A 208378-nucleotide genomic window follows, 5' to 3' on the forward strand; every position below is an offset into this window, starting at 1 on the left:
TGCTTTGGAGCCACATCATGAGCAGCCAACTGAGCACCGCGTCCCACGCACCCAACCCGGGCATGCAGGTCACCACCTTCGAAAACCCGATGGGCATCGACGGTTTCGAGTTCGTCGAATTCGCCGCACCGGCCGGCCGTGGCGCCGAACTGCACGCCTATTTCCGCAAGATGGGCTTCTCCGCGGTGCTGCGCCACAAGCAGCGCGCGATCACCGTCTACCGCCAGGGCGACGTCAACTTCCTGGTCAACGAGGAGCCGGATTCGTTCGCTGCCGACTTCGCCGAGAAGCATGGCCCGTGCGCCTGCGGCTTCGCCATCCGCTTCCAGAAGCCGGGCGAGGAGGTGTTCCAGATGGCGCTTGGCAATGGTGCCGAGGCGATCGACTTCAAGCCGGAGACCAAGGCGGTGCCGGCACCGGTGATCAAGGGCATCGGCGACTGCATGCTGTATCTGGTGGATCGCTACGGCGCCAACGGCAGCATCTTCGATACCGACTACGCGCCGATCGACGGTGCCGAGCAGCGTCCGGTCGGGTTCGGCCTGACCTTCATCGACCACCTGACCCACAACCTGTATTTCGGCAACATGCAGCAGTGGTCGGACTACTACGAGCGCCTGTTCAACTTCCGCGAGATCCGCTACTTCGACATCAAGGGCCTCAAGACCGGCCTGGTGTCCAAGGCGATGACCGCGCCGGACGGCATTGTGCGCATTCCGCTCAACGAATCCTCCGATCCGAAGAGCCAGATCAACGAGTACCTCGATGCCTACAAGGGCGAGGGCATCCAGCACATCGCCTGCTTCACCGAGAACATCTACGAGACCGTCGAAGCGATGCGCGCGCAGGGCGTGGAGTTCCTCGATACGCCGGAGACCTACTTCGACGTGATCGACATGCGCGTGCCCGGTCATGGCGAAGACGTGGCGCGCCTGGCCAAAAACAAGATCCTGATCGACGCCGATCCGGAAACCAAGCAGCGCAAACTGCTGCAGATCTTCACCACCAACTGCATCGGTCCGATCTTCTTCGAGATCATCCAGCGCAAGGGCAACGAAGGCTTCGGCGAAGGCAACTTCACCGCGCTGTTCGAGAGCATCGAGCGCGACCAGATGAAGCGCGGCGTACTGTAACGTGGCACGGGGCGACCCGGTCGCCCCACCGCCGCCGCACCGGGCAGCCGAGCGCGTCGCAACGCGCCGGGCTGCCGACGTGCACGAATGAACATACCGCCGGGAGCCGCCCGGCACCATGAGAGCCCGACCATGTTCACCTCCATCGCATCACGCGGCTACCAGACCGGCTTCGGCAACGAGTTCGCCAGCGAAGCGGTACCCGGCGCCTTGCCGGTCGGGCGCAACTCGCCGCAGCGGGTTGCGCACGGCCTGTATGCCGAGCAGTTGTCCGGTACGGCCTTTACCGCGCCCCGTGGCAGCAACCGTCGCAGCTGGGTCTACCGGATCCGCCCGGCGGTGACCCACGGCGAGTTCACCGCCTACGCACAGCCGCATCTGCACAGCGACTTCGCCCACGGTGCGGTCTCGCCCAACCAGCTGCGCTGGAACCCGCTGCCGCTGCCGACCACGCCCACCGACTTCATCGACGGCCTGTACACGATGGGGGGCAACGGCGCGCCGGATGCGCATCACGGCGTGGGCATCCACCTGTACGCGGCCAATGCGGACATGCAGGGCCGCTACTTCTACAACGCCGACGGCGAGCTGCTGATCGTGCCGGAGCTCGGCAGCCTGCGCCTGCTCACCGAACTGGGCGTGATCGAGATCGAGCCGCAGCAGATCGCGGTGATGCCGCGCGGCGTCCGCTTCCGGGTCGAGCTGCCCGACGGGCAGGCACGCGGCTATATCTGCGAGAACTTCGGCGCGCTGCTGAAGCTGCCCGACCTGGGGCCGATCGGTTCCAACGGCCTGGCCAACCCGCGCGATTTTGAAACTCCGCATGCCGCCTTTGAAGACATCGACGGGGCGTTCGAGCTGATCGCCAAGTTCGGCGGACAGCTGTGGCGCGCGGACATCGATCATTCGCCGCTGGATGTGGTCGCCTGGCACGGCAACTACGCCCCGTACCGCTACGACCTGCGCCGCTTCAACACGATCGGTTCGATCAGCCATGACCATCCGGACCCGTCGATCTTCCTGGTGCTGCATTCGCCCAGCGACACGCCCGGGACCAGCAACATGGACTTCGCGATCTTTCCGCCGCGCTGGCTGGTGGCCCAGGACACCTTCCGCCCGCCGTGGTTCCACCGCAACATCGCCAGTGAATTCATGGGCCTGATCCACGGTGCCTACGATGCCAAGGCCGAAGGCTTCGTGCCGGGTGGTGCATCGCTGCACAACTGCATGAGCGGCCACGGCCCGGATGCGGCCACCTTCGACAAGGCCTCGGCAGCGGACCTGAGCAGGCCGGACGTGATCAAGGACACGATGGCCTTCATGTTCGAGACCCGTGGGGTGATCCGCCCCACCGCGCAGGCAATGGACGCTGCGCACCGGCAGCGCGACTATCAGCACTGCTGGCAGGGGTTGAAGGCCAACTTCCCCCGGCAGTAACCGCACGCGCCTCCACGCCGGTGTACGGCGTGGAGGCCCAATGAAGCCCGCGCCGCGCAGGCGACGGTCATGCGTTCCTAGCGTTTCTCGCCTTCCGCGACGGCATCGCGGGGTTACGCCAGACTGTGCTCGAAGCCGCCCGCGTGCGCCGCCGGCAGTACTTCCAGCAGGCGCTGCCGCACCCGTTCGGCGTAGCCGGGCGAGGTCAGTGCCGGTAGCGCCTGAAGAGCGCCGTGCAGCCCCTCGATCACGCCTTCATCGCTGCGTGCCTGCTGCAGGGCGTGGAACAGCGCTGCCGCGCGTGGATGACGCTGCAGTTCCAGAATGCCTAGCAGATAGATGCGCGCGGCCACCAGCGAGCGACGGCGCTCGACCGGGGCTGCCGCCCCGGTGCCGCGCGGCGCGGCGTTGGTGGAAGCCGGCACCGGTGCAGCCACCGCAGGTGTGGAGACCAGGTACCCGGCCTGGATCAGCTGGATCACCATCGCCGCTGCCTCTGCGCCGACCAGGGCGGTCAGCTGCGGCAGGTCGCGCTGGCCGTCGCACAGGATCAGCAGGCGGCGCTGGCGCATGTCCAGGGGCGCACGGTGGGCCTGCAGGGCGGTGCGGGCGAGGTCGGTCTTGCGCGGTTGCATGGGCGAGGGGGTCGATGCGGTGCAGGCCGAGCCTGAACGCGGCAGGTGAAACGGCGATGACAGCCCTGCGCCCGCATGCAGCCACTGCACGGCGATCGCGCTAGGCTGCCCGACATCGACCGGAGGACACCGCATGAAGCAGCTGGGAAGCGTTCTGGCCCTGGGCCTGGTACTGGCCGTGGGGGCCTGCGGGCGAACCGCGGATTCCACCCCCACCAGCCCCATCGCTGCACCGGCGGCCGTGCCTGCCCCCGCGGCCGGGCCGGCGCGCCTTGACGGCTACGGCCCGGTGAGCCTGGACAGCACGCTGGACCAGGTGCGTACGGCCTGGAAGGAACCCCTGGACGGCGCGGTCCCCGATGACTACTGCCACTCGCTGCGGCCACAGGGCGCGCAGGCCGACGACGTGGTGTTCATGATCGAGGGCCGGCGCCTGGTCCGCTACGACGTGCACAACGACCGTATCGTCGCTCCGGGGGGTGGCAAAGTCGGGATGTCGCTGGGCGAGTTGCAGACGCTCTATCCGGACCGCGGCGACGTCACCCCGCACAAGTACGACGAGCAGGGCCACAACCTGCGCGTGCGCCCGGCCACCGAGGGCGGCGCGCTGATCAACTTCGAAATCGACCGCAACGGCACCGTCACCGACTGGCGGGTGGGGCTGCCGCCGCAGGTCGATTACGTGGAAGGCTGCCTGTAGGCCCGCCGTGGCTCTAGAATCGGCCCACGCCTGCCACCGGGGGATTTACCGATGATCGCTGCTGCCACATGGTTCGTACTGGGTCTGGTGCTGCTCGCGCTGGGCGGCGATTCGATCGTCAAGGCGGCCTCCGGGCTGGCGCAGCGCTTCGGCGCCTCGCCGTTCGTGGCCGGGTTGCTGCTGGTCGCCTTCGGCACCTCGCTGCCCGAACTGGTGGTCAACGCACGCGCGTTCGTGGTCGGTGCCGAGGCGCTGGCGCTGGGCAACGCCGTGGGCAGCAACATCGTCAACGTCGGCCTGACCCTGGGCATGGCCGCCCTCGCGGCGCCGCTGCTGGTGCGTGCACGGCTGCTCTCGCCGCTGCTGGTGCTGCTGGCGGTCTCCAGCCTGGCCCTGATCGTGTTCGGGCTGGATGGCGTGATCGCACGCTGGGAAGGCGCGGTGCTGCTGCTGGGCTTCGTGGCGGTGCTGGTATTTGTGCTGCGCCGCGCGCCGCACGAGTCCGAGCCTGTCCGCGAGGCGATTGCCGGCTACGCGATGACCCGTACCGGCCTGTTTCTCAACGTGCTGCGCGTGGTGTTCGCGGTGGTCTGCCTGTACTACGGCGCGCGCTGGATCGTGCAGGCGGCGCCGGTGTTCGGCGCGGGCCTGGGCTGGTCGCCGTTGCTGGTTGGCCTGCTGCCGGTCGCCATCGGCACCGCGCTGCCGGAAGTTGCCGCCGCCATTGCGGCCGCGCGCCGCGGGCAGGGCGACATGGTGCTGGGCCACGTCATCGGCTCGAGCCTGTTCAACCTGCTGGTGGTGGTGGGCGGCATGGCCGCGCTGCGACCACTGGCACTGCCCGAGTCGTTCGTGAAGCTGGAGCTGCCGGCGGCGATCGCCTTCGTGCTGGTGCTGTACCCGATGCTGCGCGGCGACCTGACCATCAGCCGCCGCGAAGGCGGCGTGCTGCTGGTGGCGTTCCTGGGCTGGGTCGCGTTGGAGCTGGCCCTGGCCACCGCGGGCTGACAGCGCGCGGCCACGGCCCTTTCACTGCGGTGTCAGGGGGTCTCGTCGCGGCGTGGTTCCGGCGGCGGCAGCGCTTCTTCCTTGGCCGTTTCATCGCCCGGGAGGGTGGGGCGCTTTTCCATCATCAGCGACAACGCGGCCTTGGCCATCATGTGCGCGCTGATCGGCGCGGTGATGAACAGGAACACGGTGATCAGCAGCTCGCGCGGCTGCGGGTCTTCGCCAAGGAAGATGTGGTAACACACCGAACCGACCAGCACGCAGCCCACGCCCAGCGTGCTGGCCTTGGTGGGGGCATGCAGACGCTTGAAGAAACTCGACAGTTTCACCAGGCCCAGCGCGCCGACCAGGATGAAGAAGCAGCCGAACAGCAGCAGGAGCGACAGCACGATCTGGATGAAGGTGATCATTCGACGATGTCCCGGCGCAGCACGAACTTGCTCAGCACCACCGTGCTGCCGAACCCGAGCATGGCAATGATCAGCGCCGCTTCGAAGTACACCGCCGAATTGAGGTACATGCCGAACAGCATCAGCTCGGCGATCGCCGTCACCGACAGGGTGTCCAGCGCGAGGATGCGATCAGGCACGGTCGGGCCGCGCAGCAGGCGCCAGGTGGCCAGCAGCATGGCCACGCCGACCACGTGCATGCACACCACCATCGTGGTCTGGATGAACATGTATCCGGTCATGGGAAAATCTCCATCAGCGGGGCTTCGTAGCGGGTCTTGATCTGCCGGATCAGCGCGTCCGGGTCGTCCAGGTGCAGTACATGCACCAGCAGGTAGCGGCGGTCGTCCGACAGCGCGGCCGAGACGGTGCCGGGAGTCAGCGTGATCATGCTGGTCAGCGCGGCGATGCCGTGGATGTTGGCGATGTCCAGCGGCAGCCAGATGAAGCCGGGGTGGATGCGTCGCTCCGGCCCCAGCACCTGGATCGCCACGCGGATGTTGGAGACCAGGATGTCCCACAGGGTCACCATCACCAGCTTTGGCAGCGGCCGCAGCGACCCGATGCGGGCGAACTCGCGGTCCAGCCGCGCCGCGAACAGCGGCACCACCAGACCCAGGAACATGCCGAGCACGAACTGGCCCACGGTGAAGCTGTCGGACATCAGCAGCCAGAACGCCACCACCATCATGCTCAGCGAGGGCGAGGGCAGCACGCGCTTGTACAGCGAAGGACGGGCGCTCATGGCTGGCGGATCTCCGGCGGGGTCGCGCGCAGGCCGTTCACATACTCCTGCGGCTGAAGCAGTTGGGTCGCCATCGCGTCGGTGTGCTGCATCAGCGGGCCGGCGAACAGGCTCATCGCGATGCCGTAGCTCAACAGCAGGGCCGCGGCGATGAGTTCGACGGTACGGGTGGGCGCCTTGCGCGCGGGCGGCGCGCCGTCCTCGGCTGCCGGCACGCGCCAGAACAGGCGGATACCGGCGCGGGTCAGACCGACGATCACCATCAGGCTGCTGCCCAGCACTGCCGTCCACACCACGCCGGTGTAGGCGGGGGGCATGCCGGCCAGCAGCGCGGCCTTGGCCAGGAAGCCGGACAGTGGCGGCAGGCCGGCCACGGCCACCGCGCCGATCAGGAACAGCACCGCCGGGGTCTGCTTGCCCGGCATTGGCGCGATGATCTCCTTGCGGTCGCTGGCGCCGCCTCGACGGCGTCGGATCAGGTCCGCCACCAGGAACAGTGCTGCGGCGACGAAGGTGCTGTGCGGCAGGTAGTACAACCCGGCCGACAGCACCTGCGGGGTGCGCACGGCGAAGGCGATGAACAGCGTGGCCGCCGACACCACCACCAGGTAGGAGACCAGCACCCGCAACCGTGCCGCTGCCATCACGCCCAGTCCGCCGAGGACCAGGGTGGCCACGCCGGCCCACAGCAGCCAGTCGCTGCCGTAGCCGGCCATCGCGCCGGCATCGTCGCCGAACCACAGCGTGCTCACCCGCAGCACCGCATACAGCCCAACCTTGGTCATGATCGCAAACAGCGCCGCCACTGCGGCCGGCGCGCGCGCATAGGCCTCGGGCAGCCACAGGTACAGCGGCATCAGTGCGGCCTTGCTGCAGAACACCAGCAGCAGCAGGCCCATCGTGGCCTTGACCAGCAGCAGGTGCGAAGGGGGCACCTCGGCGATGCGCTGGGACAGCTCGGCCATGTTGAGCGAGCCGAGCGAGGCGTACAGCAGGCCCAGCGCGATCAGGAACAGGGTCGAGGCGGTGACGTTGAACACCACATAGTGCAGGCCGATGCGCATGCGCAGGCCGCGCCCGCCACTGAGCAGCAGGCCGTACGAGGCGATCAGCATCACCTCGAAAAACACGAACAGATTGAAGATGTCGCCGGTCAGGAAGGCGCCGTTGAGGCCGACCAGCTGGAACTGGAACAGCGCGTGGAAGTGCGGCGCGCGACGGTCCCAGCCCGAGCAGGCGTGCATCAGGCAGGGAATGGCCAGCAGCAGTGTGGTGACCAGCATCCACGCCGACAGGCGGTCGGCGACCAGCGCGATACCCAGCCGTGAGGGCCAGTCGCCGAGCAGGTACACCGCGATGCTGCCATCGGCGGTCTGTGCGAACAGCAGTGCGACCGCCGCTGCCAGTGCCGTCAGCGTGATCCATGCCACGCTGCGCTGGACCTTGGGCCCGAAGCGGCGGTGCTCCACGAACAGCGAGCAGGCCGCGCCGAACAGGGGAATCAGGATCGGCAGGATCACCGCATGGTTCATGCGTCACCCTCCCGGCCAGACGCGGTATCGGTCGGCCCGCTGTCGGCGTCGTCTTCGTGCGCATCGACGTGGTCGCTATGGTTGTCGCTGCGGCTGCGCATGGCCAGCACGATGCTGACGGCGGTCATCGCGAAGGCGATCACGATCGCGGTCAACACCAGCGCCTGCGGCAGCGGATCGGTGTAGTTGCCCAGATCGCTGTCGATGCCCTCGCGCAGCACCGGCGCCTTGCCCGTGACCAGGCGTCCACCGGCGAAGATCAGCAGGTTGGTGGCGTAGGAGAGGAAGGTCATGCCGAGGATGACGTCGAAGCTGCGCGCACGCAGCAGCAGGTAAATGCCGATCGCGGCCAACACACCGATCGCGCTTGCCAGGGCCAGTTCCATCAGTGCATCTCCCCGGTTTTTGCCGAACGACGGTTGGGATCGATCTCGCCCTTGCGGGCGCTGCGGGTGCGTGACGGCTTGATGGTGCCCATCATCGACAGCATCAGCATCGCCCCGCCGAACACCACCAGGTACACGCCGGTATCGAACCCGATCGCGCTGGCCAGCGGCACCTCGCCGATCAGCGGGAGGTGCAGGTCCAGGTGGCCGCTGGTCAGGAACGGCACGCCGAACAGCATCGATGCGCTGCCGCTGATGATGGCGATCAGCAGGCCGGCACCGATGCAGCGGATGTAGTCGAAGCCGAAGCGCGATTCCACCGACGCGGTGCCCTGGATCACGTACTGGATCAGCAGCGGCACGGCCAGCACCAGGCCGGCGATGAAGCCGCCCCCCGGCGCGTTGTGGCCGCGCAGGAACAGGAAGATTGAGACGGTCATGGTCAGCGGGAACATGATCTGGGCCAGATCGGCCGGCACCGGCAGTTTCATCGGCGGCCCGGGCATGATCTGCTCCGGGGCCATCCGCGAACGCCGCAGCATCGCGTGCACCACCAGCGCAGCGATGCCGAACACGGTGATCTCGCCGAAGGTATCGAAACCGCGGAAGTCCACCAGGATCACGTTGACCACATTCTGGCCGTACGCTTCCGGCAGAGCGCGGGCGAGCAGCTCGCCGGCCATCGTATTGGGCGGCAGGGTCATCGCCGTATAGGCCAGCGCCGCCAGGCCGCCGCCACCGAGCACCGCGATCAGCACGTCTCGACCCTTGCGCCAGCGCGAGCGCTCCCGTGGCGACTGCGCCGGCAGGTAGTTCATGCCCAGCAGCATCAGCACCAGCGTGACCATCTCCACCAGCAGCTGGGTCAGGGCCAGGTCGGGGGCGGACAGGAACACGAAGGTGAGCGACACGATCAGGCCCACGCCACCCAGCAGCAGCACCGCCAGCAGGCGCTGGCGGTACTTGGACAACGCGCCGAACGCGCAGGCCATCATCACCAGCCACAGCCCCCAGCCGAGCAGCGGCAGCGGCTGCGGCGAGGGCCAGTTGGGCGAGACCGGCGTGGCCACGAACGGGGCCGCCGCGACGATGATCGCCACCACCACCAGCCCCAGCAGCATGCGCTGCAGGCTGCCGTTGGCCAGTGCCTGGGTCAGCCGATGGGCGAAGCCGAACACCAGGTCCAGCTGTTTGTGGAACAGATTGCGGCCGGTGGCGCGGGTGACCACCGCATGCAGATTGATCAGGCGGCGCAGGCCGAAATACAGGGCAATGCCGCCCAGCACGCCAACCGCGCTCATCGCCAGCGGCAGATTGAAGCCGTGCCATACCGACAGGCTGTAAGCCGGCATCGCCGGGCCGAGGATGGACGAGGCGGCGGCATGCAGCACCGGTGCGATGGTGATGGCGGGGGCGACGCCGACCGCCACACACACCACCACCAGAATCTCCACAGGCACCTTCATCCAGCGCGGCGGCTCGTGCGGCACGCGGTCCAGATCGTGCGGGCCCTTGCCGAAGAAGGTGTCGTGCACGAAGCGCAGGCTGTAGGCCACGCCGAACACGCCGGCCAGCAGGGCGGCGACCGACATGGCGATGCGCATCGCTTCCGGCCCCTCCGTGGTCAGCGCTTCGGCGAACAGCATTTCCTTGGACAGGAAGCCGTTGAGCAGCGGAATGCCGGCCATTGCCAGCGAGGCGATGATCGCCAGCGCGCTGGTGAAGGGCATCAGCCGACGCAGCCCACCGAGCTTGCGCATGTCGCGCGTGCCGGTTTCGTGGTCGATGATGCCGGCAGCCATGAACAGCGAGGCCTTGAAGGTGGCGTGGTTGAGGATGTGGAACACGCCGGCGACCACCGCCATCGGGGCGGAGAGCCCGAACAGCATCGTGATCAGGCCCAGGTGGGAGATCGTCGAGTAGGCCAGCAGGCCCTTCAGGTCGTGCTGGAAGATCGCATTCCACGCGCCGATCAGCAGGGTGATCGCGCCGATGCCGCTGACCGTATAGAAGAACAGGTCGGTGCCGGACAGGGCCGGGTGCAGCCGTGCCAGCAGGAACACGCCGGCTTTGACCATCGTGGCCGAGTGCAGGTAGGCCGACACCGGCGTCGGTGCGGCCATCGCGTGCGGCAGCCAGAAGTGGAACGGGAACTGCGCGCTCTTGGTGAAGATGCCCGCCAGCACCAGGAACAGGGCGTAGGGATACAGCGCACTGGCGCGGATCGCATCGCCGGCGGCCAGCACCGCGTCCAGCTCGAAGCTGCCCACGATGCGGCCGATCAGCAGCACGCCGCCGAGCAGGGCCAGGCCGCCGCCGCCGGTCACCACCAGCGCCATCCGCGCGCCCTCGCGGGCATCCTGGCGGTGCGACCAGAAGCCGATCAGCAGGAACGAGCTGATGCTGGTCATTTCCCAGAACACCATCAGCAGCAGCAGGTTGCCCGACAGCACCATGCCCAGCATGGCGCCCATGAACAGCAGCAGGTAGCAGTAGAAGCGGTGGGCGCTGTCGCGGGCGCTGAGGTAGTAGTGGGCGTACATCACCACCAGTGCGCCGATGGCCAGGACCAGGCCGGCGAACATCCACGCCAGGCCGTCCAGCCGCAGCGAGAATGCCAGCCCGATCTGCGGCAGCCACTGCCCGAAACTGCGGACGACCCCGCCGCCCAGGATGTCGGGGGTCAGGGTGGCCAGCAGCGCCAACCCACCCAATGGAGCGGCCGCGGCCAACCAGGCGGCCGTGGAGCGGGAGGTGCGTCGGAATGAAGCGACCGCCACGGCCATCAGGAAGGGCAGGGCGAGCAGCAGGAGCAGACTGGGATTCATGCAGGGAATGCGGGATTCACGAGCAGGTCGTTCAGTCTAACAGGCAGGCAATTGTCGCCGATACTCCCGAATACGCATCGAACTGCATGTAACGTGCGCTGATTCATTTTTTCAGCCTCGTCAGTGGGTCCATCCGGGAGCGTCGCGGGCCGTATGGAACCGATGGAGCGGCTTTGCCGAACGTGGCCGGTCGCAGGGGGTGCCGAGCGGGTTCCGGCCAGCAATGGCAGGGCCTGCGGAAGAAGGCGGACGGTCACGGAGCTGAACGCCAGCGTACCCGGATGGGGGCCTGATGGGGATGCTGGACGCCGGCGCGTGGACCGCCGGTGAGCCTGTCGCGTCGTTCAGGAAAGTGCGTTCAGAAGCGCCAGTCCAGGCGACGGTAGACCTTGGCCATCACCCAGGCCGGGCCGATCAACAGGTAGACCAGATCGGTGAGGAAGCTGGGCTTGCGGCCCTCGAATTTGTGGCCGATGAACTGCGCCACCCAGGCCACGGCGAATACGCCCAGGCCCAGCCAGAACAGGCCACGCAGGCCGATTTCGGCTTCCAGCAGCCGGCACAGGCAGCCGCTGACGAAGAACAGGGCGAGCATCCCGTAGCCGAGCCGGCGTGACAGACGGTTGTAGTAGGCCCACGCGGCGAACATCGCCAGACCGGCCCAGATCCCGTACTGGAACCAGGTGATCAACGGCGGCAGGCACCACAGCAGCGCGATCACCGACCACATGATCGCCGGCACCGCGATCACATGGATGCGCTGGTTGATCGCATTGCGGTGGTCGTCGGAATAGCTGGCGAAGTAGCGGTCGATGGGCCGCTCAAGCTGGGTCGTCGTGGACATTGAGCCTCCGGAGTGGGCACAGGATACTCCCGGAGCCCGCCCATCGCGGCGTCGCGTGTCCCCGCCCACCCACGGTCGACGTCCCCCGTCGCCGTTGCGGCGACGGGGGACATGCATCAATCGACCGAGATGCCGGCCAGGCGCTGCAGCGCCTCGGCGTACTTGGCGCGGGTGCGCTCGATGATCTCCGCCGGGATGCTCGGGCCCGGAGCGGTCTTGCCCCAGTCCAGCGTTTCCAGGTAATCGCGTACGAACTGCTTGTCGTAGCTCGGTGGGCTGGTGCCCACCTCGTACTCGTCGGCCGGCCAGTAACGCGAGGAATCCGGCGTCAGCATCTCGTCCATGATGTAGAGGCGGCCATCGGCATCGGTCCCGAACTCGAACTTGGTATCGGCCAGGATGATGCCGCGCTCGCGCGCGTAGTCGGCGGCGAACTTGTAGATGCGCAGGGTGGCGTCGCGCACGCGCTCGGCCAGGTCCGCACCGACCGCCTTCACCATCGCATCGAAATCGATGTTCTCGTCATGGTCGCCCACGGCGGCCTTGGTCGAGGGGGTGAAGATCGGCTCGGGCAGCTGTTCGGCCTGGCGCAGGCCGTCGGGCAGATCGATGCCGCTGATCTTGCCGGTGCGCTGGTAGTCCTTCCAGCCGCTGCCGATCAGGTAGCCGCGGGCAATCGCTTCCACCGGCACCGGCTTCAGCTTGCGGGTCACCACTGCGCGCTTGGCGTACAGCGCCGGGTCAACGCCCTCGGGCAGCACGCTGGCCACGTCGATGCCGGTCAGGTGGTTGGGCATCAGGTGCGCGGTCTTGGCGAACCAGAAGTTCGACACCTGGCAGAGCATTTCGCCCTTGCCGGGAATCGGATCGGGCAGCACCACGTCGAAGGCCGACAGACGGTCGGTAGCGACCATCAGCAGGTAGTCCCCCGGCGGAGTGCCGGCGGGCAGCCGGTCGCGCGGAATGTCGAAAACATCACGCACCTTGCCGCGATGGCGCAAGGGCAGGCCGGGGAGATCGGATTGCAACAACGTGGTCGGCACGGGCACTCCTGAGGCTTCGTCAAGACAGCTGTCCAGGGGACCCGGAGGGCCCGCACAGACAGCGGGCGGCCTAGTGTAAAGCGGGTTGGGCCCGCTGTGACGTAAAATGAGGCTCCTTTGTCGACCCGGCCGCCCTTACGACCATGCGCTGGTACGGAAAACTGCTCGGATTCATCGCTGGCGCCCTGCTTTTCAGGCCCAATCCGCTGTTCGGGGCCGTGGTCGGCCTGTTGATCGGGCATGCCTTCGACGCCGACTGGTTCCGCCTGAACAGGGAGAACCCCTACCGGGAGCTGGGGCTGACCTCCGAGGCGACCGACGCCGAGGTCGATCTGGCCTACCGCCGGCTGATCTCCCAGTACCACCCCGACAAGGTCGTCGGCGCCGCCCCGGAGCTGCGCCAGCAGGCCGAGCGCAAGTCGCGCCTGCTCAACGCCGCCTACGACCGCATCAAGACCCTGCGCAAGCGCTGACCCCGCGCGGCGCCTCCCCGTCCACGTCCTGAAGGCCCCGGCCATGTCCAACTGCATCATCGCCCCCTCCATCCTGTCCGCGAACTTCGCCCGCCTGGGCGAGGAAGTGGACAACGTGCTCGCCGCCGGTGCGGACTGGGTGCATTTCGATGTGATGGACAACCATTACGTGCCCAACCTGACCATCGGCCCGATGGTCTGCCAGGCGCTGCGCAAGCACGGCGTCACCGCGCCGATCGACGTGCACCTGATGGTGGAGCCGGTGGACCGCATCATTCCGGACTTCGCCGAGGCCGGTGCCACCTACATCAGCTTCCACCCGGAGGCCTCCCGCCACGTCCACCGCACCATCCAGCTGATCCGTTCGCTGGGCTGCAAGCCGGGCATCGTGCTCAACCCGGCCACCCCGGTGGACATCCTGGACTGGGTGCTGGACGAGCTGGACCTGGTGCTGCTGATGTCGGTCAACCCGGGCTTCGGCGGCCAGGCGTTCATTCCCTCGGCGCTGGACAAGCTGCGCGTCGTGCGCCAGAAGATCGATGCCAGCGGCCGCGACGTGCGCCTGGAGATCGACGGCGGCGTCAAAGCTGACAACATCGGCGCGATCGCCGCCGCCGGTGCCGATGCCTTCGTGGCCGGCTCGGCGATCTTCAACGCCACCTCCAGCTACCAGGACGTGATCGCGCAGATGCGCCACAACGTCGCCCAGGCCAGGGGCTGAGCCATGCCGGTGGCCACTGTGACCATCCGCGTGGCCACCGCCGACGATGCAGCGCTGATCCTGCGCTTCATCCGCGAGCTGGCGATCTATGAGAAGGCCGAGTCGTCGGTGCAGACCGACGAAGCCGGCATCCGCGCCAGCCTGTTCGGCGCCGATGCCACGGCGCACGCGCTGATCTGCGAGGCCGGTGGCGAGGCCATCGGCTACGCCGTGTACTTCTACAACTACTCCACCTGGCTGGGCCGCAACGGCATCTACCTGGAAGACCTGTACGTCAGCCCGCAGCAGCGCGGCAGCGGTGCCGGCAAGGCGCTGCTGCAGCACATCGCGCGTATCGCGGTTGCCGATGGCTGTGGCCGTTTCGAATGGTCGGTGCTGGACTGGAATGAACCGGCGATCAGGTTCTATGAAGCCGCCGGTGCGAAACCGCAGAGCGAGTGGACGGTGTACCGCATGGAAGGCGACGCGTTGCGGAAATTTGCCGCCGGCTGATGCAAAAAAAAGACCGCACCCTCTCGGATGCGGCCCTGGGAATATTCGGAGGCTGATCCTGCCTCCATCCGTCGTCCCTGCTATGGCCTTCCATTCTCCGGGCGCGCGATGACGCTTTGATGACGCATTCCCCGCTGCGTGCAGACGACGCAGAATCCTGTACCGCGGCGTCTATGTCGAAAGCGACAGCGCCACTCGCCCGCGCCGTGCTGGGCCACGCAGGCCATGCATGCACCGGCAACTGCGTGCATCCACGCGGCGTGCAGCGCATCGAGGCACGTCCACACGTCCCCGCTGCGGTTCGCGGGTACTCGTGTGAAAGGGGCGCGCCCTGTGCCATTTCAGCAGCGACGTCGCACTATCGAGAAAAGCAATCAACGGGCTTCAGAAGACGGCCTGACGGGCTGCTACAAGGGAGAGGCGACCGGCGAACGTCCGCCGTTTGCTTCACTGCCACACAAGGAGATCAACGTGACGCTTCGGACTGCGATGGTATCTGTGGTACTAGGAGGGGTGCTTGCCACGGCACCGGTTGCCGTATTGGCGCAACGCGCTGACCACCCTGTCAGCATCACCACGAAAACGACCTATCCGGCGGGGTCGGTTGACGCGGCATCCTGGCTCGAATGGATCGCGGCACGCTCGCCGGCCTACGCGCCGGTGTCCCGGCGCGGCACGGTCCAGGTGCTCACGACACGAGCAGGCTTGACCGGATCGAGCGTCGCGCGCGCGCCCAGCGCAGGCCCGCCCACGCCCCTGCCGACCGGCGGCAACCAGGGCGACGAGATGACGGTGACCTCCCGGGACGCAGCAGGAAATACCGAAACCTGGGGCTACACCTTCCACAACGGCGCGTGGATACTGGTCGAGTACCACTACAAATCCGTCACCGTCGGCAAAGAGCATGCGCCGGAAAACCCAGGCGGCTGAATCGACGGTGTCCGGTTTCGTCGACACAGGGTGGCCCCGTGGGGCCGCTTTCCCACGCGTGATCGCGGCGTTCACCGCCCCCGACACAGCGCACTGCTAGCCTGCGCCTCCCTGATCCGTGGAAGTGCTGCATGCGTGGCAAGCGATGGCGTCTGATCCTGAACGGCAAGTCCACCGGCAATGCCGAGCTGCGCGAGGCGGTGCACGCGCTGCGTGAGCGCGGGGCCACGCTGGAAGTGCGGGTGACCTGGGAAGAGGGCGATGCCGAGCGCTATGTGGCCGAGGCGATCGCGCACGGCGTGGACACCATCATTGCCGCCGGCGGCGATGGCACGCTCAGTGAAGTGGCCGAAACGCTGGCGCACCGGGACGAGGATGCCGATGCGCTGCCGTCGCTGGGTCTGGTGCCGCTGGGCACCGCCAATGACTTCGCCACCGCGGCGGAGATTCCCGACGACCCCGAACAGGCGCTGGCCCTGATCGAGCATGAGCCGCCGCGCCCGGTGGACCTGTTGCGCATCGACGCCGACGGCGAGCGCTGGTGGTGCGCCAACGTGGCCAGTGGCGGCTTCGGTACCGAGGTCACCGTGGATACCGACGAGGGCCTGAAGAAGATGCTGGGCGGCCTGGCGTACCTGGTCACCGGCATTTCGCGGCTGGGCCGCATCGAGCCGATCCAGGCGCGGGTCCGCGCGCCCGGCTTCGACTGGGAAGGGGGCTTCATTGCGCTGGGGGTCGGCAACGGTCGCCAGGCCGGGGGCGGGCAGGTGCTGTGTCCGGACGCGCACATCGACGATGGCCTGCTGGACCTCACCCTGATTCCCGAGCTCAGCGGCGAAGTCGCGTCCACCTTCACCGCGCTGGTCACGGGCGGCAAGCGTGGCGCGCTGGAGCAGGTGGCCGAACGCGTCCAGGCCCCCTGGGTGGAGATCGAGGCGGCCCAGCCGCTGACCCTGAACCTGGATGGCGAGCCGGTCCGTGCCCGCCGCTTCCGCATCGACTGCGTGCCGTGCCGGGTCCGGCTGCACCTGCCGCTGGACAGCCCGCTGCTGTCGCGGCGCTGACCCCCGTGGCGGCGCCGGGTTCCATCCGGTGCCGCCAATGCGGTACAGTCGCCGCGTGTCCATTCTGACGACCCCGCATTCCCTTTCTTCCGCTCGCCGCTGGTGGCGATGGTGGCCTGTTGCCGTCGTCCGTCCCGCCACCGCCGTTTCCCGGAAGGAAAGTCGTCTTGATCACGCTCGAGCAGTTCCAGCAGCAGGCCGCTGAAGGCCACACCCGCATCCCCGTCGTCCGCGAAGTGCTGTCCGACCTGGACACGCCGCTCTCGGTCTATCTGAAGCTCGCCGACGGCCCGCATACCTACCTGTTCGAATCGGTCGAAGGCGGCGAACGCTTCGGGCGCTACTCCATCATCGGCCTGCCGGCGCGCCGGGTGTATGCCTTCCACGGCCACACCCTGACCGTCAGTGAGGCCGGCCAGGTCGTGGAAACCCGCGAAGTCGCCGACCCGTTCACCGAGGTCGAGGCGCTGCGCAGCGCCCACTCGGTGCCCAAGCTGGCGGGCCTGCCGGGCTTCACCGGTGGCCTGGTCGGCTGGTTCGGCTTCGAGTGCATCGGCTACATCGAACCGCGCCTGGCACCGCCGCGCGGCCGCGATGAGCTGGGCACCCCGGACATCCTGCTGCTGCATTCCGAAGACCTGGCGGTGTTCGACAACCTCAAGGGCCGCCTGTACCTGATCGTGCACGCCGACCCGGGCCAGTCCGGCGCATGGGACGACGCACAGGCCCGGCTGGATGCGCTGGTGGCCAAGCTGCGCGCGCCCGGCGCGGGCTATCCCGCGCCGATCACCCGCGACGTGCTCGACGAGAACGATTTCGTGTCCGGCTTCACCCGCGACGGCTTCATTGCCGCGGTCGACAAATCCAAGGAATACATCCGCGCCGGCGACATCTTCCAGGTGGTGCTGAGCCAGCGCCTGAGCGTGCCGTTCAAGGCGCGCCCGGTGGATGTGTACCGCGCGCTGCGGGCGCTCAATCCCTCGCCGTACATGTACTTCCTGGATACCGGCGATGTGCAGGTGGTGGGCTCCTCGCCTGAAATCCTGGTCCGTCTCCAGGACGGCGAAGTCACCGTGCGCCCCATTGCCGGTACGCGCCCGCGTGGCGCCACCGTGGAAGAAGACAACGCGCTGGAAGCCGAACTGCTGGCCGATCCGAAGGAACGTGCCGAGCACCTGATGCTGATCGACCTTGGCCGCAACGATGCCGGTCGCGTTTCCCGGGCAGGCACCGTGGAAGTGGGCGAGCAGTTCGTGATCGAACGCTACAGCCATGTCATGCACATCGTCAGCGAAGTCACCGGCCAGCTGCAGCCCGGCCTGAGCTACGCCGACGTACTGCGAGCGACCTTCCCGGCCGGCACCGTCAGCGGGGCGCCGAAGATCCGCGCGCTGGAAGTGATCCGCGAGCTGGAGCCGATCAAGCGCAACGTGTATGCCGGCAGCATCGGTTACATCGGCTGGCACGGCGACGCCGATACCGCGATCGCGATCCGTACCGCCGTGATCAAGGACGGCCGCCTGCATGTGCAGGCCGGCGCCGGCATCGTCTACGACTCCGATCCGGGCAAGGAGTGGGACGAGACCATGAACAAGGGCCGCGCGCTGTTCCGCGCCGTTGCGCAGGCTGCCAAGGGCCTGTGAGTTCCTCTGCCGTGGCGCATGCCACGGCGTCCGCTGCATCATCCAGACAAGGAATACCGCATGAAGCTGCTGAGCGCATTGCTGTTGTCGACGACGCTGGCCGCGGTCGCCCCTGCGTGGGGCCAGGCCAATACCATCCCCTCGCAGCCGCACCTGCTGGTGAAGGGCAGCGCCACCCGCACGGTGATGCCGGACCGCTTCACGGTGAAGGTCGAACTGGAGTCGGTCGACATGCAGACCGATGTCGCCCGTGCCCGCGTGCAGGCCAATGCCGAACGCGTGCTGCAGCTGTTCGCCCGGCACGGTGCCATCGAGGGCACCGTGAGCGCCGCCAATCTGCGCATTGCCCCCTCCACGCGCTATCGCAACGATGAGGAGGTGTACAACGGCACCGCCGCCAGTCGCGACCTGAAGGCGGAATTCGCCGATGCGCAGGCGCTGAAAGCCTTCCTCGGCGATCTGAAAGCCAGCCGCGAGGTGCAGGTCAGCACCGCTGAACCGACCTACTCGGGCGAACGCCGCCTGCGGGGTGAACTGAAGGCCGAAGCCGCCGCGCAGACGCGCGAATCGGCCAAGGGCCTGGCCGGCGCGTACGGCACGAAGATCACCGGCCTGTACAGCATTTCCGACGTCGCACCGAACTTCGCCTATGGCGTGCAGGCCGGCACCTGGGGCACGGCCGTCCGCGATGGGTTCGGCGGCGGCGAAAGCACAACGCTGGACAAAATAGCCGTGACCGGATCGCGCTACCGCGCGGCGTCGGGCGGCGAGCTGCTCACCGCCGCGCCCATCACGTACACCGAGAACGTGTACGCCATTTTCCTCATCCAAGACGGACCCTGACCATGTTGTTGATGCTCGACAACTACGACAGCTTCACCTACAACCTCGTGCAGTACCTGCAGACGCTGGGCGCCGAGGTCAAGGTGGTGCGCAATGACGCGCTGAGCGTCGATGAGATCGCTGCGCTTGCCCCCGAGCGCATTGTGATCTCGCCCGGCCCGTGCACGCCCAACGAGGCGGGCGTGTCGCTGGAACTGATCCGCCGGCTGGGCCCGACCACGCCGATCCTCGGCGTCTGCCTGGGCCACCAGAGCATCGGCCAGGTGTACGGCGGTGATGTGATCCGCGCCGGCACCATCATGCACGGCAAGACCTCGCCGATCCGGCATGAAGGCAAGGGCGTGTTCGCCGGCCTGCCGGACCGCTACCAGGCCACACGCTACCACTCGCTGGTGGTGGACAAGACAACGTTGCCGGCATGCTTGGAAGTGACCGCGTGGACCGAGAACGAGGATGGCACGGTCGAGGAAATCATGGGCCTGCGGCATCGCGAGCACCCGGTTGAAGGTGTGCAGTTCCACCCCGAGTCCATCCTTACCGAGCACGGCCACGCCCTGCTGAAGAATTTCCTGCAGCGCTGAGCGCGCCGCCCCCGCACCGCAAAGGACCCCCCATGACCTTCTCCCCCCAGGAAGCCCTGCAGCGCACCATCGAGCACCGCGAAATCTTCTTCGACGAAATGGTCGATCTGATGCGCCAGGTGATGCGTGGCGAGGTGTCGCCGGTGATGACCGCGGCGATCCTCACCGGCCTGCGGGTCAAGAAGGAAACCGTCGGTGAGATCGCCGGTGCGGCCACGGTGATGCGCGAGCTGGCACTGGCGGTGCCGGTCGAGGACCGCACCCACCTGATCGACATCGTCGGGACCGGCGGCGACGGCTCGCACACGTTCAACATCTCCACCTGCGCGATGTTCGTGGTGGCCGCCGCCGGGGCCAAGGTGGCCAAGCACGGCAACCGCAGCGTGTCGTCCAAGTCCGGCAGCGCAGACGCGGTCGAGGCGCTGGGCGCGATCATCGAACTGCGCCCGGAAGAAGTGGCCCGTGCGATCAGCGATACCGGCATCGGCTTCATGTTCGCGCCGATGCACCACCCGGCCATGAAGGTGGTCGCGCCGGTGCGCCGCGAAATGGGCGTGCGCACCATCTTCAACATCCTCGGCCCGCTGACCAATCCGGTCGGTGCCACCAATGTGCTGATGGGCGTGTTCCATCCCGATCTGGTCGGTATCCAGGCGCGCGTCCTGCGCGAGCTCGGCGCCGAACGCGCGCTGGTGGTGTGGGGCCGCGACAACATGGACGAGATCTCGCTCGGTGCCGGCACGCTGGTGGGCGAGCTGCGCGACGGCAAGGTGCGCGAGTACGAGATCCATCCCGAAGACTTCGGCATCGCCATGTCGGCCAGCCGCAACCTCAAGGTGGCCGACCCGGCCGAATCGATCGCGATGCTGCGCGGGGTACTGGACAACCAGCCGGGCCCGGCGCTGGACATCGTGGCGCTCAATGCCGGTGCGGCGCTGTACGTGGCCGGCGTGGCCAACAGCATCGCCGACGGCCTGGCCCGCGCGCGGGCGGTCATTGCCGATGGCAGTGCGCGGCTGCGCATGCAGCAGTACGTCGAGGCCACCCACCGCATCCGCGCCGGCGGCTGAGCCGTTTTCGCTCCCTGTTTCACGCATTGCCCGCGCCTGGCCGATAATGGCCGGCCTGAAGGACCCCGACCGACATGAGCGACAAGAGCGACATCCTCGACACCATCCTGGCCCGCAAGGCCGACGAAGTCGCCGCGCGCCGTGCCCAGGTGCCGCTGGAGGCGCTGATCGCCCGGCTTGAGCAGGCCCCGCCGGTGCGCGGCTTCGCCGATGCCCTGCGTGCCTCGATCGCCGCGGGCAACCCGGCGGTGATCGCCGAGGTCAAGAAGGCCAGCCCGTCCAAGGGCGTGATCCGCCCGGACTTCCATCCGGCCGACATCGCGGTGAGCTACGAGTTCGGCGGTGCCAGCTGCCTGTCGGTCTTGACCGATGTGGACTTCTTCCAGGGTGCCGACGCCTACCTGCAGCAGGCCCGTGAGGCCTGCACGCTGCCGGTGCTGCGCAAGGACTTCGTGATCGACCCCTACCAGGTGTACGAGGCGCGCGTGCTCGGCGCCGACTGCATCCTGCTGATCGTGGCCGCGCTGGACGACCGCCAGCTGGCCGAGCTGTCCGACCTGGCCATGCAGCTGGGCATGGATGTGCTGGTTGAAGTGCACGACATCGATGAACTCGAGCGCGCCCTCCAGGTGCCGGTGCCGCTGGTGGGCATCAACAACCGCAATCTGCGCACCTTCGAGGTGTCGCTGCAGACCACCCTGGACATGCGCCAGGCCGTGCCGCGCGACCGCCTGCTGGTCACCGAGAGCGGCATTCTCGGCACGGATGACGTGCGGGTGATGCGCGAGGCGGGTATCCACGCCTTCCTGGTCGGCGAAGCCTTCATGCGCGTCGAAGAGCCCGGCGAGGGCCTGCGTCAGCTATTCTTCAGCGCATGACTGCGATCTACCCAACGCCGCGCGACGACGCCCCGCTGGTGGTCTTCGATTTCGATCACACCCTGTACGACGGCGATTCGGGCAGCCACCTGTTCGCCTCGCTGATCAAGCGCAACCCGCTGCGGCTGCTGGCCGCGCTGCTGGTCACGCCGATCGCCGGGCCGCTGGTGGCGATGCTGCCGACCCGGCGCGCCGGCATCTCGGTGTATGTGTGGATCGCCACGTTCGGCCTGCACCGCGCGCGCGAATTCAACCGCGTGATCGACGCCTACGTGCTCAAGCATGAGCCCGAACTGCGCGCCAAGCTGCTGCCGAAGGCGCTGGACGTGTTCGCCCGGCACCGTGCCAATGGCGATCGCGTGGTGGTGGCCACCGGCGCCCCACCGGAACTGGCGCGCGCGATCCTGGCCTTCGTCGCCCACCAGGGCGTGCCGGTGATCGGCAGCGAAGTCGGGCCGCGCCTGGGCGCGGTAGGTGCCACCCGCCACTGCCACAACGAAGAGAAGATGCGCATGCTGCGCGAGCGCGGCTATGGCGACATCGACATCGCCTACTCGGACAGCACCGCCGACCTGCCGCTGCTGCTGGCGGCCAAGGCGCCGGTGGTGGTCAATCCGAAGGTGTCGCGCGTGGCGTATTTCCGCCAGGTGCTCAAGCCCGGCACGCCGATCCTCAACTGGGGCTGCGAGGACCGCGGCGGCGACCGGTAGGGCGCATCGACCAACGGTCGACACCTGCCCGTGCTGCGTCGGTCGCTTACGCTCCCAGCCACCCGTGCACGGCGTGGCCGATCTGGAACAGGCTGATCGCCAGCACCAGCACGCCCACCGCCACCAGCACCCAGCGCTCCTTGACCTTCTTCACCAGCAGCGCCGCGACTGGCGCGGCCATCATGCCGCCGACCAGCAGGCCGGCGACGATGTTCAGGTACTGCAGGCCCATCGAGAGCAGGAAGGTGATCGACACCGCCAGGGTGACCACGAACTCGGCCGCGTTGACCGTTCCGATCGTGGTGCGGGCCTGGCCCCCGCGGGCCAGCAGGGTGGAGGTGGCCACCGGCCCCCAGCCGCCGCCGCCGCTGGCATCCAGCAGGCCGGCCACAAAGCCCAGCACCGGCACGCGCTTGACCTCCCGTGTCGGCATCAGCCGCCCGGCTGCGCGCAGCAGGATGAAGATCGCCAACACCAGCAGGTAGGCATAGATGAACGGGCGGATCACGTCTCCGGGGAGCTGGGTCAGCACATAGGCACCGAGCACGCCGCCGACCGCACCGGGCAGCGCCAGGCGCAGGAACAGCCGGCGATCCACGTTGCCTGCCACCAGGTGGGAGACCCCGGAGGCCCCGGTGGTGAAGACTTCGGCGGTATGGATGCTGGCGCTGACCGCAGCCGGTGGCAGGCCCATGCTGAGCAGGACCGACGAGGACACCAGCCCGAAGGCCATGCCCAGGGCGCCGTCGACCAGCTGCGCGCCGAGGCCGATCAGGATGAACCAATAGAATTCGCTGCCAGGCTCCATCCGCCCAGCCTAGCCTGAACGGGTGAAAGGTGCGGTAGTGCCGGCTGCGGGCCGGCACCCAGCGTCTGCCGGGCTCATCGGGTGCCGTAGAGGACGACCGTCTTGCCGCGGGCGTGAAGGAGCCCGTCGCTCTGCAGCTTCTTGAGCACGCGGCCGGCCATTTCACGCGAGCAGCCGACCAGGCGTGCCAGTTCCTGGCGCGAGACGCGCAGCTGGGTGCCTTGCGGGTGGCTCATGGCCTCCGGCTCGCGGGACAGGTCGTGAAGGGTGCGCACGATGCGGTCGGTCACGTCCAGGAACGCCAGGCGGCTGGCCTTGCGGCTGGTGTCGAGCAGGCGCTTGGAGATCTGCTGGCCGATGGCATACAGCAGCCGCGGCGCATCGGTGGACAGCGGGCCCAGGAACAGCTGGTGGAGGCGCTCGTAGCTGATTTCGGCCAGTTCGCACGGGGTCCGGGTGCGCAGGATGACCTCGCGCCGGTCCGATTCCACGAACAGGCCCATTTCCCCCACGAACTCCCCGGAGCCGAAATAGCCCAGGACCAGCTCACGGTCGTCATCTTCCTCGGCAATTATAGAAACAGAGCCGCTGATCACGTAATAAAGGGTGCCTGCGGGGTCCCCCGGCCGGAAGACGTCCGTGCGGGCAGGGTAGCGACGGCGATGGCTGTGGGCCAGAAAGCGGTCGATGGTGGCGATATCCAGGGCCAATGGACTTGTGGCAAGGCGCACAGATGACACGTTACGGCGCTCCCTTTGCTCATGAACAATTCACGGCTATGTCCCGGCAGCTTAACGATCACAATTGTTAAGGGCAAACAAAGCACAGGCAAACCTTTCAATGCAAGTTTCGCCCCCGATCACTTTGCCCCATAATTGTTCCTTTCCCACCACACACAGGATCGACCGCCGTGGTCAAGCCGTTGCCTCGCCTGAGGTTGCAGGGTTTCAACAACCTCACCAAGGCGCTGAGCTTCAACATCTATGACGTGTGTTACGCGCGCACCGAAGAAGAGCGTCAGCGTTACATCGAATACATTGATGAAGAGTACAACGCCGATAGGCTTACTCAGATCTTGACCGATGTCGCCGAGATCATCGGCGCCAACATCCTCAACGTCGCGCGCCAGGACTACGATCCGCAGGGCGCGTCGGTGACGATCCTGATCTCCGAAGAACCGGTGATCGACAAGAAGCTGGCCGGCAAGGAGCTGATCTCCGACGCCGTGGTCGCGCATATGGACAAGAGCCACATCACCGTCCATACGTACCCGGAAACGCATCCGCAGGAGGGCATCGCCACGTTCCGCGCGGACATCGATGTGGCTACCTGTGGCGTCATTTCGCCGCTGAAGGCGCTGAACTACCTGATCGAGAGTCTGGAATCGGACATCGTGATCATGGACTACCGCGTGCGTGGCTTCACCCGTGACGTGAAGGGCAAGAAGCACTACATCGATCACAAGATCAACTCGATCCAGAACTTCCTGGCCAAGAACATCAAGTCGCGTTACGAGATGTTCGACGTCAACGTCTACCAGGAAAACATCTTCCACACGAAGATGCACCTGAAGGACTTCGACCTGGACCAGTACCTGTTCGAGGAAAAGGCCAAGAACATCTCGTTCAAGGAACGCATGAAGATCGAAGCGCTGCTCAAGCGCGAGATCGAAGAGCTGTTCCACGGCCGCAATCTGTCCGAGTAAGACCCAGCGACCGCGTCCGGGGAGTCCCCGGACGCGCCGCAGAAGGCGGGACGGCCCGCCCTGTGGAACATCCGGATCTGCGCAGATTCGTGTTCCACGGATGCAACCCGACGACGGTCCGGTGTGAAAACACCGGGCCGTTGTGCGTTTTTACGGCCGCCTCGCGGGGCGACCGGTATCTGTTCTGTTCATGATGAGGAGTACCCCCATGCCCTGGATCTATCTGCTGCTGGCCGGCCTGTTTGAAATCGGGTTCGCCCTGGGCCTGAAGTACAGCGATGGCTTCACCAAGCCCTGGCCGACCGTGGCCACCATCATTTCGGCGGCGATCAGCCTGTATCTGCTGACCCAGGCGCTGCGGACCATCCCGGTCGGCACCGGCTATGCGATCTGGACCGGCATCGGCGCGCTGGGCGTGGCCACGCTGGGTATTTTCCTCTTCGGCGACAGCGCGTCGCTGCCGCGCCTGGCCTGCATCGGCCTGATCGTGGCCGGCGTGATCGGCCTGAAGCTCGTTTCCGGCTGAGGTCGCCCCGCCGGCGCCAGGCCGCTGCCGAGGGGCCTTACAGCCGGTAGGCGATGGTCTTCATGACCTTGGATGCCAGCGCCATCACGCCCGGAATCGGCGGGGGCAGCGTGCGGGCGCCGGCATGCTCGGCGTGGTCGGCATGGCGGGCCTCGTCGATTTTCATCACCTTGAGGATCTCGCGGCTGCGCAGGTCTGCCGGCGGCAGGGTGTCCAGGTGTTCGTCCAGGTGCGCTTCCACCTGGCGCTCGGTCTCCACCACGAAGCCCAGGTTCCAGCCGTCCCCACGCAGGCCGGCCAGGGTGCCGATGGTGTAGCTGCCGGCGTACCAGATCGGGTTGAACAGGCTGGGACGACTGTCCAGCTCGCGCAGGCGCTGCGCGCACCAGGCCAGGTGGTCGGTCTCTTCCTGGGCGGCGTCCAGCAGGTGGGCGCGGGTCTGCGCCTCGCGGGCGACGGCCGCCTGGCCGAAATACAGGCCCTGGGCGCAGACCTCGCCGACATGGTTGATCCGCATCAGGCCGGCGGCATGCCGGCGCTCGCGGTCGTCCATCTGCACGTCCGGGGTCGCCGCGGCCGGATACGGGCGGCTGGCCGGCGGATTGCCGAACACCGTGTCCAGCGCGCGTTGGGCTTCGGTGAGCAGGTGGTCGAGCGGGGTGGTCTGGCGGATCGCGGTCATGCGGGGGAGAGGCGTCGCGGCGGGGGTGGTTGATTCTCGCCCCCTGGGGCCGATGTGCCAAGCCGCGTGGCGGGGCGGCTTGCATGTGGCAGGAAGGGTCAGTACAATCCCGCCTCTTCACAACGCGTGGCAGAGTTCCGGCCGTTCAGCGCCGCAATGAGCCCGACCTACTTGAGTTCTTTCATGAGCACTTTCACTGCAAAGTCCGAGACCGTCCAGCGCGACTGGTATCTCGTCGACGCTTCCGGCAAGACGCTTGGCCGTCTGTCCACCGAACTGGCCCGCCGTCTGCGCGGCAAGCACAAGCCGGTTTACACCCCTCACGTTGATACCGGTGATTACCTGGTTGTCATCAATGCAGAAAAGATTGCCGTCACCGGCAACAAGCTGCAGGACAAGCTGTACCACCGCTTCACTGGCTACATCGGCAACCTGAAGACCGAAACTCTGGCCCAGGCGCTGGAGCGCCACCCGGAGCGTGTCATCGAGACCGCCGTCAAGGGCATGCTGCCGAAGGGCCCGCTGGGCCGCGCCATGTACCGCAAGCTCAAGGTGTACTCGGGTTCCGAGCACCCGCACGCCGCTCAGCAGCCTCAGGTTCTGGATATCTAATCATGGCTATCACGCAAAACTACGGCACCGGCCGCCGCAAGTCCTCCACCGCCCGCGTGTTCCTGCGCAAGGGCGCCGGCAACATCACCGTCAATGGCCGTCCGCTGGACGAGTTCTTTGGCCGTGAGACTGCACGCATGATCGTGCGTCAGCCGCTGGAACTGACCAAGAACACCGAATCGTTCGACATCATGGTCACCGCCGCTGGCGGCGGCACCACCGGCCAGGCCGGTGCGATCCGCCTGGGCATCGCCCGCGCGCTGGTCGAGTACGACGAAACCCTGAAGTCCGAGCTGCGCAAGGCTGGCTTCATGACCCGTGACGCCCGTGAAGTCGAGCGTAAGAAGGTCGGCCTGCACAAGGCACGTCGCGCCACCCAGTTCTCCAAGCGCTGATCCATCGCGCCTGGTGTGGGATCCCTCGGGATCCCCCTGGGAAAGGCAAAAGCCCGGCTTCGGCCGGGCTTTTGTCGTTCTGGATGACGGGGGGTGCGGGTCGCTGGCCGGCCACCAGGGGTTGCCTTCGATGTCCATGATGCGCCGGTCGCGGGCGGCAACCGGAACGTGCTGCCGATATTGCCCATTCAATGCGCACAAAACAAAAGGCCTGATCTTTCGATCAGGCCTTTTGTCATATTTGGCTGCCCCGGATGGATTCGAACCACCGAATGCCTGAGTCAGAGTCAGGTGCCTTACCGCTTGGCGACGGGGCAATATGTGCGTGCAAGTATTGCACTTTTTCCCTACAAAACCAAGCAGAACTTGGTGGCTATGGGTGGACTCGAACCACCGACCCCAGCATTATGAGTGCTGTGCTCTAACCGGCTGAGCTACATAGCCTAGGGAGCCGGTAATTCTGGAGATGTATTCGGAATCTGTCAACACTTTTTCACCGTGCTTGTGAGTGGGCAGCCGCCGTGGCACAGTCCCGGCCAGTAGATTTTTCTAGGAGTCCGCATCGTGATCGATCCGGACGGCTATCGACCGAACGTCGGCATCGTGCTGATGCGGCAGGACGGGCAGGTGTTCTGGGCACGACGTGTGCGCCGGGATGGCTGGCAGTTCCCGCAGGGCGGCATGAATACCGATGAGACGCCGGTGGAAGCCATGTATCGCGAGTTGCAGGAAGAAACCGGGTTGTTGCCCGAGCACGTCGAAGTGCTTGGTGCCACGCCAGGGTGGCTTCGCTATCGGTTGCCGGCACGGGCCATCCGCCGCAATGAACGTCAGGTCTGCATCGGCCAGAAGCAGGTCTGGTTCCTGCTGCGCCTGGCCGGCGACGAATCCCATGTGAAGCTGGACCACACCGACAGCCCCGAGTTCGATCAGTGGCGGTGGGTGGATTTCTGGTACCCGGTCGAGCACGTGGTGATGTTCAAGCGGGGCGTCTATGCGCGCGCGCTGCGGCACCTGGCGCCCCTCGCGCGGGGAGTGGCAGGGACCGGGGTGGAATCGATGCCCAAGACCGCACAGGAGGCCTGGATGCCGGGCAATGCGGCGGGCCATGACCGGCCCCGCAAGCGGTTGCCGAAGCGGGGCTACTGGCCGCGCAAGGCCAAGGGCGAGCCCGGGGCCTGACCCGGTACACTGAACCGTATCGAGAATGATTCAGCTTCGAAATTGACAACCATTCTCGTTTCGATTGGAATGGCGGCAGGCCATCCCGGCCTGCCTGCCGAGTCCGCACGTGTACGTCTGCATCTGCAATGGGGTAACCGACCACCAGATCCGCGAAGCCGCCCATAGCGGTGTCGCCAGCGTGTCCGAACTGACCATGCGCACTGGCTGCGGCGCCACCTGCGGTTCCTGCCTGGACATGGCGGCGGACCTGCTGGCCAAGGCCCGGGCCACCCACGACCTGCCGCTGCCGGTACTGGGTCTGGCGCAGGTCGCCTGACCGCGTCCGCCAGGCCGAGGCCTGGCTCCTCACGCACCTTCTCCACGCAGCACACACGCCCGCGCAAGTGGGGTTGATTCGCGTTCCTTCATGAGTCGCCGCGAAGCGCTACAGTGCGCGCGTTTCCACGTAGCAGGAGCACGCTCATGAAGGGCGACGCCAAGGTCATCGAATTCCTCAACAAGGTCCTCTACAACGAGCTGACCGCGATCAACCAGTACTTTCTGCACGCCAAGATGCTGAAGAACTGGGGCCTGAAGGAGCTGGCCGACCACGAGTACAAGGAATCGATCGAAGAGATGAAGCACGCGGACATCCTGTCCGACCGCATCCTCTTCCTCGAAGGGCTGCCGAACTTCCAGGCGCTGGGCAAGCTGCGCATTGGCGAGAACCCGCGCGAGATCCTGCAGTGCGACCTGGCGCTGGAGCGCGATGGCGTGGTCACGCTGCGCGAGGCGGTGGCGTATGCCGACTCGATCGCCGACTACGTGAGCCGCCAACTGTTCGTGAAGATCCTCGAATCCGAGGAAGAGCACATCGACTGGCTGGAAACCCAGCTGGATCTGATCGACCGTATTGGTGAGCCGAACTACCTGCTGACCAAGATCGAGGACTGAGCTGCCGGCGGCACGCGCCTCAGTGACCCTGGGGAGCGTGCAGGCGGGCCAGATACCCGCCCAGCGCGATGCGGGCGCGGGCGAATTCCGCGATGAGCAGCGCCACGGCCACGGCCGGGCGCTCCAGCGTGCCGGCGCGTGCGTCGTGTTCGATCCGGCGCGCGGCCGCCGACAGCGCCAGTGCACCCACATTGGCGCTGGCCGACTTGAGGCTGTGCGCGAGCGCGCGCAGTTCGGGCAGGTCGGCTGCCACCGAGGCTTCCTGCAACTGGCGGATCAGTGGCGGCGTATCGTCGAGGAAGACGCCGATGATCTGCGCGGTGCCGGCGCCGATCACCTCCAGCAACTCATCCAGCACCTGGGCATCAAGGACGGGCAGGGCGGCGGACTCTTCGGCCGGATCGGCCGCGATGGCCGACAACAGCGCCGCGTCATCTTCCCAGGCCTGGGGTACGTCGGCCGGCGGCGCGATAGCGACGACGGCGTCCCCGAGCGATGCACGCGGCGCGTGCCAGCGCAGCAGGCAGGCCTGCAATGACTCGCGCTGGATGGGCTTGGAGAGATAGTCATCCATCCCGGCCTGCAGGCAGCGCTCGCGGTCGCCGGCCATCGCGTTGGCGGTCATCGCCACGATCGGCAGGCGCGCGGCATGGCTGCCGGCTTCATGTTCGCGCCAGCGCCGGGTTGCGGTGTACCCGTCCAACACCGGCATCTGGCAATCCATCAGCACGATATCCACGGCATGCGCGTGCAGGTGGCGCAGCGCCTGTTCGCCGTCCTGGGCGGTGCTGACCTCGCAGCCCAGCACCTGCAACAATCGCTGCGCGACCAGCAGGTTGACCGTGTTGTCCTCCACCAGCAGCACGCGCAGGCCGAGCGGCGACTCGCTGGGCGTGGCCGGGGCCGGCGCGGCATCGGCCAGCAGCGGCGCCGGGCGTGCCGAGGCGGCCTGGGGGCGCAGCAGCGCATGCAGGGCGGTGTCGGCGGCCTCACGTGGCAGGGCGTGCGCCTGAGCCATCAACGCGGCGCCGGGTGGCTCCTGACCGTGCAACCACAGCAGCTTTACGGGGGGCGTACGCACACCGTGGACCACTTCGCGATGCAGCGCCGCCGCACTGTGGCGCACCGCGTCGAGATCGGCGATTACCCATGTGAGGGTCGGGTCGATGCCTGGGCGCTGCGGCGCGCGCAATGCGTCCACTGCATCGGCGGCTGATTCCATCGCGTGCAGGCGGATGTCGTGGTGCTCGAGCACGCGCTCCAGCCGCTGGCGCTGCAGCGGGTCGCGACCGACCAGCAGGGCACGGGTGACGGTGATGCCTGCGGCGGGCAGGTCGCCCAGCACCTTGAGCAGGGGAATCTCGCACCAGAACGTGGCGCCGCGCCCGGGCGTCGAGCTGACCCCGATGCGGCCGTGCATCAGGTCGATGATGCGCTTGCAGATCGCCAGCCCCAATCCGGTGCCGCCGTACAGACGGGTGGTGGAGGCATCGGCCTGGCTGAAGGACTGGAACAGGCGCGCCTGCAGGGCTTCGTCGATGCCGATGCCGCTGTCCACGACCTCGAAGCGCAACTGGTGCTGGGCGTTGGTTTCGCCCTGCCGCAGGACGCGCAGCCGGATCTGGCCGCGCTCGGTGAACTTGATGGCGTTGACCAGCAGATTGCTCAGCACCTGCCGCAGCCGCACCGGATCGCCGCGTACCGACAGGCGCACTGCCGGGTCCAGCTCCAGCGAGACGCGCAGGCCTTTGGGCTCGGCCGCGCGCTGCATCAGCTGCACCAGCCCGTCCAGCAGCTCGCGCAGGTTGAAGGTGGTGATCTCCAGGTCCAGGCCGTTGGCCTCCAGCCGGGAGTAATCGAGGATGTCGTCGACGATGCGCAGCAGCTGCTGTGAGCTGGCCGTGGCGGTCTGCAGCATCTGCCGCTGGTCGCTGCCGAGCTGGCCACGCGCGATCAGGTCCAGCATCGGCAGAATGCCGTTGAGCGGGGTGCGGATCTCATGGCTCATCGTGGCCAGGAACTCGCCCTTGGCCAGGGCGGCGGCTTCGGCGGCCTGTTTGGCGGCGAGCAGCTCCTGCTCCAGCAGCTCCTGCTGCTGCATCCGCTGCTGGATACGGTCGCGCTCCTCGCCCAGTGCGTCGCTCTGGCGCTGCAACCGGGCAAGGCGGTCCTGCGCATCGCGCCAGCGATGGACGCCGACGATGGCCGCACCCAGCGTCAGCGCGGCGGTGGCGGCTGCGATGGCGGCCCACGGGCCGTTGGCACCGGCCACGGTCATCGCACTGGCGGTGGCCGACAGGGCCGCGGACATCGCGGCGATCCACAGGGCCACCGGCACCTGCAATGGCGTTGCCCGTCCGTGGGGCGCCATGATCACAACGCCGCGTTGTGGAAGTCGAAGTTCAGGTCGCTGCCCGCCGACTGCACCATGTTGCCCTGGATGAAGTCCACGCCGCCCATCCACATCGCAGCGGCGGCCTGCGGGTCTTCGATCTGCTGGCCGATGATCTGCAGGCCGGCACGGTGCGCCATCTCGATCGCCGCCCGCAGTTCGTCACGGGTCGTCTGGTTGGCGTGGCTGCTGGAGAAGCGCGCGGCCATGCGCACGAACGCGATCGGCAGCTGGGTAAGCAGCGCATTGGCCTCGCTGCCAGGCTCGAACTGGCTCAGGCAGAAGCGCACGCCGGCCGCGCTCAGGCGCAGGCAGAACTGCTGCAGGGTGACGGTGTGGATCAGGGCATCGGGCAGGCGCACATCGATCACCACCGCATGGCCCGGGAGCTGGCGCTGCGCCAGCGATTCGAGCAGCCAGTCGGCGAAGGCGTCGCGCGCCAGCGTACGCAGCGACTGCGACACGAACAGGTGCAGCGGCTGGGTGGCATGGCGGTACAGATCGAGCAGGCCCAGCGCATGGTCGAGCACCTGCTGGTCGAGGTCGGCGATGCGCCCGGCCGCTTCGGCCGCCGGGATCACCTGGCCGGCGGCCAGAACGGTGCCGTCGGCCTGGCGCAGGCGCAGCAGCACCTGGTACTGCGCGGTGTTGCCCCCGGCCACGGCCACGATCGGCTGGTAGGCCAGTTCCAGCTGGCCCTCGAGCAGGGCAAGGTGCTCCTGTGCGGCAACGTCCTCGCGACGCACGTAGGCGGCGATGCCGGCGCTGAGCAGGCGGGCCTGCAGCGTGGTGCGCTCGACCGCTTCCAGTGCGCTGCCCGCATCGGCGAAACCGGGCGAGAGCTGGGCGTGGCCGACCACGCCGCGCAGGTGCACCGACTCGTCGTCGCGGATCACGAACGCGCGGGCCGACAACTGCTCGCGCAACGCGTGGGCCAGGCTGTCCAGATCGTCTTCATCGATGCCGCGTGCGAGGACCAGGAAGCTGTTGTCGTTCAGGCGTGCCAGCAGGTGCGGTTGGGCGGCATCGGCCAGGCGTTGTCCGGCCTGCACCATCAGGCGCTCGAACGCGGCATAGCCATAGCGCTCGCGCAGGCCCAGCGCGCTGGCGATTTCAATGAAGTACAGGCCGCCACGGTCGCGGTGCGACAGCGACGCCGCCAACTGCTGCATCACGTGGTGGCGCGTGGGCAGGCCGGTCTCGGGGTTGTTCATGGCCGGCGCGCCGTGCGCACCCGGCAGCGTGGCGGCCTGTGCCCTCGCGCGGCGGATGCGGTTGGATACCGCCGCGATCAGATGACGTGGCCGGATCGGCTTGCTGAGGAAATCGTCGGCGCCGCTGTCCAGCACCTCGAACTGGCGCTCCGGGTCGGGATCGCCACTGAGGAAGACGATCGGCAGCAGCTGCTGGCCAGGCTGCTGGCGGATCAGCGCGGTCAGGCGCATGCCGTCCAGGCCGGGCAGGTGGAGGTCCATCAGGATCAGGTCGGGGCGGTGTTCGGCGATGGCCTGCTGCACGCCTTCCGCATCGGCGTGGACCAGTGCTTCCATGCCCGCGCCATGCAGCACGCTCTGCGCGAACAGCGCCTGCGAACGGTCGTCCTCGACAATCAGCACGCGGTAGGGAGCCTCGGCGGCCAGCGGCAGTGCGTCGGGTTCGACCGGGTGCAGCGGCGGCGTCGCTGCGCCCGGCCCGCCGGCAGGCATCAACGGCACCACGTTGCTGGGCAACGGTGGGGGTGCCGAAGCGCCCGGCGCATCGACCCAGCGCTGCCAGTGATCGGCGGGCGGGGTTTCGGCGCGCGTGGCGCGGGCGGATGCAGCGTTGTCGTTGACGGCCATCGGTACTCCCAGTGTGCGTCGCAATTATGCGACGAACCATCGCGTTGGTTGCGCGTCGCCCTGGCCGTCAGCCACCTGGCCCCGGGGGCAAAACGCCGGGATGTGCGCTGCTGCCCGTTTTGTCGGCGGGCTGACCGAGCAGCCAGCGCATGCCACGCCACAGGGCGCGCCACACCCACCACACGATCAGCGCCCCGATCAGACTGCAGGCGATCACCACGATCAGCGCCAGCCACGGATGCGCCAGGGCCAGTGCAAGGCCGCCCACCACCACGGTGTCTTCTGCCGCCGAGGCGATCCAGTTGCTGGCCGGCTCGGGCGAGGTGTTCAGCAGGGCGCGGGTGCCGGCCTTCAGGCCGTGGCTGGCCAGCGCGACCCCGGCACCGGCGGCCAGGGCGGTGCCGCTCAGCTCACCGTTGGGCGAGAGCGTCGCGGCGGCCAGGAAGGCGCCCGCCGGCACCCTGGCCAGGGTCTGGACCAGGTCCCAGGCCGAATCCACCCCGGGAATCTTGTCGGCGAAGAACTCGGCGATGGCCAGGGTCGCCGAGGTCCCCAGCACCCAGTACGACTCGGTGGCCTGCAGCGCGGGGGGCAGTTCCACCCACCCGAGCAGCCCGGCCAGGCCGACGCCGAACACGGTCAGGTACACCCGGATGCCGGCCAGCCAGGCCAGCAGGATGCCGATCACAAACAGATGGGCGTCGGTCACGGCACGTGCTCCCGCTGCGAAATGTGCACAGGGCCACACTATCGGGGATGACGACGATGAACGCCACCGCCCCCTGTCCCGCCGGGTGGGGGAATTGGCAGCGTCCTGACTTACACTAGCCCGTCGATCGTTCCAACAGGGGCCGTGGCGGTGTCGCCGGACAGGCGGCGCAGCGGAAACAGCCATGAACAACCGCACACCTTCCCGTATCCAGATCCGACTGCCGGGCCGTCCGCCCGTGCAGGACCGCAAGCGCCTGCTGGTGCTGGGCGGCATCTGGCTGCTCAGCCTGGTCCTGGCCGTGCTGGCCGGCCGCTGGCTGGGCGCGCCGCATGGCGATCCCGGTCGCCAGCTCGATGCCGCCGAGGCGCGAGCCGAGACGCTGCAGAAGCAGGTGGTGGAGCTGCAGCAGCGGCAGGCCACGCTGCAGGCGTCCGACCGCATCAGCCGCGCGGCCAACACCGAAGTACAGGCCTCGCTGGCCGAGCGCGACGAAGAGATTGCCGGCCTGCGCGCCGATGTGGCGTTCTACGAGCGCCTGGTGGGCGCCACCAGCCAGCGCAAGGGCCTGAACACCCACTCCATTGAATTCTCCCCGGAAGCCGGCGGCACCTGGCAGTACGCCGTGGTGCTGACCCAGAACCTCAACCGGGGCGCCATCAGCCAGGGCCAGATGCGGTTCTCGGTGGAAGGCGTGAAGGGCGGAAAGCTGACCACGGTCAGCTGGGACGAGCTGCACCAGCGCACCAAGGTGCCGGGCCAGGACTATTCCTTCCGGTACTTCCAGCAGCTCACCGGCAGTGTGATCCTGCCGAAGGACTTCACCCCGCAACGTGTGCGGGTCACGCTGGGCAGCGCGGGGGGCGTTACCCAGGTATTCGATTGGAAGCAGGCGGGGACGCCGGCGAAAGGGGAGTAAGCATTCATGTTCGGAAGCAACAAATCCAACCGCGATGGTCATCTGGTGGTGGACGCCCTGATCGGCGCCCAGGTGGTGATCCGCGGTGACGTCGAGTTCAGCGGTGGCCTGTATGTGGAAGGCACCATCCTGGGCAAGGTGATCGCCCAGGACGGCGCGGCCAACGCCACCCTGACCGTGGCCGAGCACGGCACGATCGAGGGCGAGATCCGCGCCCAGGTGGTGGTCATCAGCGGCCGCCTGGACGGCGATGTGCATGCCACCGAGCGGGTCGAGCTGACCCCGACCGCCCGGGTCACCGGCAACATCCACTATCAGGTGGTGGAAATGAACGCCGGCGCGCAGCTGACCGGCCGCCTGATCCACGCCAGCGCGCCGCAGATGGCCCTGCCGCCCCCGGCCGACGAGGCCCCGGCCGGCAACGGCAAGGACGGCAGCGCCCGCAGGAAGCTGGCCGAGGCGATGGCCTGAAGGGCCTGCGCTTGAAACCGTGCTCATGCACCCCCATGCTGGTGGCATGAGCACGCTTGTTTCCCTGCCCGGCGCCCCCGCCGCCGCGCCGAACTACCAGTCGCTGGACCGTCCGATGAACTTCACCGAAGCCGCCGCGGCCAAGGTCAAGGAACTCATCCAGGACGAGGACAACGCATCGTTGGCCCTGCGGGTGTACATCCAGGGCGGCGGCTGTTCCGGGTTCCAGTACGGGTTCGAGTTCGACGAGAACCGCGCCGACGACGATCTGGCCGTGCAGACCAACGGCGTTACGCTGCTGGTGGATCCGTTGAGCCTGCAGTATCTGATGGGCGCCGAGGTGGACTACACCGAAAGCCTCACCGGTGCGCAGTTCGTTATCCGCAATCCGAACGCGAAAACCACCTGCGGGTGCGGCAGCAGCTTCAGCATGTAATCCGCGCCCGGGTGCCGATGCCGCTTGCCAGTATCGGCGAATGTGGGCAGGCTCTTCGGATGTCCAGACTTCCTTCGCAGCTTTCCGGTTTCGCCTTTGTGAGCGAACCGTTGGAGCGCGCCGATCCGCTGCGCGATGACGCCGATGCGTTGTCGCGGCTGTGGCCGGACGCGCGCATTCTCGTGCTCGACCAGGACGGCACCGCGCTGGCCGGCGATGACGGCCAACCCCTCGCGCTGACCGGTGCGCAGGTCGGTGGTGGCCCCGGCACGGCGATCTTCCTCGGCCTGCGCGGGCAACAGGCCTGGTTCTCGATGGAAGCGGCGGCGGTGGATGTCACCGCGCCGCAGCGCGTGGACCTGCGCCAGTCGGCCGTGACCTGGTCGGCCGCCGATGCCAGCGCGTTCTGCTATGCCCGCGGCATGTCCTATTGGCAGTCGCGCACGCGCTTCTGCGGCGTGTGCGGCGGCGGCATCACCTTCTCGCGCAGCGGCTTCATCGGCCGTTGCGGCCAATGCAGCACTGAGCATTACCCGCGGGTGGACCCGGCGGTGATCGTGGCGGTGGAAAACCAGGGCCGCCTGCTGTTGGGCCGGCAGGCCAACTGGGCGCCGCGCCGCTATTCGGTGCTGGCCGGCTTCGTCGAGCCGGGCGAGTCGCTGGAGCAGACGGTGGTGCGCGAAGTGTTCGAGGAAAGCCGCGTGCGCGTGCGCGACTGCCGTTACCTGGGCACCCAGCCGTGGCCGTTCCCCGGCGCCTTGATGCTGGGCTTCAGCGCAACCGCCGAGGACGACGTACCGACCGTGGACGGCGAGCTGGAGGACGCGCGCTGGTTCACGGCCGAGGAAGTGGGGGCGGCCCTGGCGCGCGACGTGCACGACGATGGCGAGGGCATCCGCCTGTCGCCGCCGATTTCCATTTCGCGCAGTCTGATCGAGCACTGGTACCGGCAGCAGGTGGCCTGATCCCGCCGGGCGTTGCCGCTGGCTGAACACGTGCCGGCGTACATTACCAACGGCCCGGGGAATTCCCCGGGCGCAGGGCATAGTAGCGGCGCGTTCCAGAACCCGAGCCGGAGGCTTACATGTTCACCACCCTGGTAGCCGTGCTGGTTGCGTTGGCGCTGGGCCACGTCGCGCCTTCGGCGGCGGTTGCGCTGCGCCGGTTCGGCCTGTTCCGGCGCTGGCTGCAATGGCTGGATGCGCATGCCGCCGACGGCGGCGTCTGGCGTGGCCGCTACGGCGCCATCGTCGCGCTGCTGCCGTTCGTGCTGGCGTTGGGGCTGCTGCAGTGGCTGCTGCACGACCGCCTGTTCGGCCTGCCCTCGCTGCTGTTGGGGGTGCTGGTCCTGGTGGTGTGCTGGGGCCCGCGTGACCTGGACCGGGACGTGGAAGCGGTGATCGACGCAGACGATGCGCACACCCGCCATGCGGCGATCGCGCAGTTGCAGGCCGCCGGAGGCAGCCTGCAGGAGGATGTGTCTTCGCTGGTCGAAGCGACCGTGGTGAACGCGCTGCGGCGCTGGTTCGCGGTGCTGTTCTGGTTCCTGCTGCTGGGGCCGGTCGGGCCACTGCTGTATCGCCTGCTGGCCCTGATCGCGGTGGGGCCGATGCGGTCGCTGGCCAGTGCCGAGAGCGTGGCCGGCGCGCGCGTGGCGCTGTCGTGGCTGGAATGGCCGGTGGCGCAGCTGATGTCGCTGTCGATGGCGCTGGTCGGCAACTTCGATACCGCCTTCAAGGCCTGGCGCAGCGCGCACGGCCATCAATGGACGCTGTCCACCGTGTTCCTCGGAGCGGTGGCGCGCGCCAGCGTCAGTGCCGAGCTGCGCGAGGATGCGCATGACTACAGCGATGCGGGCATGGTGCCGGTGTGGCGCCGCCTGCCGGAGCTGCGCGATGCGATGAGCCTGGTGTGGCGGATGCTGCTGCTGTGGATGGTGGTGCTGGCGCTGCTGGTGATGGCCGGCTGGGTGACATGAGCCGTACCCACCGTAGCGCCGGGCTCTGCCCGGCTAGCTGATCGGCGCAAGCGCGGTGAACGGTGCCCACGGCAGGTTGCGCAGCACGGCATAGCCGATCAGCAGCACCAGCCAGAACATCGGGCTGGCGAGGACGCGCATCAGCGGGTCCAGCGCACGCATGCGCACACCGGCACCGTTGAGCAGCATCAGCAGCAGGAACGGCAGCGAAATCACCAGCAGGGGATTCATTGCCATCGCGCCCTGCCAATCCAGGTGCACCAGCGAATAGAGGCAGCGGGTACTGCCGCAGCCCGGGCAGTACAGGCCGGTCAACGCGTACAGCGGGCAACCGGGCAGCGGGCTGTTGCTCGCGTACGGGCTGACGTGGCGCAGCACGACGGCCGCACCGGTGGCCAGGCTGGCGGAGATCGCCAGCGGCGCCCAGCGGGTCAGGCGGGACCGGGAAAGGGATGGGGACATCGGAAACGGCATCCTGCAAAGACGAACGGCCCGGTCCGGGCACCCTGCGGTGCACGGAACCGGGCCGTTGCGACCACGATCAGTAGCTCGAGCCGCTCAGCGCGCCCAGGCCGCCCATCGCCATGATGAAGCCGAAGTACAGCACCATGCCGACGACGGCGATGATGGCCGACCACATGGCCCACTTCTTGGCCTTGTCCGACGATTCACGGGCACCGGCGATGTCGCCAGCGGCCAGTTTGCCGTTGACCTGGGCGGCATACACGATCGACACAATGCCGGCCGGCAGGCAGCAGAACAGCGTGGTCAGGATGGCCCAGACGAGGTTGTTGGGTACTTGGGGTGAGGTGGCATTCATGGGTGAAACTCCATTTTTCTTGGGTGGGTTGAGCGAGGGTGGATCACAGGTCGGAAAGAGCGCCCAGCGCGGCCATGCCGCCGAACAGCCCGAACCACAACAACAGCAGTACCGGCGCGACAAGTGCGGACGCCAATGCCCACCACCCCGCCTTGCGGGATGCGTCGTAGGCGCCTTCCAGATCGCCGACCGCACGACGGCCGTCCACCTGTGAGGCGTACACGATCGACACCACACCCAACGGCAGGCAGCAGAACAGCGTCGTCAGGATCGCCCAGACCAGATAGTTGGGGACCACGACGGCCGGTGGGGTCAGTGGTGGCGGGTGGTTCAAGTGCTACTCCATTCCTTTGGTAGTCCGGCAACATCACCAAATGCCGTCCGGACACCCCCTATAGGGGGGTAATCTACCCGATGTTGCGACGCGATGTATGCGTTTACAGCGACGCCGATGCGCGGCACGTCGACCGGGGCCGTGCCGCAGACGGCACGCTCGCGGATTTTGCCGGCATTTGCGTCGCGATCCGGGCGCGTTGCGCACGTCCCGGCGGCCGGTCGTCAGCCCTGGTTGGCGCGCAGGACACGCACCTGCGCTTCCAGCTGTTCGGCGCTGGCGCTGGCGCCGTCTACCGGGGGGCCGGCAACGACCTCGACATGGGCGCGGAACCGGCGCGGCACCCGCATCCGGCCCAGCCGCGTGTCGCGACGGCTCCACATGCTGGCCCACATGCCCCGCAACGCCATCGGCACCACCGGCACCGGGCGCCGTTCGAGGATCTTCTCGACGCCGGATTTGAACGCGGCCATCTCCCCGTCCCGGGTCAGCGCCCCTTCGGGGAAGATGCAGACCAGCTCGCCCCCGGCCAGCGCGTTGTCCACCTCGTCGAAGGCCGCCTGCATCAGCGCGGGATCTTCGCGGGCGCCGGCAATCGGAATCGCTTTGGCGGTCCGGAAGATCCAGCGCATGACCGGAATGTTGAAGATCCTGTAGTACATGACGAAACGCACCGGACGCGGAATCGTCGCCGAGAGGATCAGCGCGTCCATGTAGCTGACGTGGTTGCACACGATCAGTGCCGCGCCGTCGTCGGGGACGTTGGCCTCGATGCCGTGCAGGCGCAGCCGGTACAGGGTGCGCACCATGACCCAGCTGAGGAAGCGCATCAGGAATTCGGGGACGATGGTGAAGATGTAGATCGCCACCACGGCATTGGCGATTGCCAGGGCCAGGAACAGTTGCGGAATGGTCCAGTGCAGGAACTTCTGCGTGACCAGCGCGATCATCGCCGCCGCCACGATGAACCCGGAGTTCTGGATGTTCAGCGCCGCGAACACGCGCGACATCTCCGACTTCGGCGTGCGGCTCTGGATCAGGGCGAATAGCGGCACCACAAAGAAACCGGTGAACAGGCCGATGCCGATCAGGTCGATGATGATGCGCACACTGCCCGGTTGCGCGGCGAACTCGGCCACCCCGAGGCCCGCCGCCGTGGCGGTGCCGGCACGGGCGAAGTACAGGTCGAGCATGAAAGCGGTCATGCCGAACGCGCCGAGCGGCACCAGGCCGATCTCCACTGTGCGGCCGGACAGCTTCTCGCACAGCAGCGAGCCTGCGCCGGTGCCCACCGAGAACAGTGCCAGCGCGAAGATGTACAGGGTCGGCTCGCCGCCCAGGTTGACCACCGCGTAGGTGGGCAGTTGCGAAGTGAGCATGGTGCCCACGAACCAGAACCACGACACCCCGAGAATGGCGTTGCGCACGGCCTTCTGCTTCCTGGCCAGACGCAGCACGGCCAGTGATTCGGGCAGTGGGTTCCAGTTGATCCTGAGGTCGGGAGCGCCGGCATCGACCTTGGGGATCATCCGTGCGGTGACGTTTCCTGCCACCGCCAGCGCGATCACCGCGGTGGCCGCCACTACCGGCCCGTAGCTGCCGGCCAGGGTGAAGATGATGCCGCCGCTGATCATGCCGGTCAGGATCGACATCGAGGTGCCCATCTCGACCAGCCCGTTGCCACCGGTGAGCTCCTCGGGCCTGAGCACGGACGGCAGCACCGAGTACTTCACCGGCCCGAACAGCGTGGACTGCAGGCCGGTGCAGAACAGCGCCACCAGCAGCACCGGCATGCTCTGGGTCAGGAACCCGACCGCCGCCAGCGACATGATCGCGATCTCCATCGTGGTGGTGATCACGATCAGGCGCGACTTCTCCAGCTTTTCCGCGATCTGGCCGGCCAGCGCCGAGAACAGGAAGTAGGGCAGGATGAAGATGGCCGGCGCCAGCGTGGTGTACAGCGACTGTTCGGCCTGGCTGACGCCGAGGTAGAACAACAGGCCGATGATGGCCTGCCGGTACACGTTGTCGTTGAATGCGCCCAGCGACTGGACGATGAAGAACGGCAGGAAACGACGCTGCCGGAGCAGGGCGAACTGGCTATGGCCGGACATGGGGACTCCTTGCGAACCGGCAGACTACCATTCCACGGCGCAGCCATGACATCGGCACGGCGCCGGTCCATGTGCCGCCGCCGCGCTCAGCGCAGCGTGCGTTCGGCCTCGTTGGCGGCGCCACGCAGCTTGGGGAGCAGGCGCAGCATCAATCCCATCTGGGTGCGGATGAGCTGCAGCTTGGGCGGCATCTCCTCGCCGATCTGCTCCAGCTGTTCGGCCAGGGCGCGGTCGCCGTCGTTGTCGTTCTCGGCCACCGGCTGGCGCTGCTCGAGCGCGGCAGCGATCTGCTGCATGGCCTGCTCCACGCGCTCGCCGCCGGCCAGGGCCAGCGGGTCCTGCCCGTAGCTGTCCAACTGCGCGCGGTGCGCGCCCAGCGCCGAGAGATGGCCGAGCAGGGTGTTGGACAGCGCCAGGAAGCGGAAACCCGCATCCAGGTTGCGGCGGACGTGGCCGGGCTCGCGCAGCATGTTCGACAGCGCGGTGGACAGGGCGGCATCGGCGTTGTGCATGTCACGCCGTGCGATCCGGTACGCCAGGTCGTCCTGCATGCCACTGCCGTACTGGCCGAGCACGGCATGCAGGTAGCGTGCGCAGTTGGACAGCACCCGCGCCATCACTTCGTTGAGGCGCCGGCCCTGCCAGTCGGGCAGGATCAGGAACGCGGCCGCCGCGGCAATGCCGCAGCCGATCAGGGTATCCACCAGGCGCGGCCAGATCAGCAGGAAGCCGTCGCCAATCAGGTTGAAGCAGGTCAGGGCCATGACGGTGATCGCCGCCGAGGCCACCAGGTAGCGATCGCTGCGGGTAAAGAAGAACAGCAGCGCCGACAGCAGGGCGATCAGCAGTTCGATGCGCAGGTCCTGGAAAAGCTGCATCAGCGCCCAGGTCAGCACCAGCCCGATCAGTGTGCCGGCGATACGCTGGGCCAGCCGCTGGCGGGTCGCGCCGAAATGCGGGCGGCACACGAACACGATGGTGAGCAGCACCCACGAGCCGTTCTGCGCGTTGAACAGGCGGATGGCGGCAAAGCCCACCACCAGCGCCAGGGCCATGCGCAGGCCGTGACGGAACAGCACCGACCCCGGCGTGAGCTGCTGGCGGATGCGCACGAGCATTTCGCGCAACGTATGCGGGTTGGTGTCGCGCAGGCGGGTGTCGACGTTGTCCAGCGTGGATTCGGACTGCGCTGCTTCCGACAGCCGGCGCTCGATGCTCTGCAGGTTGTGGCCAAGCAGGTCCAGCGAGGACAGCAGGCGCTGCCACTGAGGGTTGTGCTGCGCCCGCAGCCAGGCAAGCGAATCGGTGAGGTCGGCATTGGCCTGGCGGGTCCGCTCGCCATACTCGAACGGGCGGCGCATGCGGATGGCCTGGCCAAGCTGGGCGCAGGCTTCGCCCTGCAGCGCCAGCAGGCGCTGGCAGCGGTACAGGACATCGCTGTGGAAGAAGGCGTCGGTGAGCGCGCCATAGGGGTAGTGGGAGGAGCTGGCGCGCTCGTGGAAATCCTGCGCCATGTAGTACAGGCGCAGGTACAGTCCCGACTGCACGCCGGGCCGGCCGGAGCGGCCAAACCGCGCAAGGATGGCGACCTTGGCGATGTTCAGCGCTTCGACCACGCGCCGGTTCTGTTCGGCCAAGGCAAGCTGGCGCTGCTGCAGGTCGGCATCGCGCACGGGTTCGAACAGGTCGGCCTTGAGCTGCAGGTAGCGGCCGAGTTCGACGAACAGGCGGGCCAGGCGTTCGCGCACCGGACGGTTGGCGAACAGGGCGGTCCACAGGATGGACAGCAGGCCATACCAGAGGGCACCGGCGAGCAGGTGGCTGACGGCGGCGATGGCCTGGGCACGGTCGCTGGCGCCATGCTGTTCCAGGCCGATCATGGTGTAGATGGCCAGGGTGACGGTGGCCTGCGCGATGGAGGCGTAGCGCTCCCCCAGTGCGCCGAGCAGGGTCAGCCCGAAGGTGGAGATGGCCAGGGCAGTGATGAACAGCCACGGCCACGGGAACAGTTCCACCACCGCAGCGGCGGCGATGACGAAGCAGAGCAGCGAGAGCGCGACCGATTTGGTGCGGCCCCACCAGTTGTCGTCGGTTTCGGCAATGGCGCTGGCGATGATGCCCAGGAACACGCCGGGCAGCGCGGGCAGCTGGTCCAGAGACCAGCACAGCCCCATCGCCGCCGACAGCGCGATGAATACCCGCAGCCCATAGCTGGCTTTCTCATGGGCCCAGAGGCGGCTGAGGCGGGATTCTCGGACGGACATGCGGACTCGTGGCGCGGGGGCGCCTCATTATTGCGTCATTGCAGTGAATGCTGCATCCCGGCGCCGTCACGCCCTTCGATTACAGATCGAACCGCACGCTGACGGCGACGCTGCGCGGCAACCCGACACCGGCGTTGGACCAGTACGTCCTGTTGGTCAGGTTTTCCACGCCCGCGCGCCAGGTGACCGGATGTCCGTTGGCCTGCATGCGGTAGCCGATACCGGCATTGAACAGGGTGTAGTCGGGCAGCTTCAAGGTGTTCTCGACGTTGTAGTAGACATCGCCGTAGTAGCGGGCCAGTGCGTACAGGCTCAGGCCATCGATCCGCGGCACGCTGTAGTCGGCGTGCACGACGCCGTTCCAGCGTGCCGCACCACTGGCACGGTTGCCTTGGTTGGCGGCATTGTCGGGCGAGAGCCTGTCGTAGATCGGGTCGAGCCACGTGACGCCGCCGCCGACGGTGAGGGCATCGCTCAGGCGCACGGTGCCGCTCACTTCCACCCCTTCGTACAGGGTGACACCGTCCTGCACCAGCTGCTTGCCGGCGCCGGTGAGCCGGTCGATGGTGGCGCCGCGCTCAAGGCGGAAGGCCGCTGCGTTTGCGTTCCAGCGCGGGGTCTCGATCTTGGCGCCGAACTCGAACTGCCTGCTGAGGGTGGGGTCGAGCACCTCGCCGGCGTTGATGTAGTCCGAACCGACCCGGCTGCCTGCTTCCAGCGATTCCACGTAACTGGCGTACAGGGTGACGGCGTCGGCCGGCTTGTACATCACCGCGTAGGTCGGGGTGACCGGGTAGGTGTGGTAGGCGCCCTTGTTGTGGAAGTCGTTGTAGCGCGCACCGGCCAGCACCGACCAGCCGCGGCCGAGTGCCACGGTGTCGCTGACGAACACGGCCTGCTGCACGGTTTCGCTGCCGCGGGTCAGCACGCGCGAGCCGACCGGGTCATGGCGCAGGGTGGGGCGCTGGTAGAGGTTGCCGCGGCCAATGGTGTTCCATTCGTACGGGCGATCCCAGCCCAGGCTGGTCTGGTGCGACATACCGGCCACCAGCTGGTGCGACAGCGGTCCCGTGCGGAAGCGGCCCTGCACGATCGCCTGGGCCTGTTTCCACTCGCTCCTGCCGCCAAGCTCGTAGGTGTTGACGTTGTAGTCACCGTTCACGTCGTCGATGTAGGCGAAGACCTTGTTGACGTCGTTCCAGGAGGTGGTCACGCCGTAATTCAGGCTGGCCTTCCAGTCGCTGTTGATCTGCCAGTCCAGGCCGGTCGACAGCAGGCTGGAGCGGGTGTCGTAGTAGGTCCCGTCGATGCTGTTGTCGACGTCGCCGGCGATCGGGCGCGGCAGGGTGGTCAAGCCGATGAAGTAGTACTGCGGCGATTCGTTGCCGAGGTCGCGCTGCTGGAACACGCCGTCGAAGGTCCAGGTGAGCCGGTCGCTCAGGCGGGCATCCAGCGACACTGCACTGACCTTGCGGTCCACCTCGCCACCGTTGAAGGTTTCGCCCTTCTCCTGGTAGGCATTGAAGCGATAGCCGAACATGTCGTCGTTGCCACCGCGGCCGCCGATATCGATCTGCCCGCTGACGATGCCCTGCTCACGCCACCCCAACTGGGCGGCGAAGGTCGGGGTATCGGTGGGCTTTTTGGTCACATAGTTGACGATGCCGCCTGGCTGGCCGAAGCCGTACATGAAACCGCCCGGACCCTTGAGCAGTTCGACCTGGTCCATCACTTCCAGCGGCCACTCCGTGCCCCACGACGAGACCTGCAGGCCGTTGACCCGGTAGCTGTCGTAGCTGAGGTCGATGCCACGGTTGCGGACCGGCGAGCTCCAGCCGCTGGCATAGGCGCTGACCTGGGTGACCACGGACGGATCGGTCAGGAAAGCTTCGCCGAGCGCGACCACCTGACGCTTTTCGAGGTCGTCGCGGCCCACAACCGAGATCGCAAAGGGGGTATCGCGCACGGGGCGGTCGCCCAGTGCGCCGGTGGCGGTGTGGGTGCGCTCGGCGGTGACCCTGATCGCGTCCAGGTCGGTGGCCGAGCGTACGCGCGGAGCGCTGTCGGGAGTGGATTGCGCGTGGGCGGCGCAGGCAGCGGACAGGGCCACGGCCAGGGCGGCCAGACGGGGCAGGGGAGCGGACAGCATCGTTTTTTCCTTGGCGGACAGCACAGGACCGTCCGCGATCATGGGATGGCGGGAGAGGGGTCGATGGCTGGATCGCGCAGGCTGGCCGCAGAGGGGCAGCGGGTGCATCGCCGAGGGATGCAGGACCGTGGCTGGAGGCGAATTGTTGTTGTTTGGCTACCCCGGCGTCAAACCACCAGGGTTCATGCAGCGCTGCCGGCCCGAGGCCGGCAGCGGGTCAGGCGGGTCTGGCCCGCTTGAGCAGCTTCTTCTCGCGGCGGCGTTCGCGGCGCGCGACCCAGCGCTCGCGCAGGCACGAGAAGATCACGTACAGCGCCGGCGTGCTGAGCAGGGTCAGGCTCTGCGAGAACAACAGGCCGCCGATCATGGCGATGCCCAGCGGGCGTCGCAGTTCGGAACCTTCGCCCAGCCCGATCGCCAGCGGTACGGCGGCCAGGATGGCCACCATCGTGGTCATCATGATCGGCCGGAAGCGCACGATGCTGGCCTCGCGCACCGCATCGCGCGGGCTCATCCCGCGTTCGCGCTGGGCCACCACGGCGAAGTCGATCATCATGATCGCGTTTTTCTTGACGATGCCGATCAACAGCACCAGCGCGATCATCGAGATCACCGACAGCTCGGTGTTGGTCACAAACAGCGCCAGCAGCGCACCCACGCCCGCCGCCGGCAGGGTGGACAGGATCGTCACCGGGTGCACCAGGCTTTCGTACAGCATGCCCAGCACCAGATACACGGTGATGATCGCGGCCAGCACGAGGATCAGCATCGAGTTGGGGTTGAGCTGCACGTTGAAGCCGCCCCCGTCGCTGATGCGGATGTCGCCGGGCAGGCGCAGCCCGTCCACGGTGGCCTTGACGATCGCCTCGCCCTCGCCGGTGCTGACGCCCGGTGCGAGGTTGTAGCTCAGGTCCATCGTGGTGTACTGGTTCTGGTGGGTGATCTGCGGCGGTGCCAGCCCCGGGACCTGGTGCGCCACTGCGGTCAGCGGAATCATCTCGCCATTGCCGGCGCGCACGTGGATTTCGTCCAGAGCCCGCGGGGTGGCCGTCTGCTCGGGCAGCGCGTTGACCACCACGCTGTACTGGTTGATGTCCGAGTAGATGGTCGAGATCTGGCGCTGGCCGAACGCGCCGTACAACGCGCCATCGATCGCGCCCACCGACACGCCCAGGCGCGCGGCCTTGGCGCGGTCGATCTGGATGTTCTGGCGCAGGCCAGCCGTATCCACATCGGTTCCAACGTCGCGCAGCTTGGGGTTCTTCTTCAGCGCGGCCTGCACCTTGGGCAGCCATTCCTGCAGCTGGGCCAGGTCGTTGCCCTGCAGGGACACGCGGTACTGCGCGCCCTGGCTGTTGCCGCCGCCGCCGTCGCTGGGCAGGTCCTGGATGGCGCGCAGGCGCAGCTGCAGGTCCGGATAGCGGTCGGCCTTGGCGCTCAACCGCGCCAGTGCCACGGCCGTGGTTTCCTTGCGGCCTTCCTTGCGCGTTTTCAGTTCGATGTTGAACTGCGCGCTGGAGCCCTGGCGGCCGCTGCCCAGGCGCACGCCGACGGTCTTCACTGCCGGATCGGCCATCAGCATGTCGGTGATGCGGCGCTGGCGGTTGACCATGTCCTCGAAGGAAACCGTGGCGCTGGAGTTGGCGCGGCCCCAGATCAGGCCGGTGTCCTGCGCCGGGAACGAGCCCTTCTTGACCGCGCCGCCAAGCATGACGGTGGCCACGATCAGCAGGATCGGGGTCAGCGCCAGCAGCAGCGCGTGCCGCAGCGAGAAGTCCAGGCAGACGGTGTAGAGGCGCAGCATGCGGTCGTGCATGCCATCCAGGAAGCGGCCGACCCGCGACGGCGTCTCCGGCGCGGCGTGCGCGCTCAGGAAGCGGCTGCACAGCGCGGGGGTGAGGGTCAGCGAGACGATCATCGAGACCACGATCGCCGCCACCAGGGTGATGGTGAATTCGCGGAAGAACGCCCCGACCATGCCGCTGGCGAACAGCAGCGGGATGAACACCGCGACCAGCGAGGCGGTGATGGAGACGATGGTGAAGCCGATCTCGTGCGCGCCGGTCAACGCCGCCTGCATGCGGGGCATGCCCTCGTCGAGATGGCGCATGACGTTCTCGATCACCACGATCGCATCGTCGACCACAAAGCCGATCGCGATCACCAGCGCCAGCAGGCTGAGGTTGTTCAGGGTGAAGCCGAACACGTACATCACCAGCGCCGCACCGGCCAGCGACAGCGGCACGGTCACCGCGGCGATCAGGGTCGGTGCCAGCCGGCGCAGGAACAGCGCCATCGTCAGGATCACCATCGCCAGGCTGATCAGCAGGGTGATCTGCACTTCATGCAGCGACGACCGGATGGTCGGCGTCCGGTCGAAGTACGGGGTCATCGTGGTGCCCGGCTGCAGGTAGTCGCGCAGCATCGGGATCTGCGCCTTGACCCGGTCCACCGTCTCCACGATGTTGGCGCCGGCACGGGTGAACACGTACATCACCACCGCCGGTTTGTGGTCGAACCAGGCGGCCTGGTAGGCATCCTGCTGGCCATCGTAGACGTTGGCCACGTCCTTGAGCCGGATCACGCGGCCATCGTCCTGGGTCTTGATGACCAGGTTGGCAAAGTCGGCGGCACGCGCCACCGAGTCGTTGGCGATGATCGCGGTGGTGGTGTTGCCGTCGGTGAGGAAGCCGGTCGGGGAGGTCACATTGGCCGCGCGCACGGCGTTGCGCAGGTCGTCCGGGGTCAGGTTGAGTGCGTTGAGCAGGCGCAGGTTGACGTCCACGCGCACCGCCGGGGTGGAGGCACCGGCGATGTCGACCGAGGACACCCCGCCGATCTGACGCAGCCGCTGGGCCAGCAGCGTATCGGCCACGTTATACAGCTCGTCGGCCGACTGGGTCTGCGAGGTCAGCGCGATGGCGATCACCGGATCGTCGTTCGGGTTGGCCTTCTGGAACATCGGCGAACCCAACCCGGAGGGCAGGTCGGACTGGGCCGAGTTGATGGCGGTCTGCACGTCCAGTGCCGCCGAGTCGATGTCCACGCCACTCTGGAAGATCATGAAGACCAGCGAGCTGCCTTCCGAACTCGATGAGCGCATCTGGTCCACGCCCGGCAGCTGGCCGAGGTGCCGCTCCAGCGGCGCGGTGACCGTCGAGGCCATCGTGGTCGCGTCCGCGCCGGACTGGCTGGCGTGGACGAAGATCACCGGAATCTGGATGTTCGGCAGCGCCGACACGCCCAGCTTCAGGTAGCAGAACAACCCGACCACGAACAGGCCGATGGCCAGCAGCGCGGTGCCGATCGGGCGACGGATGAACGGCCCGGAGATGTTCATGCGCGCCCCTCCAGAGCGTCGGACGGCAGGCGGCTCATGCGCGGTCCCGGGCGCTGGCGTGGCGCAGCGCGCGCTGTTCGCGGCGCTCGCGCAGCCATTCGGAGAAGCGTTCCATGTACAGGTAGATCACCGGCGTGGTGTACAGCGTGACCAGCTGGGACAGCAGCAGGCCACCGACGATGGCGATGCCCAGCGGGCGGCGCAGCTCCGAGCCGATGCCGGTGCCCAGCGCCAGCGGCAGCGCGCCGAGCATGGCGGCGGCGGTGGTCATCATGATCGGGCGGAAGCGCAGCAGGCAGGCGCGGCGGATCGCGTCGTGGGCGTTGGCCCCGGCACGGCGGGCCTCGATGGCGAAGTCCACCATCATGATGCCGTTCTTCTTGACGATGCCGATCAGCAGCACGATGCCGACGATGCCATCCACCGACAGGCTCAGGCCACACACCATCAGCGCCAGCAGCGCGCCGACGCCGGCCGGCGGCAGGGTCGAGATGATGGTGATGGGGTGGATGTAGCTTTCGTACAGCACGCCCAGCACGATGTAGATCAGCACCAGCGAGGCCAGCAGCAGCCAGATCACGTCGGTCTGGCTGCCGGTGAACTCGGCGGCCTTGCCGATGAACTGGGCATGCACCTGCGAGGGCATGTCCAGGCTGTCCCTGGTCTCTTCGATCGCCTTGACCGCATCGGACAGCGAATAGCCCGGCGCGATGTTGAACGAGACGGTCACCGCCGGCAGCTGCTGCTGGTGGCTGACCACCAGCGGGGTGCTGGTGATGCGGCCTTCGGCCAGCGCGGCGAGCGGGATGATGTTGCCGGCGCCGACCGTAATGCCGGTGTTCTGCGCGCCGATGCCGGTGGCGGTGGAGGAGTTGGACGAGGAGACCTGGCCGAAGTTGGTGGCGTTGCTGCCGGTCAGCGCACCGGCGCCATTGGAGGCCACCCCCAGCTGGTTCATCAGCGCGGTGCTGGTGCGGAACTCCGGCGCCACTTCCAGCACGACCCGGTACTGGTTGAGCTCGGTGAAGATGGTGGAGATCTGGCGCTGGCCGAAGGCGTCGTACAGGGTGTCGTCGATGGTCTGCATCGGTACGCCGAGCACGCTGGCCTTGTCGCGGTCGATGGTCAGCTCCAGTGCGCGGCCCTGGTTGGACAGGTTGTTGTCCACGTCGGCCAGTTCCGGGCGCTGGCGCAGCGCTTCGGTCAGGCGCGTGGCCTGCAGCGCGACCTGGGCGCCGTCCACGTCCGACAGCGAGTACTGGTACTCGGTAGCCGCCACGCGCGTATCCAGGGTCACATCCTGCACCGGCTTGAGGTACAGCGCCACGCCGGGAATGCCGGCCACGGCGTCCTGCAGGCGCGGCAGGATCTCATCGAGCCCGTCGCGGTCGCCGCGGGCCTTGAGCACGATCGACAGCTGGCCCTGGTTGAGGGTGGGATTCATGCTGCCGGCGCCGATGAAGGCCGACACACCGGTCACCGCCGGGTCCTTGCGCAGCGCTTCGGCCACGGCCTTGGTGCGCTCTTCCATCTGCGGGAAGGCGATGTTCTGGTCGGCCTGGACCACGCCGGTGATCAGGCCGGTGTCCTGTTCGGGCAGCAGGCCCTTGGGGATGACGATGTACAGCACCACGGTCAGCACCAGCGCGCCGGCGGCCACGGCAAGCGTCATGCGCTGGTGGTCCAGCACCCAGTCCAGGCTGCGTTCGTACGCCCCCACGGTGCGCGTCCACAGGTTCTCCTTGCCAGCCGCCGCGGCGCGCTCGTGCGCGTCCTCGCCTTCGGGCAGGGCGTCAGGCTTGAGCAGGTAGGCGCACATCATCGGGGTGAGCGTCAGCGAGATCAGCATCGACAGCACCACTGCGATGCTCAGCACCCAGGCGAACTCATGGAACAGGCGGCCGGTGACGCCGGGCATCAGCAGCAGCGGCAGGAATACCGCCACCAGCGAGATGGTCAGCGACAGCACCGTGAAGCCGATCTGGCGCGCGCCGATCTCGGCCGCTTCCGGGCCGCTCTTGCCCTGTTCGATGTAGCGCACGATGTTCTCGATCATCACGATCGCATCGTCGACCACGAAGCCGGTGGCCACCACCAGCGCCATCAGCGACAGGTTGTCCAGCGACATCCCGGCAAAGGCCATGACCCCGAAGGTGCCGGCCAGCGACAGCGGTACGGCCACCGAGGGAATGATGGTCGCCCACAGGCGGCGCAGGAACACGAAGATCACCGCCACCACCAGACCGATGGTCAGGATCAGGGTGAACTGCACTTCGTGCACCGAGGCGCGGATGGTTTCGGTACGGTCGGAGAAGATCTCCAGGTGCACGTCGGCCGGCAGCACGTTCTGCAGCTGCGGCAGCAGGCTGCGGATGCGCTCCACGGTCTGCACGATGTTGGCGCCCGGCTGGCGGCGCACTTCCAGCAGCACCGCCGGCTTGCCATCGGCCCAGGCGGCGAGCTGGTCGTTTTCCACCCCGTCGACCACGTTGGCGACGTCCGAGAGGCGGACCGGGCGGCCGTTCCTGTAGCTGATGATGGTGTCGCGGTACTCGGCGGCGCTGGTCAGCTGGTCATTGGTGCCGATCGAGTAGGACTGGGTCTTGCCGTTGAGCGAGCCCTTGGGCGCATTGACGTTGGCCTGGGTCAGCGCGCTGCGCAGTTCTTCCAGGGTCAGGCCCATGTTGGACAGCTGCGCCGGGTTGACCTGGATGCGCACGGCCGGGCGCACGTTGCCGGCGATGGAGACCAGGCCCACACCCTGCACCTGTGACAGGCGCTGGGCCAGGATCGAGTCGGCGTAGTTGTTGACCTCGCGCAGCGGGCGCGTGTCGGAGGTGAGCTTGAGGGTGACGATGGCCGCGTCGGCCGGGTTCACCCGGTTGTAGACCGGCTGGTAGGGCAGCGAGGAGGGCAGGGTGGCCTGGCGGATCGCGGCCTGCACGTCCTGTGCGGCGATGTCGATGTCGCGGTCCATCGAGAACTGCAGGATGATCGTGGACAGGCCGGCCGAGGAGTCGGAGGTCATGATCTCCAGCCCGGAAATCTGCCCGAACTGGCGCTCCAGCGGGGTGGTGACCAGGGAGGCCATCGTGGTCGCGTTGGCACCCGGGTACTGGGTGGTGACCACCAGGCTGGGCGCGTCGATCTCCGGCAGCGCCGACACCGGCAACTGGCGGTAGCCGAGGATGCCGAGCAGCAGCAGGCCCGCCATCAGCAGCGAGGTGGCGATCGGGCGGCGGATGAAGATCGTCGAAAAGCCCACGGGCAGATCCTTGCTGTTACGTCATGCGGCGTTGAAGCGGGCGAACGCCGGCCAAGCGGCCGGCGTCAGGAACGGGAGACGGCCGCGATCAGCGCGGGCCGCCACCGCGGCGGCCACCGCCGCCCTGCTGCTGGGCGGCAGCCTTGAGTTCGGCGTCGGTCGGCGGGGCCGGGGTTTCACCCGGCTTGAGTGCGGTGACCTTGCTGCCAGGCTTGAGCCGGAACTGGCCTTCGCTGACCACGCGCTCGCCGCCCTTGAGGCCTTCGGTGATCTGCACGTTGCTGTCGCCCACTTCCACGCCGCTCTTGACCGTCTGCATGGCCACGGTGTTGTCCGGCTTGACGATATAGACGTACTCGCCGTCCGGGCCGCGCATCACCGCCTGGGTGGGGATCACCACGCCACCGGCAATGGTGCGCAGCTGCATCCGCACGTTGACGAACTGGCCTGGCCACAGCAGGTTGTCGGCGTTGTCGAACACGGCGCGGGCGCGGAAGGTGCCGCTGTCGCTGCTGATCTGGTTGTCGACCACGTCCAGCCTGCCGCCATCGGTGAGTACATGCGAATCGTTGCGGTCCAGTGCGGCGATCGTCACCGGGCCGGCCTGCTGGGCCTGGCGCACGTCGGGCAGCTGGCGCTCGGGCAGGTTGAACACCACGTGGATCGGGTGGATCTGGGTCAGGGTGACCAGCGCGGTGCCGGCGCTGACCACGTTGCCGGCATCCACCGCGCGGATACCGGCGATACCGGAAATCGGGGCGGTGACGCGGGTGTACTGCAGCTGCACCTGGGCCGCGCGCATGCTGGCTTCGTTGGCGGCCACCGCACTTTCATACTGCGCCACCTGGTTGCGCTGGGTGTCCAGGTCGGTTTTGGCCACGTACTGGCGGTACTCGGGCGAGTTGGAGCGCTGGAAGTTCGAGCGTGCGGTGGCCAGCTGCGCCTGGTTCTGGCGCTTGGCCGCGGCGGCCTCGTCGTAACTGGCCTGCAGGGTGCGCGGATCGATCTGCGCCAGCAGGTCGCCCTTCTTCACTTCCTGGCCTTCCTTGAAGTTCAGGCTGATCAGCTGGCCGCCGACCTGCGGGCTGACGGTTACGGTGTTCATCGCGGCCACCGTGCCCAGCGCGCTGGCATAGACCGGCACGTCCTGGCGGGCCGCTTCGACCACCGTCACCGGCACCGGCCCGGCATTGCGCTCTTCCCCGCCGCCCCGTCCGGCGGCGGCGGCGGGCTTGCCCGCCTCGCCCTTGGGTTTGCCGCCGCCGAGCATGCGCATGCCGATGAAGGCCACCACCAGCACTGCGACCACCAGCAGCACGATCTTCCAGAAACGCGACATTCAAAACTCCTGAGGCTGGCGGAGGGCGGGGGGCCCGGTTGGCTAGGCGCAAAGCATACCCGTCGCCTGCGCGCTTTCATCCATGACGGATGGGACGGGCGATCAGACCGGACGTGACCGACCGGGTTCCGTGAATCAACGCCTGCGGGGGCAGAAAGTTACAGCGCCGGGCCCGCTGATGGCCTACATTCAGGTTCGTCCGTCCCTTGCCCCTCGTGGAGATCCGCAATGCCCCGTCTGTCGCTGCTGTTGTCCGCCCTGCTGCTGGCCTGCCCCGCGCTGGCCGCCGCCACGCCCGCCGAACGCCCGGAAGTGACCGCCGCGGCGACCCGCCTGAACGCCAGGGTGATCGACTGGCGGCGCGACTTCCACCAGCACCCGGAGCTGTCCAACCGCGAGGAGCGCACCGCCGCCAAGGTGGCCGAGCAGCTGCGCGCGATGGGCCTGAAGCCGAAAACCGGGATCGCCCACCACGGGGTGGTGGCGATCATCAAGGGCGCCAAGCCCGGCCCGCGGATCGCACTGCGCGCGGACATGGATGCGCTGCCGGTGACCGAGCAGACCGGCTTGCCGTTCGCCTCCAAGGCCACCAGCACCTACCGCGGCGAGACGGTGGGGGTGATGCATGCCTGCGGCCACGACGCCCACACCGCCACGCTGCTCGGTGTGGCCGACGCGCTGGTGAAGATGCGCGAGAACCTGCCCGGTGAAGTGATGCTGATCTTCCAGCCTGCCGAAGAAGGCGCGCCGCCGCCGGAGGAGGGCGGTGCCGCGCTGATGCTCAAGGAAGGCCTGTTCGCGGACTTCAAGCCGGAGGCGGTGTTCGGGCTGCATGTGTTTTCCAGCGTGCCTGCCGGCCAGATCGCGGTACGTGGGGGACCGTTGATGGCGGCGTCGGACCGTTTCGGGATCAAGGTGATCGGCCGCCAGACGCACGGTTCGGCGCCGTGGAACGGGGTCGATCCGATCGTGGCCACCGCCGACCTGGTCGGCACCGCGCAGACCATCGTCAGCCGACGCGCCAACCTGTCCAAGCAGCCGGCGGTGCTGACCTTCGGCGCGATCAAGGGCGGCATCCGCTACAACATCATTCCCGACGAGGTGGAGATGGTGGGCACCATCCGCACCTTTGACGAGGGCATGCGCCAGCAGATCTTCGCGGACCTGCGCAACGTGGCCGAACACACCGCCGCCGCGCACGGGGCCAAGGCGCAGACCGAGATCTACGAGTCGGAAGGCAACCCGGCCACGGTCAACGATCCGGCGCTGACCGCGCGCATGCTGCCCAGCCTGCAGGCGGTGGTGGGCGAAGCGAATGTCTACGAGCCGCCGCTGCAGATGGGCGCGGAGGACTTCTCGCTGTATGCCAAGGAGGTACCGGGCCTGTTCTTCTTCGTTGGCGCCACCGGCGAGGGGATCGATCCGGCCACCGCGCCGGCCAACCACTCGCCGAAATTCCTGCTCGACGAGAAGGCGCTGGACGTGGGCCTGCGCGCGCTGCTGCAGGTCAGCCTGGACTACCTCAACGGGGCGAAGGCCCCGGCGGGCTGAGGCCGGGCTCTGCCGGATGCCGGACGCCCTCCGTGGCGTCCGGCCGTTCTGCCCACCCCGCCCGGTTCCCCAGGCCTGCGGAACGGGGACGAGCGACGCCCGCCGGCGTAAAATGGCCGGATGAATACCCCCCAGGACTCCAGCCTCGGTCGTGAGGTTGCTTACCCGTCGCAGTACGATCCCGCGCTGCTGTTTCCCATTCCGCGCCGTGGCGCGCGCGAGCAGATCGGCCTGGACGAGGCGGCGCTGCCGTTCGTCGGCCATGACCGCTGGCAGGCCTATGAGCTGAGCTGGCTGGACCGGCGCGGCAAGCCGCGGATCGCGGTGGCCACCATCGGCGTTCCGTGCACCTCGCCGAACCTGATCGAATCCAAGTCGTTCAAGCTGTACCTCAATTCGCTCAACAGCACCCGCTTCGACGACGACGAGGCCGCGCGGCAGCGCATGGTCATCGATCTGTCGGCCTGCGCCGGCGCGGGGGTGACCGTGCAGTTCGGCGTGCCGCCGCTGGTGGAGGAGGGCGAGGGCGAGTCGCTGGACGAACGTGATGTCGCGATCGACCGCTATGGTCCGCCGGCCCCGGAGTACCTGTCCGCCGATGCGGACGCGGTGGTCACCGAAACCCTGGGCTCGGCCCTGCTCAAATCCAACTGCCCGGTCACCGGCCAGCCGGACTGGGCCAGCGTGAGCATCCGTTACCACGGTCCGAAGATCGACCGCGACGGTCTGCTCAGATACCTGGTCAGCTACCGGGAGCATGCCGAGTTCCACGAGCAGTGCGTGGAGCGCATCTTCAGCGAGATCAGCCAGCGCTGCCGGCCCGAGTGGCTCGAGGTGGAGGCCCGCTACACCCGTCGCGGCGGGCTGGACATCAACCCGTGGCGCGCCAGCCCGGGCATCGCGCAGCCCGCGCGCACCGTGCGCGACCTGCGCCAGTAACCAGGCTGGCGGCTGCGGCCGCCCTGCCCGGTGCGTGCCGACCGTGGGTCGGCACGCCGGGGTCCGGCCCCGTCTTCACATCCACGCCATGCGCCATTAACAAGGGCTGTGACACCGTGCGTTCCATGTCGTCAATGAAGACGGGAGTGTGTGGATGAGTACCGATAAGAAAGCCGATTTCTCCGGTGTCAAAACCAGCATCGACACCACTGCCGAGAAGGTCGAGAAGGCCGATTTCTCCGGCGTGTCCACGTCGATCGATACCACCGCCGAGGTGGTGGGTGGCAGCTACACCGTGCAGAAGGGCGACTCGCTGTCGAAGATCGCCAAGCAGGAACTGGGCGATGCCAACGCCTGGAAGAAGATTTTCGACGCCAATCGCGACGTGCTGGACGACCCGGACAAGATTTTCCCGGGACAGGTCCTGAAGTTGCCGCCCAAAGGCTGAGTCGCTCCGTCACTACCCATTCCAAGGGAGGAATTCCATGAAGAAGTCGTCCATCAGCACCGCTGTACTCGCCGGTCTCCTGGCCACTGTGGCCCTGGCTGGCTGCAAGAAGAAAGAAGACACCGCCGACAACAACGCCCAGCCGGCGGCGATGACCCCCGCGCCGACCCCGGCACCGGCACCCGAGCCGATGGCGGCCGCAGCGGCGGTGAATGTCTCCAGCGTCACCGTGGGCAAGACGGCCGCCGCCGACAAGACGGTTGCCCCGGCGGCACTGTTCGCGCCGAAGGATGAAATCCTGGTGTCGGTGCGTACCGACGGCACGGCCAACAACGTCACCCTGGCGGCCAAGCTGACCTACCAGGACGGCCAGGTGGCCGGTGAGCAGACCCACACGCTCAACACCACCGGCGCTGAAACCTCCAACCTGAAATTCACGAATGCCAATGGCTGGCCGGCGGGCAAGTACCGCGCGGAAGTCATGGTGGATGGCAAGGCGGCTGGAACGCCGCAGGAGTTCGAGGTCAAGTAAGCCCACGCCGACTCTCTCCCGGCAACAGGCTCACGATGGACGCAGCCGCGAGGCTGCGTCTTTTTTATGTCCGCCAGCTAGCGTTGACTCTATGGTAGAAAATCCCTTTCCGCCAAAGAAACTGGAGATCAACTTGAGAAAGCTGGGGGCGTGGCCGTTGTTGACGACGATCACAGTATTATCGGCGAACGCCGAAACGGTGAGGTACATTCACACGGATGCGCTGGGCAGCCCGGTAGTTACTACCGATGAGCTTGGCAACGTAGTAGAGCGATTCGTATACGAGCCTTTTGGTCAGCAGGTGGGTGAAAGTGAGGGGGATGGACCCTCTTACGCGGGCCACTTGCGAGACGCCTATACCGCGTTGCTATACATGCAACAGCGCTACTATGCTGCTGACATTGGGGCGTTCCTTAGTGTGGATCCGGTTACACCCAGTAGTAGTTCATTGCAGTTCAATCGATATCGATACGCGAATGGAAATCCTTTTTCCTTTACGGATCCCGACGGGCGTGTCGCGATCGTAACGCGAATGAAAGACGGTTCGATAAATATCGACTTTCCCAGTAAATTCACTGGCGATGCTTCTACGCCAGAGAACATTGCTGCCTTCAAGGAGCAGGTCTCCGCGATGTCCGGAACATACAGAGTAGATGGTAAGGAGACTCGCGTCACAGTTGGTGTTTCTGAGATAACCAAGAAGACGCCACGCGCCGCTCGAAATGAGATCAAGCTTGTCGAGGGAGAGACATCTCATCCGTCTGGCAGGAGTTTCGCTGAACTTGGAGGGAAACGAAGTGAGATCAACGTCTTTGATCGATTCACTCGGGGTGTAGTTCCTCATGAAGTAGGACATCTCGGCGGCGTGAATGATCTCTACGACAAAAGGACAGGACGACCAGATCCGACCAAGGGAAACGGCATGATGAATAGAGTGCCAGGCATTGTTGACGACTTCTTGATCAACGGAATGATTGACGCCAGTTCAAACATTCAGCGACGGGAGAGATAGACATGAAGGATTTGCGCCGCTACTTCTGCTTTGCCGCTGCCCTCATTCCATTGCCGTCGTTGGCCCAGGAGTCAAATCTCTGGTCTTACAGTTGCGACCACTTTCTTCATGGTTCCTGTCTGCGGATTCCCCACGGGATGTCGGTGACCTATGAGGCCCCGGCGGATTTTGGGCTCCACAGGGTGCACAGCGACGGGAGAGAGGTGGTGATGGTGTACGAGGGCGATGCGCCCAGTCGGCCGCCGGCAGGCGTTCCCGATGTGACGCTGGGCATGTCCGGTCATCTTCTTCACGCTTTCAAAGTGCGCGAGGCAGGTGGCGTCCGCTACGATCTGCATGTGTCATCGTCGGTGTCCGACGCGATGTCCTTGCATCTGACTGGGCAAACGACCAATGCAGCGGAGCAGGCCGCGCTTGCGGCGGTGCTTGGCGGATTCCGCATATGCAGTTTCAAACGTAACCGCACCGCCCAGCGGCTTGTTTGCCCCAGGCGCAGCGCGTGGGGTCAAGCACTCTCCACCTGGGTCGCAGATGAGGTCGTAGAGAAGCCACTGGCAGAGTGACTGACTCTCCGTGGACCGTCCGTGGCATGCCCCTGTCGTGTCCATTCAGGTTTGGCGGTCCCGCGATGCGTAGCGGTCTCTTCCAAGGGGGCCGGAGGGCAGTCGAAGCTTGTCCTGACCTGCCAAGGGGGAGCGGCAGGACGGGGACGTCGCCACGTCGTCGCACGAAAGCCCCCGTCCTTCCGCGCTGTCCTGACGGGCGCAGGGGCCGGCGGGCCTGGCTGAGTTTCAGACGTTACCGATCAACCCACAGGCGGGTGGCCACGATCCAGTACGTTTGCGTATGGCGCCGCTTTGCTCCGGGGGGCTGAAAACGCGACAATGCGGAGGTTTCCCGCAGCGCGCGCCATGCGGCGCGATCCACGGGAAAAGTGCGGACCCCGCCCGGCGCGGCCTGCACGCGACACGGTTGCACGCGGCCCGGCATTGCCGACGGCCATCACTCCTCAGATCCGCAAGAGAGCATCAGTCCCCCATGTCGAATACGCCCAAGATTCTCTACACGCTCACCGATGAAGCCCCGTTCCTGGCCACCCAGTCGCTGCTGCCGATCGTCGAGGCGTACACCGCCACCGCCGGCATCGCCGTCGAAACGCGCGACATTTCGCTCTCCGGCCGCATCCTGGCGCTGTTCCCGGATTACCTGAAGGACGCGCAGAAGGAAGCCGACCACCTGGCCGAACTGGGCCAGCTGGCGACCACGCCGGATGCCAACATCATCAAACTGCCCAACATCAGCGCCTCGGTGCCGCAGCTGAAAGCCGCGATCAAGGAACTGCAGGACCAGGGCTATGCGCTGCCGAACTACCCCGACGTGCCGACCGACGACGTTTCGCGCGACATCAAGGCGCGCTATGACAAGGTCAAGGGCAGCGCGGTGAACCCGGTGCTGCGCGAAGGCAACTCGGACCGTCGCGCGCCGCTGTCGGTCAAGAACTATGCACGCAAGCACCCGCACCGCATGGGCAAGTGGTCCACCGAGTCCAAGTCGCATGTGGCGCACATGGACGGCGGCGATTTCTACGGCAGCGAAAAGTCGGCCACGTTGGCCACGGCTGGCAGCCTGAAGATCGAACTGCATCAGGCCGACGGCACCACCGTGGTGCTGAAGGACAAGACCGCGGTCAAGGCCGGTGAGATCGTCGATGCCGCCGTGATGAGCCGCAGCGCGCTGGCGGCCTTCGTGCAGGCCCAGATCGCCGATGCCAAGGCCAAGGGCGTGCTGTTCTCGCTGCATCTGAAGGCCACCATGATGAAGGTCTCCGATCCGATCATGTTCGGCGTGGTCGTTGAAGAGTTCTACAAGGACGTGCTGGCCAAGCACGCCGATGTGCTCAAGCAGGCCGGCTTCGATCCCAACAACGGCATCGGCGACCTGTACGCACGCCTGCCGCAGCTGCCGGAAGCCACCCAGGAGGCGATCAAGGCCGACCTGGCTGCCGAGTACGGCAAGCGCCCGGGCCTGGCGATGGTCAACTCTGACAAGGGCATCACCAACCTGCACGTGCCCAGCGACGTGATCGTGGACGCCTCGATGCCGGCCATGATCCGCGACTCGGGCGGCATGTGGAACGCCGAGGGCAAGCTGCAGGACACCAAGGCCGTCATCCCCGACCGCTGCTACGCCGGTGTGTACCAGGCCGTCATCGATGACTGCCGTACCCACGGTGCGTTCGATCCGGCCACGATGGGCTCGGTGCCCAACGTCGGTCTGATGGCGCAGAAGGCCGAGGAGTACGGCTCGCACGACAAGACCTTCCAGATCCCGGCCGACGGCACGGTGCGCGTCACCGACGATGCCGGCGCGGTGATCTTCGAGCATGCCGTGCAGACCGGCGACATCTGGCGCATGTGCCAGACCAAGGATGCCCCGATCCAGGACTGGGTGAAGCTGGCCGTCAACCGCGCCCGCCTCAGCAGCACCCCCGCCGTGTTCTGGCTGGACGCTGCGCGTGCGCACGACGCGCAGGTGATCGCCAAGGTCCAGACCTACCTCAGGGACCACGACACCACCGGCCTGGACATCCGCATCCTGGCCCCGGTGGAAGCCACCGCGTTCTCGCTGGACCGCATCCGCAAGGGTGAGGACACCATCTCGGTGACCGGCAACGTGCTGCGCGACTACCTGACCGACCTGTTCCCGATCATGGAGCTGGGCACCAGCGCCAAGATGCTCTCCATCGTGCCGCTGATGGCCGGTGGCGGCCTGTTCGAGACCGGTGCCGGCGGTTCGGCGCCCAAGCACGTGCAGCAGTTCGTGGAAGAGGACTACCTGCGCTGGGATTCGCTCGGCGAGTTCCTGGCCCTGGCCGCGTCGCTGGAGCACCTGGGCAACCGTTACGACAACGCGGGTGCTGCCGTGCTGGCCAGGACTCTGGACCAGGCCAACGGCCAGTTCCTGGACAACGACAAGTCGCCGTCGCGCAAGCTGGGTGGCATCGACAACCGTGGCAGCCACTTCTACATCGCGCTGTACTGGGCCCAGGCCCTGGCCGCGCAGAACGACGATGCCGCACTGAAGGCCCGCTTCGCCCCGCTGGCCAAGGCACTGGCCGACAACGAGCAGACCATCGTCGATGAGCTGATCGCCGTGCAGGGCAAGCCGGTCGATATCGGCGGCTACTACCGTCCGGACGTGGCCAAGGCGAGCAAGGCGATGCGCCCGAGCGCCACCTTCAACGGCGCGTTGGCCGCGCTGTAAACCACGCTCGGCGTCAACACCGCTTCAACGGAAAACCCGCACCTCGGTGCGGGTTTTTTTCTGTGGAGGCCACTCCCTGCAAGGCGCTGTCACAGGTGACCCCCGTGTCGATGGAAATGTGACCTCTGTCGGCGGCCGTTTTCATCCCGCGCCCGCGTCCAATCCCGTCAAGAGGGCATGAAACTTGCCTGCGTCCCGTGCAACGGGCAGGGCGTCTCTCGCCCCTCAATCTGTGCGATCCATCACGATCGGCCCGATATCGATGGCATAGCCTAGCCACGGTCGTATCCGCAGCAGTGGTGGTCCTTCAGAACGCAGGGGAAGGCGATGGCCCGGGTGCTGGTAGTGGGATCGGATATCCAGGGGGAGCACGCCCTGCTGCAGCGGCTGCGCTCGGCGGCCGCGTTGCCGGGTGAGAGCGTGCGCAGTTGCCGCGATCTTGACGAGTGCGATCTGCTGGTGATCAAGGACACCCCCGCACTGCGCAATGCGGCGCTGCGGATGGTGCGCGAACGGCCGCAGATCCAGTTCTGGATCGAGGACCAGCAGGGGCGCCTGCGCCCCGGTCAGGGCCACGATCATGCGGTGCTGGACGACGAGGCGATCGAGCGCGCGCTGCGGCACATGCCGGCCGCGCCGGCACCAATCGATGAACCCTGTGCGGCGCGCGGGGCCAAGGCGATCACCCGCGCCCTGCGCGAACGCCTGCAGTCCCGTCAGGGGCACGCCGTGCTGGTGGCCGATGGCCTGCCCTGGCTGCTGCTGGATTTCGAACAGGATCAGATGGTCCTTCCCGACGGCGGCGCCAGCGTGGCGCAGCGGCTGTCGGACAACTTCGAGCGCCTTGCCCTGCACGGCATCGCATCCCGGCGCTACCAGCAGTTGGCCGGCGACCTGCCGCGGCAGCCGTTGCGGCCGCTGTTGTGGCAGTGGGGGCAGCAGCCTGCACACTGGCAGGACCTGGACGCACGGCTGCAGCGGCACGCGCGGGTCACGCTGCTGCGCTGGCCCGATTTCCGCGTGCTCGGCCACCAGCACGACAGCTTCCGGCTGTGCTCGCTGCTGCTCAAGCGCGCCTGCAGCGTGGACGAGTGCAGCCACCTGCTGGACATGCCGGCCGAGGCAGTACGTGCCTTCGTGCACCCGGCCTATCTGTGCGGCTATGCCGCGCTGGAGCCAGCCCCCGCCGAGCCCGTCGCGACGCGGGCGCCCGGCACGCCCGGCGGCTCGCTGCTGGCCCGGATGTGGCGCAGCGTGCGCCAGCGCGCTGGAGGCTGACGGTGCGCGAACACAAGATCGTGGTGCTCGGGGCGATGGGCAGCGGCAAGTCCACTCTGGTGCGTGCCATCGCCGCCGGCGCGGTGGTGGACACCGACGTGCACAACAGCGACCGCGCCGGTGCCGACAAAGCGTCCACCACGGTCGCGATGGACTATGCGGACATCGACCTGCCCAACGGCGATCGCCTGCGTCTGTACGGTACGCCGGGGCAGCAGCGGTTCGACTTCCTGTGGCCGATCCTGCTGCAGGGTGCCAGCGGCGTGGTGCTGCTGCTCGACGCCACCGACCCGGCGGCCGCCACCGCACTGGGCGCCTATCTTGACGTGCTGCAGCAGCATGCCGCGCAGGTCCCGGCAGTGGTCGGGCTGACCCGCCTGGATCTGGCCCCGGCGTGGGAGCTGGACACCTGCGCGCTGCAGGCCGGCCGCGGCGGACGCCTCCTGCCGGTGGTGCCGGTGGACGCGCGCGACCGCGAGGACGGCCTGCGCCTGATGGATGTGCTGATGAGCGAAATGGAAGCCTGCGAACTGGTGGCCGCGCATGCCTGACGGTCGCGACGTCCACCCCGTGGATGCACGCCAGCGCGAGGCGCTCGGCTGCCACCTGCAGGCCTTCTGCAACGATATCGACGGCGTACGCAGTGTGGTGCTGGCCAGCGTGGATGGCTTCGCCGTGGTTCCGGGCGCCGGCACCCACGGCAACGGCGAACGGCTGGCCGCCATGACCAGCGCGATGCTGGCGCTGGCCGGTGCGGTGGGCCGCGAGCTGGCGCTGGGGGAACTGGAAGTGCTGATGCTTGAAGCGGGTGGCGGCAAGGTGTTGATGCTGGCGCTGCCCAGCCAACCGGCGCCCCTGTTGCTGATGACCGCCTGCGACCAGCGCTGCGTGGTCGGCAAGGTGCTTTGGCGCGCCAAGGAATGTGGCCGCAACATCGTGGCCGAACTCAGCGGATCACGAGCCGATCCGCAGGGGCACATGGGGCTCGACAACCAACGGGGTGCAACATGGCAGGACTCGATCAGACCTTGAGCGCGCTGATGACCATTGATGGCGCGCAGGCGGTGGCACTGGTGGACTACGAAAGCGGCATGCTGCTGGGCGAGGCCGGCACCGGTGTGGACATGGAGGTGGCAGCGGCCGGCAATACCGAGGTGATCCGCGCCAAGATGAAGACCGCCGCCTCGCTCAACCTCAACGACACGATCGAGGACATCCTGATCTCGCTGGGCCGCGCGTATCACATCCTGCGCCCGGTCGCGAAGCAGCAGGGGTTGTTCATCTACCTGGTGCTCGACCGCGGCAAATCCAACCTGGCTCTGGCCCGGCGCAAGGTACAGGACGTGGAAAGCCAGCTCGCGCTCTGAGTTCCCTCCGCCGCCGGCCGGGGCAGTACAGCGGCCGGCGGCGCTTCGCGTCGCACCCGCCGCGTGTCGTGCTTCTTCGCCGCCCACCATGCATTCCGCGCAGGCCTGCCGTAAGGTAGACGGCAGACCACCGGGGTGTGCCTGCATGCGCAACGCTGTCCGTCCTTGCCCTGCCGCGTCGCGATGAACGTGCCGGCATCGGCCTTGGCTGTCCTCATCCGCGACGGCTTCGAGGCCTATCACGCGCGCTTTGCGACGATCACCCGGCGCGCGCGCAGCCGCTTCGAGCAGCGCGACTGGACCGGCGCACGCCAGGACGCTGTTGAACGCATCGGCCTGTACGACATCTGCATCGCCGAGACGATGGCTGCACTGCGACGTGCCGCCGGAGAGGCTGTCGGGACCCGGGCCGTGTGGCTGGAGGTGCGGCAGGCCTATGCGCTGCTGGTGGATGGGCTGATCGACGCCGAGCTGTACAAGACCTTCTACAACACCCTGGCCCGGCGCCTATTCGCGACCGAAGGCGTGGACGCGGCGATCGAGTTCATGGCGATGGATGTGGAGCCGTCCGACGCGATTACCCATCCGGTCGCGCGCCACAGCTACACGCTGTCGCCCACGCGTCCGGCCGAGGCGATCCTGCGGGTGCTCGGCGACTACCCCTTCCAGGTGTCCTATGCGCACCAGCTGCGCTGTGCAGCGGCCATCGCGGTGCGCCTGCAGGATGACCTGGCCCACTGGGGTGACTATCCGGTGCGCAGCATCGAGCTGCTCGACACCGTGTTCTACCGCGAGCGCCGCGCGTATCTGGTCGGCCGTGTGTTCGGCGAGCACCGCTTTTCGCCCTGCGTGATCGCACTGGTCAACGACGGCCAGGGGCTGCGTGCCGAAGCGGTGCTTACCCGTCGGCGCGATGTGGCCCACCTGTTCGGGGTCTCGCGCAGCTACTTCCAGGCCGATCTCGCCACGGTCGGCGATGCGGTGGTGTTCCTGCGCAGCCTGCTGCCGGCCAAACCCATCGACGAGATCTACACCGTGCTTGGCCGCGCCAAGCAGGGCAAGACCGAGCGTTACCGGACCTTCCAGCGGCACTTCCAGGAGCACCCGGAGGAGTACCTGGTACATGCCGATGGCACCCCCGGCATGGTCATGTCGGTGTTCACCCTGCCCAGCTATCCGCTGGTGTTCAAGCTGATCCGCGACCGCTTTGCCTGGCCCAAAACACTCACCCGGCACCAGGTTGAAGAGAAGTACGCGCTGGTATTCAACCTGGACCGGGTGGGGCGCCTGCTCGACGCACAACCCTACCGCCATCTGCGCTTCCCGCGCGCGCGGTTCTCGCCGGCATTGCGCGAGGAACTGCTCACCCAGTGCGCAGGCAGCGTGCACGAGGACGGCGACGCGCTGGTGATTGCGCTGTGCTACGTACAGCGGCGCTTCCGCCCGCTCAATCTGTACCTGCGCGAGCAGCCGGCCGACGCGCGTCGCGCCGCCGCACTGGACTACGCGCAGGCCATCACCGACATGGCCCGCAACAACATCTTCCCCGGCGACATGCTGCCGAAGAACTTCGGCGTTTCCCGGCATGGCCGCGCGGTGTTCTACGACTACGACGAGGTCTGCCTGGTCAGCGACTGCCACTTCCGCCACTGGCCGGCGCCGCGCAACGCCGAGGAGGCGATGGCGGACGAACCGTGGTTCCATATCGCACCCAACGATGTGTTCCCCGAGCGCTTCTGGATGTTCATGGGCCTGGCCGCCCCGGAGCTCGCGGCGGTGCGCGAACACCATGCGCACCTGTTCGATCCGGCGTGGTGGCAGGGCCTGCAGCAGCGCTTCGCGCACAACGACTATCCGGATACACCGCCCTACGCGGCCGCATTGCGGCTGGCGTGAGCGGCGGTGTCACCAGACGCCGGCACGGGTTGCAGGGCTCTTATCCCGCCTCCGCGTGGTGCGCTGTCCCGGCCAAGTGAAGCGCGCCGGTGGAACTGGGCATGCGCATCAACGGTGAGGTCGATGTCGCTGCCGATGGGCGTATCGCCGGATTGCGGATCGACGATGAGAAGAAGGTCTCACCGACCGTGCTGGGCAGGGTGCGCTGCCTCCGCCCCGCTGCTTGAGCCGGATGGCACGGTGCGCGAGGCGATGGTCGAGCAGGTCAATCTGCGGCTGGTCGGGGGCGAACGGGAGATGCGCGAGGTGCGCGAGACGTTCGCCAAGGCGGCGCTGCCGGCCACGCGGCCTGGATGGCGGTGTGCAGGGACAGATTGCTGCCGCGCGCATCGGCTGGGCCGCAGTGCGCATCCGTGTGCGGTGCGGTAGGCTTCGGCCCATGTCTGGGACAGGGAGTCGCGCACATGTGGAATCCGCATCGCGGAGGGCGCTGCCCGCGCCTGCTGTGGCTGGTACTGCTGGTGGGAGGGCTGTGCACGGGTACCGCACCCGCCGCGCCGTCGACGCCACCTGCGGGCGAACAGCTGGAAGTCAGCATGCTGCTGCGCGGCGCGTTGGATGTCAGCGCCAGCGGCGCGGTGGAAGCCCTGCACCTGGGCGATGAGCGCCAGGTGCCGCCGGTAGTGGCCGGGTTCGTCCGCCGTGCGGTCGCCGGCTGGCGGTTTGATCCCTATCTGCAGGAGGGCCAGCCCCGTGCGATCCGGATACCGCTGATCCTGCGGGTGGTCGGCACGCCGCTGGATGACGGCAACCTGCAGATCGCCCTGCGCAGCGCCAGTTTCCAGAACTACGACCCCAACGACCCGACCCGGCTGACGTGGCAGAACGCCGCTCCGCCGCTGTATCCCGGCGGCGCCGGCATGTTTGGCGTCAATGGCGATGCGTATGTGCTGATGCGGGTGGGGCGCGACGGCCGCGTCCAGGACGCGATCGTGGAGCAGGTGAACATGCGCGTGCGAGCCTCGCCGCGTCGCCTCGCCGCCTACCGCAAGCAGTTCTCGCGCAATGCGCTGGTGGCCGCGCGCACCTGGTCGTTCCGGGTGCCTACCGAGGGCGAATCCCGGGATGCGCCGTACTGGCTGGTGCGGGTGGGCGTGCGTTACGACGTCAAGGGCGAAGGCGAGCAGTTCGCACGCTGGTATCCCTACCTGCCGGGTCCGCGCCACCGCCCCACGTGGACCGATCCGGCCACGCTGCTGCTGGCCGCCGACGCCCCGGATGCGTTGCCTGCCGATGGCAGCCTGTACCAGGCCGGCCAGCGCGGACCGGTGCTGCGTACGCCGCTGGGCGGCGGCTGAGGCCGCCGCGGAGCCTCAGGCACCCCGGCCGTCGGGGTGCACCACGGTACGGTCGCGGCCCTGTTCCTTGGCCATGTACAGCGCCTTGTCGGCCAGACGCAGGGCCTGCAGCGGGTCTTCGTGGAAGGTCGGGTAATGGGCCACCCCGAGCGAGACGGTCACCGAGCCGACGTGCTCGAACACCTCGGCGGCAATCCGCCGACGCAGGCGCTCGGCGAACTGCGCGGCGGCAGCGGTGTCGATGCCCGGCAGCAGGATCAGGAACTCCTCGCCGCCGTTGCGGCACAGCAGGTCGGTCTCGCGCGAATCGGTGCGCATGAGCTGGGCGATGCGCAGGATCACCGCATCGCCTGCCGCGTGCCCGAACCGGTCGTTGATCGTCTTGAAGCGGTCGATGTCCATCGCGATGATCGCGAACGACTGCCCGCGCAGCTGCCAGTCCTCCAGCCCCTGCTGCAGCCCACGGCGGTTCTGCAGGCCGGTGAGCGGGTCGGTCATGCTGGCGCGGCTGAGCTTGCCGATGCGGTCCTGCAGCAGGTTGAAACTGGAGAGCAGCGCGGCCTTGAGCTGCGCGACCTCGTAATACCAGGCGCGGATGCCGGTAACGTGGCGGATGGCGATGCCGGTGTCGCGGTTCTGCACGTTGCGCGCGAGCTGCCACAGCGGCAGCGAAATGCGCCGCGCGAACCACCAGGTGATCAGCAGTGAGAGCACGCCCAGCGGGATCGCATTCCAGATCACCGAGGTCATCAGGCGCGACAGCGGTGCCAGGGTGGCCTCGGCAGGCCGCTGCGCCACCACCCCCCAGCCCACGACCGGGACCGGCGCGTAACCGGCCAGCATCGCCACACCGTGGCTGTTGCGCACCTGCTGCGCGCCCGAGTGGCCCTTGCTCACCGCGTGCACCACCGGGTTCTCCAGCGCGAACTGGCCGACCCGGCCGGGTTCGACGTGGTACAGGATGCGGCCATTGCGATCGACCACATACAGGTAGGAGCCGTCGCGGTAGTAGTGCTTGCCCAGCAGAGTCTGCAGGATGCTGCGCTGGCGCAGGTAGATGGTGCCGCTGACGTAGCCCTGGTAGTGTCCCTGCGCGTTGAAGATGGGGTGGGAAATGGCGACCAGCAGGCGTCCGGTGGCGGACTGGTAGGGATCACTGATGAAGGGCTCGCGCCGCGCCAGTGCTTCCTTGTTGCCCGGACTGCGCAGCAGCACGCCCTGCAGCGCCAGGCTCTGCGGCGAGGTGGCCAGCACGGTGCCGGCAGCGTCGACGATCAGCACCGAGTTGAAGGAATTGGTCTGCAGCTGCAACCGTGCGGCTTCGGCTTCCAGTGCGCTGCGGTCGTGCGGTTGCTGGCCCAGCGTGGTGGCGCTGTAGGCCAACTGCTGCTGCGCGGACTGGATGAAGTTCTGGGTGGTTTCCGCCAGCTTGCTGGCATATACCCGGTTGGCTTCCAGGGTATTGCCGATCAGCTGGTCGCGCTGCACGCGGTAGCTGGCATGCAGGGTATTGGCCAGCGCGATCAGCGCACTGAGCAGGGCCAGGGCGAGGATCAGCTTGCCGAGGTTCAGGCGGGTGGACAGCGGGCGCATTCGTTACATGGAAACCGGCAGGTGCTGCACCTACCCGGATTACGGAAGGAACGGCAACGATGAAGCGGTCAGGAGCGCAGCTCTGCCCCCGGGCGGCAAACAGATCACGGCGCGGATTATCACGGATTCCCCGCCGATGTGGGTGAAGCGGTGCTGGACCTGACGCAGGTGGCGGGCAACGCCTGAGGCGCGGCTAGCGCTCCAGACGTCGACGCAGCACGTTGCGCACCGCCTCGGCGGTGGCCGGATCGAGCTCGCCGAGCACACCGCGTACCGCCGCCGGGATGTGGGCGGTCGTCGCTTCGTCGGCATCGAACACGTAGTGGTCGAACAGAGCGCGCCAGTGCGCGCGCTGCGCCGGTGGCAGTGGGCGCACCGCCAGCAGCGCCAGCATCAGCGCGTTCATCGGCGCATCCGTCCACGCCGGTACGGGCCGCCACCAGCTGTTGACCAGCACGTTGAACGCGTCCAGCCCTTCCATGTGGTGCCACCACAGCGAGGGGATGTACACCGCATCGCCCGGCGCCAGTTCGGCGACCTGGGCATGCGCCATTGCATCGGCGAAGCGCGGAAAGCGGCCCAGGTCCGGTGCGGCGAAATCCACCAGGCTGACCGCCTGGCCCGCGGGAGTGAAATCGAGCGGGCCGATGTAGAGATTGTCTACCTGGTCAGGCGGGAACAGAGTAACGCGACGGCGGCCGGCGGCCACGCAGGCCAGGTTGTCGGGCACGTCCTGGTGGGCGGCGATGCGCGAGCGGTTGCCGATCCAGATGCTGGCCAGTGGATCGTCCACGCCCAGTGCCAGCGGGTTGTCGGCGGCAAAGCCGGGCAGGAAGGTGTCCAGCGTAGTCGATGCGACGTAGATCGACGGCGGCGCGGGATCAGGCAGGTACTTGAGCAGGGTGTCCAGCACCACGCGCAGGGGAATCTGTTCGCGGCGGAAATTGAAGCCGCTCATGTCGGGGTTGTAGAAGATCCGGCCGCCTTCCGACGGTGCCGCGGTGGTGGCCGTCACTGCCAGCCGGCCGTGGTCGAACCGCTTGAGGTAGTCCACCGCCGCCGTTGCCGATTGACGTGCGGCGGCCACCATCGGCCAGTGCGCGACCAGTCCGCGCAGCACCTTCGGCGTGGTCCAGCCGGCCAGCCGCGCCGGCAGCTGGTCCGGCGCGACATCGTGCAGTTCCTCGATCAGGCCGTGGGCAACGGGCATGCGCGGCGGGGGTCCGGGGTCAGAACTTGTAGCGTACCCCGAACATGTAGCGCGGGCCGGTCTGGGTGGCGTAACGCAGCATGTTGGTGTGGCGCGAGTACGTGCGCATGGTTTCGTCGGTCAGGTTGATCGCTTCCAGGCTCAGGGTGAGCTGGTCACTGAGCGCGTAGCTGATATTGAGGTCGAGCTGCCCGTACGCGTCGGTGTAGTTCGGGTTCGGGCCCTGCCCACCGATGCCGTTGAGGAACGTGTCGCGCCAGTTGTAGGCCGCACGCACCTGCCAGTTGTACTTCTCGTAGAACAGCACCAGGTTGGCCGAGTCGCTCAGGCCGATCATCGGGTACTGGTCACCCAGACTCAGGTTGTTGAAGGTCAGGCCGGATCTGACCTTGGTGTAGTTGGCGGCCAGGCCGAAGCCGGTCTGCCCGAACACCTGCTGCACGCTCAGTTCCCAGCCATCGAGATGGTCCGAGCGCTGGTTGGCCGGCAGGGTGATGTCGAACCCGGCGACCGGGTCGCCGGGCTGGCCGACGATGGTGCCGGTGAGCTGGCCGGCCGAGTTGGTGCCGGTGGCGGTCACGCCGGGATCGCCGTTGTGGTGGGTGAAGATGTAGTCGCGGATGCAGGGCATGTCGGTGACCCCGCAGCCCGCGGCCAGCGCCTCGTTCCAGTAGGTGCCGCCGACCGGCGTGTGCAGCCCCGCGCTGTCGTCGCGCACGATGGTGTTGCTGATGAAGTTCTTGATGTTCTTGCGGAAGAAACCGAGCGAGGCGTAGCTGGACTCGCCGTAGTACCACTCCAGCGACAGGTCGAAGTTGTCCGACAGCAGCGGTTCCAGGCCCGGATTGCCGCGCGACCCGGTGCCACCCTGGGTGCGCACGATGTTGTCGAAGCGGCGGCCGCTGTCGATCTGGGTCCAGCCCGGGCGACCGATGCTGCGGCTGTAGCTGCCGCGCAGCGCCAACGTGTCGCTCATGTCCAGCTTGAGGTCCACATTGGGCAGCACGTAGTCGTACTTGCCCTTGCCGCCGATGAAGGTGCCTTCGGCGGCATAGCCCAGATTGAACTCGTTGGCCGAGCCCCAGTTGATGCTGGTCGGCACGCGCACCAGCGCGGTCGACTCCACCTCGGTCTGCTCGTAACGTACGCCGGCCGCCACATGCAGCGGCATCGACCCGTCGAAGGTGGTGCGGTACTGCAGGTAGGCGCTCCTGGAGGTTTCGGTGGTGCGGATGTCTTCGGTGTACTCGGTGGGCGCCAGGTAGCAGGTGGGGCAGGGCGGCTCGCCGTTGGCCGCGATCTGGCCGGCGCGCTCGCGGAGGCGATCGAAGTCGAACACCAGGAACTGTCCGGTCAGGCGCGGATCGCGGTGGCCGGAGAACGCATTGAAGTACCGGGCCATGTCATCGGCGTACCAGATGCTGTCGTCGTAGTCGGCCGGGCTGCCCAGGCCACCCCAGCTGTCGCGCTGCATGATCGCCGAGGCCGAGCGGTTCTCCACCCGGGTGTGGCCCACGCCGAAGTCCAGTGCGGAATAGTCGGCGAACCTGAACGTACCGCGCCCCTGGTACTGCTGGACCTTGGACTTGTTGTAACTGTTCTGGAACACCGAGCCGGTCACCAGCGCGTCGGACGCTTGGACGCCGCCAGGCGGCAGCGCGATGTTGATGATCGGCAGATCACCGCTGTAGTCCACCGTGGTCTTGCCGCGCACGAAAGCGGCCACGCCGAGCACGCCGGCCGAGCCGTAGGGGCTGTTGGGCTTGGACTCGGCGGTGGAGTTGTGGACATCGAAGGACAGGTCCAGCGCGTCGTTGACTGCCCAGTCAACGTTGAAGCCGAGCGAATCCATCGCGTTCTTCGTGGCCAGCTTCATGCCGCCCATCGATACGTCCGAGTTGACCATGTCCTCGCTGTAGATGATCGGTGCCGACACCGGGCCATTGGTCCACGTACTGTCGCCGGGCCCGTAGTTGAACCACACCGACAGCTCGCTGCGCTGCTGCTGCACCTTGTTCTCGACATGGGTGTAGTCCAGCGTGGTGGTGATGTTGTCGGCCGGTTTCCACTGCAAGGTGGCCTGCCCGTTGGTGCGCTGGCGCTGCACCCCGTTGACGTTGTAGGCGGTGTTCTGCGGGCGTGCATATACGTCGGTTGGGCCCGGCCGGTTCTGGATGCGGTCCGAATAGCCCTGGCCTGGCTGCGGCAATGCGCGCCAGTCGGTGCTCTCGTTGCCGTAGAACGTGGCCCAGCCCTCGGCCACGGTGGCCTGGTTGAAGCCTGAATCACGCTCCTGGTGGCTGGCGCTCAGCGCCACGCCGAAACGCCCGTCGGCGTATGTCTGGCTGAAGATGCCTGACAGCTCGCCAGTCACGTTGGCGCCCTGCAGGGTGCGCGGCAGGTTGTCGTTGGAGCTGTCGTTGACGGCCTTCAGGCCCAGGCTGATCACCGGCTCGGATTCGAGCGGGCGCATCGTTTTGATGTTGATGGTGGCACCGATGCCGCCGGTCGGGTTGTCGGCGCGGGTGGTCTTGTAGACCTCCACCGCCGAAATCGACTCGGAGGCGATGTTGGCGAAATCGAACGACCGCGAACCGGACAGGCCACCGCCGCCGTTGCCGAGGTTGGAGGACGGCATCTGGCGGCCGTTGAGCAGCACCAGATTGAAGTCCGGCCCGATGCCGCGCACGGTCACTTTGGAGCCCTCGCCGCTGGAAGTGCGGTCGATCGACACACCGCTGATGCGCTGCAGCGATTCGGCCAGGTTGGTGTCGGGGAATTTGCCGATGTCCTCTGCGACGATGCCATCGACCACGCCCTGGCTGTCACGTTTGAGATTCATTGACGAGGTGAGGCTGCCGCGGATGCCGGTGACCTGCACGGTGTCCAGCGTGGTCGGATCCACATCATCGGCGGCGGCGCGCTGGCGGTCGGGCGGGTCCTGCGCCCAGGCCGGGCCGGCCAGGGCCGCGAGCAGCGCGGACGTGAGCATCGCTTTGCGGGGTACGGCCTTGTACGTCTTCATTGGAAGCTCCCTCCCCAGGGAATCGGTAATGGCGGTCTGACGGCGTCTTGCACGGTTCAACGGCACACCCGGCCGGATTGGAGCCACGGTTGACAGCGTTGTCAACAAACGGACGCATCCGCCGCACCGCCGGCCGCATCCGTGCCGCTCCCGGGCTTGCTGCATTCAGCGCGACGCAAGGGCGTAAAACATGGCAGTGCAGGCCGATAGCTGCATATTTCGCAGGACGTGTCGCGCTGGATTCAACGGGAGCGGATTGTGGTGCAGTGCAGAATGAAACTGCGCGGGGCACGCGCAGACCGCTGATCGCACGTCCGGCCGGATGACTGACCGGTTGTCTGACAGCGCTGGACATCCTTGACCGGACCATGTTCCATGTGTGGCCGCCGCGTGGCCGGCGTTCCCAACCTGGAAGGACATGCAATGGACACTTCTGCTGCCGTTCGTGGGCAACATGTGCAACGCAATGGCGTAGCACTGGCGGTCGTGACCGCCATCTTCTTCATGTGGGGTTTCCTCACCTGCCTCAATGACATCCTGATCCCGCACCTCAAGGCCGCCTTCGCGCTGACCTGGGTGCAGGCGATGCTGGTGCAGTTCACCTTCTTCGGTGCGTACTTCCTGATGTCGCTGCCAGCCGGCCGCCTGGTGGCCGCCGTCGGCTACAAGCGCGGCATTGTGGCTGGCCTGGCCATTGCCGGGCTGGGCGCCCTGCTGTTCTGGCCGGCTGCGCATGCCCACGTCTACGGTCTGTTCCTGGGGGCGCTGTTCGTCCTGGCCACGGGCATCACGGTGCTGCAGGTGGCGGCCAATCCGTACGTGGCGCTGCTGGGCCCGGAACGCACCAGTTCCAGCCGGCTGACCCTGGCGCAATCGATGAACGCGCTGGGCACCACGCTGGCGCCGCTGTTTGGCGGGCTGCTGATCCTGTCGGCCGAGCCGCGCACCGACGCGCAGCTGGCGCTGCTGCCGCAGGCCGAAGCACTGGCCTACCGCGTTGCCGAGGCGCAGTCGGTGCAGGTGCCGTACTTCGGGCTGGCGGTGGCGCTGTTCGTCCTGGCCGCCGCCATCTGGATGTTCCGACTGCCCACCATTCCCGGTGTGGAGGAGGGGGCGGGCCAGGGCCGGCTGCGCGATGCGCTGCGCCATCCGCACCTGCGCTACGGCGTGCTGGCGATCTTCTTCTACGTCGGCGCCGAAGTCTCCATCGGCAGCGTGCTGGTCAACTTCCTGTCCATGCCCGGCATCGGCGAAGGGCTGACCGAGCAGGAAGCCACCCGTTACGTGTCGCTGTACTGGGGCGGTGCGCTGGTCGGGCGGCTGGTGGGCACCGTGCTGCTGGCGCAGATCGATCCGCGCCGCCTGCTGGGGCTGTTCGCGCTCGTGGTGATGGGACTGCTGGGAGTCACCATGCTGGCCGGCGGCGGGCTGGCCAAGTGGGCGGTGGTGAGCATCGGTCTGTTCAACTCGATCATGTTCCCGACCATCTTCGCGCTGGCCATCGCGCGCCTGGGTGCATTGACCGGTCAGGGGTCGAGCCTGCTGGTGATGGCCATCGTGGGCGGCGCGGTGGTGCCGCTCGCGGTGGGCTGGGTGGCCGACCACCACGGCCTGCAGCTGTCGTTCCTGCTGCCGCTGCTGTGCTACCTGTACATCCTGTTCTACGCCTGGCGTGGGTCGCGGCTCACCGCGTGATCCCGCTCAGCGCCGTCGCGGCGCACGGGTCGATTCGCGGATCAGCACCGCATGGTCCACCGTGACCATGCGGCCGCCTTCGGGCGAGCGGATGCGTTCGATGAGCTGTTCGGTGGCGAGCTGGCCCATCGCCGAGGTCGGCTGCCGCACGGTGGTCAATGCCGGGTAGATGTGACCAGCGATGGGCGTGTCGTCGAAGCCGCAGACCGACAGGTCGCGCGGAATGCGCAGGCCGCGCTGGCCGGCCACACGGAATACCGCAGCGGCCATGTCGTCGTTGGCGGCGAAGATCGCGGTGGGCGGCGGGTCCAGATCAAGCAGCGCATTGGCCGCCACCACGCCAGACTCGAACGAGAACTCGCCATTCACCACCAGCGTGGGGTCGTAGGCGATGCCGGCATCCTTGAGCGCCTTGCGATAGCCGGCATGCCGCCACTGGCAGGCGCCATGCGCGCGCGGCCCTTTGATGTGCGCGATGCGCCGATGGCCCTGTGCGACCAGATGGCCGATCAGCTCGACCACGGCGGTGGTTTCGTCCATGCGCACGCCGATGCGGCCGTCCGGGTGGCGCGGTGCGATGCTGGTGAAGGGAATCTCGTGCTCTTCCAGATAGGACAGCACTACCGCGTCGTCGGTCAGTGGCGGAATCAGCACCACGCCATCCGGGCGCGAGTTCTCGAACAGCGCAGCGAGGTCGGGCAGGGTCGTCCGGCCGGTGCCGACCGGCCCCAGGATCAAGTTGTAGTGATGGGCGTGGCACGCCTCCAGCATGCCGTTCTGGATCTCCATCAGGTAGTTGCGCGACGGATTGTTGTAGACCAGCGCCAGCGCATACGAGCGCTGCCCCGCCAGGCTGCGCGCCGACAGGTTGGGCTTGTAGCCCAGCCGCGCGACGGCCGCCAGCACGCGGTCACGTGTTTCCACGCGCACGTTCGGCTCGTTGTTGAGCACGCGGGACACGGTCTTGATCGAAACGCCCGCAACCGCGGCGACATCCTCGATACGACTACGCATGGTGCGGGAGATCCTGTTGGGGGGCGGGTCGACGGATGCCGATGGTAGTGCGCCGGGGCGACCACCGTGTTGCTGATGCAGGCGGATGTTGCCACGACGCGATGGTGTTTGGCGCCCCCGTCAATCCGTGCGGCAATGCAGCACCCCGGGCGGGCGAGGAACATGCACGGTGGACCGCGATCCCCGTCACTGCAGGCGCGGCCCTGCGCAACGCGTCGCGGGCGGTTGACAGCGTTGCCGCGGCTTTGTATGACAGCGCTGTCAGACAGGGGCGCTGACCCGCACGATTCCACTGCAACGACGACAACGCGCACCGCGCGTGGTCGTCGGTGACGGCGGTGCCCATACCGATCTCGAGCCATTCCCACTGGAGGTAGATGTCGTGAACAGCCCCACCAAGACCCTGCTCGGCACCTGCCTGCTGCTGGCCCTGGCCAGCCCGGCGCTGGCCGCTCCTGCCAGGGGTGAAACGCTGAAGGATTGGCCGCGTGTGACCAGCGCGATCGCGCCGGACCCGGCCCTCGAAGCACGGGTCCAGCAGATCCTCGCGCAGATGACGCTGGCGCAGAAGATCGGGCAGATGACCCAGCCCGAGATCAAGACGATCAGCCCCGAGCAGGTGCGGCAGTACTACATCGGCTCGGTGCTCAACGGCGGCGGCTCGTGGCCGGGCATGGACAAGCATGCCTCGGTGGCGGACTGGCTGCGTCTTGCCGATGCCTACCGCGCAGCGTCGCTGGCCACGGATGCGAAGACCCCCATCCCGGTGATCTGGGGCACCGATGCGGTGCACGGGCACAACAACGTCTACGGCGCCACGCTGTTCCCGCACAACATCGGCCTCGGTGCGGCCGGTGATGCCGAACTGATCGAGCGCATCGGCGAGGCGACCGCGCGCGCCACCCGCGCGACGGGCATCGACTGGGTGTTTGCACCGACCCTGGCCGTGGCCCACGACCCGCGCTGGGGCCGCACCTACGAGAGCTTCTCGTCCGATCCGGCGCGCGTGCGCGAGTATGCGCGGGCCTACGTCAGGGGCGCGCAGGGCCGCTTTGCCGACGACGGCAACGTGGTGGCCACCGCCAAGCACTACATCGGCGATGGCGCCACCGAGCACGGCCGCGACCAGGGCGAGGCGCTGGTCGGCAAGGCCGCGATGATCAACGTGCACGGCCAGGGCTACTACGGTGCGCTGGGCGAGGGCGTGCAGACGGTGATGGCCTCGTTCAACAGCTGGAACGACCGCACCGCCGGCATGGATTACGGCAAGATGCACGGCAGCAAGGCACTGCTGACCGATGCGCTGAAGCACAAAATGGGCTTCGACGGCTTCGTGGTGTCCGACTGGAACGGCATCGCCCAGGTGCCCGGCTGCCGCAACGACAGCTGTGCGCAGGCGATCAATGCCGGCATCGATATGGTGATGGTGCCCGATGACTGGAAGGCTTTCATCGCCAACACCATCGCCCAGGTGGAAAGCGGCGAGATTCCGATGGCGCGCATCGATGATGCGGTTGCCCGCATCCTGCGGGTCAAGCTGCGTGCCGGCCTGTTCAACCACGCACCTTCCGACAGCCGTTACGCTGGCGACAGCAAGGCGGTGCTGCATCGCGACCTGGCCCGGCGCGCCGTGCGCGAGTCGCTGGTGCTGCTGAAGAACGAGAGCAGCGTGCTGCCGCTGCGCCGCGATGCGCGGGTGCTGGTGGTCGGCAAGAGTGCCGACAGCCTGTCCGACCAGGCCGGCGGCTGGTCGCTGACGTGGCAGGGCACCGACAACACCAATGCCGATTACCCGCAGGCCGACTCGGTGCTGGGGGCGCTGCGCGCGGAACTGGGGGCGCGGCAGGTGACCTACAGCGCCGATGGCGCCGGCGTCGATGCGGGACAGTTCGACGTGGTGGTGGCCGTGGTCGGCGAGACGCCCTACGCCGAAACCAACGGCGACATCCTGCATTCGGACAGCGTCAGCCACAGTCGTACCTACCCGCAGGACCTGGCGGTGCTGCGTGCCGCGCAGGCGACCGGCAAGCCGGTGGTCACGGTGTACTTCTCCGGGCGGCCGATGTACACCAACGACCTGCTCAACCTGTCGCAGGCGTTCGTGGCAGCGTGGCTGCCGGGCACCGAGGGCAAGGGCATCACCGACGTGCTGGTGGCGGGCAGGAACGGCAAACCCGCGCACGATTTCCGCGGCCGCCTGAGCTTCCCGTGGCCGGGTATCCCGTGTCCGGCGCCGATCGACCAGCCCGACCCGAAGCGTCCGCCGCTGTTCGCGCTCGGCTATGGCCTGCGCTATGCGGCACCGGGCAGCGTGGGCCGCCTGCCCGAAGCCAACCCGGACAACTGCGGCGCGGTCACCACGCTGCCGATCTTCAACCGTGCCGATACTCCGCCGTTCGCACTGCACGTGGCCGCTGCCGGCGCCACCCAGCCGCTCGGCAACGACCTCAATGCCACCCTGCGTTGGCCCACGACCGCGCCGGTGGTCCAGGTGCGCACCGTGCAGGTGAACACCCAGCAGGACGCCAAGGAGGTGACCTGGCTGGCTCCCGCACAACTGGCCGCACGCAGCAGCTCGCGCCGCAATCTCGGCGCGCTGGCGCGTACCGACGGCGCGCTGCAGTTCGACGTGCAGCTGGTGCAGCGCCCGACGTCAGCGGTGAAGGTGACCATGCAGTGCGGCACCGGCTGCGAAGGCGGCGTGGATATCGCGCCGGTGCTGGCCCGGATGTCGCCGGGGCAGAAGCAGACCGTCACCGTGCCACTGGCCTGCTTCGCCAGGCAGGGCGTGGACCTGGGCGCGGTGGAAGCGCCGTGGGTGGTGAGTGCGGACAGGCCGTTCGCCGCGGCCTTCACCCAGGTGCGGGTATCGGTGGATGCGGCCAAGGCGGCTGGGGCAGTGCGCTGCCCGTAAGGTCCCGTGCATTGCGGGGAGCCGGCCAGCGGCCGGCACTACCGGGTAGTGGTCGCGGTGCCGTTGAAGACGCCAATAAAAAAGGCCCCGCGATGCGGGGCCTTTTCTGTTCGTCCGAAACGCGGATCAGCGCTTCATCGAACCGAAGAACTCGTCGTTGGACTTGGTGTTCTTCATCTTGTCGAGCAGGAACTCCATCGCGGCGATTTCGTCCATCGGGTGCAGCAGCTTGCGCAGGATCCAGATCTTCTGCAGCAGCTCCGGTTCGATGAGCAGGTCTTCGCGGCGGGTGCCCGAGCGGTTGATGTCGATTGCCGGGTACACGCGCTTTTCGGCGATACGACGGTTCAGGTGCACTTCGCTGTTGCCGGTGCCCTTGAACTCTTCGTAGATCACTTCGTCCATCTTGCTGCCGGTGTCCACCAGCGCCGTGGCGATGATGGTCAGGCTGCCGCCTTCCTCGACGTTGCGCGCGGCACCGAAGAAGCGCTTCGGGCGGTGCAGGGCGTTGGCGTCCACACCACCGGTGAGCACTTTGCCGGAGCTGGGCACCACGTTGTTGTAGGCGCGTGCCAGGCGGGTGATGGAGTCGAGCAGGATCACCACGTCCTTCTTGTGCTCGACCAGGCGCTTGGCCCGTTCGATCACCATTTCGGCAACCTGGACGTGGCGCGCGGCCGGTTCGTCGAAGGTGGAGCTGATGACTTCGCCGCGCACGGTGCGCTGCATTTCAGTTACTTCTTCCGGACGCTCGTCGATGAGCAGCACGATCATGTGCACGTCCGGATGGTTGGTGGTGATCGCCGTGGCCACCTGCTGCATCAGCATCGTCTTGCCGGCCTTGGGCGGGGAGACGATCAGCGCGCGCTGGCCTTTGCCCTGCGGCGCCATCAGATCCATGATGCGGCCGGTGATGTCTTCGGACGACCCGTTGCCGCGTTCCAGGGTAAAGCGCTTGCGCGGGAACAGGGGAGTCAGGTTCTCGAACAGCACCTTGTTCTTGGACGCTTCCAGCGGCTCACCGTTGATGGTGTCCACGATCGACAGCGCGAAGTAGCGTTCGCCGTCCTTCGGGAAGCGGATGCGGCCGGACAGGTGGTCGCCGGTGCGCAGGTTGAAGCGGCGGATCTGGCTGGGCGAGATGTAGGTGTCATCCGGGCCGGCCAGATAGCTGGCTTCGGCGGCACGCAGGAAACCAAAGCCGTCCGGCAGGATTTCCAGCACGCCGTCGGCGGCAACGCCGTCGCCGTGGCGGGTCAGCACCTTCAGCAGGGCGAAGATCACGTCCTGCTTGCGGGCACGTGCCACGCCTTCGGAGATCTGCAGCTGCTCGGCAATCTCCAGCAGCTTCTGCGCCGGCATGCGCTTGAGGTCGCTCAGCGAGTAGACCGGGAAGCCTTCGGGCACGTTGGCCTGCTGGCTGCGCACGAACGGCTGCTGCGGTTCGTTGTTGTCCTGCGGCATGCCGTCATCGTTGTAGCGATCGCCACCGCGGTTGCGGTCGCGGCGATTGCGGAAACGGTCGCGGCGGTTGCCTTGGCCTTGGCCCTGACCGTGGCCCTGGTTCTGGCCCTGACCCTGCTGGTACGGGTTCTGCCCGCCCTGCTGGGTCTGGTGGCGGCCATTCTGATTGCGCTGGCCACCGTCGCCGGTGTCCTGCTGACCACCGCCCTGCGCGGGCGATGCGTCGCCACCGGCAGACGCTGCCGGGGCCGATGCCTGCGGGGCTGCCGGAGCGGCAGCGGCCGGCGCCGGCGCGTCAGGCGCGGCAGCCAGGGGCAGGACGGGTTGTGCGGGGGGGGAACCGGCGTCGGTCGCGGTGGCGGCCTTGGCAACACGCGGCTTGCGCACGCGCTTCTCGGCGGGCGCGTCAGCGCTCCCGGGTTCGGAAGTAGTGATATCGGACAAGTGCTGGATTCCTCGCTAGAAGGTGCGAGCGCCCGGCAGGGCGGCGAACGTTGGGAAAGGATCTGGAAGAAACCGCGTCCAGAAGATGCGGCGCGCGAATGCGGCCGGATATGCCGACACTAACACCGGCTCGCGGCGGCGCGCAAGCCGGGTGGGGCAGGGTCATTCATGCGGGCGACGGGCCCGCGGGGCAGCCGGCTCGACCGGCTGCCTGCTGCGATCAGGCCAGGGCCTTGTCGAGCATGCCGGCCAGCTGGGCCTTGCCGACCGCGCCGATCTGCTGGGCCTGGACTTCGCCGTCCTTGAACACCAGCAGCATCGGAATCGAGCGCACGTGGTACTTGGCGGCCAGCGCACGGTTCTGGTCCACATTGACCTTGGCGATCTTGGCGCGGCCGTTGTAGGCGTCGGCCAGTTCGTCCAGGGCGGGGGCGATCATCTTGCAGGGACCACACCACTCGGCCCAGAAATCGACCAGGACCGGCTCCTTGGAATTCAGCACGGTGCTATCGAAGTCGGCGTCGCCGACATGTACAACCTTGTCGCTCATCTTGGTTTCTCGTCTGGAAATGCACCCGGCCAGGCCGGAGGAGGTTGAACCTGGACGACGCCTGGTGGGCGCCTTCCCCGTCTGCTGCCTCGTGGCCGCGTGGGCGGCCAGCGGTGCGTCAGGCCGGTTGCCTGGACGCGCACGGCGGGCAGTGTACCCCTATCGTCGCGAGCCGACAGGCGCGGGTTGGAAAGAAGCATCCCGTGACTGTCATCTCACTCTGCCGGGGCTGGCCTCTCAGATATGCGGGCCGTGAGGGCGCCTTCCAGCCCCCACCGGGGGGCTTGTTCAACTGGCGTCAGGGGCGATGAAGGCGGTGTCCTTTCTGGCGTCTCGCAGGCGCCTGCGACGGGTGAGCCCGGTTTGGCGCCGACATTGCGCTAAACTGCGCCATTGTGCGGCGCCCCAGGACCCCCGGTCCGGCCCCGCCACCTCCCGGCGCAGGGGCCGCAATGGCGACGGTGCCCTCCAAGAATGCTGCAAGCCAGCCGCACCTCTGCCGGCTGGCCTTACCAAGACGGACTCATGAGCGACAAACCGCTGACCGATTTGACCTTCTCCTCCTTCGAGCTGCACCCGGCCCTGCAGGCTGGCCTTGAAGGCGCTGGTTTCACCCGCTGCACCCCGATCCAGGCACTGACCCTGCCGGTGGCTCTGCCCGGTGGCGATGTCGCCGGCCAGGCCCAGACCGGTACCGGCAAGACCCTGGCGTTCCTGGTCGCGGTGGTCAACCGCCTGCTGACCCGCCCGGCGCTGGCCGACCGCAAGCCGGAAGACCCCCGCGCGCTGATCCTGGCGCCGACCCGTGAGCTGGCCATCCAGATCCACAAGGATGCGGTCAAGTTCGGTTCGGACCTGGGCCTGCGCTTCGCGCTGGTCTACGGCGGCGTGGATTACGACAAGCAGCGCGAGATCCTGCAGCAGGGCGTGGACGTGATCATCGCCACCCCGGGCCGCCTGATCGACTACGTCAAGCAGCACAAGGTGGTCTCGCTGCACGCCTGCGAAATCTGCGTGCTCGACGAAGCAGACCGCATGTTCGACCTGGGCTTCATCAAGGACATCCGCTTCCTGTTGCGCCGGATGCCCGAGCGCACCACGCGCCAGACCCTGCTGTTCAGCGCCACGCTCAGCCACCGCGTGCTGGAACTGGCCTATGAGCACATGAACGAGCCGCAGAAGCTGGTGGTGGAGAGCGAGTCGATCACCGCCGCGCGCGTGCGCCAGCGCATCTACTTCCCGGCCGACGAAGAGAAGATTCCGCTGCTGCTGGGCCTGCTCTCGCGCAGCGAAGGCGCGCGCACGATGGTCTTCGTCAACACCAAGGTGTTCGTCGAGCGCGTGGCGCGTTCGCTGGAGCGCGCCGGCTACCGCGTCGGCGTGCTGTCCGGCGACGTGCCGCAGAAGAAGCGCGAGAGCCTGCTCAACCGCTTCCAGAAGGGTCAGCTGGAAATTCTGGTGGCCACCGATGTGGCCGCGCGCGGCCTGCACATCGACGGCATCAAGTACGTCTACAACTACGATCTGCCCTTCGACGCGGAAGACTACGTGCACCGCATCGGCCGTACCGCCCGCCTGGGCGAGGAAGGCGATGCGATCAGCTTCGCCTGCGAGCGCTACGCGATGGGCCTGCCGGATATCGAAGCCTATATCGAGCAGAAGATTCCGGTTGAAGCGGTCACCAGCGAGATCCTGACCGCCCTGCCGCGTCCGGAACGCGCACCGCTGCCCGAGGGCGAAGCGGACGGCGACGAGAATGAAAGCGTCGGCCAGATCTTCCGCGAGGCGCGCGAAGCGCGTGCCGCCGAAGAGCAGCGCCGTGGCGGTGGCAGCAGCCGCGGCGGCAAGCCGTCCGGTGGCCGTGGCGAACGCCGCGGTCCGGGCGAGCGCAGTGCCGATGGCAAGCCGCGCCGCGAACGCAAGCCGCGTGTGGAAGGCGAGCAGCCGGCCGCCGAGGGTGTGTCCGCCGCGCCGCGTCCGGCGCAGGCCCCGGTCCAGGCCGATGGCCCGTCGGCGGCGACCAGCCCGGCGGTCGAAGGCGAGCGCGCACCGCGCAAGCGCCGTCGCCGCCGTCATGGCCGCCCGGTGGAAGGGACTGCCGAAGGCAGCGCCGCCCAGCCGGTGACCCCGGTGCAGGTGACTGCCAAGCCGATGCGCGCATCCGCACCGGCCGCGGATGCGGGCGCGTCGTTCCTGACCCGCATTGGTCGCAAGATCCGCCGGATGCTGTCGGGGTCGTAAGCCCCGGCGACGGTGACAGGGCCGGCCACTGGCCGGCGCTCCCGACCTCTACCCCCACCTGCACGCTGCCATCCTCGTCCTGCATAATCAGGGGATGAGCGTCCTGCGTTTTGACAATGTCAGCAAACAATATGCCGGCGGCCACCAGGCACTGGTGGACGTCAGCTTCGATGTCGCCCCCGGCGAGATGCTGTTCGTTACCGGTCACTCCGGTGCGGGCAAGAGCACGCTGCTGAAGTTGATCCACCTCGACGAGCGGCCCAGCCGCGGCGCGGTGCTGTTCGACGAACGCAACCTGCTCAAGGTGCGCGGCGGCAACATCCCGCGGCACCGCCGCGAGGTGGGCGCGGTCTACCAGGACCACCGCCTGCTGATGGACCGCAGCATCGCCGAGAACGTCGCGCTGCCGCTGATCCTGCGCGGTACACGCCGTGCCGAGATCGGCAAGCGGGTGCGCTCGGTGCTCGAACGCATGGGCCTGGGCCATCGCGAGAAGGCGCTGCCGTCGCAGCTGTCGGCCGGTGAGCAGCAGCGCGTCGGCATTGCCCGTGCCATCGTTGGCGAGCCCAAGCTGCTGGTCGCCGACGAACCGACCGGCAACCTCGATCCCACCCTCGCTGCGGAAATCATGGCGTTGTTCGCCGAGTTGCCCGAACGCGGCACCAGCGTGCTGGTGGTCAGCCACGATCTGGCCCTGCTGCGGCACATGCGCAAGCGCGTGCTGATCCTGGACCACGGTCGGCTGATCGACGACATCTCACCGCAGGACCTGGCCGAATGAGCGCACCGACCAACAAAGAAGCCGCGGCACCGTCGCGCCTCGGCGTGTGGCTGCATCACCACGGCCACAGCGTGGTGTTCAGCCTGGGCCGCGCCTGGCGCAAGCCGTGGGCGACGCTGCTCACGGTGATGGTCATGGCGCTCGCCCTGGCACTGCCGCTGGGCCTGTCGATCGCGCTGGACAACCTCAAGCACTTCGCCGGCAGCGTGCAGCAGTCGCGCGACATCAATCTTTTCCTGAAGACGTCCGTGGATGCCGCCGGCGCCGGCCAGGTGGCCGAGTCGCTGCGCGGGCGCGCCGATGTGTCGGCCGTGGCGCTGCGCACCCCGGCCGATGGCCTCGCCGAGCTGCGCGACAGCGCCGGGCTGGGCGAGGCCATCGACGCGCTCAACGACAATCCGCTGCCGACGCTGCTGATCGTGACGCCGGTGGCAGGCGCCGATGACGCGCGACTGGCGCAGTCGCTGGAAGGGCTGCCGCAGGCCGATCTGGTGCAGCACGACGCGCTGTGGCGCAAACGCCTGGATGCGTGGCTGGGCTTCGGCACCCGCCTGGTGCAGGTCCTGTCGGTGCTGCTGGGGCTGGGCGCGGCGCTGGTGGTCGGCAACACGGTGCGGCTGGACATCCAGGCGCGCCGCGACGAGATCGGCGTGCTGCAGCTGCTGGGCGCAAGCGATGGTTTCATCCGCCGCCCGTTCCTGTACCTGGGCGCGTGGTACGGCCTGGGCGCCGGTGCGATCGCGCTCGGCCTGATCGGCGTGGCCGGGCTGGCGTTGCGCCCGCCGCTGAGCGCGCTGTCGCAGAGCTACGGCAGCCCGTTTGTGCTGCATGGGCTGGACCTGTTGCATTCTTCGCTCGTGCTGGCCGGCACCGTGGTGCTGGGCTGGCTGGGCGCGTGGCTGGTGACGGGGCATTTCCTGCGCCAGACCCGTCCGACCGAAACCTGAGGCCCGCATGCGCCCGCAAGCCCTGAAGCACCTGGTCGACGACGCACCGCGCGTGATGGTCGTCGACGGCTCCAAGCTGGTCCGCAAACTGATCGCCGATGTGCTGCAGCGCGAGCTGCCGGCGGTGGACGTGGTGGGCTGCGCCAGCATCGAAGAGGCGCGCGCAGCATTGGCAGCCGGCCCGGTCAGTCTGGTCACCACCTCGCTGACGCTCAGCGACGGCGATGGGCTGGCACTGGCGCGGCTGGTACGCGAAACCGCGGGCCAGGCCTACGTGCCGGTGATCGTGGTGTCCGGTGACGCGCAGCAGCACCTGGAACAGCGCCGCTTCACCGAGTACGTCACCGACTATTTCGACAAGGCGTTGGGCCATGAGGCCTTGGCCACTTTCATCCGTGGCTACGTGCAGCCGGAGACGATTCCCGGCGCGACGATCCTGTACGTGGAAGACAGCCGGGTGGTCGCCGAGGCGACCAAGCGCATGCTGGAACGGCAGGGCCTGAACGTACTGCACGTGCTGACCGCCGAGGAAGCCTTTGCGCTGCTCACCGCCGAATCGCTGGGCCGCAGCAGCCACCGCATCGACCTGGTGCTGACCGACGTGACCCTCAAGGGCGAACTGAGCGGGCGCGATGTGGTGCAGCGCGTGCGGGTGGACTTTGGCTACGGCAAGCGCCGCCTGCCGGTGCTGGTGATGACCGGCGATGGCAATCCGCTCAACCAGTCCGGCCTGCTCCAGGCCGGTGCCAACGACCTGGTGCAGAAGCCGATCGAAGAACGGCTGCTGATCACCAAGGTGCTGTTCCAGCTGCGGCTGGCCCGACTCAACGAAAAACCCCTGGTGCGATGAACGACGACGTACAACCGAGCATCCAGCTCGAGCCGAGCTGGAAGGCGCGGGTCGGGGAGTGGCTGCTGCGACCGGAGATGCGCGAGCTGTCCGGCTTCCTGCGCCAGCGCAAGGCCGCCGGGGCACGGGTGTTCCCGCCCGGCCCGCAGATCTTCGCCGCGTTTGACGCCACGCCGTTCGAGCAGGTCAAGGTGGTCATCCTCGGCCAGGACCCGTACCACGGCGCCGGGCAGGCGCACGGCCTGAGCTTCTCGGTGATGCCGGGGGTGCCGGTGCCGCCGTCGCTGCTGAACATCTACAAGGAAATCGAGGCCGATCTCGGCCTGCCGCGTCCGGACCACGGCTGCCTGCTGCCGTGGGCGCAGCGTGGCGTGCTGCTGCTCAACGCCGTGCTGACGGTGGAGGAGGGCCATGCCGGCGCCCACCAGCGACGTGGCTGGGAAGGTTTCACCGACCATGTGGTGGACACGCTCAACCGCGAGCGCGAGGGTCTGGTGTTCGTGCTGTGGGGCGCCTACGCGCAACAGAAGGGCAAGGTGATCGACACGGGCCGGCACCGCGTGCTCAAGGCACCGCACCCCTCGCCGCTGTCGGCCCACCGTGGCTTCCTCGGCTGCCGGCATTTCTCGGCTGCCAACGAGTACCTGCGCCGGCGCGGGCACGGTGCCATCGACTGGTCGCTGCCGCCGCGCGCGCAGCTCGGGCTGGACTGAGCCAGTCGTTCAGCATTTCGATGATCGCGCGCGCCACCTGGCGTTTGCGCATGGGCATGCGACGCCACAACGACAGACTCCCGGGTTCCTGCGCAGCGCGCCGGATCAGCGGCAGGCGATGCGGCCAATGGCAGGTCGGTGCCGTCCTCGGGTCGCCCCGGTCACTGCCCGGCGGTTGATGAACGATGGGCAACCTTTTTTCAGATGAATGGGCGTGGTCCCGCGGGTCGTTCAGGCAAAAACGACGCCGTTCGCCGGTGTTTTCATGGCAACTTGTTGAAATAAAAGCAATATTCTGTTGATTCGATGCCACTCGCCACTGTCATCATTTCGCGGTACGTTATCCGGGTTATCGGTGCCATCGTTGCATGAACGGAACGCTGGAACTTCTTTCCCCTTTAGCAGTCCAAGTTTCCGACTGCTAAGATGCCCCTTATGAGCCAGAACATGTCTACTGCCCTTGTGGCAAACAATCTCCCGATTCCCAGTGCGCTCGGTTCGCTGGACGCCTACATCGGTGCCGTGCACCAGATTCCGGTGCTGTCGGTCGATGACGAGCAGGACCTGGCCCGCCGCTTCCGCGACGAGCAGGACCTGGACGCCGCGCGCGAGCTGGTCCATTCCCATCTGCGCTTCGTGGTGCACGTGGCCCGTGGCTACAACGGCTACGGCCTGGCGCTGGGCGACCTGATCCAGGAAGGCAACATCGGCCTGATGAAGGCGGTGAAGCGCTTCGACCCGGACATGGGCGTGCGCCTGGTGTCCTTCGCGGTGCACTGGATCCGTGCGGAAATGCACGAGTTCATCCTGAAGAACTGGCGCATCGTCAAGGTCGCCACGACCAAGGCGCAGCGCAAGCTGTTCTTCAACCTGCGCAAGTCCAAGACGCGCCTGGGCTGGATGAACGCGGCCGAAGTCAGCGCGGTCGCCAAGGACCTGAACGTGTCCGAGCGCGAAGTGCTGGAAATGGAATCGCGCCTGTCCGGTCGCGACATCGGTTTCGACGCGTCCAGCGATGACGACGACGACCATGCGCCGCCGTCGCCGGCCGCGTATCTGATGGCCAATGACGAAGATCCGTCGATGGCCTACGAACGCGCCGACAGCGAAGACAACCAGCTGCAGCTGCTGCGCGAAGGCCTGGCCGAGCTGGATGCACGTTCGCGCGACATCATCCGCCGTCGCTGGCTGGACGCGGACAGCAAGGTGACGCTGCAGGAACTGGCTGACGAATACGGCGTTTCCGCCGAACGTATCCGTCAGGTCGAAGCAAACGCGCTGAAGAAGATGAAGGCGCTGTTTACCGCGTAACGCGGGCTGCACGGTGTTGCATTGAAAAGCCCGGCCAATGCCGGGCTTTTTTGTGTACTGGCCTTTCCAGCATCAAAGCGCAGAGCGCCTCAACCGCGTTCGCGCACCACGGCGCGCCAGCCGATGTCGTTGCGATGGAACTCGTTGGCCCACGTCACCGCCGCCACACCTGCGTAGGCATTGGCCTGCGCGTCGCCCACGCTGTCGCCCAGCGCCGCCACGCACAGCACCCGGCCGCCCGCGCTGAGCACCTGGCCCTGCGCGTCAAGCGTCGTGCCGGCATGGAACACCTTGGCCGTCGAAGGCACCTGATCCAGCCCGTGGATCACATCGCCGGTGATCGGTGCCTCGGGGTAGGGCGCAGCCGCCATCACCACGCCCAGCGACGGGCGCGGGTCCCACTGGGCCTGCACGGCGTCCAGGCGCGCATCGATGGCCGCTTCGACCAGATCCACCAGGTCCGACTGCAGGCGCAGCATCACCGGCTGCGTTTCCGGATCGCCGAAGCGGACGTTGAATTCGATCACCTTCGGCGCGCCGCCGGCATCGATCATCAGCCCGGCATAGAGGAAGCCGGTGAACGGAATGCCGTCGGTGATCATGCCCTGTACGGTCGGGTTGACCACCTCGCGCATCACCCGCGCATGCACCTCGTCGGTGACCACCGGTGCCGGCGAATAGGCACCCATGCCGCCGGTGTTCGGGCCGGTATCGCCGTCGCCCACGCGCTTGTGATCCTGCGAGGTGGCCATCGGCAATGCGGTGCGGCCGTCCACCATCGAGATGAAGCTGGCTTCCTCGCCATCGAGGAACTCCTCGATCACCACGCGGGCACCGGCATCGCCGAAGGCGTTGCCCGAGAGCATGTCGCGCACCGCGTCTTCGGCCTCGGCCAGGGTCATCGCCACGATCACGCCCTTGCCGGCGGCCAAGCCGTCGGCCTTGACCACGATCGGCGCGCCCTTTTCGCGGAGATAGGCCAGGGCCGGCTCCACCTCGGTGTGCACCGCATAGAAGGCGGTCGGAATGCCGTGGCGGGCCAGGAAGTCCTTGGCGTACGCCTTGCTGCCTTCCAGCTGCGCGGCGGCGGCGGTGGGCCCGAAGATGCGGTGACCCGCCGCGCGGAAGCGGTCGACCACGCCGGCCACGAGCGGTACTTCGGGGCCGACCACGGTCAGCGCCACGCCCTCGGCGGCGGCCAGCGCGAGCAGGCCGTCCAGGTCGGTGACCTTGACCGGCACGTTGCGGCACTTGGTTTCGGTGGCGGTACCGGCATTGCCGGGGGCGACCAGCACTTCGGTCACCTTCGTCGACTGGGCCAGCTTCCAGGCCAGGGCGTGTTCACGGCCGCCAGCGCCGATGACCAGGATCTTCAATGCACTTCTCGCGTAAGGGGGGCAGACCGGCGATTTTACGCGGTGCCGGTGCCGGGTGCATGGCACGGTCGCCCGGCCGCGCGCCGGTCAGCTGCCGCCGCAGTCGTCCCGCTGCAGCGCCTCGGGCACCTGGTAGGCCCGCGTTGCCGGGTCGAACATCAACTGGTGGAACTCATGCGCCGCCCCGGCGCAGTCCTGGCCGCGGCCACGCACGGTGATCGGCCAGTAGCCGTCCACGGGCGCCTGCTGCTCCACCGTCGTGTTGAAGTCGATGTTGAAGACCGTGCCGTCGCAGTCGTCCGGATCGCTGTCGCAGTCGTAGCGGGTCAGGTTGTCGAGATGGTCGCGGTAGCGGGCCACCTCGCGCAGGCGGTTGCTGTGCAGGGCGACGTAGCTGCGGTCGACCAGCGAACCGCCGCGGCCATTCCAGCGCTGGGTGAGGTGGAAGGCGGGGCGCTGCGGCCCCAGCGTTGCGACCTGCACCGTACCGGGAACGCCATCGCTGCCGGCGTTGACCTGCAGGCGCTGGTCCACCACCAGCAGCGGCCACGGCTGACTGTCGCCGGCGACACCGCGCTCGCCGTCGCGCAGTACGAACAGGTCGACCCGTCCCGGTTCGACGGTCGCCGCATCCTCGATGGTCTGGCAGACCGCCAGCAGGGTGTGGGCCTGGTCATCGACCGTCACGTTGTGGCGGGCGCAGACCGCGCGCTCCACCGGCCGCATCGCCACCACCTCGGTGTCTTCCCAGCGGTCCTTCCAGGCGCCGTCCAGGCGCGCCCTGGCGCCATAGCGCTGGTGCAGGAAGGTCAGCAGGCGCGCGTCGGCATCGCCGCTGGCCATCACCGTCTCCACGATCGGGGCGGTGGTATCCAGCCGGGGTTTCGCCGTTTCCTGCACGGCCGGCACCTCCTTGCCGCACCCGGCCAGCAGGGCCACCGCCAGCGCGATGCAGGCGGGTGGAGCAGTGCGGTGGATGCCGGTTGTTGTCATGGTCATGGTGACGTCATCAGGAGAGGGCGCTGCCCTGCAGCGTAGTACCTACTCGCGGCAGTGTTCGCGCAGCAACGCGTCCGGGATCGGGTAGGCGCCTTTGGCCGGGTCGTACACCAGGCGGTAGTGCTCGTCGGTGGGGCCGGTGCATTCGGGTCCCTGGCCACGCACATCCAGCGCCGCGTAGCCGTCCTGCAGTGCCTGCATGTCCGCCGTCACGCTGAAATCGATGTTGAACAGCCGGTTGCCGCAGGCGGTCGGGTCTTCGTCGCAGTCGTACGCGCTGTCGTTGTCGATGTGGTCGCGGAAGCTGGCGACCGGGGTGAGGCGGGTGTCGTGCAGGGCGACGTAGGTGCGCGATACCAGCGAATAGCCCTGCCCGTACCAGCCATCGGTGATGCGGAACGCCGGCCGCTCGGGCCCCAGCGTATCGATCGCCACGGTGCCGGGCATGCCGCGCATGCCCGAGTACGTCAACAGGTGCTCGGCCACCCGCACCAGCGGGCGGGAAGCGGTACCAGGCGCCGCCTCGCCATCGCGCAGGACGTACAGGTCGATCCGTCCCGGTTCGACGCTGGCCGCGTCTTCGAGGGTCTGGCAGACCGCCACGAGATGATGCGGCTGCCCGGTCACTGCCACCGTCTGCCGGGCGCACAGGCGACGCTCCACCGGGCGCGTGGCGTCCTGGTCGGGGTCGTCCCACTGGTCCTTCCACGCCGTGTCCAGCGTGGCCTTGGGGCCGTAGCGGTCGTGCAGGAAGGCGAGCAGGCGTTGATCGTCGTCGACCGGATCGGCAGGCGCCGGTGTGGCCGCTGCGTGGCTGTCGAGCCGACGCGCCGGTTTGCCCGGATCGGCCGGCGTGGCATCACCGCAGCCGGCCAGCAGTACCGTCAGCGCCGCACCCAGCCAGGGGCGGGGGGCGCGGCGGTCGACATTCCCTGTCGTGGTCATCGTGACGTCAGTGGCGGAAGTGGCGCACGCCGGTGAACACCATCGCCAGGCCGTGCTCGTCGGCTGCGGCGATCACCTCGTTGTCGCGCATCGAGCCGCCCGGCTGGATCACCGCCTTGATGCCGGCGGCCGCAGCGGCATCGATGCCGTCGCGGAACGGGAAGAAGGCATCGGAGGCCATCACCGACCCGTCCACCACCAGGTTCGCATCGGCCGCCTTGATGCCGGCGATGCGGGCCGAGTAGACCCGGCTCATCTGGCCGGCGCCGACACCGATGGTGCGGTTGTCCTTGGCGTAGACGATGGCGTTGGACTTGACGAACTTGGCCACCTTCCAGGCAAACAGCAGATCGGCAAACTGCTTGTCGGTGGGCGCGAGCTTGCTGACCACGGTCAGCTCATCGCGCGCCATGCCGCGGTTGTCGGCGCTCTGCACCAGCAGGCCCGAGCCGATGCGCTTGGTGTCGTAGTTGTTGCGGCCATCGCCATGCGGAATGCGCAGCACGCGCACGTTGGCCTTCTTCTGCGCGTACTCGAGCGCGGCCGGTTCGTAGTCCGGGGCGATCAGCACTTCGACGAACTGGCGGTCCAGGATCACCTTGGCAGTGGCAGCGTCGAGCGGTCGGTTGAAGGCGATGATGCCGCCGAACGCGCTGGTCGGATCGGTCGCGTAGGCCAGCTCGTAGGCATCGCCGTTGCCGGCGCCCACAGCCACGCCGCACGGGTTGGCGTGCTTGACGATCACGCAGGCCGGCGCGTCGAACTGACGCACGCATTCCCACGCGGCATCGGCATCGGCCAGGTTGTTGTAGCTCAGTTCCTTGCCCTGCAGCTGCTGGAAGGTGGCCAGCGTGCCCGGCACCGGGTGCAGGTCGCGGTAGAACGCGCCGCTCTGGTGCGGATTCTCGCCGTAGCGCAGGTCCATCACCTTCACGAAACTGCTGTTCATCTGCGCCGGGAACTCGGTGCGCACCGGCACGGCCGCCTCGGTGCTGGCCACGGCGGACAGATAGTTGCTGATGGCCGCATCGTACTGGGCCACGCGGTTGAACGCGGCTACGGACAAGGCAAAACGCTTGCCGGCCGACAACCGGCCCCCGTGGGCGTCCAGCTCGGCGAGCAGCTCGGCGTACTGCGACGGGTCGGTCGCCACCGCGACGCGCGCGAAGTTCTTGGCTGCCGAACGCAGCATCGCCGGGCCACCGATGTCGATGTTCTCCACCGCCTCGTCGAGCGTGCAGCCGGCTTTGGCGGTCACCGCCTCGAACGGATACAGATTCAACACCAGCAGGTCGATCGCGTCGATGCCGTGTTCGGCCATCACGGCCTCGTCCAGCCCGGCGCGGCCGAGCAGGCCGCCGTGGACCCGCGGATGCAGGGTCTTGACCCGGCCATCCATCATTTCCGGGAAGCCGGTGACATCGGCCACGTCCTTGACGGCCAGGCCGGCGTCGCGGATCGCCTTGGCGGTGCCGCCGGTCGACAGCAGCTCGACGTTGCGGGCGGCGAGGGCGCGGGCCAGGTCGATCAGGCCGGTTTTGTCGGAAACGGACAGCAGGGCCCGGCGCACGGGCAGCAGATCGGAACTCATGGGGGCAGGAGATCGAAGCGGAGCGGGTGCATATTGTAGGCTCCCCGGCATCCGCCATGAACCACAGGACAGGGAATCGTGTCGATCTATGCGTTGAAGGGACGCTTCCAGGCCCTGCTGCGGCCCGCCGTAGCCGGCCTGTACCGGGCCGGGGTCACCGCCAACGTGGTCACGCTGGCGGCGGCGGTGGTCTCGCTGGCCGTGGCCGCCGCCGTGTACGTGTGGGGCCCGTCGCAGCCAATGGGGTATCTGGCGCTGCCGGTGTGGATGCTGCTGCGCATGGCGCTCAATGCCGTGGATGGCATGCTTGCCCGCGAATTCGGGCAGCAGTCGCGGCTGGGTGCCTATCTCAATGAACTCTGCGACGTCATCGCCGACGCGGCGCTGTATCTGTCGCTGCTGAGTCTGCCCGGGGTAGCCTCCGCTGCCCTGTGGACATTGGCGTGGCTGGCGGCGGTTTGCGAGTACGCTGGCGTCCTGGGCCTGATGGTGGGGGCAAGCCGTCGCTATGACGGTCCAATGGGCAAAAGCGATCGCGCGTTCGTGATCGGCGTGACAGGATTGTTGTTGGCCCTGGGCTGGATCGCAGCGCCAGGGGTGACCTGGATCGCGTGGGCAGCGGCCGCCTTGTGCGCGTGGACCACACTGCGCCGGGTAAGGACAGGATTGGCGGAGGCCGGCTGACCCAGCCGGCAGCCGATCAACGGCGGATTCCGCCGGATGCACAACGGAGTGATGCATGCGCGCACAGCAACACCTGCAGTTCCACAGTTTCGATGCACAGCCGCTGTTCTACCGGCATTGGCCCGCCACCGACCCGACTCCGGCCTCACCCCGGCGCGCGCTGGTGCTGCTGCATCGCGGGCACGAGCATTCCGGGCGCGTGGCGCACCTGGTGGACGAGCTGGACCTGCCCGGGATGGACGTGTTCGCCTGGGATGCCCGCGGCAACGGCCAGTCGCTTGGTGCACGCGGCGATGCGCCCGGCTTCGACGCGCTGGTGCGTGACCTGGACAGCTTCATCGCGCACCTGCACGACCATCACGGCATCGCCGTGGAAGACATCGCCATCATCGCCCAGAGCGTGGGCGCGGTCGTCGCCGCGACCTGGGTTCACGACTATGCGCCGCCGCTGCGTGCGCTGGTGCTCGCCTCGCCGGCATTCAAGGTGAAGCTGTACGTGCCGTTCGCGCGCCCCGGGCTGGCGCTGATGCAGAAACTGCGCGGCAACTTCTTCGTCAACAGTTACGTCAAGCCGCAGTGGCTCACCCACGACCCGGAACGGGTGGCCAGCTACGGCACCGACCCGCTGATCACCCGGCCGATTTCGGTGCGCGTGCTGCTGGGGCTCTACGAAGCGGCCGACCGCGTGGTCGGCGACGCACAGGCAATCACCGTGCCGACCCAGCTGCTGGTTTCGGGCGCGGATTTCGTGGTCCATCGCGCGCCGCAGGACCGCTTCTACGAGCGCCTGCGTTCACCGATCAAAGAGCGCCACCTGCTGCCCGGCTTCTTCCATGACACCCTCGGCGAGCGCGACCGCGCCCCGGCCGTGGCCGCCATCCGCCGCTTCATCGGCGAGCGCTTCGCCGCGCCGCTGGTACGGCCCAGCCTGCGCAACGCGCATCGCCACGGCCCCACCTTCGATGAGGCCGAGGTGCTGGCGTGGCCCCCGCAGCGCAACAGCCTGAAGGATCTGTACTGGCGCTTCACCCGCGCCGGCCTGCGCGTTGGCGGGCGCCTGTCCGAGGGCATCGCGCTGGGCCTGGAGACCGGCTTCGATTCGGGCAGCACGCTGGACTACATCTACCGCGACCAGGCACGCGGGCGCGGTCCGCTGGGCCGGTTCGTGGATCGCAACTACCTCGACGCCATCGGCTGGCGCGGCATCCGCGTGCGCCGCACCCACGTGCGCGAGCTGCTGCAGCTGGCGGCGCTGCGCCTGCGTGGCGAAGGCCGGCCGGTTCGCGTGCTCGACGTGGCCGCCGGCCACGGGCGCTATGATCTGGATGCACTGGCCCAGGGCGAACAGCGCGCCGATGCGATCCTGCTGCGCGATTTCAGCGAGCGAAACGTGGTTGAAGGCCGCGCGCTGATCGAGGCGTTCGGCGCGGCCGACATCGCCCGCTTCGAGCAGGGCGATGCCTTCGATGCCGATGCGCTGGCCGCGCTGCCGGACACGCCGACGCTGTCGATCGTGTCGGGCCTGTATGAACTGTTCGCCGACAACGACGCGGTGGCGCGCTCGCTGCAGGGCATCGCTGCCGCCATGCGCGAGGGCGGCTACCTCGTGTACACCGGTCAGCCGTGGCACCCGCAACTGGAGTTCATCGCCCGCGCGCTGACCAGCCACCGTGCAGGCGCGGCCTGGGTGATGCGCCGCCGCACCCAGCAGGAGATGGACGAACTGGTGCGCCTGGCCGGATTCGAGAAGGTCACCCAGCGCATCGACCGCTTCGGCATCTTCACCGTGTCGCTGGCGCGCCGGGTGGGCCATGACTGAGGGCGGGCGTCCCTGGCGGCGCGCGCTGCTGTGGCTGGCCCTGCTGGGGCCGTTCTTCTTCCTCAGCTATGGCTTCGCCAATGCGATGGCCGCGCGCCTGCCGTTCGTGCCGTCGATCGTGTTCGACTGGGAAGCGCGCATTCCGTTCCAGGCCTGGACCATCGTGCCCTACTGGTCCATCGACCTGTTCTACGTGGCGTCCTTCTTCGTCTGCACCCAGCGCGCCGAGCTGGACGCGCACGCGCGCCGGCTGCTGACCGCGCAGCTGCTGTCGGTGGCGTGCTTCCTGCTGTGGCCCCTGCGCTTCAGCCTGGAGCGGCCCGACACCGGTGGCGTGTTCGGCTGGTTGTTCGATGTGCTGCTGGGCTTTGACAAGCCGTTCAACCAGGCGCCGTCGCTGCACATCGTGCTGCTGGTGGTGCTGTGGGTTCGCTTCCAGCAGCACCTGCACGGTCTGTGGCGGACCGCGCTGCATGTCTGGTTCGCATTGATCGGGCTGTCGGTGCTGACCACCTGGCAGCATCACTTCATCGACGTGCCCACCGGCGTGGCGGTGGGCTGGCTGTGCGTGTGGCTGTGGCCGCTGCAGGGGTCGTCACCGCTGCGGCACTGGCAGTGGGCACGCGAGCCCACGCGCTGGCGGCTGGCCGTGCTGTACCTGGCCGGCAGCGCCGGCTGTGCGGCCCTGGCGTGGGCCGTGGGCGGGTGGGCGATGTGGCTGGCGTGGCCGGCCCTGTCGCTGCTGCTGGTGGCGCTGGCGTACGCCGGCCTGGGGATCGCCGTGTTCCAGAAGCAGGAGGACGGGCGGCTGAGCATGGCCGCGACCTGGCTGCTGGCGCCGTACCTGGGTGCCGCCTGGCTCAATGCGCGCTGGTGGACACGACGCGCGCCGCAGCCACAGCTGGTGATCGACGGGGTGTGGCTGGGCCGGCTGCCGGACGCCGATGCCACGCTGACGGTGGCAACCGTGGTGGATGTGTGCGCCGAGCTGCCGTTCCGCACGCGGGTGCGGCATTACCGCAGCGTGCCGATGCTCGATCTGGCCACGCCATCGCCGGCCGCGCTGCGTCAGGCCGCCGATGCGATTGCGCATGGCCGCCGGCGCGGCGAGGTACTGGTGTGCTGCGCACTGGGCTATTCGCGCAGCGCCGCTGCCGTGGCCACCTGGCTGTGCCGCAGCGGCCATACCGCCAGCGCCGATGCCGCCATCACCCTGCTGGCACAGGACTGCCCGCGGATCGTGCTGCACGCACGCCACCGCCGGGCGATTGAACAGGCCGTGCGCGAGGGCGCCGCCAATGGGCAGACACAGGTGAATGCATGAGCATGCTGTTCCAACTGCGGGTGATGACCGCCGTACTGCGCCAGGCACGCCTGGCGGCGGTGATATCCACCCTGCTGGCTGCCGCCGCGCTGCTGCTGGCAAGCGTGTCGTCGGCCCCTGGCCTGGTGGCCATGACACTGGCGCTGGCCTCGCTGCTGGCTGCGGGGGTGCAGGCGTATTACGCCGCCCGCGTCGGTTTCGATGCGGCGCTGCTGGAGGCCATGCAGGCCTGCCATCCGGATGCCGCCCCCGGTGTGATCGACGATGTCCTGCAGAAGCTGGGCCTGCGTGACGCGTCGGCGACCAGCCGCGGCTGGCAGGCACGCTGGCAGGGCATGCGCCGGCTGATGCGCTGGCAGCTGCTCGCGCTCGGCGCGCAGGCGGTGCTGCTGCTGGCGGCACACCTGTGCCGGTGGGTGCCGTGGTGATCGCCGACCTGATCGCCCGCGGCTGCAGTGGCGCGATCCGCACGCTGACCGGCGCGCGGGCGTTGTGGCAGGGCTGTGCGCCGTCGAGCGACCACCGCGTGTACTACGGCAACCACGCCAGTCACGGTGACTTCGTGCTGATCTGGTCGGCGCTGCCGATCACGCTTCGCCGCCAGGTGCGGCCGGTGGCCGCGGCCGACTACTGGCAGCGCGATGCCCTGCGCCGCTACCTGATCCATGCCGTGTTCAACGGCGTGCTGATCGAGCGCGATGCGGCCAAGCGCGAGCACGACCCCATCGCCTGTCTGTGCCAGGCGGTGGACGAGGGCAACTCGCTGATCCTGTTCCCCGAGGGTACCCGCAACACCGACGAGGGCGTGCTGCCGTTCAAGAGCGGCATCTACCATCTGGCGCGGCAACGCCCGGAGCTGGAGTTCGTGCCGGTGTGGATCGACAACCTCAAGCGGGTGATGCCCAAGGGCCGCTGGCTGCCGTTGCCGCTGCTGTGCACCACTACGTTCGGCGAACCGCTGCGGCTGAAGGCCGACGAAGACAAGGACCGCTTCCTGGAGCGGGCCCGGCTGTCGCTGCTCGCGTTGGACCCGCAGCCACGCAGGCACCGCGCATGACCGTGTTCCAGGTGTTGTCCACCGACGTGGCCCAGCTGTCCACGCACGCGCAGACCCGGCTGCTGTTTGCCGGCATCGCCGCCGTGCTGGTGGTGGCCACGGTGATCGCCGAGACCCTGCGCTGGCGTGCGCGGCATGCGCCCAGCCCGGTGCTGGCCAACCTGGTCTCGCGCATCCGCGCCTGGTGGGTGATGGCCGCCGTGGTGGCGCTGGCGTTCTTCTTCGGGCGTACCGGCGTGGTGGTGCTGTTCGCGGTGGTGTCGCTGTTCGCCCTGCGCGAGTTCATCACCCTTACGCCGACCCGGGCCGGCGACTACTACGCGCTGCTGGCGGCGTTCTACATCGTGCTGCCCTGGCAGTACTGGCTGGTGTGGACCGACTGGTACGGCCTGTACACGCTGCTGATCCCGGTCTATGCGTTCCTGTTCCTGCCGATCCTGGCCACCATCGGTGGCGACACCACCGACTACCTGGAGCGCACGTCCAAGGTGCAGTGGGGCCTGATGATCTGCGTGTTCTGCATTTCCCACGTGCCGGCGCTGCTGAACCTGCGCCTGGCCGGTGTGGAACCGGCGCGCAACCTGCTGCTGTTCGCCTTCCTGGTGATCGTGGTGCAGTCCTCGGATGTGCTGCAGTACGTGTGGGGCAAGCTGATCGGGCGGCGGTTGATCGCGCCGAAGCTGTCGCCGTCCAAGACCGTGGAGGGGTTCATCGGCGGGGTACTGTCGGCCAGCGCGCTGGGCGCGGCACTGTGCTGGCTGACCCCGTTCACGCCGTGGCAGGCGTTCGGCATGTCGCTGGTGGTCAACCTGATGGGCTTCTGGGGCGGCCTGGTGATGTCGGCGATCAAACGCGACCGCGGCATCAAGGACTGGGGCCACATGATCGAGGGCCACGGCGGCATGCTCGACCGGCTGGATTCGGTGTGCTTCGCCGCGCCGGTGTTCTTCCACCTGGTGCGGTACTTCTGGAGCGGTTGATCCGCGTACCGGCCACGGGTCGGTATCCGCCGCGAGAGACGGATCGACACCGGCTCAGGTGGTGATGCCGTATTCCTTGAGCTTCTTGCGCAGTGTGGCGCGGTGGATGCCCAGCATCGCAGCGGCGCGGCTCTGGTTGCCTTCGCAGTGGTTGAGCACCTCCACGAACAGCGGAATCTCCATTTCACGCAGGACGATCTCGTAGACATCGTCGGCATCACAGCCATCCAGGTCCCGCAGGTACCGCCTCACCGACTGGGCTACATGTTCGCGCAGCGGTGGCTTGGGAGCGCCACGACTGGTGTCAGGACGAGGAAGGACAGCGTTCAAGGAGGATCCCGATGCAGGAGCCGGGGCGGACAACAGCCCTCGGCGGAATGATGATGGGGCCAGTCTACCGTGTGCGCCCGCAGGCTGCCACGCCGAACCGGACGAACGGCAGGGTCACAGGAACTCGAATGTGAATGCGACGGTCGATGCCGCAGGCTCGCGGACACGGAAGGCGATGCGCGCGCTCTGTCCCGGCTCCAGCACATGGCCGCTGGCGTTGGCGGCGCCCAGGTAGTCGGCCGGCGCGAATTCGCCGGTGCCGATCAGGCGGCCATCGGCATCGGACAGCGACAGACGCAGCGCAGGCCATGCCTGTGCCCAACGTGCATCGTTACGGAAGCTGGCCTGCACCTGCAGCGCACCCGGTTGTCCGGGTACAGGGCGGACATCGCGGCTGATCATGCTGAACGCTGCCGGTTCGCGCCACGCCGGCAACGTACAGCGCAGCACGCTGCACAGGCCGGCGATCCACGGGCGCGTACCGGCATCGGCGGCCAACCGGGCGCGGTCGGCCACTGCGATCTGCAACAGCAGCAGCACACCAAGGCCGGCGACCAGGCCCCATTGCCAGCGCGGCGTACGCAGGCGCGCACGGGGCGCCTGCAGGAAGCTTGGTGCGGTGGCGAGCGGCGCATCGTCGGCGCTCGCACCGGCCGTCAGCGCGTCGTCAGCCGGTGTCGCATCGGCCTCAACAACGGGCTCCGCGTCGGTCTCCGCATCGACCTCGGCGGGCGGTATCGCGATCTGCGGCAATGCGTCGCCCCACGGCGTGTCGCCGGTGCTGGCGGTGGTGTCGTCATCGGCACGACCGTCAGCCGGCGCCGGCGGAAGGCGGTCGTCCACGGGCGCGGCGTCCTGCGCAGGACGCAGGAAGGTGGCAAGCGGACGTCGCGGAGGCTGCGTGGGCTCGGACATGGGCGCGGGACCGGGCGAAGGACGCCTTATTCAAGCACGGCGGGTGCCGGTGATGCGCATCCAGTCCTCGTCCTGGGCCACTTCCAGCGCCTCGAACCACGGCGCGTAACGCTCCAGCAGTTCGCCTTCCTGGCCGTGCAGGATGCCCGACAGCGCAATGCGGCCACCGGGCGCGACGCGCGCAGCCAGCACCTCGGCCAGGGCGTCCAGTGCCGAGGCCAGAATGTTGGCCACCACCACCGGGTAGGTGGCCGGCGGTTCGTCGGCCGGCAGGTACACCGCGATGCGGTCCTGGAGGCCGTTGCGCTCGGCGTTGTCGCCGGTGGCGATCACGGCCTGCGGATCGTTGTCCACGCCCACGGCGCGGGCGGCGCCGAGTTTCAGTGCGGCCAGCGCCAGGATCCCCGAGCCGCAGCCGAAGTCGAGCACGGTCTGGCCATCCAGCGCGCCCTCGGCGGCCAGACCGTCGAGCCAACGCAGGCACAGCGCGGTGGTCGGGTGGGTGCCCGAGCCGAAGGCCAGGCCCGGGTCCAGCCGCACCACGGCCGCGTCGTCGGCCTGCGCGGCCTCGGGCAGGTCATGGTTCCAGGGCACGATCCAGGTGCGCTCGCCGAACGCCATCGGCTGGAACTGGTCCAGCCAGGCGCGTTCCCAGTCTTCGTCCTGGACCGCACGGAAGCTGGCGTTGCCCCAGTCCAGACCCGGGTCGAACGCATCCAGCGCGGCCAGCAGGGCCAGCGCGTTGGTATCGGCCGGGAACAGCGCGGTCAGCACCAGGTCGTTCCACAGCGGGGTCTCGCCCACGCCGGGTTCCAGGATGGCCTGCTCGTTGCTGGTGTCGGCGTCGGCATCGAGCAGGGTCACCGCCAGCGCACCGACGTCGTCCAGCGCATTCTCATAGCGGGGCTGCGTGGTTTCGGTGCAGCGGAGGGTGAGTTCCAGGAAGGGCATGGGGGCGAGGCCTGCGGAAAACCGTGCATGCTAGACCATTGCGCGCGGGCGGTCCCGGCGTGCCGATCGCGACATCGTCTCCCGAGTGGCTGAGATGCTGGCCGGGTGCCGGTTCAGACAGCCGCCAATGCGCTTGCTAAACTGGGCATTCCGTTGTCGGCCACTGGCAGTCCCGGCGTTCGTTCATGGCGCTTGTTCCTACCCTGAAAACCTGGCTGCTGGTCGTGCCTGCCCTGGCGCTGCTCGGGGTGGTGGGCTATCGCGCGGGCGATCGGGTGCGGCATGCCGACCGTCCCGGCGCGGACATGATCGATGCGTCCGCATCGGCGTCGCCGTCGATCCCTGTCGAAGCGCGGCAGCTGGCGCGCCGCTTGCTGGTGAACGAACGCGGCAACGCGATCGCCTCCGGGCTGCCGCTGGACATCCGCGCCGACATCGAAGGCGATACCGATCTGTACGCCTACGCCCAGCGCCTGCAGCTGCAGGCCGCCAACGGCAACGCCGAGGCGGCATGGATGGTCAGCCGGGTGTACGACTACTGCGCGCTGTATGCGATGGACCCCGGCGGTTACCAGCTGGACAACACCGTGCTGTCCGGGCTGGGCATGAAGGCCTCTGTCGGCATGGTGCAGGCGCGCGAACGCGTGGCACGCCGCTGCACGGGCTTTGTCAGCAGCGACAATCTCGGGCGCCAGCTGATTCTTGCCCAGCGCATGCGGGCGGCCAAGGCCGGCAATTTGGCTGCCGAAGCCTCGCTGTTCTCCGAAGGCAAGGCGCTGGATGATTCGCCGGGCTATCGGCGCGGGCTGGTCGAGCGGGTGCTCGATTCGCGCGACCCGGAAGCCTACATGGCCCTGGCCTCGGGCATGGGCCAACGTGCCAGCGGCGACGCGGCGCTGCAGGGCCTGGTGGCCGGGGACCAGTTCAGCGAACTGGCCTGGCGCCTGGCAGCCTGCGAGCTGGGCATGGCGTGCGGGCCGGACAGTGTGTTGATGAACAATTTCTGCGCGAACGGAGGGATTTGTTCGCAGGACGGTGGGCAGGACTTTGCCACTTTCGTGTATGACGCCGCGGTATCGCGGCAAGGTGCGGGGAAAATGAAAGCGTTGGTGGAACAGCTGATCAAGCAGAGGAAAGGGCGATGAACTACCGTCGATTCCTGCATGGCGCCAAGTTCTGGTTCTGGGTGGTGTTGTTTGTCGCCTACTCGGCTGGCGCAGTGGGCCTGGTGATGATCGATACCTACGATGATCGATACCGGAGCCTGTCCAAGGTGCAGTTGACCTCGGTGAAGGCCGACGCCGACGTGCGTCGCGCCGGTGCCAGCCAGGTGGCCGCGGTGTACCGCGCGCAGAGCGGCATGCCGTTCGCGTCGCTGCCGGCCGGCAGCACCTTCCAGGTGGTGTGGCCGGACGGCTCCACCGAAACGATGGTGATCATGGACCCGACCTCCTCGTTGGGCGTGGAACCGGTCAGGAACACCCAGATCACGGCCGCAGACCGCAGCCGTTGATGCCTGAGGGCGAGGGCGCGCCACGCCAGGGCGCCCAGCGTGTACACGCGCGCCTGGTGGTGCTGCCGGGCCTGGATGCCACCGGTACCCAGCACGGCGCGTTCACCGCTGCGATGCAGCGGCACGGCATCGACACCACGGTGATCGCCTATCCGGTGGATCGCGCGGTGGGCTACGACGTACTGGCCGATATCGTGCAGGCGGCTCTGCCCCGGGACGAGGACTATGTGCTGCTCGGCGAGTCGTTCTCCGGCCCGTTGGCCCTGAGGCTCGCCGCTGCCCATCCGGCGCGTCTGCGCGGCCTGGTTCTTTCCACGACGTTCGCGCGCTCGCCCTGGTATGCGTGGCGTCGTCTGCAATCGCTTCTGTACTGGGCACCGGTACGCACGCTGCCGATGGGCGCGCTGTCCTGGCTGCTGCTGGGGCGCTGGAGCAGTGCCGCGCTGCGCGAAGCGCTGCGGGCTGCCCTGTCCCGCGTCCAGGCCGATGTGCTGCGCACGCGCGCGGTGGCCGCCCTGGGGGTCGATGTCGGCGCCTGCGCCGCTGCACTGCGCATACCAGCGCTGTGCCTGCATGCCGTTGATGACCGCCTGCTGCCGTCACGCTGCCAGCGCCACCTGTCCGCGCTGCTGCCGGCGCAGGACACCGTCTGGCTGGAGGGCCCACACCTGCTGCTGCAGGCGCGCCCGGATGCCGCTGCCGAGGCGATCGCCACGTTCGTCGCCACCGTGTCCTGACGCGACGTTCTCCCGCGGCGCTCGGGTATCTGACGCATCAACGCGCCGCCTGCGGGGGGGGCTGCGGTGTTCTGGGCGGCGATCTTTGCCGGACGTTCAACCGCATGGACCCGGCCGATATGCAGACCCGTCTGCGCGCTGCACTGGAGAAGGCCGAGGCAGAGGCCAGGGCAGGCCGCCGACGATGCCTGTAGGCAACGGCGCACGCCGCGCTGTGGCGGCGGCCCGGAGACCAGGCAAACAAAAAGGCGGGGAGATCCCCGCCTTTCTGTGGTGTTGCATGACGCCGTCGATCAGGTCAACGCGATCGACTTGTTCTTGCGTTCGGCCAGGCGCTTTTCCAGATAGTGGATGTTCTGGCCACCGGCCTGGAAGCCCTTGTCGCGCATGATGCGCTGCTGCAGCGCGACGTTGGTCTTGATGCCGTCCACGACCAGTTCGCTCAGCGCCACGCGCATGCGCGCGATCGCGGTCTCGCGATCCGGGCCGTGCACGATCAGCTTGCCGATCATCGAGTCGTAGTTCGGCGGCACGCGGTAGCCACTGTAGATGTGGGTATCCACGCGCACGCCGGGGCCACCCGGCGGATGGAAGGCAGTGATCTGGCCCGGGCTCGGCACGAAGGTTTCGGCGTCTTCGGCGTTGATGCGGCACTCGATCGCGTGGCCGGTCAGCACCACGTCGCTCTGCTTGATGCTCAGCTTCTGGCCGGCGGCGATGCGCAGCTGCTCGCAGACCAGGTCGATGCCGGTCACCATCTCCGTCACCGGATGTTCCACCTGCACGCGGGTGTTCATTTCGATGAAGTAGAAACGGCCGTCTTCGTACAGGAACTCGAAGGTGCCCGCGCCGCGGTAGCCGATACGGATGCAGGCTTCCACGCAGACCTTGCCGATCTGCTCGCGCAGTTCAGCGGTGATGCCCGGTGCCGGTGCTTCTTCCACCACCTTCTGGTGGCGGCGCTGCATCGAGCAGTCGCGCTCGCCGAGGTGGATGGCGTTGCCCTGGCCATCGGCCAGCACCTGGATCTCCACGTGGCGCGGATTCTCCAGGAACTTCTCCATGTACACCTGGTCGTTGCTGAAAGCGGCCTTGGCTTCGGACTTGGTGGTCTCGATGGCGGCCTTCAACGAGGCCTCGGCATGCACCACGCGCATGCCGCGACCGCCACCGCCACCGGCTGCCTTGATGATGACCGGGTAGCCGATCTCACGGGCAATCTTGGTGTTGGCCACGATGTCATCGCCCAGCGGGCCGCCCGAACCGGGCACGCACGGCACGCCGGCGGCCTTCATCGCGCGGATCGCTTCGACCTTGTCGCCCATCAGGCGGATGGTGTCGGCCTTGGGGCCGATGAAAATGAAGCCGGACTCTTCCACGCGCTCGGCAAAGTCGGCGTTCTCCGACAGGAAGCCGTAGCCCGGGTGGATGGCCTGGGCATCGGTGACTTCCGCCGCGGCGATCAGGGCCGGAATGTTGAGGTAGCTCTCCGAGGACGGCGCCGGACCGATGCAGACCGACTCGTCGGCCATCGCCACGTGCTTGAGATTGCGGTCGACCGTGGAATGCACGGCCACCGTGCGGATGCCCAGGGTGTGGCACGCGCGCAGGATGCGCAGCGCGATTTCCCCTCGGTTGGCAATAACGACTTTGTCGAGCATGGACGGATCCTTAGCCGATCACGAACAGCGGCTGGTCGAATTCGACCGGCTGGCCGTTTTCGCCCAGGATGGCGACGATGGTGCCGGAGACATCGGCCTCGATCGGGTTGAACATCTTCATCGCTTCGATGATGGCCAGCGTTTCGCCGGCCTTGACCTGCTGGCCGACGGTGACGAAGGCCGGCTTGTCCGGGGACGAGGAGGCGTAGAAGGTGCCGACCATCGGCGCGCGCAGCACGTGGCCGTCCGGCAGGGCGTTGCCCGGCTTGGCGGTGCCGCCGGTGGAGGCTTCGGTGGGCGACTGCATCGGCATGGCCGGCGCGGCCTGCTGGGCCGGGGCCTGGGCAGGCGCCATCATCATCTGCGGCTGGGCCTGGACCATGCCGTAGCCGGAGACCGGGGCGCGCGACAGACGCACGGACTCTTCGCCTTCCTTGATTTCGATTTCGGCGAGGTTCGACTCTTCCAGCAGGTCGATCAGTTTTTTGATTTTGCGGAGATCCATAGGGGCCTCTTGGTTCTTGATGTCAGGGAGTGGGAAGCGCGGCGCGCTCGGGTCAAAGCAGTTCGTAGAAGTCGCGCAGCTGCCGGGTGCGGTCGCGCGCGTGAGTGGTCAGGCAGCGCAACTGCGCACCGTTGCGGGCGCTGCCGTCGGAATTGAGCGCGTACACCGCCTGGCAGTCGTGGTCGCGCAGCTGCACCCACGCCCGCTGTGCCACCACCAGTTGCTGCTCGGCGGTGCCACAGTAGCTGCAGGTGCCGCCGTTTTCGGGGGTGCGCAGCTGGCGGCGCGCCTGCGCGTATACCGAGTTGAGCGTGACGTCGGCGGCGGCCGCCACGTCCGAGGCGCACAGGTCGTGCTCCATCGTGGTGACCGGGTGCGCGCAGTCGATGCCTTCGTCCTCGCGGTCGGCGGCGGCGGCACCGGCGCACAGGCCGGCTGACAGCGCCACACAGGCAAGAGCGCGCAGCGGCAGCATCAGGCGCCGGCGTCCTGCAGCCGCACCAGCGCCGCATCCATCGCATAGCGATAGCTGTCCGCGCCGAACCCGCAGATCACCCCGACCGCCTTGTCGCTGAAATAGCTGTGCTGGCGGAACGGCTCGCGGGCATGCGGGTTGGACAGGTGGATCTCGATGAACGGCACGTCCACCGCCGCCAGCGCATCGCGCAGGGCGACCGAGGTATGCGTGAACGCGGCCGGGTTGATCAGGATGAAGGCGGTGCCATCGGTACGGGCGGCCTGCACCCGGTCCACCAGCACGTGCTCGGCATTGGACTGCAGGGCATCCAGCGCGTGCCCGGCGGCCTGCGCCTGGGCCACCAGGGCCTGGTCGATCTGCGCCAGCGTGGTGTGCCCATACACCCCCGGCTCGCGGGTACCGAGCAGGTTGAGGTTGGGGCCATGCAGGACCAGCAGTTTCGCCATGAGTGCCGAACGACGGGAAAGGGCGGCAGTCTGGCGGAACCGGCTGATCGTGTCCAGTTCGGCGAAGTTGCGCGTGTTTCAATCGAGCGTTTGAATTACGCGGAGAGGATTGGCCGGCGGGAGATCGGGCACCTGAACCTTTTGAAACGCGTGACAGGCCGCAGGCGGTAAACGGCAACGGCCGGCTCAACGGGCCAGCGCCAGCGAGCCGACCAGGAACGCCGCCCACACCGGGGCGATGCCGACTGCCCAGGCCAGCACCCGGCGTGGCGTGGCATGCCGGCTTGCCGCCACCGCCAGTGCGAATGGCGGCAGCAGCACGCCCAGTTCAATGATCAGGTTGCGCCACAGGTAGTAGTTGCCCGCGGACAGTGCGCCGGCGCTGGGGAGCACGCCAACCGGTACGGCCACCGGCGCGCCAATGGGCCAGAGCAGGGGCACCGGGTGCGCCCCGACCAGCAGGTCCATGAGCGGATGGGACAGACTGGCGGCCAGCAGCCAGGCGATGGGCAGGCGGGCGGATGGCGGCCGGCGCGTGAGCCGGTGCACCAGCAGGCTGGTCACCAGCGCGAAGAGCAGGCTGTGCGTGATCCGTGGCGAGGCGGCGTAGCCGAGGAGCCACACCGCCAGGTAGTCCAGATCGGGGCAGACGGCCAGAAAAGCGAACGGGACCACTGCCCAGCGCGACGGCGCGCACGCCCAGCGGTTGCAGCACAGATAGGCGGTGATGCCGGCGGCCGCGTGGCCCGCGATGGAAGACACAGAAACCCCTCCGAGGTGCAGGCGCCCAGACTGCACCCGGCGCATGAGGCCACGATGGGGAGCATGTGTGGCGGGGATGAAGCCGCGCGACGGAAACAGCGTTCCGCTGACAGCACTGGTCCCGTGCAGGTCCGATGTTACGTTTGGTAGGTAACGTCATCCAAGGATTACTCCCAATGCACAGCCTTATCGTCGTCGCCCACCCCAACCCTCATTCACTCACCCATGCCGTGGCCAGCCGCATCGGCGATGCCGTTCTTGCAGCCGGCACCGGCCATACCGTGGAAATCGCCGATCTTGCCGCGGAGGGTTTCGACCCCCGCTTCAATCCGGCCGACAACGCGCTCTTCCATCAGACGGCGGCCGCGCCGGCCGATGTGGCCGCCGAACATGCGCGCCTTGATCGCGCCGACGTGCTGGTGCTGGTCTATCCGCTGTACTGGTGGTCGTTCCCGGCGCTGCTGAAGGGCTGGGTCGACCGTGTGTTCACCCAGGGCTGGGCTTACGCCGACACCCCCGATGGCAAGGTGACCAAGAAGCTGCAGCGTCTGCAGGTGCATCTGGTGGGGCTGGGCGGTGCCGGTGCGGAGATGATCGAGCGACGCGGTTACGGGGCGGCCATGAAGACGCAGATCGACATGGGCATCTTCGACTACTGCGGCGCGCAGGTGCTGTCGTCCACGCTGCTGCTCGAGTCCGACAGCGGCGCCGCCGAGGCGCACCTGCGTACTGCGGCCGACATCGGACGTACCATTGGGGTGTCCGCCGCCGCCTGAACCCCCACCGCGATGCCTGCACGCCCTGAGCCCCGCCGCCGCCTGCCGCGTGAACAACGCGCCCGCCAGCTGCTCGACGTGGCGTGGGCACTGGTTGGCGCCGAAGGCACCGATGCGCTCTCGCTGGGGCGGTTGGCCGAGGCGGCGGGCGTCACCAAGCCGGTGGCGTACGACCACTTCGTGACGCGCAACGGTCTGCTGGCCGCGCTCTACCAAGACTACGACGTGCGCCAGACCGCCGTTTTCGACGAGCGCATCGGCGCGGCGAAGGTGCAGTTGAAGGACCGCGCGCATGCCATTGCGGGTGGCTACATCGATTGCGTGCTGTCACAGGGCAGCGAAATCCAGGGCATTCTCGCCGCGCTGGCCGGCTCGCCGGAACTGCTGCAGGTGAAGCGGCGCTATCAGCAGGACTTCATTGCCAAGTGCGCGGGGTGGCTCGGCGGCTTCGCGCCCGAGGGGAGCGTGCCGGAAGCCGGTTTCTGGGCCATCCTGGGCGCCGCCGAGTCGCTGTCCGACGCGGTTGTGGCCGGGCGGGTGGCGCAGCCGGCCGCCGAAGCAGAGCTGGAGCATCTGATCGTCGCCACGGTGCGACGCGGGCGCTAGCGCCGCGTTGTGCCGGTGTGGCACCCCCGGGCGCGCTGAACTACCCTGAGCCGCAGCACCATCCATCACGTTTTCAGGGAGATGCGCGCGGATCATGGCAAGGATGTCGAGCGTAGGCCGGTCAGGAAAGCGCGCGCGTCATCGGTATGCGGGCATGGTATGCGCTGCCGCCGTCCTTGCCGGGCTGGGCGTGCCTGCGTTCCCGGCCCGCGCACAGGTTCCACCCAGCGGGATCGAGGTGGCCGTGCAACGTATCGCGGCGATCGCGGATGCACCGGCAGCGGCGCGCGCCGCCCGGCGGCTGTGGGGCGTGCCGCTGGATGCGCCGGTGATCGTGCATGACCGGACCTCGGCCACGAGCTGGCGTCGCGACCCGGCGACAGGCGCGCTCGTGCCCATCGCGCTGCGCCGGGATCAACCCCCGGCCAATACCTGCATCGAGATCGAGGGCACACCGACCGTGCTGCTGCTTCTGCCGCTGCCGGCGGACGGTGACGGCCTGGCGACGCTCTACTGGCACGAGCAGTGGCATTGCGTGCAGGCCGCGCTGGGGCTGCCATCGTCCGAAGGTGATACGGCGCATCTGGACAGTGAGGCTGGCCGCACCTGGCTGCGTCTGGAACTGCGCGCGCTGGCACAGGCGCTCGCTACGACCGACGACGCGGATGCGCGGCGCCATGCGGCCGCTGCCGTGGCATTCCGGGACCAGCGTTCGGGCGCGGCCGCGCCCGGCGGCGATGCGCGGGCTGAAGAGGCGCGCGTGGAACGCAACGAGGGCCTGGCCGAGTACACCGGTCGCGTGCTGGCTGCGGCGGCAGGCAAGGGCGATGCCGCTCCTGACGTGGTGCCGGCATTGCGCAAGGCCGATACAACCGCGAGCTTCGTCCGCTCCGCCGCGTATGCAACGGGGCCGGCGTACGGGCTGCTGCTGGACCGCTGGTCGCCACAGTGGCGCGGCGGGCTGTCGGCCGATGCGGATATGCCCACGTTGCTCGCCGGGCGGATCGGCACGCCGCCGTCGGGTGTCGAGCAGGCCGGGCGCACGTATGGATTGGTTGACGTGCGCGCAGAAGAGCGGGTACGTGCGCTGCAGCGTGAGCAGCGCAGCGCCGACTACCGCGCACGCTTCCTGGCCGACGATGCGGTCCGTCTGCCGCTGCGTGCACCGTCGGTGTCGTTCGATCCGCGCACGCTGTTCCCGCTGGACGACATCGGCACGGTCTACCTGCCGATCACCGTGCGCGATGCGTGGGGTGAACTGACTGCGCCTGCCGGCGCACTGCTGTTGAAAGAGTGGTCGCTGGCCAGGGTGCAGGGCGGCGCGGTGGAAGGCTGTGGCACCGCATGGAAGGGGCCGGGCTGGACGCTCACCCTCAACGAAGGCTGGCGACTGGAGCGGCAGGCGGTGGGGTGGCAGCTGACGCCCGGGGCCGCACTGCCCTGCGGTACGCAAGGACGCGACGGAGAATGACATGCGACTGATGATTGCGATCTGCATCGTGCTGTTGCCCACGCTGCTGGCAGCGCAGTTTCTTGGGATCTCCGTGCAGGCCAGAACCGGAGGGCCGCTGCAGATGGCCGATCTGTGGGCGGGGCTGCTGGGGTTCGCGTTGTGCCTGTGCGGCGGTGCAGTCGCACGCCGATACGCGTTCGTGGGCGTGGCGGTGGCGCTCCACGCCGTCTACTGGGGGGGAGCGTTCGGTTTCCTGCATCGCGTGTCGCCCGAAGTGACCCTGGGCGAGCTGGTGCGCTGGAATGCTGCCCCGGTGGCCTGTTCGATCTTCAGCGCGCTGGCCGGCGCCTGGCTGGGGGTGCGCATCGGCCTGGGCCGGACAACGCCCGCGTGGCGTTGACCGGGCGGGCACGAGCGATGGCGCTCACGCCAGCGCGAGTTCTCCGCGCAGGGTGGCCACGTGCGCGCGCCCTACCGGGAGTTCCGCACCATCGTTGAGCACCAGCCAGTAGCGGCTGCCCGAGCCGGCATGCAGCGTGCGCACGTGACGCAGATTGACCAGATAGGAGCGGTGGCAGCGCACGAAATCCGGCGGCAGCACGGCGGTCAGGCTGGCCAGGGATTTGTCGTGCAGTTCGCTGCGGCCGTTGGCCAGACGCAGTTCGCTGTAATCGCCATCGGCACGGATCCACTGCACCTCGGCCAGCTCGACCAGTGCGGTGCCCTGTGCGCGCCAGATGCCGAGATAGCGGGCGCCGCCGGCGCGGTAGCGGCCAACGTCCAGCAGGCGTTCCAGCGCCTGGCCCAGGCGCTCGCGTGAAAACGGCTTGGGCACGAAATCCAGTACACCGTGCTCGAACGCCTGCAGCGCACGGTCGCGGTGGGCCGACACCACCACGCAGTGGTATCGCCCGGCGACCGCGCGGCGCAGCAGGTCGAAGCCGTCCTCGCCGCCGAGGTTGAGGTCCAGGAGCAGGCCGTCGTAGACGCTGCGCGCGAGGCGGTCGCCGGCCGCGTCCAGATCGGCCACCGCGTCGAACCGCGCCCGTGCGCCGGCCAGCTCGGTGCACAGGCGCAGCAGGCGCTGGCGCACCAGCAGTTCGTCCTCGACGATCAGGATGCGCATGTCAGCTCCATCCGGCCGTACCACTCGTCACCCTCGGCACCCTGCACGAAGCGCCATCCGCCCGGGCAGGCGGCCGCGAGGCTGGCTTCGATGTAGCGCGTGCCGGTGCCGTGGCCGCGATGCGGGGCCGAACCGCGCGCGCTTCGCAGATCCAGCGTCCAGCGCTGGCCATCGCGCTGCACGCGCAGGCGGAACGGATGCTGCGCGCATGCAACCGCACCGGCATGGGTCAGCGCGTTCTCGACCTGCGCATGCAGCACGCCCGGCGGGAGCCACGGCGTGCCCGGACCGGCATCCACCTCGAAGCGGATGTGGCGGTCCATCGCCTGCCCCACGATGTCCAGGTGGTTGCGGCACAGCGCCAGTTCCTCCTCCAGCGTCACGGTCTGTCGGGTGCTGCTCTCGCGCAGGCGATCGAACTGTTCGGCCAGCGACTCGACCAGCCGGCTGGCGCGCATCGGCGCCTGCTCGATCAACTCCTGCAGGCAGGTCAGGGTGTTCATCAGCCAGTGCGGCTGGATGCCCCGCTGCAGCAGCTGCAGCGACAGACGCGCGCGCTCTTCGCGCAGCTGTGCGTTGTGCTGGTCCAGCGTCCGCAGCTGGGCGGCATGGCGCAGCAGCAGGAAGCCCATCAGCACCGCCAGGAACAGGAAGTAGGGCCCGTCGAGGAAGGCGCCGCCCAGCAGCGGAATGGCCAGCGCGCCGGCCAGCACCAGGGTCAGGATCGGCCCGCGTTCGTCGGGCTCGCCACGGGCGCGCAGCAGCAGGGCGGTCGCGCTGAGCAGGCTCAGCAGCAACAGCGCCGCTCCACGGCCATCGAAGCCGGGCACGAATGCGATCACGGCCACCAGTGTGGCCAGGTAGGCGAGGCGTACGCCGACCGGTACCGCCACAGCGAAGCGCCGTGCGAGGTAGGCGGGCAGCAGGACCGCGCCGGCCAGGTGCAGCGCCTGCAGCGCCAGCAGGCGCGGCGCGTGCCACGGGTAGGGGTAACCGAACAGGGGGCGCCAGGCTTCGATCACCGGCAAGGCCAGTCCCACCAAGCCAAGCGCGAGCAGCAGGCGGGCGCCGGGAACGCGCGGCCGTCCGCGCTGCGCCGCCAGAAAATACAGGCACGACGCAGCGAGCGCGCCGGTGGCCAGTGCTGCGATCAGCCACGGGGCAACAGGATGGCCGTACAGCGACGCGACCGGTCCCACGGCAATGAAGGCATCGGCGCTGTGCAGCCGCCACCCGGGACGCTGGCTGGAGGCGAGCACCACCAGCGTGTCGCCTCCGGTGCCCGAGGCGGGCGGCAGCACGCGCAGAACGTCGACGCGGCCGGGCCGCTCTTCTGCGGCGGTGCGCCCGACCACGCCATTGGCGGCCAGGGGCCTTCCGTTCCAGTACGGCTGGCTGGCGGCGCGCAGGGACAGGCGCAGCGCCCGGTCGGGGGCGTCCGCCGCAGTGGCCGGCACGTCCCAGCGCAGCCAGTACGGACCGCGCCAGCCGGCCAGTACGCGTTGATCGAGCGGGCGCCAGTCCAGACCATCCGGCGGTGATGCCGGCATGTGTCCCGACGCGACCACCGTCGCCGGTGCCATCGCGGCGGGCGGCAGGAACACGGTCTGCGGCGGCGGGCCCGCGGCCGACAACCATGCGGCGACGGCAGCGAGCAGGACGACGAAGGCGGTCAGGGTGCGGGCGATGTGCATGCGTCCATCGTATCGGGTGCGTGGAGACACTGGGCCCCCGTTTGGAGACGTTGGACCGACGGTGCCGCCCGGACCGGCACCCGGGACGCGATGCTGGCGTCGAACCCATCCACCCATCCCGGAGTCCGCCATGCGTACTGTTCCGATGTTCCTGTCCTGCCTGCGTCGCCGTGCCCCGTTCGCGGCCACCGCGGCACCGGCCGCCCGCCTGGCGGCGCTGTGCCTGGCCCTCGCTGCCGCACTGCCCGCAATGGCCGCAGATGCGCCGACGTCGCTGGTGTTCGAGCCCTACGAACTGGTCACCCAGGGGCATGGCACCATCGCCGCCGAAGCCACCTACCTGGAGGTGCCGCGTCATCACGATCAGCCGCAGGGACCGCGCATGCGGCTGCGCGTGGTGCGGCTGCGCGCGACCGGCGGCGACGGCAGCGCCGCACCGGTGGTGTACCTGGCCGGCGGTCCCGGCGGCTCGGGGATCGGCACCGCGCGTGGGCCGCGCTGGCCGGTGTTCGACCAGATGCGGCGCGAAGCCGACGTACTGCTGCTCGACCAGCGCGGCGCGGGGGCGTCAGAGCCGCCGCCGGAGTGCCCGTACCAGGACCGCTTCGACGATGCCAGGCCGTTGCAGCGCGAGGCCATGCTGGCCACGCTGCATGCCACCACCGCCCGTTGTGTTGCGTACTGGCGCGAGGCCGGCGTGGATCTGGCCGCGTACACCACCGTGGAGAGCGCGGGCGACCTGGACGCGCTTCGCCAGGCACTCGGCGTACCCCGGATCAGCCTGTGGGGGATGAGCTATGGCACCCATCTGGCGTTGGCCACGATGCGCCTGCACGGCGACGGACTGGAGCGCGTGGTGCTGATGGGCGTCGAAGGGCCGGACGATACGTTGAAGCTGCCGCTGGCGGCCGACGCACTGCTCGGTGAGCTGGCAACGGTGGCCAGGCCGGCCGGCGTCGAGGATCTGCAGGGATCGGCGGTGCGCGTGCTGGCGGCGCTGCGCGAACAGCCGCGCCAGGGTACCAGCCGCATGCAGGGTGGACGCACCGTCATGATCGGCGCGTTCGATGGCCAGCTGGCCATCGCTCTGTCGCTGGGCCAGCGCATGACCCAGCAATGGTTGCCGATGGTGCTGCGCGAGGCCGAGCAGGGCAACTACGATCCGCTGGCCGACCTGGTGCTGCTGCTGCGCAGCCAGTACGGCGCGTCCAACGCGATGTCGCTGGCGATGGACGTGGCGTCCGGGCAGAGTCCGCAGCGCCGCGCACTGGCCGAGGCACAGGCGCGCCAGAGTCTGTTCGGCGATGCCATGAACGTTCCGTTCCCGTCGCTGGGCGATGGGCTGGGCCTGGTCGATCTGGGCGAGGGGTTCCGCGCACCGCTGCGCAGTGACGTGCCGGTCCTGCTGATCAGCGGCACGCTCGACGGGCGCACCCCGCCGGCCAATGCCGAGGCCCTGCGCCCCGGGCTGTCCAACCACCGCTCGCTGCTGGTGCGCAACGCCGCGCACGACAATGAGATGTGGGTGGGCAACCCGGCCATCGCCCGCAGCATCGTCGACTTCCTGGCGGGCCGCCCCGTGGGCGATGCGGTGGTGGACGCCACGCCGCTGACGTTCGCCCGGAGCGCGGCCGACATGGTCGATCCGCGCCGCCGGTAAGCCGGGCGCAACACCGTGAGGCTTGCCACGGCACCGGACCCGATGGGTTCGGTGCCGTGGTGCCGTTCGGCCGTGACGGCGGCCGGACAGTGGCGCTGGCACCGTGCGATGCGCATGATGGACGCCAACCGAATGGACAGGGACAGCCGATGTGCGGACGATAGGGCGCGGTATGCACTGGCTTGAGACCCGTATCCCGCCGCCCATCGTGATGCTGCTGCTCGGGCTGGCCGCGTTGGGTGTGGCGCGCTGCGCGCCGGCATTCGCCGTCGATGTTCCGCTGCAGACCGCGCTTGCCATCGGGGTTGCCATGCTCGGCCTTGTCCTGAACCTGCTGCCCAAGCGCGCGTTCCGGCGCGCTGGCACCACGGTCAACCCGCTGCGTCCTGCCGCATCCACGCAGCTGGTGACCTCGGGCATCTACCGCTACACACGCAACCCGATGTATCTGGGGCATGCATTGATCCTGGCCGGGTGGACGCTCCATCTCGGCAATGCGCTCGCCATGATCGCCCTGCCGGCCTTTGTGCTGTTCGTGACCCGTTTCCAGATCCAGCCGGAGGAGCGTGCGCTGGCGCAGCGCTTCCCGGACTATGCGTCCTACTGCCGGCGGGTGCGGCGGTGGCTATGATCCCGCGTCCGAAGCCCTCGGCCGATAGCGCGCGGTTGGCAGGCGTGGCGCCAGCACGGGTACTCGTGGCTGTCTGCGCGCTGGCACTGGCGTGTGCGGTGGCAATGGCATGGCCGCTGCTTGCCGGGCGCATCCCCAATCACGATGCGGGGCAGTCGGTGCGGGGGGTTGACGATGCGATGCAGGCCGACCTGGTCCGCACTTATCTGGCGCACGTCCTGCGTCGCACGCCGCAGGCGATTGCCGGCCGCCCGGTCGATGAGGTGATCTACTTCGACACTCTGTCAGCCGCATTCTGCGCCATCGACGCTGGCGGGCCGTGCGATGCGCAGGAGTATCTGGCCGTGGAGCGGGAGGGCGCACTGGTCGATGCTGCCGACCCTCGCCTGCCACTGGCGCTGCAGCAGGCACTCGATCGCCAGACGCGACAGCGCACGTACAACCGCGATCCGCATGTCCCGGGCGTCACCCGCCTGGACGCGACGGCCGGCAGTGCATTCGCCGACGCGTGCGCGCTGCCCTCTGCGCGCATGGGGCACCTGATCCGCATCAGCCGCGGCGTCGTCCAGGCGCCAGACGGCCCGGTGCTGGCGATGGTGCTGGATCGCTACTGCGACCGCAGCGGTGGCATGCGCGTGATCCGCTTTGATCGCCAGGGCACACGGTGGGTGGTGGCGTCGGGCGGCTGAGCGACGCGCTCACCCCCGCGCGGCGAACGTGCCGTGGAAGCCCAGCGGCACTGCGTACGGCAGCCACGCCTGCGCCACCGGGCCTTCGTCGATGCGTTGGGCGTCCAGCACGGCGATGCCGCTGCGCTGGTTGGCCGCGTCGAGCAGCGTGCCGACCAGCCAGCCGTCGTCGGCGTTGCGGCTGCCCGGGCGCGGCACGAACACGTGTTCTTCGGCGAGGATGTCGCGGCCATAGCGGTGTATCTCGCGGCGCCCCCGCGCCACGTCGTAGCCGGCCACCGCATTGAAGTACGGCGCAGTCGTCTCGCCCTGCATGGCCGGGGCGTACAGCCGTGCGCCGCGGTTGCCGGCACTGCGGGTGTCGAACAGCGGGAACTCGATGCCCTGGATGCCGGTGTCTTCCCAATGCGCTTTGCCGGTGCGCAGGTCCAGGTGCAGCTCGCGCAGCGACGCGTTGGAGTTGACGGCGTGCGCGGCATCGCCGGCCATTGCTTCACGCATGGGCGAACGCGCTTCGTCGATGTTGTCGTGGCGCACGGTACGCATCACGATGCGGCCGTTGCGCTGGAAGGCATCGCCGAAGTGATAGGCGGCCGTGAACGCTGCCTCGAACCACTGCGCGGTGTCCGGAGCGGCCTTGGGCACTACCGCGATGCGGCACGCGCGGTCCGGGGCGAAGCGGAGGCGCTCGAAGAATGCGCCGCCGTCTTCCTTGTAGTCGAACGGCATCAGCATGAACACCAGATGCGTGTCGGTCATGGCGAAGGCGTGCAGGTAGCCCATGAACGGCGTGTCGACCACACTGGCCGAGCGCAGCTGGCCGTCCGCGCCGATCATCCAGATCAGCAGGCCGGTGCCGCCCAGCAGCGACAGCGAGCCGAAATTCCACACGGTGCCGTCGCGGTCCACCAGCGGGTGTGCCGAGAACGGCACGGTGGCCAGATCGGCGCGCCAGGTGGTCGGGCCGAGTGTGGTGAGATCATCCGGGTCCAGCTCGAACGCCGAGCCGGCTTCGCACAGCGCGAACAGACGGCCGTTGATGCGGATCACCGAGGTGTTGGCGGCGTTGGCATCGTCGTTGTTGCGTACCGGCTGCACGTCCGGCACCACGGTGCCGGCGGCCGGATACAGGAAGCGCCCGGCCTTCTGCTCGCGGGTGAACTTGGGTGTGGCCACCATGCGCGCACGGTGGGTCAGTGTGCCGTCGCCGTTGAACCGCCAGCCGTGAACCATGCCATCGCCGTCGAACCAGTGGTCGTAGCGGAAGCCGTCGCGCTCGGTCCAGGCCGGGCCGTTGCGGTACAGCGTGCCGGCCAGCCCCTGCGGCAGGCGGCCCTGCAACGGCACCGTGGCCGGACCCAGCGTTTCGGTAGTGACACTGCGCCAGCCGGTCAGCCACGGGTGCTGGTCGCGGGCGGCGGCGAACTGCGCGGCATCGCCGGCGAAGGCGGGCAGGCTGCGCAGTGCACTGGCGCCGATCACGGCAGTGGTGGTGGCCGAGAGCAGCGAGCGGAGGAAGCGGCGGCGGTCCATGCGGGGGCCTCAGGTTCAGTAGGCGGGCGAGGGCGGGGTCAAGGATCAGCGCAGCGCGATGGTGATGGATGCACCGTTGGCTGGCACATGCACGCGGGCCTCATCGAAGGTGGGCTTGCGCTGCACCTGGGGATTGTTGCTGAAGCCATAGCCTTCCACCGGAATGCCGACCACGTTGGTGTCGAGCTTGCCGTTGTCGTTCTCGTCGTGGGTGACCAGTACCGCGTAGTCGCCTGCGGGCAGGTTCCTGAACACCACGTGCGCAGCATCGGCGACGGGCACCAGAGTCTGCCCCTGTACCGGGGCGGCCTTGCCGTCCCACCCGGCGGCGCTGTCCACCAGCGCCAGGCGGACGGTGCCGGTGTGGGTACGGATACCCTGCAGGTCGATCTGCAGGTCGCCGGCCGAGGCGGAGGTAGCCAGCAGCAGGGCGGCGAACGGAAGGCAGAACAGGGCGGTGCGGATCATGGCGGCAGCTCCGGTGGGTGTGGAGCCAGTCTGCCGGGCGGACGGCGGCCGCCCCATGCCCAGTGGTCATCGATCCGCAGTGCCGGAAGTCACTTTCTGCGCGCGGCCCATTGCCGTTCGGGGCGCTGGGCGGCAGCATGCGGCATGCCTGCTTTCCTGCGCACCCTCGTCAGCCCGCTGTCTCTGGCCGGCCTGCTCACCCTCCTGGGGGTGGGGCTGTCGCTGGGCCTCCCGTCCGACGCCAACGGCGCGCTGCGCTGGGGTGTGCTGGGTGCGTTCATCGCGCTGTTCCTGGCCTACGACCACCTGCCGGCGCGCTCGCCGCTGGGCCTGGCCAGCGATGTGCTGCAGGCGCTGCTGGCACTCTGGCTGGCCTGGTTGGAGCCGCGCGTGGGGACCGTGCCGGTGCTGCTGGTGGTCCTGGTGGCGCACCTGGCCGAGCATTGGCCGCCGCGCCCGGTGCTCGCCGCCACGCTGCTGCTCAACATCAGCCTGTATGCGGTGCTGCGCCACAGTGGTTTCAGCCACCCGCTGCTGATTGTGACGATCTACGCCGGTTTCCAGGCGTTCGCCGCACTGACCGCGCACTACGCGCGCAGCGCCGGGCAGGCGCGTGATGCGCTGGCCCGGGTCAACGCAGACCTGCTCGCCACGCGTGCGCTGCTGGCCGATGGCGCCCGCGATGCCGAGCGGCTGCGGCTGGCACGCGAGCTGCACGATGTCGCCGGACACAAGCTCACGGCGATGCGGCTGAACCTGCGCGCGCTGGCCACCGAGCCGCTGCTGGCCCATCGCGAACCGCTGCTGCTGGCCGAACGCCTGTCCGGCGAGCTGCTCGGCGACATCCGTCAGGTGGTGCAGTCCATGCGCGATGATCGTGGCCTGGATCTGGCCACGGCGTTGCAGGCGCTGGCGGCACCGTTCCCGCGCCCAGGCCTGCGCCTGCGCATCGCCGAGCAGGTGCGCATCACCAACCCGCTGGTGGCCGACGCCGTGGTGCGGTTGGCCCAGGAAGCGCTCACCAATGCGGCCCGTCACGGCGATGCGTCGACCGTCTGGCTGGACATCAACAAGGAAGACCACTGCGTGCGTATCGACATCCGCGACGACGGCCAGCGCCCCGAGCGCATCCGCGAGGGCAATGGCATCACCGGCATGCGTGAGCGTCTGGCGGACCTGCAGGGGCAGCTGGAGCTGGCCCGGACAGATGCCGGCGGCATGCACCTCACCGCGCGGTTGCCGGCATGAGCGCCGCGATCGCGGTGCGTGTGGCCCTGGCTGACGACCAGGCGCTGGTCCGCGCCGGGCTGCGTGCGCTGCTGCAGGGCCTGGGGGTGCAGGTGGTGCTCGAAGCCGCGGACGGCCAGGCGTTGCTGGACGGACTGCAGACCCAGCCGGTGGACGTGGTGCTCAGCGATATCCGCATGCCCGGCATGGACGGCATCCAGGCGCTGCAGCACCTGCGCGCACGTGGCGACCGTACGCCGTGGCTGCTGCTGACCACCTTCGATGAGAGCGATCTGCTGCTGCGCGCCAGCGAGGCCGGCGCGCAGGGATTCATGCTCAAGGATGCCGCGCCCGACGATCTGTACGAGGCGATCACGCGGGTAGCGCGGGGCGACACCCTGCTGCTGCCGGTCAGCACCGATCCTGTGCGCGCACGCTACCGCTTCCACGATGAGGCGCCGCCCAGCGACACCTTCGGCGAGAAGGAAGTGGCGATTCTGCGCCTGCTGGCCGGTGGCTACTCGAACAAGGAAATCGCGCGCAGCCTGTTCCTGGCCGAGGGCACGGTGAAAAATTACGTCTCCACCATTCTGGACAAGCTGGGCACGCGCGACCGCACCCGCGCCGTGCTCAAGGCGATCACGCTGCGGGTGATCTGACGGCGCGCGCGGTGCATCGCAGGGTCAGGTGAGGCGCGGCAAAGCTCCGGTCACAGTGTGTCGCGGAAGAAGCGCGTGGCCGCGTCGATGGTGGTCGCATGGGTCTGCGTCCTGGGCACGGCCACTTCGCACAGCGGCCCGAGGCGCTGCCGGCCCAGCGGGGTGCAGTCGGACAGGAAGTCGTAATGGCCCACGCCGGGCAGTGTCAGCCGCGTCGCGTGCGGGATCGACGCGGCGGCGACATCGGCATTGGTGGGCGGCGCGGCAACGGTATCGCGCTCGCCGGCCACGATGCCCACCGGCTGCACCACCTGCTCCAGCTCGGCCGGTGCAAATGCCTGCACGATGGCGGGGGCCATCAGGAACACCGCGCGCACGCCGGGGATGGCGTGATCGTCGCCGGCCTGGCGCACGTATGGCTGCAGGGCCGGGGTGGCGGCGGCGTCCAGGCGCGCCTGCAGAGTGAGCGTGGGGAACTCGGCCTGCGGCTGGCAGACGCCGTCTTGCGGCTGGGCACGGCAGAAGTCGAGCAGGCGTTGCAGATCCATGCGCGCGCCGGCGGCGAGCAGCGCGGTGAACCCGCCCGCGGAGTAGCCGGCCACGCCCAGGCGCGCCATGTCCAGGTGTGCCGACAGCGCCGGATCGGCGTGCACGGCGGCCAGCGCGGCCTTGAGGTCGCCCGCGCGCTCCCAGGTCAGCGTGCTGCCGGCCACGGTCATGGCGTCCACGCCATTGTTGCCGGGATGGTCCACGGCGATCACCAGGAAGCCGGCACGTGCCATCGCGGTGCCGAACCAGCCCATCATCCGCGCGCTGCCACCGTTGCCGTGCGACAGCAGCAGCACCGGCCACGTCCCCGCCGCCGGCACGGCATCGTCGGCGGCGCGGCCCACCTCGAACAGCGGTGCCTGCGGAGGGCCGATCTGAAGGGCGCGTTCGTGGCTGCCGGCCTGTGCCGGGTACCACACGGTGTAGCGCACGTGCTCGCGCTGCTCGGCGTCGCGCACGCCGGCGCCGGGGCGCAAGGCCTGGCCGTGGCGCTCGCCGACTGCCGTGACGGGACCCTCGGCAAGCGCGGGCGTCGACCACAGGGCCAGTGACAGGAGCAGGGGCATCATGCGCATGGGGGGCGTTCCTTCAGCGTGTCCAGGGGCAGCCAGATTTCCACGCCGCCGTAGCCGGTGTGGTCGTTGAAGCGGGCATCGTAGCGTTCCAGGTCGGGCGCGTCGGCCAGCTGCAGGCCGGAGGCCGGCAGGTGCACGTCCAGCAGCCAGCGCCACGTGGCGCGGATGGTCGAGATGTGCCCGGCGTGCCAGGCGACCAGATAATCGCGCGGGGCGATGTCCAGCGTGTGCCAGCCCTGCGGCGTCGGGTGGCCGGGCTGGCACGGGATGCCCGCCAGATAGTCGAAGTGGCCGTCTGCGTCGCCGTTGTGGCAGATGCCGAAGCTCACCGCCGACGGCACAGGGTGCACCAGCGCCAGGCGCTGCCACTGCGCCGGAATGCCGGCCACGGTCGCTGTGCTGTAGCGCGCGTTGATGCCTGCGACCCGCAGGGGACCGGCCCGCATCACCCGGGGCGGCACCGCGCAGGGCAGAGCGGTGTCGTCGAGCTTGATGGCGTCCACCAGCGCGATGCCGTCCAGCCCACACGCACGGACCCGCTCCGGGGTCTGCCCGAACTGCTCGGCAAAGGCGCGGGTGAAGCTGCCATGCGAGGCGTAGCCGGCTGCCAGCGCGACGGCGAGGATGTCGCCGGCGCCTTGGGCGAGCTGTCGCGCCGCCTCGCTCAGCCGACGTCCGCGCAGGTAGCGCACGATGGATGTGCCGGTGCCGGCCTGGAACAGCCGCGACAGGTGGAACGGCGAGAGTCCCACCGCGTGCGCGATGTCGGCCAGCGCCAGCGGGGTGGCGTAATGGCTTTCGATGTACCACAGCGCCCTGGCGGTCGCCCCCATGCCTGCACGGCTCCTTGTGATGGTCCGGTGCGGAGGGTAGCGCACGGGCATCCCCGGCGTTTCGCCGTTCTTGCTGCGCCGACACTTGAGGTTGCGCCCCCCAGCGCACAGCATGCGGGTTCACCCCTCTGATGGATGTTGTCGATGACCCGGATGACGTCGTTGCATCGTGCCGTTCTGTCGCTCGCGCTGGTACCGGTCGCCCCGCTGGCCGCCGCCGAGGCCGGTTCCCCGCCGAAACGGCCGTCGCTGGAGACCCTGCAGCGCATCATCGCCGACCGCGCGCCACAGACGCGGGTGGAGGCGGTCGATCACGAGCGGATCACGGCCAGGCGCATCGACATCGTGGGTGAGGACGGCACCATCCGCATGACGCTGTCGGCGAACACCCCGCCGCCGATCATCGATGGCATCCAGTACAAGCGGGCCTTCGATGTGGCAGGGATGATCCTGTACGACGACACGGGCAGCGAGCGCGGGGGATTCGGCGTGGCCGACACGCCCGCCGGCACCGCGGCGGTGCTCGCGCTGGATCATCCGGCGATGGATGCGGCGGGCTGGCGGGTGTCGCCGGACGGCTCGGTGATGTTCGTGATCAACCAGGCGCCACCGTTGATCCGCGAGGCCGGGCTCGGCAATCGCCTGGTCCCCGGTGTGGAAGCGCCCACGCGGGTGAAGCTCAGTGTTGCCGCCGACGGCACGCCGATGGTGGCGCTGGCCGATGCCGGCAATCAGCCGCGGGTGCGGATGACCGTGACCCCGGAAGGCTACGGTGCGATCGAGTTTCTGGATGCGGCGGGCAAGGTGGTTCACGTGATGGCACCGGAGCGCGACCTCAAACGCTAGCGCGTAGCAATCAGGAACTGGCGCCCAGGAAGGTGCGCCGGTAGGCGCCAGGCGACACGCCGTAGGCGGCACTGAAGTGGCTGCGCAGGGACGCCGTCGAGCCGAAGCCGGCCTGGCCGGCGATGCGCTCCAGCGCGGTGTCACTGGTTTCCAGCAGGCGCTGTGCGCGCGCCAGGCGCTGGTCGAGCAGCCACTGGTTGAAGGTGGTGCCGGTCAGACTGCGGAAGTGCCGGGTGAAGGTGCGCCGGCTCATGCTGGCGCGCGCGGCCAGGGCATCGATCCCGATCGGCTCGGCGAGGTGGAACAGCGCCCATTCCAGCACCCCGGCCAGACGGTCGTCGCCGAACGTGGCCGGCAGCGGCTGTTCGATGTACTGCGCCTGGCCGCCCTGGCGGTGCGGGGCGACCACCATGCGTCTTGCGACGCGGCTGGCGATCTCTGCGCCGTGGTCCTGGCGCAGCAGATGCAGGCAGCAGTCGATGGCCGCCGCGGTACCGGCCGAGGTCAGCAGGGTGCCGTCCTGCACGTAGAGCACATCGCGCTGCAGCTGCACCTGCGGGTGCAGTGCGGCCACATCGTCCATGAACACCCAGTGGGTCGAGGCGCGGCGCCCGTCGAGCAGTCCGGCCTGGGCGAGCACCACCGCGCCCAGGCACAGCCCGACCAGGCGCGCGCCGCGCGCGTGGGCCGCGCGCAGGGCGTCCAGCAGCGCGGGCGGTGCCGGCTCGGCCGGGTCGCGCCAGGCCGGCACCACGATGGTATCGGCGTCGGCCAGCGCCTCCAGCCCCTGCGCAACGTCGATGCTGAAGCCGGCCGGGGTCCGCAGTGGCCCGGGCTCGGCGGCGCACACGCTCAACCGGTAGCGGGGCGCGCCGAGGCGGAGCAGATCCTCACCGAACACCATGCACGGCACGGCGAGATGAAAAGGGCTGATCTGCTGGTAGGCCACCACGGCGACGTGGTGCGGAGCGGGGTCGGTCAACATGGCCCGATCCTAGCAGTGAATGGCATCCGGGCCACTGTTGGCGCGAACAGGGGGGCGGAACAATGGTGGCCGTCGGCGCACCGCCGCCCACCCCCCGTCACTGCCCCGGAGTTCCCCACATGAAAGCTCTCATTCTTCCCCTCGTCGCCGGTATGACCCTGGCCGCTGCCAGCGGCGCTGCGACGGCCGCCGATGCACCCACGCTGCGCACCCTCGGGGGCGCCACTGCACCGCAGCAGCTGCACGCCGACAGCACCGCGCTGCTGGTGATCGATTTCCAGAATGAGTATTACACCGGCCGGCTGCCGATCCCCGACGGCGACGCCGCGCTGGCCAACAGCCAGCGGCTGGTACGCATGGCCGACGCCAACGGCATCGCCGTGTTCCACGTACAGCACGTCAACCCGGCTGCTGCACCCGTATTTGCCGAGGGCAGCGTGGGCGTGCAGCTGGTTCCCGGCATGCAGCCGGCGGCCCACCATGCGCTCGTCAGGAAGACCACGGTGAGTTCGTTCGCCAGCACCGACCTGGACGCGCAGTTGAAGGCCCGTGGCATCCGCACGCTGATCATCGCAGGGCTGATGACGCATGTCTGCGTGGCCACCACTGCCCGCGATGCGGTGCCGCTGGGCTATGAGGTGATCGTGCCGTCCGATGCAGTCGCCACCCGCAGCGTGCAGGCGTACGACGGCAACGGGGTGGTGGGCGCCGACGCGCTGCACCGCGCCGCGCTGACCGGAATCGCCGACGCGTTCGGCAGCGTCCTGTCCACCGCCGCCGTGCTGGCCCTGCCGGTACAACGTTGACGTCGACGGTGCCGCATCGTCAGGCCGCGCCGCGCAGCCACGCGGCGATTGCGTCGCGCAGGCGTGGGTGCGTGGGTGGGGTGATGCCGAAGTCCTCGCGCAGCACCTGCAGCACATCGTCCACATCGACCAGCGCGCGCCGCTCACTCGGCTGCCCGTGGCGATGCACTGCATAACGGCCGGCGCCGAGGGTGCGCCGCCAGCCGGGGCCGCTCAGTGCCGCGCGCAGCTGGCCGGGGAAGGACGACGCCGGATGCGTGCAGACATACCAGTTGCCGACGATGTGGTCCACGGCTTCCTGCACCTGCAGGTCGAAGCGGTACAGCGGCCGCCACTCGCCCCCCACGTCTACCCGCAGTAGATACGCATCCTCGTACCGGTCCATCCGGTAGCGCTCGTGGGGCGTTGCCTGCGGGAAGCGCTGGTCCAGCCGCAGCGGCCCGGTCGGCGTATTGCCACCGAAACCGACATCCACGCTGTAGGCCACCCCGTCAATGACCACCAGCACCAGCATGTGGGTACGCGCGGTGGGTGAATCGTCGCTGGCGTCCATCACCACCCGCGCGGCCAGCGCGCGGGCCTGGAAGCCGAGGTGCTGCAGCAGCGCCAGGAACAGGCCATTGAGCTCATAGCAGTACCCGCCGCGCCCTTCGTGCAGCAGCTTGTGCGCCACGCTGGGGAGGTCGATGGCGACGGCATCGCGCAGCAGGCAGGTGAGCGTCTCGAACGGGAACGTGGCGTTGTGCCGCTGCTGCAGCCGGGCCAGTGTCGCCAGCGTGGGAGGTGGTGGCGTGGGTTCGCCGAGTCGTTGCAGGTACGCGTGAAGGTCGTGCGGGGTCATGGGCAGCCCACCACCGGGGAAGGTGACGCCACTGTCGCGGCTCAACCGTGGTTGAGGTCAAGCCGGCGGTACGGACGCGCCTGGAACGCTGCGTCGCGCGGTGGTGGGCGGCGCGCGGCCGTCATCTTGGCGTCGCCTGCGCCGGGTACAACGGGCGCAGCGGCGAGCGCTGGCCGATCGGGATGAAAAAAAGCCTACAGTCTCCCGGCATGCGGCCGATACCGATGTGTCATTCCGCCTGGAGTACGTGATGTCGGCCATCCCCCGCCGCCTGTTTCCCTCGTTCGCCCGTTCCGGCGGACGCGCATCGCCCCTCTTTCCCATCGGCCACGCCCGCGGGCTGCTGCAGCGGCTCAGTGTCGCACGCAAACTGAAGGCCAGCCTGGTGGTCTGCGGCATCGGCCTGCTGGTGGTGGCCCTGGTCTACGCCGGCACCCGCTACAGCAGCGAACGGGCGGCGGCGACGTTCGCCGCGCACCAGCAGGATGCCGCGCTGGCCGCCGCGCTGGCTGCGCAGGTGGCCGACGCACGGCGGCTGCAGACCCGTTACGCGTTCACGTTCGACGACACCGACCGCAGCGCGCTGCAGCAGGCACAGCACCGTCTGCAGGCAACGCTGGCGCAACTGCAGCGCGACCCGCACGACCCGGGCACGGCCGAGGCGCTGCATGCGTTGGCCGCACGCGCCGGCGAGTTTGCCGAGGGCATTGCCGCACTCAATGCCCGTGCCGATGAAATGGGCCGCGGCGACGCGGGCCTGCGCGCGCAGCTGGAAGCGGCGGCCGCGGCCGTGGCCACCGTGCTGGACACCACCGCGGCGCCGCTGCTGCAGGCGCAGTGGCAGGGCATGCGCCGCGAAGAAGCGCTGCTGCTGCTCAGCGGCGATGCCACCCATACCGACCGCGCCAGCGAAGCGCGCCTGCCGTTCGAGCTGGCGCTGCCGGGCGCGGGCCTGCCCGGCGCCACGCAGGATGCGCTGCGCGCACGCATGGACGCCTATCAGGGCGCGCTGCTGGCCTACACCGCCGCACGGGTCGGGCTGGACGTGGAAGCGCAGTCGCTGGCCGACACCGCTGAGCAGATCGCGCCGGCGCTGCAGCAGCTGGAGCAGGCACAGGGGGCGGCGCTGGATGCCGCCCGCCAGCGTCAGCAGGCGCAGGACCGCGCGATGACGGTGGGGTTTGCGCTGACGCTGGCGCTCGTGGCACTGGTGCTGATCGCCACGCTGCTGCTGGTGCTGCGCGCCGTGCGCCGGCCCATTGCCGATACGCTGCGCTTTGCCGAGGACATCGCCGAGGATCGCCTGGACACGGTGCTGGCCGTGCACAACCCGTACGACGAGATCGGCCAGCTCGCGCAGCGCCTGGTGCACATGCAGCAGCGGTTGCGTGAACGGATCGAGGCCGAACGCGCAGCCGCGCGCGACAATGCGCGTGCGCGGCAGGCGCTGGACAGCGCACAGACCGGCCTGATGGTGCTGGACCCGCATGGCGGGGTGAGCCTGCTCAACCGCGCGCTGCAGGCCGAACTCGGCACCGACGAGCTGGCCTGGCGCGGACGTTCCGCGCAGGAGCTGCACCCGGTGTTCGCCACCGTCGTGCAGACGTTTCACGGCCCCGACAGCGCCTGCCACGAGATCGTGCACGCCGGTACCCGATACCAGCTGGTGGTCAACCCGATCACCGATCACGGCCAACTGCTGGGCGCGGCGGTGGAGTGGCGCAGCCGCGCGCTGGAGACCACGGTGGAAACCGAAGTCGCCGCGCTGGTCGATGCCGCCGCGCAGGGCGACCTGAATGGTCGCATCGACGTGGCCGGCAAAGAGGGCTTCGTCCTGACCCTGGCGGTGAGCATCAACCGCCTGCTGGATACCTTCCAGGGCAATCTCTCCGGTCTGCAGGCGCTGCTGTCGGCGCTGGCCCAGGGCGACCTGCGGGTGCGCATGCGCGGTGACTTCCAGGGCGTATTCGCGCAGATGCGCGACGACGCCAATGCCACCGTGCAGCAGCTCACCGACATCGTCGCGCGGATCCAGCAGGCGTCGGTGGCGATCAACGGCGCCGCCGGCGAGATCGTCAGCGGCAATCATGACCTGGCCGATCGTACCGAGCGCCAGGCCGCGCACCTGGAGGAGACCGCATCGTCGATGGAGGAACTCACCGCCACGGTGCACCAGAACGCCGAGTCCGCCCAGGAGGCCAACCGCCTGGCGATCGAGGCAGCCGACATCGCCGTCCGCGGTGGCGATTCGGTGGGGCAGGTGGTGGCGAGCATGCGCGACATCGCCCAGGCGTCGCATCGCATCGCCGACATCACCAGCGTGATCGACGGCATCGCCTTCCAGACCAGCATCCTGGCGCTGAATGCCGCCGTGGAGGCCGCGCGTGCCGGCGAGCAGGGACGCAGCTTCGCCGTGGTCGCCAGCGAGGTGCGGCTGCTGGCCCAGCGCAGTGCCGATGCCGCGCGCCAGATCAAGGGTCTGATCGAGGCCTCGGTGGATACCGTCGCCGCGGGCACGCGCCAGGTGGATCAGGCCGGCGCGACCATGCAGCAGATCGTCGGCAGCGTGCAGCAGGTGACCGCGATCATGGCCGGCATCTCGGCCGCGTCGCAGCAGCAGAGCGTGGGCATCGCGCTGGTGGGCAGGACGCTGCTGCAGATGGACGGCAGCACCCAGCAGAACGCCACACTGGTGGAAGAAGCCTCGGCGTCGGCGCAGGCGCTGCAGCGCCAGGCCAGGCATCTCTCCCAGGCGGTGGCCGCCTTCGAGGTGGAGCCGCCGCAGGCCCCGCGCAGCGCCCGTCTGGCGCACGCCTGACACGGGCCGATCGTTCCCGCACGCGCCTTCACTGGCCGCGTGCGGGGGGGGTCTCTATCCTGCTGGCATGAGCACACGAAAGAAGCCGGCAGCACCGGCGCAGCCCGGCGCATTCGTCCGTGTACGCGGCGCGCGCGAGCACAATCTCAGGAATGTCGACGTGGACATGCCGCGCGACGCGCTGGTGGTGTTCTCGGGCATCTCCGGCTCGGGCAAGTCCTCGCTGGCCTTCGGCACGCTGTACGCCGAGGCGCAGCGGCGCTACCTGGAATCGTTGTCACCTTACGCACGGCGACTGATCGACCAGGTCGGCGTACCGGACGTGGATGCGATCGACGGCCTGCCGCCGGCGGTGGCGCTGCAGCAGCAGCGCGGCACTGCCAGCGTGCGGTCCAGCGTGGGCAGCGTCACCACGCTGTCCAGCCTGCTGCGCATGCTGTACTCGCGCGCCGGCACCTATCCGGCCGCGCAGCCGATGCTGTATGCCGAGGACTTTTCGCCCAATACACCGCAGGGCGCCTGCCCGAACTGCCACGGGCTGGGGTATGTGTACGAAGTGACCGAGCAGTCGATGGTGCCCGATCCGTCGCTGAGCATCCGTGAGCGCGCGATAGCTGCGTGGCCGCCGGCGTGGCACGGACAGAACCAGCGCGACATCCTGGTCACGCTCGGCTACGACGTGGACATCCCCTGGCGTGAGCTGCCGAAGAAGCAGCGCGACTGGATTCTGTTCACTGAGGAGCAACCGGTGGCGCCGGTCTACGCGGGCTTCACGCCGGCCGAAACCCGCGCTGCGCTGCGCCGGAAGGAAGAGCCCAGTTACATGGGTACTTTCACCGGTGCCCGCCGCTACGTGCTGCATACCTTCGCCACCACGCAGAGCGCGATGATGAAGAAGCGCGTGGCACGTTACATGATCGGCGCGACCTGTCCGGTGTGCGAAGGCAAGCGCCTCAAACGCGAGGCGCTGTCGGTCACTTTCGCCGGTCTGGACATCGGCGCGCTGTCGCAGCTGTCGCTCGCGGCGATGGCGCAGGTGCTGCGTCCGGCCGCCGAGGGGCGTTTCGACGTGCCGGTGGCGAGCGCCACGCGCAGCCGCGCGGCAGGCCGCAAGGCCACGGCCCGGCGGGTGGCTGCCGGTGGCAACGCACATGCCGGCGGCAGCGATGTGCGGCGCACCCCTGACCTGTCGGAAGAAAAGCGCATCGCCGCCCAGCGCATCGCGCGTGATCTGGTCGATCGCATCGGCACCCTGGAGGATCTCGGCCTGGGCTATCTGTCGATGGATCGCGCCACGCCCACGCTGTCGCCGGGCGAGCTGCAGCGGCTGCGCCTGGCCACGCAGATCCGCTCCAGCCTGTTCGGCGTGGTCTACGTGCTCGACGAGCCCACCGCCGGCCTGCACCCTGCGGACGGGGAAGCGCTGCATCGTGCGCTGGACCAGCTCAAGGCCGCCGGCAACACGTTGTTCGTGGTGGAACACGACCTGGAGATGCTGCGCCGTGCCGACTGGCTGGTCGATGTCGGCCCCGGCGCGGGCGAGCAGGGCGGGCAGGTGCTGTACAGCGGGCCGCCGGACGGGCTGCGCACGGTCGCCGCGTCGGTGACGGCGGCGTACCTGTTCGAGGATCGCGCGGCGCCACGCCGCACGCCGCGACCACCATCGGGCTGGCTGGCGCTGCGCGGGCTGCATCGCAACAATCTGCATGGGCTGGACGCGCGTTTCCCGCTGGGTGCGTTCACCGCAGTGACCGGCGTGTCCGGTTCCGGCAAGTCCAGCCTGGTCAGCCAGGCGCTGGTGGAGCTGGTTGGCGAGCACCTCGGCCATGAGCCGGCGGTGGAGGAGAGCGACGGCGATCTGCCCCAGCCGAGCGCGCTCGTGCGCACGCGCGGGCGGCTGCAGGGTGACACCGATGCGGTCACCCGGCTGGTCAACGTGGACCAGAAGCCGATCGGGCGCACGCCCCGCTCCAACCTGGCCACCTACACCGGCCTGTTCGACCACGTGCGCCGCCTGTTCGCGGGGACGCGCATGGCCAAGGCGCGCCGCTACGGTGCCGGGCGCTTCTCGTTCAACGTCGCCCAGGGCCGCTGCGACACCTGCGAGGGCGAGGGGTTCGTGCATGTGGAACTGCTGTTCATGCCCAGCGTGTATGCGCCGTGCCCGACCTGCCACGGGCAGCGTTACAACGCCCGCACGCTGGAGGTGCAGTGGAACGGCCGCAACATCGCGCAGGTACTGGCGATGACCGTGGCGGAAGCGCTCGCGTTCTTTGCCGATGAGCCAGCCGTGCAGCGCCCGCTGCAGCTGCTGCGCGATATCGGGTTGGGCTACCTGCGCCTGGGCCAGCCGGCCACCGAGCTGTCCGGGGGCGAGGCGCAGCGCATCAAGCTGGCCACCGAGCTGCAGCGCAGCCAGCGCGGCAGCACGCTGTACGTGCTCGATGAGCCGACCACCGGCCTGCATCCGGCCGATGTGGACAAGCTGATGGCGCAACTGCACGGGCTGGTGGATGCAGGCAACACCGTGGTGGTGGTTGAACACGACCTGCGCGTGGTCGCTGGTGCCGACTGGGTGATCGACATCGGCCCGGGGGCGGGCGAGGCGGGCGGCACGATCGTGGCCGAGGGCACGCCCGCGCAGGTCAGTCGCGCCCGCCACGGTGCGACCGCGCGCTACCTGCGCCGCTGGTTCGAGTGATCCGGGCACACCGCCCGCCGCCGCGGCCATGCAACCGGACTGGAGGGCCATGAACAGCCAGCCCGGTCAAGGCTGGGCCCATCCCTCGATCTCGCCGGGGGCGAAGGGTCCGAGCTTCTGTTTGACGATGCGTCCGCGTGCATCCACCAGCACCGTGTAGGGCAGCAGCCCCTTGGCATTGCCGAGCTGCACGCTGGCGTCGGCCGGGCCAGGGGTGTCGAGCACGATCGGGTAGTCCACCGGCACCTGCGCCAGGAACCCGCGCACACCCTCGACGGTATCCAGCGCCAGCCCCAGCACCTGCACGCCGTCGGCGGGTTGGCTGGCGGCAAAGGCCGCCAGCGCCGGCATTTCCTCCACACAGGGGCCGCACCAGCTGGCCCATACGTTGATCAGCAGCGGTCGCCCGGCAAACTGCGACAGGTCCACCGGGCGTCCGTCCAGATCCGGCAGGGTGATCGCCGGCAGGCGATCGCCGGGGCCGGCCACCGGCGCCGGCGGCGATGGGGCCGGAACAACGTCCGGCGGCGTGCCATGCAGCCAGGTACCGGCGGCAATGCCGGCCGCGGCGGCTACGGCCGCCACCACCAGGTACCGGCGTGGCAGCCGCATGCTCATCGCGCGGTGCGCAGCAGGGCTTCTTCGACGATGGCCTGGGTCAGCACGGTCGGCAGCACGGTCGGCGGAGCGCCGGGGCCGTAGACCACATACAACGGCACGCCCACGGCCTTGTGTTCGTTGAGGAAGGCGGTGAGCTGCTCGTCCACGTTGGTGTAGTCGCCGCGCATGTACACCGCGTTGGTGCGGCGCAGGGTGTCCTCGAACGCATGGGTGGCCAGCACCGTGCGCTCGTTGGCCTTGCAGGTGACGCACCAGTCGGCGGTGATGTTGACGAACACCACGCGGTTGTCCTGGCGCAGGCGGTCGAGCATCTGCGGGGAGTAGGCCACCACGTTGTCGCTGGCCACCTGCGCGGCCTTGGCCGGCGGCGCCAGGCGGGTGACGCCCCACACCGGATAGAGCGCGGCGACGATCAGCAGCGTGGCCAGCAGGCCGGCCACGCGCTGGCTGCGCCAGCGGCTGCGCTCGAACCACCACAGCGCCAACGCCAGTACCACCAGGCCGCCCAGCACCAGGGTCATCGCATCCACGCCGCGCTGCTGGCCCAGTACCCACAGCAGCCAGATCGCGGTGCCGTACATCGGGAAGGCCAGCACGTGCTTGAGCGTTTCCATCCACGCCCCCGGGCGCGGCAGGCGACGTGCCAGCGACGGCACGAAGCCGATCAGCAGGAACGGCAGCGCCAGACCCAGGCCCAGTGCCAGGAACACCAGCATCGCCTGCGGTGCCGGCGCGGTGAAGGCAAATCCCAGAGCCGGGCCCATGAACGGGGCCACGCACGGGCTGGCGACCACGCAGGCCAGCACGCCGGTGAAGAAATCGCCCACCGGCCCGCTGCGCGAGGCCAGCGACTGGCCGATCCCGCCCAGGCTGCCGCCCAGGGTGAACACCCCGGACAGACTCAGGCCAACGGCGAACATCAGGTAGACCAGTGCGGCGATGAACCACGGATGCTGCAGCTGGAAGCCCCAGCCTGCGGCCTGGCCTGCCGCGCGCAGGGCCAGCACCAGTCCGCCGATCGCGGCGAAGGCGACCAGTACGCCGGCGGTGTACCACAGCGCATGGCTACGCGCGCGCTGGCGGCTTTCCCCGCTCTGCGCCACGCCCAGCACCTTCAAGGACAGGATCGGCAGGACACACGGCATCAGGTTGAGGATCAGTCCGCCCAGCAGGGACAGCAGCAGCGCCACCACCAGGCTGGTCGGTGTGGTGTCGTTGCTGCCCGGCGGCGGCGTGCGCAGCGCGTTGTCGGCACTGGCGTCGGGGGCGGCCTGCTCGGCCACCGGCAGCACCGGTTCGTTGGGGCGGATCAGCATCGGCTGGGTGGCGATGCCGCTGTCGGCACGGTCGCGCGCCTGCGCACGCTTGTCACGGCTGGGCAGCGGTGCGATCACTTCCTGCTTGACGCTGGCATCGCTGCTGGTGCCGTTGACCTTGCCTGCCGGCAGCGACAGCTTCACCCGCCGCGTCATCGGCGGGTAGCAGATACCGTCGGTCTGGCAGCCCTGGAAGGTGATCACCAGGGTGGCATCGGCCGCGTCGGGACGGCTGCGGTGCAGCGGCAGCGGCACGTCGATCTGGTCGAAATACACCGCCACGTCGCCGAAATGCTCGTCACGGTGCGAGCGGGCGGCCGGCCACCGGGGCTTGTCGGCACGGATGCCGGCGGCGCCTTCAAGCTTCAGCGAGGTGCGGTCGCGATACAGGTAGTAGCCCGGCGCGGGGCTGAAGCGCAGCAGCACGGTGTTGCCGTCGCCAACGATCGCATCGAAGCCGAAGGCCTTTTCCGAGGGCAGCGGCAGCGCCTGGCTGGCGGCCATGCCGGGCAGGCGCAGGCCGCCGGACAGTGGGGTGTTGAAGGACGCCGCTGGCGCGGCGGCAGGCAGCGCGGCCGGAGCATCGGTGCGGGTCGCTGTGGCGCCCGGCAGCTTCACCTGCAGCGTGCGCTTCTGGGGCGGATAGCAGACGCCGGCGTCGGCGCAGCCCTGATAACGCACTTCCAGGGTGACGGTATCGGCGCCATCGGCGGCCTTGCCGGGCAGCACCGCGATCAGACGTTCGCGGTAGGTTTCCACTTCACCGAAGAAGTCATCGTGGTGCTTCTTGCCGGCCGGCATCTGCAATGCATCGGCGACGAAGCCGGCCTCCGGCTTGACCGTGGTGCGGTGGCGGTACAGGTAGTAGCCCGGGGCGATGGACCAGCGCACTTCGATGCGGTCGCGGTCACGCGCCTGCGCGGTCAGCCCGAACGCCTCATCCACCGGAAGCAGGTCTTTCTCACTGACGGCCCAGGCGGGCAGGGACAGCACCAGCAGCGCACACAGCGCGGCAACACGACAAAGCAGCGTCATCAATCACTTTCCTCACGGGTCTGCGCCCGAATCCAATCCAGGTACGCCGGTAGACCGGCGCGGGTTTCGACCGCAATGCACTCGGGGAGTTCATACGGGTGCAGGGCCTGCACGCGGGCGATGGTCGCGTCCAGGCGGGCGCCGGTGGTTTTGATCAGCAGCTGGACCTCGGGGTCCTCGCTGATCCGGCCCTGCCAGCGGTACGTCGAGTGCGCGCCTTCCAGGCGGGTCACGCAGGCGGCCAGCCGTTCCTCCACCAACGCGTGTGCCAGCCGCGTGGCGCAGGCCACGTCGGGGCAGGTGGTGAACAACAGAAAGATGGGATCGGCGGTCGACATGACCCGCAAGTATAGGGCCGCGACCGGCCGGTCCCGGCGGGACCGGCCGGCAGCGCTCAAACCCGGTCGTGCCGGCCGCTGGCCGGCAATGCCGGATACGTCAATTCGCCAGCTGGCAGGTCGCCGGCCTGGCCGAGGTGAACAGGGCCGGGGTGGCCCACTCGGGGTGGTCGATGAAGGGGTTGCGGTTGCCCTGGAAGCTGTAGATCACCTCGTTGCGGGCGCGTTCGGCCGCATCCGGCGGGTCGGACAGGTGCCAGTCGATCAGGGTCGAGAGCAGGCCCATGTACGCCGGCGAAGCGGAGGTCTTGACGATCCTGCTGCGGTCGTCGGTCAGCTCCAGGTCCGGCTCGGACTGGCCGGTCTTGGCGTCCTTGCCACCCTCATAGCGGATCGCCATGTACATCACCGCCCGCGCCATGTCGCCCTTGCGGTGGCCCCACACCTCGAAGGTGCCGCCATTGCCGTCGGGTGTGCGCACCCAGTTGGAGTTGCCCGGGTAGCCGCCGCTGCCGCCGCCAAAGCCGTTGTTGGACTCGGTCGCGCGCTCGCCGCAGCTGCTGTCGCACTTGCCGAACGGCTTGTTGCCGCGGTCGGCGTTCCACTGCGCATCGGTCAGGTACAGCATGTGGGTGTCGGTGTAGGGCGCATACGGCAGCCCCTTGTCACCGGTGGTGCTGGCAAAGCCGAGCGAGTTGGGCCAGGTGTGCTCGCGGTTGTAGGTCAGCCCGCTGCCCGTGCCCGCGCGGCCGCTGACCTTGGTGTAGCTGCGGTTGCGGTAGGCGTCCAGGATCCTGCCGCTGTTGTTGGGATCTTCGTCGGCGATTTCCAGGATGGTCCAGGTGCTGGTGCCTGAACCGCTGTACGGATAGGCGGTATGGCCCTTGATGGTTTCATGCAGCGAGCAGCGCAGCTGGCTCGGGGTGGAGGTGTTCACCCGCGAGTAGTACGTGCCCGGCGTGCCAGGGTCCGGATTGCCCGGGTCGGGGTTGCCGGTCGTGGTGGCAACGGTGAACGCGATGCGGGTGTCCGCTGCCGGGCGGGCGCCCTGGGCATCGGTGATGCGGGTGGCGCGGATGTCGAAGCGGCACGCCTCGCCGGCCACCAGTGCCGTGTTGGTGGACAGCGTGAAGCGCGAGCCGCTGCTGGCGTGGCTCAACGGCACGGTGCCGGACTGGCCGCAGCTGAGCACGAACGCGCCGCTGGCCAGGGTGACCGGCTCGCTGAACGTCACGCTGAGGTCGGCGGCCGCCGGGAAGGTGCTGGCGCCCTGTTCCGGCGTGGTGGCGCGTACCGACGGCGGGGTGTTCGGCCCGGTGCTGCCGCCGCCGCTGAAGGTCTGGCCGTTGTTGCAGGCGCCAAAGGTCTGCGTCGCCGAGGCGGCCCAGGTGAAGTGGGCGTACTGGCTGCCGCTGCCGGTGAGCTGCAGGGAGGTGCCGGGGGCGGTGCTGTTGGTCTCGCTGACCGGAATGTTCTGACTGGTCAGGCCGGCCGCCGGGCCGCCGGAGGCGGTGATGGTGCCCTCGTAGCTGATGAACTGCACCACCTTGCCACTGGCGTCCACCAGCGCGATCCCGTCGTTGGCACCGTTCTGCAGGCCGTTGCTGGGGTAGGTGACCGTGGCCAGGGTGGCGCTGCCGCAGCCGGCGGCGGTGCCTGCCGGTACCGGATTGTTGGCGTAGACCGTGGCTGCCGACGGGGTGCTGCCGTTGTACAGGTACAGCCGGTAGTCGGCCAGGTTCTCCCCGGCGGTGGCAACGACTTCGATGGCCTCGCCGACATCGCCGGCGGGGGTACTGTCGTCGTAATGCAGTTCATTGATGAACACATCGGCCCGGGCGGTGCCGGCGGCGAGCGCCAGCAGACAGCCCAGGGACAGCGGGGTGAGCAACCTCATCTACGGCTCCTTGTGATTGGGAATTGCTGGCCGAATCTAACCAATCCAAATGACACATTTATCTAATGTGTCGCATTCGGCCCCCACTTATGGGACGTGCGTCAAGAATCGAAATTTACGCGCGACCCCCCTTGAAAGGGCGGTGGGCAGCACCATCTCTGCCCTGTCCCGCACTGTCGGGTTTTTTCGTGAGCGGTGCTGGCAGTCGCCCTGTGCGAGTGCTAACATCGCCAGACTTTTCCAGACCAATCAATAACTTAAGAGGTCTCATATGAGCATCAAGCCGCTTCACGACCGCGTTGTGGTCAAGCCGATCGAAGCCGACGAAATCTCCGCCGGCGGCATTGTGATTCCCGATTCCGCCAAGGAAAAGTCCACCAAGGGTGAAGTCGTGGCCGTGGGCCCGGGCAAGCCGCTGGACAACGGCAGCGTCCGCGCGCCGTCGCTGAAGGTCGGCGACAAGGTCATCTACGGCCAGTACGCCGGCAGCAGCTACAAGTCCGAAGGCGTCGAATTCAAGGTCCTGCGCGAAGACGACATCCTCGCCATCGTTGGCTGAGTGCGTCGCGCCCGTTCCTTCTGATCCAACCCAATCATTCGAGGTAAGAGCTAATGGCTGCCAAAGATATCCGTTTCGGTGAAGACGCCCGTTCGCGCATGGTGCGCGGCGTCAACGTGCTCGCCAATGCCGTCAAGGCCACCCTGGGCCCGAAGGGCCGCAACGTCGTGCTCGAGAAGAGCTTCGGCGCCCCGACCATCACCAAGGACGGCGTCTCCGTCGCCAAGGAAATCGAACTGGCTGACAAGTTCGAGAACATGGGCGCGCAGATGGTGAAGGAAGTCGCGTCGCGTACCAACGACGACGCCGGCGACGGCACCACCACCGCCACCGTGCTGGCCCAGGCCCTGATCCGCGAAGGCGCCAAGGCTGTTGCTGCCGGCATGAACCCGATGGACCTCAAGCGCGGTATCGACAAGGCCGTGATCGCCGCCGTCGCCGAGCTGAAGAACATCTCCAAGCCGACCGCCGACGACAAGGCCATTGCCCAGGTCGGTACGATCTCGGCCAACTCGGACGAGTCGATCGGCAACATCATCGCCGAAGCGATGCGCCGCGTGACCAAGGAAGGCGTCATCACCGTTGAAGAAGGCTCGGGCCTGGACAACGAGCTGGACGTCGTCGAAGGCATGCAGTTCGACCGCGGCTACCTGTCGCCGTACTTCATCAACAACCAGCAGTCGCAGACCGCTGACCTGGACGATCCGTACGTGCTGCTGCACGACAAGAAGATCTCCAACGTGCGCGACCTGCTGCCCGTGCTGGAAGGCGTCGCCAAGGCCGGCAAGCCGCTGCTGATCATCGCCGAAGACATCGAAGGCGAAGCGCTGGCCACCCTGGTGGTCAACACCATCCGTGGCATCGTCAAGGTCGTGGCCGTCAAGGCACCGGGCTTCGGCGACCGTCGCAAGGCGATGCTGGAAGACATGGCCGTGCTGACCGGCGGTACCGTGATCTCCGAGGAAATTGGTCTGTCGCTGGAAAAGGCGACGATCAAGGACCTGGGCCGCGCCAAGAAGGTGCAGGTCTCCAAGGAAAACACCACGATCATCGATGGCGCCGGCGAGAAGGCCAACATCGAAGCGCGCGTGACCCAGATCAAGACCCAGATCGAAGACACCTCGTCGGATTACGACCGCGAAAAGCTGCAGGAACGCGTGGCCAAGCTGGCCGGCGGCGTGGCCGTGATCAAGGTCGGCGCCTCGACTGAAATCGAAATGAAGGAAAAGAAGGATCGCGTCGACGACGCCCTGCACGCCACCCGTGCAGCCGTTGAAGAAGGCGTGGTCCCGGGCGGCGGCGTCGCCCTGGTCCGTGCGGTCACCGCGCTGGCTGGCCTGAAGGGTGCCAACGAAGACCAGAACCACGGCATCCAGATCGCCCTGCGCGCGATGGAAGCCCCGCTGCGTGAAATCGTCGCCAACGCCGGCGAAGAGCCGTCCGTGATCGTCAACAAGGTCAAGGAAGGCACCGGCAGCTACGGCTACAACGCCGCCACCGGCGAATTCGGCGACATGCTGGAATTCGGCATCCTGGACCCGACCAAGGTGACCCGTTCGGCGCTGCAGAACGCCGCCTCGATCGCCGGCCTGATGATCACCACCGAAGCGATGGTTGCCGAAGCCCCGAAGAAGGATGACGGCGCTGGCGCAGCTGGCGGCGGCATGGGCGGCATGGGTGGCATGGGCGGCATGGACTTCTGATGCAACGGCCGGCCGCTGGCTGGCCCGCATCGGTCCGATAGGTGCCGACCCCCGGTCGGCACGTATCCGCCACGAAACAGGAAAAACCCCGCCGCAAGGCGGGGTTTTTTTTTTGCGCGCGGGGCGGCGTTCAGCGCGCGCTCGCCGGCGCCTCGACTTCCTCCTGCAGCCAACCCAGGAACGCGGCGATGGCCGGGTTCTCCTCGGCCCCGGGCAGGGTGACCGCGTAGTACGCAAACCGCGTGGGCCACGGCTGGTCCAGCGCGATCGCCAGCCGCCCGCTGGCTACGTCGGCCTGCACGTACAGGTCGCGCACCAGCGCGATGCCCTGGCCCGCTTCAGCGGCACGGATCAGCAGCACATCATCATCGAAGGCCGGCCCGCGCGTGATGCGTGGGTCCGGCGGGAGCCCCAGCGCGCTGAACCAGAGCGACCAGTCGCTGCGGTCCGAGTCCTGCAGCAGCGGGTACTGCAGGCAGTCCACTGCCGCGCGGATCGGTGGCCCGGCGGCGAGCAGGGTCGGGCACGCCACCGGCAGCAGCACCGGGGCCGCAAGGTGTCGCGAGACCAACCCGGGATACTCGCCAAGGCCGTGACGGATCGCAATGTCGATGCGGTCGCGACGCAGGTCCACCAGGGTCGAGGAGGCTTCCACCCGCACTTCGATGTCCGGATGCCGTTCGGTGAAGCGCCCCAGTCGCGGCACCAGCCACGACGCAGCGAAACCGGGCACCGTGCTGATGGTCAGTGTCTGCCGCGCATGGATGGCCTCCAGCGCGGCCATGCTGTCCTGGATCTGATCGAACGCCCGCAGCAGCGCCGGATGTACCTGCGCGCCGGCCGGGGTCAACGCGACTCCCTGGCGCGTGCGCGTGAACAGCGCCACGCCGGTGCGCGCCTGCAGCAGCTTGAGCTGCTGGCTGATGGCACCGGGGGTGACGCCCATGACGGCGGCGGCCGCCTTGAGGCTGCCATGACGGCCGGTTTCGACGAAGGCGCGCAGCGCCAGCAACGGAAGTACAGCGCCCATGACGTTAGATTTTCTCTCTTTTGTGGGCAGGATAAATCGTTCTACAGCAGGCATTGGGCTGCGTAGCATCGCGATCATGTTGAAACGCGGGAAGTTAGTCCAGCTGCGTTTCCCGGCACGCCGCCGCCCCCGTCCATTGCCCCACAGGAGACCGCCGTGTCCCCCGCTTCGCTGCACCTGTACACCGACAGTTCGCCCAACGGCTTCAAGATCACCATCGCGCTGGAAGAACTCGGCATTCCCTACACGCTGCACCACGTGCGCATTGCCGAGGGCGAGCATCGCCATCCCGACTACCTGGCACTGCATCCACACGGCCGCATCCCCGTGCTGGTGGACGAGGCGGCCGGCATCACCGTGTTCGAGTCCGCCGCCATCCTGTTGTACCTGGCCGAGCAGAGCGGACGCCTGCTGCCGCCCACGCCCGCCGCGCGCTGGGCGGCCATCACCTGGCTGATGTTCCAGTCCGCCAGCGTCGGGCCGATCCTTGGCCAGCGCGTGCACTTCGAGATGTTCGACGCGCAGCCCAACGCCGCTGCCATCGCGCGCTACCGCAACCTGAGCGCGGCCTTCTTCGCGACGCTGGATCAACGCCTTGCGGGCAATGTCTGGCTGGCCGGCGAGACGTACTCCATCGCCGATATCGCCGGCTACGGCTGGACCCACATCGCGCGGATCATCGACATGGATTTCAGTGCCTACCCGCACCTGAGCGCGTGGCATGACCGCATGTCGCAGCGGCCGGCGGTGCAGCGTGGCGTACAGCGTCCCGAACCGGCAACCGGCCCTTGATCCAGGAGTTCCAACGATGACGCTGTTGACCGATATCGCCGCGATGCCGGCGCCCCTGACCGGCGCCTCCGCCCCTGAGTTCGTCCACCACGCCGGCTACCAGCGCATGTTCCGCGAGGGCGCCCTCACCCTCGGCATCTTCCTGCCGCTGCGCGTCTACCAGGGCGACATGCAGGTGCTGGCCGGGCAGGCGGATCTGGTGCGCCAACTGGACCGCGATGGTTTCGCCGCGACCTGGGTGCGCGACGTGCCGCTGTTCGATCCGCTGTTCGGCGACGCCGGGCAGGTGTTCGATCTCTTCACCTATCTCGCCTTCCTTGCCGCGCGTACCGAGCGGCTGGCGTTGGCCACGGGCAGCGCGATTTTCACGCTGCGGCACCCGATCGACCTGGCCAAGGCGGCGGCCACCCTCGACCAGCTGTCCGGCGGGCGCCTGGTGCTGGGTATCGCCTCCGGGGATCGACCGGTCGAGTTCCCCGCGTATGGGCTGGATCACGCCACGCGCGGCGAGCGCTTCGCCGCGTCGGTCGCCTACGTACGCCAGTTGATGCAGTCCGGCCCGCTGCAGATCGACTCGCCGCTGGGCGTGCTGCAGGGCGTGGAACTGCTGCCCAAACCGGTGGCCGGCGCGATTCCGCTGCTGGTGACCGGTACCTCCCGGCAGACGCTCGACTGGGTGGGGCAGCACGCCGATGGCTGGCTCACCTATCCCGATGCGACCCACCATGCCGGTGGGCCGCAGCGTCTGGCGGAGAAGATCCGGGCGTGGCGCCGTCTCATTCCCGACAGTGGTTTCCGGCCGCATGTCACCAATGAATGGCTGGATCTGGTGGAGGACCCGAACCATCCACGCACCCCGCTCAATGGCGGCTACACGCTGCGGACCGGCCGCAACGGGCTGATCGAGCTGCTCGGCGAGTGGCAACGGGCCGGCGTCAACCACGCCGCGCTCGGCATCCAGTTCTCGCAGCGGCCCGCCGCAGAGGTGCTGCAGGAGCTGGCCGAGTACGTGCTGCCGCTGTTCCCCTCGCATGACGGGCCACCCGCAGCGCCCGTGCGCTGGTAACACGCAGGCCCCATCGCCAGCCCTCAGCCGGCGGTGGGGCGCTGCAGGCAGATGCGCGCCGCACCGGCGGTGATGTCCACCTGGCTGTCGAGCATCGCGTCGGCACCCAGGATCAACGCCGGCCGATCCTCCAGTCCAATCGCCTTGAACACCGGCAGCGCGCTGATCCGTACCTCGAAGGCCGGATGCTGCCACGCGCCACTGCGCAGCGCGGGCAGGGTGTACAGCCAGCTTGGCTGAGGTTGCCCGCCCAGCCCCTCGGTGCCTTTCTCGCGAGGGACCACCCGCGGATCACTGCCATCAGTGCGCAGCCCCAGGGCCTGCGCGGCGGCGGCGTTGAGCACGGTCTGCGCGGCCCCGGTATCCACCACTGCAATCGCCTCGATGCCGGCGTCGCCCAGGCGGGTGGTGATGAAGCCGAAGCCCTCCAGACCCCGACGTCGTTCCGGCATCGCATTGGTCTGGCAATGGGGCCCCCCGGCGAGCTGGCCGGCCGTCCACAACTGCAGTTCCTTCGCGGCAAAATCCCAGCGGGTATCCCAGCGCCGCGTGAGGTCGTTGCCGAGAATGCCGTCAACGGTGACCGCCTTTTCCGGCGCGGACAGGCGTGACAGGTCCGAGTGCATGCCCACGATCTTCAGCGTCATGCTGCCGATCGCCCAGTCGGCCTGCCGCATGCGGTTCGCCGTGGCGCTGCTGGCGGACGCGCCGCGGATCTGCCCGGTGGTCGGGTTGCCGACGTCTTCCAGGCCATAGCGGCGGGCGATCCGGCTGTCGAGCAGGGTGGCTCCTGCGGCGCTGTCCACCACGAACCGCAGCGGCTCTGCGCGTCCATCCAAGCGCACGGCGATGGCAGGGTGCATCGCCTGCATCCACATCGGCAGCACATGTTCCGGTGCTGTCGCGGCGGGGGCGATCGGGGCGGTGGGGACGGCCGCGGCCGTGGCGGCAAACAGCGGGAGCAGGGCAGGGTGCATGGGAAATCGCCGTGGAAAGGAGGCGTCATTGACCCGCATTGCCGTATCGCGGGAATGTCCGCGTTGATACCGTGCCGATACAGAGCTGCCCGATACTGCCCGCATGAACGCAACCGCCGACATCATCGTGGTCGACGATGACACCAGCATCCGCGACGCCCTTGCCGAGTGCCTGGAAGGGCACGGATTCCGCGTGCGCGTGGCCGCCGATGCGCAGGCGCTGGACCGGTTGCTGGCGGTCCAGCGCCCCGACGCGATCATCCTGGACTGGATGATGCCGGGTGAGGATGGCCTGTCGGTCTGCCGACGGCTGCAGGCCCGTGCCATCCCGATCCTGATGCTGTCGGCGATGGGGGCCACGCCGGACCGCGTCATCGGTCTGGAAATGGGGGCCGACGATTATCTGGCCAAACCCTTCGATCCGCGCGAGCTGATCGCGCGCGTGCGCGCGCTGCTGCGCCGGCAGGACAAACTGCGGGGGCAGGCCGTGGTCGAGCTGCGCTTTGCCGGCTGGCGCCTGCTGCCGGAGCAGCGTCGTCTGTGGGCGCCCGATGGCGCCGAAGTGCTGCTGAGCCGTGGCGAGTTCGCGTTGCTGCAGGCGCTGGCCGAGCGTCCCGGCCGCGTGCTCGATCGCGAGCGGCTGATGCAGCTCACCCGCGGCGACGCGCATGACAGCGTGGACCGCGCCGTGGATCTGGCCATCAGCCGGCTGCGTCGCAAGCTGGCGCAGGCGGCTGTCGGCGGCGAGGCGCTCGTCCACACGCTGCGGGGCGAAGGCTACCGGTTCGACGCCACCGTGGAGACGCTGTGACCCGGCGCTGGTCTACGGCTGCCTGGATCGCGATGCTGGCGGTGAGCAGCCTGCTGCTCGCCACTCTGGTGAGCCTGGTCGTGATCGGCTGGATGCCACGGCCCGCGCCACCGCAGATGCGGCTGGATCGTGCCGTGGAGGTGCTGCGCGGCGCACGCGCGCCAGGGCCGGAAGGGATGCGCGTGACCCTGCGCGAGGTGCCGCCTGGCGGGTATGCCAGTCCCTGGCTGACGCAGTTGGCCGCCCAGCAGCTGGGCCAGCCGGTCGAGCACGTCAGGCTGGTCTGGAAAGGGGCCGACAAAGCCCCGGACATCAAGGTGTTCGCCCGCGGTGCATCGGTCAGCGCAAGCGCCGACCCCGACGTGGTACGGACGCAGGGCGCGCTGCTGGCAGCGCTGCAGTGGCCGGCGTTCGAACTGGGCGTGCGCGGCGCCGACGGCCGTTGGCAGGTGCTGGGCAGCGACGTCAGCGACGTTGCCGCGTGGCGTCGGCAGGTGCTGCTGGCGTTGCTCGGCGGCACCTTGCTGCTGGCCCCGTTGGCGACCTGGGCCGCACGTCGGATCGGGCGTCCGCTGCGGCGGCTGGCCGATGCCAGCGCTGAGGTGACCCTGCACGCGATGACGCGGCTGCCCGATGATGGCCCGCGCGAGGTCCAGGTGCTGGCCAGTGCGATCAACGCCGGCCGCGAGCGCCTGCGCGACCAGGCGCAGGACATGACGCGCATGCTCGCCGCCGTGGCGCACGACCTGCGTACTCCCTTGACCGGCCTGCGCCTGCGCGCGGAATCCGCACCGCCTGCGCAGGCCGCGCGGATGGTGGCCGACATCGAGCGCATGAACGCCATGATCGAACAGGTGCTCGACTACGCCCGCGGCGAACTGGAGCCGGCCTCGATGCGGCCCGTGGAGATGGGCGCGCTGCTGGACGACTGCGTACAGTGCGCGCGCCTGCGGGGCGTGCAGATCCATGCCGATCTGCCCGCGCACCTGCCCTGGCACGGCGACGCGCTGCTCCTGCGGCGCGCGCTGGACAACCTGATCGACAACGCCGCGCGCTATGCCGGCGCGGTGGAGGTGGCCGTCCAGCGCACGGCGGAGGCGCTGTGGGTGGACGTTGCCGATCGTGGCCCGGGCATTCCCGAGGCGGAGAAGGCGCGGTTGCTGCAACCCTTCCAGCGCCATGAAACCTCGCGCAACCGCAGCACCGGCGGCACCGGCCTGGGCCTGGCGGTGGTGCAGGGCGCGGTGCGTCAGCACGGTGGCCAACTGCAGCTGGTGGACCGGCCGGGAGGCGGGTTGATCGTTCGTCTGTGCTTTCCGATATAGTTAGCCGCCGTATTACTTGATCCGTGCCCGCATGCTGGAACCCAAACACCAGGCCTTTCTCAGCGAACTGCAGCGCCGTGGCCACGCCGAGCACGAGGGTCTGACCCAGTGCTTCCAACTGCTGTCGCTGTCCCGCGCGATCGACCAGGACTGTGCGCACCGCCTGGCCCCGCTGGGGCTGAGCGAAGGCCGCTTCGTGCTGCTGTTCCTGCTCCAGGGGGCCGAGCAGCCCCTGTCGCCACACCAGCTCGCCGAGCGCGCCGGCGTGACCCGCGCCACCATCACCGGGCTGCTCGACGGCCTGGCGCGGGATGCGCTGCTGGAGCGCCACCCCGATCCGGACGACAGGCGCCGGGTCAACGTGCGTCTCACCGCTGCGGGCGAGGCGCTCGCGGTGCAGCTGTTCGACCAGCACACGCAGTGGATCGGCGGCCTGTTCGCCGATCTCAGCGATCAGGAACGCAGCCTGCTCAGTGGCATGCTGTGCCGCATCTGGGCACGCACCGATGCGGGGAAGATCGCATGACGAAGAAGCCGTCGTTGTCACGCGAGCGCCGTGCCCAGCTGGATGCGGGCCGGGTCGAAGCGGCGCATCTGGCCGAGATCCTCTCGCTGGATTTCGCCCGCCTGCTTGCCGCTGTCGCCCCATCCCTGCCGGCCTCGGCCGTGGACAGCATGCGCAAGGCCGCCAACAGCGGCATCACCCTGCGCATGCAGGGCGCGGCGACGCTGCTGCGCGCGCATGCGCTCGGCGATCCGCAGCACTGGCAGCGCCATACCAGCGACACCGTGCGTGGCTGGGCCTGCTATCTGATCGGCAGCGACCCGCGCCTGACACTGGAGCACAAGCTCGATGCGATGCGCGCGCTGGCCGACGATCCGCATTTCGGCGTGCGCGAATGGGCGTGGCTCGCACTGCGCCCGCACATCGCCGCCGAGCCGCTGCGGGTGCTGGCGCATGTGCACGGCTGGACCGCCGATGCGTCCCCCAACGTGCGCCGTTTCGCCTGCGAAGCGCTGCGTCCGCGCGGGGTGTGGGCCGCGCACATCGCGTTGTTCAAGCAGGAACCGCAGCACGCGCAGCCGCTGCTGGAAGCGCTGTGCTGCGATGAATCGCGTTACGTGCAGGACTCGGTGGGCAACTGGTTGAACGACGCCGGCAAGAGCCAGCCGGCGTGGGTGCGATCGCTGTGCGCGGCCTGGGCCGAACGCCATGACGGCGCGGCCAATGCATACGTGCGCAAGCGCGCGCTGCGCCTGCTGGACAAGGCCGGGTAAGCCGCCGCGATGCGACCGCGTCCACGCCTGAACGCGGCGCGCCAGTTGCGTTTGAAACAGTTGGCAGCCCTGAAACCCTGTGTTATCACTAGTCCCCAATGAACGCACGCCCCGCCAATGCCTACTTTTGGTATTACTTTCCGAAGCCACCGGCGGAGGAAGGCATGCGCTCACCCTGAAGAAAGCTTCAGACGCATTCCCGAAAGCCGCCAGCGCACCTGGCGGCTTTTTTGTTGCCGCCGCGCTGGGGACCCCCACCTTCCAAGGAGTTCCCCCATGCCCCCGCACACCGACGACCTGCGCATCCGCAAGATCGAACCGTTGACCCCGCCGGCCCAGCTGCTGGCGATGCTGCCCTGTGACGATGAAGCCTCCGACACGGTAAGCGCCTCGCGCGCCGCGCTGCACGAGATCCTGCATGGCCGCGACGACCGTCTGGCGGTGGTGATCGGCCCGTGCTCGATCCACGATCCGGTGGCCGCCATCGAGTACGCCCAGCGCCTCAAGCCGCTGCGCGATGCGTATGCCGATGCGCTGGAGATCGTCATGCGCGTGTACTTCGAGAAGCCGCGCACCACGGTGGGCTGGAAAGGCCTGATCAACGATCCCGACCTGGACGGCAGCTTCAACATCAACAAGGGCCTGCGCGTGGCGCGTGGCCTGCTGCGCGACATCAACAAGCTGGGCCTGCCGGCCGGCGTGGAGTTTCTGGACGTGATCTCGCCGCAGTACATCGCCGACCTGGTGGCCTGGGGCGCGATCGGTGCGCGGACCACCGAAAGCCAGGTGCACCGCGAGCTGGCGTCTGGGCTGTCGTGCCCGGTCGGGTTCAAGAACGGCACCGACGGCAACATCAAGATCGCCGCCGATGCGATCGGCGCGGCCTCCAACCCGCACCACTTCCTCTCGGTGACCAAGGAAGGCGGCACCGCCATTGTTGCCACCGCCGGCAACCCCGATTGCCATGTGATCCTGCGCGGCGGCAAGACCCCCAACTACGATGCCACCCATGTCGAGGCAACCAGCCAGACGCTGGCGAAGTCGCACCTGGCCGCGCGCATCATGATCGACGCCAGCCACGCCAACAGCAGCAAGAATCCGGAAAACCAGCCCAAGGTCATCGCCGACATCAACGCGCAGCTGGCCAATGGCGAAGAGCGCATCGTCGGTGTGATGGTCGAGAGCCACCTTGTGGCGGGCCGGCAGGATCTGGTCGAGGGCCAGCCGCTGGTCTACGGGCAGAGCATCACCGATGGCTGCATCGGCTGGGACAGCTCCCTGGCCGTGCTCGAGTCGCTGGCGCAGGCGGTCCGTGCCCGGCGTGCGGCACGGGTCAGCGAAGCGGCGTGAGTAGGGGCGTGCCCTGCCGTGCGCGGGGCACGCCGACCGTTTGTCATGCGGCGCGTCTTAGCTTCGCCAATGCCAGGTAGATGGCCGGGGTGGTGTACAGGGTCAGCCACTGGCTGACCAGCAGCCCGCCGACGATGGCGATGCCCAGCGGCTGGCGCATCTCCCAGCCTTCGCCGGTGGCCAGCATCAACGGCAGGGTACCGAGCAGGGCGGCCACGCTGGTCATCAGGATCGGGCGGAAGCGCAGCCGTGCGGCCTCGCAGATCGCATCGTAGGGCGACAGGCCGCGCTCGCGCTCGGCCGACAGCGCGAAGTCGATGATCAGGATGGTGTTCTTCATCACCACCCCGACCAGCAGGAACAGCCCCAGCAGCGAGATCAGGTTCAACTCGTTGCCGAACGCCATCAACGCCAGCAGCGCGCCGACGCCGGCCGAGGGCAGGGTGGAGAGGATCGCCAGCGGCTGCACGACGCTCTCGTACAGCACACCGAGCACCAGGTATACCGCCAGCATCGCGCCAAGGATCAGCCATAGCTGGCGTGCGCGCAGTTTCTCGAAGCCGCCGGCCTCGCCACTGAGCCGCGCCTGCACCTGGGTAGGCAGCATGATCCCGGCCATCGCGCGGTCCACCGCCTTCACCGCCTGCTCCAGGCTCACGCCGGGGGCCAGCGCGAACTCGATCCAGACCGAGGCGAACTGCTGGCTGTGGTAGATCCGGTCCGGTGCCATGCCGTAGTCCCAGCGGGCGATGGACGACAGCGGCAGGCGCTGGCCATCCTTGCCGATCACGTGGATCTGCTCCAGCGTCGAGGGGTCCTGCGTGTAGCGCGGGTCCAGTTCCATCACCACCCGATACTGATTGAGCGTGTCGTACAGGGTGGCCACCTGGCGCTGGCTGAAGGCGTTGTTGAGCACCGAGGCGATCATGCGCATGTCCACGCCCAGCCGGGCGGCCGCATCGCGGTCGATGTCCAGCACCACCTGGCGCATGCCCTCGTCACCTTTGGACGCCACGTCCACCAGTTCGGGCAGGGCGCGCAGCGCATCGCCGACCCGCGGCGTCCACTGGCGCAGCGCGGCCAGGTCGCCGGACAGGAGCTGGAGCTCGTACTGGCCGCTGTCACCGCTGCCCTCGAGCTTGAGGTCCTGGTCCACCCAGAGGAACATCCCGCCGCCGGGAATCTTCGGCATGTTGGCGCGCAGGCGGTCGATCACCTGCTGGCTGGACACCCTGCGCTCGGCCAGCGGCTTCATCTTGATCATGACGAAGGCGTTGTTGACCCCGCTGCGCCCGCCGATGTACCCGATGATGTCGCTGATCGCCGGATCGGCCAGCAGCAGCTGGCGATAGGCCTCGATCTTGGGCTGCATCACCTGGAAGGACAGCCCGTCGTCGCCACGCGCGAAGCCGCGCAGCTGCGCGGTGTCCTGCTTGGGCACGATGCCCTTGGGCACCTGCTGGAACAGCCACACGTTCAGCGCGATCACACCGGCAAACAGCAGCAGCGGCAGCGCGAGCCAGCGGAGCATCGCCTGCAGACTTCCTACGTAGGCGTTGCGCAGGCGCTCGAACAGCGCGGTGCCCGCACGCTGCAGTCCGATGCCGGGGCCAGGCCGCGCCTGCCCGGGCAGGCGTGCGCACAGCATCGGGGTCAGGCTCAGCGACACCAGCAGCGATACGCCCATCGCGGCGACCAGGGTCAACGAGAACTCGCGGAACAGTTTCTCGACGAAGTCGTCCAGGAACAGAATCGAGACGAACACCACGGCCAGCGCGATGTTCATCGACAGCAGCGTGGCGCCCACCTCGCCGGCACCGCGCAAAGCGGCCTGCAGCGGTGACGCGCCGAGCTCAAGATGGCGGGCGATGTTCTCGAGCACGACGATGGCGTCATCGACCACCAGCACTGCGGCGACGATCAACGCCATCAGCGACAGTGTGTTGAGCGAGAACCCCAGCAGCGCGATGATTGCCAGCGCGCCCAGCAGCGACACCGGGATCGCCAGCGCCGGCACCAGCGCCGCGCGCCAGTGGCCGAGGAAGGCCAGTACCACCAGCACCACCAGCGCGACCGCCAGCAGCAGGGTCAGCTCGGCCTCGCGCAGGGTGGCGCGGATCACCGGCGAGCGGTCCATCACCAGTTGCATGTCGATGCTGGCCGGCAGCAGCGCCTGCAGGGTATCCATCTGCGCGGTGATCGCATCGACGGTCTCGATGATGTTGGCATCCGGCTGGCGGCTCACAATCAGCAGCACCGCCGGACGTGCGTTGTGGAAGCCGCTGGCGTAACGGTCCTCGACCCCTTCGCTGACCGCCGCCACGTCCCCCAGATGGACCGGCCTGCCGTCACGCATGGCGACCACCAGCGACCGGTACTCGGCAGCCGTGCGCAGCTGCAGGGTTGCCTCCAGCTGCCATTGCCGCGACCGGCTGGCGATCGTGCCGAGCGGTTTGAGCGCATTGGCATTGCGGATCGCCGCGGCTACATCATCCAGCGCGATGCGGTACTGGTTCAGCGCGTTGGGGTCCAGAGACACGCGTACCGCCGGCAGCGAACTGCCGCCCACCTGTACCTCGCCCACGCCGGGGATCTGCGCCAGCTTCTGCGCGATCACGGTCGAGGCCACATCGTAGATCTGGCCTGGCGAGAGACTGTCCGAGCTCAGCGCCAACGCCAGGATCGGCGCCTGCGAGGGATTCACCTTGCGGTACTGCGGCATGCCCGGCATGCCGCTCGGCAACTGCGCGCGTGCGGCGTTGATCGCGGCCTGCACATCGCGCGCGGCATCGTCCACGTTGCGGCCCAGCGCGAACGTCAGCTCCACCTGGGTGGAGCCCTGCGTGCTGGCCGAATCGATCCCGGTCAACCCGGGAATCGTGCCGAGCGCGCGCTCCAGCGGCGTGGCCACGTTGGCGGCCATCGACTCGGGGCTGGCCCCGGGCAGGCTGGCGCTGACATTGATGGCCGGGTAGTCCACCTGTGGCAGCGGCGCGACCGGCAGCAGGCGCAGCCCGAGCAGACCGGCCAGCACCACCGCCACCGACAGCAGCACCGTGGCGACGGGGTGCTGCACGAACCAGCCGATCACGCGCGACAGCGGTGTCACGCCTGCGCCTCGGCGGTATCGGCAGCGCTGGCGGGGCGACGGCGGAAGCGGTCGAAGAACAGGTAGATCACCGGCGTGGTGAACAGCGTGAGCACCTGGCTGACGATCAACCCGCCCACCATCACCACGCCCAGCGGCTGGCGCAGTTCCGCGCCGGAGCCGCTGGCGAACATCAGCGGGATCGCGCCGAACAGCGCAGCCAGGGTGGTCATCAGGATCGGGCGGAAGCGCAGCAGCGCCGCCTGGTGGATGGCCTCACGCGGGCGCAGGTCAGCTTCGCGCTCGGCCTCCAGCGCGAAGTCGATCATCATGATCGCGTTCTTCTTCACCAGCCCGATCAGCAGCACGATGCCGATCACCGCGATCAGGTCCAGGCTGCGGCCGCTCAGCAGCAGCGCCAGCAGCGCGCCCACCGTGGCCGAGGGCAAGGTGGAGAGAATGGTGATGGGGTGGATGAAGCTCTCATAGAGCACGCCCAGCACCAGATACATCACCACCACGGCCGCCAGGACCAGCCACAGCGTGCTCGACAGCGACGCGCGGAACGCATCGGCGGCGCCCTGCAGGCGCAGCTCCACGCTGTTGGGCAGGCCGATCGCCGCGCGTGCGCCGTCGATCGCCGCGACCGCTTCGCCAAGCGAGGCATCCTCGGCCAGGTTGAACGAGAACGTCACCGCCGGAAACTGGCCGACGTGGTTGATCAGCAGGTGCGCCGGGCGCTGCTCGATGCGGGCGATGCCGGCCAGCGGCACCTGCCGTCCGTCCGGGCCGGTCACATGCAGGCGCGCGATCGCGTCGGGTCCGAACGCGGCGTCCTGCCGCGCTTCCAGCACCACGCGATACTGGTTGGCCTGGGTGAAGATGGTGGAGATCTGGCGCTGGCCGAACGCGTCGTACAGCGCATCGGCCACCGCATCCACACCGATGCCCAGGCGCGCGGCGGCCACGCGGTCGATCAGCACGTACGCCTGCAGGCCCTGGTCCTGCAGGTCGCTGGCCACGTCGGCCAGTGCAGGCGCCTGCTGCAGATGGGCGAGCAGGCGGGGCGTCCACACGGCCAGCGCATCGCTGTCCGGGCTGGTCAGGGTGAACTGGTACTGGGTACGGCTGATCCGGTCTTCGATGCCCAGCTCCTGCACCGGCTGCAGGTACAGGCGGATGCCCGGAACATGCGCCACGCGCTGCTGCAGCCGCGCGATGATCGCCTGCGCATCGGCATCGCGCTGCGCATGCGGTTTGAGTTCGATCAGCAGCCGCCCGCTGTTGAGCGTGGCGTTGTTGCCGTCCACGCCGATGAACGAGGACAGGCTGGCCACGTCTTCGTCGGCCAGCAGCGCCGAGGACAGCGCCTGCTGCCGCTGCGCCATCGCCTGGAACGAGATCGACTGCGGGGCTTCGCTGATGCCCTGGATCAGCCCGGCGTCCTGCACCGGGAAGAAGCCCTTGGGCACCCACAGGTACAGCACCGCCGTCAGCAGCAGGGTCGCCACCGTGGCGGCCAGCATCAGCGGCTGGCGCTGCAGCACCCAGCGCAGCTGGCGGTCGTAGAGGGCGACCACGCGGTCGAACGGATCGCCCTGCTGCGCCGATTCGCGGCCGTCGCTGTCGCGGCACGTGGCGTGGCCGGCCTTGAGCAGACGTGCGCACATCATCGGGGTCAGCGTCAGCGAGACCAGCAGCGAGATGCCGATGGCCACCGCCAGGGTGATGGCGAACTCATGGAACAGTCTGCCCACCACGTCGGCCATGAACAGCAGCGGGATCAGCACCGCGATCAACGACAGGGTGAGCGAGATCAGCGTGAAGCCGATCTGTCGCGCGCCTTTGAGCGCGGCCTGCAGGGGCGTCTCGCCGCGCTCCAGATGCCGGGCGATGTTCTCCAGCATCACGATCGCATCGTCGACCACGAAGCCGGTGGCGATGGTCAGCGCCATCAGGGTGAGATTGTTGAGCGAGAACCCGGCCAGCAGCATCACCCCGAACGTGCCCACCAGCGACAGCGGCACCGCAATGGACGGGATGATCGTGGCCGGGATGTTGCGCAGGAACACGAAGGTGACCATCACCACCAGCGCGATCGCGATCAGCAGCTCGTGCTGCACCCCGCGGATCGAGGCGCGGATCGACTCGGTGCGGTCGCTCATCACCGTCACATCCACGCCCTTGGGCAGCGAGGCCTGCAACTGCGGCAGCAGCGCGCGCACCTGGTCGACCACGGCGATCACGTTGGCGCCGGGCTGCCGCTGGATCGTGACCAGTACCGCCGGGGTGGTGCCCGACCACGCGGCGAGCTGGCGGTTCTCGGCGCCGTCCTCGATGGTCGCCACATCGCCCAGCCGCAGCGGCGCGCCGTCCTTGTAGGCCAGGATCAGCGCACGGTACTCGGCCACCGAGCGCATCTGGTCGTTGGCATCGAGCATGATCGCGCGGGTCGGGCCGTCGAAGCTGCCCTTGGGCACATTCACGTTGGCTGCGCCGATCGCCTGGCGGATGTGCGCCATGCTCAGGCCGTTGGCGGCCAGTGCGGACGGATTGGCCTGGATCCGCACCGCCGGACGCTGGCCGCCGGCCAGGCTGACCAGGCCCACCCCGGGCAGCTGCGACAGCCGCTGCGCCATGCGCGTATCCACCAGGTCGTGCACCTGCGGCAGCGACAGGCCCTGCGATGTCACCGCGAGGGTCAGGATCGGCGTGTCGGCCGGATTGACCTTGCGGTACACCGGCGGCAACGGCAGGTCATCGGGCAGGACGCTGTCGGCGGCGTTGATGGCGGCCTGCACTTCCTGCTCGGCCACGCCCAGCACCACCTCCAACGAGAACTGCAGGGTGATCACCGAGGCCCCACCGGAGCTGGTGGACGACATCTGTTTCAGGCCGGGAATCTGCCCGAGCTGGCGTTCCAGCGGGGCGGTGACCGCGCGGGTGGTCACCCCCGGACTTGCGCCCGGGTACAGCGTGGTCACCTGGATGATCGGGTAGTCCACCTGTGGCAGTGCGGCCACCGGCAGCAGCCGGTAGGCCATGATCCCGGACAGCAGCAGCGCCACCATCAGCAGCGTGGTGGCTACCGGGCGCTCGATGAAGGGACGCGACAGGTTCATGCGCCGGTCCGTGCCGGGTCCTGCGCGACCACCTCCACCTTGGCGCCTTCGCGCAGACCGTCGATGCCTTCGACCACCACCCGCTCGCCGGCCCTGAGCCCCTCGCGGACCGAGACGCGCTCGCCGTCGGCGGGGCCGAGCACCACGTTGCGCAGGTGCGAGGTGTCATCGGCGGCAATCACGTAGACATAGGTGCCCTTGCTGCCGAACTGCACGGCCGCATTGGGGATCACCACCGCGTCGCTGCTGCTGACCTGCAGGCGGATGTTGACGAACTGGTTGGGGAACAGGGTTTCGTCGGCATTGGCGAACTGCGCGCGCAGCTTCAGCGTGCCGGTGGCGGTGTCGATGCGGTTGTCCAGGCTGGACAGCACCCCGTCACCGAGCGCCTGGCGTTCTTCGCGGTCCCACGCTTCCACCGTGAGCTGGGGGGTGGTGCGCACCGCGGCGACCACTGCCGGCAGGTCCGGCTCGGGCACGGTGAACAGCACGCTGATCGGCATGGTCTGGGTGATGGTGGCCAGCGGCTCGGTGTCGCCGCTGCGCACCAGGTTGCCCACATCCACGTTGCGCAGCCCCATGCGCCCGGCCACCGGCGCGGTGATGCGGGTGTACTGCAGTTGCAGACGTGCTTCGTCCACGGCCGCCTGGTCGGTCTGACGACGGCCCTGCAGCTGGCGCACTCGGCTCTGCTGGTCGCTCAGTTCCTGCGCCGAGACGAAGTGTTTGCTCTGCAGTTCGACAAAGCGTCTGAGCTGGGTCTGGGCGTTGTCCAGCTCGGCCAGGTTCTGCTGCTGGGTGCCCAATGCACGCGCCAACTGCACCTGGTAGGGGCGCGGGTCGATCTCGGCGATCAGATCGCCCGCGTTGACGTGCTGGCCCTCGCGGAACGTCAGCCGCAGCAGTTCACCCTCGACGCGACTGCGCAGGCTCACGGTGTGCAGCGGGGTCACCGTGCCGAGCGCTTTCAACCGCACCACCAGGTCCTCGCGCACTACCGTGGCCACGCGGACCGGGGTGGCAGCGGCGGCAGGGGCGGCCTTGTCCGCCGGTGCCGGCGCGAACACACGCCAGGCGATCGCGGCGACGGCCAGCACGGCCAGCAGCAACAGCGGTTTGAACAGACGGCGGGTACGCGACGACGGGGGCAGCGGGGCAGACATGGGGCATCCTGCGCGCCGACCAGCGGTTGGCGCGTCCATGAGATACCGGCCCGTGGGGGCAGGCGGGACGAAGTGGGGATGTCTGGCGGGGCCGCAGTCGAATGCCGCAGCGTGGCTGGATGCCGTCGGCGAGGACGGGACCGCTATGGTAACGCGCGCGGCCCCCTGCGCTCACATGACCTTGGTCATGTGTGCGTCAGCGGCTCAATGCACCTCGTCGCGGTACACGAACTTGGGCATTTCCCATTTGAAGTGGATCGCCAGCAGGCGGAACAGGAAACCGCCGCCGAGGCACCACAGCGTGGCTGCATTGAGCGACATCCCCAGTTCCAGCAGCACCAGCCAGGCCGCGCCGGTCAGCAGGGTGATCACCGCATACAGTTCCTTCTGGAAGATCAGCGGCACTTCGTTGCACAGCACGTCACGCAGCACGCCACCGAATGCACCGGTCAACATGCCGGCGATCAGCACGATCGGCGCGGTATGCCCACCTTCGCGCGCCACCGCGCAGCCGATCAGGGTGAACGCAATCAGGCCCAGCCCGTCCAGCACCAGGAAGGTACGGCGGAAGTGGTGCATCCAGCGCGCCACCCAGGTGGCGATCAGCGCCGCGCAGATGGTGAAGCCGAGGTACTCCGGGTGCTTCACCCAGCCCAGCGGGTAGTGGCCCAGCACGATGTCGCGCAGCGAGCCGCCACCGAGCGCAGTGACGCAGGCAATGATGACCACGCCGAACAGGTCCATGCGCCGCCGCCCGGCAGACAGTGCGCCGGTCATGGCTTCGGCGGAGATGGCGATGAGGTAGATCAGGGAGAGCAGCATGGGGGGCTCCGGACGCGACAAACGGGGACGGAACCACGCACGACGCACGCCAGCGCGGTGCACTGTCGTGAGAGGGGGATACCGTTGCCGCTCCCGCTGTCCTTTTGCCTGAGAGTTCGGTGGCCAGGCCACGTGCCCCTTCGGCGGGTCATTGAAGACCTCTCTCCAGATCGGCGTGTCGGATGCATGGTTGGTGGCGTATCGGGCCACCGGCCTGAGCGATTATGGGAGCCTGCGCCTTCGGCGGGCGCCAGCGCGGCGCCTCTCTCCTGCATCCGGGGCGGATTCTAGCAGCCAGCGGCACCGGTCCGGGGGATAATCCCGGTATGTCCGCTGAACCGCCCACCGCGTCCGCCTGCTGGTATCTGTACCTGCTCGAATGCCGCAACGGCAGCTTCTACGCGGGCATCAGCACCGACGTGGCGGCTCGCTTCCAGGCCCACCTGGCCGGCAAGGGGGCCCGCTACACGCGCGCCAATCCGCCGGTGAAAGTGCTGGCCATGCGCGCCTACCCCGACCGCGCGGCAGCCTCGAAGGCCGAATGGGCGCTCAAGCGCCAGCCGCGCGCACGCAAGCTGGCGTGGCTGCAGGCGCCCTGAGCAGACCCACTGGTCGCCCACGCGATCCTGGCCGACAATCCCTGCAGACCACCCACCCTGGATTGCCATGACCCGCGATGTTGCGTTGTACCCGGAAGACGAAAACGGCGATGTGCTGTGGAACATGCTGCAGGACGGCGACGACCTGACCATTCCCCGCGAAGTGGACTTCGCGCTGATCTTCCCGACCGAAGACGTCGCCATCGCGTTTGCGGTGCACCTGCTGCGCAACGAGCAGAAGGTGTCGTTCTCCGCCTATGAAGAGAACGAGGACTTCCCGTGGCAGGTGGTGGTGCATCCGCTGATGATCCCGACCTACCAGAACATCGCCGGCTTTGAAGGCCTGCTGGTCAGCGAGGCGGTGTCCTACAGTGGCAAGGTCGACGGCTGGGGCTGCATGTCGCAGGCCAGTTGACCGCACGCCCGCATGAACAAGGAACGCACATGACCGACATTGCAACGCAGCGGCAGGCCGATGCCTTGGCCGCGATAAAACAGGCCATCGGTACCGAGGCCGCAGAGGACGGGGTCGACCTGTTCGCCAGCCATCATCGCGAGGAACTGCCGGCCAGCTACTGGCGCCAATACCTTGGCCAGACCGAACCGGATACCGCCAGCATCATCGGCCTGCTCCAGTTCGCCTCGGCATGGGGGGAAGATGAAATGGAGTACATCGATTTCACCCTGCCGGGCGACGTCACCCAGTACGTGCTGTCGGTCCATTTCGACGACGCAGGCGTGATCGACGGCATTTCGATGGAAAGCTGACCGGGTCCGTCCCGCACGACCCGACACAAGGAGCAGCGTGTCATGACGACGATGGAAGAAGGGGCGGGCGGGGACCGCTGGCGAGGCAGAGCCGGCGCGGCTGCAATGGGCGGCGCGTCGGGTGCCGCCCCGCGCGTGGCGGCGTCAATGTGGCTGTGCGCGGTGGGCGTGCCGCTGGACGCCGATTCCGCCAATGCGTGAGACCGGAGCCGCGAATCGGACCAGGGCCGATCCTCACCGTGTGCGTCCGCCACGGCACCGGCGTGATCGACGCCATCGACGACTGACGTGGGGCGCGGATGCAGCGCCCGGCAGGCACCGGGCGCTGCAGGGAGCGCTCAGGGGAGGTAGTTGCCGAGGCTGAAGGAGCTGTGCTCGTGCAGGCTGGCGCTTGCCGCAACCGACAGCACGAAGTCCCGGTATCGCGGCTCGTCGTCGAAGCGCTTGGAGATCCGCTCCTGGTCGTCCATCAATACCTGGGCGTGCTTCGCCCAGTCGGCCTGGATGGCGTCGCACTGTGCCGTCGTCAGTGAGGGGGACACCCACAGCGTGCCCGCTGTTTCCGGGGAGGCGTCGGCGAGGGCCCTGGCCACGGGGAGATGGCGGCACAGCTCGGAGTACTTTCCGCCCATCTGCGTTCCTGCCCGATACGTCATCGGCTGGGCAATGGTGGTCCCGATCACCAGCGACTTCGTGTCCACCACCGTAGGCGCATCAGCGGCGAAGGCCAGGACGTGGCTTTCCATCGGCCAGTCGGTTGTGGAGCCGATGTTCACATCCACACCGTTGCCGTATTTCCTGCTGGTGATTGCGTGGTGGGTGTGCCCCGAGACGTAGGTCCACCCTGCGGGGCGCACCTTGTTGAACAGCGCGATGAGTTTCCTGCGATCTCCCTTGAGATCGTTGAGCGGGAAATGACCGCCGACAATCAGGCTCCTCTCATCCGCCATGCCATCCAGCATCCTTGTCAGCGTTGCGTACTGCTCCCAGCCGAGACAGGCATTCTGTCCGGCATTGCTGAGCACATACGAGGGACCGCCGCGGGCGTTCTGGCACACGGACGTATCGATCAGCACCAGCGTGTGTCGCGCATCCAGGTCGACGGCCTGCACCATGTACGAGTTCCAGCTGCGGGCGTAGTCCGAGTGTCCAGGCGTCGTGGACTGCTTCGGGCGGTACCAGATGCCTTCGGAGCGATAGTTCAGTGCAGCCAGCGGTGTCCCAGGCACGGCGCTGCCCGTGAATCGCAGTCCCCCGTGCTTTGCCGTGCCGCCCGGTGTCTGGACCAACCCCTGCGCCTCAAGGCTCGCTGCATAGCGTGCCATCCAGCGCACCTTGTTCATCGGGGTGCCGGGTTGCCCCCCGTTCCCGACAGGCTGATAGCAGCCGTCGGCCCAGTTGCGGTTGGCCATACTGGTGCCGGTGACCACAGGAGACGGCGTCGCGGTGTACCAGGTTTCGTCCACCGGCAGCGGCGCCCTGCTCATGTGATCAAGCGGGCGGGTATCCTCTGGGCGGGGCCCATACGAGTTCACGGTGCCCATCAGGTAACTGTCGTGATTGCCGTGTGCCATCAGGCGGATCGTGGTATCGGAACGTCGAAACTCCGCATCGAATACCTCGGCCTCGCCGCTACAGCCAATGTTGGTTCCATCTCCCAATACGACGACCAGGCGATTGTCCGCTGGCAGCTGTTCCATCCCACGGGTCAGTGAGTGCCTCAGCACAAGCGGCGCCAACAGGTTGACCTCCGGCGGCCGGATCGCCACGCCCGACACCCAGTTGGACACCGGAAACATCTGCTTCAGCGCGGCGCCGTACACGTTGTGGATCTGCGGATCCGCCAGGAAGAACACCTGCGTGGGCGATGTCGTTTCCTCCGCGCCCAACGCCGACGCCGAACACGCCGCCAACGCGGCGGCAACCAGCACCTTGTGCATGCACTACTCCTCCTTGGTGGTGACACGTGACGCGGCCACTGGGGCAGTGAACTCCAGCATTGCCCGGACCAATGGGCCGCGGGGGAAGTGGTTGTTGCGCCGGAACGGGCGCATCAGCGGGGCGGGGCTGTCCTCGAACGGCAGCGCGATCGACCAGTGGTCGGCACGGAACACACCCAGCACCGTGCTGCCGGGAATCACGGCGTCTTCCAGCAGCACCTGTCCGTCGTTGCGCGCGTCGATCAGCGACAGCCACGCGTGCGTGCCGGCGAGCAGGGAATTGACGTTGCCACGTTCGGCAACGGCGACGACGCTGTAGGTGGGAAACGGCGGACGCGATGCCGCAAAGGCGTCGGCGACGCGCATGGCCTCCGCATGCGTCAGGCTGCGGACGCCCCCGGCATCGCTGCGGTCGCAGGTGGGCAGATCGAACCGCGCCAGGTCGCGATACAGCGTGTGCCCGTCATCGGCGAGCGGCGAGCCCTGCACCGCGCCGGCCACGGCGATCAGGGCCGATACCTTGTGCCGCCACGCAGCAGCCTGTGGCTGGCTGACCGCCAGCATCACGTCGGTGGCGCCCTTGGAATAGGCGATGATCACGGCGTTGGCATCCTCCGGCAGCCGGGCCAGGTGGGTATGCAGGTGGTCGGCGTTGCGCGCCGCGGACGCGCGCCCCTCCACGTCCGCCACGCTGACCCGGTAGCCCAGCGCTGCCAGCGCCGCATGGTCGTGCGAGAAGGGCGTTACCCACGGTGCCACGCACTCGCCGAAGATGCCGGGGATGATCACCAGATCGCGTGTGGCGGGCAGCGGGTCGGACAGGGGCCGGTCAGCGACGTCGGTGGCCCCGGCCTCGATCGGCCACCACCACCGCGCGCAGTCCTGCATCGCCGTGGCGGGCGTGGCCTGCAGGTGCCGGCAGAACACGGCGGAGAACGGCTGGCGTGCATCGGTGATGCCGGCCTGCGCCCAACTGCTGCGCACCGTCGGGTACGGGACGTCCTTCACGCCGATGCCGGTGGTCGCGCTGCAACCGGCCAGCAGGGCCGACAGGGCCAGCGGCCAGCCTCGTACCTGACGGTGATGCGTCATGCGGCTTCTCCCCCTGAAGAAACTGCCGCGACTCTACCGCCGATCCCGGCGGTCGTCGAATCCGGGTCCGCGTGGTCGCAACGTGGTGATCCGCGATGGCGACGCGCACGACCATGCGCAACGCCTGCACGCTGCCTGCGGGACAGTCCGCGACGTGTGGCCGGCGAAGCGGGACGACACCGCACCGGAGGCCGTCACCGCCAGCGTAAGGCACCTGCGCACGCCACGCATCGACGTCGCCCGTCGCCCGCCCGGCTGAGTGCCGCCGGGCTCAGGGTGACGGGGGACGGAGCCGTCGGTCGTCGCGGTCGTCGCCGAAGATGATCCGCGCGCTGCGCTGGTAGCTCCAGTACGCCACGGCCCAGTTGAGCAGCACCACGATGCGGTTGCGGAAGCCGATCAGGAAGAACACGTGCGCGGCCAGCCAGAACCACCAGGCGAGCACGCCGGACAGCTGCAGCCTGCCCAGGTGCACGATCGCCGCCATGCGCCCGATCGTGGCCAGGTTGCCGACGTCCTGGTACGCGAAGGGGCCCGGCGTGGGCTTGCCCTCCAGCCGCGCGCGAATGGTCGCGGCGACGTGCTTGCCCATCTGTTTGGCGGCGGGCGCAACGCCCGGTACCGGTTTGCCGTCGGCCTGGCTGATGGCAGCCAGATCGCCGGCCACGAAGATCTCCGGGTGACCGTCCAGCGTGAGGTCGGGTTGCACCGGCACGCGGCCGGCGCGGTCCAGCGGGACGTCGAGCGTGCGGGCCAGCGGCGAGGCCGCCACGCCAGCGGCCCAGACCACGGTGCGGGCGGCAAAGAACCGGTCGCCCAGCTGGAAGCCCTCGCCATCGATGTGGGTCACCGGCGTGCCGGTCAGGACATCCACGCCGAGCTTCTCCAACTGGCGACGCGCCTTCAGCGACAGCACCTCGGGGAAGCTGGACAGCACGCGCGGACCGGCCTCCACCAAGCGGACCTTGGCGCTGGCCGGGTCGATATGACGGAACTCGTTGCGCAATGTGTGGCGCGCGATCTCGGCCAGCGTGCCGGCCAGTTCCACACCGGTCGGGCCGCCGCCGACCACGGCGAAACTGAGCCAGGCGGCCTTGCGCGCCGGGTCCGGTTCGGCCTCGGCGCGCTCGAAGGCAAGCAGCAGCTTGCGGCGCAGTGCGATCGCATCGTCCAGGGTTTTCAGGCCTGGCGCGTCGGCGGCCCATTCGTCGTGGCCGAAGTAGGCATGCGTGGCCCCGGTGCAGAGCATCAGCATGTCGTAGCCGAGCTGGCTGCCGTCGGCGAGGGTGATGCTGCGGGCGTGCTTGTCGATCGCGGTGACTTCGCCCAGTCGCACCTCGACGTTGCGCTGGTTGCCGAGGATATGCCGCAGGGGTGCGGCGATATCGGGTGCCGACAGGCCGGCGGTGGCCACCTGGTAGAGCAGCGGCTGGAACAGGTGGTGGTTGCGGCGGTCCACCAGGGTGATGCGGACGTGCGCCCTGGCCAATGCGCGGGTGGCCCAGAGGCCGGCGAAACCGCCACCGATGACGACCAGGTGGGGCAGGGGGGCGCGGGTCATGCAGTCACTCCTGGGCTGGGGCCGGCCATCCGGCACCGTGGGAACGTTGTCGACGCGTCGTATCGTCGCACGTGACGCGCGATGTTCACGTGGATGGTCGATACTGGGTTCAGCAGCGGTCGCGCTTGCCGGCGGCCTGTGTCCATCCGCACTGGAGGTCGAGATGTCCGAACCGGAAAAGCGCATCGCCCTGTTGATCGATGCCGACAATGCGCCGTCGTCGAAGATCGACGTGGTACTGGCCGAGGTGGCGCGCTATGGCGTGGCCAACGTGCGCCGCGCCTACGGGAACTGGAAGAGCCCGCGGTTGAAAGGCTGGGAATCGGTGCTGCACGCCTACGCGATCCGCCCCATCCAGCAGTTCGCGTACAGCCGGGGCAAGAATGCGTCGGACATGGCGATGGTGATCGATGCGATGGACATGCTGTATGCGCGCAACCTGGACGGCTTCGCCATCGTCTCCAGCGATGCGGATTTCACCCCGCTGGTGATGCGCCTGCTGACCGACGGGGTGAAGGTGTATGGCTTCGGCGAGAAGAAAACGCCGGAGCCGTTCGTCAACGCCTGCTCGAAGTTCACCTACCTCGAAGCGCTGGGACAGGGCCACGCTGCCGACCCGGAAGTGGAGCAGGACAACGAGGAAGCGCGGCCGCGCAAGACCGGCCCGGAGCTGCGCAGCGACACCCGCCTGGTACAGATGCTGCGCCGCGCGGTGGCGTCGGCCGAAGCCGAGGATGGCTGGTCGCACCTGGGCCCGGTCGGCAGCCAGATCGGCAATCAGGCCTCGTTCGACTCGCGCAACTACGGCTACGCCAAGCTGAGCGAGCTGCTGACCGCGACGGGCCTGTTCGAAATGAAGAAGGACGGCAAGTCGACCTACGTCCGCGCGCTCCCCAGGAAAAGCGCCCGGTAGCGCCGACCGCTGGTCGGCTCAGGCGCGCAGCGCAGCCGACCAACGGTCGGCGCTACCGGCGAGGTCCCCGGCTCAGGTCAACGCCGTCATGACACCGCGCTGGTACGCGGGCCGCTGCTTCAGGCGCTCGTACCAGTCGGCCAGGTGCGGCAGCGCGGGGCGCTGGATGGGCATTTCGAACCACGCGTAGGCAAAGGCGCCCAGCGGAATGTCGCCCATCGCGAAGCGCTCGCCGGACAACCAGGGTTGGCGCGACAATGCATCGTCGGCCATCGCCAGCAGCTCACCCGAGCGCACCAGCGCGGCCGCAATGCGCGCGTCGTCGCGGTCGGCCGGGGCGGTACGCAGCGTGCCCCAGAACAGATCGCGGAAGGCGCCGGAAAAGGTGGAGGTGGTCCAGTCCATCCACTTCTCCGACTGCGCACGCTCGACCACATCTTCCGGATACAGCGTGCCGAGCGAATAACGCGCGGCCAGATAGCGCACGATGGTGTTGGATTCCCACAGCGGCAGGCCGTGGTCTTCGATCACCGGCACCAGGCCGTTGGGATTCATCGCACGGTACTCCGGCGACTGTGTGCCGCCAAACGCGCCGCCAACCTCGATCGACTCGTACGGCGCTCCGATTTCTTCGGCGCACCACAGCACCTTGCGCACGTTGCTGGAATTGCGACGGCCCCAGATCTTCAGCATGGTCAGGCTTCCCGTTCGAATGGAATGCGCGCCACATGGCCGCGCGGTGCGGCTACGATACGCCCATCGACCGCGTCACGGTCACCTTCAAGGAGCGAAACGGATGGGGATGTACGTCTTGGAACTGGGGCTGTTGGTGGTCGGCGCGGTGTTGCTGGTGGTGGGCTATCGCCGCAACCGCCGCACCATGCTGGTGGCGGCCGCGCTGGTGTTGCTGGTCAGCGGTGTCGTGCCGGATGTGGTCGAGGGTTTCGCAGAGGGACGCGCCAACGCCGACGCGCGACCGTTGGCCTTGCTGCAGCACTGACATCGCGTATCGGAGAGGGCGCGGGCCGACGCGCGCAGCGTTCAGTACAGGTCAGTCGGGTCCACATCCAGCGACCAGCGCACGCGCCGCGCCTGCGGTAGTGCGGAGATCTGCGGGGTGACCTGGTCCAGCGCCCGATGCAACGGTCCGCGCGCGGGGGCCGACAGCAGCAGCTGCACGCGTTGATAGCCGGCGCGGCGCGGCATCGGGGCCGGCATCGGGCCGTAGCGTTCGATCACCGCGTCATCCGGTACCAGTGCGCGCACCGCCATCAGCATGGCGTTGGCATGCTCCACCTGCTGCGCTTCGGCACGCAGCAGAGCCAGATGCGCGAACGGCGGGAACCCGGCCGCTTCGCGCTGCTGCAGCTCTGCCGCGGCAAACGCGTGGTAGCCGCCATTGACCAGGGTGTCCAGCAGGGGATGTCCCGGATGATGGGTCTGCAACCAGACCTCGCCGGGATGCTCGGCGCGTCCTGCCCGACCGGCCACCTGGATCAGCTGCTGGGCCAGCTTCTCGCTGGCGCGGAAGTCGGCGGAGAACAGCCCTTCGTCGATGCCCACCACCACCACCAGCGTGAGCTTGGGCAGGTCGTGACCCTTGGCCAGGATCTGCGTGCCGACCAGGATGCCGGCCTGGTCGCCGAGCGTGGCCAGCTGGGTCTCCAGTGCATCGCGTTTGCCGGTGGTGCCACGGTCGATGCGGATCACCGGCACCTCGGGGAATGCCTCGACCAGATGCTCCTCCAGTCGCTCGGTGCCGATCCCCTGCGGCTGCAGAGCGAGGCTGCCGCAGTCCGGGCAGGCCAACGGCGCCGCCTGGCGCGCACCGCAGTGATGGCATTGCAGTCGGCGCCCGCCGGCATGCACGGTCATCGGTGCATCGCAGCGCTGGCAGGGCGCGGTCCAGCCGCAGTCATGGCACAGCAGTACCGGCGCGTAGCCGCGGCGGTTCTTGAACACCAGCACCTGGTGCCCGGCCTGCACGTGTTGGGCGATGCCGTCCAGTACGTCCGGTGACAGCCCATCGCGCAGCGGCCGCTTGCGCACGTCCAGCACCCGCACGCGCGGCGGCCGTGCCTCGCCGGCCCGCTGTTTCAGGCGCAGGTGCATGTAACGCCCCGCCTGCGCGTTGTGCAGCGATTCCAGCGACGGCGTCGCACTGCCCAGCACCACCGGCACATCCAGCGCCTTGGCGCGCACCAGCGCGAAATCACGGGCGTGATAGCGGATGCCGTCCTGCTGCTTGTAGCTGCCGTCGTGCTCTTCATCGACCACGATCAACCCGGCGTTGGGCAGCGGGGTAAATACCGCCGAGCGCGTGCCGACGATGATCTGCGCCTCGCCACGGGCGGCGGCGGCCCATACGCGGGCGCGCTCGTTGTCGTTCAGGCCCGAATGCAGCGCATGCACCGGAATGCCGAAGCGGGTGCGGAAGCGCGACAGTGTCTGCGGTGTGAGGCCGATCTCCGGCACCAGCACCAGTGCCTGCCGGCCCTGCGCCAGGCAGGTGGCGATGGCCTGCAGATACACCTCTGTCTTGCCACTGCCGGTCACGCCGTCGAGCAGGAACGGGGCGAAACCGCTGGCGGCGCTGATCGCGGCGATCGCGTCGGCCTGTTCGGGATTGGGCGCAGGCGCGGCGCGCACGCTGACCGCCGGCGCCGAATGGGCCAGCGCCACCCGCTCCACCAGTCCGCGCTTGGCCAGCGACCGTGCGGCGCTGCGCCAGTCGTCCATGAGGCCATCCAGCCGGTCCTCGTCCACCGGCCCGTCGGCCAGCCAGGTTGCCAGGCGCTGCGGGCGGGTACCCGCCCGCAGCCGCTCACGCTGCTGCGTGCCCTCGGCGGTGAGCTGCCAGCCCCACGGATGGGTGTCCGGCACCGGATCGCCCCGCCGCAATGGCGCCGGCAGCGCCGTACTCACCACCTCACCGAGCGGGGCGTGGGTGTAACGCGCCAGCCACTGCAACGAGGCCCACAGTTCGCCGCCCAGCAGCGGCTGCGGATCGATCCACGCCTGCGCCTCCCGCAGGCTGTCCGGGCTGTCCACCGCGCCGACCGCGGCCACCATGCCGATCAGCTCGCGCGCCCCGAACGGCACCCGTACCCGGCAACCGACCTGGCCCGGTACGGCGGCGGTCCCGGGCGGCGGCGCGTAGTCGAACAGCTGCGGCAGCGGCACCGGCAGGGCCACGCGCAGGGTCGGGAAGGACGGGGTCGGATCGGGTCGGGCAGACGCCGACCGGGGCAGAACGGGGCTGGACATCGGTGCAGTGTAGCGGCCCGACCGGACCCGTCGGCCGTGCATCGAGACAGTCTCGCCATGCGGCGAGAAGAATAAATCGCACCTAAATATCGGTGTGGATTGGAGATTCAGGCTTATCCACATCTTCTGTGGATAAGTCTGTGTGCGACTGCCGATCTTGGGACGATGGGTAAGGAACTTCCGACCTTCGTGTCGGATTGGTCAAAAAATAGCCACATAACAATAGTCAATAAAAACAACAAGATATCTGTGAAACAAAGTTGAAACATCCCCCGGTCCCGTGAGGGGCTGCCACTTCCTGCCGATTTCGTTGGTGCTGTGCACAACCTGCGGCTGATTGCGACATCGAGGTCGGCATGGGCCTTCACATGTCAACTACATCGGCATGCCCGACGGGCCGGCGCAATCGCTATCATTTCCCCACTTGATGGAGTTGCTATGACGGCTGCGACCGCCCCCGTTTCTTCTACTGCAGCCGGTGCGCTGTCGGCGTTTCTCCGCGGCGTTGAACGCCGTGCCCTGGTGGTGGCCGAGCTGCAGTGTGGCGACCCCACCGTGGCCGAGCAGGCACTGGTGGCGGTGATGCGCGCCTTTGCCGGCATCGCCAGCGATGTGCCGATGGCCCAATGGCCGGACCGGTTCTGGATCCTGCTGGCCCACCGCCACCCGATCCGCGTGCCCGCTGCGGGGGGACAGTGGCCGCCCGGGCTGGCCCATCTGCCGACGCTGGCACCGCCGGCCCGGCTGGCGCTGCTGCTGCGTGTCGGCGGGGGCCTGGACGAGGCCGCTGCGGCACAGATCCTGGATCTGCCGGTCGCCGATTACCAGCAGGCGCTGGCCGAGGCGTGCCCGCGCGATGCCCAGGGCCATCCCGACGCAGCCGGCTGGCGCGCGCTGGCCGAGCAGGTCCAGCAGCGCCTGCGCGAGGTGCCGGCCACGCGCCTGCAGCGCCTGCAGCAGCCGGTGGCGGCGCCCGCCGCGCCCAGCGATGCGGCGTCGTGGCGCACCCCGGTCAAGACCGACGCCGCACCGGCACCCCGCGTCCGGGCCCGCCGCCAGGGGCGCCGTGTGCCGTGGCGCGGCCTGGTGATCGTGGCGGGGACGGTGGCCGCGCTGCTGGGCGGGGCCACGTGGTGGAAGCACAGCCGTTCCGCGGTCGATCCGGCCGCCAGCGTGCCCGACGGCGCGGTGGCCGTGGACAATCCGGTCAGCACCGAAGCCCTGCCCGAGGCCGATCCGCCGACCATCGCGCCCGCCGCCGCCGCCCATGCGGCCAGCGATGCGGCAATGCTCGCCGATCCGGACCTGGCGGTGGCCCGCGATGCCGATCTGTACGCCTGGTTCGCCGCGGGCGGCCCGGTGCCGGTGGACGAGTCACAGCCGCAACCCAGCCGCCCTGAACCCGCTACCGCCGGCCTGGAGACGGCAGGCGCCGATGAATAAGCCGATCCTGCTGATGGCCTGCCTGGCCGCGACCCTGTCGGTCCCTGCGGCGGCGACGTCGGTGCCATTGCCGCTGCCGTCGGAGGCCACGCCGGTGCCGGCCACCCGCACCGCCATTCCGACCACCGCCAGCGCGCTGGACCCGGCCCAGCTGGCCGAGCTGCGCGCCCGCTATGCCATCTGGCAGTCGCTGCCCGAGTCCGAGCGCGCCCGTGTCCGCGACGGGGCACGCCGCATTGCCGCGCTCACGCCGGCCCAGCAGCAGACCCTGCGCGAGCGTTTCGCCCAGCAGGACCAGCGCTTCCGTGATGGCTGGCTGCTCGGGCCGCACCTCGGCCAATCGTTCCCGAAGCTGCAGGGCCTGTTCGGCTACCTGCCGGCCGAGCAGCGCGAACCGGCGCTGGCGGTCCTGCGCCAGCTCAGCGTGGACCAGCTCGCCCAGCTCAGCCTGATCGCCCAGCGCACGCCGCCGCAGGAACGGGAGCAGGTGCGCAGCCAGTTCCTGGCGCTGGCGCCGGGCGCCCGCGATGCGTGGCTGAAGCAGCACGTCGGCCACTGACACCGCGCGCCCATTCACTTGGCATCGTGGGTTTTGTCATGCCGCGCGCGTAAGATGGCGGGCCGCAACCCGGTGCCTGTGCCCTCCGCGCGCGACCGTAGTTGCCGTCTGTGATCCCCATGTCCATCGCTACCCCCACGCCGCGCCTTTCCCGGGAAGTGCGCGCCACCGGTCTGCTTGCGTTGCCGCTGGTGCTCGGCCACGTTTCCACCGGCCTGATCTCGTTCGTCGACAACGTCATCGCCGGCCACCACGGCACGCAGACGCTCGCCGCGGTCACCATCGGTACCGCGCTGCTGTGGCTGCCGATGCTGATTCCGATCGGCACCCTGATCTCGCTGACCGCGTCGGTGTCGCAGCTGCACGGTGCCGGACGCGAGCGTGAGATCGGTCCGTTGTTCCGGCAGGCGCTGTGGTTGGCGCTTGGCCTGGGCCTGATCATGTTCGCCTTCCTCACGGTGGTACCGCCGCTGTTGCCGGCATTCGGCATCGCGCCGGACATCGTGCCCGGTGCGACCGCGTTCCTGCATGCGGTGCGCTGGGGCGGCCCGGCACTGACGCTGTACTTCTGCATGCGCTATCTCAGCGAGGGCATGCACTGGACGCTGCCAACCATGATCCTGGGCTTCGGCGGCCTGCTGGTGCTGGCGCCGCTGGGCTATGTGCTCTGCTACGGCAAGCTCGGTTTCCCGGAAATGGGCGCCGAAGGGCTGGGCATCGCCTCGGCGACGATGATGTGGCTCCAGGCGCTGTGCTTTGCCGGCTACCTGTGGAAAACCAGGCGCTTCGCCCACCTGCAGTTGTTCTCGCACGTTGAGCTGCCGCGCTGGGCGGCAATCTGGGACCTGCTGCGTACCGGCCTGCCGATCGGCATCACCGTTCTGATGGAAGGCGGTCTGTTCATCGTCACCGCTCTGCTGATCGGCCGCCTCGGCGCCACTGAAGCAGCCTCGCACCAGATCGCAATCAACGTGGCCCAGCTGTGCTTCATGATCCCGATGGGCGTAGCCGAGGCCACCACCGTGCGCGTGGGCCATGCGGTCGGCAGCGGCAACGGGCTGGGCGTGCGGCGCGCGGCCAATGCCGGTCTGGTGATCATTCTGGGCACGCAGACGCTGTCGGCGCTGGTGCTGCTGTTCGGCCACGACGCCATCGTCGGCGTCTACACCGCCGACCTGGGCGTGGCCGCCCTGGCCTCCACGCTGCTGCTGTACGCGGCCGCGTTCCAGTTCCCGGACGGCATCCAGGTGCTCTCGGCCGGCGCGCTGCGCGGTCTCAAGGACACCCGGGTGCCGATGTTCATCGCCATGTTCTCGTACTGGGGGCTGGGCATGCCGCTCGGCGCCGGGCTGGGCCTGGGGCTGGGCATGGGGCCGCAGGGCATGTGGCTGGGCCTGATCCTGGGCCTGACCGCGGCGGCGATCCTGATGGCCTGGCGTCTTCGCGTCAGCAGCCGCCGCATCGGGCTCGCCCAGGCGTCACCCTGACTTGTGTCCGATGCCGGATCCGCCGGCACCGGCTATTCTGGCAATACGGCAAGAAGCCAACCTGGAGTTTTCCATGAACCAACCCGCGCGTCGCAATCCCGTCGCCAGCTTCTTCATCGGGCTGTGGGATGTGATGAACTTTACCCGCAGGCTGATCCTCAACCTGCTGTTCTTCGGTCTGTTGTTCCTGCTGCTGATTGTGTTCATCGTCGCGATGGGCAAGGGCGCCGGGGCCAGCAAGCCGCTGCAGGACCGGACCACGCTGGTGATCGCGCCGGAAGGCCGCCTGGTGGAGCAGTTCAGCGCCGATCCGGTCAGCCGCGCGCTGGCCCGCGCCGTGGGCGACAACAGCGCCGAGGAAGTGCAACTGCGCGACCTGATCCGTGCCATCGAAGCGGCCCGCGACGACAAGAAGATCGAGCGCGTGGTGCTGCAGCTGGACAAACTGCAGCCGAGCGGTTTCGCCTCGATGCGCGAAGTGGTCGCGGCGCTGCAGGACCTGCGCGCGGCCAAGAAGCAGGTCGTGGCCTTCAGCGAGAACATGAGCCAGTCGCAGTACCTGCTGGCCTCGCAGGCCGATGAGGTCTATCTCGATCCGATGGGCTCGGTGGTGCTGGAAGGCCTCGGCCGTTACCGGCAGTACTTCCGCACCGGCCTGCAGGACAAGCTGGGCGTGGACGTGCACCTGTTCAAGGTGGGCGAGTTCAAGTCCGCCGCGGAGCCGTACGTGCTCGACGCCGCGTCGCCGCAGGCCAAGGAAGCGGACCTGTTCTGGATGAACGACGTGTGGCAGCGCTACCTCGGCGACATCGCCAAGGCCCGCAAGCTGGATGCCGCGCAGCTGGCAGCCGGTATCGACACCATGCCCGAAGGCGTGGCCGCCGCCGGTGGCGACCTGGCCAAGTTCGCCCTGCAGCAGAAGCTGGTCGATGGCCTGAAGACCCGCGAGGAAGTGGAGGACCTGCTGGCCGACCGTGGTGTGGCCGATGGCGACGCCGACGGTGGCTACCGCAACGTCAACATGGACGCCTACCTGGCGCTGCTCGACACCCGCCGTTCGCCGGTGGATGCGCGTCCGCAGGTGGCAGTGGTGGTGGCTGCCGGCGAGATCTCCGGCGGCGACCTGCCGGCCGGCCGCATCGGTGGCGAGTCCACCGCCGCGCTGCTGCGCGAAGCGCGCGACGACAAGGATGTGAAGGCCGTGGTGCTGCGCGTGGATTCGCCCGGCGGTGAAGTGTTCGCCTCCGAGCAGATCCGTCGCGAAGTGGTCGCGCTGAAGGCCGCCGGCAAGCCGGTGGTGGTGTCGATGGGTGACCTGGCCGCCTCGGGTGGGTACTGGATCAGCATGAACGCCGATCGCATCTATGCCGACGCCTCGACCATCACCGGTTCGATCGGCATCTTCGGGATGATCCCCAATGTCAGCCGTTCGCTGGACAAGATCGGCGTGCACACCGACGGTGTGGGCACCACGCGCTTCGCCGGTGCCTACGACATCACCCGCCCGATGGACCCGGCCGTGGGCCAGGTCATCCAGTCGGTGATCAACAAGGGCTACGCCGACTTCACCGGCAAGGTCGCCGAGGCCCGCGGCAAGCCGGTCGAGGCCGTCGATGAGGTGGCCCGTGGTCGCGTGTGGAGCGGCGCCCAGGCCAAGGAGCGCGGGCTGGTCGACGCGTTCGGCGGGCTGAAGGAGGCGGTCGTCGACGCGGCAGGGCGTGCCAAGCTCGGCAAGAGCGATGCGTACCGCGTGCGCTACATCGAGAAGGGTGCCACGCCGTTTGCGCAGTTCGTCAGCGGGTTTGCCGGCAGCCGCATGGGCGGTTACATGCTCAGCGAATCGGGCATGGCACGCATGATGCTGGCCCGGTCGATGCCGGAACTGGATACCCAGCTGCGCTTCGTCGAAGACGCGGCGCGCGATCCGCGCGGCAGCGCACCGGTCAAGGCGCTGGCGTACTGCTTCTGCGGCTTCTGACCGCTTCAGCGTGAAATCAAAAAGCCCGGCAAACGCCGGGCTTTTTTTTCAGGGGTCCGCTCGGCGCCGGCCATCCGGACAGGGCGCGACGCTCGACCCCGCAGTCAGCGCGATACCGGCGGAGCCGGCGTTGCCGGGGTGTCGGTGGCGGCGCGCTCGGCGGCATCCAGGTCCGGTGCTTTTTCCAGCATGTCGCGTGCGGCCTTGGCGCGATCCAGCGGCCGCTGGATCGCATCGCGCATCTGCGTGGCCTGCGGTTCGGGCGGGGTGTCCGGGGGCGCTGGCGCTGGACGGTTGCACGCGCCCAGCAGGAGCAGCGTCGGCAGTAACAGGAGGGTTCGCAGGGACATGGCAACCTCGCAACACACACGGGCGGAGACGGCAGTGTCGCACCGCCCGGCGCGGCCTGTGTGAGGATGCGCATGCGCGTTATCCTGTCGCCCGGGGCGCCGTGTGGTGCCCGCACAGACGATTCCACGGCCGCCGCGCGGCCCATCGGCAGGAGAACACCGTGAGCACGCAACGTTGGCGATTGGATGGACAGACCGCATTGATCACCGGCGCCAGTGCCGGCATCGGCCTGGCGATCGCGCGGGAGCTGCTCGGGTTCGGTGCCGACCTGCTGATCGTGGGTCGCGACGCCGATGCGCTGGAGATGGCGCGCGATGAACTGGCCGATGCCTTCCCCGATCGCGAGATCCACGGCCTGGCCGCCGATGTCTCCGACGACGAGGACCGCCGCGAGATCCTCGACTGGGTGGAAGACCACACCGATGGCCTGCACCTGCTGGTCAACAACGCCGGCGGCAACATCACCAAGCCGGCCATCGAGTACACCGAGGACGAATGGCGGGGCATCTTCGAGACCAACCTGTTCTCGGCGTTTGAATTGTCGCGCTACGCCCATCCGCTGCTGACCCGGCATGCGTCCTCGGCGATCGTCAATGTCGGCAGCGTTTCCGGCCTGACCCACGTCCGCAGCGGCGCGGTGTACGGCATGACCAAGGCGGCGATGCACCAGTTGACCCGCAACCTCGCGGTGGAATGGGCCGAGGACGGCATCCGCGTCAACGCGGTGGCGCCGTGGTACATCCGCACCCGCCGCACCTCCGGTCCGCTGTCCGATCCGGACTATTACGACCAGGTGATCGAGCGCACGCCGATGCGCCGGATCGGCGAGCCCGATGAAGTGGCCGCCGCAGTGGGGTTCCTGTGCCTGCCCGCCGCCAGCTACATCACAGGCGAGTGCATCGCCGTGGATGGCGGCTTCCTCCGCTACGGGTTCTAGCGCGCCCGCGTCAGTCCGGCACGGCGCAATCGCTGGCGGCCAGGACCGCATGCAGGCGCTCGCGCTCGGCCGTGGCGGCGGCATGATTGTCCGCCGTGGCGAAGCGTTCGCGCCCGCGGGCGTCGCGGAAGCGCTGCTGCCAGCTGGCACAGCGTTGCGGTTCCGGCACTGCCTCGCAGGTGTCGCGTACCACTTCGCAACCGGCCGCGTTGACCGGTGTGTTGCCGCCGCCCAGGCCGGTCACCGACATCAGCAGGCAGATCGGCGGGGCCGGCTCCAGCTCATGCAGGTAGGTGCCCCGCTCGGTGGACTCGCAGCGGAAGATCGGCGGCAGTGGCGCCTTGGGCGCCGCCGCGTCGGCGGCCGATGCCGTGGCGGCGTCGCGGCGCAGTGTGTCGCTGTCGAGGATGCCGTTGCCGCTGTCGTCGGCGGGCCCGGCCTGCAGCACCGGCAGCGCGCCCGGTGCAAGCACCCCTGGACGCGGTACCGGCACGGCGGCATCGTGGGGCGCCGGTGACGCCGCTGGTGCGGGTGCCGGCGTGGCGGCGGGGGCCGTACGGGCGGGCATCGCAATGCGCTGGATGCGTTGCTGGCTGCCGGGCGGGCAGGCGGCGTTCTGGATGGTCAGGCCGCCGTCGGCGGCCGTGCAGCGGTAGAACACCGCGTCCTCGGCCGTGGCCGGCAGCATCAGTGCCAGCCCGGCCAGCGCGCAGGCGCGCGGAAAGAAAGACATCATGCGGTGGGATTCATACGTGCTGGTCGAGCAGGATCGGATTGCCGTCGGGATCTTCCAGCATGATGCTGGCCGGGCCGGTCGTGGTTTCATCGGCTTCTTGCATGTGTGCCTCCTTGCGCCGAAACGCGTCAATTGCAGTCGCGGTCCAGCCGCGCATCGATGCTGCGCTGTTCGCGGTTGATCGCATCGCGTTCGCTCTGCAGGGCGCTGTTGTAACGCCGCTGCAGTTCCCAGCGCCGGTCGTTGAGGCGAGAGCATACGTCCTGCTGGGGCAACGGGTGGCAGGCATCGCGGACCAGCACGTTGCCGGCCGGCATCTCCAGCCCGCCGTAGCCGGGCCGCGGATAGCCGTTGCCCTCCCACTGCGAACTGCCGCCGCCGAACGCCAGACGGCCGCCGACATGCGAACCCTGCCCCGAGATCGACACCGATCCGCCGCTTGAGGTCACCGAGCCGCTGTCCATCGGCACCACCGGTGGCAGCGGGCGCGGTGGTGGCCGGCCGCCACCCGGCGGACGCGGACCCGGCCGACCGGGCGGATAGGGCAGATACACACCGGTCCACACCGGCACCCAGCGCGGGTTGCCCTCATTGCTGTCGCTGACGTAGCGGTCGCCGTCGCTGGTGACGCATTCGTACATCGGCTGTGGTGGCTGCACGTACACGTGGCGAACCTCACGCTCGGGCGCGCGGGTGGCCGCGGGCGTGGCCGGATCGGCATCGCTGCGGACCACGCGCGGGGCCGGGTCGCGCGGGCGCTGCATGTCGCGCACTTCCTGCTTGCCGGTGCTGCACGGGGCATCCTGCAGCGACACCGCGCCCGTGCTGCCCACGCAGCGGTAGATGCGCACGCTGGCATCCTGCTGGGCACCGGCCGGGCCGGGACCGAGCAGCAGGAACAACGGCAACCACAGGGCAGGGCGGGGGCGCATGTCCACAGTGTGCGGCTTTGCCGCGGCCCGCGCAAAACCCGGCGCAGGCGGCCGGCTCAGCTGCGCAGCACCTGGCCGCTGAGTGCGTCGCGGATCGGGGTCGGCTGGGCCAGGCCGCCGGTGGCGCCGTCGACGATGCCCGCCAGCAGGGGCAGCAGGGCCGGGTCCAGTTCGCCGCGCTGGCGTGCCGGCGGCTGGCCGGCGAGGTTGGCGCTGGTGGATACCAGCGGCCCGCCCCAGGCGCGACACAGCGCGGCCACCAGCGGGTGGGCGCTGATCCGCACGGCGATGCCGGTGTGCTCGCCCGTGATCCAGCGCGGGGCGCGTGGGCCGGCCGGTACGATCCAGGTGTTGGCGCCGGGCCAACTGGCCCGTACCTCGGCCAGGCGCGCGGCGGGCAGCGCCTCCAGGTCCACCCAGCCGTCGAGCTGGGCGGTATCGGCGGCGACCAGGATCATGCCTTTCTCGATCGGGCGCTGCTTGATCGTCAGCAGCGTCATCACCGCCGCTTCGTGGCCGGGATCGCAGCCCAGGCCCCACACCGCTTCGGTGGGGTAGGCGATCACCCCGCCAGCGCGCAGCGCAGGCAGGGCGGTGTCCGGGGTGAGTACGTTCATCGGGTGCTACCGGGGGTCAGGCCTTCTTGGCGACGGCCTTCTTGGCCACCGTCTTCTTCACGGCCTTCTTGGCGGCCGTTTTGCGGGGGGCGGCCTTCTTCGTGGCGGCCTTCTTGGTCGCCGTCTTCTTCACCGCCGCCTTCTTCGGCGCAGCCTCCTTCTTGACCGCGGCCTTCTTGGCCACGACCTTCTTGGCGGCCTTCTTGCCGAAGCCCTTGCGCACCGGCTTGCCGGTTTCTTCCATCAACTGCTGGACGTCGGCCAGGGTCAGCGAGGCGGGCTCGCGATCCTTGGGGATCTTGCCGTTCATTTTGCCGTCGCTGAGGTACGGGCCGAAGCGACCGTTCAGCACCTGGATCTCGCTGCCTTCGAACTCCTTGATGATCCGGTTGCGTGCGATCTCTTCCTTCTCTTCGATCAGGAACACCGCTCGGGCGAGATCGATCGTATAGGGGTCATCTTCCTTCTTCAGCGAGGCGTAAGTGCTGCCACGCTTGGCGAACGGCCCGAAGCGACCGATGCCGACGCTGACGTCTTCGCCGTTGTCCTGGCCCAGCGCACGCGGCATCAGGAACAGTTCCAGCGCGTCTTCCAGCGAAATGGTGTGCATCGACTGGCCGGGACGCAGCGAGGCGAACTTCGGCTTGTCTTCGGCATCTTCGGCGGTGCTGCCGATTGCCGCGTATGGTCCGAAACGGCCCAGGCGCACGCTGACCGGCTTGCCGGTCTTGGGATCGGTTCCCAGCTCGCGGGCACCGCTGGCCTCGGCCCGGTCCACCGATTCCTTCTTCTCTTCGACCAGCTTGTTGAACGGTTCCCAGAAGCGGGCCATCAACGGAATCCAGTCCTCTTCGCCACGCGACACCGCATCGAGCTCGTCCTCGAGCTTGGCGGTGAAGTCGTAGTCCACATACTGGGTGAAGTGGCTGGACAGGAACTTTGACACGGCGCGGCCCACGTCCGACGGACGGAAGCTGCGGCCTTCCATTTCCACGTACTTGCGGAACAGCAGCGTCTGGATGATCGAGGCGTAGGTCGACGGACGGCCGATGCCGTACTCTTCCAGCGCCTTCACCAGCGCCGCTTCGGTGAAGCGCGGCGGCGGCTGGGTGAAGTGCTGTTCGGCCAGGATGCGTTCGAGCGGCACGCGGTCGCCGGGCTTCATCGCCGGCAGCTTGCGGCCTTCATCGTCGTCCTCGGCGCTCTTGTTGTCCTTGCCTTCCTCGTACACGGCCAGGAAGCCGGGCACGACCACGGTGGTGCCGCTGGCGCGGAACACGTGTTCGCTGCCGGCCGACAGATCCACGCTGACCGTGTTGAGCGTCGCCGGGATCATCTGGCAGGCCACTGCACGCTTCCAGATCAGCTCGTAGAGCTTGCGCTCGTCGTCGGTGAGGTAGCGCGAGACCTGGGCCGGGGTCCGCAGTGCCGAGGTCGGGCGCACCGCTTCGTGCGCTTCCTGGGCGTTTTTGGACTTGGTCTGGTAGGTGTTGGGCTTGTCCGGCAGCGCGGCAATGCCGTAATCGCGCGCGATCACGTCGCGGATTTCGGCCAGCGCATCCTGCGACAGATTCACCGAGTCGGTACGCATGTACGAGATCAGGCCAACCGTGCCCTCATCGCCGATCGCCACGCCTTCGTACAGCTTCTGCGCCACCTGCATGGTCTTGCGCGTGGTGAAACCAAGCTTGCGCGAGGCTTCCTGCTGCAGCGTGGAGGTGGTGAACGGCGGCGCCGGACGGCGCTTGCGCTCCTTGCTGGCCACATCGGTGACGTGCAGCGCGCCCTGCGCGGCCTGCTGGATGCGCATCCGCGCGTCCTCGGCGGTGTCGCCGTCGGTCACCGTGAACTGTTCGAACTTCTTGCCGTCGAGCTTGATCAGGCGTGCATTGAAGTGCTGCGACGGGTGCGCGCACTCGGCATCGATGCTCCAGTACTCGCGGGCGATGAAGGCTTCGATCTCTTCCTCGCGCTCGACGATCATGCGCAGCGCCGGGCTCTGCACGCGGCCGGCGGACAGGCCGCGCTGCACCTTGCGCCACAGCACCGGAGAGAGATTGAAGCCCACCAGGTAGTCCAGCGCGCGGCGCGCCTGCTGGGCATCGACCAGGTCGCCGGCGATCGCGCGCGGCTGGCTCATGGCTTCCTTGATGGCGCGCGGCGTGATCTCGGTGAAGACCACGCGCTGCATCGGCTTGTCCTTGACCAGCCCGCGTTCTTTCAGGATCTCGGCGATGTGCCAGCTGATCGCTTCACCCTCGCGATCCGGATCGGTCGCCAGGAAAATGTCGTCGGCCCCTTTGGCGGCCTTGGCAATCGCATCGACATGCTTCTCGTTCTTCTCGATCAGGTCATAGCGCATCGCGAAGTTGTTGTCGGGATCGACCGCGCCTTCCTTCGGGACCAGATCGCGCACATGCCCATACGAGGCCAGGACGGTGAAGTCCTTGCCGAGGTATTTGTTGATCGTCTTGGCCTTGGCAGGCGATTCGACGATGAGCAGGTGCTTGGGCATGGCGTCTATTTCTATGGGCAGCAGCCCGGGGAGGGCGCTAGGGTGGAGCAAATGGCCGCATTAGTGAAGGGCAGCGGGCGATATCCATAAACTGAACGCCCGGGTATGCGCCGGGCGTTCAGCTTTCCTGCCTATTAGAGGAATCACGCCGGAGCTGCCCGTGTCAAGCGGCCCGGTGTGAGGGTGCGCCCGTCAGGCCATCGCGGCCAGCACGCCCACCATCGCCACGGCGGCGATGATCAGGGCCAGCGTGGACAGGCCAGCCAGCACCAGAATCACGATCGTGACGGTACCCAGTTCACGGTTTTGCAGGTGCGCGTTCTCGGTGAACGCCCACTTGTCGACCACCACCGTGTCGCACATCAGGTCGTGCAGCGCCTGCTTGCGCTCGGTGAAGGCGGCCATCAGATAGCCGATCATCAGGGTCAGGGTGCTGACGAAGGTCGCAAAGTAGCGGCCCACCGCACGGCCGCGGGTCAAGCGCTGGCCATCGCTGCGCACCACCTTGATGCCCACCGCCATCTTGCCCAGCGTGGCGCCGCCGGCCGAGGCGTGGAACTCGGCGTAGTACACCAGTGAGATCACGATGCCGAGCAGACCGCCGACGATGTCCGAGGTGCTCGACCCGGCGTCCGACCCCGCCATCGCACCGACGGCCAGGCCGAAGATGGCGCCGACGATGCCGCCGATCACCGCGCCGCAGAGGGTCAGCACCACATAGTCGATGAAGTAGGCCGCATACCGCTTCCAGAAGCCGGCATAGACCACCTCGCCGCCCTGCACCACGCCTGCACCGGCATAGCTGCCGGTACTGGCCGGGGCGCTGTAGGGCGAGTAGGTGCCGCCGCCGGTGCCCGGCAGCGGGGCGGTACCGTTCTCGATGGCGATGTAATCGCCCCGCAGGTCGAACCCGCTGCCGAGGTTCCCGGTGGCGTTGGTCAGATTCTGCAGCTGCAGTTCTTCAACCACATCGCCCAGCGCCTTCCACTGGTCGAAGCCCTCACGCCAGACCAGCGTGGTGAGGGTGATCTCGCCGCGCTGGAAGCGCAGGCGCAGATCGTCGGCGGGCAGTGGCCCCTGGCGTTGTGCGCCGTCGGCGAAGTACCACTCGGTCATTGCATGTGTCCCCTGTTGCTCTCGTCCGTGGAAGAAGTAAGGCGTTGCTCAGCCGCGGCAGACCGTCGGCAGGTACTTGTCGTCCGCGCCGCCGGTGCATTCCCAGTGCCGGGCGTCGCCATCGTAGTCCAGCCACAGCAGCGTGCCGTCCAGGCCGGTGCTGCCGGGAATCGACAGCTCGGCCTCGATGCCGCAATGGTTGTTGTCGAAACGGCCGATGCGCAGCGCGGAGATGCCGTCCAGCGCGTAGCCATCGGCCGGCAGGAAGCCTTCATCGTCATTGACCGGGCAATGCCCGTTGGTGGCGACGAACTCCTCGACCTGGGTCTTGATCGGCGCCAGCGCGACGTAGGCCGCGCTGGCCTTTGCGCGGTGGGTGTAGTCCTGGTAAGCGGGCAGGGCGATCGCGGCCAGAATGCCGATGAGCGCCAGGCCACCCACGCCGAGGACGGCCGCGACGATGCCGGCGATGGCACAGCCGGACAGACTCTTCTGCGGCACGGCCACCGGCTGTGCCGGCGGCGGCTGGCTGGCATAGGGGCCGGCCGGAATCTGCGGGGGAAGCTGGGCGGCAGGGCTGTCGGCGTCGACTCCGGCCGGCGGGTCGCTCGGGGCCTGCACCAGGCCGATCTCGTCGGCCACGGTGCGCAGGGCCTGCCACTGCGGCATGCCGTCGCGCCATACCAGCGTATCCAGCGCGATGCGGCTGGACTGGAACAGCGCGATCAACTCATCAGACGTCAGCGGCCCACGCTGCTGACGATTTCCTTCTGCATAGAACCACTCGCTCACGGCCCGCTCCTGAATGCGCAAGGCGCTCAGTGTACGGTCAGTGGAGCGGTTCGGGTTCGTCAATGAACATCTGGGTTTCCATCCAGGCGTAGGCGGCTTCGGCACCAGGCTGGTTGAACAGCACCATCAGCACCACCCACTTGAGGTCGTCCAGGTCCAGTTCGTCCTGGTCCAGGGCCATCGCACGGTCGAGCACCAGCTCGCGCTGGCCGGCGTCAAGGATGCCGTGCTGCTCCAGAAACAGCACGAAACCGCGGCATTCCACGTCCAGCTTGTCCAGTTCCGGGCCGTGGTAGATCCGGACCGGACCGTCCACGCGCGGCTGGGCCACGGCCGGGCGCTGTTCGGCCAGGGCATCGAGCCAATCGAAGGCTTTGTTGATCTCTGCGGGGCTGAAGCCGGCCTGTATCAGGCTGTTCTGGAGGGTGTCGCGATCACGCACAAGATCCGCGTCTTCGCTGAAGTAGTGTTCGAACAGGTACAGCAGGACATCCAGAATGCTCTCTTTCATTGCCCCTCGGCCTGCGTCCATGACGCTGTGGAGGTGAAGAAACTAGGGTTTTCGACAGTAGCGGCCATGCATGGCCATTACCTTTCCGTCCAGTTCCATGACCAGCAGCATGGCCGACAGCCGGGCCGCCGTCAATCCGCTGCGTTGGATCAGGGAATCCATACCTGTTGGGTCGTGGTCCAGTGCCTGCCACAAGCACTGGTAGTCCGGGTCGGAGGAGGGGGCGGCGCTCACACGGCCTGCCCGTGCCTGTTCAGTGGGGGTGCCCAGGCGCGTTCGCAAGGCCTGGGCGAGGGTCTGGGCCAAGGGATTCAGGCCCGCGATCACCTCAGCCACGTCTTCCACCAGCGCTGCCCCCTGGCGGATCAGGCGGTGGCAGCCCCGCGCGCGCGGGTTGCGCACCGAGCCGGGCAGGGCAAACACCTCGCGCCCGGCCTCGGCCGCCAGCCGCGCGGTGATCAGCGCCCCGGAGCGCTCGGCCGCCTCGATCACCAGGGTGCCCAGGGCCAGCCCGGCGATGATGCGGTTGCGGGCGGGGAACTGGCCCGCGTGGGCGGTGGTGCCCGGCGGGTACTCGCTGACCACCGCGCCCTCCCTCGCGATCCGCGCCTGCAGGGCGGCATGTCGTGGCGGGTAGGTCCGGTCCAGGCCGGTGGCGACCACCGCCACGGTGCAACCGCCGGGCTGGTCCAGCGCCGCCGCGTGCGCCCGGGCATCGACGCCGGCGGCCAGCCCGCTGATCACCGACAGTCCCTGCCGCGCCAGACCCCCGGCAAACTCGGCGGCCAGCTCTCCGCCGGCAGGGCTGGGCGTGCGGCTGCCCACCACCGCCACGCCGGGGTGCCATAGCCGCGCCGGCTGACCCTGGACGAACAGCGCCAGCGGCACCTGGGGCATCTGCCGCAGCAGGGGCGGATAGTCGGCGTGGGTGCAGGCCAGCAGATGGTGGTTGTCGTGCTCCAGCCAGCGCAGGGACCGCGCCAGCGCGGCGGAATCAGGCGTCTGCAGTCGCCCGCATTGCGCGGCGTCGCACCCGGCCGCGCGCCAGGCCGAGGGGCCGGCGGCCAAGGCGCGCTCGGCATCACCATGCTCATGAAGCAGGCGGCGGCGGGGGCGGGTCGGGCCGCCCGCCAGCAACAACGTGAGCAGCGGGGAGGGGGCAAGGGTGGTCATCCCCCCACCGTAGGCCGGATGCGCCGACGGCGCCCTGGGGCGCCGTCGGAGTCTTGCGTAGGGATGTTCCGCGTACCGACCAGCGGTCTGTCCCTACTGGGCGTCCGGATGCTTGGCTGCGTAGCCCACATGGACCGGTTTGACGCCCTGCATCACCAGCGCGTAGCTGACCTTGTCGAAGGTGCGGAACACCATCGCATGGGCGGCATACTCGTCGGGCAGGGTGACGCGCCCGGCGCCCGTGCTCAGCGCGTCGTCCATCCGCGAGGAGTTGGGGTACTGCATGCGGTGCGCGACATGGCGACCCTGCCGCCACAGTGAGACCACCGTGCCGTTGTCCACACCATCGGCGCGGCCGGCGGACAGGGCGATCACATCGCGCGGGCCACCGGCCGAGAACATGTCGGTCACGGCCAGGATGCGGATGTCCAGGCCCTCGGTCTGGGCAGCGGGCACGTGCGGGTAGAACTGCAGGTCGTACGGATTGGCTTCCACCGGCACCAGGCGGTCACCGGCACGCACTTCGCGGCCGTCAACCCGGCCCTGAAGCGTCAGCGTGGTCACTTCCACGTTGCCGCTGGCCACGCGCGTCACGGTGCCCACATTGAGCTGGGCCAGCTCATAGCCCAGCGTTGCCTGGCGCTTGGTCGGGACGGTGAAGTCCTTCCAGAGGTTGCCGCTGCCGGGCATGACGTCGCCGTTGGCGTTCAGGTCTTCGGTCGGCTTGGGCAGGGCGTAGCGCACGGTCGGGCGGACCACGGCCCAGCGCTGGCCCACCTGGGCCTGGTCCAGACCGCGCACGTAGGCGATCTGGCCGGTGGTGGCACGCAGACGGTTGTCTTCCAGGCTGACCACGTAGGGCAGCGAATCGATCTCGTCGACCACGCTCAGCTGCTTCAGGAACGGCTCCACCTGCTCCAGCGGAATCGCGTTGATCGGGGCTTCCTGGCGCGGGCCGGGCTGCTGGCCGACGACGCGATCCAGATAGGCCAGGCTCAGCACGTCGCCCGGGTAGATCAGGTGCGGGTTGCTGACCTGCGGGTTGGCCTGCCAGATTTCCGGCCAGAGCCACGGTTTTTTCAGAAAACGCGCGGAAATGTCCCACAACGTGTCGCCTTTGCGCACGACATAGGTATCCGGGTGCCCGCCATTCATTTCAACGGCGGTAGCATAGGTAGCGACGGTCAGCAGCGCCACGGCGACGACCGTACGAGTACGTTCAAACATGAGTGTGGTGCCTGATTCCCCAACAGGTGCCCGCACTATAGTCCAGAAACCGGGGCGCAGGGCAAGCGTTGGCGATAGAATCGCCCCATACGCCGTTCCCAGCGGCGCCCCCTACCGGTAATTGTCATGGCCATCCTGCCCATTCTTGAGTTTCCCGATCCGCGCCTGCGCACCAAGGCCGCGTTGATCGACGCTGCCGAAGTGACCACGCCTGCCTTCCAGGAGCTGATCGACAACATGTTCCACACCATGTACGAGGCGCCGGGCATCGGCCTGGCCGCCAGCCAGGTGGACGTGCACAAGCGCTTCATGGTGATCGACGTCAGCGAAGAGAAGGACACCCCGCGGGTGTTCATCAATCCCGAGATCGTCGCCAATGAAGGCGGCCAGGTGTACCAGGAGGGCTGCCTGTCGGTCCCGGGCATCTTTGCCGACGTCACCCGCGCCAACCAGATCACGGTGCGCTTCCTGGACCGCCAGGGCGTGGCCCAGGAACTGACCACCGACGGCGTGCTGGCGGTGTGCATCCAACACGAGATGGACCACCTGGACGGCAAGCTGTTCATCGATTACCTCTCGCCGCTCAAGCGCGAGATGGTCCGCAAGAAGCTGGCCAAGCAGCGCAAGCACGTTGCCTGAGATGGTCGCGGAAACGGCCACGCGGCAGGACCGCGTGCCGCTTCCGGTGTCGCGGCGCCGGCCACCGGCGCCGTTTTTCTTTCTGCAAGTGGGGTCGCCATGAGGATTGTCTTTGCCGGTACGCCGGAGTTCGCCGTCTCGTCGCTGCGGGCCGCCGCCCGCCACCATGAGGTGGTTGCGGTGTACACCCAGCCCGACCGCCCGGCCGGTCGCGGGCGCGGGCTGATGCCCTCGCCGGTCAAGCTGGAGGCGATCGCGCGCGGCATCCCGGTGTTCCAGCCGGAAAGCCTGAAGACCCCCGAAGCGCAGCAGCAGCTTCACGACCTGCAGCCGGACCTGATGGTGGTGGTGGCCTACGGCCTGATCCTGCCCAAGGCCGTGCTCGCCATTCCCACCCACGGGTGCTGGAACGTGCACGCCTCGCTGCTGCCGCGCTGGCGCGGCGCCGCGCCGATCCAGCGCGCGATCCAGGCCGGCGACGCCGAAACCGGCGTGTGCCTGATGCAGATGGAGGCCGGCCTGGATACCGGCCCGGTGCTGCTGCGCCAGCACACCCCGATTGCGGCGGGCGAGCTGGGCGGCCAGCTGCACGACCGCCTGGCCGAGCTTGGTGCGCAGGTGCTGTCCGATGGCCTGGGTCTGCTGCGTGCCGGCATCAAGCCGATCGCCCAGCCGCAGCCCGAGGCCGGCGTGACCTACGCGCACAAGCTGGACAAGGCCGAGGCTAGGCTGGACTGGGCGCAGGACGCCCAGCAGCTCGAACGGACCGTGCGGGCCTTCAATCCCTGGCCGATTGCCGAAGCGCAGCTGGCCGGTGAGCGCGTGCGCATTCACGGTGCAGTGGCGCTGCCCGACAACAAGGGCAAGGCGCCCGGCACCCTGCTGGCGGCGGCCCGCGAAGGCATCGACATCGCCTGCGGCCAGGGCGCGCTGCGCCTGCGCGTGCTGCAGCGCGAAGGCGGCAAGGCGATCACCGCAGCGGACTACCTCAATGCCCGCCGCGACCTGGCCGTGGGCGCCTGAGATGGCCCATCCCCGGCAGGAAAAACAGGCCGCGCCGCGCGCTGCGATGGCACCCGGCGTGCCCACCCGCGTGCTGGCCGCCAAGGTGCTGGCCCAGGTGATCGGCCGCGGCCGGTCGCTCAAGGCCGAGCTCTCCACCGCTTTGCCCACGCTCGATGACAGCCGCGACCGCGCGCTGCTCGAAGCGCTGTGCTTTGCGGTGCTGCGCCGGCGCAATGCGTACGACGCGGCACTGGCGCAGTGGATGCAGCGCCCGCTGAGCGTGCGCGAAGACGAACTGCGCGCATTGCTGCTGGTCGGCTTCGCCCAGCTGGATGCGCTGGAACTGCCGGCGCACGCCGCGCTGTCGGCCACGGTCGATGCCGCGCGCGCGCTGGGCCGCGAACGCCAGGCCGGCATGGTCAACGCGCTGCTGCGCCGCGCCCAGCGCGAGGGCATCCCCCCGCAGCCGGCGCGCGCGGCGTTCCCGCTGTGGATGGCCGACAGGATCGAACAGGACTGGCCGGACCAGGCCGACGCGGTATTCGAGGCCAGCCTGCAGCCGGCACCGCTGTGGCTGCGGGTCAACCGCCAGCACGGCGATCGCGACACGATGCTGCAGCGGCTGGAGGCGGCCGGCATCGCCGCCGAGGCGTCGCCGATCGCGCCGGACGCGATCCGCCTGCCGACGCCGGTGGCCGTATCGGCCCTGCCGGGCTTTGCCGACGGCGCGCTGTCGGTCCAGGACCTGTCGGCCCAGCAGGTCGCCGACGCCATGTCGCTGCGCCCGGGAATCCGGGTGCTGGACGCCTGCGCCGCGCCGGGCGGCAAGTCCGCCCACCTGCTCGAACGCGACCCCAGCCTGCACCTGCTCGCGCTGGACATCGATCCACGCCGGCTCAAGCGCATCGGCGAGACCTTCGCGCGCACCGGCGTCGGCGAACACGCGCAGGTGCGTGCCGGCGATGCGGGCGATCCGGCCGCGTGGTGGGATGGCCAGCCGTTCGACGCGATTCTGCTGGACGCGCCGTGTTCGGCCACCGGCATCATCCGCCGCCAGCCCGATGTGCTGCTGCATCGGCGCGAGACCGATATCGAGGCGCTGGTCGCGCTGCAGGCCCGCCTGCTGGATGCCTGCTGGACGATGCTCGCGCCTGGCGGCACGTTGCTGTATGCCACCTGCTCGATCCTGCGCGAGGAAAACCAGTTCCAGGTGGAGGCCTTCCTGCAGCGCACGCGCAACGCCGGTTTCCTGCCGCTGGGTGACGCATTCGGCCACGATTCCTGGGCCGGGCGACAGCGCCTGCCGGGTGAAAACGGCGCTGACGGCTTCTTCTATGCGCGTCTGCTAAAGAAGGGTTAGGCCAACACCGCTAGAATCGCGCCCCATGCTCAACACCCGCGCGTCCCGAGAGTTCTGGTTGCTCGCCCTGATGGCCCTGCTTGTGCTGGGGGCCGGTCTTGGCCTGCGCGACCCGTGGCCCTCCGATGAACCCCGCTTCGCATTGGTCGCCAAACAGATGGTGACCAGTGGCGATTGGCTGTTCCCGCATCGCGGCACCGAGCTTTACTCGGACAAGCCGCCGATGCTGATGTGGTCGCAGGCGATCCTGTATCGCCTGATCGGCGACTGGCGCGTGGCGTTCCTGCTGCCGTCGCTGCTGGCGGCGCTGGGTACGCTGGCCTGCGTCTACGACCTGGGACGACGCCTGTGGACGCGGCGGGTGGGGCTGTATGCCGCCTGGGCGCTGCTGTTTGCGGTGCATTTCACCTTCCAGTCGAAAAAGGCGCAGATCGATCCGCTGGTGGTGTTCTTCATCACCCTGGCCAATTACGGCCTGCTGCGCCACCTGCTGTGTGGGCCGGCGTGGCGATGGTGGTGGCTGGGCTGGTTCGCGGCCGGGCTGGGCGTGATCACCAAGGGCGTGGGTGTGCTCGCGCTGCTGATGATTGTGCCCGCGGCCACGGCGTCGCTGCTCGGATGGCCGCGGGTCAGGCTGCACATCCGCGATGCCCGCTTCTGGCTGGCGCCGCTGGCATTCGTGCTGGCCATCGCGATGTGGTTCGTGCCGATGGTGCTGACCGCGCTGGGCAGCGGTTCGGCCGAGTACCGGGCCTACCTGGACGACATCCTGTTCCGCCAGACCGCCAAGCGCTACGCCCAGTCCTGGGATCACCACCAGCCGTGGTGGTACTTCCTGGCCACCATGCCGTCGATGTGGCTTCCCGCCTTCCTGGTCCTGCCGTGGGCGGTTCCGGCCTGGTGGCGGCGGCTGCGGCGGCGCGATCCACGCTACCTGATGCTGCTGGGCTGGTGGCTGCTGATCGTGCTGTTTTTCTCGATCCCGCACGGCAAGCGCGATGTCTATATCCTGCCGGCGCTGCCGATGTTCTGCCTGGCGTTGGCCCCGCTGCTGCCCGGGCTGCTGCGGCGGCGCGACGTGCAATGGCTGATGGGCGCCTTCACTGCCGTGCTGGCACTGGCGCTGCTGGGCGTGGGCATCGCCATGCTCGGGGGCGAGCCCGGCTTCGAACGCAGCCTGATCATCAAGCGCGGCATCGACACCGCGGTGACCAGCGGCCTGGCCTGGATCGGCATCGCACTGGGCTGCGGCGCGGTGATGAGCCTGGTGTTCAGCGGGCGCCGGCGCTTCCACGTGGCGGCGATCGCCACGCTGGCGATGGCCTGGGTGGCCTACGGGCTGATCGGCTACCCGCTGTTCAACGATTCCAGTTCCGCGCGCGGGCTGATGCAGCAGGTCGGCCAGCGGATCGGCCCGGATGCGCAGCTGGGCCTGGTGGCCTGGAAGGAGCAGAACCTGCTGATGGCCGACCGCGCGGCCACCACCTTCGGATTCAACCGACGCTGGGACAACCAGCTGCGCGACGGCGTGGAGTGGCAGATGCAGGCCCCCGCGCAGCGCTGGCTGCTGGTGCAGGAAGACGCGCTGCTGGGCTGCGTGGATCGCGACAGCGCCACGCTGGCCGGGGTCGCCAACCGGCGTCGTTGGTGGTTGGTGCGGGCCAGTGATATCCGCGGTCCCTGTACGGCCACGGCGGCTGAACAGAAGCGCGAACGCGAGTTGCACAGAATCGATGGCGATGAGTAAAGATAGCCGGGGTCATCGGGCCATCCAGGTCCGCAGGCCGCTCCGTGGGCGCCGGTCGCGCCGGTCGTGTCAATGGGCCTTGCGGCCTGGGCGTGGTAATCGAGGTTGGCAATGAAGCAGCAAGGCGCGTCCAGCACGACCGACGTGGCGTCATTCCCGCCCTTGCAGGGCCGTCTCGGCGTGGCGCATTGGGTCGCCAACATCGGCCTGTTCTGCCTGCCGGCGCTGATCCTCAGCGTGCCGCAGAACCTGCTGCCGTACGGCCTGCTGCTGTTGCTGGGCAGCCTGCTGGCACCGCTGGAGCTGTGGCGCGCGCGGGTCATCGCCGGTCGTCCGCTGGTGGTGCTGGGCTGGCTGATGCTGGCGGTGATCGCACTGTCGCTGGTGTCGATGCTGCTGTTCGAGCAGGGCCTGCGCGATATCGACAACCGCTCCCGCTTCGTCGTGATCCCGTGGATCATTCTGTGGGTCTGCGCGCTGCGCCCGGCGCTGCACTGGCTGTGGGCCGGTTCGCTGGTCGGCCTGCTGGCGGTGATGGTGTTGTCGGTGGTGCAGGTGATGGGGGGGGCGCCCCGCGCCGAACTGAGCACCAATGCGATCGTGCTGGCCGACATCGTGCTGATGCTGATGGTGCTGCTCGTGTTCTGTCGCCCGCACCACCGCTGGCCGTGGGTGATCGTGGGCATGATCGCCGGCTGCGTCACGATCGTGCTCAGTGGCAGCCGCGGCGTATGGCCGGCGCTGGTGGCCCTGCTGGTGGTGATGGCGATGAGCCTGCGTTGGCGGACCGGGCGGGCGCGGCTGTCGGTGCTGCTGGCGCTGCTGGCGATCGCCGGCACGCTGGCGTTGACCGTCCCCGGCCTGCGTGAGCAGGTGCGCCTGACCGAACTGCAGCACGATGTGGTGCGGATGGAGCGCGGCGACAGCGATTCCTCTGCCGGCGCCCGTGTCGAACGCCTGCAGGTGGCCTATGAGACGTTCTTCGACCACCCGCTGATCGGGGTGGGGATCGGCCACTTCGACAGCGCGATGCTTCGCCTGCCGGTGTGCCGCGAAGACCCGGACGAGCCGCGCTGCCACCTGGGCCACGCGCACAATGACCTGGCCGAGTGGTCGGCCACCCAGGGGGTGCCCGGGCTGTTGCTGCTGCTGGCCGTGTACGGCGTGCCGCTGCTGGTGTTTGCCAGGCTGCACCGGCGCAGTGGCCAGATCGGCTTCCGCGGCCCGGCCGCAGCCGGGATCATGGTGGTGGTGGCCTACGTCCTGTGCGGCCTGACCCAGTCGATGTTCGCCCACCAGATCACCGCGAGCTTCTACGTCACCATCGTTGCCCTGCTGACCGGCCTGTCGGTCCTGCAGGGACACGCCCACCGCCAGCGCCCGGCTCAGGCCGGCGGCTGATCCCGGGGCGGGTCCGCCACCGGCTGGCCGATCTGCAGCATCCACAACATGATGGTCTTCTGGCGCACGTAGTTGGCGCGCACGTAGGCGTACACCAGTCCGTGCCAGCCATCGCGGAACCCGCCGCGGAACAGCCAGCCGCGCCAGAAGCGCCACGCCGGGGCCAGCACCAGCTTGCCCAGCGTGGCGCGCTTGCCGCGGGCGAACTCGTGTTCGGCCATCATCCGCGCATAGCGCTGGGTCTTGGCCAGCTGCTGCTCCAGCGAACGGTAGGGGTAATGGATCAGGTCGCCGCGCAGGGTGCCGACGGTACCGTCGACGCTGGCCGCTTCATGGATCTCCCGCTTGCCGCGCCAGCCGCCGTGGCGGCGGTCGAACAGCCGCATCACCCGGTCCGGATAGGCGTTGCCGTGACGCAGGAACTTGCCGAAGTAGGCCGACAGCCGCGCGAACCGGTAGCCGTGATGGCCGGCGAAGCCGCCAGCCTGGGCGCTCTGGATCGAGGCGCGCAGGGTGTCGTCGACGCGCTCGTCCGCGTCCAGGCACAGCACCCAGTCGTGGCTGGCCTGCGCGACGCAGAAGGCCTTCTGGCTGCGGAAGCCGTCGAACGCGCGCTGCAGCACGCGGGCACCGGCGGCGCTGGCGATGGCCACGGTGGCATCGGTGGAATGGGAGTCCACGACGATGATCTCGTCGCAGAAGGCCAGTGAGGCCAGGCAGTCGCCGATGCGGTCGGCTTCATTGAACGCGATAATGCAGGCCGAGATGCGAGGCCGTTCAACGGGAGCGGTCGTGGAGGACATGATGGCCGAGTACCTGCTGTTTGCGACGGAACGCTATGCGTTGCCTATTCTCGCCCCACTGGCCGAGGCGTTGCACGCATCCGGGCAATCGGTGTCGACCTGGTTCGTCGACGGCGCGGCCGGCGCAACGCTGCCGGGGGTGCCCGGGATAGACCTCAAGCAGGCGCTGGCGCTGCGTCCGCGCGCGGTGTTCAGCGCCGCCAACTGGGTGCCGCCGTTCATTGCCGGGGCCAAAGTACAGGTCTTCCACGGCTTCAACGTGCAGAAGCGCGACAGCGCGCGCGGCCACTTCCGGGTGCGCGGTCTGTTCGACCTGTACTGCACGCAGGGTCCGGCGACCACCACGCCGTTCCGTGACCTCGCCATGCGCGATGGCCATTTCGCCGTCGCCGAAACCGGTTGGCCCAAGCTGGACCCGCTGTTCCGCGATGACGGTGGCCTGTCGGCCGCCCTGCGCGCCCCTGCCCAGGCGCGCCCGGTGATCCTGTTCGGCTCCACCTTCACCGAGCGGCTGAGTGCGGCGCCGCACCTGTATGACCCGATCGCCGCCGACATCGCCCGCGGCGACCGCTACTGGCTGTTGACCCTGCATCCCAAATGTCCCCCCGCGCTGTTTGACCGCTACCGCGCGCTGGCCGGCGCCAACGCCGCCTTTATCGAGCCCGAGCAGGTGATGGCCGCGCAGCGGGCGGCGGATGTGCTGGTGTCGGACACCTCGTCGATCGTGTCCGAGTTCGTGGTGCAGCACAAACCGGTGGTGACCTTCCGCAACCGGGTGCCGCAGCCGCACATGATCGACTTCGACGATGCGGCGCAGCTGCCGGCGATGCTGGCGCGCGCACTGGCGCCGGAGCCGGCCTTGATGGCCGAGATCCGCCGCTATGCCGATGCGATCCATCCCTATCGCGACGGCTGTTCCAGCGAACGGGTGATCGCGGCCACCGAGGACTTCCTGGCCGGGGAACTGGGCCGCCTCAAACGCAAACCGTTCGGCGCCTGGACGCGGGGCCTGCAGATCCGCCGCGACCTGGGATACTGGGGGCCGTCCAGGCGCTGAGGGTGGGCCCCCGGCCGCGCGTCTACCAGTGCAGCCGGCGCCTGGCCAGCGCATCGCCCAGCTGCGCCTGCAACGCGCGGGCCTCGGCGTCGGGCAGGTAGCGCAGGCACAGCGGGAGGCTGCCGCTGGCACCGGCCGTATCCAGCCAGAGGCTGGCAGTGCCCAGCCAACGGTCCAGCGGCGAGCGTGACAGGCGCAGCGCCTGCACCTTGTCCACCTCGGCGAACCGCCACCAACGGTGCCACCAGCCGCCGCGGACGGCCACGAGTGCGTCGTCCACGTAGTAGCCCATGCGCGCCATACGCCGCCGCGCGCTGAACGCCGACCACGGCAGCCACAGCAGCACCAGCAGGCCCCAGCGCTGGTCTTCCCACACGGCACCGGCAGCCAGCAGCAGAGCGATCACCAGCGCCGGCAGGCACAGCCGCCACCAGCCGCGCCGATCCACCGGCTGCCACGTGGCCGGCGGCCACTGCGCATGCGGCAGCAGGTGCTGCACCAGCGCATCGCACGCGGCCGGCGTGGCCAAGGGGGCCAGCTCGCGCAGGTCGCGCCGTTCGCCATCGCCCGGGGTGCTGGCGGCGATGTCGATGCCCAGATGGCGACGCCCGAACAGGCGCTGCAGGGGACTCTCGCGCAGGGTCCAGGCCTGGATCCGACGCCGCGCCACGCTGGTGCGCAACCGGGTCAGCAGGCCACTGGACACGGTGAGGCGTCGCTCGTGCTCGCTGAGCTGGAAACCGTGGTAGCGCAGGAAGGCCAGCGTCACCGACAGCGCCCGCAGCAGCAGCCAGAACACCAGCAGCGCGGAGGCACCGGCCACGACCCACATCCATGTGCTGGGATGCAGGTGGCTGGCGTAGCCGAACGCCTGCCGGCTGCCGTTGTCGAGTACGTCGGAGACCGTCCCGCTCGGCACAAACTGCATCACCGCGCCCACGGCCGCCAGCACCACCACCCAGCCACGGTCGGACAGCAGCCCGATGCGCAGCACGTCGCGTGCGCCCAGCCGCAGCAGCACCGGGTCGGTGGGAAGTGGTGGCGGTTCGGTCGCGCCGGTCGCGGCGACGGCCACCGTCGGTTGCCCACGCTGGCGGACCAGTGCTTCCAGTGCGAGTGCCTGGTCCAGCTTGAGCACGCGCATCTCCGCTTCCGGCCGGTTGCCGCCGGCCGATTCCAGCTTCAGCTCGGCCACGCCGAACAGCCGGTGCAGCGGATTCTGGTGCACCACCACGTTGTGGATGCGCGCGAACGGAATCTCGCGGCGGTTGCGCGACACCACCCCGCTGCGCACGGTGATCGCATCGCGCCCGATCTGGTAGCGGTAGGTCAGGTACTGCAGCAGGGCGTACGCTACCAGCCCCACCACGGCGATCAGCGGGCCCAGTGTGAGCCACAGCTGGTCGCGGTCGCCGCGGTTGCCGAACACCACCAGCGCCACCAGCGGCAGCAGGGATTGGCGCAGCTGCATCAGCAGCACGAACAGCCACGACCACGGATGCAGGCGTTGCTCGGGTGCCGGAGTTTCGGGGGCCGGGGTGCTCACAGGGCGTCGTCGTCCTGGTCGAGCTGGTGGGCCAGGGTGTCGCGCAGGCGCTCGGCATCGGCCTGGTCCAGGCCACTGATCGAGACCGCACTCATGCGGCTGCCGGCGGTGTGCACCACCAGCGTGGCCAGCCCTGCACTACGCTCGATCGGCCCGCGACGCAGGTCCAGGTGCTGTACGCGCGAGATCGGGACATGGGTTTCCTGCTGCCACAGCAGCTCGCGGCGCAGGCCCAGCCCGCGCGCATCCAGGCGCCACGACGTGCGGCGCTGACGGCGGAAGCCAATCACCGCGCCGATCAGTGCGCCGAGCACCACCATCGCGGCCACGCCCCACCAGCGCCCGGGCAGCGCCAGCAGGAACCAGCCGGCACCGAGCGCGCCGCCGGGCAGCAGCGCGCCGGTCAGCGCGCCGCTGGCTGCGGCAATGGAGGCCGCACGCAGCGGCAACGGCTGCCAGGCTGCCGGAAGCGGCAGCGCGGGCGGCACGACGGGATCGATGGACTCGGTCAAGGCAGGGCGCTCGGCGTGGACAGGGCCGGACGCCCGCGTCAGCAACCGGCGCCCGTGGCGCAGACGGTAGCAGGTTGCCCGGTTACTGCGCGGCCTGGATCAGCGCGTCGACATCGAGCAGGTGCCCCGCGCGCTCGGCCTTGGTGCGCAGGTAGTGCTCGTTCTCGACGGTGATGTCGCCGGTGACCGGCACGCACTCCACCACCTCGATACCGGCATGGCGCAGGCGCTGGGCCTTGGTGGGGTTGTTGCTGAGCAGCTGCACCCGCGACACGCCCAGGCCCTGCAGCATCGCCGCCGCGCTGCCGTAGCGGCGTTCGTCGGCGCCGAAGCCGAGCTGTGCATCGGCGTCGATGGTGTCCAGGCCGTCATGTTGATAACCGTACGCGCGCATCTTGGCGGCGATACCGGTACCGCGCCCTTCCTGGTCCAGATACAGCAGCACGCCACCGCCAAGATCCTTGAGCTTGCGCAGGCCGCGGCGCAGCTGATCGCCGCAGTCGCACTTGAGCGAGCCGAACAGATCCCCGGTCAGGCAGGACGAGTGCACGCGTACCGGCACCACGCCGGACAGGTCCGGGGTGCCCACGATGATCGCCACCTGGTCGCGCTGGGCGACGCCGCCGCGGAACACCGCGAACTCGGTCATGCCGACGTCGCGCAATGGCACCGGCGAGCGCGCCACCAGCTCGTAGGCATGGGCGGCCTGCTCGGCGCCCTGGTGCAGGTCGCACAGCGAGACCTGCGCGCAGCTGTCGAAGCGGGTATCGGCCGGGTCCAGCAGCACCCCGACCGTGGCCGGCAGCAACAGGCCCAGCCGCGCCACTTCGATCGCGCCGTCGTCCAGCGCCTGGCCGGCGCTCCAGCCTGGCGGCATCGCCTCCGGTTCGCGCAGGTAGCCCAACGATGGCAGTGCATCGAAATCGATCCCGGCCAGCGGCACGCGCGCGCCATGTTCGGCCGCCACGCCCAGCACCCGCGCGCGGGTGGCGGTGAGGAACAGGTAGTGCTGGCCGGCCGCGGCCTCGGCGAAGGCACCGAAGCTGCTGCGGGTGCTGCTGTCCAGGGCGATGAACGCCAGGTGCTGGCCGTGGCTGTCATCGATCACCACCGGGCGGCCGGCACGCAGCTCGGCGACCGCGCGCTCGCAGCGGATCGCGGCCGGATCGCCGAACAGGGAAGAAGCAGCATCAGACATGGCAGGGGCCGTGGGGGACATCGTGGGTTCACAGTGGGGACGAGGGGCGACGATTCCAATCGCGCCCGGGCGCGACACAGCGTCGCATTCAGTGCGGGTGTTCCTCGGTGGCGTAAGGGTCCACTTCGCCGCTTTCCGGCGGGCGCAGCGTGTAGCGCTTGTAGGTCCACTGGTACTGGCTCGGATCGCGGCGCGCGATCCGTTCAATCCCGGCATTGAGCGCGCTGGCGGCCGTGCGCGGGTCCGGGTCGGCCACCGTCGGCGGCGCCGGCTCGATGTGCAGGGCGAACTGCATGTCCGGGCCGATCCGCTCGCACCAGCCGTACAGCACGGTCGCCCCGGTACGCTCGGCGAGCCGGTTGACCAGGGTCATGGTCAGCGCCTCGATGCCGAAGAAGGGCGCGAACACGCCGTCGCCGGCCTTCGGCTGCTGGTCGGGCAGGATGCCGGTGGCCCCGCCGTCCTTGAGTACCTTGAACAGCTGGCGCACGGCCGGGCCCTCGGCGCGCACCTGCTGCACGTTGTCGCCGCCACGCACCAGCTGCAGGAAGGCGTCGCCCACCGCTTCATCGGGCGCCTTGTAGACGATGGCGATGGGCCCGCGTGAGGCCAGCCACTGGTTCAGCAGCTCCCAGTTGCCGTAATGCGGGGCGGCCACGATCACGCCCCTGCCCGAGGCCAGCGCGGCGTCGTACAGGGCCTCGCCGTGACGCTCGGTCAGGCAGGCCAGGTTGCGCTCGCGGGGCTGGGTCCACAGCCGCAGCGTTTCGATGGCCTGCATCGCGGTCGAGCGCAGCACCGCCTTGTGCAGCGCCGCGCGGTCGGCCGGGGCCAGCTCGGGGTAGGCCAGCTCCAGATTGCGTCGGGTCACCCGGCTCTCGCGGGCATTGAGGCGGATCCACAACCAGGCCAGGGCGGCGGCGAACCCACGCAGCCAGGCCCAGGGCAGGCGGGTGAACAGGGCAGCGGCGCGATAGGCCAGGCGGGCGGTGGTATGCGGTTTCATCACGTGGAAGTCTAGCCGCTGGGCGGTGCGGGGGCATCCGCAGCCCGCCCACGGTCCGGATCGCCAACCGCACCCCCAGGCTCTAAGGTAGTCCGCCCCCTGCCACGGAAGCCCTGCCATGCTTGTTCTCATCCAGCGCGTCAGCCAAGCCAGTGTCCGCGTCGACGATGCCGTGGTCGGGCAGATCGGGCCAGGGCTGCTGGCCCTGGTCGGCATGGAGCCGGGCGACACCGACGCGCAGATCCGGCGGATGGCCGATCGCCTGCTTGGTTACCGTGTCTTTGGCGACGAGGGCGGAAAAATGAACCGATCGCTGCTCGATACCGGGGGTGGCCTGCTGCTGGTCAGCCAGTTCACCCTGGCGGCGGACACCGCCAGCGGCATGCGGCCGGGCTTCAGTACCGCCGCCGCGCCTGCGGAGGCTGAACGTGGATTCAACCAACTGGTCGAAACATGCCGTCAAAAGCACGCCCCAGGGGTGGAAACCGGGCGGTTTGGTGCCCATATGGTTGTCAGCCTGGTCAATGATGGTCCCGTGACCTTCCTGCTCAGACCCTAGCCCCGGGACCACCGCCCGGGAAGGCGGGGCGCCGGGCTGGTATAATGCTAGGTTCTATTCCCTCTCCCAGCCGGTGGCGCGAGCACTACATGGCCAACGAACGTCCTGCCCAGCAAAACGACATCAAGCTTCTGATCAGCAAGGGCCTGGAACAGGGCTACCTGACCTACGCCGAAGTCAATGACCACCTGCCCGACGACATCGTCGACCCGGAGCAGATCGAAGATATCATCGGCATGATCAACGGCATGGGCATCGATGTCCATGAAGTTGCACCCGATGCCGAAACCCTGTTGCTCAACGATGGCAACACCGGCAACCGCGAAGTCGATGACACCGCGGCCGAAGAAGCCGCCGCCGCGCTGAGCGCGCTCGACACCGAAGGTGGCCGCACCACCGACCCGGTGCGCATGTACATGCGCGAAATGGGTACCGTCGAACTGCTGACCCGCGAAGGCGAAATCGCCATCGCCAAGCGTATCGAAGAAGGCCTGGGCCAGGTCCAGGCTGCGCTCGGCACCTTCCCGGTGTCGGTCGAAACCCTGCTCGCCGATTACGACGCGCACAAGGAAGGCAAGAAGCGCCTGGCCGAAGTGATCGTCGGCTTCAACGACCTGGTCGAGGAAGTCCCGGCCCCGGCCGTGGCCGAAGACACCAGCGACGACGCCGACGCTGATGCCGACGAGGACGAAGACGACGACGTCGACGCCGAGGAAGACGCCGGTCCGACCGGCCCGGACCCGGAAGAAGTCGCGCGCCGCATGCAGGCGCTGACCGACGCCTATGCCGCGTTCAAGAAGGCGGCGGCCAAGGGCGACCGCAAGCCGCTGGCCAAGCTGCGCGACGACATGGCCGCCGTGTTCGTGACCCTGAAGCTGCCGCTGCCGCTGACCGACGTGCTGGTCAAGCAGCTGCGCGACGTCATGGCCGACATCAAGTCCCACGAGCGCCGCGTGCTGAACCTGGCGACCGTGACCGCGCGCATGCCGCGCAAGGACTTCATCCGTTCCTGGGAAGGCAACCAGACCAACCTGGAATGGGTGGAAGACGCCCTCAAGCGCAAGCAGAAGTGGTCCTCGGCCCTGCGTGATGTGAAGGACCAGATCATCGCCGAGCAGCAGGCCACGATCGACATCGAGAAGACCACCTGGCTGGAACTGGAAGAGCTGAAGGAAATCAGCCGGGCGATGGCCTACGGTGAAGCCAAGGCGCGCAAGGCCAAGAAGGAAATGGTCGAGGCCAACCTGCGTCTGGTGATCTCCATCGCCAAGAAGTACACCAACCGCGGCCTGCAGTTCCTCGACCTGATCCAGGAAGGCAACATCGGCCTGATGAAGGCCGTGGACAAGTTCGAGTACCGCCGCGGCTACAAGTTCTCCACGTATGCGACCTGGTGGATCCGCCAGGCCATCACCCGTTCGATCGCCGATCAGGCCCGCACCATCCGTATTCCGGTGCACATGATCGAAACGATCAACAAGTTGAACCGCATTTCCCGCCAGATGCTCCAGCAGTACGGCCGCGAGGCCACGCCGGAGGAGCTGGCCAAGGAAATGGACATGCCGGAAGACAAGATCCGCAAGGTGATGAAGATCGCCAAGGAGCCGATCTCCATGGAAACGCCGATCGGTGACGACGAAGACTCGCACCTGGGCGATTTCATCGAGGACTCGGCCATGCAGTCGCCGATCGACGTAGCCACCGTGGAAAGCCTCAAGGAAGCCACCCGCGAAGTGCTCTCCGGCCTCACCGCCCGTGAAGCCAAGGTGCTGCGCATGCGCTTCGGCATCGACATGAACACCGACCACACCCTTGAGGAAGTCGGCAAGCAGTTCGACGTCACCCGCGAGCGCATCCGCCAGATCGAAGCCAAGGCGCTGCGCAAGCTGCGTCACCCGAGCCGCTCCGAGCAGCTGCGCAGCTTCCTGGATATCGATTGATCTCCGCGTTGGTGCGTTGATGAAAAAACCCCGCTTCGGCGGGGTTTTTTTATGGGGTGGCGGGAGCGGGTGCCCCGACGGTGGAGCCGACCGTCGGTCGGCTGCCCGCGTGCAGCGCGGCAGTCGGGGGGGGCGACCGGACGCTCCTCGCACGGTACCGTTGCAGCCTGCATTTTATGTAACATTATTCGTAACATCAAAACGGATCGATGGCCGGACAACCCGATGAAAGTAGCTCTGTTATCAGTAAGATAGACGTACACGTCCTTGCGGAGCTCCGTGTTTACGTCTATATATTCGTAACATAATCAGCCCGGATGTCCGCCAGCATGGCCCGTCCCACCCGCCACACCGTGCAGGATCTGCTCGACCGCCTTCCGGCCGGTGAGGTGGTAGCGGCCGCCGCGCTCGCCGAGCGTCTGGGCGCCACACGGATGACGTTGAGCCGCCTGGTGGCCGACGCCGGCGACCGCGTGGCCCGCCTGGGCCGGGGCCGCGCTACTGCCTACGCCGCCCGCCGAGCCACTGCCGCAGGCAGCGAATGGCCGCTGTTCCGCCTCCGCCCCGATGCCAGCCTGGAAGAGCTGGGCACGCTCATCGCCCTCAGCGGTGATGCCTTCCACCTGGACGTCGGCACCGCCCGGCCCAACCTCAACCGCGCCCCGGACGGTGCCATCGACGGCTGGTTCCCCGATATCCCGTGGTTCCTGGATGACCTGCGCCCGCAGGGGTTTCTCGGCCGCACCTTCGCCCATCGCCGCGCACGCGATCTCGGCGTGCCGGACGATCTCAACCGCTGGCAGCAGGGCGACATTCTGCAGGCGCTGGTGCGCGCCGGAGGTACCGGCATCGGCGACCTGCTGCTGGGGGGCGACGCCGTCGCCGCAGCCCTGGCCGAACTGGATGCGCCGCCGGACGGTGTCCAGGCCGACCAGCGTGTCCGCGACTATCCTGCGCGCGCTGCGGCCGTCCTGGAGGGCGAGGATGTCGGTTCATCACCCGGCGGGGAGCAACCCAAGTTCACCGCCACCGTGACGCACAACGGGCATCGCCAGGCAGTGCTGGTGAAGTTCGCGCAGCCCACCGCCGGTGAGGCTGCCGAGCGCTGGGCCGACCTGCTCGTGTGCGAGCACCTCGCGCTGCAGTGCCTGCGCGATGCAGGCGTGGATGCGGCCGTTTCCGAGCTGCTCCAGACCAGCACGCATGCCTTCCTCGAGGTGCAGCGCTTCGACCGCACGCCGGACGTGCTTGGCCGCCGCGGCTTCGTGTCACTGATGTCGCTGACTGCGGCGTTCGTGGGAGACGTCACGCTGGACTGGGCGCGCGCGGGCGAGCAGCTGCACGCGCAGGGCTGGCTGACGGCCGCCACCGCCACGCACATGGCCCGGCTGCATGCCTTCGGCCGCCTCATCGGCAACAGCGACATGCACCACGGCAATCTCGGCTTCCATCTGGTCGACCACGGTCCGTTGCCGCTGGCGCCGGTCTACGACATGCTGCCGATGTCGCTGGCCCCCTCGCGCACCGGGGTGCTGCGCGCGGCAGCGCCGCTCGGGCCGGTTGCGCCAGAGCGCAGCGGCCAGCTCGCCCACCTGCAATGGGCCGCGCCGGTGGCGCTCGACTACTGGCAGCGGGTGGCGGGCTCGTCCCTGCTGCGCTCGCCCGCCTTGCGCGCGTTGGCGGCGGACAATGCACGGCAGGTCGATGCGATGCGCCACCGGTTCGGATGAGGGGTGCGTGGCATGCCCGCAGGCAGTGGCAGGGCCGGGCGCGGCTCTACTACACTGTGCGGCCGCAAGGGCCTATAGCTCAACGGTTAGAGCAGAGGACTCATAATCCTTTGGTTCCAGGTTCGAATCCTGGTGGGCCCACCATCGAGTAGGCCAAGGGAGTCCGAATTGGTCCGGTGATTCCCCCAAAACCCCGCTAGATGCGGGGTTTTTGTGCGACGTAGTCCAGGTTGATCAGCTTGAATCCGGGGTGGAAGTGAGTCAGGATGTGAGTCAGAGGACATAGCTCATGCCCGCTGACTCACAACCGTCTGACTCATATGCTGACCGACACCAAGCTGCGCTCCCTGAAACCACGCGAAGACGCCTACCGTGTGGCCGATACGAATGGCCTGTGCATTGAAGTGCGGCCGTCCGGGGCGAAGGTATAGCGCTATCGCCATCGCCACTCGCGCAAGGCCAGCATGATCACGCTGGCCAACTATCCGATCATGTCGCTCGGCGAGGCGCGGGCCGAGCGGGATCGGTTGCGGGCGTTGGTTAAGAGGGGAGCCAACCCCGCCCAGGTGGCCCGCATCGAGCGAGCTGTGCAGACCGAGCGCGCCGAATCCACCTTCAGCGCGATCGCCATCGAACTGCTGGAGAAGCGAACCAAGGAGGGGCTGACTCCCGGGTCGGTAAAGCGTGAGCGTCGCCTGATCGAAAAGGACCTGGCGAGCATCGGCGATATCCCGATCATGGACGTGACGGCGCCGGTCCTGCTGGCAGCGTTGCGCAAGTTAGAGAAGCGCGGCGTTGCCGAGACCGCGCACCGGACGCGCTCGCTTGCCAGTCGTGTATTTCGTTATGCGATTGCCACTGGACGCGCGACATCGAACCCTGCTGAAAGCTTGATCGGAGCACTGGAGCAACCCCAGACCAAGCACTTCGCTAGCGTGACCGATCCTGCCCGGATCAGCGATCTGTTGCGGGCAATGTATTCCTATCGAGGGTCGCCGGTGACCTTGGCGGCATTGAAGCTGGGGCCGATGCTGTTCGTGCGACCTGGTGAGTTGCGAACGGCTCGATGGGAGGATGTCGATCTTGAAAATGCAGAGTGGCGTTTTGTTGCCAGCAAGACCGGAACCCCCCACATCGTGCCCTTATCGTCCCAGGCGAAAGAGGTCTTTGAGGACCTGAAGCCTCTCACCCGTCGGAGCGAATTTGTATTTCCTGGGGTTAGAAGTTCGAAGCGCCCGATGAGTGAGAACACGATCAATGCGGCGTTGCGGAATCTTGGCTTCGATGGCGACACCATTACCGGCCACGGCTTTAGGGCCATGGCGAGAACAGTCCTGGACGAGGTCTTGGGGTTCCGACCGGATTACATCGAACATCAATTGGCGCATGCGGTCAGGGACCCGCTTGGGCGTGCCTACAACCGCACCGCGCACCTTGCTGAGCGGGAGAAGATGATGCAGGCGTGGGCCGACTACCTGGATGGACTGCGGCTCAATTCCAGGGTTGTTCCGCTACATCGCCTTGCTGGGTGACAGCTATCACCCAGCCTTCGGTGGGCAGGCTATTCTACGCACGATGCCAAAGTGATTTGCTTTCCCATCACTGATCACAGTTGCTGGTTCAGGTCAGGCCCCGAACTCCGAACGGTCGATATTCTGACCCGCCTTGACCATCTCGTAGAGCAAGCCAACGAGCGGGTTTAGTGCTTGCTTGTCGTTCCTCAGCACCTGGGTCACCAGGTCGGTGTGTGATCCCAGAGCTCGGACCAGTGCCGACTGGACAGTGCCCTTGATGTTGCCGTTCATCGCCACGTCTCGGGAATTGTTCTTGATCTGGGCCACCGTGTTGGCGTCCTCGCGCACGATGTCGGCCAAGTGGTTCACCAGAGCCACCTTGTCGGTCAGCGGGGTGGCCTCACCGAAGATCGAGTTCAGGCGCGCGATCACCTGTCGCAGATAGACCGGGAGCCCAGCCTGGCCACCGCCACCGGGGCCAACGGGTTTCAGGATGACGGCCTCTTCCTTGGGCGGTTCCTCGCCATCGGGCATGTCCTCGGGCTTGATGTCGAAGCCCGTCAGTACCAGAGCCGACACGTCCACTTGCTCGGGAGGCACGCCGTTGAGACGCTTGAACAACAGGCGGGCGAAGCTGGCAAACGCTTCAAGTCCTGGGTCGCCAAGATCGATGGTCTGAGCGATGTAGGTGTACAGCGATCCGAACCGGGTCAGACCGGACTTGAAGTCCAGCAACCGCTGCAAAGCTTCAGCGTGGGCCGTCCGGGTGGCGTCCGCTTGCTTCATGCCGGCTTCGTTACCTTGTGACTTGGCCGCCTCGTAGGCGGCCTCAGCCGCCTGGATGGCGGCGCGCCGCTGCTGGACCTGGTCGTTGAAGCGTTCTGTGGGCTCGCTGGTAGCGTCGTACAGCTCCTTGTGCTGAGCCTGCTCGCCGGCAGCAAAGGCGGCAGCGGACTTGAAGCGCACGGCTGCGTAGGCGGCTACCTCGGCTTGCTTGTAGATCCCGGCCTTGTCCAGTTCGGCCTGCAGGTCGTAGATCACATTGGGGTTCTGGACATCGACAATACGAGCGCCCTTGTCGTACTTGGCGAACGCACCCAGGATGACTTGCGGCTCGTTGACGAAGTCCACCACGAAAGTGGTGTCCTTGCCTGGCGCAGTACGGTTGAGGCGGGACAGCGTCTGAACGATCTCCACGGGGTTGGCGATCTTCTTGTCCAGGTACATCGCGCACAGCTTGGGCTGGTCGAAGCCGGTCTGGAACTTGTTGGCTACGATCATGACCCGGAATTCAGGACGGTCGAACACCTTGCGCAGATCCGAACCGTACTGCTTCGGGTTCATGTTGCTTTCGGTGAACTGCTCGTCGTCTGCTGCTGCGAACGGATCGTCCTTCAACTGCTCGTCGGAGCTATGGACAACTTCCTTGCCGGTCAGTGTGCCTGAGAACGCCACCAGGGCCTGGAAAGCCTTGTGCTGCGGGTGAGTCTCAATGTACACGTCGAAGGCGCGCTTATAGCGAACGGCTGAGGCGCGCGAGGAAGTCACGATCATCGCCTTGGCGGTACCACCCAGGAGTGGGGCGACGTTGGCAGCGAAGTGCTCGACGATGAACTCGACCTTCTGGGTAACGTTGGTCGCATGCAGGTTGAGCCATTTGGCCAAGGCACGCTTGGCCGCCTTCTGGGAGACCCGCTTGCCGTCCTTGACGGGCTCGGCCAGGTTGAAGGCCGTCTTGTAGGGCAGGTAGCCCTTCATGACATCCAGGATGAATCCCTCGTCGATGGCCTGGCGCATGGGGTACTTGTGGAAGGACTGCGGTTTGTTTTCCTTGCAAGGCGGCTTGCTCGGATCGGTAAGGCGCCCGAACAGAGTCAGAGTGGCGTGCTTGGGCGTGGCAGTGAAGGCGAAGTAGGAGACGTTCTTCGGGCGCACGCGCGAGGACTGGATCTTCTCCAGCAGCTCCTCGACCGTCAGACCTTCCATCTCCTTGGCATCGCGCAGGGCCAGGGTGGCCTGCAGCTTGGAGGCGGCCGAGCCGGTCTGGCTGGTATGGGCTTCGTCGATGATGACGGCGAAGCTGCGGTCTTTCAGCTTGCCGTTGGTCAGCACCTGCTCCATGGCATAGGGGAAGGTCTGGAGCGTGACCACGATGATGGGCGTGCCGCGCTCCATGGCCCTGGCCAGTTCTTTGGATTTGCTCTCGCCCGTGTCCCGGTCACCGATGGCGGCGATCAGCTCATCCTGATGGTCGATCTGCTGGACGGCGTCCTGGAGCTGCTTGTCGAGCACCGTGCGATCGGTGACCACGATTACCGAGTGGAAGTAGGGCACGCCTGCATCGGTGCGCAGGCGGATCAGGTCATGCGCCGTCCAGGCGATGGTGCTGGTCTTGCCGGAGCCCGCCGAGTGCTCGCACAGGTAGGTCATGCCAGGGCCGTTGGTCTTGGCATCGCCGATCATCTTGGTGACGGCATCCCACTGGTGGAAGCGCGGGAAGATCTGTGTTTCCTTGCGGGAGTGGTTGCCGGCCAGGTCGACCACATCTTTCCTTTCGGTGTACACGAAGCTGTGGAAAATCCGCAGCCAATTGTCGCGCTGGCAGACCTGCTCCCAGAAGAACGCCACCGGGTACTCGCCATCCGCTCGGATGGGGTTGCCTGTCCAGACGCCATTGCTGCCGTCCCGGCCCTGGTTGAAGGGCAGGAAGTAGCTGTTCTTGCCGTCCAGCTTCGTGCACATCTGGATGTCGCTGTCAGACATGGCGAAGTGAACAACCGCGCCACGCTGGAATGTCAGCAAGGGCTCCACACGCCCTGTTGCCTTGTCCTTTGGCTGGCGGTCGTTCTTGAACTGCTCGACGGCGGCTTCCGCAGACTGCGTGAAGTCAGTCTTGATCTCCACGGTGGCCACGGCCAATCCGTTGATGAAGAACACCAGGTCGATGGCCAACGTGCTGCCTGTGCGATACTTGAGCTGGGGCACGACGCGCAGGATGTTGGCGCTGTAGCGCTCCCAAGCGGAAGGGTCGCGCTCGTCCTCCGGGAAGCCCTCGCTAAGCGCAATCTCGCCTGCGCCGGCCACCTTGATCCCCTTACGCAGCACGTTGACCGTGCCCTCGCGTTCGAGGGCCTGGCTCAAGCGATCCATGAGGGTGGCGGATGCCTTGTCGCCATTGCCCGCCTCCAACTTCTCCCACTTCTTGGGCTGGGTCGCTTTCACCCACTCGACCAGATCTTCTGGGTACAGGGCATGGTCCTGGTCGTAGCCGGAAGTGGCGCCCACTTTCCAGCCGCGTGCTTCCAATTGCTTGACGACGTACTGCTCGAAGTACTTCTCGCGGTGGGCGGTGTCGGTGAAGACGGGATGCATGGCTGTCCTTAGGCGGTGGTGCTCAGATGACTGAAGAGGAAGGCGGCAATACAGGCATAGGCAGAGATGATCAGCGCCAGTTTCGACCAATAGAAGACGATACCGGGCCAGTTGAACCATCGACTGGCGGCGACATTCGCGTCAGCTGTGATCGACCTGGCAGCCAGCTCCTTCTCCTTGATACGGTGAAAGTAGCCCCAGATTGCGGACGAGGACGCGTACTGAAGGAGATCACAGGCCAAGGAAAAGCAGAGCAGGATCATCGCCCAGGTCAGGACCTGTGGAAGTGCTATCCCGGGCTGATCCTGAGGCTGATTGAAGACCCACACGGCCGCAATGCCAGCGAACGCCAGTTGCCTCGCCGCGGCGCTTGCCGCAGCAGAGTGGCAGTAGTAGTTCTCCCTCGCCACAGACAGTTTCATTTGGACTTCTGGCCGCCCGACGGGTTACGTGGGCCACCGCTGTTCGTGTTGCTACTGCGATTCCCGCCACCGGTAGGCGTACTAGTGCCAGGGCCAGTTCCCTTGTTGCCCGAACCACCGGTACCCGGGGAAGAGGGCTTGTTGTTGCCGCTAGATGATCCACTGCGGTTAGGTGAGGTCATTGTCGTTAGGAGGTTCGGGTTGAGGGATTGGTTAGATGCTCAGGTCGACCTTGCCGGTGACGGCAGCGGTAATCAGGGCGGTGCGGTGTTCGCGCAGCAGTTCGATGGAGCGCTCAGTTTTGGAGATCAATGTGTCGATTCGGGTGGTGGCGCTGTCGAGGTCGGCGACGATTGCCTTCGCCTCACGTTCCGTCGGGCGCGGCACTTGGATTGAGAGGAATGGGCCAGGGCGAATGGTCTTGCGCAGGCCCTTGTAGAAGGGCCTGAGGCGCTTGTATTCGTCTACATGCAGGAAGAAGTAGTAGAGATATCGCGCCCACAATTCGCCCTGCGGCCGGAACACCGTGTAGGCGCCGGTCAACATTCCGTCCTGAGGTGCTACGCCTACCGTCCTTGGGGTCTCGTCCATATCGAAGAGGCAGAAGACCATTTCACCAGCGGATATCCGCTGATAGCCATCGAATGAGGCGGGCATCTTGCCCCTGGGATTTTCCAGGTCGCGCTCAATCACGCCTTGTAGGGTGAGCGACAGCAACTTGGTGTTGCTACTTTCGCTGCCAACGATGTCTCGGCGTAGCTGCAAGAACGACTTCAGTGGAGCGGTATCCCAGGTTTCCGGCACTTCCCCAAGCCACTCCACGCCGCTGTCCTTCATCTGCACATTCGGATCGAGCCCCTTGGTCACGGCATGTGTGATCAGGGCTTGGCGCTTCTCGCGCAGCAGTTCGATGAAGCGGGTCTTCTGGGCGACCATGGCGTCGATACGAGAGGTGGCGCGGTCGAGGTGGGCTACGATGGCGTCTTGCTCGGCTTTAGGCGGGTGGGGCAGCAGCTGTTCCGCAAAAGTTGCCCACCTGAAATCCGTTGAGCGCTCACGGATGCCTTTTGCCAAGCTCTCAACATAACCTGTTGTAGCCATGGTTCGCACACATCTGGCATAAAATTCTGCCGATGCGTCGTGGTTTGGTACGCAACATGAATAGACAGGGGTGCACTTCCCGTCCGAGTCGCTCACTCCGATTGCACCGGCAAAGGCATCCATGGCGTGAATGACTAGATCGCCCTTTTGTACACGCTGGTAGCCAGCTTCCTTCAGCGCGTTCGTGAAGCCGTCTGTCCTGCGATTTGATCGCAGCGTGACCTGGCCGTCTCTGAACGCCGTTACGATCCCGTCTTCGGGATGGGGTAGACGTTGGGCCAAGGAGAAAAGAAACTTGGTTCGCCTCATGTCCCACGTCTTGGGAATGGGTCCCACCCAAGAAACTCCGGAATCTTTCATCTCGACTTTCGCCATGGATGGAGTCATCCCGCCACCTCATTCAACAGCGCAGCAATATCCGCTTCCACGGCTTTCAGCTCTGCATCGATATCATGCAGGTCACGCGGCGGGACGTACTTGTAGAAGTAGCGGTTGAAGTTGATCTCATAGCCAACCTTGCCGATTTGGCCGTCGCGGTCATCGGTGTAGCTGGCGTCCACCCAGGCACCGGGTACATGGGGCAGGACTTCGGTGTCCATGTAGTCGCCGATGTTCTGGTCGAGCGGAACGCTCTCGAAATCTTCCAGCTCCTTGTCGGGTACCGGATTGCGTTCCTCATCGAGGACTTCGGGTGCGTCGGGATCGCGCACTCCCAGGGCGCCTTCCAAGGCGTTGGCCAGCGGCTTGCTGATCTTGGGGAGGCCCGCTTTCTTGGCGGCCACTGCCAGCGTGTTGAACCACTCGTAAGGATGGGTCTGGCCTAGGTGCTTGCGCAGCAGAGTCAGCCATTTCTCCTGGTCGGCTTCGGCCAGCTTGGCGAAGGCCTTGCTGGTTGCCATATCAGACAGTCCATGCTCGGTGATCTTGGCCACCAGTCGCAGGGGGCGTTGGACCTTGATCCGGCGGTAGCCGAAGTCGCGGTAGTCCACGATCCGCACGTTCTCGCTGGGCGCGAAATCGGCATAGAGACGCGCGATGTCTTGGGCCTGCTCACCGCTGACATAGCGGCGCTTGTTACCTTCAGACTTACGCATGGGGCTGTGCATGCCCGTGGCGTCGATCAGTTGGACCTTGCCCTTCCGCTCTTCGGGCTTGTTGTTGTCCAGCAGCCAGATGTACGTGCCGATGCCCGTGCGGAAGAAGATGTCGGTGGGCAGGGCCACGATCGCGTCAATCAGGTCGTTTTCCAGCAGCCAGCGCCGGATCTCGGTTTCGCCCTGGCCTGCGTTGCCGGTGAACAGAGGCGAGCCGGACAGGATGATGGCCGCACGGCCTCCGCCGTTCTCCGGGCGTTCCAGCTTGGAGACGAGATGCTGGATGAAGAGCATGGAGCCGTCGGATACTCGGGGTGTGCCCGCACCGAAGCGTCCAGCGAACCCCATTTCCTTGGCCTCGCGTTCGACGAAGGCCTGGTCCTTTTCCCACTTCTTACCGAAGGGCGGGTTAGACAGGCAGTAGTGGAAGCGCTGGCCGGCGAAGGCGTCCTGGGAGAGCGTGGACTTGGGGCCAGCGATGTTGGCCGACAGGTCTCGGGCGGGCTCGGTTTCCAGGCGGCGCAGCAGCATGTTGGCCAAGGCCACCGCATGGGTTTCTGGTTCCAGCTCCTGACCGAAGGGGATCAGCACGGGCGGGGCCTTACCTTGCGCTGCGAATCCATCGACGTGTTTCATGGCGTCGGTGAGAAAGCCGCCGGTGCCACAGGTGGGGTCGTAGAGCGTGCGGATCAGGCCGGGGTTGTCACGGAACAGGGCGTCATCCGGATCGAGCAACAGCGTCGTGGCCAGGTGGACCACGTCACGCGGCGTCATGAAGTCCTCTGCCGCTTCGTTGACCTCCGAGCCGAAGCGGCGGATCAGGTGCTCGTAGATGTTGGACATGACCCGGTCGGGTACGACATCCGGGTGCAGGTCGGTGTTGGCGAAGTTCTGGCAGATCTTGAACAGGATATCCGCACGAGCCAGACGGGCGATCGTGTCGGTGAAGTTGAACTGATCGAAGATGACGCGGGCGTTGTCCGAGAAGCCGGCGACGTACGCTTCCAGGTTGGACTTGGTCTTGGTCGCGCCCAGGGTGGCAAGCGAGTACTGCGAGGTGTTGTAGAAGGGCAGGGCGGCGGTCTGGCGCAGGATCAGCGCCGTATCCAGCCCCTTGTCCTTGAATTTGGTGTGCGCCTCACGGACTTTGTCGCGCGTGGGTTCCAGTACGCATTCCAGACGGCGAAGAAGAGTGAACGGCAGGATGATCTTGCCGAAGTCGGTGTGCCTGAAGTCGCCCCAAAGGTCCTCGGCGTTCTTCCAGATGAAACTGGCCAGCACGGTGTCGGAAACCTTGGGAGCCTCAACGGCAGTGGCAGGATGGGCGGGTTTTGCGTTCTTGGTCATGGTGCTTTGGTGGTAACGAGATCACGGGATGCCATCAGTGCGGGCACTGACAGCCGAATGGCGGGTTGATCGTGGCTCCCCAGCGCAATCAGAGCACAGAATCCTCTCCTGGACTAAGACGCCATGGAATAATTGGAAGCGCATGAGCAGGTAGGCGTTAAAGGCACTGCAGCCCCCTCCTATTCCAGAGCTTGATCGAATGCGTCGCGTATTTGTTGGCAAGTTCTGCCAATTTGCACCAGTACTGCGGAGTCGCCGGCATCGGCCAGTCGATCTGGAAGATGGCGAAGGTCTTCTTGCCTGAAGATGATGAAATCGAAATAGGGTGGCCATGCGAGGAGTACTGCATCTCCCTCGCTTTTCCGTGCATTGAAAATACGGCGGACGTCCTCGTTCGATGCAATTCCGTTGGCTTGATCGAATGAAAGTCCAAGATCGATCAACTGCTTGGCTAGGCGCATTAGACACAAATCCGTGTAGCCAAAGCGCTTCCATTTAGATCGGGCGTTGCTTAGATCCGGAGCCGGCGCGTCGGATGCGACCAGCGGCAGCGAGATGCCGCTTCGCCCTAGAAGGCCCCGCTTTAGATAGGAGCGCAGGCCTTCGTAGCCGATGCCGACAATTTCCGCCGCCTTAGCGGTCGTGACAGTAGGCTCCATGCTAGCCCTCGAAATGGTTCTATTGGGACCAAATTATCAGCACTTGAAATCGGTGTCAATAGGACCGAATTAATAGGATTTAACGAAATCTCAAACCCATACCACCCCTCTGAAGCGCATCAGATCCGCCTTCGCGCAGGACGCAGCGCTGGTCGCGTTTTTACAGGAGGCAAGCAGTATGATGAAGAGCAAGGTCGAGCTGATCTATTGCGTGATGGTTGTGGCCACGGCCGTTCTGGCCGGTGTCGTGAAATGCACCACAAGCGCGGGCTGCAGCAGATGCGGCGGCATGGTCGATCCGTTCGACTGATCTCCCCAAACCCGTTGGTACTTCGCACAAGGCCCGGCATGTCCGGGCCTTGTGCGTTTGTGCCGCCAACAACAAGGAAACGAAGATGCATTTGGTCGAAACGATGGCCTATGCCGGCGAGAGGCCGTGGCATGGCCTGGGCAACCGGCTGGCGCCGCAACAGCCTATCGAGGTGTGGAAGCGGCAGGCTGGCATGGACTGGAAGATCGAGGAAGCGGAGGTGCGCTATGTCGCCGGCAACTACAACCTCGGCGTGATCCATGCCTTTCCGGAGCAGAAGGTGCTGTACCGCTCGGACAACCGTACCCCGCTGTCCGTGGTGTCCAGGCGCTTCAAGGTCGTGCAGCCGGGCCAGATCCTGGAGTTCTACCGGGACCTGACCGCCAGCAGCGGCTTCGAGCTGGAAACAGCCGGTGTTCTGCGCGAAGGACGCAAGTTCTGGGCGCTGGCCCGCACCGGGCAGAGTACAACGCTGAAGGGCCGTGACAAGGTCGATGGCTATCTGCTGCTGGCAACCGCCTGCGATGGAACCCTGGCGACCACGGCGCAATTCACCTCGGTCCGGGTTGTCTGCAACAACACCTTGTCGATCGTACTGGGCAATGCCACCGGGGCGATCAAGGTGCCGCATCGCAGCCAGTTCGACCCGGAGGTGGTCAAACGCCAGTTGGGCATCACCGTCGCGTCGTGGGATGGCTTCGTGGCGCGGATGAAGGCGCTGGTGGAACGACCGGTGGATACGGACTCGGTGGAGGGACGGTTGCGCCGGGTGCTGACCTATACCGGGCCGGACGGCAAGGCCACAGTGGTCAACGAGCATGCGATGGCCAATGTGCGCTTGTAATGACCCACCGTTTTCTGCTCAGGTCATGCGGTTAATGTGGCGGCATGAGCCGCGTCTGGGGTCATCATCTTCAGCGCCTGATGTGGGCGCTGTTGGT

General features: G+C 68.0%; 186 protein-coding genes, 3 tRNA genes, 3 pseudogenes and 2 riboswitches. Of the genes and pseudogenes, 105 read left to right on the forward strand and 87 right to left on the reverse strand.

Annotated elements, in window-relative coordinates; genetic code table 11:
* The first annotated feature begins 62 nt into the window (after positions 1-62).
* Both hppD and hmgA read left to right on the forward strand, forming a co-directional pair.
* Entirely contained in the window at positions 63-1133 is a 1071-nt protein-coding gene (gene hppD / locus ACPEH8_RS10780) for a 4-hydroxyphenylpyruvate dioxygenase (RefSeq protein ID WP_423666842.1), read from the forward strand.
* Between the two features lie 132 nt (positions 1134-1265).
* A complete protein-coding gene (hmgA, locus tag ACPEH8_RS10785; RefSeq protein WP_423666734.1) occupies positions 1266-2570 on the forward strand; it encodes a homogentisate 1,2-dioxygenase in 1305 nt (434 codons plus the stop codon).
* Between the two features lie 113 nt (positions 2571-2683).
* Here the strand turns inward: hmgA and ACPEH8_RS10790 are convergent, their stop codons facing one another.
* A complete protein-coding gene (locus tag ACPEH8_RS10790) occupies positions 2684-3205 on the reverse strand; it encodes a hypothetical protein (RefSeq protein WP_423666736.1) in 522 nt (173 codons plus the stop codon).
* Between the two features lie 133 nt (positions 3206-3338).
* On the opposite strand from ACPEH8_RS10790, the gene ACPEH8_RS10795 reads away from it, so the two are divergent.
* The gene (locus ACPEH8_RS10795) at positions 3339-3905 is read left to right on the forward strand and encodes a hypothetical protein (protein WP_136004627.1); all 567 of its coding nucleotides are present in this window, start codon (positions 3339-3341) and stop codon (positions 3903-3905) included.
* 51 nt (positions 3906-3956) lie between these two features.
* The gene (locus ACPEH8_RS10800) at positions 3957-4913 is read left to right on the forward strand and encodes a sodium:calcium antiporter (protein ID WP_136004625.1); all 957 of its coding nucleotides are present in this window, start codon (positions 3957-3959) and stop codon (positions 4911-4913) included.
* A gap of 32 nt (positions 4914-4945) precedes the next feature.
* On the opposite strand, the gene ACPEH8_RS10805 is transcribed toward ACPEH8_RS10800, so the two are convergent.
* The 8 genes from ACPEH8_RS10805 to ACPEH8_RS10840 form a co-directional block, all read right to left on the reverse strand.
* On the reverse strand, positions 4946-5323 hold the full coding sequence (locus ACPEH8_RS10805; RefSeq protein WP_017354522.1) for a Na+/H+ antiporter subunit G: 378 nt from the start codon (positions 5321-5323) through the stop codon (positions 4946-4948).
* A complete protein-coding gene (locus ACPEH8_RS10810; protein ID WP_017354523.1) occupies positions 5320-5604 on the reverse strand; it encodes a K+/H+ antiporter subunit F in 285 nt (94 codons plus the stop codon). Before ACPEH8_RS10810 ends, ACPEH8_RS10805 begins: the two co-directional genes overlap by 4 nt.
* Complete coding sequence (locus ACPEH8_RS10815) at positions 5601-6107, reverse strand: Na+/H+ antiporter subunit E (RefSeq protein WP_153165051.1); 507 nt, start codon at positions 6105-6107, stop codon at positions 5601-5603. The genes ACPEH8_RS10810 and ACPEH8_RS10815 overlap by 4 nt, the downstream gene beginning before the upstream one ends.
* Positions 6104-7639, reverse strand: coding sequence for a monovalent cation/H+ antiporter subunit D (locus ACPEH8_RS10820; protein ID WP_017354525.1), 1536 nt, complete (start codon positions 7637-7639; stop codon positions 6104-6106). Before ACPEH8_RS10820 ends, ACPEH8_RS10815 begins: the two co-directional genes overlap by 4 nt.
* Positions 7636-8025 carry a Na+/H+ antiporter subunit C gene (locus ACPEH8_RS10825; RefSeq protein WP_017354526.1) on the reverse strand — a complete coding sequence of 130 codons (390 nt, stop codon included), beginning with the start codon at positions 8023-8025 and terminating at the stop codon, positions 7636-7638. The genes ACPEH8_RS10820 and ACPEH8_RS10825 overlap by 4 nt, the downstream gene beginning before the upstream one ends.
* Complete coding sequence (locus ACPEH8_RS10830; RefSeq protein ID WP_153165050.1) at positions 8025-10853, reverse strand: monovalent cation/H+ antiporter subunit A; 2829 nt, start codon at positions 10851-10853, stop codon at positions 8025-8027. The genes ACPEH8_RS10825 and ACPEH8_RS10830 overlap by 1 nt, the downstream gene beginning before the upstream one ends.
* Before the next feature lie 358 nt (positions 10854-11211).
* Positions 11212-11697 (reverse strand): DUF962 domain-containing protein, encoded by a 486-nt coding sequence (locus ACPEH8_RS10835; protein ID WP_153165049.1) that lies wholly within the window; start codon positions 11695-11697, stop codon positions 11212-11214.
* 116 nt (positions 11698-11813) lie between these two features.
* Entirely contained in the window at positions 11814-12740 is a 927-nt protein-coding gene (locus tag ACPEH8_RS10840; RefSeq protein ID WP_165699812.1) for a phosphoribosylaminoimidazolesuccinocarboxamide synthase, read from the reverse strand.
* A 143-nt stretch (positions 12741-12883) separates the two neighbouring features.
* On the opposite strand from ACPEH8_RS10840, the gene ACPEH8_RS10845 reads away from it, so the two are divergent.
* From ACPEH8_RS10845 to ACPEH8_RS10895, 11 genes are all read left to right on the forward strand, one after another.
* The gene (locus ACPEH8_RS10845; RefSeq protein ID WP_017354530.1) at positions 12884-13213 is read left to right on the forward strand and encodes a J domain-containing protein; all 330 of its coding nucleotides are present in this window, start codon (positions 12884-12886) and stop codon (positions 13211-13213) included.
* A 43-nt stretch (positions 13214-13256) separates the two neighbouring features.
* Positions 13257-13934: a ribulose-phosphate 3-epimerase gene (gene rpe / locus ACPEH8_RS10850; protein WP_262071294.1), complete on the forward strand. Its 678-nt coding sequence runs from the start codon at positions 13257-13259 to the stop codon at positions 13932-13934.
* A gap of 9 nt (positions 13935-13943) precedes the next feature.
* Positions 13944-14426: an N-acetyltransferase family protein gene (locus tag ACPEH8_RS10855; RefSeq protein ID WP_423666845.1), complete on the forward strand. Its 483-nt coding sequence runs from the start codon at positions 13944-13946 to the stop codon at positions 14424-14426.
* 333 nt (positions 14427-14759) lie between these two features.
* Positions 14760-15356: a hypothetical protein gene (locus tag ACPEH8_RS10860; RefSeq protein WP_423666738.1), complete on the forward strand. Its 597-nt coding sequence runs from the start codon at positions 14760-14762 to the stop codon at positions 15354-15356.
* Positions 15357-15487: 131 nt separating this feature from the next.
* Positions 15488-16420 carry a lipid kinase YegS gene (gene yegS / locus ACPEH8_RS10865; RefSeq protein ID WP_423666740.1) on the forward strand — a complete coding sequence of 311 codons (933 nt, stop codon included), beginning with the start codon at positions 15488-15490 and terminating at the stop codon, positions 16418-16420.
* 167 nt (positions 16421-16587) lie between these two features.
* Entirely contained in the window at positions 16588-18063 is a 1476-nt protein-coding gene (trpE, locus tag ACPEH8_RS10870) for an anthranilate synthase component I (RefSeq protein ID WP_423666742.1), read from the forward strand.
* 60 nt (positions 18064-18123) lie between these two features.
* Positions 18124-18906 (forward strand): SIMPL domain-containing protein, encoded by a 783-nt coding sequence (locus tag ACPEH8_RS10875; protein ID WP_166473523.1) that lies wholly within the window; start codon positions 18124-18126, stop codon positions 18904-18906.
* 2 nt (positions 18907-18908) lie between these two features.
* Positions 18909-19487 (forward strand): anthranilate synthase component II, encoded by a 579-nt coding sequence (locus tag ACPEH8_RS10880; RefSeq protein WP_017354538.1) that lies wholly within the window; start codon positions 18909-18911, stop codon positions 19485-19487.
* A gap of 32 nt (positions 19488-19519) precedes the next feature.
* Positions 19520-20557: an anthranilate phosphoribosyltransferase gene (gene trpD, locus ACPEH8_RS10885; protein ID WP_017354539.1), complete on the forward strand. Its 1038-nt coding sequence runs from the start codon at positions 19520-19522 to the stop codon at positions 20555-20557.
* A 74-nt stretch (positions 20558-20631) separates the two neighbouring features.
* Positions 20632-21435, forward strand: a complete 804-nt coding sequence (gene trpC, locus ACPEH8_RS10890) for an indole-3-glycerol phosphate synthase TrpC (RefSeq protein WP_017354540.1) — start codon at positions 20632-20634, stop codon at positions 21433-21435.
* The gene (locus tag ACPEH8_RS10895) at positions 21432-22145 is read left to right on the forward strand and encodes a haloacid dehalogenase-like hydrolase (RefSeq protein WP_017354541.1); all 714 of its coding nucleotides are present in this window, start codon (positions 21432-21434) and stop codon (positions 22143-22145) included. Before trpC ends, ACPEH8_RS10895 begins: the two co-directional genes overlap by 4 nt.
* Positions 22146-22191: 46 nt before the next feature.
* Here the strand turns inward: ACPEH8_RS10895 and ACPEH8_RS10900 are convergent, their stop codons facing one another.
* Together ACPEH8_RS10900 and crp are read right to left on the reverse strand one after the other, a co-directional pair.
* Entirely contained in the window at positions 22192-22953 is a 762-nt protein-coding gene (locus ACPEH8_RS10900; protein WP_017354542.1) for a sulfite exporter TauE/SafE family protein, read from the reverse strand.
* 74 nt (positions 22954-23027) lie between these two features.
* Positions 23028-23693: a cAMP-activated global transcriptional regulator CRP gene (gene crp, locus ACPEH8_RS10905; RefSeq protein WP_017354543.1), complete on the reverse strand. Its 666-nt coding sequence runs from the start codon at positions 23691-23693 to the stop codon at positions 23028-23030.
* Positions 23694-23863: 170 nt separating this feature from the next.
* Here crp and speD point away from each other — a divergent pair, with 170 nt between their 5' ends.
* The gene (gene speD, locus ACPEH8_RS10910; protein WP_017354544.1) at positions 23864-24658 is read left to right on the forward strand and encodes an adenosylmethionine decarboxylase; all 795 of its coding nucleotides are present in this window, start codon (positions 23864-23866) and stop codon (positions 24656-24658) included.
* A gap of 208 nt (positions 24659-24866) precedes the next feature.
* A complete protein-coding gene (locus ACPEH8_RS10915; RefSeq protein ID WP_136004601.1) occupies positions 24867-25184 on the forward strand; it encodes a DMT family transporter in 318 nt (105 codons plus the stop codon).
* 37 nt (positions 25185-25221) lie between these two features.
* Here ACPEH8_RS10915 and coq7 read toward each other — a convergent pair whose 3' ends face one another.
* Positions 25222-25866, reverse strand: a complete 645-nt coding sequence (coq7, locus tag ACPEH8_RS10920) for a 2-polyprenyl-3-methyl-6-methoxy-1,4-benzoquinone monooxygenase (protein WP_017354547.1) — start codon at positions 25864-25866, stop codon at positions 25222-25224.
* 183 nt (positions 25867-26049) lie between these two features.
* On the opposite strand from coq7, the gene rplM reads away from it, so the two are divergent.
* Both rplM and rpsI read left to right on the forward strand, forming a co-directional pair.
* Positions 26050-26478: a 50S ribosomal protein L13 gene (gene rplM / locus ACPEH8_RS10925; RefSeq protein WP_017354548.1), complete on the forward strand. Its 429-nt coding sequence runs from the start codon at positions 26050-26052 to the stop codon at positions 26476-26478.
* A gap of 2 nt (positions 26479-26480) precedes the next feature.
* Complete coding sequence (gene rpsI / locus ACPEH8_RS10930) at positions 26481-26873, forward strand: 30S ribosomal protein S9 (RefSeq protein WP_017354549.1); 393 nt, start codon at positions 26481-26483, stop codon at positions 26871-26873.
* 242 nt (positions 26874-27115) lie between these two features.
* Here rpsI and ACPEH8_RS10935 read toward each other — a convergent pair.
* Together ACPEH8_RS10935 and ACPEH8_RS10940 are read right to left on the reverse strand one after the other, a co-directional pair.
* A tRNA-Gln gene (locus ACPEH8_RS10935) sits at positions 27116-27190 on the reverse strand.
* Positions 27191-27240: 50 nt separating this feature from the next.
* Positions 27241-27317 (reverse strand) — tRNA-Met (locus tag ACPEH8_RS10940).
* A gap of 120 nt (positions 27318-27437) precedes the next feature.
* On the opposite strand from ACPEH8_RS10940, the gene ACPEH8_RS10945 reads away from it, so the two are divergent.
* The 3 genes from ACPEH8_RS10945 to bfr all read left to right on the forward strand — a co-directional run bounded on the left by ACPEH8_RS10945 (position 27438) and on the right by bfr (position 28991).
* The gene (locus ACPEH8_RS10945) at positions 27438-28055 is read left to right on the forward strand and encodes an RNA pyrophosphohydrolase (RefSeq protein WP_017354550.1); all 618 of its coding nucleotides are present in this window, start codon (positions 27438-27440) and stop codon (positions 28053-28055) included.
* A gap of 109 nt (positions 28056-28164) precedes the next feature.
* Entirely contained in the window at positions 28165-28374 is a 210-nt protein-coding gene (locus ACPEH8_RS10950) for a (2Fe-2S)-binding protein (protein WP_026070525.1), read from the forward strand.
* Between the two features lie 146 nt (positions 28375-28520).
* A complete protein-coding gene (bfr, locus tag ACPEH8_RS10955; protein ID WP_017354552.1) occupies positions 28521-28991 on the forward strand; it encodes a bacterioferritin in 471 nt (156 codons plus the stop codon).
* A gap of 19 nt (positions 28992-29010) precedes the next feature.
* Here the strand turns inward: bfr and ACPEH8_RS10960 are convergent, their stop codons facing one another.
* The 3 genes from ACPEH8_RS10960 to ACPEH8_RS10970 all read right to left on the reverse strand — a co-directional run bounded on the left by ACPEH8_RS10960 (position 29011) and on the right by ACPEH8_RS10970 (position 33933).
* A complete protein-coding gene (locus ACPEH8_RS10960; RefSeq protein ID WP_423666848.1) occupies positions 29011-31311 on the reverse strand; it encodes an ATP-binding protein in 2301 nt (766 codons plus the stop codon).
* 53 nt (positions 31312-31364) lie between these two features.
* Positions 31365-33224 (reverse strand): EAL domain-containing protein, encoded by a 1860-nt coding sequence (locus ACPEH8_RS10965; protein WP_017354554.1) that lies wholly within the window; start codon positions 33222-33224, stop codon positions 31365-31367.
* A gap of 67 nt (positions 33225-33291) precedes the next feature.
* Positions 33292-33933 (reverse strand): DUF4126 domain-containing protein, encoded by a 642-nt coding sequence (locus tag ACPEH8_RS10970; protein WP_017354555.1) that lies wholly within the window; start codon positions 33931-33933, stop codon positions 33292-33294.
* A 184-nt stretch (positions 33934-34117) separates the two neighbouring features.
* Between ACPEH8_RS10970 and ACPEH8_RS10975 the strand changes: the two genes are divergently transcribed.
* From ACPEH8_RS10975 to ampE, 5 genes are all read left to right on the forward strand, one after another.
* Positions 34118-34852, forward strand: coding sequence for a DUF6776 family protein (locus ACPEH8_RS10975; RefSeq protein WP_017354556.1), 735 nt, complete (start codon positions 34118-34120; stop codon positions 34850-34852).
* Between the two features lie 6 nt (positions 34853-34858).
* On the forward strand, positions 34859-35323 hold the full coding sequence (locus tag ACPEH8_RS10980; protein WP_017354557.1) for a bactofilin family protein: 465 nt from the start codon (positions 34859-34861) through the stop codon (positions 35321-35323).
* Positions 35324-35369: 46 nt separating this feature from the next.
* On the forward strand, positions 35370-35759 hold the full coding sequence (gene erpA, locus ACPEH8_RS10985) for an iron-sulfur cluster insertion protein ErpA (RefSeq protein WP_017354558.1): 390 nt from the start codon (positions 35370-35372) through the stop codon (positions 35757-35759).
* A gap of 59 nt (positions 35760-35818) precedes the next feature.
* Positions 35819-36724, forward strand: a complete 906-nt coding sequence (nudC, locus tag ACPEH8_RS10990) for an NAD(+) diphosphatase (RefSeq protein ID WP_017354559.1) — start codon at positions 35819-35821, stop codon at positions 36722-36724.
* A 119-nt stretch (positions 36725-36843) separates the two neighbouring features.
* A complete protein-coding gene (gene ampE / locus ACPEH8_RS10995; protein ID WP_017354560.1) occupies positions 36844-37737 on the forward strand; it encodes a regulatory signaling modulator protein AmpE in 894 nt (297 codons plus the stop codon).
* 33 nt (positions 37738-37770) lie between these two features.
* Here ampE and ACPEH8_RS11000 read toward each other — a convergent pair whose 3' ends face one another.
* From ACPEH8_RS11000 to ACPEH8_RS11040, 9 genes are all read right to left on the reverse strand, one after another.
* The gene (locus tag ACPEH8_RS11000) at positions 37771-38199 is read right to left on the reverse strand and encodes a DUF2752 domain-containing protein (protein WP_026070527.1); all 429 of its coding nucleotides are present in this window, start codon (positions 38197-38199) and stop codon (positions 37771-37773) included.
* A gap of 79 nt (positions 38200-38278) precedes the next feature.
* Positions 38279-38557, reverse strand: a complete 279-nt coding sequence (locus ACPEH8_RS11005; RefSeq protein ID WP_017354562.1) for a CD225/dispanin family protein — start codon at positions 38555-38557, stop codon at positions 38279-38281.
* A gap of 43 nt (positions 38558-38600) precedes the next feature.
* Positions 38601-38891 carry a CD225/dispanin family protein gene (locus ACPEH8_RS11010; protein ID WP_026070528.1) on the reverse strand — a complete coding sequence of 97 codons (291 nt, stop codon included), beginning with the start codon at positions 38889-38891 and terminating at the stop codon, positions 38601-38603.
* A 224-nt stretch (positions 38892-39115) separates the two neighbouring features.
* The gene (locus ACPEH8_RS11015; protein ID WP_017354564.1) at positions 39116-41005 is read right to left on the reverse strand and encodes an MFS transporter; all 1890 of its coding nucleotides are present in this window, start codon (positions 41003-41005) and stop codon (positions 39116-39118) included.
* A gap of 86 nt (positions 41006-41091) precedes the next feature.
* Positions 41092-43269 carry a YccS family putative transporter gene (yccS, locus tag ACPEH8_RS11020; protein WP_017354565.1) on the reverse strand — a complete coding sequence of 726 codons (2178 nt, stop codon included), beginning with the start codon at positions 43267-43269 and terminating at the stop codon, positions 41092-41094.
* A gap of 79 nt (positions 43270-43348) precedes the next feature.
* Positions 43349-45418, reverse strand: a complete 2070-nt coding sequence (locus tag ACPEH8_RS11025) for a TonB-dependent siderophore receptor (protein ID WP_423666744.1) — start codon at positions 45416-45418, stop codon at positions 43349-43351.
* Between the two features lie 217 nt (positions 45419-45635).
* Positions 45636-48758, reverse strand: coding sequence for an efflux RND transporter permease subunit (locus ACPEH8_RS11030; RefSeq protein ID WP_017354567.1), 3123 nt, complete (start codon positions 48756-48758; stop codon positions 45636-45638).
* Between the two features lie 34 nt (positions 48759-48792).
* The gene (locus ACPEH8_RS11035; RefSeq protein WP_423666746.1) at positions 48793-52023 is read right to left on the reverse strand and encodes an efflux RND transporter permease subunit; all 3231 of its coding nucleotides are present in this window, start codon (positions 52021-52023) and stop codon (positions 48793-48795) included.
* Between the two features lie 88 nt (positions 52024-52111).
* The gene (locus ACPEH8_RS11040) at positions 52112-53362 is read right to left on the reverse strand and encodes an efflux RND transporter periplasmic adaptor subunit (RefSeq protein WP_136004593.1); all 1251 of its coding nucleotides are present in this window, start codon (positions 53360-53362) and stop codon (positions 52112-52114) included.
* Positions 53363-53590: 228 nt separating this feature from the next.
* Between ACPEH8_RS11040 and ACPEH8_RS11045 the strand changes: the two genes are divergently transcribed.
* The 14 genes and pseudogenes from ACPEH8_RS11045 to ACPEH8_RS11110 all read left to right on the forward strand — a co-directional run bounded on the left by ACPEH8_RS11045 (position 53591) and on the right by ACPEH8_RS11110 (position 67007).
* Positions 53591-54913, forward strand: a complete 1323-nt coding sequence (locus ACPEH8_RS11045; protein ID WP_017354570.1) for a M20 family metallopeptidase — start codon at positions 53591-53593, stop codon at positions 54911-54913.
* Between the two features lie 120 nt (positions 54914-55033).
* The gene (queF, locus tag ACPEH8_RS11050; protein ID WP_423666748.1) at positions 55034-55852 is read left to right on the forward strand and encodes an NADPH-dependent 7-cyano-7-deazaguanine reductase QueF; all 819 of its coding nucleotides are present in this window, start codon (positions 55034-55036) and stop codon (positions 55850-55852) included.
* A 154-nt stretch (positions 55853-56006) separates the two neighbouring features.
* A complete protein-coding gene (locus ACPEH8_RS11055; protein ID WP_017354572.1) occupies positions 56007-56300 on the forward strand; it encodes a LysM peptidoglycan-binding domain-containing protein in 294 nt (97 codons plus the stop codon).
* A 37-nt stretch (positions 56301-56337) separates the two neighbouring features.
* Positions 56338-56832 carry a hypothetical protein gene (locus ACPEH8_RS11060; RefSeq protein WP_017354573.1) on the forward strand — a complete coding sequence of 165 codons (495 nt, stop codon included), beginning with the start codon at positions 56338-56340 and terminating at the stop codon, positions 56830-56832.
* Between the two features lie 133 nt (positions 56833-56965).
* A complete protein-coding gene (locus tag ACPEH8_RS11065; RefSeq protein ID WP_423666750.1) occupies positions 56966-57844 on the forward strand; it encodes an RHS repeat domain-containing protein in 879 nt (292 codons plus the stop codon).
* A 2-nt stretch (positions 57845-57846) separates the two neighbouring features.
* Entirely contained in the window at positions 57847-58407 is a 561-nt protein-coding gene (locus tag ACPEH8_RS11070; protein ID WP_312707717.1) for a hypothetical protein, read from the forward strand.
* Between the two features lie 475 nt (positions 58408-58882).
* Complete coding sequence (locus ACPEH8_RS11075; RefSeq protein WP_423666752.1) at positions 58883-61108, forward strand: NADP-dependent isocitrate dehydrogenase; 2226 nt, start codon at positions 58883-58885, stop codon at positions 61106-61108.
* Between the two features lie 327 nt (positions 61109-61435).
* Complete coding sequence (locus ACPEH8_RS11080; protein ID WP_017354576.1) at positions 61436-62386, forward strand: hypothetical protein; 951 nt, start codon at positions 61436-61438, stop codon at positions 62384-62386.
* 2 nt (positions 62387-62388) lie between these two features.
* Positions 62389-62937 carry a GTP-binding protein gene (locus ACPEH8_RS11085; protein ID WP_026070530.1) on the forward strand — a complete coding sequence of 183 codons (549 nt, stop codon included), beginning with the start codon at positions 62389-62391 and terminating at the stop codon, positions 62935-62937.
* A pseudogene (locus ACPEH8_RS11090) lies at positions 62930-63343 on the forward strand (roadblock/LC7 domain-containing protein); the annotation flags it as partial. The gene ACPEH8_RS11085 and the pseudogene ACPEH8_RS11090, both read left to right, overlap by 8 nt.
* A gap of 50 nt (positions 63344-63393) precedes the next feature.
* Positions 63394-63753, forward strand: a complete 360-nt coding sequence (locus ACPEH8_RS11095; RefSeq protein WP_017354579.1) for a hypothetical protein — start codon at positions 63394-63396, stop codon at positions 63751-63753.
* 183 nt (positions 63754-63936) lie between these two features.
* A complete protein-coding gene (aceK, locus tag ACPEH8_RS11100; RefSeq protein ID WP_423666754.1) occupies positions 63937-65649 on the forward strand; it encodes a bifunctional isocitrate dehydrogenase kinase/phosphatase in 1713 nt (570 codons plus the stop codon).
* 101 nt (positions 65650-65750) lie between these two features.
* Positions 65751-65876 carry a hypothetical protein gene (locus ACPEH8_RS11105; RefSeq protein WP_267873512.1) on the forward strand — a complete coding sequence of 42 codons (126 nt, stop codon included), beginning with the start codon at positions 65751-65753 and terminating at the stop codon, positions 65874-65876.
* A 237-nt stretch (positions 65877-66113) separates the two neighbouring features.
* On the forward strand, positions 66114-67007 hold the full coding sequence (locus tag ACPEH8_RS11110) for a TonB-dependent receptor (RefSeq protein WP_017354582.1): 894 nt from the start codon (positions 66114-66116) through the stop codon (positions 67005-67007).
* A 15-nt stretch (positions 67008-67022) separates the two neighbouring features.
* Here the strand turns inward: ACPEH8_RS11110 and ACPEH8_RS11115 are convergent, their stop codons facing one another.
* From ACPEH8_RS11115 to ACPEH8_RS11125, 3 genes are all read right to left on the reverse strand, one after another.
* Positions 67023-68600 carry a sensor domain-containing diguanylate cyclase gene (locus ACPEH8_RS11115; RefSeq protein WP_313217286.1) on the reverse strand — a complete coding sequence of 526 codons (1578 nt, stop codon included), beginning with the start codon at positions 68598-68600 and terminating at the stop codon, positions 67023-67025.
* A gap of 193 nt (positions 68601-68793) precedes the next feature.
* Positions 68794-69810 (reverse strand): cupin-like domain-containing protein, encoded by a 1017-nt coding sequence (locus ACPEH8_RS11120; RefSeq protein ID WP_017354584.1) that lies wholly within the window; start codon positions 69808-69810, stop codon positions 68794-68796.
* A 19-nt stretch (positions 69811-69829) separates the two neighbouring features.
* Positions 69830-72835, reverse strand: a complete 3006-nt coding sequence (locus ACPEH8_RS11125; protein WP_423666757.1) for a TonB-dependent receptor — start codon at positions 72833-72835, stop codon at positions 69830-69832.
* Between the two features lie 423 nt (positions 72836-73258).
* On the opposite strand from ACPEH8_RS11125, the gene ACPEH8_RS11130 reads away from it, so the two are divergent.
* Complete coding sequence (locus ACPEH8_RS11130) at positions 73259-74530, forward strand: sugar MFS transporter (protein WP_051008551.1); 1272 nt, start codon at positions 73259-73261, stop codon at positions 74528-74530.
* A 6-nt stretch (positions 74531-74536) separates the two neighbouring features.
* Here the strand turns inward: ACPEH8_RS11130 and ACPEH8_RS11135 are convergent, their stop codons facing one another.
* Positions 74537-75544, reverse strand: coding sequence for a LacI family DNA-binding transcriptional regulator (locus tag ACPEH8_RS11135; RefSeq protein WP_017354587.1), 1008 nt, complete (start codon positions 75542-75544; stop codon positions 74537-74539).
* A 382-nt stretch (positions 75545-75926) separates the two neighbouring features.
* Here ACPEH8_RS11135 and ACPEH8_RS11140 point away from each other — a divergent pair, with 382 nt between their 5' ends.
* Positions 75927-78458 (forward strand): glycoside hydrolase family 3 N-terminal domain-containing protein, encoded by a 2532-nt coding sequence (locus ACPEH8_RS11140; protein ID WP_423666760.1) that lies wholly within the window; start codon positions 75927-75929, stop codon positions 78456-78458.
* Positions 78459-78584: 126 nt separating this feature from the next.
* Here ACPEH8_RS11140 and rho read toward each other — a convergent pair whose 3' ends face one another.
* Both rho and trxA read right to left on the reverse strand, forming a co-directional pair.
* The gene (gene rho, locus ACPEH8_RS11145; RefSeq protein WP_423666762.1) at positions 78585-80366 is read right to left on the reverse strand and encodes a transcription termination factor Rho; all 1782 of its coding nucleotides are present in this window, start codon (positions 80364-80366) and stop codon (positions 78585-78587) included.
* 220 nt (positions 80367-80586) lie between these two features.
* Complete coding sequence (trxA, locus tag ACPEH8_RS11150; protein WP_136004572.1) at positions 80587-80916, reverse strand: thioredoxin TrxA; 330 nt, start codon at positions 80914-80916, stop codon at positions 80587-80589.
* Positions 80917-81441: 525 nt separating this feature from the next.
* Between trxA and rhlB the strand changes: the two genes are divergently transcribed.
* The 6 genes from rhlB (at position 81442) to rpoH (ending at position 87759) form a co-directional block, all read left to right on the forward strand.
* On the forward strand, positions 81442-83157 hold the full coding sequence (gene rhlB / locus ACPEH8_RS11155) for an ATP-dependent RNA helicase RhlB (RefSeq protein WP_136004571.1): 1716 nt from the start codon (positions 81442-81444) through the stop codon (positions 83155-83157).
* 94 nt (positions 83158-83251) lie between these two features.
* Positions 83252-83938, forward strand: coding sequence for a cell division ATP-binding protein FtsE (gene ftsE, locus ACPEH8_RS11160; protein ID WP_017354631.1), 687 nt, complete (start codon positions 83252-83254; stop codon positions 83936-83938).
* A complete protein-coding gene (gene ftsX / locus ACPEH8_RS11165) occupies positions 83935-84885 on the forward strand; it encodes a permease-like cell division protein FtsX (RefSeq protein ID WP_423666765.1) in 951 nt (316 codons plus the stop codon). Before ftsE ends, ftsX begins: the two co-directional genes overlap by 4 nt.
* A 7-nt stretch (positions 84886-84892) precedes the next feature.
* Positions 84893-85735: a response regulator gene (locus tag ACPEH8_RS11170; protein ID WP_017354633.1), complete on the forward strand. Its 843-nt coding sequence runs from the start codon at positions 84893-84895 to the stop codon at positions 85733-85735.
* Positions 85732-86448, forward strand: coding sequence for a uracil-DNA glycosylase (ung, locus tag ACPEH8_RS11175; protein ID WP_136004567.1), 717 nt, complete (start codon positions 85732-85734; stop codon positions 86446-86448). Before ACPEH8_RS11170 ends, ung begins: the two co-directional genes overlap by 4 nt.
* Positions 86449-86883: 435 nt before the next feature.
* Positions 86884-87759, forward strand: a complete 876-nt coding sequence (rpoH, locus tag ACPEH8_RS11180) for an RNA polymerase sigma factor RpoH (RefSeq protein ID WP_017354635.1) — start codon at positions 86884-86886, stop codon at positions 87757-87759.
* A gap of 89 nt (positions 87760-87848) precedes the next feature.
* On the opposite strand, the gene purD is transcribed toward rpoH, so the two are convergent.
* The 4 genes from purD to purH all read right to left on the reverse strand — a co-directional run bounded on the left by purD (position 87849) and on the right by purH (position 92670).
* On the reverse strand, positions 87849-89135 hold the full coding sequence (purD, locus tag ACPEH8_RS11185) for a phosphoribosylamine--glycine ligase (protein ID WP_017354636.1): 1287 nt from the start codon (positions 89133-89135) through the stop codon (positions 87849-87851).
* Positions 89136-89222: 87 nt separating this feature from the next.
* Positions 89223-90134, reverse strand: coding sequence for a hypothetical protein (locus ACPEH8_RS11190; RefSeq protein WP_166473514.1), 912 nt, complete (start codon positions 90132-90134; stop codon positions 89223-89225).
* Positions 90135-90176: 42 nt separating this feature from the next.
* The gene (locus ACPEH8_RS11195) at positions 90177-91079 is read right to left on the reverse strand and encodes a hypothetical protein (protein ID WP_423666768.1); all 903 of its coding nucleotides are present in this window, start codon (positions 91077-91079) and stop codon (positions 90177-90179) included.
* Between the two features lie 7 nt (positions 91080-91086).
* Positions 91087-92670: a bifunctional phosphoribosylaminoimidazolecarboxamide formyltransferase/IMP cyclohydrolase gene (purH, locus tag ACPEH8_RS11200; protein WP_423666771.1), complete on the reverse strand. Its 1584-nt coding sequence runs from the start codon at positions 92668-92670 to the stop codon at positions 91087-91089.
* Positions 92671-92745: 75 nt separating this feature from the next.
* Here purH and ACPEH8_RS11205 point away from each other — a divergent pair, with 75 nt between their 5' ends.
* Genes ACPEH8_RS11205 through ACPEH8_RS11230 form a run of 6 tightly spaced genes read left to right on the forward strand, consistent with a single transcriptional unit; the run spans position 92746 to position 98534 of the window.
* Entirely contained in the window at positions 92746-93354 is a 609-nt protein-coding gene (locus ACPEH8_RS11205; RefSeq protein ID WP_026070539.1) for a CDP-alcohol phosphatidyltransferase family protein, read from the forward strand.
* A gap of 55 nt (positions 93355-93409) precedes the next feature.
* On the forward strand, positions 93410-95173 hold the full coding sequence (locus ACPEH8_RS11210; RefSeq protein ID WP_423666774.1) for a bifunctional alpha/beta hydrolase/class I SAM-dependent methyltransferase: 1764 nt from the start codon (positions 93410-93412) through the stop codon (positions 95171-95173).
* A complete protein-coding gene (locus ACPEH8_RS11215) occupies positions 95166-96497 on the forward strand; it encodes a phosphatase PAP2/dual specificity phosphatase family protein (RefSeq protein WP_153165029.1) in 1332 nt (443 codons plus the stop codon). Before ACPEH8_RS11210 ends, ACPEH8_RS11215 begins: the two co-directional genes overlap by 8 nt.
* Entirely contained in the window at positions 96494-96925 is a 432-nt protein-coding gene (locus ACPEH8_RS11220; RefSeq protein ID WP_136004555.1) for a hypothetical protein, read from the forward strand. The genes ACPEH8_RS11215 and ACPEH8_RS11220 overlap by 4 nt, the downstream gene beginning before the upstream one ends.
* The gene (locus ACPEH8_RS11225) at positions 96922-97554 is read left to right on the forward strand and encodes a lysophospholipid acyltransferase family protein (RefSeq protein ID WP_026071037.1); all 633 of its coding nucleotides are present in this window, start codon (positions 96922-96924) and stop codon (positions 97552-97554) included. The genes ACPEH8_RS11220 and ACPEH8_RS11225 overlap by 4 nt, the downstream gene beginning before the upstream one ends.
* Complete coding sequence (locus ACPEH8_RS11230) at positions 97551-98534, forward strand: phosphatidate cytidylyltransferase (RefSeq protein WP_017357620.1); 984 nt, start codon at positions 97551-97553, stop codon at positions 98532-98534. The genes ACPEH8_RS11225 and ACPEH8_RS11230 overlap by 4 nt, the downstream gene beginning before the upstream one ends.
* Positions 98535-98588: 54 nt before the next feature.
* On the opposite strand, the gene fis is transcribed toward ACPEH8_RS11230, so the two are convergent.
* The 3 genes from fis to prmA all read right to left on the reverse strand — a co-directional run bounded on the left by fis (position 98589) and on the right by prmA (position 100730).
* Positions 98589-98864 (reverse strand): DNA-binding transcriptional regulator Fis, encoded by a 276-nt coding sequence (gene fis, locus ACPEH8_RS11235; protein WP_026071038.1) that lies wholly within the window; start codon positions 98862-98864, stop codon positions 98589-98591.
* A gap of 114 nt (positions 98865-98978) precedes the next feature.
* On the reverse strand, positions 98979-99779 hold the full coding sequence (locus tag ACPEH8_RS11240) for a DUF3426 domain-containing protein (protein ID WP_423666777.1): 801 nt from the start codon (positions 99777-99779) through the stop codon (positions 98979-98981).
* A gap of 30 nt (positions 99780-99809) precedes the next feature.
* Positions 99810-100730: a 50S ribosomal protein L11 methyltransferase gene (gene prmA / locus ACPEH8_RS11245; protein ID WP_153165026.1), complete on the reverse strand. Its 921-nt coding sequence runs from the start codon at positions 100728-100730 to the stop codon at positions 99810-99812.
* Positions 100731-100915: 185 nt separating this feature from the next.
* Between prmA and ACPEH8_RS11250 the strand changes: the two genes are divergently transcribed.
* Genes ACPEH8_RS11250 through ACPEH8_RS11260 form a run of 3 tightly spaced genes read left to right on the forward strand, consistent with a single transcriptional unit; the run spans position 100916 to position 102980 of the window.
* On the forward strand, positions 100916-101875 hold the full coding sequence (locus ACPEH8_RS11250) for a hypothetical protein (protein WP_136004549.1): 960 nt from the start codon (positions 100916-100918) through the stop codon (positions 101873-101875).
* Positions 101872-102243 carry a hypothetical protein gene (locus ACPEH8_RS11255; protein ID WP_017356889.1) on the forward strand — a complete coding sequence of 124 codons (372 nt, stop codon included), beginning with the start codon at positions 101872-101874 and terminating at the stop codon, positions 102241-102243. The genes ACPEH8_RS11250 and ACPEH8_RS11255 overlap by 4 nt, the downstream gene beginning before the upstream one ends.
* Positions 102243-102980 carry an alpha/beta fold hydrolase gene (locus tag ACPEH8_RS11260; protein WP_166473508.1) on the forward strand — a complete coding sequence of 246 codons (738 nt, stop codon included), beginning with the start codon at positions 102243-102245 and terminating at the stop codon, positions 102978-102980. The genes ACPEH8_RS11255 and ACPEH8_RS11260 overlap by 1 nt, the downstream gene beginning before the upstream one ends.
* Before the next feature lie 293 nt (positions 102981-103273).
* Here the strand turns inward: ACPEH8_RS11260 and accC are convergent, their stop codons facing one another.
* The 5 genes from accC to ACPEH8_RS11285 form a co-directional block, all read right to left on the reverse strand.
* The gene (gene accC, locus ACPEH8_RS11265) at positions 103274-104641 is read right to left on the reverse strand and encodes an acetyl-CoA carboxylase biotin carboxylase subunit (RefSeq protein ID WP_017356887.1); all 1368 of its coding nucleotides are present in this window, start codon (positions 104639-104641) and stop codon (positions 103274-103276) included.
* Positions 104642-104651: 10 nt separating this feature from the next.
* Positions 104652-105146, reverse strand: coding sequence for an acetyl-CoA carboxylase biotin carboxyl carrier protein (accB, locus tag ACPEH8_RS11270; RefSeq protein ID WP_017356886.1), 495 nt, complete (start codon positions 105144-105146; stop codon positions 104652-104654).
* A 52-nt stretch (positions 105147-105198) separates the two neighbouring features.
* On the reverse strand, positions 105199-105621 hold the full coding sequence (locus ACPEH8_RS11275) for a lysozyme inhibitor LprI family protein (RefSeq protein WP_017356885.1): 423 nt from the start codon (positions 105619-105621) through the stop codon (positions 105199-105201).
* Positions 105621-106070 carry a type II 3-dehydroquinate dehydratase gene (aroQ, locus tag ACPEH8_RS11280; RefSeq protein WP_153165024.1) on the reverse strand — a complete coding sequence of 150 codons (450 nt, stop codon included), beginning with the start codon at positions 106068-106070 and terminating at the stop codon, positions 105621-105623. Before aroQ ends, ACPEH8_RS11275 begins: the two co-directional genes overlap by 1 nt.
* 186 nt (positions 106071-106256) lie before the next feature.
* The gene (locus tag ACPEH8_RS11285; RefSeq protein ID WP_423666780.1) at positions 106257-106832 is read right to left on the reverse strand and encodes a metal-dependent hydrolase; all 576 of its coding nucleotides are present in this window, start codon (positions 106830-106832) and stop codon (positions 106257-106259) included.
* Between the two features lie 176 nt (positions 106833-107008).
* Here ACPEH8_RS11285 and ACPEH8_RS11290 point away from each other — a divergent pair, with 176 nt between their 5' ends.
* From ACPEH8_RS11290 to ACPEH8_RS11305, 4 genes are all read left to right on the forward strand, one after another.
* Positions 107009-107608, forward strand: a complete 600-nt coding sequence (locus tag ACPEH8_RS11290) for an NAD(P)H-dependent oxidoreductase (RefSeq protein ID WP_153164858.1) — start codon at positions 107009-107011, stop codon at positions 107606-107608.
* Positions 107609-107620: 12 nt separating this feature from the next.
* Positions 107621-108214 (forward strand): TetR/AcrR family transcriptional regulator, encoded by a 594-nt coding sequence (locus ACPEH8_RS11295; protein WP_423666783.1) that lies wholly within the window; start codon positions 107621-107623, stop codon positions 108212-108214.
* Positions 108215-108458: 244 nt separating this feature from the next.
* The gene (locus ACPEH8_RS11300) at positions 108459-109685 is read left to right on the forward strand and encodes a hypothetical protein (RefSeq protein ID WP_423666786.1); all 1227 of its coding nucleotides are present in this window, start codon (positions 108459-108461) and stop codon (positions 109683-109685) included.
* Position 109686: 1 nt separating this feature from the next.
* Positions 109687-110067 carry a hypothetical protein gene (locus ACPEH8_RS11305; RefSeq protein ID WP_423666789.1) on the forward strand — a complete coding sequence of 127 codons (381 nt, stop codon included), beginning with the start codon at positions 109687-109689 and terminating at the stop codon, positions 110065-110067.
* Between the two features lie 24 nt (positions 110068-110091).
* Here the strand turns inward: ACPEH8_RS11305 and ACPEH8_RS11310 are convergent, their stop codons facing one another.
* Positions 110092-110793, reverse strand: coding sequence for a response regulator transcription factor (locus tag ACPEH8_RS11310; RefSeq protein WP_287249606.1), 702 nt, complete (start codon positions 110791-110793; stop codon positions 110092-110094).
* Complete coding sequence (locus ACPEH8_RS11315) at positions 110781-112487, reverse strand: histidine kinase (RefSeq protein ID WP_423666792.1); 1707 nt, start codon at positions 112485-112487, stop codon at positions 110781-110783. The genes ACPEH8_RS11310 and ACPEH8_RS11315 overlap by 13 nt, the downstream gene beginning before the upstream one ends.
* 130 nt (positions 112488-112617) lie before the next feature.
* Here ACPEH8_RS11315 and ACPEH8_RS11320 point away from each other — a divergent pair, with 130 nt between their 5' ends.
* The 3 genes from ACPEH8_RS11320 to ACPEH8_RS11330 all read left to right on the forward strand — a co-directional run bounded on the left by ACPEH8_RS11320 (position 112618) and on the right by ACPEH8_RS11330 (position 115467).
* Positions 112618-114147: an alpha/beta hydrolase gene (locus tag ACPEH8_RS11320; protein WP_423666795.1), complete on the forward strand. Its 1530-nt coding sequence runs from the start codon at positions 112618-112620 to the stop codon at positions 114145-114147.
* A gap of 172 nt (positions 114148-114319) precedes the next feature.
* Complete coding sequence (locus ACPEH8_RS11325) at positions 114320-114778, forward strand: methyltransferase family protein (protein WP_262071258.1); 459 nt, start codon at positions 114320-114322, stop codon at positions 114776-114778.
* A complete protein-coding gene (locus ACPEH8_RS11330; protein WP_166473501.1) occupies positions 114775-115467 on the forward strand; it encodes a hypothetical protein in 693 nt (230 codons plus the stop codon). The genes ACPEH8_RS11325 and ACPEH8_RS11330 overlap by 4 nt, the downstream gene beginning before the upstream one ends.
* A 9-nt stretch (positions 115468-115476) precedes the next feature.
* On the opposite strand, the gene ACPEH8_RS11335 is transcribed toward ACPEH8_RS11330, so the two are convergent.
* Together ACPEH8_RS11335 and ACPEH8_RS11340 are read right to left on the reverse strand one after the other, a co-directional pair.
* Positions 115477-117000, reverse strand: a complete 1524-nt coding sequence (locus ACPEH8_RS11335; RefSeq protein ID WP_166473500.1) for a carotenoid oxygenase family protein — start codon at positions 116998-117000, stop codon at positions 115477-115479.
* 45 nt (positions 117001-117045) lie between these two features.
* Positions 117046-117468: a DUF2141 domain-containing protein gene (locus tag ACPEH8_RS11340; RefSeq protein ID WP_017357176.1), complete on the reverse strand. Its 423-nt coding sequence runs from the start codon at positions 117466-117468 to the stop codon at positions 117046-117048.
* A 144-nt stretch (positions 117469-117612) separates the two neighbouring features.
* Here ACPEH8_RS11340 and ACPEH8_RS11345 point away from each other — a divergent pair, with 144 nt between their 5' ends.
* Both ACPEH8_RS11345 and ACPEH8_RS11350 read left to right on the forward strand, forming a co-directional pair.
* Complete coding sequence (locus ACPEH8_RS11345; RefSeq protein WP_423666798.1) at positions 117613-118716, forward strand: sensor histidine kinase; 1104 nt, start codon at positions 117613-117615, stop codon at positions 118714-118716.
* Positions 118713-119354, forward strand: coding sequence for a response regulator transcription factor (locus tag ACPEH8_RS11350; RefSeq protein ID WP_153164849.1), 642 nt, complete (start codon positions 118713-118715; stop codon positions 119352-119354). The genes ACPEH8_RS11345 and ACPEH8_RS11350 overlap by 4 nt, the downstream gene beginning before the upstream one ends.
* A 50-nt stretch (positions 119355-119404) precedes the next feature.
* On the opposite strand, the gene ACPEH8_RS11355 is transcribed toward ACPEH8_RS11350, so the two are convergent.
* Entirely contained in the window at positions 119405-120478 is a 1074-nt protein-coding gene (locus ACPEH8_RS11355; protein ID WP_153164848.1) for an alpha/beta hydrolase family protein, read from the reverse strand.
* Entirely contained in the window at positions 120469-121311 is an 843-nt protein-coding gene (locus tag ACPEH8_RS11360; protein WP_423666801.1) for an AraC family transcriptional regulator, read from the reverse strand. Before ACPEH8_RS11360 ends, ACPEH8_RS11355 begins: the two co-directional genes overlap by 10 nt.
* 144 nt (positions 121312-121455) lie before the next feature.
* Between ACPEH8_RS11360 and ACPEH8_RS11365 the strand changes: the two genes are divergently transcribed.
* A complete protein-coding gene (locus ACPEH8_RS11365) occupies positions 121456-122157 on the forward strand; it encodes a hypothetical protein (RefSeq protein WP_229296493.1) in 702 nt (233 codons plus the stop codon).
* 10 nt (positions 122158-122167) lie between these two features.
* Here ACPEH8_RS11365 and ACPEH8_RS11370 read toward each other — a convergent pair whose 3' ends face one another.
* A complete protein-coding gene (locus ACPEH8_RS11370; protein ID WP_166473496.1) occupies positions 122168-123142 on the reverse strand; it encodes a helix-turn-helix domain-containing protein in 975 nt (324 codons plus the stop codon).
* A gap of 119 nt (positions 123143-123261) precedes the next feature.
* On the opposite strand from ACPEH8_RS11370, the gene ACPEH8_RS11375 reads away from it, so the two are divergent.
* Positions 123262-123948: a cysteine hydrolase family protein gene (locus ACPEH8_RS11375; RefSeq protein WP_136004522.1), complete on the forward strand. Its 687-nt coding sequence runs from the start codon at positions 123262-123264 to the stop codon at positions 123946-123948.
* 19 nt (positions 123949-123967) lie between these two features.
* On the opposite strand, the gene ACPEH8_RS11380 is transcribed toward ACPEH8_RS11375, so the two are convergent.
* The gene (locus tag ACPEH8_RS11380; RefSeq protein WP_136004520.1) at positions 123968-124789 is read right to left on the reverse strand and encodes an arylamine N-acetyltransferase family protein; all 822 of its coding nucleotides are present in this window, start codon (positions 124787-124789) and stop codon (positions 123968-123970) included.
* Positions 124790-125039: 250 nt separating this feature from the next.
* On the opposite strand from ACPEH8_RS11380, the gene ACPEH8_RS11385 reads away from it, so the two are divergent.
* Together ACPEH8_RS11385 and ACPEH8_RS11390 are read left to right on the forward strand one after the other, a co-directional pair.
* Positions 125040-127607 (forward strand): methyl-accepting chemotaxis protein, encoded by a 2568-nt coding sequence (locus ACPEH8_RS11385; protein WP_166473494.1) that lies wholly within the window; start codon positions 125040-125042, stop codon positions 127605-127607.
* A gap of 67 nt (positions 127608-127674) precedes the next feature.
* Positions 127675-130308, forward strand: coding sequence for an excinuclease ABC subunit UvrA (locus ACPEH8_RS11390; RefSeq protein WP_136004516.1), 2634 nt, complete (start codon positions 127675-127677; stop codon positions 130306-130308).
* Positions 130309-130374: 66 nt separating this feature from the next.
* Here ACPEH8_RS11390 and ACPEH8_RS11395 read toward each other — a convergent pair whose 3' ends face one another.
* The 4 genes from ACPEH8_RS11395 to ACPEH8_RS11410 all read right to left on the reverse strand — a co-directional run bounded on the left by ACPEH8_RS11395 (position 130375) and on the right by ACPEH8_RS11410 (position 135515).
* Positions 130375-130920: a TlpA disulfide reductase family protein gene (locus ACPEH8_RS11395; protein ID WP_136004681.1), complete on the reverse strand. Its 546-nt coding sequence runs from the start codon at positions 130918-130920 to the stop codon at positions 130375-130377.
* A gap of 2 nt (positions 130921-130922) precedes the next feature.
* The gene (locus tag ACPEH8_RS11400) at positions 130923-133280 is read right to left on the reverse strand and encodes a protein-disulfide reductase DsbD family protein (protein WP_206147328.1); all 2358 of its coding nucleotides are present in this window, start codon (positions 133278-133280) and stop codon (positions 130923-130925) included.
* Positions 133280-133618 (reverse strand): divalent-cation tolerance protein CutA, encoded by a 339-nt coding sequence (cutA, locus tag ACPEH8_RS11405; protein WP_017356762.1) that lies wholly within the window; start codon positions 133616-133618, stop codon positions 133280-133282. The genes ACPEH8_RS11400 and cutA overlap by 1 nt, the downstream gene beginning before the upstream one ends.
* 100 nt (positions 133619-133718) lie before the next feature.
* The gene (locus tag ACPEH8_RS11410; RefSeq protein ID WP_017356761.1) at positions 133719-135515 is read right to left on the reverse strand and encodes an endonuclease; all 1797 of its coding nucleotides are present in this window, start codon (positions 135513-135515) and stop codon (positions 133719-133721) included.
* A gap of 271 nt (positions 135516-135786) precedes the next feature.
* Here ACPEH8_RS11410 and ACPEH8_RS11415 point away from each other — a divergent pair, with 271 nt between their 5' ends.
* Together ACPEH8_RS11415 and groL are read left to right on the forward strand one after the other, a co-directional pair.
* Positions 135787-136074, forward strand: a complete 288-nt coding sequence (locus ACPEH8_RS11415) for a co-chaperone GroES (protein ID WP_017356760.1) — start codon at positions 135787-135789, stop codon at positions 136072-136074.
* A 53-nt stretch (positions 136075-136127) separates the two neighbouring features.
* Entirely contained in the window at positions 136128-137777 is a 1650-nt protein-coding gene (gene groL, locus ACPEH8_RS11420; RefSeq protein WP_017356759.1) for a chaperonin GroEL, read from the forward strand.
* Between the two features lie 130 nt (positions 137778-137907).
* Here groL and ACPEH8_RS11425 read toward each other — a convergent pair whose 3' ends face one another.
* Positions 137908-138807, reverse strand: a complete 900-nt coding sequence (locus tag ACPEH8_RS11425) for a LysR substrate-binding domain-containing protein (RefSeq protein ID WP_017356758.1) — start codon at positions 138805-138807, stop codon at positions 137908-137910.
* A 156-nt stretch (positions 138808-138963) separates the two neighbouring features.
* Here ACPEH8_RS11425 and ACPEH8_RS11430 point away from each other — a divergent pair, with 156 nt between their 5' ends.
* Both ACPEH8_RS11430 and ACPEH8_RS11435 read left to right on the forward strand, forming a co-directional pair.
* On the forward strand, positions 138964-139599 hold the full coding sequence (locus ACPEH8_RS11430) for a glutathione S-transferase family protein (RefSeq protein ID WP_136004512.1): 636 nt from the start codon (positions 138964-138966) through the stop codon (positions 139597-139599).
* A gap of 16 nt (positions 139600-139615) precedes the next feature.
* Positions 139616-140665 carry an LLM class oxidoreductase gene (locus tag ACPEH8_RS11435; protein ID WP_423666804.1) on the forward strand — a complete coding sequence of 350 codons (1050 nt, stop codon included), beginning with the start codon at positions 139616-139618 and terminating at the stop codon, positions 140663-140665.
* 23 nt (positions 140666-140688) lie between these two features.
* On the opposite strand, the gene ACPEH8_RS11440 is transcribed toward ACPEH8_RS11435, so the two are convergent.
* A complete protein-coding gene (locus ACPEH8_RS11440) occupies positions 140689-141642 on the reverse strand; it encodes a retropepsin-like aspartic protease (protein ID WP_262071252.1) in 954 nt (317 codons plus the stop codon).
* Between the two features lie 103 nt (positions 141643-141745).
* On the opposite strand from ACPEH8_RS11440, the gene ACPEH8_RS11445 reads away from it, so the two are divergent.
* From ACPEH8_RS11445 to aroG, 5 genes are all read left to right on the forward strand, one after another.
* Entirely contained in the window at positions 141746-142453 is a 708-nt protein-coding gene (locus ACPEH8_RS11445; protein WP_136004508.1) for a response regulator, read from the forward strand.
* A 32-nt stretch (positions 142454-142485) separates the two neighbouring features.
* Entirely contained in the window at positions 142486-143778 is a 1293-nt protein-coding gene (locus tag ACPEH8_RS11450) for a HAMP domain-containing sensor histidine kinase (RefSeq protein ID WP_262071304.1), read from the forward strand.
* 31 nt (positions 143779-143809) lie between these two features.
* On the forward strand, positions 143810-144304 hold the full coding sequence (locus ACPEH8_RS11455) for a MarR family winged helix-turn-helix transcriptional regulator (RefSeq protein WP_026070877.1): 495 nt from the start codon (positions 143810-143812) through the stop codon (positions 144302-144304).
* Positions 144301-145056 (forward strand): DNA alkylation repair protein, encoded by a 756-nt coding sequence (locus ACPEH8_RS11460; RefSeq protein WP_423666807.1) that lies wholly within the window; start codon positions 144301-144303, stop codon positions 145054-145056. The genes ACPEH8_RS11455 and ACPEH8_RS11460 overlap by 4 nt, the downstream gene beginning before the upstream one ends.
* A gap of 276 nt (positions 145057-145332) precedes the next feature.
* Positions 145333-146406, forward strand: coding sequence for a 3-deoxy-7-phosphoheptulonate synthase AroG (aroG, locus tag ACPEH8_RS11465; protein WP_136004504.1), 1074 nt, complete (start codon positions 145333-145335; stop codon positions 146404-146406).
* Between the two features lie 43 nt (positions 146407-146449).
* On the opposite strand, the gene ACPEH8_RS11470 is transcribed toward aroG, so the two are convergent.
* The 4 genes from ACPEH8_RS11470 to ACPEH8_RS11485 all read right to left on the reverse strand — a co-directional run bounded on the left by ACPEH8_RS11470 (position 146450) and on the right by ACPEH8_RS11485 (position 154601).
* On the reverse strand, positions 146450-149515 hold the full coding sequence (locus ACPEH8_RS11470; RefSeq protein ID WP_423666810.1) for an efflux RND transporter permease subunit: 3066 nt from the start codon (positions 149513-149515) through the stop codon (positions 146450-146452).
* Positions 149512-152616 (reverse strand): MdtB/MuxB family multidrug efflux RND transporter permease subunit, encoded by a 3105-nt coding sequence (locus ACPEH8_RS11475; RefSeq protein ID WP_423666813.1) that lies wholly within the window; start codon positions 152614-152616, stop codon positions 149512-149514. The genes ACPEH8_RS11470 and ACPEH8_RS11475 overlap by 4 nt, the downstream gene beginning before the upstream one ends.
* Complete coding sequence (locus ACPEH8_RS11480) at positions 152613-153779, reverse strand: MdtA/MuxA family multidrug efflux RND transporter periplasmic adaptor subunit (RefSeq protein ID WP_153164838.1); 1167 nt, start codon at positions 153777-153779, stop codon at positions 152613-152615. Before ACPEH8_RS11480 ends, ACPEH8_RS11475 begins: the two co-directional genes overlap by 4 nt.
* 204 nt (positions 153780-153983) lie before the next feature.
* Positions 153984-154601, reverse strand: coding sequence for a trimeric intracellular cation channel family protein (locus ACPEH8_RS11485; RefSeq protein WP_136004499.1), 618 nt, complete (start codon positions 154599-154601; stop codon positions 153984-153986).
* Positions 154602-154689: 88 nt separating this feature from the next.
* Positions 154690-154780: riboswitch (glycine riboswitch) on the reverse strand.
* A 20-nt stretch (positions 154781-154800) separates the two neighbouring features.
* Positions 154801-154883: riboswitch (glycine riboswitch) on the reverse strand.
* A gap of 44 nt (positions 154884-154927) precedes the next feature.
* Here ACPEH8_RS11485 and ACPEH8_RS11490 point away from each other — a divergent pair.
* The 4 genes from ACPEH8_RS11490 (at position 154928) to ACPEH8_RS11505 (ending at position 156169) form a co-directional block, all read left to right on the forward strand.
* Positions 154928-155200: a GIY-YIG nuclease family protein gene (locus ACPEH8_RS11490; protein WP_026070876.1), complete on the forward strand. Its 273-nt coding sequence runs from the start codon at positions 154928-154930 to the stop codon at positions 155198-155200.
* Positions 155201-155267: 67 nt separating this feature from the next.
* On the forward strand, positions 155268-155615 hold the full coding sequence (locus ACPEH8_RS11495) for a ribonuclease E inhibitor RraB (protein WP_026070875.1): 348 nt from the start codon (positions 155268-155270) through the stop codon (positions 155613-155615).
* Positions 155616-155644: 29 nt separating this feature from the next.
* Positions 155645-155968, forward strand: a complete 324-nt coding sequence (locus ACPEH8_RS11500) for a DUF2004 domain-containing protein (RefSeq protein WP_017356744.1) — start codon at positions 155645-155647, stop codon at positions 155966-155968.
* 42 nt (positions 155969-156010) lie between these two features.
* Positions 156011-156169 (forward strand): hypothetical protein, encoded by a 159-nt coding sequence (locus tag ACPEH8_RS11505; RefSeq protein ID WP_153164837.1) that lies wholly within the window; start codon positions 156011-156013, stop codon positions 156167-156169.
* Between the two features lie 137 nt (positions 156170-156306).
* Here the strand turns inward: ACPEH8_RS11505 and ACPEH8_RS11510 are convergent, their stop codons facing one another.
* Complete coding sequence (locus ACPEH8_RS11510; protein ID WP_423666815.1) at positions 156307-157908, reverse strand: hypothetical protein; 1602 nt, start codon at positions 157906-157908, stop codon at positions 156307-156309.
* A gap of 3 nt (positions 157909-157911) precedes the next feature.
* Entirely contained in the window at positions 157912-159000 is a 1089-nt protein-coding gene (locus ACPEH8_RS11515; RefSeq protein WP_153164835.1) for a hypothetical protein, read from the reverse strand.
* On the opposite strand from ACPEH8_RS11515, the gene ACPEH8_RS11520 reads away from it, so the two are divergent.
* The gene (locus tag ACPEH8_RS11520) at positions 158999-159259 is read left to right on the forward strand and encodes a hypothetical protein (RefSeq protein WP_153164834.1); all 261 of its coding nucleotides are present in this window, start codon (positions 158999-159001) and stop codon (positions 159257-159259) included. The two genes, ACPEH8_RS11515 and ACPEH8_RS11520, sit on opposite strands and share 2 nt — an antisense overlap.
* A 12-nt stretch (positions 159260-159271) precedes the next feature.
* On the opposite strand, the gene ACPEH8_RS11525 is transcribed toward ACPEH8_RS11520, so the two are convergent.
* Positions 159272-160561, reverse strand: coding sequence for an NAD(P)/FAD-dependent oxidoreductase (locus tag ACPEH8_RS11525; protein WP_017356740.1), 1290 nt, complete (start codon positions 160559-160561; stop codon positions 159272-159274).
* A gap of 163 nt (positions 160562-160724) precedes the next feature.
* Between ACPEH8_RS11525 and ACPEH8_RS11530 the strand changes: the two genes are divergently transcribed.
* A complete protein-coding gene (locus ACPEH8_RS11530; protein ID WP_423666818.1) occupies positions 160725-161474 on the forward strand; it encodes an NYN domain-containing protein in 750 nt (249 codons plus the stop codon).
* Between the two features lie 72 nt (positions 161475-161546).
* Here ACPEH8_RS11530 and ACPEH8_RS11535 read toward each other — a convergent pair whose 3' ends face one another.
* On the reverse strand, positions 161547-162167 hold the full coding sequence (locus ACPEH8_RS11535; protein WP_017356738.1) for a glutathione S-transferase family protein: 621 nt from the start codon (positions 162165-162167) through the stop codon (positions 161547-161549).
* Positions 162168-162270: 103 nt separating this feature from the next.
* On the opposite strand from ACPEH8_RS11535, the gene ACPEH8_RS11540 reads away from it, so the two are divergent.
* Positions 162271-162474 (forward strand): hypothetical protein, encoded by a 204-nt coding sequence (locus ACPEH8_RS11540; protein WP_229296492.1) that lies wholly within the window; start codon positions 162271-162273, stop codon positions 162472-162474.
* A gap of 41 nt (positions 162475-162515) precedes the next feature.
* Here ACPEH8_RS11540 and ACPEH8_RS11545 read toward each other — a convergent pair whose 3' ends face one another.
* The gene (locus tag ACPEH8_RS11545; RefSeq protein ID WP_136004489.1) at positions 162516-164741 is read right to left on the reverse strand and encodes a primosomal protein N'; all 2226 of its coding nucleotides are present in this window, start codon (positions 164739-164741) and stop codon (positions 162516-162518) included.
* Positions 164742-165179: 438 nt separating this feature from the next.
* Between ACPEH8_RS11545 and ACPEH8_RS11550 the strand changes: the two genes are divergently transcribed.
* The 4 genes from ACPEH8_RS11550 (at position 165180) to sppA (ending at position 170208) form a co-directional block, all read left to right on the forward strand.
* Positions 165180-166184 (forward strand): hypothetical protein, encoded by a 1005-nt coding sequence (locus ACPEH8_RS11550; protein WP_153164832.1) that lies wholly within the window; start codon positions 165180-165182, stop codon positions 166182-166184.
* Entirely contained in the window at positions 166177-166743 is a 567-nt protein-coding gene (locus ACPEH8_RS11555) for a DUF3106 domain-containing protein (protein ID WP_136004485.1), read from the forward strand. The genes ACPEH8_RS11550 and ACPEH8_RS11555 overlap by 8 nt, the downstream gene beginning before the upstream one ends.
* A 119-nt stretch (positions 166744-166862) precedes the next feature.
* The gene (locus ACPEH8_RS11560) at positions 166863-168230 is read left to right on the forward strand and encodes an MATE family efflux transporter (RefSeq protein WP_136004483.1); all 1368 of its coding nucleotides are present in this window, start codon (positions 166863-166865) and stop codon (positions 168228-168230) included.
* Positions 168231-168303: 73 nt separating this feature from the next.
* The gene (sppA, locus tag ACPEH8_RS11565; protein WP_136004481.1) at positions 168304-170208 is read left to right on the forward strand and encodes a signal peptide peptidase SppA; all 1905 of its coding nucleotides are present in this window, start codon (positions 168304-168306) and stop codon (positions 170206-170208) included.
* A 104-nt stretch (positions 170209-170312) separates the two neighbouring features.
* On the opposite strand, the gene ACPEH8_RS11570 is transcribed toward sppA, so the two are convergent.
* Positions 170313-170558: a hypothetical protein gene (locus ACPEH8_RS11570; protein WP_136004479.1), complete on the reverse strand. Its 246-nt coding sequence runs from the start codon at positions 170556-170558 to the stop codon at positions 170313-170315.
* A 161-nt stretch (positions 170559-170719) separates the two neighbouring features.
* Between ACPEH8_RS11570 and ACPEH8_RS11575 the strand changes: the two genes are divergently transcribed.
* Positions 170720-171496 (forward strand): SDR family oxidoreductase, encoded by a 777-nt coding sequence (locus ACPEH8_RS11575; RefSeq protein WP_136004477.1) that lies wholly within the window; start codon positions 170720-170722, stop codon positions 171494-171496.
* Positions 171497-171506: 10 nt separating this feature from the next.
* Here ACPEH8_RS11575 and ACPEH8_RS11580 read toward each other — a convergent pair whose 3' ends face one another.
* From ACPEH8_RS11580 to ACPEH8_RS11620, 9 genes are all read right to left on the reverse strand, one after another.
* Positions 171507-172232 carry a DUF4124 domain-containing protein gene (locus ACPEH8_RS11580; protein WP_316044047.1) on the reverse strand — a complete coding sequence of 242 codons (726 nt, stop codon included), beginning with the start codon at positions 172230-172232 and terminating at the stop codon, positions 171507-171509.
* Between the two features lie 128 nt (positions 172233-172360).
* Complete coding sequence (locus ACPEH8_RS11585; protein WP_136004476.1) at positions 172361-173164, reverse strand: DUF4124 domain-containing protein; 804 nt, start codon at positions 173162-173164, stop codon at positions 172361-172363.
* A gap of 56 nt (positions 173165-173220) precedes the next feature.
* The gene (locus ACPEH8_RS11590; RefSeq protein ID WP_136004474.1) at positions 173221-173781 is read right to left on the reverse strand and encodes a Sua5/YciO/YrdC/YwlC family protein; all 561 of its coding nucleotides are present in this window, start codon (positions 173779-173781) and stop codon (positions 173221-173223) included.
* Positions 173782-173797: 16 nt separating this feature from the next.
* Positions 173798-176296 carry a DNA topoisomerase I gene (locus ACPEH8_RS11595; RefSeq protein ID WP_166473487.1) on the reverse strand — a complete coding sequence of 833 codons (2499 nt, stop codon included), beginning with the start codon at positions 176294-176296 and terminating at the stop codon, positions 173798-173800.
* Between the two features lie 192 nt (positions 176297-176488).
* Positions 176489-177412 carry an RDD family protein gene (locus tag ACPEH8_RS11600; protein WP_017355383.1) on the reverse strand — a complete coding sequence of 308 codons (924 nt, stop codon included), beginning with the start codon at positions 177410-177412 and terminating at the stop codon, positions 176489-176491.
* 48 nt (positions 177413-177460) lie between these two features.
* The gene (locus tag ACPEH8_RS11605; protein WP_017355384.1) at positions 177461-178204 is read right to left on the reverse strand and encodes a GYF domain-containing protein; all 744 of its coding nucleotides are present in this window, start codon (positions 178202-178204) and stop codon (positions 177461-177463) included.
* A 37-nt stretch (positions 178205-178241) separates the two neighbouring features.
* Positions 178242-178715 (reverse strand): DUF494 family protein, encoded by a 474-nt coding sequence (locus tag ACPEH8_RS11610; protein WP_136004468.1) that lies wholly within the window; start codon positions 178713-178715, stop codon positions 178242-178244.
* A gap of 42 nt (positions 178716-178757) precedes the next feature.
* On the reverse strand, positions 178758-179888 hold the full coding sequence (gene dprA / locus ACPEH8_RS11615; RefSeq protein ID WP_312708533.1) for a DNA-processing protein DprA: 1131 nt from the start codon (positions 179886-179888) through the stop codon (positions 178758-178760).
* A gap of 93 nt (positions 179889-179981) precedes the next feature.
* Entirely contained in the window at positions 179982-181115 is a 1134-nt protein-coding gene (locus ACPEH8_RS11620; RefSeq protein ID WP_017354357.1) for a LysM peptidoglycan-binding domain-containing protein, read from the reverse strand.
* A 126-nt stretch (positions 181116-181241) separates the two neighbouring features.
* Here ACPEH8_RS11620 and def point away from each other — a divergent pair, with 126 nt between their 5' ends.
* The 5 genes from def (at position 181242) to ACPEH8_RS11645 (ending at position 187267) form a co-directional block, all read left to right on the forward strand.
* Positions 181242-181754 (forward strand): peptide deformylase, encoded by a 513-nt coding sequence (gene def / locus ACPEH8_RS11625; protein WP_136004464.1) that lies wholly within the window; start codon positions 181242-181244, stop codon positions 181752-181754.
* Positions 181755-181853: 99 nt separating this feature from the next.
* Positions 181854-182777 (forward strand): methionyl-tRNA formyltransferase, encoded by a 924-nt coding sequence (gene fmt, locus ACPEH8_RS11630; protein ID WP_017354355.1) that lies wholly within the window; start codon positions 181854-181856, stop codon positions 182775-182777.
* A gap of 1 nt (position 182778) precedes the next feature.
* Positions 182779-184119, forward strand: coding sequence for a 16S rRNA (cytosine(967)-C(5))-methyltransferase RsmB (gene rsmB, locus ACPEH8_RS11635; protein ID WP_243746293.1), 1341 nt, complete (start codon positions 182779-182781; stop codon positions 184117-184119).
* 25 nt (positions 184120-184144) lie between these two features.
* Positions 184145-185866, forward strand: a complete 1722-nt coding sequence (locus ACPEH8_RS11640) for a glycosyltransferase family 39 protein (protein ID WP_313160512.1) — start codon at positions 184145-184147, stop codon at positions 185864-185866.
* 111 nt (positions 185867-185977) lie between these two features.
* Positions 185978-187267, forward strand: coding sequence for an O-antigen ligase family protein (locus ACPEH8_RS11645; RefSeq protein WP_017357126.1), 1290 nt, complete (start codon positions 185978-185980; stop codon positions 187265-187267).
* On the opposite strand, the gene ACPEH8_RS11650 is transcribed toward ACPEH8_RS11645, so the two are convergent.
* A complete protein-coding gene (locus tag ACPEH8_RS11650) occupies positions 187252-188070 on the reverse strand; it encodes a glycosyltransferase family 2 protein (protein ID WP_017357127.1) in 819 nt (272 codons plus the stop codon). The two genes, ACPEH8_RS11645 and ACPEH8_RS11650, sit on opposite strands and share 16 nt — an antisense overlap.
* Here ACPEH8_RS11650 and ACPEH8_RS11655 point away from each other — a divergent pair.
* A complete protein-coding gene (locus tag ACPEH8_RS11655; protein WP_026070936.1) occupies positions 188069-189127 on the forward strand; it encodes a CDP-glycerol glycerophosphotransferase family protein in 1059 nt (352 codons plus the stop codon). The two genes, ACPEH8_RS11650 and ACPEH8_RS11655, sit on opposite strands and share 2 nt — an antisense overlap.
* Positions 189128-189149: 22 nt before the next feature.
* Here the strand turns inward: ACPEH8_RS11655 and ACPEH8_RS11660 are convergent, their stop codons facing one another.
* From ACPEH8_RS11660 to ACPEH8_RS11675, 4 genes are all read right to left on the reverse strand, one after another.
* Positions 189150-190673, reverse strand: coding sequence for a PH domain-containing protein (locus ACPEH8_RS11660; protein WP_423666821.1), 1524 nt, complete (start codon positions 190671-190673; stop codon positions 189150-189152).
* The gene (locus ACPEH8_RS11665) at positions 190670-191185 is read right to left on the reverse strand and encodes a PH domain-containing protein (RefSeq protein WP_136004458.1); all 516 of its coding nucleotides are present in this window, start codon (positions 191183-191185) and stop codon (positions 190670-190672) included. Before ACPEH8_RS11665 ends, ACPEH8_RS11660 begins: the two co-directional genes overlap by 4 nt.
* A gap of 82 nt (positions 191186-191267) precedes the next feature.
* Complete coding sequence (gene ribA, locus ACPEH8_RS11670; RefSeq protein ID WP_423666824.1) at positions 191268-192404, reverse strand: GTP cyclohydrolase II RibA; 1137 nt, start codon at positions 192402-192404, stop codon at positions 191268-191270.
* A 67-nt stretch (positions 192405-192471) separates the two neighbouring features.
* Positions 192472-193389 (reverse strand): lauroyl acyltransferase, encoded by a 918-nt coding sequence (locus ACPEH8_RS11675; RefSeq protein ID WP_017357509.1) that lies wholly within the window; start codon positions 193387-193389, stop codon positions 192472-192474.
* Between the two features lie 118 nt (positions 193390-193507).
* Here ACPEH8_RS11675 and dtd point away from each other — a divergent pair, with 118 nt between their 5' ends.
* The 5 genes and pseudogenes from dtd to ACPEH8_RS11700 all read left to right on the forward strand — a co-directional run bounded on the left by dtd (position 193508) and on the right by ACPEH8_RS11700 (position 199150).
* Positions 193508-193948 (forward strand): D-aminoacyl-tRNA deacylase, encoded by a 441-nt coding sequence (gene dtd / locus ACPEH8_RS11680; RefSeq protein ID WP_017357508.1) that lies wholly within the window; start codon positions 193508-193510, stop codon positions 193946-193948.
* A gap of 89 nt (positions 193949-194037) precedes the next feature.
* A complete protein-coding gene (gene rpoD, locus ACPEH8_RS11685; protein ID WP_423666827.1) occupies positions 194038-195888 on the forward strand; it encodes an RNA polymerase sigma factor RpoD in 1851 nt (616 codons plus the stop codon).
* A 329-nt stretch (positions 195889-196217) separates the two neighbouring features.
* Positions 196218-197618, forward strand: a complete 1401-nt coding sequence (yjjJ, locus tag ACPEH8_RS11690; protein WP_423666830.1) for a type II toxin-antitoxin system HipA family toxin YjjJ — start codon at positions 196218-196220, stop codon at positions 197616-197618.
* Positions 197619-197686: 68 nt separating this feature from the next.
* Positions 197687-197762 (forward strand) — tRNA-Ile (locus ACPEH8_RS11695).
* A gap of 176 nt (positions 197763-197938) precedes the next feature.
* A pseudogene (locus tag ACPEH8_RS11700) lies at positions 197939-199150 on the forward strand (tyrosine-type recombinase/integrase).
* 93 nt (positions 199151-199243) lie between these two features.
* Here ACPEH8_RS11700 and ACPEH8_RS11705 read toward each other — a convergent pair.
* The 5 genes from ACPEH8_RS11705 to ACPEH8_RS11725 form a co-directional block, all read right to left on the reverse strand.
* Entirely contained in the window at positions 199244-202504 is a 3261-nt protein-coding gene (locus ACPEH8_RS11705; RefSeq protein WP_423666833.1) for a type I restriction endonuclease subunit R, read from the reverse strand.
* Positions 202505-202512: 8 nt separating this feature from the next.
* On the reverse strand, positions 202513-202926 hold the full coding sequence (locus tag ACPEH8_RS11710; protein WP_143568346.1) for a hypothetical protein: 414 nt from the start codon (positions 202924-202926) through the stop codon (positions 202513-202515).
* Between the two features lie 213 nt (positions 202927-203139).
* Positions 203140-204402, reverse strand: a complete 1263-nt coding sequence (locus ACPEH8_RS11715) for a hypothetical protein (protein ID WP_423666836.1) — start codon at positions 204400-204402, stop codon at positions 203140-203142.
* 8 nt (positions 204403-204410) lie between these two features.
* On the reverse strand, positions 204411-206468 hold the full coding sequence (locus ACPEH8_RS11720) for a type I restriction-modification system subunit M (RefSeq protein WP_423666839.1): 2058 nt from the start codon (positions 206466-206468) through the stop codon (positions 204411-204413).
* 179 nt (positions 206469-206647) lie between these two features.
* The gene (locus ACPEH8_RS11725) at positions 206648-207127 is read right to left on the reverse strand and encodes a hypothetical protein (protein WP_139146300.1); all 480 of its coding nucleotides are present in this window, start codon (positions 207125-207127) and stop codon (positions 206648-206650) included.
* A 178-nt stretch (positions 207128-207305) separates the two neighbouring features.
* Between ACPEH8_RS11725 and ACPEH8_RS11730 the strand changes: the two genes are divergently transcribed.
* Entirely contained in the window at positions 207306-207437 is a 132-nt protein-coding gene (locus ACPEH8_RS11730) for a hypothetical protein (protein WP_261798215.1), read from the forward strand.
* 85 nt (positions 207438-207522) lie between these two features.
* Positions 207523-208275 (forward strand): annotated as a pseudogene (locus ACPEH8_RS11735) (DUF932 domain-containing protein); the annotation flags it as partial.
* Positions 208276-208378: the final 103 nt, after the last annotated feature.

Origin of the sequence: Stenotrophomonas sp. NPDC077461, assembly GCF_049545475.1 — a bacterium.
Lineage (GTDB): Bacteria > Pseudomonadota > Gammaproteobacteria > Xanthomonadales > Xanthomonadaceae > Stenotrophomonas > Stenotrophomonas nematodicola.

Bases quoted from the DNA above. Each gene is read 5' to 3' on its own strand.
- ACPEH8_RS11570 (WP_136004479.1), bottom strand. From the start codon at position 170,558: ATGTCCCTGCGAACCCTCCTGTTACTGCCGACGCTGCTCCTGCTGGGC.
- ACPEH8_RS10815 (WP_153165051.1), bottom strand. From the start codon at position 6,107: ATGAGCGCCCGTCCTTCGCTGTACAAGCGCGTGCTGCCCTCGCCCTCG.
- ACPEH8_RS11480 (WP_153164838.1), bottom strand. From the start codon at position 153,779: ATGTCTGCCCCGCTGCCCCCGTCGTCGCGTACCCGCCGTCTGTTCAAA.
- ACPEH8_RS11275 (WP_017356885.1), bottom strand. From the start codon at position 105,621: ATGCTGCCGCTGCGCGCTCTTGCCTGTGTGGCGCTGTCAGCCGGCCTG.
- ACPEH8_RS11585 (WP_136004476.1), bottom strand. From the start codon at position 173,164: ATGCGCCCCCGCCCTGCCCTGTGGTTGCCGTTGTTCCTGCTGCTCGGT.
- ACPEH8_RS10795 (WP_136004627.1), top strand. From the start codon at position 3,339: ATGAAGCAGCTGGGAAGCGTTCTGGCCCTGGGCCTGGTACTGGCCGTG.
- bfr (WP_017354552.1), top strand. From the start codon at position 28,521: ATGAAGGGCGACGCCAAGGTCATCGAATTCCTCAACAAGGTCCTCTAC.
- ACPEH8_RS11190 (WP_166473514.1), bottom strand. From the start codon at position 90,134: ATGACCATGACAACAACCGGCATCCACCGCACTGCTCCACCCGCCTGC.
- ACPEH8_RS11500 (WP_017356744.1), top strand. From the start codon at position 155,645: ATGACCGACATTGCAACGCAGCGGCAGGCCGATGCCTTGGCCGCGATA.
- ACPEH8_RS10810 (WP_017354523.1), bottom strand. From the start codon at position 5,604: ATGACCGGATACATGTTCATCCAGACCACGATGGTGGTGTGCATGCAC.
- ACPEH8_RS11350 (WP_153164849.1), top strand. From the start codon at position 118,713: ATGAGCGCCGCGATCGCGGTGCGTGTGGCCCTGGCTGACGACCAGGCG.
- ACPEH8_RS10915 (WP_136004601.1), top strand. From the start codon at position 24,867: ATGCCCTGGATCTATCTGCTGCTGGCCGGCCTGTTTGAAATCGGGTTC.
- ACPEH8_RS11345 (WP_423666798.1), top strand. From the start codon at position 117,613: ATGCCTGCTTTCCTGCGCACCCTCGTCAGCCCGCTGTCTCTGGCCGGC.
- ACPEH8_RS11375 (WP_136004522.1), top strand. From the start codon at position 123,262: ATGAAAGCTCTCATTCTTCCCCTCGTCGCCGGTATGACCCTGGCCGCT.
- rhlB (WP_136004571.1), top strand. From the start codon at position 81,442: ATGAGCGACAAACCGCTGACCGATTTGACCTTCTCCTCCTTCGAGCTG.
- ACPEH8_RS10980 (WP_017354557.1), top strand. From the start codon at position 34,859: ATGTTCGGAAGCAACAAATCCAACCGCGATGGTCATCTGGTGGTGGAC.
- accB (WP_017356886.1), bottom strand. From the start codon at position 105,146: ATGGATCTCCGCAAAATCAAAAAACTGATCGACCTGCTGGAAGAGTCG.
- ACPEH8_RS10825 (WP_017354526.1), bottom strand. From the start codon at position 8,025: ATGGAACTGGCCCTGGCAAGCGCGATCGGTGTGTTGGCCGCGATCGGC.
- ACPEH8_RS11360 (WP_423666801.1), bottom strand. From the start codon at position 121,311: ATGGGGGCGACCGCCAGGGCGCTGTGGTACATCGAAAGCCATTACGCC.
- ACPEH8_RS10965 (WP_017354554.1), bottom strand. From the start codon at position 33,224: ATGGCCGTCAACGACAACGCTGCATCCGCCCGCGCCACGCGCGCCGAA.
- ACPEH8_RS11390 (WP_136004516.1), top strand. From the start codon at position 127,675: ATGAGCACACGAAAGAAGCCGGCAGCACCGGCGCAGCCCGGCGCATTC.
- ACPEH8_RS10895 (WP_017354541.1), top strand. From the start codon at position 21,432: ATGACTGCGATCTACCCAACGCCGCGCGACGACGCCCCGCTGGTGGTC.
- ftsE (WP_017354631.1), top strand. From the start codon at position 83,252: ATGAGCGTCCTGCGTTTTGACAATGTCAGCAAACAATATGCCGGCGGC.
- hmgA (WP_423666734.1), top strand. From the start codon at position 1,266: ATGTTCACCTCCATCGCATCACGCGGCTACCAGACCGGCTTCGGCAAC.
- ACPEH8_RS11495 (WP_026070875.1), top strand. From the start codon at position 155,268: ATGACCCGCGATGTTGCGTTGTACCCGGAAGACGAAAACGGCGATGTG.
- ACPEH8_RS10800 (WP_136004625.1), top strand. From the start codon at position 3,957: ATGATCGCTGCTGCCACATGGTTCGTACTGGGTCTGGTGCTGCTCGCG.
- rplM (WP_017354548.1), top strand. From the start codon at position 26,050: ATGAGCACTTTCACTGCAAAGTCCGAGACCGTCCAGCGCGACTGGTAT.
- ACPEH8_RS11110 (WP_017354582.1), top strand. From the start codon at position 66,114: ATGTGGAATCCGCATCGCGGAGGGCGCTGCCCGCGCCTGCTGTGGCTG.
- ACPEH8_RS11135 (WP_017354587.1), bottom strand. From the start codon at position 75,544: ATGCGTAGTCGTATCGAGGATGTCGCCGCGGTTGCGGGCGTTTCGATC.
- ACPEH8_RS11000 (WP_026070527.1), bottom strand. From the start codon at position 38,199: ATGTCCCCATCCCTTTCCCGGTCCCGCCTGACCCGCTGGGCGCCGCTG.
- cutA (WP_017356762.1), bottom strand. From the start codon at position 133,618: ATGTCGACCGCCGATCCCATCTTTCTGTTGTTCACCACCTGCCCCGAC.
- ACPEH8_RS11055 (WP_017354572.1), top strand. From the start codon at position 56,007: ATGAGTACCGATAAGAAAGCCGATTTCTCCGGTGTCAAAACCAGCATC.
- ACPEH8_RS11240 (WP_423666777.1), bottom strand. From the start codon at position 99,779: ATGTCCGAGCCCACGCAGCCTCCGCGACGTCCGCTTGCCACCTTCCTG.
- ACPEH8_RS11560 (WP_136004483.1), top strand. From the start codon at position 166,863: ATGTCCATCGCTACCCCCACGCCGCGCCTTTCCCGGGAAGTGCGCGCC.
- ACPEH8_RS11195 (WP_423666768.1), bottom strand. From the start codon at position 91,079: ATGACCACGACAGGGAATGTCGACCGCCGCGCCCCCCGCCCCTGGCTG.
- ACPEH8_RS11120 (WP_017354584.1), bottom strand. From the start codon at position 69,810: ATGCCCGTTGCCCACGGCCTGATCGAGGAACTGCACGATGTCGCGCCG.
- yjjJ (WP_423666830.1), top strand. From the start codon at position 196,218: ATGGCCCGTCCCACCCGCCACACCGTGCAGGATCTGCTCGACCGCCTT.
- ACPEH8_RS10830 (WP_153165050.1), bottom strand. From the start codon at position 10,853: ATGAATCCCAGTCTGCTCCTGCTGCTCGCCCTGCCCTTCCTGATGGCC.
- aceK (WP_423666754.1), top strand. From the start codon at position 63,937: ATGAACGTGCCGGCATCGGCCTTGGCTGTCCTCATCCGCGACGGCTTC.
- ACPEH8_RS11715 (WP_423666836.1), bottom strand. From the start codon at position 204,402: ATGGCGAAAGTCGAGATGAAAGATTCCGGAGTTTCTTGGGTGGGACCC.
- ACPEH8_RS11045 (WP_017354570.1), top strand. From the start codon at position 53,591: ATGCCCCGTCTGTCGCTGCTGTTGTCCGCCCTGCTGCTGGCCTGCCCC.
- ACPEH8_RS10790 (WP_423666736.1), bottom strand. From the start codon at position 3,205: ATGCAACCGCGCAAGACCGACCTCGCCCGCACCGCCCTGCAGGCCCAC.
- ACPEH8_RS11520 (WP_153164834.1), top strand. From the start codon at position 158,999: ATGCGGCTTCTCCCCCTGAAGAAACTGCCGCGACTCTACCGCCGATCC.
- coq7 (WP_017354547.1), bottom strand. From the start codon at position 25,866: ATGACCGCGATCCGCCAGACCACCCCGCTCGACCACCTGCTCACCGAA.
- ACPEH8_RS11340 (WP_017357176.1), bottom strand. From the start codon at position 117,468: ATGATCCGCACCGCCCTGTTCTGCCTTCCGTTCGCCGCCCTGCTGCTG.
- trxA (WP_136004572.1), bottom strand. From the start codon at position 80,916: ATGAGCGACAAGGTTGTACATGTCGGCGACGCCGACTTCGATAGCACC.
- erpA (WP_017354558.1), top strand. From the start codon at position 35,370: ATGAGCACGCTTGTTTCCCTGCCCGGCGCCCCCGCCGCCGCGCCGAAC.
- ACPEH8_RS11445 (WP_136004508.1), top strand. From the start codon at position 141,746: ATGAACGCAACCGCCGACATCATCGTGGTCGACGATGACACCAGCATC.
- ACPEH8_RS10975 (WP_017354556.1), top strand. From the start codon at position 34,118: ATGAACAACCGCACACCTTCCCGTATCCAGATCCGACTGCCGGGCCGT.
- ACPEH8_RS11555 (WP_136004485.1), top strand. From the start codon at position 166,177: ATGAATAAGCCGATCCTGCTGATGGCCTGCCTGGCCGCGACCCTGTCG.
- ACPEH8_RS11305 (WP_423666789.1), top strand. From the start codon at position 109,687: ATGCGACTGATGATTGCGATCTGCATCGTGCTGTTGCCCACGCTGCTG.
- trpD (WP_017354539.1), top strand. From the start codon at position 19,520: ATGACCTTCTCCCCCCAGGAAGCCCTGCAGCGCACCATCGAGCACCGC.
- ACPEH8_RS11725 (WP_139146300.1), bottom strand. From the start codon at position 207,127: ATGGAGCCTACTGTCACGACCGCTAAGGCGGCGGAAATTGTCGGCATC.
- ACPEH8_RS11290 (WP_153164858.1), top strand. From the start codon at position 107,009: ATGCACAGCCTTATCGTCGTCGCCCACCCCAACCCTCATTCACTCACC.
- ACPEH8_RS11115 (WP_313217286.1), bottom strand. From the start codon at position 68,600: ATGCGCCCGCTGTCCACCCGCCTGAACCTCGGCAAGCTGATCCTCGCC.
- ACPEH8_RS11105 (WP_267873512.1), top strand. From the start codon at position 65,751: ATGCGCATCAACGGTGAGGTCGATGTCGCTGCCGATGGGCGTATCGCC.
- rpoH (WP_017354635.1), top strand. From the start codon at position 86,884: ATGAGCCAGAACATGTCTACTGCCCTTGTGGCAAACAATCTCCCGATT.
- ACPEH8_RS11710 (WP_143568346.1), bottom strand. From the start codon at position 202,926: ATGAAACTGTCTGTGGCGAGGGAGAACTACTACTGCCACTCTGCTGCG.
- ACPEH8_RS11425 (WP_017356758.1), bottom strand. From the start codon at position 138,807: ATGGGCGCTGTACTTCCGTTGCTGGCGCTGCGCGCCTTCGTCGAAACC.
- ACPEH8_RS11060 (WP_017354573.1), top strand. From the start codon at position 56,338: ATGAAGAAGTCGTCCATCAGCACCGCTGTACTCGCCGGTCTCCTGGCC.
- ACPEH8_RS11335 (WP_166473500.1), bottom strand. From the start codon at position 117,000: ATGGACCGCCGCCGCTTCCTCCGCTCGCTGCTCTCGGCCACCACCACT.
- ACPEH8_RS11070 (WP_312707717.1), top strand. From the start codon at position 57,847: ATGAAGGATTTGCGCCGCTACTTCTGCTTTGCCGCTGCCCTCATTCCA.
- ACPEH8_RS11325 (WP_262071258.1), top strand. From the start codon at position 114,320: ATGCACTGGCTTGAGACCCGTATCCCGCCGCCCATCGTGATGCTGCTG.
- ACPEH8_RS11460 (WP_423666807.1), top strand. From the start codon at position 144,301: ATGACGAAGAAGCCGTCGTTGTCACGCGAGCGCCGTGCCCAGCTGGAT.
- ACPEH8_RS10875 (WP_166473523.1), top strand. From the start codon at position 18,124: ATGAAGCTGCTGAGCGCATTGCTGTTGTCGACGACGCTGGCCGCGGTC.
- ACPEH8_RS10820 (WP_017354525.1), bottom strand. From the start codon at position 7,639: ATGAACCATGCGGTGATCCTGCCGATCCTGATTCCCCTGTTCGGCGCG.
- ACPEH8_RS11600 (WP_017355383.1), bottom strand. From the start codon at position 177,412: ATGACCGAGTGGTACTTCGCCGACGGCGCACAACGCCAGGGGCCACTG.
- ACPEH8_RS11170 (WP_017354633.1), top strand. From the start codon at position 84,893: ATGCGCCCGCAAGCCCTGAAGCACCTGGTCGACGACGCACCGCGCGTG.
- ACPEH8_RS11620 (WP_017354357.1), bottom strand. From the start codon at position 181,115: ATGTTTGAACGTACTCGTACGGTCGTCGCCGTGGCGCTGCTGACCGTC.
- ribA (WP_423666824.1), bottom strand. From the start codon at position 192,404: ATGTCCCCCACGGCCCCTGCCATGTCTGATGCTGCTTCTTCCCTGTTC.
- ACPEH8_RS11730 (WP_261798215.1), top strand. From the start codon at position 207,306: ATGATGAAGAGCAAGGTCGAGCTGATCTATTGCGTGATGGTTGTGGCC.
- ACPEH8_RS11385 (WP_166473494.1), top strand. From the start codon at position 125,040: ATGTCGGCCATCCCCCGCCGCCTGTTTCCCTCGTTCGCCCGTTCCGGC.
- ACPEH8_RS11025 (WP_423666744.1), bottom strand. From the start codon at position 45,418: ATGCTGTCCGCTCCCCTGCCCCGTCTGGCCGCCCTGGCCGTGGCCCTG.
- ACPEH8_RS11525 (WP_017356740.1), bottom strand. From the start codon at position 160,561: ATGACCCGCGCCCCCCTGCCCCACCTGGTCGTCATCGGTGGCGGTTTC.
- ACPEH8_RS11365 (WP_229296493.1), top strand. From the start codon at position 121,456: ATGACCCGGATGACGTCGTTGCATCGTGCCGTTCTGTCGCTCGCGCTG.
- ACPEH8_RS11370 (WP_166473496.1), bottom strand. From the start codon at position 123,142: ATGTTGACCGACCCCGCTCCGCACCACGTCGCCGTGGTGGCCTACCAG.
- prmA (WP_153165026.1), bottom strand. From the start codon at position 100,730: ATGCCCTTCCTGGAACTCACCCTCCGCTGCACCGAAACCACGCAGCCC.
- ACPEH8_RS11490 (WP_026070876.1), top strand. From the start codon at position 154,928: ATGTCCGCTGAACCGCCCACCGCGTCCGCCTGCTGGTATCTGTACCTG.
- ACPEH8_RS11510 (WP_423666815.1), bottom strand. From the start codon at position 157,908: ATGCACAAGGTGCTGGTTGCCGCCGCGTTGGCGGCGTGTTCGGCGTCG.
- ACPEH8_RS11400 (WP_206147328.1), bottom strand. From the start codon at position 133,280: ATGACGCTGCTTTGTCGTGTTGCCGCGCTGTGTGCGCTGCTGGTGCTG.
- ACPEH8_RS11005 (WP_017354562.1), bottom strand. From the start codon at position 38,557: ATGAATGCCACCTCACCCCAAGTACCCAACAACCTCGTCTGGGCCATC.
- ACPEH8_RS11645 (WP_017357126.1), top strand. From the start codon at position 185,978: ATGAAGCAGCAAGGCGCGTCCAGCACGACCGACGTGGCGTCATTCCCG.
- trpC (WP_017354540.1), top strand. From the start codon at position 20,632: ATGAGCGACAAGAGCGACATCCTCGACACCATCCTGGCCCGCAAGGCC.
- def (WP_136004464.1), top strand. From the start codon at position 181,242: ATGGCCATCCTGCCCATTCTTGAGTTTCCCGATCCGCGCCTGCGCACC.
- yegS (WP_423666740.1), top strand. From the start codon at position 15,488: ATGCGTGGCAAGCGATGGCGTCTGATCCTGAACGGCAAGTCCACCGGC.
- ACPEH8_RS11485 (WP_136004499.1), bottom strand. From the start codon at position 154,601: ATGCTGCTCTCCCTGATCTACCTCATCGCCATCTCCGCCGAAGCCATG.
- ACPEH8_RS11230 (WP_017357620.1), top strand. From the start codon at position 97,551: ATGACCGTGTTCCAGGTGTTGTCCACCGACGTGGCCCAGCTGTCCACG.
- ACPEH8_RS11220 (WP_136004555.1), top strand. From the start codon at position 96,494: ATGAGCATGCTGTTCCAACTGCGGGTGATGACCGCCGTACTGCGCCAG.
- ACPEH8_RS11210 (WP_423666774.1), top strand. From the start codon at position 93,410: ATGCGCGCACAGCAACACCTGCAGTTCCACAGTTTCGATGCACAGCCG.
- ung (WP_136004567.1), top strand. From the start codon at position 85,732: ATGAACGACGACGTACAACCGAGCATCCAGCTCGAGCCGAGCTGGAAG.
- yccS (WP_017354565.1), bottom strand. From the start codon at position 43,269: ATGTCCGTCCGAGAATCCCGCCTCAGCCGCCTCTGGGCCCATGAGAAA.
- ACPEH8_RS11410 (WP_017356761.1), bottom strand. From the start codon at position 135,515: ATGAGGTTGCTCACCCCGCTGTCCCTGGGCTGTCTGCTGGCGCTCGCC.
- ACPEH8_RS11130 (WP_051008551.1), top strand. From the start codon at position 73,259: ATGGACACTTCTGCTGCCGTTCGTGGGCAACATGTGCAACGCAATGGC.
- ACPEH8_RS11545 (WP_136004489.1), bottom strand. From the start codon at position 164,741: ATGTCCAGCCCCGTTCTGCCCCGGTCGGCGTCTGCCCGACCCGATCCG.
- ACPEH8_RS11720 (WP_423666839.1), bottom strand. From the start codon at position 206,468: ATGACCAAGAACGCAAAACCCGCCCATCCTGCCACTGCCGTTGAGGCT.
- rpoD (WP_423666827.1), top strand. From the start codon at position 194,038: ATGGCCAACGAACGTCCTGCCCAGCAAAACGACATCAAGCTTCTGATC.
- rpe (WP_262071294.1), top strand. From the start codon at position 13,257: ATGTCCAACTGCATCATCGCCCCCTCCATCCTGTCCGCGAACTTCGCC.
- ACPEH8_RS11455 (WP_026070877.1), top strand. From the start codon at position 143,810: ATGCTGGAACCCAAACACCAGGCCTTTCTCAGCGAACTGCAGCGCCGT.
- ACPEH8_RS10835 (WP_153165049.1), bottom strand. From the start codon at position 11,697: ATGTCCACGACGACCCAGCTTGAGCGGCCCATCGACCGCTACTTCGCC.
- rpsI (WP_017354549.1), top strand. From the start codon at position 26,481: ATGGCTATCACGCAAAACTACGGCACCGGCCGCCGCAAGTCCTCCACC.
- ACPEH8_RS11310 (WP_287249606.1), bottom strand. From the start codon at position 110,793: ATGCGCATCCTGATCGTCGAGGACGAACTGCTGGTGCGCCAGCGCCTG.
- ACPEH8_RS11475 (WP_423666813.1), bottom strand. From the start codon at position 152,616: ATGAACCTGTCGCGTCCCTTCATCGAGCGCCCGGTAGCCACCACGCTG.
- ACPEH8_RS11550 (WP_153164832.1), top strand. From the start codon at position 165,180: ATGACGGCTGCGACCGCCCCCGTTTCTTCTACTGCAGCCGGTGCGCTG.
- ACPEH8_RS11395 (WP_136004681.1), bottom strand. From the start codon at position 130,920: ATGCGGCTGCCACGCCGGTACCTGGTGGTGGCGGCCGTAGCCGCCGCG.
- ampE (WP_017354560.1), top strand. From the start codon at position 36,844: ATGTTCACCACCCTGGTAGCCGTGCTGGTTGCGTTGGCGCTGGGCCAC.
- purH (WP_423666771.1), bottom strand. From the start codon at position 92,670: ATGAGTTCCGATCTGCTGCCCGTGCGCCGGGCCCTGCTGTCCGTTTCC.
- ACPEH8_RS11435 (WP_423666804.1), top strand. From the start codon at position 139,616: ATGACGCTGTTGACCGATATCGCCGCGATGCCGGCGCCCCTGACCGGC.
- ACPEH8_RS11535 (WP_017356738.1), bottom strand. From the start codon at position 162,167: ATGCTGAAGATCTGGGGCCGTCGCAATTCCAGCAACGTGCGCAAGGTG.
- ACPEH8_RS11450 (WP_262071304.1), top strand. From the start codon at position 142,486: ATGCTGGCGGTGAGCAGCCTGCTGCTCGCCACTCTGGTGAGCCTGGTC.
- ACPEH8_RS11215 (WP_153165029.1), top strand. From the start codon at position 95,166: ATGACTGAGGGCGGGCGTCCCTGGCGGCGCGCGCTGCTGTGGCTGGCC.
- ACPEH8_RS11030 (WP_017354567.1), bottom strand. From the start codon at position 48,758: ATGAACATCTCCGGGCCGTTCATCCGTCGCCCGATCGGCACCGCGCTG.
- ACPEH8_RS11580 (WP_316044047.1), bottom strand. From the start codon at position 172,232: ATGATGTCTTTCTTTCCGCGCGCCTGCGCGCTGGCCGGGCTGGCACTG.
- sppA (WP_136004481.1), top strand. From the start codon at position 168,304: ATGAACCAACCCGCGCGTCGCAATCCCGTCGCCAGCTTCTTCATCGGG.
- ACPEH8_RS11260 (WP_166473508.1), top strand. From the start codon at position 102,243: ATGCCTGAGGGCGAGGGCGCGCCACGCCAGGGCGCCCAGCGTGTACAC.
- ACPEH8_RS11640 (WP_313160512.1), top strand. From the start codon at position 184,145: ATGCTCAACACCCGCGCGTCCCGAGAGTTCTGGTTGCTCGCCCTGATG.
- ACPEH8_RS11590 (WP_136004474.1), bottom strand. From the start codon at position 173,781: ATGAACGTACTCACCCCGGACACCGCCCTGCCTGCGCTGCGCGCTGGC.
- ACPEH8_RS11595 (WP_166473487.1), bottom strand. From the start codon at position 176,296: ATGCCCAAGCACCTGCTCATCGTCGAATCGCCTGCCAAGGCCAAGACG.
- ACPEH8_RS11610 (WP_136004468.1), bottom strand. From the start codon at position 178,715: ATGAAAGAGAGCATTCTGGATGTCCTGCTGTACCTGTTCGAACACTAC.
- groL (WP_017356759.1), top strand. From the start codon at position 136,128: ATGGCTGCCAAAGATATCCGTTTCGGTGAAGACGCCCGTTCGCGCATG.
- accC (WP_017356887.1), bottom strand. From the start codon at position 104,641: ATGCTCGACAAAGTCGTTATTGCCAACCGAGGGGAAATCGCGCTGCGC.
- ACPEH8_RS11330 (WP_166473501.1), top strand. From the start codon at position 114,775: ATGATCCCGCGTCCGAAGCCCTCGGCCGATAGCGCGCGGTTGGCAGGC.
- ACPEH8_RS11315 (WP_423666792.1), bottom strand. From the start codon at position 112,487: ATGCACATCGCCCGCACCCTGACCGCCTTCGTCGTCCTGCTCGCTGCC.
- ACPEH8_RS11040 (WP_136004593.1), bottom strand. From the start codon at position 53,362: ATGTCGCGTTTCTGGAAGATCGTGCTGCTGGTGGTCGCAGTGCTGGTG.
- ACPEH8_RS11015 (WP_017354564.1), bottom strand. From the start codon at position 41,005: ATGTCCGGCCATAGCCAGTTCGCCCTGCTCCGGCAGCGTCGTTTCCTG.
- ACPEH8_RS11440 (WP_262071252.1), bottom strand. From the start codon at position 141,642: ATGCACCCTGCCCTGCTCCCGCTGTTTGCCGCCACGGCCGCGGCCGTC.
- ACPEH8_RS11515 (WP_153164835.1), bottom strand. From the start codon at position 159,000: ATGACGCATCACCGTCAGGTACGAGGCTGGCCGCTGGCCCTGTCGGCC.
- ACPEH8_RS11530 (WP_423666818.1), top strand. From the start codon at position 160,725: ATGTCCGAACCGGAAAAGCGCATCGCCCTGTTGATCGATGCCGACAAT.
- ACPEH8_RS10900 (WP_017354542.1), bottom strand. From the start codon at position 22,953: ATGGAGCCTGGCAGCGAATTCTATTGGTTCATCCTGATCGGCCTCGGC.
- ACPEH8_RS10880 (WP_017354538.1), top strand. From the start codon at position 18,909: ATGTTGTTGATGCTCGACAACTACGACAGCTTCACCTACAACCTCGTG.
- ACPEH8_RS11125 (WP_423666757.1), bottom strand. From the start codon at position 72,835: ATGAAGACGTACAAGGCCGTACCCCGCAAAGCGATGCTCACGTCCGCG.
- nudC (WP_017354559.1), top strand. From the start codon at position 35,819: ATGTCCAGACTTCCTTCGCAGCTTTCCGGTTTCGCCTTTGTGAGCGAA.
- ACPEH8_RS10805 (WP_017354522.1), bottom strand. From the start codon at position 5,323: ATGATCACCTTCATCCAGATCGTGCTGTCGCTCCTGCTGCTGTTCGGC.
- ACPEH8_RS11355 (WP_153164848.1), bottom strand. From the start codon at position 120,478: ATGCGCATGATGCCCCTGCTCCTGTCACTGGCCCTGTGGTCGACGCCC.
- dtd (WP_017357508.1), top strand. From the start codon at position 193,508: ATGCTTGTTCTCATCCAGCGCGTCAGCCAAGCCAGTGTCCGCGTCGAC.
- ACPEH8_RS11650 (WP_017357127.1), bottom strand. From the start codon at position 188,070: ATGTCCTCCACGACCGCTCCCGTTGAACGGCCTCGCATCTCGGCCTGC.
- ACPEH8_RS11380 (WP_136004520.1), bottom strand. From the start codon at position 124,789: ATGACCCCGCACGACCTTCACGCGTACCTGCAACGACTCGGCGAACCC.
- aroG (WP_136004504.1), top strand. From the start codon at position 145,333: ATGCCCCCGCACACCGACGACCTGCGCATCCGCAAGATCGAACCGTTG.
- ACPEH8_RS11075 (WP_423666752.1), top strand. From the start codon at position 58,883: ATGTCGAATACGCCCAAGATTCTCTACACGCTCACCGATGAAGCCCCG.
- ACPEH8_RS11505 (WP_153164837.1), top strand. From the start codon at position 156,011: ATGACGACGATGGAAGAAGGGGCGGGCGGGGACCGCTGGCGAGGCAGA.
- ACPEH8_RS11095 (WP_017354579.1), top strand. From the start codon at position 63,394: ATGGCAGGACTCGATCAGACCTTGAGCGCGCTGATGACCATTGATGGC.
- ACPEH8_RS11655 (WP_026070936.1), top strand. From the start codon at position 188,069: ATGATGGCCGAGTACCTGCTGTTTGCGACGGAACGCTATGCGTTGCCT.
- hppD (WP_423666842.1), top strand. From the start codon at position 63: ATGCAGGTCACCACCTTCGAAAACCCGATGGGCATCGACGGTTTCGAG.
- queF (WP_423666748.1), top strand. From the start codon at position 55,034: ATGAATACCCCCCAGGACTCCAGCCTCGGTCGTGAGGTTGCTTACCCG.
- ACPEH8_RS11705 (WP_423666833.1), bottom strand. From the start codon at position 202,504: ATGCATCCCGTCTTCACCGACACCGCCCACCGCGAGAAGTACTTCGAG.
- ACPEH8_RS11255 (WP_017356889.1), top strand. From the start codon at position 101,872: ATGAACTACCGTCGATTCCTGCATGGCGCCAAGTTCTGGTTCTGGGTG.
- aroQ (WP_153165024.1), bottom strand. From the start codon at position 106,070: ATGGCGAAACTGCTGGTCCTGCATGGCCCCAACCTCAACCTGCTCGGT.
- ftsX (WP_423666765.1), top strand. From the start codon at position 83,935: ATGAGCGCACCGACCAACAAAGAAGCCGCGGCACCGTCGCGCCTCGGC.
- ACPEH8_RS11675 (WP_017357509.1), bottom strand. From the start codon at position 193,389: ATGAAACCGCATACCACCGCCCGCCTGGCCTATCGCGCCGCTGCCCTG.
- ACPEH8_RS11295 (WP_423666783.1), top strand. From the start codon at position 107,621: ATGCCTGCACGCCCTGAGCCCCGCCGCCGCCTGCCGCGTGAACAACGC.
- ACPEH8_RS11080 (WP_017354576.1), top strand. From the start codon at position 61,436: ATGGCCCGGGTGCTGGTAGTGGGATCGGATATCCAGGGGGAGCACGCC.
- ACPEH8_RS11320 (WP_423666795.1), top strand. From the start codon at position 112,618: ATGCGTACTGTTCCGATGTTCCTGTCCTGCCTGCGTCGCCGTGCCCCG.
- rsmB (WP_243746293.1), top strand. From the start codon at position 182,779: ATGGCCCATCCCCGGCAGGAAAAACAGGCCGCGCCGCGCGCTGCGATG.
- dprA (WP_312708533.1), bottom strand. From the start codon at position 179,888: ATGACCACCCTTGCCCCCTCCCCGCTGCTCACGTTGTTGCTGGCGGGC.
- ACPEH8_RS11250 (WP_136004549.1), top strand. From the start codon at position 100,916: ATGGCGCTTGTTCCTACCCTGAAAACCTGGCTGCTGGTCGTGCCTGCC.
- ACPEH8_RS10845 (WP_017354530.1), top strand. From the start codon at position 12,884: ATGCGCTGGTACGGAAAACTGCTCGGATTCATCGCTGGCGCCCTGCTT.
- ACPEH8_RS11415 (WP_017356760.1), top strand. From the start codon at position 135,787: ATGAGCATCAAGCCGCTTCACGACCGCGTTGTGGTCAAGCCGATCGAA.
- fmt (WP_017354355.1), top strand. From the start codon at position 181,854: ATGAGGATTGTCTTTGCCGGTACGCCGGAGTTCGCCGTCTCGTCGCTG.
- ACPEH8_RS11540 (WP_229296492.1), top strand. From the start codon at position 162,271: ATGGGGATGTACGTCTTGGAACTGGGGCTGTTGGTGGTCGGCGCGGTG.